General features: G+C 72.6%; 211 protein-coding genes, 8 tRNA genes, 1 pseudogene and 1 riboswitch (1 of these 221 running past the window's edge). Of the genes and pseudogenes, 161 read left to right on the top strand and 59 right to left on the bottom strand.

Features of this window, described 5'->3' with window-relative positions; genetic code table 11:
- Window positions 1-16 precede the first annotated feature (16 nt).
- The 7 genes from K7396_RS29225 (at window position 17) to K7396_RS29255 (ending at window position 9,652) form a co-directional block, all read left to right on the top strand.
- Window positions 17-871, top strand: a complete 855-nt coding sequence (locus K7396_RS29225) for a TrmH family RNA methyltransferase (protein ID WP_086719724.1) — start codon at window positions 17-19, stop codon at window positions 869-871.
- 83 nt (window positions 872-954) lie between these two features.
- Window positions 955-2,112 carry a sensor histidine kinase gene (locus tag K7396_RS29230; protein WP_086719725.1) on the top strand — a complete coding sequence of 386 codons (1,158 nt, stop codon included), beginning with the start codon at window positions 955-957 and terminating at the stop codon, window positions 2,110-2,112.
- Window positions 2,113-2,302: 190 nt separating this feature from the next.
- Entirely contained in the window at window positions 2,303-3,427 is a 1,125-nt protein-coding gene (pheS, locus tag K7396_RS29235) for a phenylalanine--tRNA ligase subunit alpha (RefSeq protein ID WP_086719726.1), read from the top strand.
- Window positions 3,427-5,952: a phenylalanine--tRNA ligase subunit beta gene (gene pheT, locus K7396_RS29240; protein WP_152105114.1), complete on the top strand. Its 2,526-nt coding sequence runs from the start codon at window positions 3,427-3,429 to the stop codon at window positions 5,950-5,952. Before pheS ends, pheT begins: the two co-directional genes overlap by 1 nt.
- Window positions 5,953-6,295: 343 nt before the next feature.
- Window positions 6,296-7,516: a PP2C family protein-serine/threonine phosphatase gene (locus K7396_RS29245; RefSeq protein WP_086719728.1), complete on the top strand. Its 1,221-nt coding sequence runs from the start codon at window positions 6,296-6,298 to the stop codon at window positions 7,514-7,516.
- 199 nt (window positions 7,517-7,715) lie between these two features.
- On the top strand, window positions 7,716-9,053 hold the full coding sequence (locus tag K7396_RS29250; protein ID WP_086719729.1) for a transcriptional regulator: 1,338 nt from the start codon (window positions 7,716-7,718) through the stop codon (window positions 9,051-9,053).
- A gap of 68 nt (window positions 9,054-9,121) precedes the next feature.
- The gene (locus tag K7396_RS29255; RefSeq protein ID WP_086719730.1) at window positions 9,122-9,652 is read left to right on the top strand and encodes an NUDIX domain-containing protein; all 531 of its coding nucleotides are present in this window, start codon (window positions 9,122-9,124) and stop codon (window positions 9,650-9,652) included.
- A gap of 30 nt (window positions 9,653-9,682) precedes the next feature.
- Here the strand turns inward: K7396_RS29255 and K7396_RS29260 are convergent, their stop codons facing one another.
- Both K7396_RS29260 and K7396_RS29265 read right to left on the bottom strand, forming a co-directional pair.
- Window positions 9,683-9,940 (bottom strand): hypothetical protein, encoded by a 258-nt coding sequence (locus K7396_RS29260; RefSeq protein WP_086719731.1) that lies wholly within the window; start codon window positions 9,938-9,940, stop codon window positions 9,683-9,685.
- 328 nt (window positions 9,941-10,268) lie between these two features.
- Window positions 10,269-11,126 carry a 3-hydroxybutyryl-CoA dehydrogenase gene (locus K7396_RS29265; protein WP_086719733.1) on the bottom strand — a complete coding sequence of 286 codons (858 nt, stop codon included), beginning with the start codon at window positions 11,124-11,126 and terminating at the stop codon, window positions 10,269-10,271.
- Between the two features lie 159 nt (window positions 11,127-11,285).
- Here K7396_RS29265 and K7396_RS29270 point away from each other — a divergent pair, with 159 nt between their 5' ends.
- On the top strand, window positions 11,286-12,518 hold the full coding sequence (locus K7396_RS29270; RefSeq protein ID WP_152105113.1) for a glycoside hydrolase family 10 protein: 1,233 nt from the start codon (window positions 11,286-11,288) through the stop codon (window positions 12,516-12,518).
- Between the two features lie 120 nt (window positions 12,519-12,638).
- Here the strand turns inward: K7396_RS29270 and K7396_RS29275 are convergent, their stop codons facing one another.
- The gene (locus K7396_RS29275; RefSeq protein WP_086719562.1) at window positions 12,639-12,848 is read right to left on the bottom strand and encodes a DUF1918 domain-containing protein; all 210 of its coding nucleotides are present in this window, start codon (window positions 12,846-12,848) and stop codon (window positions 12,639-12,641) included.
- Between the two features lie 275 nt (window positions 12,849-13,123).
- Window positions 13,124-14,101 carry a DMT family transporter gene (locus tag K7396_RS29280; protein ID WP_152105112.1) on the bottom strand — a complete coding sequence of 326 codons (978 nt, stop codon included), beginning with the start codon at window positions 14,099-14,101 and terminating at the stop codon, window positions 13,124-13,126.
- Between K7396_RS29280 and K7396_RS29285 the strand changes: the two genes are divergently transcribed.
- From K7396_RS29285 to K7396_RS29305, 5 genes are all read left to right on the top strand, one after another.
- Window positions 14,100-15,605, top strand: coding sequence for an aminotransferase-like domain-containing protein (locus K7396_RS29285; RefSeq protein ID WP_152105111.1), 1,506 nt, complete (start codon window positions 14,100-14,102; stop codon window positions 15,603-15,605). The two genes, K7396_RS29280 and K7396_RS29285, sit on opposite strands and share 2 nt — an antisense overlap.
- A gap of 117 nt (window positions 15,606-15,722) precedes the next feature.
- The gene (locus tag K7396_RS29290; RefSeq protein ID WP_086721417.1) at window positions 15,723-16,175 is read left to right on the top strand and encodes a GNAT family N-acetyltransferase; all 453 of its coding nucleotides are present in this window, start codon (window positions 15,723-15,725) and stop codon (window positions 16,173-16,175) included.
- Between the two features lie 43 nt (window positions 16,176-16,218).
- Window positions 16,219-16,788 (top strand): histidine phosphatase family protein, encoded by a 570-nt coding sequence (locus K7396_RS29295; protein ID WP_086721416.1) that lies wholly within the window; start codon window positions 16,219-16,221, stop codon window positions 16,786-16,788.
- A gap of 206 nt (window positions 16,789-16,994) precedes the next feature.
- Window positions 16,995-17,738 (top strand): hypothetical protein, encoded by a 744-nt coding sequence (locus K7396_RS29300; RefSeq protein WP_086721415.1) that lies wholly within the window; start codon window positions 16,995-16,997, stop codon window positions 17,736-17,738.
- A 5-nt stretch (window positions 17,739-17,743) separates the two neighbouring features.
- A complete protein-coding gene (locus K7396_RS29305; RefSeq protein WP_086721414.1) occupies window positions 17,744-18,106 on the top strand; it encodes a DUF4333 domain-containing protein in 363 nt (120 codons plus the stop codon).
- Between the two features lie 34 nt (window positions 18,107-18,140).
- On the opposite strand, the gene K7396_RS29310 is transcribed toward K7396_RS29305, so the two are convergent.
- The 3 genes from K7396_RS29310 to K7396_RS29320 form a co-directional block, all read right to left on the bottom strand.
- The gene (locus tag K7396_RS29310; RefSeq protein ID WP_086721413.1) at window positions 18,141-18,593 is read right to left on the bottom strand and encodes a YybH family protein; all 453 of its coding nucleotides are present in this window, start codon (window positions 18,591-18,593) and stop codon (window positions 18,141-18,143) included.
- Between the two features lie 145 nt (window positions 18,594-18,738).
- Complete coding sequence (locus tag K7396_RS29315) at window positions 18,739-19,485, bottom strand: helix-turn-helix transcriptional regulator (RefSeq protein WP_152105110.1); 747 nt, start codon at window positions 19,483-19,485, stop codon at window positions 18,739-18,741.
- Window positions 19,486-19,570: 85 nt separating this feature from the next.
- Window positions 19,571-20,659, bottom strand: a complete 1,089-nt coding sequence (locus tag K7396_RS29320) for a class I SAM-dependent methyltransferase (RefSeq protein ID WP_086717470.1) — start codon at window positions 20,657-20,659, stop codon at window positions 19,571-19,573.
- 117 nt (window positions 20,660-20,776) lie between these two features.
- On the opposite strand from K7396_RS29320, the gene K7396_RS29325 reads away from it, so the two are divergent.
- Window positions 20,777-20,968, top strand: coding sequence for a DUF1059 domain-containing protein (locus K7396_RS29325; RefSeq protein ID WP_086717468.1), 192 nt, complete (start codon window positions 20,777-20,779; stop codon window positions 20,966-20,968).
- Window positions 20,969-21,038: 70 nt separating this feature from the next.
- On the opposite strand, the gene K7396_RS29330 is transcribed toward K7396_RS29325, so the two are convergent.
- Window positions 21,039-21,827: a LysR substrate-binding domain-containing protein gene (locus tag K7396_RS29330; RefSeq protein WP_086717466.1), complete on the bottom strand. Its 789-nt coding sequence runs from the start codon at window positions 21,825-21,827 to the stop codon at window positions 21,039-21,041.
- 58 nt (window positions 21,828-21,885) lie between these two features.
- Here K7396_RS29330 and K7396_RS29335 point away from each other — a divergent pair, with 58 nt between their 5' ends.
- The gene (locus K7396_RS29335; protein WP_086717464.1) at window positions 21,886-22,290 is read left to right on the top strand and encodes a DUF5997 family protein; all 405 of its coding nucleotides are present in this window, start codon (window positions 21,886-21,888) and stop codon (window positions 22,288-22,290) included.
- Between the two features lie 49 nt (window positions 22,291-22,339).
- Here the strand turns inward: K7396_RS29335 and K7396_RS29340 are convergent, their stop codons facing one another.
- Window positions 22,340-23,458 (bottom strand): FAD-dependent oxidoreductase, encoded by a 1,119-nt coding sequence (locus tag K7396_RS29340; protein WP_086717462.1) that lies wholly within the window; start codon window positions 23,456-23,458, stop codon window positions 22,340-22,342.
- 124 nt (window positions 23,459-23,582) lie between these two features.
- Here K7396_RS29340 and K7396_RS29345 point away from each other — a divergent pair, with 124 nt between their 5' ends.
- Entirely contained in the window at window positions 23,583-24,164 is a 582-nt protein-coding gene (locus K7396_RS29345; RefSeq protein ID WP_086717473.1) for a TetR/AcrR family transcriptional regulator, read from the top strand.
- A 48-nt stretch (window positions 24,165-24,212) separates the two neighbouring features.
- Window positions 24,213-24,788 carry a class I SAM-dependent methyltransferase gene (locus tag K7396_RS29350; RefSeq protein WP_086717461.1) on the top strand — a complete coding sequence of 192 codons (576 nt, stop codon included), beginning with the start codon at window positions 24,213-24,215 and terminating at the stop codon, window positions 24,786-24,788.
- 82 nt (window positions 24,789-24,870) lie between these two features.
- On the opposite strand, the gene K7396_RS29355 is transcribed toward K7396_RS29350, so the two are convergent.
- Window positions 24,871-25,578, bottom strand: coding sequence for an SDR family NAD(P)-dependent oxidoreductase (locus K7396_RS29355; RefSeq protein WP_086717459.1), 708 nt, complete (start codon window positions 25,576-25,578; stop codon window positions 24,871-24,873).
- Between the two features lie 160 nt (window positions 25,579-25,738).
- On the opposite strand from K7396_RS29355, the gene K7396_RS29360 reads away from it, so the two are divergent.
- Together K7396_RS29360 and K7396_RS29365 are read left to right on the top strand one after the other, a co-directional pair.
- A complete protein-coding gene (locus tag K7396_RS29360; protein ID WP_086717457.1) occupies window positions 25,739-26,575 on the top strand; it encodes a flavin monoamine oxidase family protein in 837 nt (278 codons plus the stop codon).
- A gap of 373 nt (window positions 26,576-26,948) precedes the next feature.
- Window positions 26,949-28,361 (top strand): MFS transporter, encoded by a 1,413-nt coding sequence (locus K7396_RS29365; protein ID WP_174887016.1) that lies wholly within the window; start codon window positions 26,949-26,951, stop codon window positions 28,359-28,361.
- A 36-nt stretch (window positions 28,362-28,397) separates the two neighbouring features.
- Here the strand turns inward: K7396_RS29365 and K7396_RS29370 are convergent, their stop codons facing one another.
- Together K7396_RS29370 and K7396_RS29375 are read right to left on the bottom strand one after the other, a co-directional pair.
- Window positions 28,398-29,192 carry an SDR family NAD(P)-dependent oxidoreductase gene (locus tag K7396_RS29370; protein WP_086717455.1) on the bottom strand — a complete coding sequence of 265 codons (795 nt, stop codon included), beginning with the start codon at window positions 29,190-29,192 and terminating at the stop codon, window positions 28,398-28,400.
- Between the two features lie 480 nt (window positions 29,193-29,672).
- Window positions 29,673-30,365, bottom strand: a complete 693-nt coding sequence (locus K7396_RS29375; RefSeq protein WP_086717453.1) for a DUF4232 domain-containing protein — start codon at window positions 30,363-30,365, stop codon at window positions 29,673-29,675.
- A 182-nt stretch (window positions 30,366-30,547) separates the two neighbouring features.
- Here K7396_RS29375 and K7396_RS29380 point away from each other — a divergent pair, with 182 nt between their 5' ends.
- The 13 genes from K7396_RS29380 (at window position 30,548) to K7396_RS29440 (ending at window position 46,086) form a co-directional block, all read left to right on the top strand.
- A complete protein-coding gene (locus K7396_RS29380; protein ID WP_086717451.1) occupies window positions 30,548-31,501 on the top strand; it encodes a phosphotransferase family protein in 954 nt (317 codons plus the stop codon).
- A 240-nt stretch (window positions 31,502-31,741) separates the two neighbouring features.
- Complete coding sequence (locus tag K7396_RS29385) at window positions 31,742-33,754, top strand: integrase catalytic domain-containing protein (RefSeq protein WP_158101117.1); 2,013 nt, start codon at window positions 31,742-31,744, stop codon at window positions 33,752-33,754.
- A 224-nt stretch (window positions 33,755-33,978) separates the two neighbouring features.
- Window positions 33,979-35,028: a TniB family NTP-binding protein gene (locus tag K7396_RS29390; protein ID WP_223660235.1), complete on the top strand. Its 1,050-nt coding sequence runs from the start codon at window positions 33,979-33,981 to the stop codon at window positions 35,026-35,028.
- An 8-nt stretch (window positions 35,029-35,036) separates the two neighbouring features.
- On the top strand, window positions 35,037-36,839 hold the full coding sequence (locus K7396_RS29395; RefSeq protein ID WP_223660236.1) for a TniQ family protein: 1,803 nt from the start codon (window positions 35,037-35,039) through the stop codon (window positions 36,837-36,839).
- Window positions 36,840-36,874: 35 nt separating this feature from the next.
- On the top strand, window positions 36,875-37,546 hold the full coding sequence (locus K7396_RS29400) for a HEAT repeat domain-containing protein (RefSeq protein ID WP_086717446.1): 672 nt from the start codon (window positions 36,875-36,877) through the stop codon (window positions 37,544-37,546).
- 3 nt (window positions 37,547-37,549) lie between these two features.
- Entirely contained in the window at window positions 37,550-38,554 is a 1,005-nt protein-coding gene (locus K7396_RS29405; protein WP_086717445.1) for a MerR family transcriptional regulator, read from the top strand.
- 423 nt (window positions 38,555-38,977) lie between these two features.
- A complete protein-coding gene (argC, locus tag K7396_RS29410) occupies window positions 38,978-40,006 on the top strand; it encodes an N-acetyl-gamma-glutamyl-phosphate reductase (RefSeq protein WP_086717444.1) in 1,029 nt (342 codons plus the stop codon).
- Between the two features lie 67 nt (window positions 40,007-40,073).
- The gene (gene argJ, locus K7396_RS29415; protein ID WP_086717443.1) at window positions 40,074-41,240 is read left to right on the top strand and encodes a bifunctional glutamate N-acetyltransferase/amino-acid acetyltransferase ArgJ; all 1,167 of its coding nucleotides are present in this window, start codon (window positions 40,074-40,076) and stop codon (window positions 41,238-41,240) included.
- 141 nt (window positions 41,241-41,381) lie between these two features.
- Window positions 41,382-42,299, top strand: coding sequence for an acetylglutamate kinase (gene argB / locus K7396_RS29420; protein ID WP_086717442.1), 918 nt, complete (start codon window positions 41,382-41,384; stop codon window positions 42,297-42,299).
- Window positions 42,296-43,531, top strand: coding sequence for an acetylornithine transaminase (locus K7396_RS29425; RefSeq protein ID WP_086717441.1), 1,236 nt, complete (start codon window positions 42,296-42,298; stop codon window positions 43,529-43,531). Before argB ends, K7396_RS29425 begins: the two co-directional genes overlap by 4 nt.
- Before the next feature lie 8 nt (window positions 43,532-43,539).
- Window positions 43,540-44,082: an arginine repressor gene (locus K7396_RS29430; protein ID WP_152105109.1), complete on the top strand. Its 543-nt coding sequence runs from the start codon at window positions 43,540-43,542 to the stop codon at window positions 44,080-44,082.
- 262 nt (window positions 44,083-44,344) lie between these two features.
- A complete protein-coding gene (locus K7396_RS29435; protein ID WP_086721708.1) occupies window positions 44,345-45,466 on the top strand; it encodes a mechanosensitive ion channel family protein in 1,122 nt (373 codons plus the stop codon).
- Window positions 45,467-45,603: 137 nt separating this feature from the next.
- Window positions 45,604-46,086, top strand: a complete 483-nt coding sequence (locus K7396_RS29440; protein WP_086721709.1) for an SAM-dependent methyltransferase — start codon at window positions 45,604-45,606, stop codon at window positions 46,084-46,086.
- Window positions 46,087-46,172: 86 nt separating this feature from the next.
- Here K7396_RS29440 and K7396_RS29445 read toward each other — a convergent pair.
- Window positions 46,173-46,246 (bottom strand) — tRNA-Pro (locus K7396_RS29445).
- Window positions 46,247-46,388: 142 nt separating this feature from the next.
- Between K7396_RS29445 and K7396_RS29450 the strand changes: the two genes are divergently transcribed.
- From K7396_RS29450 to K7396_RS29475, 6 genes are all read left to right on the top strand, one after another.
- A complete protein-coding gene (locus tag K7396_RS29450) occupies window positions 46,389-46,763 on the top strand; it encodes a DUF488 domain-containing protein (RefSeq protein ID WP_086721710.1) in 375 nt (124 codons plus the stop codon).
- A 120-nt stretch (window positions 46,764-46,883) separates the two neighbouring features.
- Window positions 46,884-48,077, top strand: coding sequence for an argininosuccinate synthase (locus K7396_RS29455; protein WP_086721711.1), 1,194 nt, complete (start codon window positions 46,884-46,886; stop codon window positions 48,075-48,077).
- 146 nt (window positions 48,078-48,223) lie between these two features.
- On the top strand, window positions 48,224-49,666 hold the full coding sequence (gene argH, locus K7396_RS29460) for an argininosuccinate lyase (protein WP_086721712.1): 1,443 nt from the start codon (window positions 48,224-48,226) through the stop codon (window positions 49,664-49,666).
- Window positions 49,667-49,780: 114 nt separating this feature from the next.
- Window positions 49,781-50,332, top strand: a complete 552-nt coding sequence (locus tag K7396_RS29465) for a TetR/AcrR family transcriptional regulator (protein ID WP_086720375.1) — start codon at window positions 49,781-49,783, stop codon at window positions 50,330-50,332.
- Complete coding sequence (locus K7396_RS29470) at window positions 50,329-51,963, top strand: MFS transporter (protein ID WP_086720376.1); 1,635 nt, start codon at window positions 50,329-50,331, stop codon at window positions 51,961-51,963. The genes K7396_RS29465 and K7396_RS29470 overlap by 4 nt, the downstream gene beginning before the upstream one ends.
- A gap of 229 nt (window positions 51,964-52,192) precedes the next feature.
- Window positions 52,193-54,163: a bifunctional metallophosphatase/5'-nucleotidase gene (locus tag K7396_RS29475; protein ID WP_086720377.1), complete on the top strand. Its 1,971-nt coding sequence runs from the start codon at window positions 52,193-52,195 to the stop codon at window positions 54,161-54,163.
- Window positions 54,164-54,233: 70 nt separating this feature from the next.
- On the opposite strand, the gene K7396_RS29480 is transcribed toward K7396_RS29475, so the two are convergent.
- A complete protein-coding gene (locus K7396_RS29480; protein WP_086720378.1) occupies window positions 54,234-54,902 on the bottom strand; it encodes a lysophospholipid acyltransferase family protein in 669 nt (222 codons plus the stop codon).
- 307 nt (window positions 54,903-55,209) lie between these two features.
- Between K7396_RS29480 and K7396_RS29485 the strand changes: the two genes are divergently transcribed.
- Window positions 55,210-56,346, top strand: coding sequence for a glycerophosphodiester phosphodiesterase (locus tag K7396_RS29485; protein ID WP_086720379.1), 1,137 nt, complete (start codon window positions 55,210-55,212; stop codon window positions 56,344-56,346).
- Window positions 56,347-56,655: 309 nt separating this feature from the next.
- The gene (locus K7396_RS29490) at window positions 56,656-57,204 is read left to right on the top strand and encodes a GNAT family N-acetyltransferase (RefSeq protein WP_086720380.1); all 549 of its coding nucleotides are present in this window, start codon (window positions 56,656-56,658) and stop codon (window positions 57,202-57,204) included.
- A 97-nt stretch (window positions 57,205-57,301) separates the two neighbouring features.
- Here K7396_RS29490 and K7396_RS29495 read toward each other — a convergent pair whose 3' ends face one another.
- Window positions 57,302-57,760 (bottom strand): hypothetical protein, encoded by a 459-nt coding sequence (locus K7396_RS29495; RefSeq protein WP_086720381.1) that lies wholly within the window; start codon window positions 57,758-57,760, stop codon window positions 57,302-57,304.
- Complete coding sequence (locus tag K7396_RS29500; protein WP_086720382.1) at window positions 57,753-58,121, bottom strand: hypothetical protein; 369 nt, start codon at window positions 58,119-58,121, stop codon at window positions 57,753-57,755. The genes K7396_RS29495 and K7396_RS29500 overlap by 8 nt, the downstream gene beginning before the upstream one ends.
- Before the next feature lie 117 nt (window positions 58,122-58,238).
- Between K7396_RS29500 and K7396_RS29505 the strand changes: the two genes are divergently transcribed.
- The 9 genes from K7396_RS29505 to K7396_RS29550 all read left to right on the top strand — a co-directional run bounded on the left by K7396_RS29505 (window position 58,239) and on the right by K7396_RS29550 (window position 71,078).
- On the top strand, window positions 58,239-58,886 hold the full coding sequence (locus tag K7396_RS29505; RefSeq protein ID WP_086720383.1) for an HAD family hydrolase: 648 nt from the start codon (window positions 58,239-58,241) through the stop codon (window positions 58,884-58,886).
- A gap of 381 nt (window positions 58,887-59,267) precedes the next feature.
- Complete coding sequence (locus tag K7396_RS29510; RefSeq protein ID WP_086720384.1) at window positions 59,268-60,344, top strand: methionine ABC transporter ATP-binding protein; 1,077 nt, start codon at window positions 59,268-59,270, stop codon at window positions 60,342-60,344.
- Complete coding sequence (locus K7396_RS29515; RefSeq protein ID WP_086720385.1) at window positions 60,341-61,075, top strand: methionine ABC transporter permease; 735 nt, start codon at window positions 60,341-60,343, stop codon at window positions 61,073-61,075. The genes K7396_RS29510 and K7396_RS29515 overlap by 4 nt, the downstream gene beginning before the upstream one ends.
- 99 nt (window positions 61,076-61,174) lie before the next feature.
- On the top strand, window positions 61,175-62,032 hold the full coding sequence (locus K7396_RS29520) for a MetQ/NlpA family ABC transporter substrate-binding protein (protein ID WP_086720386.1): 858 nt from the start codon (window positions 61,175-61,177) through the stop codon (window positions 62,030-62,032).
- Between the two features lie 285 nt (window positions 62,033-62,317).
- Complete coding sequence (locus K7396_RS29530; protein WP_086720387.1) at window positions 62,318-62,953, top strand: GNAT family N-acetyltransferase; 636 nt, start codon at window positions 62,318-62,320, stop codon at window positions 62,951-62,953.
- A gap of 176 nt (window positions 62,954-63,129) precedes the next feature.
- Window positions 63,130-64,350, top strand: a complete 1,221-nt coding sequence (gene cbiE, locus K7396_RS29535) for a precorrin-6y C5,15-methyltransferase (decarboxylating) subunit CbiE (protein ID WP_086720388.1) — start codon at window positions 63,130-63,132, stop codon at window positions 64,348-64,350.
- A 236-nt stretch (window positions 64,351-64,586) separates the two neighbouring features.
- Window positions 64,587-68,810, top strand: a complete 4,224-nt coding sequence (gene cobT, locus K7396_RS29540; RefSeq protein ID WP_152105108.1) for a nicotinate-nucleotide--dimethylbenzimidazole phosphoribosyltransferase — start codon at window positions 64,587-64,589, stop codon at window positions 68,808-68,810.
- 160 nt (window positions 68,811-68,970) lie between these two features.
- On the top strand, window positions 68,971-70,209 hold the full coding sequence (cobA, locus tag K7396_RS29545) for a uroporphyrinogen-III C-methyltransferase (protein WP_086721730.1): 1,239 nt from the start codon (window positions 68,971-68,973) through the stop codon (window positions 70,207-70,209).
- A gap of 53 nt (window positions 70,210-70,262) precedes the next feature.
- Complete coding sequence (locus tag K7396_RS29550; protein ID WP_086721729.1) at window positions 70,263-71,078, top strand: TrmH family RNA methyltransferase; 816 nt, start codon at window positions 70,263-70,265, stop codon at window positions 71,076-71,078.
- Window positions 71,079-71,265: 187 nt separating this feature from the next.
- Here K7396_RS29550 and K7396_RS29555 read toward each other — a convergent pair whose 3' ends face one another.
- Window positions 71,266-72,618 carry a serine/threonine-protein kinase gene (locus K7396_RS29555; RefSeq protein WP_152105107.1) on the bottom strand — a complete coding sequence of 451 codons (1,353 nt, stop codon included), beginning with the start codon at window positions 72,616-72,618 and terminating at the stop codon, window positions 71,266-71,268.
- 610 nt (window positions 72,619-73,228) lie between these two features.
- Between K7396_RS29555 and K7396_RS29560 the strand changes: the two genes are divergently transcribed.
- The 3 genes from K7396_RS29560 (at window position 73,229) to K7396_RS29570 (ending at window position 75,026) form a co-directional block, all read left to right on the top strand.
- Entirely contained in the window at window positions 73,229-73,438 is a 210-nt protein-coding gene (locus tag K7396_RS29560; RefSeq protein ID WP_152105106.1) for a hypothetical protein, read from the top strand.
- Window positions 73,439-73,660: 222 nt separating this feature from the next.
- Window positions 73,661-74,674: a phosphotransferase family protein gene (locus K7396_RS29565; protein WP_152105105.1), complete on the top strand. Its 1,014-nt coding sequence runs from the start codon at window positions 73,661-73,663 to the stop codon at window positions 74,672-74,674.
- Between the two features lie 73 nt (window positions 74,675-74,747).
- Window positions 74,748-75,026, top strand: a complete 279-nt coding sequence (locus tag K7396_RS29570; protein ID WP_152105104.1) for a TFIIB-type zinc ribbon-containing protein — start codon at window positions 74,748-74,750, stop codon at window positions 75,024-75,026.
- Window positions 75,027-75,101: 75 nt separating this feature from the next.
- On the opposite strand, the gene K7396_RS29575 is transcribed toward K7396_RS29570, so the two are convergent.
- The 5 genes from K7396_RS29575 to K7396_RS29595 all read right to left on the bottom strand — a co-directional run bounded on the left by K7396_RS29575 (window position 75,102) and on the right by K7396_RS29595 (window position 75,565).
- Window positions 75,102-75,173: transfer RNA gene (locus K7396_RS29575), tRNA-Val, on the bottom strand.
- A 34-nt stretch (window positions 75,174-75,207) separates the two neighbouring features.
- A tRNA-Val gene (locus K7396_RS29580) sits at window positions 75,208-75,279 on the bottom strand.
- Between the two features lie 31 nt (window positions 75,280-75,310).
- A tRNA-Val gene (locus K7396_RS29585) sits at window positions 75,311-75,382 on the bottom strand.
- A gap of 1 nt (window position 75,383) precedes the next feature.
- Window positions 75,384-75,457: transfer RNA gene (locus tag K7396_RS29590), tRNA-Cys, on the bottom strand.
- 35 nt (window positions 75,458-75,492) lie between these two features.
- Window positions 75,493-75,565, bottom strand: a tRNA-Gly gene (locus K7396_RS29595).
- Window positions 75,566-75,742: 177 nt separating this feature from the next.
- Here K7396_RS29595 and K7396_RS29600 point away from each other — a divergent pair.
- The 3 genes from K7396_RS29600 to K7396_RS29610 are packed head-to-tail and all read left to right on the top strand — an operon-like array spanning window position 75,743 to window position 78,497.
- Window positions 75,743-76,810 (top strand): chorismate-binding protein, encoded by a 1,068-nt coding sequence (locus tag K7396_RS29600; protein WP_143589229.1) that lies wholly within the window; start codon window positions 75,743-75,745, stop codon window positions 76,808-76,810.
- Window positions 76,807-77,631, top strand: coding sequence for an aminotransferase class IV (locus K7396_RS29605; protein WP_086720925.1), 825 nt, complete (start codon window positions 76,807-76,809; stop codon window positions 77,629-77,631). Before K7396_RS29600 ends, K7396_RS29605 begins: the two co-directional genes overlap by 4 nt.
- 35 nt (window positions 77,632-77,666) lie before the next feature.
- Window positions 77,667-78,497 (top strand): GNAT family N-acetyltransferase, encoded by an 831-nt coding sequence (locus K7396_RS29610; protein ID WP_086720926.1) that lies wholly within the window; start codon window positions 77,667-77,669, stop codon window positions 78,495-78,497.
- A gap of 49 nt (window positions 78,498-78,546) precedes the next feature.
- Here K7396_RS29610 and K7396_RS29615 read toward each other — a convergent pair whose 3' ends face one another.
- Window positions 78,547-79,074 carry a DsbA family protein gene (locus K7396_RS29615; protein ID WP_107421251.1) on the bottom strand — a complete coding sequence of 176 codons (528 nt, stop codon included), beginning with the start codon at window positions 79,072-79,074 and terminating at the stop codon, window positions 78,547-78,549.
- Window positions 79,075-79,264: 190 nt separating this feature from the next.
- Here K7396_RS29615 and K7396_RS29620 point away from each other — a divergent pair, with 190 nt between their 5' ends.
- Window positions 79,265-79,714 carry a hypothetical protein gene (locus K7396_RS29620; protein WP_086720938.1) on the top strand — a complete coding sequence of 150 codons (450 nt, stop codon included), beginning with the start codon at window positions 79,265-79,267 and terminating at the stop codon, window positions 79,712-79,714.
- A gap of 68 nt (window positions 79,715-79,782) precedes the next feature.
- Window positions 79,783-79,938: a hypothetical protein gene (locus tag K7396_RS29625; RefSeq protein WP_018087659.1), complete on the top strand. Its 156-nt coding sequence runs from the start codon at window positions 79,783-79,785 to the stop codon at window positions 79,936-79,938.
- Between the two features lie 47 nt (window positions 79,939-79,985).
- Here the strand turns inward: K7396_RS29625 and K7396_RS29630 are convergent, their stop codons facing one another.
- On the bottom strand, window positions 79,986-80,555 hold the full coding sequence (locus K7396_RS29630) for a CGNR zinc finger domain-containing protein (RefSeq protein WP_086720927.1): 570 nt from the start codon (window positions 80,553-80,555) through the stop codon (window positions 79,986-79,988).
- Window positions 80,556-80,782: 227 nt separating this feature from the next.
- Window positions 80,783-81,196 (bottom strand): SsgA family sporulation/cell division regulator, encoded by a 414-nt coding sequence (locus tag K7396_RS29635; protein WP_003959770.1) that lies wholly within the window; start codon window positions 81,194-81,196, stop codon window positions 80,783-80,785.
- 190 nt (window positions 81,197-81,386) lie between these two features.
- On the opposite strand from K7396_RS29635, the gene K7396_RS29640 reads away from it, so the two are divergent.
- The 4 genes from K7396_RS29640 (at window position 81,387) to K7396_RS29655 (ending at window position 82,672) form a co-directional block, all read left to right on the top strand.
- Window positions 81,387-81,818 (top strand): TIGR02611 family protein, encoded by a 432-nt coding sequence (locus K7396_RS29640; RefSeq protein ID WP_086720928.1) that lies wholly within the window; start codon window positions 81,387-81,389, stop codon window positions 81,816-81,818.
- Window positions 81,819-81,872: 54 nt separating this feature from the next.
- A tRNA-Val gene (locus K7396_RS29645) sits at window positions 81,873-81,944 on the top strand.
- A gap of 86 nt (window positions 81,945-82,030) precedes the next feature.
- A complete protein-coding gene (locus tag K7396_RS29650; RefSeq protein ID WP_086720929.1) occupies window positions 82,031-82,492 on the top strand; it encodes an SRPBCC family protein in 462 nt (153 codons plus the stop codon).
- A 108-nt stretch (window positions 82,493-82,600) separates the two neighbouring features.
- Window positions 82,601-82,672: transfer RNA gene (locus tag K7396_RS29655), tRNA-Val, on the top strand.
- A gap of 113 nt (window positions 82,673-82,785) precedes the next feature.
- Here K7396_RS29655 and K7396_RS29660 read toward each other — a convergent pair.
- Window positions 82,786-83,511 (bottom strand): exonuclease domain-containing protein, encoded by a 726-nt coding sequence (locus K7396_RS29660; protein WP_086720939.1) that lies wholly within the window; start codon window positions 83,509-83,511, stop codon window positions 82,786-82,788.
- Between the two features lie 198 nt (window positions 83,512-83,709).
- On the opposite strand from K7396_RS29660, the gene K7396_RS29665 reads away from it, so the two are divergent.
- The 3 genes from K7396_RS29665 (at window position 83,710) to thrS (ending at window position 87,543) form a co-directional block, all read left to right on the top strand.
- On the top strand, window positions 83,710-84,273 hold the full coding sequence (locus tag K7396_RS29665) for a DUF4365 domain-containing protein (RefSeq protein WP_086720930.1): 564 nt from the start codon (window positions 83,710-83,712) through the stop codon (window positions 84,271-84,273).
- Window positions 84,273-85,451 carry a hypothetical protein gene (locus tag K7396_RS29670; protein ID WP_086720931.1) on the top strand — a complete coding sequence of 393 codons (1,179 nt, stop codon included), beginning with the start codon at window positions 84,273-84,275 and terminating at the stop codon, window positions 85,449-85,451. Before K7396_RS29665 ends, K7396_RS29670 begins: the two co-directional genes overlap by 1 nt.
- 112 nt (window positions 85,452-85,563) lie before the next feature.
- Entirely contained in the window at window positions 85,564-87,543 is a 1,980-nt protein-coding gene (gene thrS, locus K7396_RS29675) for a threonine--tRNA ligase (protein ID WP_086720932.1), read from the top strand.
- Between the two features lie 84 nt (window positions 87,544-87,627).
- Here the strand turns inward: thrS and K7396_RS29680 are convergent, their stop codons facing one another.
- Window positions 87,628-88,272 (bottom strand): potassium channel family protein, encoded by a 645-nt coding sequence (locus tag K7396_RS29680; protein WP_167392830.1) that lies wholly within the window; start codon window positions 88,270-88,272, stop codon window positions 87,628-87,630.
- A gap of 67 nt (window positions 88,273-88,339) precedes the next feature.
- Between K7396_RS29680 and K7396_RS29685 the strand changes: the two genes are divergently transcribed.
- From K7396_RS29685 to K7396_RS29695, 3 genes are all read left to right on the top strand, one after another.
- Entirely contained in the window at window positions 88,340-88,897 is a 558-nt protein-coding gene (locus tag K7396_RS29685; RefSeq protein WP_086720933.1) for an HIT family protein, read from the top strand.
- A 125-nt stretch (window positions 88,898-89,022) separates the two neighbouring features.
- On the top strand, window positions 89,023-89,790 hold the full coding sequence (locus tag K7396_RS29690) for a polysaccharide deacetylase family protein (protein WP_398688857.1): 768 nt from the start codon (window positions 89,023-89,025) through the stop codon (window positions 89,788-89,790).
- Window positions 89,790-90,992, top strand: a complete 1,203-nt coding sequence (locus K7396_RS29695; RefSeq protein WP_086720935.1) for a YncE family protein — start codon at window positions 89,790-89,792, stop codon at window positions 90,990-90,992. Before K7396_RS29690 ends, K7396_RS29695 begins: the two co-directional genes overlap by 1 nt.
- A gap of 61 nt (window positions 90,993-91,053) precedes the next feature.
- Here K7396_RS29695 and K7396_RS29700 read toward each other — a convergent pair whose 3' ends face one another.
- Both K7396_RS29700 and K7396_RS29705 read right to left on the bottom strand, forming a co-directional pair.
- Window positions 91,054-92,709 (bottom strand): hypothetical protein, encoded by a 1,656-nt coding sequence (locus K7396_RS29700; RefSeq protein WP_086720936.1) that lies wholly within the window; start codon window positions 92,707-92,709, stop codon window positions 91,054-91,056.
- A gap of 209 nt (window positions 92,710-92,918) precedes the next feature.
- A complete protein-coding gene (locus K7396_RS29705) occupies window positions 92,919-95,117 on the bottom strand; it encodes an elongation factor G-like protein EF-G2 (RefSeq protein ID WP_086721366.1) in 2,199 nt (732 codons plus the stop codon).
- 266 nt (window positions 95,118-95,383) lie between these two features.
- On the opposite strand from K7396_RS29705, the gene pgsA reads away from it, so the two are divergent.
- The 15 genes from pgsA to K7396_RS29780 all read left to right on the top strand — a co-directional run bounded on the left by pgsA (window position 95,384) and on the right by K7396_RS29780 (window position 111,616).
- Complete coding sequence (pgsA, locus tag K7396_RS29710; protein ID WP_086721367.1) at window positions 95,384-96,040, top strand: phosphatidylinositol phosphate synthase; 657 nt, start codon at window positions 95,384-95,386, stop codon at window positions 96,038-96,040.
- Entirely contained in the window at window positions 96,037-97,011 is a 975-nt protein-coding gene (locus K7396_RS29715) for a phosphatidylinositol mannoside acyltransferase (RefSeq protein ID WP_086721368.1), read from the top strand. The genes pgsA and K7396_RS29715 overlap by 4 nt, the downstream gene beginning before the upstream one ends.
- Window positions 97,008-98,168, top strand: a complete 1,161-nt coding sequence (locus K7396_RS29720) for a glycosyltransferase family 4 protein (RefSeq protein ID WP_086721369.1) — start codon at window positions 97,008-97,010, stop codon at window positions 98,166-98,168. The genes K7396_RS29715 and K7396_RS29720 overlap by 4 nt, the downstream gene beginning before the upstream one ends.
- Before the next feature lie 785 nt (window positions 98,169-98,953).
- On the top strand, window positions 98,954-99,499 hold the full coding sequence (locus K7396_RS29725; RefSeq protein ID WP_086720415.1) for a LemA family protein: 546 nt from the start codon (window positions 98,954-98,956) through the stop codon (window positions 99,497-99,499).
- A gap of 145 nt (window positions 99,500-99,644) precedes the next feature.
- Window positions 99,645-100,556, top strand: a complete 912-nt coding sequence (gene pdxS / locus K7396_RS29730) for a pyridoxal 5'-phosphate synthase lyase subunit PdxS (protein WP_086720416.1) — start codon at window positions 99,645-99,647, stop codon at window positions 100,554-100,556.
- An 8-nt stretch (window positions 100,557-100,564) separates the two neighbouring features.
- Window positions 100,565-101,152 carry a pyridoxal 5'-phosphate synthase glutaminase subunit PdxT gene (gene pdxT / locus K7396_RS29735; RefSeq protein WP_086720417.1) on the top strand — a complete coding sequence of 196 codons (588 nt, stop codon included), beginning with the start codon at window positions 100,565-100,567 and terminating at the stop codon, window positions 101,150-101,152.
- Window positions 101,153-101,267: 115 nt separating this feature from the next.
- Entirely contained in the window at window positions 101,268-102,020 is a 753-nt protein-coding gene (locus K7396_RS29740; protein WP_030076370.1) for a YebC/PmpR family DNA-binding transcriptional regulator, read from the top strand.
- Window positions 102,021-102,171: 151 nt separating this feature from the next.
- Entirely contained in the window at window positions 102,172-102,750 is a 579-nt protein-coding gene (ruvC, locus tag K7396_RS29745; RefSeq protein WP_086720418.1) for a crossover junction endodeoxyribonuclease RuvC, read from the top strand.
- The gene (gene ruvA / locus K7396_RS29750) at window positions 102,747-103,367 is read left to right on the top strand and encodes a Holliday junction branch migration protein RuvA (RefSeq protein WP_086720419.1); all 621 of its coding nucleotides are present in this window, start codon (window positions 102,747-102,749) and stop codon (window positions 103,365-103,367) included. The genes ruvC and ruvA overlap by 4 nt, the downstream gene beginning before the upstream one ends.
- Window positions 103,368-103,449: 82 nt before the next feature.
- Window positions 103,450-104,538, top strand: coding sequence for a Holliday junction branch migration DNA helicase RuvB (gene ruvB, locus K7396_RS29755; RefSeq protein WP_086720420.1), 1,089 nt, complete (start codon window positions 103,450-103,452; stop codon window positions 104,536-104,538).
- Window positions 104,539-104,699: 161 nt separating this feature from the next.
- On the top strand, window positions 104,700-105,230 hold the full coding sequence (yajC, locus tag K7396_RS29760) for a preprotein translocase subunit YajC (RefSeq protein ID WP_086720421.1): 531 nt from the start codon (window positions 104,700-104,702) through the stop codon (window positions 105,228-105,230).
- A 151-nt stretch (window positions 105,231-105,381) separates the two neighbouring features.
- On the top strand, window positions 105,382-107,160 hold the full coding sequence (gene secD / locus K7396_RS29765) for a protein translocase subunit SecD (RefSeq protein WP_086720422.1): 1,779 nt from the start codon (window positions 105,382-105,384) through the stop codon (window positions 107,158-107,160).
- 1 nt (window position 107,161) lies between these two features.
- Window positions 107,162-108,283, top strand: coding sequence for a protein translocase subunit SecF (secF, locus tag K7396_RS29770; protein ID WP_086720423.1), 1,122 nt, complete (start codon window positions 107,162-107,164; stop codon window positions 108,281-108,283).
- Window positions 108,280-108,828 (top strand): adenine phosphoribosyltransferase, encoded by a 549-nt coding sequence (locus K7396_RS29775; protein WP_086720424.1) that lies wholly within the window; start codon window positions 108,280-108,282, stop codon window positions 108,826-108,828. The genes secF and K7396_RS29775 overlap by 4 nt, the downstream gene beginning before the upstream one ends.
- A 175-nt stretch (window positions 108,829-109,003) precedes the next feature.
- The gene (locus tag K7396_RS29780; RefSeq protein WP_086720425.1) at window positions 109,004-111,616 is read left to right on the top strand and encodes a RelA/SpoT family protein; all 2,613 of its coding nucleotides are present in this window, start codon (window positions 109,004-109,006) and stop codon (window positions 111,614-111,616) included.
- Between the two features lie 60 nt (window positions 111,617-111,676).
- Here K7396_RS29780 and K7396_RS29785 read toward each other — a convergent pair whose 3' ends face one another.
- Complete coding sequence (locus K7396_RS29785; RefSeq protein WP_086720426.1) at window positions 111,677-112,906, bottom strand: DUF349 domain-containing protein; 1,230 nt, start codon at window positions 112,904-112,906, stop codon at window positions 111,677-111,679.
- A 250-nt stretch (window positions 112,907-113,156) separates the two neighbouring features.
- The gene (locus K7396_RS29790; RefSeq protein ID WP_086720427.1) at window positions 113,157-113,987 is read right to left on the bottom strand and encodes a peptidylprolyl isomerase; all 831 of its coding nucleotides are present in this window, start codon (window positions 113,985-113,987) and stop codon (window positions 113,157-113,159) included.
- A gap of 163 nt (window positions 113,988-114,150) precedes the next feature.
- Between K7396_RS29790 and K7396_RS29795 the strand changes: the two genes are divergently transcribed.
- From K7396_RS29795 to K7396_RS29810, 4 genes are all read left to right on the top strand, one after another.
- Window positions 114,151-114,864: an MBL fold metallo-hydrolase gene (locus tag K7396_RS29795; protein WP_086720428.1), complete on the top strand. Its 714-nt coding sequence runs from the start codon at window positions 114,151-114,153 to the stop codon at window positions 114,862-114,864.
- 11 nt (window positions 114,865-114,875) lie between these two features.
- The gene (gene hisS / locus K7396_RS29800) at window positions 114,876-116,138 is read left to right on the top strand and encodes a histidine--tRNA ligase (RefSeq protein WP_086720429.1); all 1,263 of its coding nucleotides are present in this window, start codon (window positions 114,876-114,878) and stop codon (window positions 116,136-116,138) included.
- A 327-nt stretch (window positions 116,139-116,465) separates the two neighbouring features.
- Window positions 116,466-117,107: a vitamin K epoxide reductase family protein gene (locus K7396_RS29805; protein WP_086720430.1), complete on the top strand. Its 642-nt coding sequence runs from the start codon at window positions 116,466-116,468 to the stop codon at window positions 117,105-117,107.
- 82 nt (window positions 117,108-117,189) lie between these two features.
- A complete protein-coding gene (locus K7396_RS29810) occupies window positions 117,190-118,614 on the top strand; it encodes a replication-associated recombination protein A (RefSeq protein WP_152105216.1) in 1,425 nt (474 codons plus the stop codon).
- An 84-nt stretch (window positions 118,615-118,698) separates the two neighbouring features.
- Here the strand turns inward: K7396_RS29810 and K7396_RS29815 are convergent, their stop codons facing one another.
- Window positions 118,699-119,451 carry a DUF2470 domain-containing protein gene (locus K7396_RS29815; RefSeq protein ID WP_086718481.1) on the bottom strand — a complete coding sequence of 251 codons (753 nt, stop codon included), beginning with the start codon at window positions 119,449-119,451 and terminating at the stop codon, window positions 118,699-118,701.
- Between the two features lie 182 nt (window positions 119,452-119,633).
- Here K7396_RS29815 and rpsD point away from each other — a divergent pair, with 182 nt between their 5' ends.
- Window positions 119,634-120,245 (top strand): 30S ribosomal protein S4, encoded by a 612-nt coding sequence (rpsD, locus tag K7396_RS29820; RefSeq protein ID WP_086718482.1) that lies wholly within the window; start codon window positions 119,634-119,636, stop codon window positions 120,243-120,245.
- A gap of 26 nt (window positions 120,246-120,271) precedes the next feature.
- Here the strand turns inward: rpsD and K7396_RS29825 are convergent, their stop codons facing one another.
- Window positions 120,272-122,530, bottom strand: coding sequence for an ATP-binding protein (locus K7396_RS29825; RefSeq protein WP_086718483.1), 2,259 nt, complete (start codon window positions 122,528-122,530; stop codon window positions 120,272-120,274).
- A gap of 178 nt (window positions 122,531-122,708) precedes the next feature.
- Here K7396_RS29825 and K7396_RS29830 point away from each other — a divergent pair, with 178 nt between their 5' ends.
- The 14 genes from K7396_RS29830 to nusB all read left to right on the top strand — a co-directional run bounded on the left by K7396_RS29830 (window position 122,709) and on the right by nusB (window position 136,039).
- Window positions 122,709-123,143 (top strand): DUF948 domain-containing protein, encoded by a 435-nt coding sequence (locus K7396_RS29830; RefSeq protein ID WP_174887034.1) that lies wholly within the window; start codon window positions 122,709-122,711, stop codon window positions 123,141-123,143.
- Window positions 123,144-123,151: 8 nt separating this feature from the next.
- A complete protein-coding gene (locus tag K7396_RS29835) occupies window positions 123,152-123,496 on the top strand; it encodes a DUF6167 family protein (protein ID WP_086718485.1) in 345 nt (114 codons plus the stop codon).
- Entirely contained in the window at window positions 123,496-126,165 is a 2,670-nt protein-coding gene (gene alaS / locus K7396_RS29840; protein WP_086718486.1) for an alanine--tRNA ligase, read from the top strand. The genes K7396_RS29835 and alaS overlap by 1 nt, the downstream gene beginning before the upstream one ends.
- 13 nt (window positions 126,166-126,178) lie before the next feature.
- Window positions 126,179-126,643 carry a Holliday junction resolvase RuvX gene (gene ruvX / locus K7396_RS29845; protein ID WP_086718487.1) on the top strand — a complete coding sequence of 155 codons (465 nt, stop codon included), beginning with the start codon at window positions 126,179-126,181 and terminating at the stop codon, window positions 126,641-126,643.
- 129 nt (window positions 126,644-126,772) lie between these two features.
- Window positions 126,773-128,443, top strand: a complete 1,671-nt coding sequence (gene mltG / locus K7396_RS29850; RefSeq protein ID WP_086718488.1) for an endolytic transglycosylase MltG — start codon at window positions 126,773-126,775, stop codon at window positions 128,441-128,443.
- Complete coding sequence (locus tag K7396_RS29855) at window positions 128,440-129,267, top strand: shikimate dehydrogenase (RefSeq protein WP_086718489.1); 828 nt, start codon at window positions 128,440-128,442, stop codon at window positions 129,265-129,267. The genes mltG and K7396_RS29855 overlap by 4 nt, the downstream gene beginning before the upstream one ends.
- Window positions 129,268-129,407: 140 nt before the next feature.
- The gene (gene aroC / locus K7396_RS29860) at window positions 129,408-130,592 is read left to right on the top strand and encodes a chorismate synthase (RefSeq protein ID WP_086718490.1); all 1,185 of its coding nucleotides are present in this window, start codon (window positions 129,408-129,410) and stop codon (window positions 130,590-130,592) included.
- A complete protein-coding gene (locus K7396_RS29865) occupies window positions 130,589-131,143 on the top strand; it encodes a shikimate kinase (protein ID WP_086718491.1) in 555 nt (184 codons plus the stop codon). The genes aroC and K7396_RS29865 overlap by 4 nt, the downstream gene beginning before the upstream one ends.
- The gene (gene aroB, locus K7396_RS29870; RefSeq protein ID WP_086718492.1) at window positions 131,140-132,231 is read left to right on the top strand and encodes a 3-dehydroquinate synthase; all 1,092 of its coding nucleotides are present in this window, start codon (window positions 131,140-131,142) and stop codon (window positions 132,229-132,231) included. The genes K7396_RS29865 and aroB overlap by 4 nt, the downstream gene beginning before the upstream one ends.
- Window positions 132,228-132,668: a type II 3-dehydroquinate dehydratase gene (aroQ, locus tag K7396_RS29875; RefSeq protein WP_086718493.1), complete on the top strand. Its 441-nt coding sequence runs from the start codon at window positions 132,228-132,230 to the stop codon at window positions 132,666-132,668. Before aroB ends, aroQ begins: the two co-directional genes overlap by 4 nt.
- A 261-nt stretch (window positions 132,669-132,929) precedes the next feature.
- On the top strand, window positions 132,930-133,787 hold the full coding sequence (locus K7396_RS29880; protein WP_152105215.1) for a Pro-rich N-terminal domain-containing protein: 858 nt from the start codon (window positions 132,930-132,932) through the stop codon (window positions 133,785-133,787).
- Between the two features lie 74 nt (window positions 133,788-133,861).
- Window positions 133,862-134,968 carry an aminopeptidase P family protein gene (locus K7396_RS29885; RefSeq protein ID WP_152105214.1) on the top strand — a complete coding sequence of 369 codons (1,107 nt, stop codon included), beginning with the start codon at window positions 133,862-133,864 and terminating at the stop codon, window positions 134,966-134,968.
- A gap of 67 nt (window positions 134,969-135,035) precedes the next feature.
- The gene (gene efp / locus K7396_RS29890) at window positions 135,036-135,602 is read left to right on the top strand and encodes an elongation factor P (RefSeq protein WP_018087607.1); all 567 of its coding nucleotides are present in this window, start codon (window positions 135,036-135,038) and stop codon (window positions 135,600-135,602) included.
- A 2-nt stretch (window positions 135,603-135,604) separates the two neighbouring features.
- Window positions 135,605-136,039, top strand: a complete 435-nt coding sequence (gene nusB, locus K7396_RS29895) for a transcription antitermination factor NusB (protein ID WP_086717143.1) — start codon at window positions 135,605-135,607, stop codon at window positions 136,037-136,039.
- A 197-nt stretch (window positions 136,040-136,236) separates the two neighbouring features.
- Here the strand turns inward: nusB and bldD are convergent, their stop codons facing one another.
- Window positions 136,237-136,737 (bottom strand): transcriptional regulator BldD, encoded by a 501-nt coding sequence (gene bldD, locus K7396_RS29900; protein WP_030076442.1) that lies wholly within the window; start codon window positions 136,735-136,737, stop codon window positions 136,237-136,239.
- A gap of 220 nt (window positions 136,738-136,957) precedes the next feature.
- Here bldD and pyrR point away from each other — a divergent pair, with 220 nt between their 5' ends.
- The 14 genes from pyrR to K7396_RS29970 all read left to right on the top strand — a co-directional run bounded on the left by pyrR (window position 136,958) and on the right by K7396_RS29970 (window position 153,601).
- Window positions 136,958-137,548, top strand: coding sequence for a bifunctional pyr operon transcriptional regulator/uracil phosphoribosyltransferase PyrR (gene pyrR, locus K7396_RS29905; protein WP_086717144.1), 591 nt, complete (start codon window positions 136,958-136,960; stop codon window positions 137,546-137,548).
- Window positions 137,549-137,641: 93 nt separating this feature from the next.
- Window positions 137,642-138,619, top strand: coding sequence for an aspartate carbamoyltransferase catalytic subunit (locus tag K7396_RS29910; RefSeq protein ID WP_086717145.1), 978 nt, complete (start codon window positions 137,642-137,644; stop codon window positions 138,617-138,619).
- 5 nt (window positions 138,620-138,624) lie between these two features.
- A complete protein-coding gene (locus tag K7396_RS29915) occupies window positions 138,625-139,911 on the top strand; it encodes a dihydroorotase (RefSeq protein ID WP_086717146.1) in 1,287 nt (428 codons plus the stop codon).
- Entirely contained in the window at window positions 139,908-140,504 is a 597-nt protein-coding gene (locus tag K7396_RS29920; RefSeq protein WP_086717147.1) for a PH-like domain-containing protein, read from the top strand. Before K7396_RS29915 ends, K7396_RS29920 begins: the two co-directional genes overlap by 4 nt.
- Window positions 140,501-141,655 carry a glutamine-hydrolyzing carbamoyl-phosphate synthase small subunit gene (gene carA / locus K7396_RS29925; RefSeq protein ID WP_086717148.1) on the top strand — a complete coding sequence of 385 codons (1,155 nt, stop codon included), beginning with the start codon at window positions 140,501-140,503 and terminating at the stop codon, window positions 141,653-141,655. Before K7396_RS29920 ends, carA begins: the two co-directional genes overlap by 4 nt.
- Window positions 141,648-144,959, top strand: coding sequence for a carbamoyl-phosphate synthase large subunit (carB, locus tag K7396_RS29930; protein WP_086717149.1), 3,312 nt, complete (start codon window positions 141,648-141,650; stop codon window positions 144,957-144,959). The genes carA and carB overlap by 8 nt, the downstream gene beginning before the upstream one ends.
- 78 nt (window positions 144,960-145,037) lie before the next feature.
- Entirely contained in the window at window positions 145,038-146,147 is a 1,110-nt protein-coding gene (locus K7396_RS29935; protein ID WP_086717150.1) for a quinone-dependent dihydroorotate dehydrogenase, read from the top strand.
- On the top strand, window positions 146,144-146,980 hold the full coding sequence (gene pyrF / locus K7396_RS29940; protein WP_086717151.1) for an orotidine-5'-phosphate decarboxylase: 837 nt from the start codon (window positions 146,144-146,146) through the stop codon (window positions 146,978-146,980). The genes K7396_RS29935 and pyrF overlap by 4 nt, the downstream gene beginning before the upstream one ends.
- A 215-nt stretch (window positions 146,981-147,195) precedes the next feature.
- Window positions 147,196-147,519, top strand: a complete 324-nt coding sequence (locus K7396_RS29945) for an integration host factor (RefSeq protein WP_006607450.1) — start codon at window positions 147,196-147,198, stop codon at window positions 147,517-147,519.
- Between the two features lie 38 nt (window positions 147,520-147,557).
- Window positions 147,558-148,178, top strand: coding sequence for a guanylate kinase (gmk, locus tag K7396_RS29950; RefSeq protein WP_086717152.1), 621 nt, complete (start codon window positions 147,558-147,560; stop codon window positions 148,176-148,178).
- A gap of 71 nt (window positions 148,179-148,249) precedes the next feature.
- Window positions 148,250-148,522, top strand: coding sequence for a DNA-directed RNA polymerase subunit omega (gene rpoZ, locus K7396_RS29955; RefSeq protein ID WP_005319902.1), 273 nt, complete (start codon window positions 148,250-148,252; stop codon window positions 148,520-148,522).
- Window positions 148,523-148,651: 129 nt separating this feature from the next.
- Entirely contained in the window at window positions 148,652-149,887 is a 1,236-nt protein-coding gene (coaBC, locus tag K7396_RS29960) for a bifunctional phosphopantothenoylcysteine decarboxylase/phosphopantothenate--cysteine ligase CoaBC (RefSeq protein WP_107421166.1), read from the top strand.
- Between the two features lie 253 nt (window positions 149,888-150,140).
- Window positions 150,141-151,349 (top strand): methionine adenosyltransferase, encoded by a 1,209-nt coding sequence (gene metK, locus K7396_RS29965; RefSeq protein WP_086717153.1) that lies wholly within the window; start codon window positions 150,141-150,143, stop codon window positions 151,347-151,349.
- A 113-nt stretch (window positions 151,350-151,462) separates the two neighbouring features.
- On the top strand, window positions 151,463-153,601 hold the full coding sequence (locus K7396_RS29970) for a primosomal protein N' (protein WP_086717154.1): 2,139 nt from the start codon (window positions 151,463-151,465) through the stop codon (window positions 153,599-153,601).
- 244 nt (window positions 153,602-153,845) lie between these two features.
- Here K7396_RS29970 and K7396_RS29975 read toward each other — a convergent pair whose 3' ends face one another.
- On the bottom strand, window positions 153,846-154,403 hold the full coding sequence (locus K7396_RS29975) for a hypothetical protein (protein WP_152105213.1): 558 nt from the start codon (window positions 154,401-154,403) through the stop codon (window positions 153,846-153,848).
- Between the two features lie 250 nt (window positions 154,404-154,653).
- On the opposite strand from K7396_RS29975, the gene fmt reads away from it, so the two are divergent.
- From fmt to K7396_RS30030, 11 genes are all read left to right on the top strand, one after another.
- Window positions 154,654-155,592, top strand: a complete 939-nt coding sequence (gene fmt, locus K7396_RS29980; protein ID WP_086719945.1) for a methionyl-tRNA formyltransferase — start codon at window positions 154,654-154,656, stop codon at window positions 155,590-155,592.
- 138 nt (window positions 155,593-155,730) lie between these two features.
- Window positions 155,731-157,167, top strand: coding sequence for an RsmB/NOP family class I SAM-dependent RNA methyltransferase (locus tag K7396_RS29985; protein ID WP_086719947.1), 1,437 nt, complete (start codon window positions 155,731-155,733; stop codon window positions 157,165-157,167).
- Window positions 157,168-157,448: 281 nt separating this feature from the next.
- Complete coding sequence (gene rpe / locus K7396_RS29990; RefSeq protein WP_086719799.1) at window positions 157,449-158,132, top strand: ribulose-phosphate 3-epimerase; 684 nt, start codon at window positions 157,449-157,451, stop codon at window positions 158,130-158,132.
- A 220-nt stretch (window positions 158,133-158,352) separates the two neighbouring features.
- Complete coding sequence (locus tag K7396_RS29995) at window positions 158,353-159,369, top strand: sugar-binding transcriptional regulator (protein ID WP_086719800.1); 1,017 nt, start codon at window positions 158,353-158,355, stop codon at window positions 159,367-159,369.
- A gap of 118 nt (window positions 159,370-159,487) precedes the next feature.
- Window positions 159,488-159,955, top strand: coding sequence for a ribonuclease domain-containing protein (locus K7396_RS30000; RefSeq protein WP_086719801.1), 468 nt, complete (start codon window positions 159,488-159,490; stop codon window positions 159,953-159,955).
- Window positions 159,952-160,395 carry a barstar family protein gene (locus tag K7396_RS30005; RefSeq protein WP_086719802.1) on the top strand — a complete coding sequence of 148 codons (444 nt, stop codon included), beginning with the start codon at window positions 159,952-159,954 and terminating at the stop codon, window positions 160,393-160,395. The genes K7396_RS30000 and K7396_RS30005 overlap by 4 nt, the downstream gene beginning before the upstream one ends.
- Before the next feature lie 191 nt (window positions 160,396-160,586).
- Window positions 160,587-162,050 (top strand): GuaB1 family IMP dehydrogenase-related protein, encoded by a 1,464-nt coding sequence (locus K7396_RS30010; RefSeq protein WP_086719803.1) that lies wholly within the window; start codon window positions 160,587-160,589, stop codon window positions 162,048-162,050.
- Between the two features lie 380 nt (window positions 162,051-162,430).
- Window positions 162,431-163,903, top strand: coding sequence for an amino acid permease (locus tag K7396_RS30015; RefSeq protein WP_086719804.1), 1,473 nt, complete (start codon window positions 162,431-162,433; stop codon window positions 163,901-163,903).
- A gap of 10 nt (window positions 163,904-163,913) precedes the next feature.
- Entirely contained in the window at window positions 163,914-164,369 is a 456-nt protein-coding gene (locus K7396_RS30020; RefSeq protein ID WP_086719805.1) for an Lrp/AsnC family transcriptional regulator, read from the top strand.
- Window positions 164,370-164,617: 248 nt separating this feature from the next.
- Entirely contained in the window at window positions 164,618-165,433 is an 816-nt protein-coding gene (locus K7396_RS30025; RefSeq protein WP_152105212.1) for a carbon-nitrogen hydrolase family protein, read from the top strand.
- A gap of 88 nt (window positions 165,434-165,521) precedes the next feature.
- The gene (locus K7396_RS30030) at window positions 165,522-167,222 is read left to right on the top strand and encodes a flavin monoamine oxidase family protein (protein ID WP_152105211.1); all 1,701 of its coding nucleotides are present in this window, start codon (window positions 165,522-165,524) and stop codon (window positions 167,220-167,222) included.
- 186 nt (window positions 167,223-167,408) lie between these two features.
- Here the strand turns inward: K7396_RS30030 and K7396_RS30035 are convergent, their stop codons facing one another.
- Window positions 167,409-168,185 carry a DUF5995 family protein gene (locus tag K7396_RS30035; protein WP_223660237.1) on the bottom strand — a complete coding sequence of 259 codons (777 nt, stop codon included), beginning with the start codon at window positions 168,183-168,185 and terminating at the stop codon, window positions 167,409-167,411.
- A 173-nt stretch (window positions 168,186-168,358) separates the two neighbouring features.
- On the bottom strand, window positions 168,359-169,732 hold the full coding sequence (locus K7396_RS30040) for a uracil-xanthine permease family protein (RefSeq protein ID WP_152105210.1): 1,374 nt from the start codon (window positions 169,730-169,732) through the stop codon (window positions 168,359-168,361).
- A gap of 296 nt (window positions 169,733-170,028) precedes the next feature.
- On the opposite strand from K7396_RS30040, the gene K7396_RS30045 reads away from it, so the two are divergent.
- Window positions 170,029-170,517, top strand: a complete 489-nt coding sequence (locus tag K7396_RS30045) for an acyl-CoA thioesterase (RefSeq protein ID WP_107421244.1) — start codon at window positions 170,029-170,031, stop codon at window positions 170,515-170,517.
- 166 nt (window positions 170,518-170,683) lie between these two features.
- Here the strand turns inward: K7396_RS30045 and K7396_RS30050 are convergent, their stop codons facing one another.
- Window positions 170,684-171,916, bottom strand: a complete 1,233-nt coding sequence (locus tag K7396_RS30050; RefSeq protein ID WP_086720678.1) for an MFS transporter — start codon at window positions 171,914-171,916, stop codon at window positions 170,684-170,686.
- Between the two features lie 70 nt (window positions 171,917-171,986).
- Here K7396_RS30050 and K7396_RS30055 point away from each other — a divergent pair, with 70 nt between their 5' ends.
- Window positions 171,987-173,264, top strand: coding sequence for an ROK family transcriptional regulator (locus K7396_RS30055; protein WP_086720679.1), 1,278 nt, complete (start codon window positions 171,987-171,989; stop codon window positions 173,262-173,264).
- Between the two features lie 116 nt (window positions 173,265-173,380).
- On the opposite strand, the gene K7396_RS30060 is transcribed toward K7396_RS30055, so the two are convergent.
- Window positions 173,381-174,160, bottom strand: coding sequence for an SDR family oxidoreductase (locus K7396_RS30060; RefSeq protein ID WP_086720680.1), 780 nt, complete (start codon window positions 174,158-174,160; stop codon window positions 173,381-173,383).
- 173 nt (window positions 174,161-174,333) lie between these two features.
- Window positions 174,334-174,464, top strand: a riboswitch (FMN riboswitch).
- A gap of 181 nt (window positions 174,465-174,645) precedes the next feature.
- On the opposite strand from K7396_RS30060, the gene ribD reads away from it, so the two are divergent.
- From ribD to K7396_RS30115, 11 genes are all read left to right on the top strand, one after another.
- Window positions 174,646-175,740: a bifunctional diaminohydroxyphosphoribosylaminopyrimidine deaminase/5-amino-6-(5-phosphoribosylamino)uracil reductase RibD gene (ribD, locus tag K7396_RS30065; RefSeq protein WP_086720686.1), complete on the top strand. Its 1,095-nt coding sequence runs from the start codon at window positions 174,646-174,648 to the stop codon at window positions 175,738-175,740.
- Window position 175,741: 1 nt separating this feature from the next.
- Window positions 175,742-176,377, top strand: coding sequence for a riboflavin synthase (locus K7396_RS30070; RefSeq protein WP_086720681.1), 636 nt, complete (start codon window positions 175,742-175,744; stop codon window positions 176,375-176,377).
- Window positions 176,374-177,027 (top strand): nicotinamide mononucleotide transporter family protein, encoded by a 654-nt coding sequence (locus K7396_RS30075; RefSeq protein WP_086720682.1) that lies wholly within the window; start codon window positions 176,374-176,376, stop codon window positions 177,025-177,027. The genes K7396_RS30070 and K7396_RS30075 overlap by 4 nt, the downstream gene beginning before the upstream one ends.
- On the top strand, window positions 177,024-178,388 hold the full coding sequence (locus tag K7396_RS30080; protein ID WP_223660238.1) for a bifunctional 3,4-dihydroxy-2-butanone-4-phosphate synthase/GTP cyclohydrolase II: 1,365 nt from the start codon (window positions 177,024-177,026) through the stop codon (window positions 178,386-178,388). The genes K7396_RS30075 and K7396_RS30080 overlap by 4 nt, the downstream gene beginning before the upstream one ends.
- A gap of 71 nt (window positions 178,389-178,459) precedes the next feature.
- A complete protein-coding gene (ribH, locus tag K7396_RS30085; RefSeq protein WP_086720683.1) occupies window positions 178,460-178,945 on the top strand; it encodes a 6,7-dimethyl-8-ribityllumazine synthase in 486 nt (161 codons plus the stop codon).
- Window positions 178,946-178,979: 34 nt separating this feature from the next.
- A complete protein-coding gene (locus tag K7396_RS30090) occupies window positions 178,980-179,252 on the top strand; it encodes a phosphoribosyl-ATP diphosphatase (RefSeq protein ID WP_086720687.1) in 273 nt (90 codons plus the stop codon).
- A 52-nt stretch (window positions 179,253-179,304) separates the two neighbouring features.
- Window positions 179,305-180,153, top strand: coding sequence for an ATP phosphoribosyltransferase (hisG, locus tag K7396_RS30095; RefSeq protein ID WP_086720684.1), 849 nt, complete (start codon window positions 179,305-179,307; stop codon window positions 180,151-180,153).
- A gap of 82 nt (window positions 180,154-180,235) precedes the next feature.
- Window positions 180,236-180,688: a PH domain-containing protein gene (locus K7396_RS30100; protein ID WP_086721517.1), complete on the top strand. Its 453-nt coding sequence runs from the start codon at window positions 180,236-180,238 to the stop codon at window positions 180,686-180,688.
- Between the two features lie 174 nt (window positions 180,689-180,862).
- A complete protein-coding gene (locus K7396_RS30105) occupies window positions 180,863-182,236 on the top strand; it encodes a hemolysin family protein (protein ID WP_086721516.1) in 1,374 nt (457 codons plus the stop codon).
- A complete protein-coding gene (locus K7396_RS30110; protein ID WP_086721515.1) occupies window positions 182,233-183,363 on the top strand; it encodes a hemolysin family protein in 1,131 nt (376 codons plus the stop codon). The genes K7396_RS30105 and K7396_RS30110 overlap by 4 nt, the downstream gene beginning before the upstream one ends.
- Window positions 183,364-183,497: 134 nt before the next feature.
- Window positions 183,498-183,974: a GNAT family N-acetyltransferase gene (locus K7396_RS30115; protein ID WP_086718304.1), complete on the top strand. Its 477-nt coding sequence runs from the start codon at window positions 183,498-183,500 to the stop codon at window positions 183,972-183,974.
- 35 nt (window positions 183,975-184,009) lie between these two features.
- Here K7396_RS30115 and K7396_RS30120 read toward each other — a convergent pair whose 3' ends face one another.
- The gene (locus K7396_RS30120) at window positions 184,010-185,905 is read right to left on the bottom strand and encodes an AAA family ATPase (protein ID WP_086718305.1); all 1,896 of its coding nucleotides are present in this window, start codon (window positions 185,903-185,905) and stop codon (window positions 184,010-184,012) included.
- Between the two features lie 477 nt (window positions 185,906-186,382).
- Window positions 186,383-186,967, bottom strand: coding sequence for a uridine kinase family protein (locus K7396_RS30125; RefSeq protein ID WP_086718306.1), 585 nt, complete (start codon window positions 186,965-186,967; stop codon window positions 186,383-186,385).
- A gap of 205 nt (window positions 186,968-187,172) precedes the next feature.
- Here K7396_RS30125 and K7396_RS30130 point away from each other — a divergent pair, with 205 nt between their 5' ends.
- Both K7396_RS30130 and K7396_RS30135 read left to right on the top strand, forming a co-directional pair.
- Window positions 187,173-188,579 carry a peptidase C39 family protein gene (locus tag K7396_RS30130; RefSeq protein ID WP_086718311.1) on the top strand — a complete coding sequence of 469 codons (1,407 nt, stop codon included), beginning with the start codon at window positions 187,173-187,175 and terminating at the stop codon, window positions 188,577-188,579.
- 432 nt (window positions 188,580-189,011) lie between these two features.
- The gene (locus K7396_RS30135) at window positions 189,012-189,917 is read left to right on the top strand and encodes a DMT family transporter (RefSeq protein ID WP_158101129.1); all 906 of its coding nucleotides are present in this window, start codon (window positions 189,012-189,014) and stop codon (window positions 189,915-189,917) included.
- Between the two features lie 395 nt (window positions 189,918-190,312).
- Here K7396_RS30135 and K7396_RS30145 read toward each other — a convergent pair whose 3' ends face one another.
- Together K7396_RS30145 and K7396_RS30150 are read right to left on the bottom strand one after the other, a co-directional pair.
- A complete protein-coding gene (locus K7396_RS30145; protein ID WP_086718308.1) occupies window positions 190,313-191,497 on the bottom strand; it encodes an FAD-dependent oxidoreductase in 1,185 nt (394 codons plus the stop codon).
- Between the two features lie 305 nt (window positions 191,498-191,802).
- Entirely contained in the window at window positions 191,803-192,369 is a 567-nt protein-coding gene (locus K7396_RS30150; protein WP_086718312.1) for a TetR/AcrR family transcriptional regulator, read from the bottom strand.
- 227 nt (window positions 192,370-192,596) lie between these two features.
- Here K7396_RS30150 and K7396_RS30155 point away from each other — a divergent pair, with 227 nt between their 5' ends.
- Window positions 192,597-193,388 carry an SDR family NAD(P)-dependent oxidoreductase gene (locus K7396_RS30155; RefSeq protein WP_086718309.1) on the top strand — a complete coding sequence of 264 codons (792 nt, stop codon included), beginning with the start codon at window positions 192,597-192,599 and terminating at the stop codon, window positions 193,386-193,388.
- 472 nt (window positions 193,389-193,860) lie between these two features.
- Entirely contained in the window at window positions 193,861-194,904 is a 1,044-nt protein-coding gene (locus tag K7396_RS30160) for a PP2C family protein-serine/threonine phosphatase (RefSeq protein WP_086718310.1), read from the top strand.
- Between the two features lie 117 nt (window positions 194,905-195,021).
- Here the strand turns inward: K7396_RS30160 and K7396_RS30165 are convergent, their stop codons facing one another.
- Window positions 195,022-196,221, bottom strand: coding sequence for a L,D-transpeptidase (locus K7396_RS30165; protein WP_223660239.1), 1,200 nt, complete (start codon window positions 196,219-196,221; stop codon window positions 195,022-195,024).
- 496 nt (window positions 196,222-196,717) lie between these two features.
- Here K7396_RS30165 and K7396_RS30170 point away from each other — a divergent pair, with 496 nt between their 5' ends.
- A complete protein-coding gene (locus K7396_RS30170; RefSeq protein ID WP_223660240.1) occupies window positions 196,718-197,707 on the top strand; it encodes a class A beta-lactamase-related serine hydrolase in 990 nt (329 codons plus the stop codon).
- Window positions 197,708-197,877: 170 nt separating this feature from the next.
- Window positions 197,878-198,762 (top strand): SigB/SigF/SigG family RNA polymerase sigma factor, encoded by an 885-nt coding sequence (locus tag K7396_RS30175; RefSeq protein WP_086721842.1) that lies wholly within the window; start codon window positions 197,878-197,880, stop codon window positions 198,760-198,762.
- Window positions 198,763-198,874: 112 nt separating this feature from the next.
- Here K7396_RS30175 and K7396_RS30180 read toward each other — a convergent pair whose 3' ends face one another.
- On the bottom strand, window positions 198,875-200,410 hold the full coding sequence (locus K7396_RS30180) for an amino acid permease (RefSeq protein ID WP_086721841.1): 1,536 nt from the start codon (window positions 200,408-200,410) through the stop codon (window positions 198,875-198,877).
- 72 nt (window positions 200,411-200,482) lie between these two features.
- Entirely contained in the window at window positions 200,483-201,424 is a 942-nt protein-coding gene (locus tag K7396_RS30185; RefSeq protein WP_223660241.1) for a hypothetical protein, read from the bottom strand.
- A gap of 1,023 nt (window positions 201,425-202,447) precedes the next feature.
- On the opposite strand from K7396_RS30185, the gene K7396_RS30190 reads away from it, so the two are divergent.
- The 3 genes from K7396_RS30190 to K7396_RS30200 all read left to right on the top strand — a co-directional run bounded on the left by K7396_RS30190 (window position 202,448) and on the right by K7396_RS30200 (window position 206,504).
- Window positions 202,448-203,323: a DUF3761 domain-containing protein gene (locus K7396_RS30190; protein ID WP_223660242.1), complete on the top strand. Its 876-nt coding sequence runs from the start codon at window positions 202,448-202,450 to the stop codon at window positions 203,321-203,323.
- Between the two features lie 126 nt (window positions 203,324-203,449).
- A complete protein-coding gene (locus tag K7396_RS30195; RefSeq protein ID WP_086716716.1) occupies window positions 203,450-204,028 on the top strand; it encodes a hypothetical protein in 579 nt (192 codons plus the stop codon).
- A gap of 256 nt (window positions 204,029-204,284) precedes the next feature.
- The gene (locus K7396_RS30200; RefSeq protein ID WP_086716715.1) at window positions 204,285-206,504 is read left to right on the top strand and encodes an NADP-dependent isocitrate dehydrogenase; all 2,220 of its coding nucleotides are present in this window, start codon (window positions 204,285-204,287) and stop codon (window positions 206,502-206,504) included.
- A 92-nt stretch (window positions 206,505-206,596) separates the two neighbouring features.
- On the opposite strand, the gene K7396_RS30205 is transcribed toward K7396_RS30200, so the two are convergent.
- From K7396_RS30205 to K7396_RS30225, 5 genes are all read right to left on the bottom strand, one after another.
- Window positions 206,597-207,295: an HAD family hydrolase gene (locus K7396_RS30205; RefSeq protein ID WP_223660243.1), complete on the bottom strand. Its 699-nt coding sequence runs from the start codon at window positions 207,293-207,295 to the stop codon at window positions 206,597-206,599.
- A complete protein-coding gene (locus K7396_RS30210) occupies window positions 207,292-208,035 on the bottom strand; it encodes a phosphatase PAP2 family protein (protein WP_086716713.1) in 744 nt (247 codons plus the stop codon). The genes K7396_RS30205 and K7396_RS30210 overlap by 4 nt, the downstream gene beginning before the upstream one ends.
- Window positions 208,036-208,082: 47 nt before the next feature.
- Window positions 208,083-209,012 carry a M56 family metallopeptidase gene (locus K7396_RS30215; RefSeq protein ID WP_086716712.1) on the bottom strand — a complete coding sequence of 310 codons (930 nt, stop codon included), beginning with the start codon at window positions 209,010-209,012 and terminating at the stop codon, window positions 208,083-208,085.
- A 139-nt stretch (window positions 209,013-209,151) separates the two neighbouring features.
- On the bottom strand, window positions 209,152-209,817 hold the full coding sequence (locus tag K7396_RS30220) for a DUF5134 domain-containing protein (RefSeq protein WP_086716711.1): 666 nt from the start codon (window positions 209,815-209,817) through the stop codon (window positions 209,152-209,154).
- Window positions 209,818-209,941: 124 nt separating this feature from the next.
- Window positions 209,942-210,328, bottom strand: a complete 387-nt coding sequence (locus K7396_RS30225; RefSeq protein ID WP_086716710.1) for a VOC family protein — start codon at window positions 210,326-210,328, stop codon at window positions 209,942-209,944.
- Between the two features lie 141 nt (window positions 210,329-210,469).
- Here K7396_RS30225 and K7396_RS30230 point away from each other — a divergent pair, with 141 nt between their 5' ends.
- Window positions 210,470-211,033, top strand: coding sequence for a GNAT family N-acetyltransferase (locus tag K7396_RS30230; RefSeq protein WP_086716709.1), 564 nt, complete (start codon window positions 210,470-210,472; stop codon window positions 211,031-211,033).
- 27 nt (window positions 211,034-211,060) lie between these two features.
- Here the strand turns inward: K7396_RS30230 and K7396_RS30235 are convergent, their stop codons facing one another.
- The 4 genes from K7396_RS30235 to K7396_RS30250 all read right to left on the bottom strand — a co-directional run bounded on the left by K7396_RS30235 (window position 211,061) and on the right by K7396_RS30250 (window position 214,499).
- The gene (locus K7396_RS30235) at window positions 211,061-211,873 is read right to left on the bottom strand and encodes an amino acid ABC transporter ATP-binding protein (RefSeq protein ID WP_279627930.1); all 813 of its coding nucleotides are present in this window, start codon (window positions 211,871-211,873) and stop codon (window positions 211,061-211,063) included.
- Window positions 211,870-212,754, bottom strand: coding sequence for an amino acid ABC transporter permease (locus K7396_RS30240; protein ID WP_086716708.1), 885 nt, complete (start codon window positions 212,752-212,754; stop codon window positions 211,870-211,872). The genes K7396_RS30235 and K7396_RS30240 overlap by 4 nt, the downstream gene beginning before the upstream one ends.
- Before the next feature lie 14 nt (window positions 212,755-212,768).
- A complete protein-coding gene (locus K7396_RS30245; RefSeq protein ID WP_086716707.1) occupies window positions 212,769-213,650 on the bottom strand; it encodes an ABC transporter substrate-binding protein in 882 nt (293 codons plus the stop codon).
- Window positions 213,651-213,815: 165 nt separating this feature from the next.
- On the bottom strand, window positions 213,816-214,499 hold the full coding sequence (locus K7396_RS30250) for a glycerophosphodiester phosphodiesterase (RefSeq protein ID WP_086716706.1): 684 nt from the start codon (window positions 214,497-214,499) through the stop codon (window positions 213,816-213,818).
- Window positions 214,500-215,002: 503 nt separating this feature from the next.
- Here K7396_RS30250 and K7396_RS30255 point away from each other — a divergent pair.
- The 5 genes and pseudogenes from K7396_RS30255 (at window position 215,003) to K7396_RS30275 (ending at window position 219,385) form a co-directional block, all read left to right on the top strand.
- Window positions 215,003-216,400 (top strand): DUF6421 family protein, encoded by a 1,398-nt coding sequence (locus K7396_RS30255; protein ID WP_086716705.1) that lies wholly within the window; start codon window positions 215,003-215,005, stop codon window positions 216,398-216,400.
- Window positions 216,397-217,221, top strand: a complete 825-nt coding sequence (locus K7396_RS30260; RefSeq protein ID WP_086716704.1) for an SDR family NAD(P)-dependent oxidoreductase — start codon at window positions 216,397-216,399, stop codon at window positions 217,219-217,221. Before K7396_RS30255 ends, K7396_RS30260 begins: the two co-directional genes overlap by 4 nt.
- Window positions 217,218-218,288: a threonine aldolase family protein gene (locus tag K7396_RS30265; protein ID WP_317852138.1), complete on the top strand. Its 1,071-nt coding sequence runs from the start codon at window positions 217,218-217,220 to the stop codon at window positions 218,286-218,288. The genes K7396_RS30260 and K7396_RS30265 overlap by 4 nt, the downstream gene beginning before the upstream one ends.
- A 104-nt stretch (window positions 218,289-218,392) precedes the next feature.
- Window positions 218,393-218,647, top strand: a pseudogene (locus K7396_RS30270) (transglutaminase); the annotation flags it as partial.
- A 12-nt stretch (window positions 218,648-218,659) separates the two neighbouring features.
- The gene (locus K7396_RS30275) at window positions 218,660-219,385 is read left to right on the top strand and encodes a B3/B4 domain-containing protein (protein WP_086716702.1); all 726 of its coding nucleotides are present in this window, start codon (window positions 218,660-218,662) and stop codon (window positions 219,383-219,385) included.
- A gap of 66 nt (window positions 219,386-219,451) precedes the next feature.
- Here K7396_RS30275 and K7396_RS30280 read toward each other — a convergent pair whose 3' ends face one another.
- Window positions 219,452-220,165, bottom strand: a complete 714-nt coding sequence (locus K7396_RS30280) for a lysophospholipid acyltransferase family protein (RefSeq protein ID WP_086716701.1) — start codon at window positions 220,163-220,165, stop codon at window positions 219,452-219,454.
- A 316-nt stretch (window positions 220,166-220,481) separates the two neighbouring features.
- Here K7396_RS30280 and K7396_RS30285 point away from each other — a divergent pair, with 316 nt between their 5' ends.
- From K7396_RS30285 to K7396_RS30300, 4 genes are all read left to right on the top strand, one after another.
- Window positions 220,482-220,820: a TlpA family protein disulfide reductase gene (locus K7396_RS30285; protein ID WP_373866978.1), complete on the top strand. Its 339-nt coding sequence runs from the start codon at window positions 220,482-220,484 to the stop codon at window positions 220,818-220,820.
- Window positions 220,821-221,045: 225 nt separating this feature from the next.
- Window positions 221,046-221,552 carry a flavin reductase family protein gene (locus tag K7396_RS30290; protein WP_086716718.1) on the top strand — a complete coding sequence of 169 codons (507 nt, stop codon included), beginning with the start codon at window positions 221,046-221,048 and terminating at the stop codon, window positions 221,550-221,552.
- A gap of 212 nt (window positions 221,553-221,764) precedes the next feature.
- Entirely contained in the window at window positions 221,765-222,550 is a 786-nt protein-coding gene (locus K7396_RS30295) for an electron transfer flavoprotein subunit beta/FixA family protein (protein ID WP_086716699.1), read from the top strand.
- Between the two features lie 49 nt (window positions 222,551-222,599).
- Window positions 222,600-223,562: an electron transfer flavoprotein subunit alpha/FixB family protein gene (locus K7396_RS30300; RefSeq protein WP_086716698.1), complete on the top strand. Its 963-nt coding sequence runs from the start codon at window positions 222,600-222,602 to the stop codon at window positions 223,560-223,562.
- 105 nt (window positions 223,563-223,667) lie between these two features.
- On the opposite strand, the gene K7396_RS30305 is transcribed toward K7396_RS30300, so the two are convergent.
- Window positions 223,668-224,186, bottom strand: a complete 519-nt coding sequence (locus tag K7396_RS30305; RefSeq protein ID WP_086716697.1) for a DinB family protein — start codon at window positions 224,184-224,186, stop codon at window positions 223,668-223,670.
- A 194-nt stretch (window positions 224,187-224,380) separates the two neighbouring features.
- Between K7396_RS30305 and K7396_RS30310 the strand changes: the two genes are divergently transcribed.
- Window positions 224,381-225,664, top strand: coding sequence for a DUF6986 family protein (locus K7396_RS30310; RefSeq protein ID WP_086716696.1), 1,284 nt, complete (start codon window positions 224,381-224,383; stop codon window positions 225,662-225,664).
- A 63-nt stretch (window positions 225,665-225,727) separates the two neighbouring features.
- Here the strand turns inward: K7396_RS30310 and K7396_RS30315 are convergent, their stop codons facing one another.
- Window positions 225,728-226,354, bottom strand: coding sequence for a TetR/AcrR family transcriptional regulator (locus K7396_RS30315; RefSeq protein ID WP_086716695.1), 627 nt, complete (start codon window positions 226,352-226,354; stop codon window positions 225,728-225,730).
- Between the two features lie 66 nt (window positions 226,355-226,420).
- Here K7396_RS30315 and K7396_RS30320 point away from each other — a divergent pair, with 66 nt between their 5' ends.
- Together K7396_RS30320 and K7396_RS30325 are read left to right on the top strand one after the other, a co-directional pair.
- Window positions 226,421-226,759, top strand: coding sequence for a hypothetical protein (locus tag K7396_RS30320; RefSeq protein WP_152105208.1), 339 nt, complete (start codon window positions 226,421-226,423; stop codon window positions 226,757-226,759).
- The gene (locus tag K7396_RS30325; RefSeq protein ID WP_152105207.1) at window positions 226,756-226,968 is read left to right on the top strand and encodes a hypothetical protein; all 213 of its coding nucleotides are present in this window, start codon (window positions 226,756-226,758) and stop codon (window positions 226,966-226,968) included. Before K7396_RS30320 ends, K7396_RS30325 begins: the two co-directional genes overlap by 4 nt.
- A 163-nt stretch (window positions 226,969-227,131) precedes the next feature.
- Here K7396_RS30325 and K7396_RS30330 read toward each other — a convergent pair whose 3' ends face one another.
- Window positions 227,132-227,263, bottom strand: partial view of a LacI family DNA-binding transcriptional regulator gene (locus tag K7396_RS30330; RefSeq protein ID WP_086720362.1) — the 3' end only. The gene runs 909 nt beyond the window's last position; 132 of the gene's 1,041 nt are visible here — the last part of the coding sequence; its start codon lies off the right edge, out of view; it ends in the stop codon at window positions 227,132-227,134.

Below are 227,263 nucleotides of genomic sequence, written 5' to 3' on the forward strand. Positions count from 1 at the left end.
AAGCGAGCCGCCGCCCATGGGCACCCCCGAGCTGATCTCCCCGCGATCCCCGCGCGTCACCGCCGCCAGGAAGCTGGCCCGCCGCGCCGTCCGCGGCAAGGAGCGCCGGTTCATCGCCGAGGGCCCGCAGGCCGTACGGGAGGCCATCGCGCACCGCACGGGCGGCGCGCCCACGCTCATCGAGCTGTTCGCCACCGTCGAGGCCGCCGAGCGGCACGCCGAGATCGTCGAGGCGGCCCGCGCGGCCGGGGTCCGGGTCCACTTCGCCGACGACCGGACCGTCGCCGACATCTCCCAGACCGTCACCCCGCAGGGCCTGCTGGGCGTCTGCGAATTCCTGGACTCGCCGTTCGAGGAGATCCTCGCCGCCCGCCCGCAGCTGATCGCGGTGCTCGCCAACGTCCGCGACCCCGGCAACGCCGGCACCGTGCTGCGCTGCGCGGACGCCGCGGGTGCGGACGCCGTCGTGCTGACCGACGCCTCCGTCGACCTGTACAACCCCAAGTCCGTGCGGGCCTCGGTGGGTTCGCTCTTCCACCTGCCGGTCGCCGTGGGCGTACCCGTCGAGCGGGTGGTGAGCGGGCTCCAGTCGGCCGGCGTCCGGATTCTCGCCGCCGACGGTGCGGGCGACCGGGACCTCGACGCCGAGCTGGACACCGGCTCGATGGGCGGGCCCACCGCCTGGGTCTTCGGCAACGAGGCGTGGGGTCTGCCGGAGGAGACCCGGGCGCTGGCGGACGCGGTGGTCCGCGTCCCCATCCACGGCCGGGCCGAGAGCCTCAACCTCGCGACGGCCGCCGCGGTCTGCCTCTACGCCTCCGCCCGTGCCCAGCGCAGCCCCGGCGGCTGCCGCGCGGTGTCACCCGCCTGAGGGGCGTCCTGCCGAACCCCCCGGTACTTCCGATCCGAGCTAGTAGGCTTGCGTGCCCGGGGGACCGGAAGGGGGTTACGGGGATGAGTGTGAGGACTTCCGGCACCGCGGTCACCGCCGGCAGCCGCCCGTCCGGCGCGCCGGAACGCGGCCGGCCGGCCGCCGCCGCGGGCCCGGACGCCCTGGGCGCCGGTCTCGGGCTCGATCCCGACGACCTGCCCGATGGCCTGGTCGTCGCCGACGAGACCGGCCGGGTGATCTGCTTCAACGCCGCGGCGGCCCGGATCACCGACATCGTCCCCGGCGACGCGCTCGGCCGCCCCCTGGAGCACGCGCTGCCGCTGCAGGACATCGAGGGCCGCCGCTGGTGGCGGCTCACCGACCCCTACGGCGGGCTCGCCATCCGTCGCGGCCAGCCCGAGCGCAACCTGCTGCTCGGCGGCCGCGAGGTGCTGGTCTCGGCCCGCTACGTCCGCAACCGCCCGACCGGCCCCGTCCAGCGGCTGGTGATCGCGCTGCGCGGCACCGAGGCGCGGCGCCGTACGGAGCTCAGCCACGCCGAGCTGATCGCCACCGTCGCCCATGAACTGCGCTCGCCGCTCACCTCCGTCAAGGGCTTCACCGCCACCCTCCTGCAGAAGTGGGAGCGCTTCACCGACGACCAGAAGCGGCTGATGCTGGAGACGGTGGACGCCGACGCCAACCGCGTCACCCGGCTGATCGCCGAGCTGCTGGACATCTCCCGGATCGACTCCGGGCGGCTGGAGGTACGCCGCCAGCGGGTCGACATGAGCGCCGCGGTCCGCCGGCACGTCCAGGCGCAGACCACCGCGGGCCAGCGGCCCGACCGCTTCCTGATCCGGATGCTGGAACCGCTGCCCGATCTGTGGGCGGATCCGGACAAGGTGGACCAGGTGCTGGGCAACCTGCTGGAAAACGCGGTGCGCCACGGCGAGGGAACCGTCACCATCGAGGTCGGACCGGTATCGGACACGACCAGCGCGGAGGGGACGAGCGTCACCGTGAGCGACGAGGGCCCCGGCATCCCGGAGGAGTCGATGAGCCGCGTGTTCACCCGCTTCTGGCGGGGCAGCAAGCGCGGCGGAACGGGCCTGGGCCTCTACATCGTCAAGGGCATCGTCGAGGCCCACGGCGGGACGATCACGGTCGGCCGGGCGCCCGCCGGCGGCGCACAGTTCCGATTTAGCCTGCCCGTCGCGGCGCCGGCCTTCATGGCCTGAGCACTCCGCGGCGGGCGCCCCGCGGGGGCGCGGACCGGCCGCGCCGCCCGCCCCCCTTAGACTTGACCTTTGGCACCTTTGGCGCACAGGCATCGCGGGCGCAGCGCGGGCTCGGCAGCCGACCTTTGTGATCGAGGAGCCGAGGCGACGCGAGCCAAGCCAAGCCAGTCCACCGGAAGCACGGGAAGAGATGTCCGCACCCAATAAGTCGTACGACCCTGTCGAGGTCGAAGCCCTGAAACCGGAAGAGATCGCCGCACGGCTGGACGAGGCGCTGGCCGCCATCGCCGCCGCGGACTCTCTGGAGGCGCTGCGTGAGGTGAAGGTCGCGCACACCGGCGACCGCTCGCCGCTCGCGCTCGCCAACCGCGAGATCGGCGCCCTGCCCCCGCACGCCAAGGCGGACGCCGGCAAGCGCGTCGGCCAGGCCCGCGGCCGGGTGGGCCAGGCGCTCAAGACCCGCCAGGAGGAGCTGGAGGCGGAGCGCGACGCCCGTGTGCTGGTCGAGGAGGCGGTGGACGTCACGCTGCCCTACGACCGCACCCCGGCCGGCGCCCGGCACCCGCTGACCACCTTCATGGAGCGGGTCGCCGACGTCTTCGTCGCCATGGGCTACGAGGTCGCCGAGGGCCCCGAGGTCGAGGCCGAGTGGTTCAACTTCGACGCCCTGAACTTCGTGCCCGACCACCCGGCGCGCCAGATGCAGGACACCTTCTTCGTGCAGGGGGCAGGCACCGAGGGCGATGAGTCCGGCGTCGTGCTGCGCACCCACACCTCGCCGGTCCAGGCCCGTACGCTCGTCGACCGCGAACCGCCGGTGTACGTCGTCTGCCCGGGGCGGGTCTACCGCACCGACGAGCTGGACGCCACGCACTCCCCGGTCTTCCACCAGATCGAGCTGCTCGCCGTCGACGAGGGCCTGACCATGGCCGACCTCAAGGGCACCCTCGACCACATGGTCCGGGCGCTGTTCGGCCCGGACATGAAGACCCGGCTGCGGCCGAACTACTTCCCGTTCACCGAGCCGTCCGCCGAGATGGACATGGTCTGCTACGTCTGCCGTGGCGCGTCCGTGGGCAACCCCGACCGTCCCTGCCGCACCTGCTCCAGCGAGGGCTGGATCGAACTGGGCGGCTGCGGAATGGTCAACCCCAAGGTGCTGATCGCCTGTGGCGTCGACCCGGAGAAGTACAGCGGGTTCGCCTTCGGGTTCGGCATCGACCGGATGCTGATGTTCCGGCACAACGTGGAAGACATGCGTGACATGTTCGAAGGCGACGTCCGGTTCACCCGGCCGTTCGGGATGGAGATCTGATGCGGGTCCCGCTTTCTTGGCTGCGGGAGTACGTCGACCTGCCGGCGACGGAGACCGGCCGTGACGTACAGGCCAAGCTCATTGCCGTCGGCCTGGAGGTCGAGACCGTCGAGCGCCTCGGCGAGGGCCTCAAGGGCCCCCTCGTCGTCGGCCAGGTGCTGACCATCGAGGAGCTGGAGGGCTTCAAGAAGCCGATCCGCTTCTGCACGGTCGACGTCGGCGACGCCAACGGCACCGGTGAGCCCCAGGAGATCGTCTGCGGCGCCCGCAACTTCTCCGTCGGCGACAAGGTCGTCGTGGTGCTGCCCGGCGCCGTCCTGCCCGGCGACTTCAAGATCGCCGCCCGGAAGACGTACGGCAAGAAGTCGCACGGCATGATCTGCTCCGGCGACGAGCTGGGCATGGGCGACGACGGCACGCACGGCATCATCGTGCTGCCGCCGGAGTACGAGGTCGGCACCGACGCCATCGAGCTGCTGGAGCTCGTCGACGAGGTGCTGGACATCGCCGTCACCCCGGACCGCGGCTACTGCCTGTCGATGCGCGGCGTCGCCCGCGAGACCGCCACCGCCTACGGCCTGCCGCTGCGCGACCCGGCGCTGCTGGACGTGCCGCCGCCGAACTCCGCCGGCTACCCCGTCCAGGTCGCCGACCCGCTGGGCTGCGACCGCTTCACCGCGCGTACGGTCACCGGTCTGAACCCCGACGCACGCTCCCCGCTGTGGATGCAGCGCCGGCTGCAGAAGGCCGGGATGCGCCCGGTCTCGCTGGCCGTCGACATCACCAACTACGTGATGCTGGAGCTCGGCCAGCCGCTGCACGCCTACGACCGCACCAGCGTGGACGGCCCGATCGGCGTCCGCCGGGCGACCGCGGGCGAGCAGCTGACCACCCTGGACGGCACCAAGCGGGTGCTGGACGCCGCCGACCTGGTCATCACCGACAACCGCGGGCCCATCGGCCTCGCGGGCGTCATGGGCGGCGCCAACACCGAGATCGCGGGCGGGGTCACCGACCCGGAGACCGGCGAGCAGCGCGGCACCACCGACGTCGTGATCGAGGCCGCGCACTTCGACGCGCTCTCCATCGCCCGTACGGCCCGCAGGCACAAGCTGTCCTCGGAGGCCGCCAAGCGCTTCGAGCGCGGGGTGGACCCGGAGGCCGCGTCCGCCGCCGCGCAGCGCACCGTCGACCTGCTGGTGCTGCTCGCGGGCGGCACCGCCGAGGACGGCGTCACCGGCGTCGTCACGCCCAGCGGGCCGCGCACGATCACCATCTCCGCCGACCACCCCGACAAGGTCGCCGGTGTCGCCTACGGCCGGGAGACCGTCGTCCGCCGCCTCCAGCAGGTCGGCTGCGACGTCTACGGCCAGGACGAGCTGGTCGTGACCGTGCCGTCCTGGCGTCCCGACCTCAGCGAACCGAACGACCTGGCCGAAGAGGTCATCCGGCTGGAGGGCTACGAGAACCTGCCCTCCACCCTCCCGAAGCCGCCGGCCGGCCGCGGGCTGACCGAGCGTCAGCGGCTGCACCGCCGGGTCGGCCGGGCGCTGGCCGGCGCCGGCTACGTCGAGGCGCTGAACTACCCGTTCACCGGCTCGCACGTCCTCGACCAGCTGGGCATCGAGCAGGACGACCCGCGCCGCGACGCGGTCACCCTCGTCAACCCGCTCTCCGACGAGGAGCCCGACCTCCGCACGACCCTGATCCCGGGGCTGCTGAACGCGCTGCGCCGCAACTACGGCCGGGGCACGCACGACCTGGCGCTCTTCGAGACCGGGCCGGTCTTCCGGGCGACCGGTGACGAGCAGCCGGCCCGCCGGCTGGTCGTCGACCGCCGGCCGACCGACGACGAGATCGCCTCGCTGGACGCCTCCCTCCCGCAGCAGCCGCGGCGCGCCGCCGTGGTGCTGGCCGGCGGGCGTGAGCAGGACGGCTGGTGGGACGGTGCCCGCCCGGCGATCTGGGCGGACGCCATCGAGGCGGGCCGCACCGTCGCGCGGGAGGCGGGGGTCGAGCTGATCGTCCGTCAGGACCAGCACGCGCCGTTCCACCCGGGCCGCTGTGCGGCGCTGCTGGCCGTCGTCGACGGCGAGGAGATCCTCGTCGGCAATGCCGGTGAGCTGCACCCGCGGGTCATCAAGACGCTGGCCCTGCCGGAGCGCACCTGCGCGATGGAGATCGACCTGGACCGCCTGGAGCGGGCCGCCGCCGGACCGCTGCGCGCCCCGAAGATCTCGGCCTTCCCGGTCGCGACCCAGGACGTCGCCCTCGTGGTCGACGACACCGTCCCGGCCGCCGAGGTCGAGGGCGCGCTGCGGGACGGCGCGGGCGACCTGCTGGAGTCGCTGCGGCTGTTCGACGTCTTCACCGGCGAGCAGGTCGGCGCGGGCAAGAAGTCGCTGGCGTACGCGCTGCGCTTCCGCGCCGCCGACCGGACGCTGACCGCCGAGGAGGCCTCGGCGGCCCGTGACGCGGCGGTCGGCACGGCCGTGGAGCGGACGGGAGCGGTGCTGCGCGGCTGAGCCGGGGCACAGCCCGCGGCGACGTGTGGTGAAGGGTGCGGGCGCGGACGGTGACACCGTCCGCGCCCGCACCTTTTCGCTGTGCGGGAGGCGGTCCGGTGCCCGGCGGACCGGGTGTGCCGCGAGCGCCTGGGGCGGGCGCGGGCGTGCCCGTGGGGCGCAAGGGAGACGATCCGATCCGTACACCATCACTCAATCGGGTGATGGTGTATGGATCGTCGCCGTACGGACACGGAACGTCGCGAGAATCAACCCGTCGTGGCGGCCCCGGCGAGCGCGCCGGCGGGCCGGTGCCGGCCCGCTCACGCCTGCCAGGGGGACCACCGGCTAGGGGGCCATCGGCATGATCCGTATCTGGGCGAGGAGCCGGGGACGCGCCGGAGCGGATGCCGCCCGGCGCGCCTTCGTCCTCGTCCTGCCCGGCCTCTGGGTGCTCGCGGTGGTGATCTGGGAACTGTGCCGGCCGACCAGTGGCCGGCTGCTGCAACTGCTCGCCGCCGCGCCGGCCATCGCCTGCGCGGGCACCGGCCGTCGTCAGTGCGTGCTGCTCGGCGGGGTGTGCGCGCTGCTCGCGCTGGTGCCGTTCGGCGCGGTGGAGCCCGGCGCCGGGGTGGGGACGCGCCTGATGACCTGCGGGGCGATCCTCGCGGTGATCGGTGCCAGCTATCTGACGGCCCGGCGACGGCTGCGGCTGTTACGGGAGCTGGAGTGCACCCGGGAGGTCGCCGTCGCCGCGCAGCGGGTGGTGCTGCGGCCGCTGCCCCGCCGGATCGACGGTGTGCTGCTGGCGGCCGACCACCTCTCCGCGAGCGAGGGGGCGCTGGTCGGCGGCGACCTGTACGAGGTCGTGGGGACCCGGCACGGCGTGCGGGCGGTGATCGGGGACGTGCGCGGGCACGGCCTGGAGGCCATAGGCACGGTCGCCGCGATGCTCGGCAGCTTCCGCGAGGTGGTGCACGACGAGCCCGAACTCGGCGAGGTGCTGCGCCGGCTGGAGCGGTCGCACCGGCGGCATCTGCGCGAACGGGCGCGCGGCGAGGGGGTGGTGGGCGGCGACGGGGACGCGGCGGGCCGGCTCGCGGAGGAGTTCGTCACCCTGCTGCTCCTGGAGGTGGCGCGGGACGGGTCCGTCACGGCGCTGAACTGCGGGCATCCCTGGCCGTACCGGGTCGCCCGCCGGGCGGTCGCCCCGGTCGCGCCGGCCGAGCCGATGCCGCCGCTGGGGCTGTTCCCCCTGCCCGAGAAGCTGTCCGCGGTGCGGTGCGGGCGACTGCGGCCCGGCGAGGGGCTGTTCCTGCACACCGACGGGGCGGCCGACGCGCGGGACGCGGCGGGGGAGTTCTTCCCGCTGGCCGAGGAGCTGCGCAGCAGTGTGGCGGCGGCCGCGGCGCCGTGCGGTCCGTCGCCCGCCGGGGTGGTCGGGGAGGTGCGGGAGGCGCTGCTGCGGCATGCGGGCGGGCGGCTCACCGACGATGTGGCGATGGTGATGCTGAGCAACGACCGGGTGCGGGTGCCGGCGCCGTCGGCCGGCACCCCGCCTCCGGGAGGGGCCCTGCCGCGGTGACCTTCCCGCCGGGGCGGCCGGGCCGGGGCCGAGGCGGTCCGCCCGTCCAAGGCGCGTGACGGTGACCGGAGTTGAGCCGCCGGAACCCTTCACACCCCGTGTGAGGGGCGCTTCACTACGCTCGACGGACAATGTGGTGAAGTCGACAAGGCCATGAGCTGATGGCCCGTGGGCGGGCCCGGCTCACCGGGAGGCCGGCATGGAGCCCAACACCCTGCTCGACGCGATTCTCGACGAGGCCGGTATCTCGCACGCCGGCCTCGCCGCGCGCATCAACCGGCTCGGCCGGTGCCGCGGTCTGGCGCTGCGGTACGAACACACCGCGGTGGCCCGGTGGTTGAAGGGGCAGCGGCCGCGCGGGCAGGTCCCCGACCTCATCTGCGAGATCCTCGGCGAACGGCTGCACCGGCCGGTCGGGCTCGACGACATCGGGCTCAGCGGCCCGGGTGCGCAGCGGCCCGCCGGCACCCCGCTCTCCGGCTTCGTGGAGCGGGCCACCGCGCTGTGGCGCTCCGACGAGCAGCAGCGGCCGCACATCCTCGCCGCCCCGGCGCTCACCGGTACCTCGGCGGTCATCCCGGTGTGGGAGTGGGAGAACCCTCCCGAGGACTCCGATGTGTCGCGCGACGGGCTCACCCGGGTCGGCATGGCCGACATCGAGATGCTGCGCGCCGCGCGGACGCACTACGAGACGATGTACCGGAAGGCGGGTGGTATCGCTACCAGAGCACGCATCGTGGGATTCCTCAACGCCGAGGCGGCGCCGCTGCTGCGGGGCAGCTACAGCGATGCGACGGGGCGTCAGCTCCACCGGGCGACCGGCGGACTGGTCGCGGTCGCCGGCATCTGCGCGTACGACTCGGACTCTCTCGGGCTGGCCCAGCGCTACTTCCATCAGGCGCTGCGGCTGGCCAAGGCCAGCGGGGACCGCGGCCTCGGCGCGTATGTCATCGCGCTGCTGGTCAACCAGTCCCTCTTCGTGCGGGAGTACCGCCAGGCGGTCGCCTTCGCGGAGGCGGCGCTGCGGGCCGCGGGCCCGCAGATCACCCCGGCGCTCTCCGCGGACCTCTACGCGATGCAGGCCAAGGCCTACGCCCGGCTCGGCGACGGATCGGGCGCGCTGTCGTGCATCCGGCGCGCGGAGGCGGCCGCGGAGCGCATCCGGCCCGGCCTGGAGCCGGCCGAGACGGGCTATGTCCAGCCCGGCCTGGTGAACGTCCAGGTGGCGGAGGCGCTGCTGAGCCTCGGTGACCTGCGGGCCGCCCGGGAGCAGGCGGACGCCGCCGTCGACACCCCCGCACACGACCGCGGCCGGGTCCACCGGCTGGCCATGCTCACCCATATCGAGCTGCGCCAAGGCGATGCGGACCAGGCCGTGGCCAATGCCGCGCAGATGACGGAGCAGGCTCGGGGCATGGAGTCGCAACGGCTGCGGGACCGGCTGCGGGCGGTGCGCGAGCATCTGGCGGAGACCGGGAGCTCCGCGACGGACGAGGCTGCCGATCTCATCGACGAGGTGCTGCGCGTTCCGCTGTAGGGCGTGGGTCACGCCCCTGACCGGGCTCGTGTCACCTTGCCGGCCCTACAGCGGAAGGTGGCAGTCACGTGCGTTGGAACAACCTCAGCGAAAAGCCCGTCTATGCGAACCCCTGGTTCCGGGTCAATCTGGCCGATGTGGAACTGCCGGACGGCCGGCACCTGGACCACTATCTGATCCGGATGCGGCCCGTCGCCGTGGCCACGGTGGTCAACGAGGCCCATGAGGTGCTGCTGCTGTGGCGGCACCGGTTCATCACCGACACCTGGGGCTGGGAGCTGGCCGCCGGTGTCGTCGAGGACGGCGAGGACATCGCGGCGGCGGCCGCCCGGGAGATGGAGGAGGAGACCGGGTGGCGCCCCGGCCCCCTCCACCACCTCCTCACGGTGGAGCCCTCCAACGGCCTCACCGACGCCCGGCACCACATCTACTGGTCCGAGGAGGGCGAGTACACCGGCCTGCCCCAGGACGGCTTCGAGTCCGACCGGCGGGAGTGGGTGTCGTTGAAGCTGGTGCCCGACATGGTGGCGCGGGGGGAGGTGCCGGCCGCCAACATGGCCGCCGCGTTGCTGATGCTGCATCACCTCCGGCTGGGCTGACCGGAGCCGGCCGGTGGCCGCGTCCCGCGGTCACCGGCCCAGGACCTGCCACAGCGCCACCGCCAGCGCCGCGAGCCCCGTGAGCGCGGCGAGGGACGGCAGTGGCCAGCGGGTGTGCTCCAGGCGTGTGACGCGGGTGTGCACCTCGTCCGCGTCACGCGCGTGCTGCTCGGAGCGCTGGGCGAGCAGGGCGAGTTGGCCGTCGACCCGGGCGGTGCGGACGTCCAGGAGACGCCTCAGCTCCGCTAAGTCGGCGGTGACCAGATCGGGTTCGGGGTGGGCGGTCACGGTCCGCTCCTCATTCCTTCAGTCAGTGACGTCGTGTCCGTACGGGCAGCAGTCAACTGCCCTGCGGCGAAGGGCGGGAGCGTGTGCGGCGGGGATATGCGGGTCTGCGGTTCACACCCCGTGCGAAGTGACGGAGCGTGGCGGTACGGCGGATTCGTACGGGGTGTGAACCGCGCACCCCGACCGGGGCGGTTCACACGCTCCCGTGCGGGTGTGCGCGGGAGTTGACTCGGAGGTGTCACGGGGGCCGACGCCGGCGGACGGGCGCCCGCCGGCCCGGGGTCCGCCCGCCGGTTTTCCCCCGAGCGGCGGGCGGACCGCCCCGGGCTCAGTACGGATAGAACCCCGACCCCGACTTGCGGCCCAGTCGGCCCGCGTCGACCATCCGGGCGAGCAGCGGGGGAGCGGCGTACAGCGGCTCCTTGTACTCCTCGTACATGGAGGCGGCGACCGAGGCCACGGTGTCCAGGCCGATCAGGTCGGTCAGCTTGAGCGGGCCCATCGGGTGGGCGCAGCCCATCTCCATGCCGTTGTCGATGTCCTCGCGGCTGGCGATACCGGACTCGAACATCCGGATCGCGGAGAGCAGGTACGGGATCAGCAGGGCGTTGACGACGAAGCCCGAGCGGTCCTGGGCGCGGATCGCGTGCTTCTCCAGCACGCCCTGCACCAGGGCCTCGGCGCGCTTGATGGTCTCCTCGCCGGTGGTCAGCGCGGGGATCAGCTCGACGAGCTTCTGCACCGGGGCCGGGTTGAAGAAGTGGATCCCGATGACCTGGTCGGGGCGGGAGGTGGCGACCGCCAGCTTCACCAGCGGGATCGACGAGGTGTTGGACGCCAAGATGGCGTCCGGGCGGGTGATCACCTGGTCGAGGACCTGGAAGATCTCCGTCTTGACCTGCTCGTTCTCCACCACGGCCTCGATGACGAGATCGCGGTCGGCGAACTCACCGAGGTCGGTGGTGAAGCTGAGCCGGCCGAGCGTCGCGTCGCGCTCCTCGGCAGTGATCTTGCCGCGTTCGGCGGCCTTGCCGAGGGAGTTGGTCAGGCGGGTGCGGCCCAGCTCCAGGGCTTCGCCGGTGGTCTCCGCGACCATGACGTCCAGCCCGGCGCGGGCGCACACCTCGGCGATGCCTGCGCCCATCTGGCCGCAACCGACCACTCCGACGCGTTCGATGTCGGTCACATCGTGCCTTTCGCTGATCTTCAGGACCGGCGGTACGCCGTAAGGGTCCGGCACCCGCCTTTGGCCCGACGTTACTCCGCGCGGTGCTGTGCCAAGGGGGGCGGGGCGGGCATTCTGAGCCCTCAGGATGGGACGAACCGGACAACCTGGGGAATTTTGATGAGGCGTATCACACGCAGAGGGTTCGCGGTGGCCGCGCTGGGCGCGGCCTCGTCGCTGCTCACCACCGCGGGGGCCGCGGCGCCCGCGGACCGTGCGTCGCGGCGCGAGATGCGGGGCATGTGGCTGGCCACCGTCGCCAACCTGGACTGGCCCTCCAGCGCGCGGCTCCGGCCGGCCGAGCAACAGCGCGAACTGCGGGCCCACTTCGACACGGCCGTCGCCCGCAAGCTGAACACGGTGTTCTTCCAGGTGCGGCCCACGGCGGACGCGCTGTGGCCCTCCCGGTACGAGCCGTGGGCCGCGTGCCTGACCGGGCAGCAGGGCCGCGACCCCGGCTGGGACCCGCTCGACTTCGCGGTCCGCGAGGCCCACCGGCGCAACCTCGAACTCCACGCCTGGTTCAACCCGTACCGGGTCGCCAACCACACCGACCCCGGGCGGCTCACACCGGACCACCCCGCCCGCCGGCACCCCGACTGGGTCCTGCCGTACGGCGGCAAGCTCTACTACAACCCGGGCGTGCCGGAGGTGCGTGGGTTCGTCCAGGACGCGATGTTCGACGCGGTGCGGCGCTACCCCGTCGACGGGGTGCACTTCGACGACTACTTCTATCCGTACCCGGTCGCCGGGCAGCGGTTCGACGACGACGCGGCGTTCGACGAGTTCGGCAGCGGCTTCCGGAGCCGGGCGGCCTGGCGCCGGGACAACATCGACCGGCTGGTCCACGAAATGGCGGACCGGCTCCGCGACGAGGGCGGGCGGGGCGGGCGCGCGGTGCGGTTCGGCGTCGCCCCCTTCGCGGTCTGGCGCAACCGCGCCACCGACCAGCAGGGCTCGCGGACCCAGGCGGGGGTGCAGACCTACGACGACCTGTACGCCGACACCCGCCGCTGGGTGCGCGAGGGCTGGCTCGACTACATCGTGCCGCAGGTCTACTGGCCGCTCGGCTTCGCGGCCGCCGACTACGCGGAACTCGTGCCGTGGTGGGCCCGGACCGTGGACGGCACCGGGGTGGACCTCTACATCGGCGAGGCCCTCTACAAGGCGGGCGAGGCGCAGCCCGCCGCCTGGGAGGACCCGGCCGAACTCTCCCGCCATCTCACCTTCGCCCGCCGCTATCCGCAGGTGCGGGGCCATGTCTACTTCTCGGCCAAGGAGGTCGCCAGGGACCGGGTGGGAGCCATGGCGAGGGTGGTGCGGGACCACTACGCGAGGACGACGCGAACCTAGGGGGTGTCGTTCGGATCATGGCGGCGGCCCGTGCGGGCCCCGGTGGGCCGCACGGGCCGCGGCGGCGATCCGCCGACGGGATCCGGGCACCGGCCGGGGCGAGCCGTCCGGTGCCGGGGTCTACCTGCCGGAGTCGACGTCGGTGACCTTGCCGTGCCTGACGACCGAGTCGGGGCCGGGAGACATGATCGCCTCATGACCGTCCTCGGCGCGGACGCGATAGGGCGGATCGCCGTTCGGGCCCAGTACTTCGACGATTTCGACGACCTTGTCGTGATGCCCGACGGTCCTGCCGTGCACCACCAGCCGGTCGCCCCTGCTTGCATGCATCAGGGTCCTCCCCGCCTCGGGGCGGCCGTACGTCCGGACGGCCGGCTGAGCGGCGGCCGGCGGTTGAACGGCCAACGATGTTGCTCGGTTACGGACCTGGCGCGGCCCGGACGGCGGTACCTGCCGTCGCGGCAAGTTTACGTCCGCGGGCGGTCGCCGCACCCGGAAAAGTGCGGGTTCCTCCCGTTCTGCGGTGACGGTGCCGAGGGTCATTGGCACCGATGCCGGGGGGCAGCGGTGCGGGCGCGCCGTACGGTCGGCGGCTCGCCGGACGGTCATCGGCTCCGCTGGGTGACCGCGATGCACACCAGGACCGCCACCGCCGCGACGGGGGCGGCGGGCGGCAGGTGCTCGCCGAGCAGCAGCACGGACCAGACCAGGGTCAGCAGCGGCTGGGCCAGCTGGAGCTGGCTCGCCTTGGAGATGCCGATCGCGGCCATCCCGCGGTACCAGACGACCAGCCCGAGGAACTGCGAGCCGACCGCCAGCCACAGCAGCCCGGCGACCGAGTGCGCCGTGAGCCGCACCGGCTCCGCGGACAGCGCGAACGCCGTGCCCGTCACCGTCACCGGAAGCGCCAGCACCAGCGCCCAGCCGATCACCTGCCAGCCGGGCATGTGGCGGGCGAGCCGGCCGCCCTCGGTGTAGCCGGCCGCGCACACCAGCAGCGCCGCGAACAGCAGCAGGTCGCCGCGGCCCGGCGCCCCGCCGCTCTGCTGCACCGCGAAGCCGATGACGACGACGGCGCCGACCAGCGAGGCGGCCCAGAACGTGCGGGAGGGCCGGGCGCCGGTCCGTACGGCCGAGCAGGCGGCGGTGGTCAGCGGCAGCAGGCCGACCACGACGGCCGCGTGCGAGGTGGTGGAGGTCTGCAGCGCGAGCGTGGTCAGCAGCGGGAAGCCGAGGACCACACCGCCCGCGACGACCGCGATGCCGGTCCAGTGGCGCCGCTCGGGGAGGCGCACCCGGAGCACGGCCAGCGCGCCCCCGGCCAGGACGGCCGCCAGCACGCTGCGCAGCATCACCACCGTCCACGCGCTCATGCCCTCCAGCGCCCAGGCGGTGGCGGGGAACGTGAGGGAGAACGCGGCGACGCCGAGCGCGGCGAGCAGGGCGCCGCCGGTGAGGGGGGTGCGGCGGGCCGGGGCCGGGGTGGCCGGAGCGGAAGACGGGTCCGGGACGGCGGTGGCCGGGGCCTCCGGGGTGCCGACCGCTATCGTGGCGGTCGCGATAGCGCTATCGTTGTCTCTCATGCATGAGCGTAGCAGTGGGGCAGAACTCGCCGCGACCCTGCGCAGCGAGCTGAAGCGCTACTCTCCAGGTGAGAAGCTGCCGTCCAGTCGTGCCCTCGTGGAGCGGCATCGGGTCAGCCCGGTGACCGTCTCCCGGGCGCTCGCCGAGCTGGTGGCGGAGGGCCTGGTCGTGACCCGGCCGGGCGCGGGGGCCTTCCGGGCCGAGCCGCGCGGCGCGGCGCCGCAGCCGGCCGACACCTCCTGGCAGGAGATCGCGCTGAGCGCCGAGCCGGCCGGCGACCAGGTGCCGCGCAGCGTCGACGCCTCGGGAGTGCTGGCCACGCTCGCCACCCCCGCCGCCGGTGTCATCGCACTCGTCGGTGGCTATCTGCACCCCGACCTGCAGCCCGAACGGGCCCTCGCCGCGGCTCTGGCACGGGCCGGACGGCGGCCCGGAGCCTGGGCCCGGCCCACGATCGGGGGCGTGCCCGAGCTGCGCGCCTGGTTCGCCCGGGAGATCGCCGGACCCGGCGGCGCGCTCTCCGCCGGCGACGTCCTGATCACCGGCGGCGGCCAGAGCGCGCTGACCGCCGCACTGCGCGCCCTGGCCGCCCCCGGCGCCCCGGTGCTCGTCGAGTCCCCGACCTACCCCGGCATGCTGGCCGTGGCCCGCGCCGCCGGGCTGCGGCCGGTGCCCGTCCCCGTGGACGCGGACGGGGTCAGGACGGACCTGCTCGCCGACGCCTTCCGTGCCAGCGGCGCGCGGCTGTTCGTCTGCCAGCCGCTGTTCCAGAACCCGACCGGGGCGGTGCTGGCCGCCGAGCGGCGGCGCGAGGTGCTGCGCGTGGCCCGGGAGGCGGGCGCCTTCGTGATCGAGGACGACTTCGCACGGATGCTGGTCCACGACGACGCCCCCGCGCTGCCGCCCACCCTGGCCGCGGACGACCGGGACGGCACGGTCGTCCATGTCCGCTCGCTGACCAAGGCGACCTCGCCCCATCTGCGGGTGGGCGCCCTGGCCGCTCGCGGCCCGGTGCTCGACCGGCTGCGCGCCATCCAGGTCGTCGACAGCTTCTTCGTGCCCGGCCCGCTCCAGGAGGCCGCCCTCGAACTCGTCGGATCGCCCGCCTGGAGCCGCCATCTGCGGGTGATCGCCGCCGAGTTGACCGTCCGCCGCACGGCCCTGACCACGGCCCTGCGCGCGCGGCTGCCCGCGCTCGTCGAGCGGGGCATGGGGCACGGCGCGGCGTTCGGGCACGACGCCGCGCCCGGGGGCCTGTACGTCCCGCCGGGCGGCTACCAGCTCTGGCTGCGGCTGCCCGACGGCACCGACGAGGGCGCGCTGACCGGGGCGGCGCTGCGGGCGGGCGTCGCGGTCGCGGCCGGCCGCCCGTACTTCGCCGCCGAGCCGCCGGCCGCGCACCTGCGGCTGAGCTTCTCGGCCGCGTCCGGCGCCGCCGAACTCACCGAAGGCGTCCGCCGGCTGCGTACGGCGTGCGAGGAGCTGGGAGTGCCGACGGGCTGACGGGCCGGGCGGCGGGTGGCCCTCCGCGGCCGGGCCCCGGGGGACGCCCGTCTCCTGGCCCGTGCGCGCCGCCCCACCGGTTCGACGCCGCCCCCGCCGCTCTGCGAACCTCCCGGCATGAACGATCACGCCCTCGACGGCTACGAGATCTCCACCGACCCGGCGCGCCTGGACTCCGGCCTGGTCCACCACTGGCTGGCCGCCGACTCCTACTGGGCCGTGGGCCGCTCCAGGGAGCAGCACGACCGCGCCGTCGCGGGCTCGCTCAACTTCGGCCTGTACGAGACGGGTTCCGGACGGCAGGCCGGCTACGCCCGGGTCGTCACCGACCACGCCACCTTCGCCTGGCTCTGCGACGTCTACATCGGCCGCGACGACCGCGGCCGGGGCCTGGGCACCGCCCTGGTCGAGGCGGTCGCCGATCACCTGGCGCCCTGCGGCCTGAGCCGGCTGACGCTCGCCACCAAGGACGCCCACGGCGTGTACGAGAAGATCGGCTTCCGCCCCCTGGTCTCCCCGGAACAGTGGATGACCCTCGGGCTGGTCGACCCGGGACCTGTCGAGATGTGATCAACCGGGGTCACCGGGCCGGTGCCGCTCTTACCATCGGCGGATGAGCGTCCGACTCAAGCTGCTCGCCGCCGGCCGCAGCTCCTCCCTGCTCGGAACGCGGTTCGGCGACGACCGCCCGCTCGACTCCGCGGGATGGCGCGAGGTGGAGCGGGCCGCGCCCGTCCTGTGCCGGCTCGCCGCCGCCGAACTGCGCTACTGCTCGCCGTCCGCCCGCTGCCGGGACACCGGCGAGGCCCTCGGGCTGCGCCCGCTCGCCCAGCCGGCGCTGCGCGACTGCGACATGGGGCGCTGGCACGGCCGCACCCTGGGCGAGGTGGCCGCCGGGGAGCCGCAGGCGGTGGAGACCTGGCTGGCCGACCCGGGCTCGGCGCCGCACGGCGGGGAGTCCCTGCTGGCGTTCATCACCCGCATCGGCCGCTGGCTGGACACCCGGCCGGTCGAGGACGCCGACGGGCTGCTGGCGGTCGCCGAACCCGGGGTCGTCCGCGCCGCCCTGATCTACGCGCTGCAGGCGCCCCCGCACTCGTACTGGCGGATAGACGTCCAGCCGCTGTCGGTGGCCACCCTCACCGGCCGCTCCGGCGCGTGGGACCTCCAACTGGAGGCGTGAGACGGCGGGTCGCCGGTGGTGCGCCGCCCGCCGGCCGTCCCGGCGCACCACCCGGAAAGCCCATCCCGGCCGTTCCGCCGTCCGGGGCGTACGCACCCGTGTGACCTGCGGGAAGAGGCGGCGGGCGGGCCCGGCCGGCGGAAGTCGGCCCCGTCGGGCCGCACCATCGAGGTGCGCACCGCCGGGCCGGGCGCTTCTCTCGGGGTATGCACATACGCCACATTCCTCCCTACGCGCTGGCCGCCGGCGCCCTGGTGGTGTCCGTCCTGCTGTTCGGCGACGACAAGGGCGCCGACGCCGCGACCGGGGCCGTCACCGGAACGGTGGCGGAAAGCGCCGGGACCGCCGGGACCGCCGAGGCCGACGCGACCGCCGGGGCCGCCGGGGCCGGCACGTCGGACACCGCCTCCGCCGTGGTCGTCCGGCCCGAACCGGTGGCACCGGGCGCCGCCTTCTCGGTCTCCGACGGCGGCCGCTGCTCCGGCGACACCGCGGAGGCCGTCTTCGACGACGCCGGCCTCCCCGCGGTGCGGCTCTCCGCACAGAGCGGCGGGCTCGGCGGCACCGCGACCGTGCCGGAGGGCACCGCGCCCGGCTCCTACCGGGTCACGCTCACCTGCGGCGGCGCGTCGGGAGCCCGGCAGAGCGCCCTGGACACCGGCCGGCCGGGCGGCGACGAGGACAGTGACGCGGCCGACGGCAGCGAGGACCGTGGCGGGCGCGGCGTGGCGTACGGGCAGGAATCCGCCGACGGCACCAGGACCCTCACCGGCACCATGGTCGTCTCCGACGGCGCCGACGGGGTCGTGCCCCAGGGCGGTGCGGACACCGGCCTCGGCGGCGCGGCCGGCACCGGCCGGGCGGCCACCACCGCGGGCGGTGTGCTGCTGCTCGCGGCGGCCGGCTGGGGTGCCCTCGCCCGCCGGCGCTCCCGCGCCGCCCGGAGCTGACGGCGGTGCGCGCGGATCCACGCTGGCGCGGCCTCGTCCTCGGCCTGGTCACGGTCCTCGCCCTGGCGGGGGTGCTCGCGTGCGCCGCCGTCCGCCTCCGCGCCCAGGAGGCCACCAGCGAACTCGACGGCGGCACCCGCACCGTGCCGCGCACCGAGATCGCCAGGACGCTCAGCGGCCAGCTCGCCCTGCCCTTCCGCAACGGGCCCGACGCGGTGCGCTGCTCCGGTGACCTGCGGCCCGTGCCGTTGGCCGCGGTGCGCTGCACGGCGCACTTCCCCCTCGGCCCGGAGCGGCATCTGAGGGTCGAGGTCACCCGCGTCCGCGACAACCAGGTCACCTACCGCCGCCACTCCCTGCCGCGCTGAGCGATCGCCGGGTCCGCGGTGACGTCCGGGTGGCCTACGGCGTGAGGTCCAGGGCCGCCCGGCCCGACCCGTCCATCAGGAACGGCACCGAGCTGTGGGTGTGGGTGATCCGCCAGTTGCCGTCGATCCTGCGGAGGCCGACGGTGGCCCGGCTCCACAGCTCCACCTCGAAGCCGTCGGTCTTGGTGCCGCGCATCCGGTTGATGCTGTGGCAGAAGGCGACATCGCCGCCGACCGTGATCTCGACCTGGGTCAGCGACACCTCGACCGGCCCCTCCCAGGTGGCGTACCAGTCCTCGACGGCCTTCCGGTCCAGCGCCCGCGGCCCGCGGTACTGCAGCGGCGGAGCGAGGTTGAAGTCCACCAGGTCCGGCGCGCAGGGGGCGAGGAAGCGCCGCGCGTCCCGTGCCGCCGTCGCGGCCGCCCGGTCCTCCAGCAGCTCCCGGATCCGCGTCTCGTCGGTGGTGCGTACGTGGTCGGTGGTCATGAGGGTCCTCCCGTCGGGCGGCGCCGCGGCGCCCGGAATCCGTGTGCAACGGGTAGACGCCGCGGCCCGCGGAAACTCATCGGCGGGGGCGTCCGGGCACCGGCGGGAGCGCGGGAGGACCGGCCCGGCGGGGCGCGAGGCGGCCCTACGGCGCGAGCCGTACCGCCGTCCGCTCCCGGGTCAGCCAGGCGTTCGCCGCCTCGACCCGGCCGCCCACCCGCAGCTTCGCGTAGGCGTGCTCCAGGTGCTTGTCGACGGTGCGCGGGCTGATCGCCAGCCGGCGGGCGATCTGCTGGTTCGTCAGGCCGCGGGCGAGCAGGGCGAGTACGGCGGACTCGCGGCGGGTGACGGGGGACGGCGGGGGCGGCGGGGAGAGCCGGTTGAGGACGCGGCTGAGCCGGGTGCGCAGCAGGGCGGCGGCCGCCACGTCGTCGTCGGAGAAGTCGCTGCCGCCGCGGCTGATGGCCACGCACACCTTCCGCGGCGTCCCGGCGGCGTAGCCCGCGGGGAACGACATCGCGAGCTGCTGCTCGGCGCCCAGCGGCCGGTAGACGTCGGCGTAGGCGGCGAGGGCGTGGAACTCGCCGCGGGTCTGCAGCGTCGAGCGGCGCATCGGGGTGCCGGGGCCGAGGGTGGTGTGGGCCACGAGGCAGTCGTCGGCCGCCTCGCGGGCGAACGCGTCCCGGATGTCCTCGGTCAGCAGCCCGGCGGGCAGGGTGAGCGGCCGGTCGGCACAGCCGGCGCGGGGGGACCAGACGATGCTGTCGCCGGGAACGGCGCCGAGCAGCAGCGGCAGCAGTGCCGGAACAAGGGTGTCCTCGTCGACGGCATCGATCAGGAGGTCCACGACGGCGAGGATCCGCCGCAGGCCGGCCTCCGCGGCCGCGCTCATACCTCCAGCGTGCCGAGGGGGCACAGGGCAGTCAAGCGAGGCCCACCCGGCCGGCCGGGGGAAGACCGGCCGGGCGCGTCAGGCGCTAACGCCCGACGGCATAGACGCGGTTGACGGGGCTCGTCGCGGCGAGACGCCAGTGGTGGAGTCCGGCCTCGTCGGCGATCCGCCGCATCGCCTCCTCACCCGCGTGGTTCCCCAGTGCCTGCGGACCGTGCTGGGCCAGTGCGGACGGCAGGCAGACGGCGACCGAGCCGGCGGTCAGCGCCCGGCCGACGGGGTTGGCGTTCTCCTGGGCGTTGGCCGAGGCGTTGGGCTCGACGAGCATGCAGGTGCCGCCGTCGGCCAGGGCCTGTTCGGCGTGGTGCAGGGCGCCGCCCGGATCGCCGATGTCGTGCAGGCAGTCGAAGAACGTGATCAGGTCGAAGTCCCGGCCCGGGAAGTCCTGGGCGCCGGCGACCCGGAAGCTGACCCGGTCGTCCACCCCCTGCTCGGCCGCGATGCCGCGGGCCGCCTCGATGGAGGGGCGGTGGAAGTCGAAGCCCTCGAAGCGCGACCGGGGGAAGGCCCGGGCCATGAGCGTCGTGGAGTAGCCGTAGCCGCATCCCACGTCCGCGACGCGCGCGCCGCGCTCCAGCTTCTCCACCACCCCGTCCAGCGCGGTCAGCCACTCCGGTACCAGCGCGGCCGAGTAGCCGGGGCGGAAGAACTTCGCGGTGCCGGCGAACAGCGCGGGACCGTGTTCCTCCCAGCCGATGCCCTCGCCCGTGCGGAAGGCGTCCATCAGGATGTCCTCGGTGGCGTAGATCGCTTGCAGCACGGTGGCGAAGCCCGCCGCGTACGTCGGCAGATCCGGGTCCGCCAGGACGGCGGCGTGCTCGTCGGGCAGCAGGTAGGTGTCGGTGTCGGGCGCGTAGCGCAGGTACTCGCCGGCGACCTGGGCGGCCAGCCATTCGCGGACGTAGCGTTCGACCAGCCCCGTACGGGCGGCGAGCTGCGCGGAGGTGAGCGGTCCCGCGCCGGCCATGGCCGCGTACAGGCCGAGCCGGTCGCCGAGCGAGGTGCACAGGCCGGCGACCGCGGCGCCGCTGTCGGCGATCACCCGCTCCAGGAACCGCTGCACCCGGTCCTCGTCCGGCCCGGACGCCGGGGTGGCACCGGCGGCGGTCGTCATGGCCCTCACCTCCTCGCCCCTCCACTGCACAGGACGGCCACCGCGCGCGCCATACGGGATTCGCCGTATACGTCGCCGCGGCGCCCCGGCCGAGACTGGGGGAGAGGAGGTGCCCTCATGCGCAAGAAGGTCGACTGCCGGGATTACCCGAGTGAGATGAACTGCACCCTCGTCATCGCGGGCGAGGAGGAGGAAGTCGTCCGCGCCGCCAGCGAGCACGCCGTATCCGTCCACGGCCACCAGGACAGCCCGGAGCTGCGGGAACAGATCAGGGCGTCGCTGAAGGACGAGGTTCCGCAGCACGCCTGAGGCGCGGCTGCGGCCCGCCGCCCCGGCCGGGGCGGCGGGGTCGCCGCGCCCGGATACGGTCGGGCTGCCGCTACGACCGGCGGCGGGGCTTGCCGCGCCGGCCGCCCTTGCCGCCCTGCCCGCCGCCGGAGGCGCCCCGCGGGCTCTTGCCGGCCGGCTTGCGGGCCGGCTTCCCGGCCGCGGGCATGCGCCGCGCGCCGCCCGCGTCCTGGCCCTTGCTCTTGGACTCCGCCGCGGTCGCTGCCGGGCGGCGCCCCCGTGAGCTGTTGACCGTCCGCCCGCGGACGATTCCGATGAAGTCCTCCACCAGGTCGGTGGTCGCCTCCTGCGGCCACGACAGCGCGACCCGGGAGGCGGGGGCGTCCACGACCGGGCGGTAGGTGAGGTCCCTGCGGTGGTGCAGACGGGCGAGGGACTGCGGGACGACGAGGACGCCCACGCCCGCCGCCACCAGTTCCACGGCGTCCGCCGTGGTGGCGGGCCGCTCGATCGCGGGCCGTCCCGGCCGGTGCTCCCAGTCGAGGGTGTCGTCGAGGGGGTGCAGCACGATCTCGTCGGCCAGCTCCTCGGCCGAGACCTCGTCGGCCGCCGTCACCAGGTGGTCCTTGGGGACCACGACCACGGTCGTCTCGGTGTAGAGGGGGATCGCGCTGAGGTCCGGCCCGTCGACCGGCAGCCGCACGAAGCCCGCGTCGGCGCCGCCGTCCCGCAGGACGCCGCACGCCTCGGCGGCGGACACCGCGACGAGGTGCAGGGGGACGTCCGGCAGTCGCTCGTTCCAGATCCGCACCCACTTCGCGGGCGTCACCCCGGGGACATACGCGAGACGGAACGAAGAGGATGCATCCGAGCCAGTCACCGGGACAGGTTACCGGTCGTGGTCGGAGCCCGTGCACACGATCGATACCCTTGACACCATGACGTCGCACCAGACCACCCAGACCATGAAGCCCGCGACCGCGGCGAAGAAGCTGGGTGTGTACCTCGAGGCCACCCCCGCCGAGTTCCAGGAGGGTGTCGTCTCGCGCACCGAGCTGAACGCCCTGCAGGCCGATCCGCCCCAGTGGCTGCAGGACCTGCGGCGCGACGGCCCGCACCCGCGGCCCGTGGTCGCCGCGAAGCTGGGCGTCTCCATCTCGGGCCTCGCCCGCGGCGGTGTCACCGAGCCCCTCACCACGGAGCAGATCGACGCGCTGAAGCAGGAGAGCCCCGAGTGGCTGCGGCAGGAGCGCGCCACCCAGGCCGAGGTCCGCAAGGAAGCCGTCCGCATCAAGGAGAAGAAGGCGGCGCGGGAGGAGCAGTCCCGGCAGTCGGGTTCCTGAGCAGCCTTCTCCCCCGGCCGCCCCGGCCGCACGGCGGCGCGGGGCGCGCTCAGGCGGCCGCCGGGGGAAGCAGATGATCGAGCCCCTCGGCGCAGTCCTCGGCGGCTTCGCCCGAGCGCGGCAGCATGACGCTCTCGTAGGCCCGTACGGCTTCGTCGACATCCGAGGCGGTGACCAGGGCGTGCGCCAGCTCGGCGCCGTCGAGCAGGGCGAGGTTGGCGCCCAGCCCGAGGGGCGGCATCAGGTGTGCGGCGTCGCCGAGCAGCGTGACGCCGGGGACGTGCTCCCAGGTGTGCGGGGCGGGCAGCGTGAACAGCGGCCGGTGGACGAAGCCCCCGTCGTTGTCCCGCAGGAATCCCAGCAGGCGCTCGTCCCAGCCGTCGAACAGCGTCAGCAGGTGGGCGCGCACGGCCGCCGTGTCACCGAGTTCGACGCCCGCCGCCCGGTGCCAGTCCTCCGGGGCGCGGAACGCCGCGTAGAGGCGGATGTGGCCGTTGCTGTTGCGCTGGGCGAACAGGACCCCGGCGCCGGCCCGCGCCACCATCGTGCCCGCGCCGACCAGCCGCGCGAGCCCGGCATGGCGGGTGTCGCAGTCGTCGAAACCGGCCTCCACGAAGACCACGCCGGTGTAGCCGGGCACGGCCTGTGAGAGGGCCGGGCGGACCCGCGACCAGGCGCCGTCGGCGCCCACCACCAGGTCGAACTCCTCGCTGCCGCCGTCGCCGAAGTGCAGGCGGGCGGTGCCGTCCCCGAGCGGGGTGACCCCACTGACGGCGCGGTCCCACCGCACGCTGCCCGCGGTGAGCGATTCCAGCAGCAGCCCGCGCAACTGACCCCGGTCGATCTCCGGGCGGTCCTCCTCGCCGTGGTCGTGCGGCGGCCCCTGCTGCGGCAGGACGGCGGCCGTGGCGGGGTCGAGCAGGCGCCACTCCTGGGCCTCGGGGCGGGACAGCGCGCGGAACCGGTCGAGCAGGCCCGCGGCGTGCAGGGCGCGCTGTCCGGTGCCGGCGTGCAGGTCGAGAGAGCCGCCCTGCGGGCGCGCGCCGGCGGCGGCCTCCCGTTCGAAGACGGTGACGGAGCGGCCGTGGCGCTGCAGCACGCGGGCGCAGGCGAGGCCGCCGAGGCCGGCGCCGACGATCGCGACACGGGGGTCACTGGCGGAGTGCATGGGGCGTTCCCCTCGGAAGGCGGGTGAGATGCCGGGAGGTCCGGCCCGACCAAGAAAGCACACTCACTAAATAAGCGCAATCACTAAACGTTTTCAGTGGGTGCACTTCGGGTACGGTGTGCCCGTGACCGAACCGACCGGGCGCCGTGAGCGCAAGAAGGCGCAGACCCGCAAGGCGCTGGCCGACGCCGCACTGGAGCTCTTCCTCGACCGCGGCTACGACCAGGTCTCCGTCAAGGACGTCGCGGAGGCCGCCGATGTGTCGGTGACCACCCTGTTCAAGCACTTCCCCGGCAAGGAGGCGCTGGTCTTCGACGAGGAGGACGACATCGAGGCGGCGCTCGTCGCCGCCGTGCGGGAGCGCGCCCCGGGGCAGTCGATCCCGCGGGCGCTGTGCGCGCACCTCCTGCGGACGCAGGACCTCGCCAAGGACCCGGGGTGGGCCCCGTTCCTGCGCATGGTCGAGGAGACCCCGGCGCTGCGCGACTACTCCCACCGCATGTGGATGCGCCACGAAACGGCCCTGGCGCGGGCCATCGCCGAGGAGACCGGCGCCCCCGAGGACGACGCCGCCTGCGCCGCCCTCGCCCGTTTCGCCCTGGAGACCCGCGGGCTCGTCCAGCGGCACACCGACCCGCGACGCGCCGTCGAAGCCGCCTTCGCCCTGCTCGAACACGGCTGGGCGGCCGCGCACCCCGGGGCCTGAGCCCGTCTCGCCATACTGAAGTCCTCGTCCGGGACAGTCAGGGGGCACATGGAAACCGGCAGGCCGAGTCGGACCGCGTGGCGGGCGGCGCACGCCCGTGCCCGTCACCAGGCCGATCCCCGGCGGGTCTTCGCCCCGCTGGACTTCGAACGCGGCACCCTCGACGGGGCCCTGGACGCGGCCGGGCTGGACCGCACCCGCGCGGCGTTCTTCATCTGGCTCGGCGTCACGCCCTACCTGACACGGGACGCAGTCCTGGCCACCCTGCGTGCCGTGGCCGCGCACCCCGCCCCCGTGCAAGTGGTGTTCGACTACTACCGCGAGTCGTCCGCGGCGATGGCGCCGGAGCTGCGCGCCGCGTACGAGGCCGCCACCCGGCAGGTGGCGGAACTCGGCGAACCCTGGCTCAGCCACTTCACCCCCGACGGCCTCGCCGGGGAGCTGCGCGCGATGGGGCTGGCCGACATCGAGGACCTCGCGGGCCCGGACCTGCTCGCCCGCTACCTCGGCGAACCCGCGCCCGCCGCCGACGCGTTCAGCGGTCAGGTGCTCCGCGCCGGGCGCACCGCAGACCGGCGGCCCTCACGCCCGTCCCGCCCGGCGCCGTCGCCGCCCCGGGGATGAGCCGCCGCCCCGGGGACGACGGGGCAGCAGCGGCAGGCGGGCGCCGGGCTCGCGCGCGAGGGCCGCCCCGCCGCCCCGCCCCTCACCAGGGCAGCGGGCCCGCCGCGTCGAAGAAGCCCGCGGTCGGTCCTTCGGGGCCCACCTGGGCCATGCGGACGATGATCTCGGCGCCCTCCTCGACGGTCTGCGTACCCGCGTGCCGGTTGAGGTCCGTCGCGGTGTAGCCGGGCTCCACCGCGTTGATCCGCATGGCGGGGAACGCCTTCGCGTACTGCACGGTGAGCATGTTGACCGCGGCCTTGGAAGCCGGATAGGCGACGCCCGGGTAGGCGTGGGCCGGGCTGTCCGGCGCGGTGACCCGTGACAGCGAGGCCAGCCCGCTGCTGACGTTGACCACGACCGGGGCGGCGGACCGCTGCAACAGCGGCAGGAACGCGTGCAGTACGCGCACCACCCCGAAGACGTTGGTCTCGAACAGCAGCCGCGTCTCGTCGGCGGTCAGCCGCGCGGCGTCGAGCACCCCGCCGTCCGGCGTCCGCCGTTCGATGCCGGCGTTGTTGACCAGCACGTCCAGGCCGCCGTCGGCCGCGAGGGTCTCGGCCGCCGCGTCGACGGAGTCGTCGTCGGTGACGTCGAGGCGGACGCTGCGCGCGCCCAGCTCCTCGGCGGCCCGGCGCCCGCGTGCGGCGTCCCGGCTGCCCACGTAGACGGTGTGGCCCGCCGCGACGAGCCGGCGGGCGGTCTCGAAGCCCAGCCCCTTGTTCGCTCCGGTGATCAGTGTGGTCGTCATGTCTCCAGGTTCCGCGCCCGGTCGCGGAACCGCGCGCGGGCGGCGACCCGCGCCGCCCGCGCGCGCCGCGCCCGCCCGCCCGCCGCCGGCCGTGCCCCGATGGATCACCCGCCGGGCGGAGCCGGGGCCGCTGGGTGAGGCTGGGCGGTGGAGGTGGGCCATGGAACAGGTGCGGGCGGACGTCTGCGTGGTGGGCGCCGGCTTCGCCGGACTCGCCGCCGCGCGACGACTGGCCCGGGCGGGCCACGAGGTGCTGGTGCTCGAAGCCAGGGACCGGGTGGGCGGCCGGGTGTGGAACCGGGAACTGCCCGACGGGACGGTGGTGTCGGCCGGCGGCACCTGGCTGGGCAAGGGCCAGCACCGGATGTTCCAACTCTGCGGGGAACTGGGCCTGGAGGTGTACCCCCAGTACGAGCGGGGCGATCACCTCCTGCGCCTGGACGGCGTCAACCACCGCTATCGCGGCGTCCTCCCCGCCACGGGCAAGGGGACGCTCCTCGCCCTCGGCCTGGCGCTGGCGCGGCTCCGTCTGATGACGCGGCGGCTGCCGGCGGACGCCCCGTGGCGGGCCCGCGACGCCCGGTCCTGGGACGCCCGGACGCTCGGGCAGTGGCTGGCCGACCCGCGCAACGTGCCCTCGGCCACCGCCCGCACCCTGCTCAGGTCGAGCATGCACCTGCTGTTCTGCGCCGACCCGGCGGAGGTGTCGCTGCTGGGCGCCCTCACCCTGGCCAGGGGCGGCGGCGGTTTCGGCTACTACACCGACTCCCGCCGGACCGAGTCCCACCTCGTCGACGGCGGAGCCCCCGAACTGGCGCGGCGCATGGCCGGGCAACTGGGCGGGCGGGTGCACCTGTCCAGCCCCGTGCACCGGATCGCCCACGACGGCACCGGCGCGACGGTCGTCCTCCTCGCTCACCGTGCGGGCGCAGCGCGTGATCGTGCCCGATGGAGGGCGCGGTGCGCTCCGGCGAGCGGGCCGCCCACGAGGTGCTGACCGCGCTGTCCCTCGGCCGCCGCGCCATCGGCGCGTAGCGCCCTGCGCCCGCGGGCCCGCAGGCCGCCGGACCGTCGAGGCGCAACCCGTCCGCCACGTCCGTCCGCCACGTCCGTCCGCCCTCACCGGCCCGCGCGTCCGACGGTGCTTTCGCCACCCTCGCCACCTCACCCTTGCCTCGCCGCCCTGCGGCCACCGACGCCCCTGCCGGGACAGCCGCCGGCGCTCGCCCGGTCCCGACGGGCCCGTGCCGCACGCCCGCCGTCGGCGCCCTGCACCGCGGCATCGGCCATGCGGAGCGGCCCGAGCGCCCGGCACGCCGCTGAAGCGGTCAAGTCACCGCGGGTGCGCGTCCCGCGCATACCGTGGCGCCATGGTGCGCGCCGGCGGTGCCCAGGGCGATCGGCCGCAGGGGCCTGCGACACCGGGGCGGCCCCTGGCCCCGCTGCTCGCGGTCTGTGCGGGCTACTTCATGGTCATCCTGGACGTGACCGTGATCAACGTCGCCGTTCCGGTGGTGGGACGGGAGCTGTCGGCCTCGCTCACCGGCATCCAGTGGATCACGGACGGCTACACGCTGGTCTTCGCCGGCCTGCTGCTCACCGGGGGAGCGCTGGGCGACCGGCTGGGCAACCGCCGGATCTTCTGCACCGGGGTGGTGGTGTTCACGGCCGCCTCGGTCGGCTGCGGACTGGCCCAGAGCGCCGGGGCCCTGGTGGCCGCCAGGCTGTGCGAAGGGCTCGGCGCGGCACTGATCGTGCCCGGCTCCCTCGCGCTGCTCCAACAGGCGTACCCCGCGCCCGCCGAGCGCTCCTGGGCCTTCGGCCTGTGGGGCTCGATGGCGGGCATCGCCGCCTCCGCGGGCCCCCTCCTGGGCGGCCTCCTGGTCACCACCGTGGGCTGGCGCTGGGTGTTCTTCATCAATGTGCCCGTCGGCTGCGTCTGCCTGCTGCTGACGCTGCGCCGGGTGGCCGCCTCGGCCCGGCGCGCGGACCGCCCCGTGGACTGGCCGGCCCAGTGCGCGCTGATCGTGCTGGTGGCCCTGCTGATCGCCGTCCTCAACGAGGCGGGACGCCGGGGCTGGACGGACCCGCTGATCGTCACGGGAGCCGTGCTGTGCCTGCCGGCCGCCGGCGCGTTCGTGCTGCGCGAGCGCCTGGCCCGCACCCCCGTACTGCCCCTGCGGCTGCTGCGCTCCCGCCCGATGGGCGGCGGCGCGGCCATCGGCCTGCTGTTCAACTTCGCCTTCTACGGCATGATCTTCACCGCCAGCCTCGACTTCCAGCACCAGCGCGGTCTGACCGCCCTGCGCACCGGGATCGCCCTCTTCCCCGCGGTGGTGATGACGATGTTCGCCTCGGTGCTGTCCGGACGCCTGGCCCGCCGCACCGGACACCGCCCGCTGGTGACCACGGGCATGCTGCTGGGCGCGGCGGGTCTGGCCGGCTGGGCGGCCGCCGGCCGGGACCCGGCCTACGCGCTGCTCGTGGCCCCGATGATGGCGGCGGGCTTCGGCACGTCCTTCGCCCTCACCGGTACGACCGCCACCGTGATGGCCGCCGCCCCGGACGCGTACTCCGGCACCGCCTCCGCCCTGTTCAACACCACCCGCCAGATCGGCAGCGCCGCGGGGGTCGCGCTGGGCGGCTCGCTGCTGGCCGCCACCGCCGACTTCGCCACCGGGCTGCGCACCAGCATGGCCGTCGGCGCCGCCGCCTACCTGACGGCCGCCGCCCTCGCCCTCTTCTGCATCCCCCGCGGGCCCTCCGTCCGGCTCGCCGACTGAGGGACGGCCGGCCGGGGTGGCGACCCGGGCCGGAGATCACCAGGTCTTGACCTGGCCGCCGTCGATCGTGAACTCGGCTCCCGTGATGTTGCCCGCGAGCGGGGAGGCGAGGAAGAGGGCCAGGTCGGCGACCTCGTGCGGTTCGGTGACCCGCCCGGTGGAGATGCCCATGGACTGTGGCACGACCACGTCGAGGGCCTCCTGCGCGGTGGTCCCGGCCTGGGCCGCCGTGAGGTCGGCGAAGCCGCCCGGAGCAGTCCAGAAGGGGGTGCGGACCGGCCCGGGGGCGATCGCGTTGACCCGGATGCCGCGCGGCGCGAACTCCTCGGACAGCGACTTTGTCAGGCTGCTGAGCGCCGCCTTGGCCGCGGAGTAGTCCACGACCATGGGGAACGGCAGACGCGCGTTGATGGAGCCGATGTTGAGGACTGCGCCCCCGCCCGCGTCCAGCAGGTGCACGAGCGCGGCGCGGCTGGCCCGGACCGCGCTGAACAGGGTCATGGTGAAGATGCGCTGCCACTCGGCGTCGTCGATGTCCAGGAAGCTCGTCCGGGGCGTCGCGGCCCCCAGCGCGTTGATGAGGATGTCGACCCTGCCGTGCCGGTCCACCGCCTGCCGGACGAGGGTGTCCGGGCCGTCGGCGGTGGACAGGTCGACCGGGACGGCGGTGACGCCGTGGTTCTCCCGGAGTTCTTCGAGTTCGGGGGTGACGCTCCGGCTGCCGGCCACGACGTGGGCGCCCTCCCGGGCGAACGCCTCGGCGAGGGCCAGACCGATGCCCTTGCTCGCTCCGGTGACGAGGGTGACCTTGCCCTGGAGTTGGAGGTCCATCATGGTCCTTTGCGTATCCGGTCGCCCCCTGTGCCGAGCGTAGGGGGAATCGCCGCCACCGGCTCGGCGGAGCGGCCGCCACCTGCCGCGTGGAGCACCGCCCGGACCCGCGCGACCTGTTCGCCCCGCTGGAGAACGGATGGGCCACCACCCCGCCGGCGACACCGGAGGACCGTCCCGCACGGGACGACCGAACCGGCCCGGGCGCCGCGTCGCACCGCCGGCCGGACTCCGCGTCGCGCCGGGGGCCTTCAGACGCGCGACCACCTCCGCCTGATGGGCTGCGGAGGTGGTCGCGAGATCGAGGTGCAGACGACACTTGGTTGCCGTCCCGGGTTCCGGGACGGCAACGACGTCGATGCGGACGGCGGCCGGGTCCGGCCGGACGAAGCCGCCGAGGGCTGCCACGTCGGTCACGCCGGGGGCCTCTGCACCCGGCCCGCCACAACATCCGGTCCGTCGCCGGACGGAGACCGGTGCTCAGAAGTCGTACGGCTTCTTGGTGCTCCAGTTCAGCACGTCGGCCTCGTTCCAGCTGAACTGCGGCTTGTCGCCCTTGAGGGAGACGGAGTAGGAGGGGCCGCTGCGGCCGTCCGCGCCGCGCAGCGCGAGGGCGAGCGACTGCGCCGTCTTGTTCTTCGAGCCGTAGTCGAAGAGGTTCACCGCGCTGTACGCCGAGCCGCCGGGCTGGAGCGTGATCTGCCGGCCGCCGCCCGGGTTGTCCTTCTTCGAGTGCGGCAGCGCGGCGCCGTTGTCGCCGAGCTTCACGGTCGGGTACGAGGTGACCCAGCAGGGCTTGGAGCCCTTGTTCGACGCGGTGACCAGCAGGTGGTCGCCCTGCTGCCCGGCGAACCGGTGCACCGCGGTGAGCAGCATCTCGTCGCCGCGGCACTGCTGGGCGCCGGCCGTGGTGCCCTTGTTCGTGGTCTGGCCCGTCCCGCCCGTGGCGGTCGTCGAGCGCGCACCGTCCTTGGCGTCACCGCTGCCGTTGGCCTGCGCCGAGCCGCCCTTGGCGTCCCCGTTGGCGGCGGACGACTGGCTCTGCGAGCTGCCGGCGCTGTCGGCGCCCGCCGCCTTCGAGTCCCCGTCGGCGCCGCCGCAGGCGGTCAGGCCCAGCGCCAGCGCGGCGGTGACGGCGGCCAGGGCGGCGGTACGAATCCGGGAAGTGCGCATGATCGGGTTCCCCCTGCGTTTCGTGCGGGAACCGTTCCCGCGGTGTGCACACCACTTTTCCCGGAGCCACTGACGTTCCGTGAACGCCTCACTCACGTTCCGCTAACGCACCGCGCGAACGGGTGGGACCGTGCCGGCGCCGGTGGAAGCGGCCGGAAGGACAAAGGACAGGGGACAGCGCGATGACCCACCACGACGAGGCGGCGGCCGTCCGACCGCTGACACGGGCCTGGGTGAGCCGGCACCTGGCGGCCGGCGAGCGGATCGTCGGAACCGAGGCGCTGCCCGGCGGTATCACCGCCGAGATGCGGAGGCTGACCATCGGTACGCGGGACGGCGGCACGCGTGACCTGGTGCTGCGGACCTTCGTCGACACCGAGCACGCCGAGGACCGGCTGCACAGGGAGGCCGGCGCCCTGACCCTGTGCACGGGGACCGGCGTGCCGGCCCCCGGACTGGTCGCGGTCGATCCGGCCGCTTCGCATGGTGAGTACCCCTCGCTCCTCATGACGCATCTGGCGGGCCGGACGGTCCTCGACGACGAGGGACTGGAGGCGCGCGTCCCGCTGCTGGCCCGTCAGCTCGTGGCGATCCACGCGGTGCGACCCGTTGAGCGGCCCCGGGACTACGTGGCGCTGACGACCGCGGACACCGTCGTGGTGCCGCAGGGCGCCGACGCGGCGGCATGGGCCGCGGCGATCGACGTGATCCGCAGGCCCGCGCCGCCCGGCGCGGGGCGATTCCTGCACCGGGACTTCCAGCCCGGCAACGTGCTGTTCGAGGTGCCGCCCGGGGACCCGGCAGGTGCCCGGATCACCGGCGTCGTCGACTGGGCGGCCGCCTCCTGGGGCCCGGCGGATCTCGACGTGGCGCACTGCTCGACCAATCTCGCGCTGCTGCACGGCCCGGCGTGGGGTCCGCGGTTCGCCGAGGCGTACGAGGAGGCCGGCGGGGCCCTGGCCGCGGCCGCGAGCGAGCGGCTGTACTGGCGGGTACGGGACGCACTGGCGCTCTCGGAAGAGGTGCGGCGGGTGTCGCGGCCCTGGCGCGAGGCGGGGAGGACCGACCTGACCGCGCGAGCCGTGGAGGAGCGGCTGGATGCCTACGTCACCGCCCTGATGGACGCGCCGGGCTGAGCGGCCGGGGGCAGTCTCCCGCTGTGACTGAGCGGCTGAGTTGGCCCTTTAGCGCTTGAGTTGGCCCGCCTGAGCGTCGGTGTTGGCCCGCAGGGTAGCGGCTGGTGTGCTGACCTGCTGGGACTTCGAGAGAAGCTGTACGGGAAGCGGTGCAAGCGCGCTGTTGTGGGGGCATGACGGTTACGGTCCATGCTCCGGAGATCGAATCCCGGCCGATCTGGTCGCACAGCTGCACCTTGGATGAACTCGTTGCTCCTGACGCGGGCCCGGATCCGGATGGCGCATCTGCTGGAGGTGGAGACCGGCTACCGCAGTGGCAGCCGCTCCTGGGCCAGGCCCGGTGAGCCCAGGGTCGAGTACGACCCGGAACGGACCACGCTGACCGAGCGCCGACGCGCGAAGGTGGCCGAGCTGAAGGATCTGGACCGCCAGGAGGCCAAACAGCTGGGGCTGGAGTGGATCAGTGAGCGCACGCTGAAACGCATGGCCGCTCATTACGACGAGAACGGGTTGATGGGCCTGGCAGACGGAAGGTGGACGCCACCCCTGCGAGGCCGCCGGGCGATCGGAGACGAAGTCGCCGAGGCGATCCGTTCCGTACATGCCGAGTCGCTACATCGCTCGAAGCTGAGCATGAAGACGAAGGAGAGGTTGATCCACCAGTACGTGCGGGAGAAATTCGAGACCGAGGGCAAGAAGGTGGAGGTGCCGCACTACACCACGCTGGCGAAGGTGTGGAAGGAGTGGTTCGGCACCGAAGGGGCCCGGCAGCGATACATCCGCTCCGCCGCGGCGGTGGAGACGGGGAAGGCGAAGGTGGTAATCGTCCGGCCGGGGCAGGTGGTCGCACTAGACACCACGCCGCTGCCGGTGAAGGTGCTCGACGATGTCTTCGGTGCCCCGATCTCCGTCCGTCTCACCCTGGCCCTGGACACCTACTCGCATTCGCTGGTCGCGTTCCGTCTCACGCCGGTGTCTGACTCGTCGGTGGAGGTGGCGATGCTGCTGCGGGATGTGCTGTTGCCGCTGCCGATGCGCCCGGACTGGGGCGAGGAGATGGAGTGGCCCTACCCAGGCGTCCCGGCCGCCTTGGTGGCCGAGTTCGCAGGGCACCGAGTAGCCGGCCTGCCGTTCTTCGCTCCGGAGACGGTGACCAGCGATCACGGCAGCGTTTACAAGAATCACCAGATCGTGCAGGTAGCACGCACGTTGGGGATCGAGTTGTTGCCGGCCCGTGCGATGCGTCCGACCGACAAGGCTGCCTGCGAACGCGCCTTCGCCGGGATCCAGTCGCTGCTGCTGGAACTCCTGCTCGGGTTCCGCGGCATCGATGTCGCGGACCGCGGAGTGGACCCCGAAGGGGACGCGGTCTGGACACTGGCGGAGATGGAGCACCTGTTGGCAACTTGGGTTGTCGCAGTGTGGCAAAACCGGAGACTCGATCAGTATTCGCCTGCTTGGGACCCGGGCGGGCGACACAGTCCGAACACCCTCTTCGCCGCTGCGGCGGCCCGCGACGGGATCAGTCTGGAGATCCCCGAGCCGAGTCTGTACTACGAACTTCTGCCCGCACACTTCGTGAGGATCGACCGCCGTCGTGGGGTAAAGATCGGCGGACTCTGGTACGGCGGCACCGACCCGGTTCTGGACCCCTATCGCGGCCAGCGCTCCGGCCGCAGCGGACGGCACGAGGGTAAGTGGGCCGTCAATCGCGATCCTCGGGACTGCCGCGAGGTCTACTTCGAGGACCCCGAGCACGCGGGGGTCTGGCATGCCCTGAGTTGGAACGGCCTGCCGCCGGGAGACGACGTCCCGGCTTTCTCTGATACGCGCGTACGTGAAGTGCTGCGCGAGGCGGCCCGCACCGGCCTCAAGCCGCGCGACGATGGTGAACTGCTGCCCGTGCTGCTGAAGTTGGTTGCCACACGCACGCCGGTTGCGGCATGGCCCACCCAGATGACCGCCAAGCAGAAGAGCGAGCGGGCTCGTGAGCTGGTGCGAGCCCGCGCTGCCGCGTCCGACCGGGCGCCGGTTCCGTTGAGCACTCTTCCTCCACCCACCCCACCATCTGAGCTGGCCGCCAACACTCGGCGAGCCGTCACTGCAGACCGGCAGCGGCGCCGCGAGGCCGCTGTCTCGCAGCCGCCGACAGCGCCTCCTCTGCTGGGTGAGTCCTTGCGGGCCCGCAGCCTGTTCCTGCTGCCTGACGAGGACGTCGACCAAGCCGATGAGCCGGGATCGGGGACCACATGAGTGCCCCGAGCGGCAGAGGGTCTGTCCCTTTCGTACTGCCGGGCCCTCCGCCGATGCGGGATACGGTCGACGGCTGGGAGCGCTGGCGCAGTACTCGCCACGACTTCGTGCCCGCGCCTCGGTTGAGTCCGGCTGAATGGCGACTGCTGAGCCCGAGGAAGAAGACGTTGCACGATTTGCACCGCGCGGCTACGCACGCCAATCTCCCGCTGCTTCAGACCCCTATGACCAAAGCCGTCACCAAGTTGCTGCACGGACGGGTCATGACCAATGCGCTCAAGCACAAGCCGACCACCCGGGCCGGAGTCATGGTCACGGGCGGGGGATACCAGGGCAAGACAGAGACGGGGTGCGAGATCCTGGCGACGTTCGAGGACACCTGGCTGGAACTGCGGCGCCATCTCAATCCAGATGCCGTCGCCGGGGCCCGCGACCTGCACATTCCTGTTGCCTATGTACAAACCCCGGTGACGGCGAAGCCGAAAAGCCTTTGCAAGGCCATCCTGAACTTCTACGGCGCCCCGATCCATCCGCGCATGGACCTTCCCGAGCTGATCCGGCAGGTCGCTGCTTCCCTGCATGACCATGGAACGAGGGCGCTTCTACTGGACGACATTACGAGGCTCCGCCTCCATCGAGCCGACGATCAGGACACGCTCGACCTGATCCGGGCCTTCATGAGCATGCACGTCACCCTCGTCCTCATCGGAGTGGACATCCCCGGCTCAGGCCTGCTCAGAGAAGGCCGACACGATCCCCGCACAGGCCAGGTGATCTTCCCCTCCTCCCGGCAGGCCAAAGTTCACGGACTGGAAGCGACACAGACCGAGCGGCGCTTCGACCTCGTTGAACTTGATCACTTCCGCTACGACACCGACGAACAGATCACCGCCTGGATCGACCACCTCACCGGCGTCGAAGCCCAGCGCAGGCTGATGAACGCCCCCTCGGACATGCTCACCGGGGGACGCATGCCCGAGTACCTCTTCGAGCGCACCAACGGCGTGGTCGGCCTGCTGGAACGGCTGATCGAAGACGGTTGCCAGGAAGCCATCGATTCGAGTGAGGAGTGCTTGACCGAGAGCCTCCTCGAAGGCATCGCCATCACCGTCGACGGGGACACCGCCCGTGATCCCGGAGCTGGAGAAATCCCCGTTGTCCCGGCGTCGGTCAATAGCGGCCCTGCCGCTGGCCCTCGCTCGGCCAAACGTAAGCGCCCCAGGAACACCGTGCTCGACGACCATGGCCCGGCAGCCGAGAACACCGGAACCTGAATACGCCGGTGCATCCCCTTCCCCGGAGCCTTGATCCGTTGCCTGACGAGTGCCTGCCCGGTTACCTGTTGCGGCTGTCCTTCCGGCTCGACCTGACCCCCGCCGAGCTCGGGCGCACCACGGGCCTGGTATCGACTAACGGCGGCCATCTCGCTCGCCGACTCGTTCTAGATTTCCCCGGTTTGTCACTTAACGAGTTCGCCAAAGCTACCCGGCTGTCACGCGATGAGGCGAGGTCTCTCACGCTGAGCACGTGGCGTCGCAACTACCCTCCGATCCAACGCTGGTTGCCGCCACTGCACGGCCAAGCCCCACAGATCGACAAATGGATCCTGGGCGGACTCGACCGTTACTGTCCCCAGTGCCTGGCTGGGGATGACAGCCCAATCCAGCGCGAATACGGCGGTTCCTGGAAGAAGGAATGGCACCTTGGAATCGTCTTCGCCTGTCCACAGCACGAGTGCTTCCTCCGTCACCACTGTCCGCAGGGCGGGCAGCCACCGGACTATGACCGAGCGTCCAGACTGATCCCCTTCGACGGTTTTCGCGGTCTCCACCCCACCGCATGCCGCTATCCATTACCCCCTACTGCTCGAAAGCTCAGACGACCTCCTTGCCGGGCCCAACTCGACCAGGCTCCACCCCCTGCCTTGCGCCCTGGCCCCCGGCTGCTGGCACTGCAACATCATCTTCTCGGCCTGCTCAAAACCCGCGACGTTGATCACGAAGTCCGCGAATATTTCAGTGACTTGCATCTGCTCGCTGCGTTGATCACTTTCTCGTGGCCCCACAGCAGGCGTCGAGTCGACTCCATATTCGCCCCGATTGTCGACATCGAGACCGACACCCGAAGGACGTTTGGCGGCATCCGAGTCCACGAAACTTCCCCTATAGACCCCATTGCCTGCGGTGCGATCCTCGACGCTGCCCACTCCTTGCTACAGATCGACAGTCTTCGTAATGTCCTCGCTGAATTCTTCGACTCGGCCCTCACCGGCGCCCCCGCCCGCGCGGGATGGGCCCAGATCTTCACCAAGTACGAAAAATCCTGCTCACGGCGTTTGCGTACTGCCGCAGCACCCCTCATCCGCACCTACTCCCCCTCTCCTGGGTGGCCCGCCCCACGCTCCACCCGCACCGCCGGCTACCGGGCTGAAAACATTCCCGCCCACCTGGAACCGGACCGGTATGCCCGCCACTTCCAGAAACTCGACGGCCCAACCGACCACAAGATCCTCCGTCGGATCGCAGCCATCCAACTCGTCCAGTGGGCCACTCAAGCTTCAATCCCCGAAGCCGCCCGCTACCTCGGTCTTGAAGCTGAGAAGGCGCTCTACACCGAAGACAACACTCGCATCTGGTTGAAATCCACCCGCGAAGTGCAGGAGTTCGGTATCGCCCTACAGGGCCTCGCCGCGGAACTCAGCAGCGGAGCCGACGGACTCATCGACTATCAGTACCGCCGAGAAGCCCTCCGCGACTGGTGCCTCGATCCCAGCACCTGGCAGGAGTTGACCGGCCGACTGGCGCCTCTGCGCGGCAAGCAACCCGCCCTCGACGATCGCAAGCGCCAGGACGCGTCCGTGTTCATCTGGGTCCACGTCACGCGTGGTGAGCACCTGTTCGCCCCTCGCCCCATCGAAGCCGAGCAACCACTGCACATCCAGCAAGACTGGGCGCGACGCCGGAACACCGCCTGGTTCCAACTCACCCGCCCCGACCCGATGGGTCACTACGCTGACCTGCGGAAAACACTCACCGATTACGCTCACCAGCTCGTCGCAGACATCGAATTGACCTTGACACGGTGACAGGGCCTTCACTGCTTGCCAAGGAGGTGGTCTCGATGACGATCACGAGACAGGACACGGATGCGATACGAGTGCTTCAGGGGTTGGAGGACGGCCGTTCGTCCGTGCGACTGCGGGCTGCTCTGGCGGGCGGCACGACGCCTGACCCGCGCTTCATCGACAAGCTCATCGAGCGATGCGCGATCGAGCCCGAGTTTTTCGTTCGCGACATGCTGACCTGGGCGCTCACCCGCCACCCGGTGTCCATGACGCTTCCCAAGCTGGTCCGCGAAGCCCGGTCGGAGCGTGCGCAGGCACGGAGCCAGGCGCTGCACACGCTGTCCAAGATCGGGGACCGGCAGGCGTGGCCGGCGATCACACGGGCGCTGTTGTCCGACGCCGACGACGAGGTGGCGCGGAGCGCCTGGCGAGCCGCGGTCATACTCGTGCCGGAAGGCGAGGAGTCCGCGCTGGCCGCGGTGCTGGCGACGCAGCTCGGGCGCGGTGGGCGAGAGATGCAGCTGAGTCTCAGCCGGGCGCTGGTCGCGCTGGGTGAACTGATGGTGCCGGCTCTCCTTGCTGCGACGACAGTCCCTGACCCGCGCATGCGCGCGCACGCGCTCGCCACACAACGGCTGCTGCGCGAACCGGACACCGGATTCGAGTCCGCAATCGAGGAGGCGAAACGCGTCGTGGCCCTCGGCAGGTCCGGCCAGGAGGGACGATAGGACGTGTTGATCGGTGAGGTGGCGCGACGGTCCGGGGTCAGTGCCCGCATGCTCCGGCATTACGAATCGCTCGGTCTGGTGCGTCCTTCGGGTCGTACCGGCTCCGGCTACCGGGAGTACTCCGGGGAGGACATCCGGCGGATCTTCCATATCGAGAGCCTGCGGTCGCTGGGTCTGTCGCTGCGCGAGATCGGACGCGCGCTCGACGATCCCAGCTTCACGCCCTCAGCGCTCGTCGACGACCTCATCCGTCAGACGCGCGAACGCATCGCGGCGGAGACCGAACTGCTCACGCGGCTGCGCCGGATCGATGCCGCAGACCCCGCAGGCTGGGAGGGCGTTCTCCAAGTCGTTTCGCTCCTCCAAGCACTGGGGTCGAAGAGCGCCCAAGCGCGCCAGCGCGCGGCCCTCTCCTCGGCCGACGAAGCACCGGTGCCGGTGGAGGCGCTGGTCGAGGCGGTACTGAGCGAGAGGGAGCCGAACGTCGCCGGGGCCCTTCGATGGGCGCTGGCGCGATCCGGCGACCGCGGCGCGGCACTGCTGTCGAAGGGACTGGGCTCACCGGCGGCCGCGGTGCGGGAACGTGCCGTTCAGTCCCTCGCCGAGATGCCCGGCGGTGAGGCTGCCGCGCACCTGCGGGATGCACTCGCGAACCCCGACATCGTGGTCCGCAGGTATGCGGCTCTGGCGCTTGGGGCACGTGGTGAGGCAGATGCGGTCCCGATGCTCATCGACATGATCGTGGAGGGAAGGAACGACACCGACGCGGCCGATGCGCTGAGCGTGCTGGCGAGCGACACCGCAACGGCGGATCAGATCGCGACCAGGCTCGTCGACCACCTCGCCCACGACACCACCCAAGCGCCTGCACGCGGACGGCTGACCCAGGCGCTTGCGGGCATCCCGGGCACGAGGGCGTCGCGTGCCCTCGTGGAGTTGTCGCATGACGAGGACCGTGCCGTTGCGCTGACTGCGGCATACCTTCTTCAGCTACGCGACGCACGATGACGGATCTTTCCTGGGGCGCCGCGTCAGCGGCCTGCGGGGCGGAGGGGTCCTGGGCTGATCACCGTCCACCGACGAGGGACAGCGGACCTCCTGGCCCGGTTTCCGCAGCAGTACCCCCACCTCTGTCGCAGCGGGCGACGACGTCACGGCCGTCCACTTTCGGTGCTGCTCCAGCGCCATAGCTACGGAACGTTGTCCTCCCAGCACGCGGCAGCTGAGCTTCACCCGGGCCGACCCCGAAATGACCAGGTCAGCAGCGTCCACCCCATCTGGTGGGCCAACAAGAGCGCTCAGCGGGGCCAACTCAGGCGCTAAAGGGCCAACTCAGCCGCTCAGTCACATCTCCCGCACCGGCCCCACCCACCCCTCGTTGCATAAAACTGCCGCTATCCGTATAGTCATGCCATCGAGGAGGAGAGGTCCATGACGGTACGAGCAGCAGTGGCCGGGGCGAGCGGGTATGCGGGTGGTGAAGTGCTGCGCCTGCTCCTGGGGCACCCGGAGGTCGAGATCGGGGCGCTGACCGGGCACTCCAACGCCGGGCAGCGCCTGGGCGGGCTGCAGCCGCACCTGGTCCCGCTGGCCGACCGGGAGCTCCAGCCGACCTCCGCCGAGGTACTGGCCGGGCACGACGTCGTCTTCCTCGCGCTGCCGCACGGCCAGTCCGCCGCGGTTGCCGAGGAGCTCGGGCCCGAGGTGCTGGTCGTGGACTGCGGCGCCGACTTCCGGCTCGGCGACGCCGCCGACTGGGAGGCGTTCTACGGCTCGCCCCACGCCGGCACCTGGCCGTACGGCCTGCCCGAGCTGCCGGGGAAGCGTGCCGCGCTCCAGGGGACCCGGCGCATCGCGGTCCCGGGCTGCTACCCCACCGCCGTCTCGCTGGCCCTGTTCCCCGCCTACGCGGACCGGCTCGCCGAGCCCGAGGCCGTGATCGTCGCGGCCACCGGCACCTCCGGCGCCGGCAAGGCCCTCAAGCCGCATCTGCTGGGCTCCGAGGTCATGGGCTCGATGAGCCCGTACGGCGTCGGTGGCGGGCACCGGCACACCCCCGAGATGATCCAGAACCTGAGCGCGGTGGCCGGCGAGCGGATCAGCGTCTCCTTCACCCCGACCCTCGCCCCCATGTCGCGCGGCATCCTCGCGACCTGCTCGGCGAAGGCGAAGCCCGGGGTGGACGCCGCCGCCGTGCGCGCCGCGTACGAGAAGGCGCTGGCCGGCGAGCCGTTCCTGCGGCTGCTGCCCGAGGGCCAGTGGCCGTCGACCGCCGCCGTGTACGGCTCCAACACCGCCCAGATCCAGGTGACGCTGGACGCCGCGGCCGGCCGGATCATCGCGATCAGCGCCCTCGACAACCTCACCAAGGGGACCGCGGGCGGCGCGGTGCAGAGCATGAACATCGCCCTGGGCCTCCCCGAGGAGACGGGGCTTTCCCGGGTCGGGGTGGCCCCGTGAGCCGCACGGAACCGGGACAGCACAGCGTGACCGGCGGGGCCGGCGAAGCGACGGAGGAGAAGAAGCAGTGAGCGTCACGGCAGCACAAGGGTTCACAGCGGCGGGCATCGCCGCCGGGATCAAGGAGAACGGCACCCCGGACCTCGCCCTCGTGGTGAACAACGGGCCGCGCCTGGCCGCCGCCGGAGTCTTCACCTCCAACCGCGTCAAGGCCGCCCCGGTCGTCTGGTCCGAGCAGGTCCTCAAGGGCGGCACGGTCTCCGCCGTCGTCCTCAACTCCGGCGGCGCCAACGCCTGCACGGGCCCGCTCGGCTTCCAGGACACCCACGCCACCGCGGAGAAGGCCGCCGAGGCGCTCGGGCACAACGCCGGCGAGGTGGCGGTCGCCTCCACCGGGCTGATCGGCCTGCGCCTCCCGATGGACAAGCTGCTGCCCGGCATCGACCGGGCCGCGGCCGAACTGACCGGCCACGGCGGAGAGAAGGCCGCCATCGCCATCAAGACCACCGACAGCGTGCACAAGACCGCCCAGGTCACGGTGGGAGGCACCACCGGAGGCGGCTGGACCGTCGGCGGGATGGCCAAGGGCGCCGGGATGCTCGCCCCGGGCCTGGCCACCATGCTCGTCGTGCTGACCACCGACGCCGACCTGCCGGCCGCCGAACTCGACACGGCGCTGCGGGCCGCGACCCGTACCACCTTCGACCGGGTCGACTCCGACGGCTGCATGTCGACCAACGACACGGTGCTGCTGCTCGCGTCGGGCGCCAGTGGCGTCGTCCCGGACACCGCGGAGTTCGCCGAGGCGGTGCGCACGGTCTGCGACGACCTGGCGCGGCAGCTGATCGGGGACGCCGAGGGCGCCAGCAAGGACATCCGTATCGAGGTCGTGGGCGCGGCCAGCGAGGACGACGCGGTCGAGGTCGGCCGCTCCATCGCCCGCAACAACCTCCTCAAGTGCGCCATCCACGGCGAGGACCCCAACTGGGGCCGGGTGCTCTCCGCCATCGGCACCACCTCCGCCGTCTTCGAGCCCGACCAGCTCAACGTCGCCATCAACGACATCTGGGTCTGCAAGAACGGCTCGGTGGGGGAGGACCGCGACCTGGTCGACATGCGCTACCGGGAGGTCCGCATCACCGCCGACCTCGCCGCCGGCACCGAGTCCGCGGTCATCTGGGCCAACGACCTGACCGCCGACTACGTCCACGAGAACAGCGCGTACTCCTCATGAGCCAGCCCATCCGTCCCCGGCACGTGCCGAGCCCGCGGCACGCCCCCAGAAGCGAGGCCCGCGCATGAGCGAGCGAAGCGAGCGAATCATTCAAAGGTGCGCGCTGTGCTCACAGCCCGCCGAGCGGAGCGAGGTCGGCGCATGAGCACCCGCAAGCACACCGCACTGCCCAAGGCCCGCACCCTCATCGAGGCGCTGCCCTGGCTGACCCGGCACCACGGCAAGACCGTCGTCATCAAGTTCGGCGGCAACGCCATGATCGACGAGGAGCTCAAGCGCGCCTTCGCCCAGGACGTGGTCTTCCTGCGGCACGCCGGACTGCGCCCCGTCGTCGTGCACGGCGGCGGCCCGCAGATCAGCGCCCAGCTCGACCTGCTCGGCCTGGAGTCGGAGTTCAAGGGCGGCCTGCGGGTCACCACGCCCGAGGCGATGAACGTCGTACGGATGGTGCTGGCCGGCCAGGTGCAGCGCGAACTGGTGGGACTGCTCAACGAGCACGGCCCGCTCGCCGTCGGCATGACCGGCGAGGACGCCCACCTGATGACCGCGACCAAGCACTTCGCCGACATCGACGGCGAGCGGGTGGACATCGGCCGGGTCGGCGAGATCACCGGCATCGACCCCGGCGCGGTGCACGCCCTCCTGGAGGACGGCCGGATCCCGGTCATCTCCTCCATCGCCCGCAGCAGCGACGAGGACGACCCCTCCGGTGTCTTCAACGTCAACGCCGACACCGCGGCGGCCGCGCTGGCCGCCGCCCTCGGCGCCGAGACGCTGATGGTGCTCACCGACGTCGAGGGGCTCTACGAGGACTGGCCGCAGAGCGACGAGGTGATCTCCCGCCTCACCGCCGGCGAACTGGAGAAGCTGCTGCCCGACCTGGCCAGCGGCATGGTCCCCAAGATGCGGGGCTGCCTGCACGCCGTCCGCAACGGCGTCCACACCGCCCGGGTCATCGACGGGCGGGTCCAGCACTCGATCCTGCTGGAGATCTTCACCGACGAAGGAATCGGCACGATGGTCGTGCCGGACGCGAACACGATCGAGGGGGCGACATGAGCGACGCGGCACACGGCCACGGACCGGTGACCAACGCAGGGCTCACCGGACGCTGGCGGGGCGCCATGATGGACAACTTCGGCACCCCCCGTGTCCCGCTGGTCCGCGGCGAGGGGGCCACGGTGTGGGACGCCGACGGCAACGCCTACCTCGACTTCCTCGGCGGCATCGCGGTCAACGCCCTGGGCCACGCCCACCCCGCGGTGGTCCGCGCCGTCTCCGACCAGGTCGCCACGCTCGGCCATGTCTCGAACTTCTTCGTCGCCGAACCCACCGTCGCCCTCGCCGAGCGCCTGCTCGCGCTGGCCGGACGCCCCGGCCGGGTCTACTTCTCCAACTCCGGCGCCGAGGCCAACGAGGCCGCCTTCAAGATCGGCCGGCTGACCGGGCGCACCCACATGGTCTCCACGGCCGGCGGCTTCCACGGCCGCACCATGGGCGCCCTCGCCCTCACCGGCCAGCCCGCCAAGCAGGCCCCGTTCGCCCCGCTGCCCGGCGACGTCGACCACGTCCCGTACGGCGACGTGGAGGCCCTGCGCGCCGCCGTCACCACCGACACCGCCTTCGTCATCCTGGAGCCCGTCCAGGGCGAGAACGGCGTCGTCGTCCCGCCGCCCGGCTACCTCCGGGCGGCCCGCGAGATCACTGCCGCCACCGGCACCCTGCTGGTCCTCGACGAGATCCAGACCGGCATCGGCCGCACCGGCCACTGGCTGGAGTCCCGGGCCCAGGGCGTCGAGGCCGACATCATCACCCTCGCCAAGGGCCTGGGCGGCGGCCTGCCGATCGGCGCCACGCTGGCCTTCGGCCCGGCCGCCGACCTGCTCACGCCCGGTTCGCACGGCTCGACGTTCAGCGGCAACCCGGTCGTCTGCGCCGGCGCCCTCGCCGTCCTGGACACCATCGAGGCGGACGGCGTCCTGGACCACGTCAAGCGCGTCGGCGAACGGCTGCGCGCCGGGACCGAGGCCCTGGGGCACCCCTTGGTCGGTCAGGTCCGCGGTGCGGGGCTGCTCCTGGGTATCGTCTTGACGGAGTCGCTCGCGCCGCAGGTGCAGCAGGCGGCTCAGGACGCGGGCCTCCTGGTGAACGCGGTCGCGCCGGACGTCATCCGGCTCGCCCCGCCGCTGATCCTCACCGACGAGGAAGCGGAGGAGTTCCTCCGGAAGCTGCCCGGCGTCCTCAACACGGCCCGCCAAGGGGCCGACGGGGAACGACGAGCCGGAGACTGACGACAACGATGACCGAGCCGCAGGACAACGAGGCGTACAACGGCGGCCAGGCCGTACCGCAGACCCGCACCGCCCGCCACCGCCGGATCGTGGACATCCTCAACCGGCTGCCGGTCCGCTCCCAGAGCCAGCTCGCCAAGCTGCTCGCCGACGACGGCCTGTCCGTCACCCAGGCGACGCTCTCCCGCGACCTGGACGAACTGGGCGCGGTGAAGATCCGCAACACCGGCGGCGAGCTGATCTACGCGGTGCCCAGCGAGGGCGGCGACCGCAAGCCGCGCGCCCCGCTGGGGGAGTCCGCCAAGGAGGAGCGGATGCGCCGCCTCTCCGGCGAACTCCTCATCTCCGCCGAGGCCTCCGCCAACCTCGTGGTCCTGCGCACCCCGCCGGGCGCCGCCCAGTTCCTGGCCTCCGCCATCGACCAGGCCGAGCTGCACGACATCCTCGGCACCATCGCCGGCGACGACACCCTGATGCTCATCAGCCGCGACCCGGCGGGCGGCAAGGCCCTCGCCGACCATCTGCTGCGCCTGGCGCAAAAGGCGCACTGAGCCTCTCCGCACGCGCTCCCGGGGGCCTCCCGCCGCCCCCGGGACACCTCGCCCCGCCCCCGCCCGGCGGTTGTGCGGAGCATCCACCCGAGCCACTCTCTCCCCGCCGAACCGGATACGGCAGGATGGCAGTTCGCGCCGGGACGTCCACGGATGTCCCGGCGTCTTCACAGCCCTAGAGACAAGCAGGTGGCATGGTGACGAGACATCACATCCGGCTCATAGCACGTCCGCTCCTCCCGGTCGCGGGAGGAGCCGGCCGGTGAACCGCGCTGTGACACTGCACGACCTGATCGTGGCCGGCGCCGCGCTGGCCGCCGGCATCGTGACCGCCCTGCTGGTGCGGGTGACCCTGCGCTGGCTGGGCAAACACGCCCTCAAAACCCGGTGGAGCGGCGACGACATCCTCGTCGACGCGCTGCGGGCGGTGGTGCCCTGGGCGGCGGTCGCCGGCGGTCTGGCGGCGGCGACCGCGGCGCTCCCGCTGACGGCGGCGGTCCAACGCACCGTCAACCGGACGCTGATGGTGCTGCTCATCCTCGTCGTCACGCTCACCGCGGCCCGGGTGATCACCGGTGTGGTGCGGTCCTTCGCGCAGTCCCGGTCCGGAGTGGCCGGCTCGGCGACCATCTTCGCCAACATCACCCGCATCATCGTGCTGGCCATGGGCTTCCTGGTGGTCCTCCAGACCCTGGGCATCTCCATCGCCCCGCTGCTCACCGCCCTGGGCGTGGGCGGCCTCGCCGTCGCCCTGGCCCTGCAGGACACCCTCGCCAACCTCTTCGCCGGTGTGCACATCCTCGCCTCGAAGACCGTGCAGCCCGGTGACTACATCCGGCTCAGCAGCGGGGAGGAGGGCTATGTCGTCGACGTCAACTGGCGCAACACCGTGGTGCGTCAGCTCTCCAACAACCTGGTGATCATCCCCAACACCCAGCTGGCCGGCACCAACATGACCAACTTCACCCGCCCGGAACAGAAGTTGACGATCCTGGTGCAGGTGGGCGTCGGCTACGACAGCGACCTCGACCATGTCGAGCGGGTCACCACCGAGGTCATCGACGGCGTGATGAAGGACGTCAACGGCGGCGACCCGGACCACGAAGCGGCCGTCCGTTTCCACACCTTCGGGGACTCCCGGATCGGCCTCACGGTGATCCTCGGCGTCGGCGAGTTCAGCGACCAGTACCGGATCAAGCACGAGTTCATCAAGCGCCTCCACCAGCGCTACCGGCACGAGGGCATCCGCATCCCCTCCCCGGCCCGCACCGTCGCCCTCCAGAAGCCGGAGGACATCGTGATCCCGCACCAGCGCGATCTCCCGGACCGCCGCGACCTCTCCGACCGTTGCGACCTGTCGGGCCCGGTGCCGCCGGTGCCGTAGTCCCCTCCGCAGGCCACCCGGCCGCGAACCGGGCCCCGGACCCGGCCGCTCCGCGCGGGCCTTCCCCGCCGGGGCGGCACGGCGCCGCACCGCACGGCGCCTTCCGCTTCCGTCCCCTCCCCGAGGAGTCCAGCCCCATGACAGCCACGTTCACGGTCGTGCCCGTCGCCCATGTGGTGGGGGGACGCGTCGAGCCGACGGATGACTACTGGGGCGGCACCCGCTCCGTCATCCGGATCGACCCGGAGCGGTTCACCGAGGAGTCCGTCGTCGGCCTGGACGCCTTCTCCCACCTCGAAGTCGTCTTCCAGTTCCATCTGACCGACCCCGCCGATCTGCCCCCGGAAACCCGGCACCCCCGCGGCAACCCCGACTGGCCGGCCGGCGGCTCCTTCGCCCACCGCAACATGCGCCGGGTGAACCGGCTGGGCGTCTCGCGGTGCCGCCTGGTCGCGGTGGACGGCCTCGACCTGCACGTGGAGGCGCTGGACGCCGTCGACGGCACACCGGTGCTGGACATCAAGCCGTGGTTCGGTGCGATGGGGCCGCAGGGCGAGGTACGTGAGCCTGCCTGGCCCTCGGAGATGCTGGCCGACTACTACACGGATCCCTGCGCGTAGGGTCCCGAGAACGGTCAAGGGCCTGGTTCCCCGCCGAGGCGGGGAACCAGGCCCTTGACCTGGGCTTTAAGCCCTGTACTGCACCGTCGGGACGACAGGATTTGAACCTGCGACCCCTTGACCCCCAGTCAAGTGCGCTACCAAGCTGCGCCACGTCCCGGTGCTCGTGCCGGCCGGAGAAGTCCCGGCCGGGGCGTGCAGAAGAAAAATACCCTGTCCGGGGCCATGAATCCAAAGCGGGTGCTCGCAGGCGCCCTCCCGGGGCCCGGGCGGGGGCCCGGCTGCCGTGGTTCGATGGGGTTATGGGTGAAATGTCCGCGAAGAACGCGCTCCGGGTGCGCCGGGTCTACGAGACGCCGGAGCCGGCGGACGGGGCGCGGGTGCTGGTCGACCGGCTGTGGCCGCGCGGGCTGTCCAAGGCCGACGCGCGGCTCACCGAGTGGTGCAAGGACGTGGCGCCGTCGTCGGAGCTGCGGCGCTGGTTCCATCACGAGGGGCCGAAGTTCGCGGAGTTCGCCGAGCGGTATCGCGAGGAACTGGCGCGCGAGGCGGCCCGGCCGGCGCTGGAGGGGCTGCGGGAGCGGGCGGGGCAGGGGCCGCTGACGCTGCTGACGGCCGCGAAGGACGTGTCCGTGAGCCATGTGAACGTCCTGATCGAGGTGCTCCGGGAGGGGTGAGGGGGCGTCGTGCCACGCCGGTGACACGCCGCTGACCTGCACGTTCGTCGATGCGTTGACGAAACATACGGTGGAGTGCATACTTATACCCATCAGCGTATGCACCGTAAGGAGAAACCCGTGACCGAGCGCGTCGTACTCGCCTACTCGGGCGGCCTGGACACCTCCGTCTGTATCGGCTGGATCGCCGAGGAGACGGGCGCCGAGGTCATCGCCGTTGCCGTGGACGTCGGCCAGGGCGGCGAGGACCTGGACGTCATCCGCAAGCGTGCGCTCGACTGCGGTGCGGTCGAGGCCGAGGTCGCGGACGCCAAGGACGAGTTCGCCGACGAGTACTGCCTCCCGGCGATCAAGGCCAACGCCCTGTACATGGACCGCTACCCGCTGGTCTCCGCGCTCTCCCGGCCGACCATCGTCAAGCACCTGGTCGCCGCCGCGAAGAAGCACGGCGCCACCACCGTCGCCCACGGCTGCACCGGCAAGGGCAACGACCAGGTCCGCTTCGAGGCCGGCATCTCCTCCCTCGCCCCCGACCTGAAGTGCATCGCCCCGGTCCGCGACTACGCGATGACCCGGGACAAGGCGATCGCGTTCTGCGAGGAGAAGAACCTCCCGATCGCGACCACCAAGAAGTCGCCGTACTCCATCGACCAGAACGTCTTCGGGCGGGCCGTGGAGACCGGCTTCCTGGAGGACATCTGGAACGCGCCGATCGAGGACGTGTACGAGTACACCGAGAACCCGGCCGTCCAGCGGGAGGCCGACGAGGTCGTCATCACCTTCAAGGAAGGCGTCCCGGTCGCCCTCGACGGCAAGCCCGTCACCGTCCTGCAGGCCATCCAGCAGCTCAACGAGCGGGCCGGCGGCCAGGGCATCGGCCGGATCGACATGGTCGAGGACCGGCTGGTCGGCATCAAGTCCCGTGAGGTCTACGAGGCGCCCGGCGCCATCGCGCTGATCACCGCGCACCAGGAGCTGGAGAACGTCACCGTCGAGCGCGAACTGGCCCGCTACAAGCGGCAGGTCGAGCAGCGCTGGGGCGAGCTGGTCTACGACGGCCTGTGGTTCTCGCCGCTCAAGCGCGCCCTGGACGGCTTCATCGACGAGGCCAACCAGGCCGTGTCCGGCGACATCCGGATGACCCTGCACGGCGGCCGCGCGGTGGTCACCGGCCGGAAGTCCGACCAGTCGCTGTACGACTTCAACCTCGCGACGTACGACACCGGCGACACCTTCGACCAGTCGCTCTCGAAGGGCTTCATCGAGCTCTTCGGGATGTCGAGCAAGATCGCGGCCAAGCGCGACCTGGCCTGAGCCGGCTCGTTACCCACGTACACAGCCGCCTCCCCGCCCCCGCCGTGGGGCGAGGCGCCCCTTGGTCCGCACGGCCCCGGGGGAGGCGGCAGAGGGGCCCGGGGGCCGTCCCCGGGTGCCCGTCGCAGCAGCCTTGAGGAGCAGCAGTGAGCAGCAACAGCGGTGACGTCCGGCTCTGGGGCGGCCGTTTCGCCGACGGTCCGGCCGAGGCGCTGGCCCAGCTGTCGGCGTCGGTCCACTTCGACTGGCGGCTGGCCCCGTACGACATCGCCGGCTCCCGTGCGCACGCCCGGGTGCTGCACAAGGCCGGGCTGCTCACCGAGGACGAGCTGACCCGCATGCTCGCCGGGCTCGACCAGCTCGCCGCGGACGTCGCCGACGGCTCGTTCACCGGCACCATCGCCGACGAGGACGTGCACACCGCCCTGGAGCGCGGGCTGCTGGAGCGGCTCGGCCCCGACCTCGGCGGCAAGCTGCGGGCCGGCCGGTCGCGCAACGACCAGGTCGCCACGCTCTTCCGGATGTACCTGCGCGACCACGCCCGGATCATCGGCGGGCTGATCGCCGAGCTCCAGGAGGCGCTGGTCTCGCTCGCCGAGACCCACCCGGACGTCGCGATGCCGGGCCGCACCCACCTCCAGCACGCGCAGCCGGTGCTCTTCGCCCACCATGTGCTGGCGCACGTCCAGTCGCTGTCCCGGGACGCGGAGCGGCTGCGGCAGTGGGACGAGCGCACCGCCGTCTCCCCGTACGGCTCGGGCGCGCTGGCCGGCTCCTCGCTCGGCCTCGACCCGGAGGCGGTCGCCGCCGACCTCGGCTTCGAGCACGGCTCGTCCGGCAACTCCATCGACGGCACGGCCTCGCGTGACTTCGTCGCCGAGTTCGCCTTCATCACGGCGATGATCGGGGTCAACCTCTCCCGGATCGCCGAGGAGGTCATCCTCTGGAACACGAAGGAGTTCTCCTTCGTCACGCTCCACGACGCCTTCTCGACCGGCTCCTCGATCATGCCGCAGAAGAAGAACCCGGACATCGCGGAGCTGGCGCGGGGCAAGTCCGGCCGCCTCATCGGCAACCTGACCGGACTGCTGGCGACGCTCAAGGCGCTGCCGCTGGCCTACAACCGTGACCTCCAGGAGGACAAGGAGCCGGTCTTCGACTCCTGCGACCAACTGGAGGTGCTGCTCCCGGCGTTCACCGGCATGATGGCCACGCTGACCGTCAACCGCGAGCGGATGGAGGAGCTGGCCCCGGCCGGGTTCTCGCTGGCCACCGACATCGCGGAGTGGCTGGTCAAGCAGGGCGTGCCGTTCCGGGTGGCGCACGAGGTCGCGGGCGAGTGCGTCAAGGAGTGCGAGGCGCACGGCATCGAGCTGGACCAGCTCACCGACGAGCAGTTCGCCAAGATCTCCCCGCATCTGACCCCCGAGGTCCGCGGCGTCCTCAACGTCCCCGGTGCGCTCGCCTCGCGCAGCGGCCGCGGCGGCACCGCCCCCTCCGCGGTGGCCGTCCAGCTCGCCGAGGTGCGGGCGGACCTGGTCGTGCAGCAGGAGTGGGCGACGGCCAAGAAGACCACCGAGCTGACCTAGTCGGCAGCGCTTCACGACGGCGGCCCGCCCCCGGTTTCCGGGGGCGGGCCGCCGTCGTGCGTGCGGGGCGTCCGTGATGAGACATGAGTGTCTCATTCGGGTACTGTGTGTCTCATGGCCGTGGACCGTGAACGGGTACTCAAGGAAGCCGCCGCGCTGCTCACGCGCCGGGCGTCGACGCCGATGGACGAGATCGCCCGCGCCGCCGGCATCAGCCGCGCGACCCTGCACCGGCACTTCGCCGGACGGGACGCCCTGATCCGGGCGCTGGAGGAGCACGGCATCGCGCAGTTCGTCCAGGCGATGGACGCGGCGCGGCTGGAGGAGGGCGACGCCGCCTCGGCGCTGCGCCGGCTGGTCGCCGAGGCCGAGCCGGTCGCCGCCGTGCTCGCCTTCCTCTTCACCGAGAACCAGCTCTTCGAGGACGGCGAGATCAACGCCGGCTGGGCGGAGCTGGACGCCCGGATCGCCGCCCTGTTCCGCCGCGGCCAGGAAGAGGGCGACTTCCGGATCGACCTGAGCGCCGCTTGGCTCACCGAAGCCTTCTACGGCCTGATCGGCGCGGGCGCCTACGCCGTCCACGAAGGACGGGTCGCCCGCAACGACCTCACCCACTCGATTGCCGAGCTGCTGCTCGGCGGCATCCGACGGAGCATGGAGAAATGACCGAGACCATAGCGTCAGAACCGGCCGGTTCGGCTCATGTGGACGACCAGCCCCGGCCGGGCCGCTGGCTCGCGCTGGCCGTCCTCGTCCTCGCCGTCCTGCTGGTCGGCGTCGACGCCACGGTCCTCGGCCTCGCCACCCCGTTCCTCAGCGAGGACCTCCGGCCGTCCGGGACGCAGCTGCTGTGGATCGGTGACATCTACTCCTTCGTCATCGCCGGCCTGCTGGTCTCCATGGGCAGCCTCGGCGACCGCATCGGCCGCAAGAAGCTGCTGCTGATCGGCTCCGTCGGCTTCGGCGCGATGTCGGTGCTCGCCGCGTACGCCACCACCCCCGAGATGATGATCGCCGCCCGTGCGCTGCAGGGCGTGGCCGGCGCCACGCTGATGCCGGCCACCCTGGCGCTGATCCGCAACCTCTTCCACGACCCCAGGGAACGCAGCCTGGCCATCGGCATCTGGGGCGCGATGGCCTCGGCCGGCATGGCCGTCGGACCGGTCCTCGGCGGGTTCCTGCTGGGGCACTTCTGGTGGGGGTCGGTCTTCCTGATCAACCTGCCGGTGATGGCGCTGCTGGTGGCCGTCGGCGCCCGGGTCATCCCGGAGTCCCGCAACCCGGACCCCGGTCCCTGGGACATCCCCAGCGTGCTGCTGGCCCTGGTGGGCATCGTCGCCGTCGTCTACGCCATCAAGGAAGCGGCGGTGGAGGGTTACCGCTGGGACATCGCGCTGGCGGCCGTCATCGGGGTGCTCGCGCTGTTCGTCTTCGTCCGCCGGCAGCTCACCCTGGCCTCGCCGCTGCTGAACATGAAGCTCTTTTCGCACCGCGGCTTCTCCGGGGCGGTGCTCGCCGATCTGCTGACCATCCTCGGGCTGTCCGGCCTGGTCTTCTTCCTCTCCCAGTTCCTGCAGATGGTGCAGCTGCGCTCGCCGCTGAACGCCGGGCTCACCGAACTCCCGGCCGCGATCGGCGCGGTGGGCGCCGGCCTGGCCGCCGGCTGGGTCGCCCGGAGGCTGTCCGTACGGATCGTGGTGGCCGGCGGCCTCGCCGTGGTCGGGCTCTCGCTGGTCGGCTGCACCACCCTGCACGCCGACACCGGCACCGCAGCGCTGTGCCTCATCCTCTTCGTGGTCGGCGTCGGCGCCGGCTTCTCCTTCACCGTCACCGCCGATGTGATCCTCTCCAGCGTCCCCAAGGAGGAGGCCGGCGCCGCCTCCGCGGTCTCCGAGACCGCCTACGAACTCGGCGCCGCCCTCGGCATCGCCCTGCTGGGCTCCATCGTCACCAGCATCTACCGGGGCTTCACCACACCGCTCGGCGTCCCCGGACCGACCGCCGACGCCGCCCGCGAATCGCTCGGCGGCGCCTTCGAGGCGGCCCGCCACCTCCCCGCCGACCAGGCCGCGGCGCTGGTGAAGGCCGCGCAGGACTCCTTCGTCGCCGGGGTGGACGTCGCGGCCGGGGTGGGCGCGGCGGTCCTGCTGGCCGCCGCGGTGGCCGCCTGGTTCCTGCTGCGCGGCCAGGAGCTGGCGAACAGCCCGGCCCCGTCCGCCCCCGCGCTCGCCGCGTCCGGCCGCGAGCCGGGCCGCGGCTCCGGCTCCGCGGCCGCAGGACAGGCACAGCGTCCGTGACGCCGTAGGCCCCGCGTCCGCTCCGCCGGACGGCGGGCCCTGACCGCCCCCCAGGGCGTGTCTGGTGGATCGGGGTGCCCCGCACCCGCCATGATCCACGGGACACGCCCTGGGGGCGACTGTCCCTCGCCCGTTCACGCCCGGTACGTGTGCTGGTGACCGGCCGTCCCGTGCGGCCCGTTTGACTCTCCCGTCGTCCCCCTACGGACGGCCACAGGAGAGTGACGCAGTGCGCGACATCGGACGACGCTCCTTCTTCACCGCCGCGGGGGCCCTCGCCACCGCGAGCGCCATCGGCAGCAACGCCTACGCCACCGGCCACGCCCGCGACGCGGCCACCGCCGACGAATACGTCGACGTCCAGCTCCTCAACATCACCGATCTGCACGGCTATCTGCAGGGTGCCCCGGGCGCCAACTCCGTCATCACCGGCGCCGGCGGCAAGAAGTACACCGTGGGCGGCGTCGCCTATATGGCCGCCCACCTGGAACGGCTCAGAGACGGCCGCGACAACTCGCTGTTCTTCGCCCCCGGCGACCTCTTCTCCGGCTGGGAGTTCGACGCCTCCTCCTTCGCCGACGAGCCCACCATCGAGGCGCTCAACGCCATGGGCCTGGACTTCGCCTCGGCCGGCAACCACGAGTTCGACAAGTCGGCGACCTTCCTGACCTCGCACATGGGCGACGGCGACGCCTATCCGGTCGTCGGCCGGGACGACGACTTCAAGGACTCCACCGGACGCCGCTTCGAGGGCGCGAAGTTCCCCTACTACAGCGCCAACATGGTCTGGAACGCGACCGGCGAGACCGTACTGGCGCCGTACAACATCGAGTACGTGAACGCCGGCCGCGGCCGCCGGCTGGCGATCGGCTTCATCCACCTGACCGCGATCGGCACCGAGTCCTTCCCCGGCTCCTACCAGCCGGGGCTGCGCACCCTGGACGAGCTGGAGACCGCCAACCGCTGCGCCGCCGAACTCAAGTCGCGCGGCGTCCACGCGATCGTGCTCAGCATGCACGACGGCGCTGTGGCCGGCAGCGACTTCAACAGCGGCAAGAACCCCTCGGGGCCCGCCTACGAACTGGCGCTGCGGGCCTCGCCCGACATCGACGCCATCGTCACCGGCCACTGGCACTGCGCCTTCACCATGATGCTGCCCGACCCCAACGGCGACCCGCGCCCCTTCGTCGAGGCGGGCTGCTACGGCCAGCTCATCAACGAGATCAACCTGCGCCTCGACCCGGACACCGGAGCGGTGGTCCGGGAGCTGACCACCTCCACCAACCACCCCAACACCCGCGATGTGACGCCGGACAAGGAGCTGCGCGAGATCGCCGGCTACTGGGCCGACTACGCCTCCCGGCGCGCCCGCAGCAAGATCGGCACCCAGACCGCCTCCTTCACCCGGCGGCGCAACGCGCTGGGGGAGTCCACCATGGGCAACCTCGTCGCCGACTGGGCCCTGTGGGCGGGCCGGCAGCCGCACGGCCCGATGGACGACCCCGCCGACCACCCCAACACCCCCGCCGACCTCGCCGTGATCGCGGTCGCGCCGCGCGTCGGCCAGGCCGTGATCGCCGGCGACCTGATCCGCGACCAGGAGACGGACGGCACCGTCACCTTCGCGCAGGCCTGGAACTCCGTGGGCTTCGGCGACCCGATCCTGACCGTCACCGTCACCGGCCGGCAGATCCACGACGCCCTGGAGGAGCAGTGGGCGCCGATCGCCGGCGGCGGCCTCGGCTTCTCCCCGCTGGCCGTCTCCGGCAACGTCCGCTACACCTTCGACGCCGCGGGGCCGGTCGGCCGGCGGATCGACCCGGCCGACGTCTTCATCGACGGCCGCGCGCTCAGCCTCACCCGCAGCTACCGCCTCGCCGCCCCCTCGTACACCCTCATCAACCAGGACGGCTTCAGCGCCTTCACCGGCTTCACCGCACCGGTCCGGCACACCCGCGACTTCGAGAGCTTCATCGCCTACGTCCGCACCGAGAAGCAGCTGAAGCCCGCCCCGTTGGACCGGGTGCGGGCCAAGAACGCGGGGGTGCCCGGCGCCCGGACCGGAACCGTCACCCAGCGCCGGCAGCTCCTGCGGGCCGGGAGCGCCCTGGTGCCGCGGCCCGAGGTGGCGCTGCGCACGGCGCTGACCGGCGGCGCCGAGGGCCAGCGCGCGCCCGGCGGATTCCGGGTGCCCTGCTGACCGCACCGGCACACGACGCGGGCCCCGTCCGGAGAGCGGACGGGGCCCGTGGCGTAGGGAGCGGGTGCGGTCAGGCGGCCCTGGCCTTGGTGGCGTAGATGTCGACGTACTCCTGGCCGGACAGCTCCATGACGTCGCTCATCACCTCGTCGGTGACGGCGCGCAGCACATAGCGGTCGCGGTCCATGCCGTCGTAGCGGGAGAAGTCCAGCGGCTCGCCGAAGCGCACCGTCACCGGCGCGATGTGCGGGCGGCCCTTGCCACCGGGCTGCACCTTGTCGGTGCCGATCATCGCGAACGGGACGACGGGGGCGCCGGTCATCAGGGTGAGCCGGGCGATGCCCGTACGGCCGCGGTAGAGGCGGCCGTCGGGGGAGCGGGTGCCCTCGGGGTAGATGCCGAAGACGCTGCCCTCCTCCAGTACCCGGCGGCCGGTCATCAGCGCGGCGACCCCGCCGTGCCCGCCGTCCCGGTCCACCGGGATCATGCCGGCGCTGGTGAAGAACCAGGCCATCAGCCGGCCCTTGACGCCCTTGCCGGTGACGTACTCGTCCTTGCCGATGAAGTACACCGGGCGCTTGACCACCAGGCTCAGGAACAGCGAGTCGATGAAGGTGACGTGATTGCCGGCCAGGATCACCGGTCCGGTCGCCGGAATGCGCTCCATGCCCTCCACCTTCGGGCGGTACAGGACACGCATGACGAATCCGAGAATCGCCTTCAGCACAATGCGGGACAACGGGCCCTCCGGGTCGCGACTGGTCAACGTCAAACGGGCGCAGAACTCTGCAGCCCAGGACAATACTCGCGGGTCACTCCCGCTCGCACGTCGGGTTCACGAGGTCGATACGCACAGTTGACCCGCGGTTGACGTGTGTTACCACCATGTTCCCCCCTGTGTCGGCGGCCGTCTCCCCGGCATGACCCGTCCGTGCTTACGATCGGCCCGGTTCCGTGGGCCGGTGTGCAACACGCCTGACCGCACACCGGAAAACACCCGGAAGCACCCGGAACACACCGATACACCTCGGACAAGGAGCGTGGGCATGCACAAGTGGCAGCAGCCGGGACGACGGACGGTGCTGGGGGCCGCGGCCCTCGGCGCGGGAGCGGCGGTCTTCGGCGCGGCGGGCCAGGCGAGCGCCCGCACGCGCGACGGCGTGCCCAGGGAACTGCCGGTCCCGCTGATCGTCGGCCACCGCGGCGCCAGCGGCTACCGCCCCGAGCACACCTTCGGCTCCTACCAACTCGCCCTCGACATGGGCGCGGACGTCATCGAGCAGGACCTCGTCCCCACCAAGGACGGGCACCTGGTCTGCCGTCACGAGAACGACATCACCGCCACCACCGACGTCTCCGCGCACCCCGAGTTCGCGGACCGCAAGACCACCAAGACCGTCGACGGCACCAAGCTGACCGGCTGGTTCACCGAGGACTTCACGCTCGCGGAGCTCAAGACGCTGCGCGCCAAGGAGCGCATACCGGGCACCCGTCAGCACAACACCCTCTACGACGGTGTGTGGGAGGTGCCGACGTTCGAGGAGGTCCTCCAGTGGGCCGAGCGCGAGGGCCGCAAGCGGGGCCGCCCCGTCTGGCTGCACATCGAGACCAAGCACCCCACCTACTTCCGGGGGCTCGGCCTCGGCCTGGAGGAGCGGCTGGCGAAGGCTCTGCGGGCGCACGGCCGGCACCGCAAGCACTCGCCGAACTTCCTGCAGTCCTTCGAACCCAGCAGCATCCAGCGCCTGGGCAAGCTCGTCGACTGCCCCAAGGTCGTCCTGCTGGGCACGCTCAAGGACCGCCCCTGGGACTTCACCGCGTCCGGTGACCCGCGCACCGTCGCCGACCTGGTCAAGCCCGACGGGCTGAAGTGGCTCGCCGGCTTCGCCCAGGGCATCGGCCCGGACCTGACCGTGATCATCCCGCGGACCGCCGACGGCAAGCTCGGCGAGCCCAGCTCCGTGGTCGAGGACGCGCACGCCGCCGGACTGGTGCTGCACCCGTACACGGTCCGCAACGAGAACACCTTCCTGCCGACCGACTTCCGGCGCGGCAGCGACCCGAACGCCTACGGCGACTCCCTCCGCTTCTTCAAGGCGCTCCTGGGCACCGGCATCGACGGCCTGTTCTCCGACAACCCCGACACCGCGCTGCTGGCGGCCGCGGAGTTCCGCAAGCGCTGACCGGCCGTGCCCGGCCCGGCCGGGACGGCGGACGGGCCGGCGCCGGCTCCCCGCGTTCTCATCTGAGTTGGGAATGTCACAGGAGAGCCGGGTGCCGGTCCGTTCCGTCCGCCGTGTCCGCCCGCGCAGAATGCTCGCGGCGGAGATTGCCGCTGCCACATACCGGGGATCCCGGAAGGAGCAGTGTCAGCCACGCCATGACGGCGACGGGTACCCCACGGCGCCGTCCGTCAGGGCACATCGTTCCGGGCGCACCCCTCTCACCCTCGGCGCCCGGACCCGCGAACCGAATAGGGGAGGCATACGCGCATGGGCACGAGCGTGACCATCTCTGCGGCGACCGACCAGGACGCCGAGCAGATCCTCAAACTCCAGTTCCTCTGCTACCAGCAGGAAGCCGCGCTGTACGACGACTACGGCATCGAGCCGCTGACCCAGACGCTGCAGGCGCTGCGCGCCGAACTGGGCGAGGGCTGCGTCGTGGTGGCCAGGCTCGGCGCGGAGGTGGTGGGGTCCGTGCGCGGCACGGTCGACGAGGACGGCACCGCGCGGATCGCCAAGCTCATCGTGCATCCGCGGATGCAGCGGCACGGCCTGGGCGGACGGCTGCTCGACGCGGTCGAGGAGCGGCTGGCGAGGGAGCGGTCGGCGACCCGCTGCCGGCTGTTCACCGGCCACCGCAGCGAGGGCAACCTGCGGCTGTACCGCAGCCGCGGCTATGTGCCCGTGGGCACCGAGCAGCGCACGCCGCGGCTCAGCGTGGTGACGCTGGAGAAGGAGCTTCCCGTCGGGGCCGGGGCCGGGGCCGCGGCGGCACCGCAGGCGCCGAGCCGGGGGGAGTTCGCCGCCCAGGCGTGAGGCCGCCGGGAGCGAAGCCGCCGGGGCGTGCGGCCGCCGGGGCGTGAAAAAAGGGGAGGGCGGGCCGCACGGGTCCGTCCTCCCCTTTCGCCTCCGCTCAGCCGGCGGGCCGCTCCGTACGCGCCCGGCGCAGCCACATCAGCCCGGTGACGGGCAGGATGACCGGGATGAAGAGGTAGCCCATGCCGTAGTCGGACCAGACCGTGGCGTCGGGGAACGCGGAGGGGTCGAGCAGCGTCCAGGTGCCGATGCCGAGCACCCCGAGCAGCTCCAGCGCGCAGCAGGCGAGCGCGGCCCGGCGGGCGCCCTCGCCGCCGCGCACCAGCGAGAAGGTGATGAACCCGTAGACGACCGCGGAGAGCGCCGACAGGACGTAGGCCAGCGGGGCCCGGTCGAACTGGGCGAGGAGCTGGTAGAGGGAGCGGGACGCGGCCGCGACGGTGAAGACGCCGTAGAGCGTGACCAGCAGGCGCCCCGGGCCGGTGCCCAGGGAACGCCTCGCCGGTGCGGTGGCCGCGGGGCCGTCCCCCGCCGTGGTCGCCGTGGTCTCAGGCACTGCCGCCTCCCCAGATGTCGAACAGCCGTACTTCCAGCACGGCCAGCACCACGGCGCCCGCCGCGACGGTGGCCGACCCCCAGCGGGTGCGCTCCGAGAGCGACATGAACCCGGTCGCCGGGACACAGGCCGCCGCCCCGAGCAGATACGCCACGAAGAGCGCGGTGCCCTTGTCCGGCGACTCTCCGCGCGACAACTGCACGACGGCGACGACCAGTTGGACGAGGCCGAGGACCGACACCAGCGCCATGCCGATGAAGTGCCAGTCCTTGGTGGGCTGGTCGCGGAAGGCGGCGAGGCCGCACCACGCGGCCAGCGCGAGAGCGGTCACCGCGACCGCGATCGTCAGCGCGTCGATCACCGGGACCTCCGGGCCGCACGGCTGCGCACGAGGGGGTTGTGGGGCATGAGGCGATGCTAATCGGCTCCGGGCGGGCGGCCGCCGTCGGCCCCGCCGTGCCCCGTACGCTCGGGCAGTATGAAGATCACCGCTGATGCGCTCCTGTTCGACAACGACGGCACTCTGATCTCCTCCCTGGAGTCCGTCCGGCGCTGCTGGACCCGGTGGGCGACGGAGTACGGCATCACCGAGCAGGACTTCGCCCGGATCCAGACGCACGGCCGCCCGGCGGCGGAGATCATCGCCGATCTGCTGCCCGCGGACCGGGTGCCCGGGGCGGTGGCCCGGATCGAGCAGCTGGAGGTCGAGGACGCCGCCGGGGGAGTCGCGGCGCTGCCCGGCACTCTCGCCCTGCTGGAGAGCCTGCCCGCCGAGCGGTGGGCCGTGGTGACCTCGGCGAGCCGGCGGCTGGCCGAGGCCCGGCTCGACGAGGCCGGCATCCGCGCCAAGACCCTGATAGCCGCCGATGACATCAGCCGGGGCAAGCCCGACCCGGAGCCGTTCCTGCTCGCGGCCGAGCGGCTCGGGGCGGACCCGGCCCGCTGCGTGGTCTTCGAGGACGCGCCGGCCGGGCTGACGGCGGGCCGCGCGGCCGGGATGGTGACCGTGGCGTTGACCACAACGCACCGGGCCGACGAGCTGTCGGCGGACGCCGTCGTCGGTACGCTCGCGGACGTGTCGGCCCAGGCCACGGACGGATCGGTGGAGATCACCCTCGCGCCGTGAGGCGCTGTCCACGGATCGATCAAGCCTGTCCGCCATCCGGACTGGCTTGATCGGGCCGTACCGCTGTCTGGTTTACTTGCCGCCATGACCACGACGAGCAACCGCACCCCTGCGACCGAGGCGTACCTGACGCCCGGTGCTCGTTGCATGTGTCGAATGTGTGACCGCTGAGGGCCCCCGCCTGAGCCTCGCGCCCCGAAGCGAGACCCTGCCATGTGCCGTACGCCGTCCTCCCGGCGCCCACGGCCGCCCCGCGTCACCGGAACCCGGAGCCGGGCCCCGCGCCCGCCGCCGCTCCCCGTTCCCCTCTGCCGCACTCGCAAGAATGCCCCGTGCCCGGCGGGCGAGCCGCCGAGCACTCGACAGTGACGGAATTCCCTAGTGATCACCACAACGGGCCTGACCAAGGTCTACCGTTCAGGAGACCGCGAAGTCACCGCCCTGGACGGCGTCGATCTGCACGTCCGCGAGGGCGAGGTGTACGGCGTCATCGGCCAGAGCGGCGCCGGCAAGTCCACCCTCATCCGCTGCCTCAACCTCCTGGAGCGCCCCACCTCCGGCACGGTCACCGTCGCCGGCCAGGAGCTGACGTCCCTCGCCGGGCGCGGCAAGCGCGCCAGTGCCCCGCTGCGCGCCGCCCGCAGCCACATCGGCATGGTCTTCCAGCACTTCAACCTGCTGTCCTCGCGCACCGTCCAGGACAACGTGGAGCTGCCGCTGGAGATCCTCAAGGTCGACCGCCGCGAGCGCTCCCGCAAGGCGCTGGAACTGCTGGACCTGGTCGGCCTCGCCGACAAGGCCAAGGCCTACCCCGCCCAGCTCTCCGGCGGCCAGAAGCAGCGCGTCGGCATCGCCCGCGCGCTGGCCGGCGACCCCAAGGTGCTGCTCTCCGACGAGGCCACCAGCGCCCTGGACCCGGAGACCACCCGCTCCATCCTCCAGCTGCTGCGCGACCTCAACCGCAAGCTCGGCCTGACCATCGTGCTGATCACGCACGAGATGGACGTGGTCAAGTCGATCTGCGACTCGGCCGCGCTGATGAAGAACGGCCGGGTCGTCGAGCAGGGCACCGTCGCCGAGCTGCTCGCCACCCCCGGCTCCGAGCTGGCCAGGGAGCTGTTCCCGGTCGGCGGCGAGCCCTCGGCCGACGACCGCACCGTCGTCGACATCACCTTCCACGGCTCGGCCGCCACCCGCCCGGTGATCTCCGAGCTGTCGCGGACCTACAACGTCGACATCTCCATCCTCGGCGCCGCCATGGACACCGTCGGCGGCAAGCAGGTCGGCCGGATGCGCATCGAGCTGCCCGGCCCCTTCGAGGAGAACGTCGTGCCCATCGGCTTCCTGCGCGAGCAGGGACTGCAGGTGGACGTGGCCGATGTCGCCGGCCAAGCCGCCGACCACGCGCTGAGTTCCGCCCCGGCCGGCGCCCCGCTGGTGAAGGAAGGTGCCAAGTGACCTGGACCGAGATGCAGCCGCTGCTGTACGACAACACGCTCGACACCCTGTTCATGGTGTGGTGGTCGACGTTCTACGCGGTGCTCTTCGGCATCCCGGTCGGTGTGCTGCTGCACCTGACCCAGCGTGGCGCCGTCCTGCAGAACGTCGTGGTCAACAAGGTGCTCGGCGCGATCGCGAACATCGGCCGGTCCTTCCCGTTCCTGATCCTGATCGTGGTGCTGATCCCCTTCACCCGGCTCCTCGTCGGCGTCTCGATCGGCCCGACCGGCGCGGTGGTCCCGCTGGCCCTCGCCGCCATCCCGTTCTTCGCCCGGCTGGTGGAGGCCGCGCTGCGCGAGGTCGACGGCGGCCTGGTCGAGGCCGCCCACGCCATGGGCGGCGGCACCTGGACCATCGTCTTCAAGGTCCTCCTCCCGCAGGCGCTGCCCGCGCTGATCGCGGGCGTCACCACGCTCGTCATCCAGCTGATCGGCTACTCCGCGATCGCCGGCGCGGTCGGCGGCGGCGGCCTGGGCAACCTCGCCTACACCTACGGCTATCAGCAGTACGAGACCTCGCTGATGATCGCCACCGTGGTGGAGCTGATCCTCCTCGTCTCCCTCGTCCAGCTGCTCGGTGACCTCGTCGTCCGCCGGCTCGCCGGGCGCGGGACCCGTTCCTCCTCCCTGCGGGTCGGTCTGCGCCGCGCCCGTGCCGAGGAGCCCGCGGCCGTCACCGAGGCGGCCTGACCCACCCCGGAGCCACCGCTCCACCCCCGAGCCCGGACCCTTTGCCGGGCGGACACCGCACGTGAACCCCCGCGTGCGAACAAGAAAGAGGCACTCTTCGTGCGCAACACCCTCAAGATCTCCGTCGCCATAGCCGCCGCCTCCGCCGTCGCCCTCGGCGCGAGCGCCTGCAGCGCCCCCTCCGACACCACCGCCAGCAGCGACAAGGGCGACAAGAACGCCCCGCTCGTGGTCGCCGCGAGCCCCACGCCGCACGGCACCATCCTCGACTTCGTCAAGAACGAGCTGGCGGACAAGGCGGGCCTCAAGCTCGTCGTCAAGCCGTTCAACGACTACAAGATCCCGAACAAGGTCACCGACGACGGCCAGGTCGACGCCAACTTCTTCCAGCACAAGCCGTTCCTCGACACCTTCAACAAGGAGAACGGCACGCACATCGTGCCCGTGCAGAACGTGCTCATCGAGCCGCTCGGCGTCTACTCCAAGAAGATCGACAAGCTCTCCCAGCTCAAGTCCGGCAGCACCGTCTCGGTGCCCAACGACCCGTCCAACGAGGGCCGCGCGCTCAAGCTGCTCGCCGACAACGGTGTGATCACCCTCAAGCCCGGCGTCGGCTCCGACGCCAAGCTGACCGACGTCAAGGACGACAAGGGCATCAAGATCACGGAGCTGGAGGCCGCCCAGACCGCGCCGCGCATCGACGACGTCGACGCCGCGATCATCAACGGCAACTTCGCCATCGGCGCCCACCTCAAGCCCTCCACCGACGCGCTGGCCCTGGAGAAGGCGAAGGGCAACCCCTACGCCAACTTCCTCGCCGTCAAGAAGGGCAACGAGAACGACCCGCGGATCAAGAAGCTGGCCAAGCTCCTGAACTCCCCCGAGGTCAAGAAGTTCATCGAGGACAAGTACAAGGACGGCTCGGTCATCCCGGCCTTCGGCCCCGCCAAGAGCTGACGCCGCTCCCGTCCTGACGTTTTCCCCCGCCGCCCACTCCCCACCGGGGGTGGGCGGCGGGGGCGTACGGCCGCCCCTGCGCAGGTCACCGGAGGGTGCCCCGCCGGTCGCGCGGCCGACGGGCCCCGGACCCGCGCCGCGCGCGGCCGGGGTCCACGCGCGTGGCACACCCGCGGGCCGATGCTGCATGCTGGTGCACTCAAGACGGTCAAGACGGCCGTGACCTCGCGGTCTCACAGCCCGCGACGGTCCGGACACCACAGTCAACGGCGTGGGAGCAGCGGCATGACATCGACCTTTCCGGACATCTCCATCAGCACGGACCGGTTGGTGCTGCGCCCCTTCGAGGAGGCCGACGTACCGGCCCTCACCGCGATGATGAACGACGAGCTGATCGCCGCCTGGACCGCGATACCCCAGCCGTACCCCGAGGACGCCGCCCGCGCCTGGACCGACGAGAGCGCCCCCGCCGAGCGGGCCGCCGGCCGCGGCGTCGACTTCGCGGTCACCGAGTTCCTCACCCAGCGCCTGGTCGGCGTCGTCCAACTGCGCCACACCGACTGGCGGATCCGCTCCAGCGAGATGAGCTATGCCGTCGCCTCCTGGGCCCGCGGCGAGGGATACGCCTGCGAGGCCTCGCTCGCCGTCGCCCACTGGCTCTTCCGCGACCAGAAGTTCGAACGCATCGAGCTGCGCACCGCCGCCGACAACACCGCCGCCCAGCAGGTCGCCCAGAAGATCGGCTGCATCAGCGAGGGCGTGCTGCGCAACGCCTTCATCGCCCGCAGCCGCACCGAGGACGGCGGCTGGGCCGACATCCGCACCGATCTCATCGTCTGGAGCCTGCTGCCCGAGGACCTCGACGGCGTCCCCGGCCCGTCGGCGGACGCGAACGGATTCCCCTACCCCGGGTGGAACTGACCCGGGCCCGCGCTCCGGTCCCTTCCTCTCGGGGTACTCTCGCCCTGCCGCGCACCTGCGCGACCCGCGCGGTCCGGCGCACCCCGGCGGCACCCCACCGGCCTGCGGCCGCCCGCGGCCGCCCCGCCCGCCGACGCCGCGCGCGTCACCACTGCAGCCCCAGGAGACTGACGAGCATGGCCGACCGGGTCACGGTGATCGGATGGGACGGCTCCGCGCTGACCGCCGCCGCCCGCTCCGCCCTCGGCGCCGCCACCCTGGTGGCCGGCGCCGCCCACCACCTCGCCCTGCCCGAAGTCCCGCCGCACGCCGAGCGGATCCGGCTCGGCAGCGTGACCCTGGCCGCCCGCCGCATCGCCCAGCACCGCGGCACCGCCGTCGTGCTCGCCGACGGCGACCCCGGGTTCTTCGGCGTCGTACGCACCCTGCGGGCACCCGAGCACGGCCTGGAAGTCGAAGTGGTGCCCGCGGTCTCCTCCGTCGCCGCCGCCTTCGCGCGGGCCGGCATGCCCTGGGACGACGCCCAGGTCGTCGTCGCCCACAGCCGCGACCTGCGCCGCGCGGTGAACGTCTGCCGCGCCCACACCAAGGTCGCGGTGCTCACCTCGCCCGGCGCCGGGCCGGCCGAACTCGCCCTGCTGCTCGGGGGCGTCCACCGCACCTTCGTGATCTGCGAGGATCTGGGAACCGACCGTGAGCGGGTGACCGTCCTCACCTCGGACAAGGTGGCGGACCATGTCTGGCGTGACCCCAATGTCGTGATTGTCGTGGGCGGTTCGCCCGGCGGCGCCGCGGCCCAGGGGACCGGCTGGATCGCCGGCCGCGAGGTGGGCCATCCGGCCGGCCCGCGCGGCTGGGGACTTCCGGCCGGCGCCTACGGCGGCGCCCTGGGCGAGGGGGAGTCCGTCCAGCTGCGCACCGCCCAACTCGCCAGACTCGGACCGCAGGTGGGCGACCTGGTCTGGGACATCGGCACGGGCGGCGGAGCCGCCGCCGTGGAGGCCGCGCGCTTCGGCGCCGCCGTCATCGCGGTGGACGCCGACCCGGACGCCTGCGCACGCGCCACCGCCCTCGCCCGCCGCCACGGCGTCCAACTCCAGGCCGTCCACGGACGGGCGCCGCAGATCCTGGAGGACCTGCCCGAGCCCGACGTGATCCGGGTCGGCGCCGGGGGAGCGGAGGTGCTGACCGCCTGCGCGGCCCGCCGCCCCGAACGGATCGTCACCCACGCCGCCACCCGCGACGAGGCCGAGGCGCTGGGCCGGGCGCTGGCCGACGGCGGCTACGACGTCGAGTGCGCGTTGCTGCAGTCCGTGGACCTGGACACCTCCGCCTGGGTCGAACGCGAGCGGTCCGTGGTGTTTTTGCTCAGCGGATATCGCGTTTCTCACCCATGACCAGCACGGCAACCCGCGCGAGGTAGGCTGGCGGATCGTTGCGCCGCCGTTCCGCATTCGGCTTCGTACGCCAATATCCGGAAAATGCCGTGGTTTTGGCCGAATATGAAGCTCTGGAGAGCGGACGTGCCGCGAGGCGTGCTCGCTCGTTCTAGCTATCGGGGCGTCGGCGCGCCCCGGTCGAGCGCGTCGCACGAGCGGTTGGAAGGAGCACTACCAATGGGCGAGGGGTACGCATGACCGACACCGGCCAGGTCCCGGGCGAGGGGCAGCCGGAGAACGCAGGCGGACATCCCGGGCAGCCGCAGCCGGCGGCCGCTCCCTCCCCTGCCGACGCCGGACCGACGGAGCTGCCGGGCCTGGTGCCCCCGCCCGGCGCATACCCCTACGTCGACCAGGCCGACGGCGTCGCCGAGGACGACGATCTGCTGCTGATGCCGGGCGCCCAGGGCGCCTGGAGCGAGCAGCCGGCCCCCCAGCCGCTCCCGCAGCCGCAGGAGACCCACCCGGGCCAGTACCCCCAGCAGGCCGCGCCGTTCGACGCCGCAGCCCAGGCCGCCACCGGCTTCGAGCCGATGCCCGCCCCGGCCGGCGACCACGAGAGCGGCGGCCGGGACTCCGGTTCCGTCGACCTCAGCGCCGTCCGGATCCCGCAGCCCGCCGCACCGCAGCAGCAGAGCCGCGCCGCCGCGCCCGCCACCCCCCAGCGCCGACCGCTGCACATGGGTCCGCCCGTCCCCGACCCGACCGGCGGAGTGGTCCGTTCGCTCGCCGACCGCGGACCGGCCGACGCGCCCGCCCAGCCCGCCGCGCGGCACGCCGGACCGCCCACCGGCGGACCCGAGTACTTCGACGCCCCGGCCGGCGGCCCCCAGGCCGCGGCCGGCGAGCAGCAGCCCGGCGCGGGCCTGCCGTACACCGAGCAGCCCTACGGCGAGGCGCCCGCGGCGGAGCAGACCTTCCCGGCGCCGTCGTACGGCCAGCAGCCCTACGGCGAGCAGAACTACGGCGGGCAGCTGTCCGCCGAGCAGACCTACGGGGCCGCGGGCCAGGGCCCGTTGCCCGGCCCGCAGCTCGGCGAGATCCCGTCGCAGGTGCCGTCGTGGGACGAGGCGGCCGCCCAGGCCGCGGCCGCGGCCCCGCTTGCAGAAACGGTCGCCCCCGAGGCACCCGCCGCCCCTGCCGCCGAGGCGGCGCCCGTCCTGCCGGACCCGGCGCAGCCCGCCGAAGCGCTGCCTGCCGAGGCGCAGCCCGCCGAGGCGCTGCCCGTCGAGCACCCCCAGCCGATGCCGCTGCCGCCCGAGGGCGTGGCGGAGGCCGGTGACGCCGCGGCCGTCGCGGCAGCCACCGAGGCCGGTCAGGACGCGCCGGGCGAAGCCGCGGCAGCGACGCCCGAGCAGCCGCAGGACGTGGCCGCGGACGCCCTGCCGGACGCGGCCGAGGCCGGTCAGGACGGAGCGGCCGAGGCTGTCGGGACGGCCGAGCCCGCCGAGACGGTCGAGCCGGCTGCCGCGGCCGAGGCGGAAGCGGTTGTGCCGGACGCCCCGGTGGCGGATGCCGCCGTGCCGGAGGCGCCCGTGGCGGAGGCGCCCGTGGCGGCCCAGCAGCCCGAGGCGGTCGCCGCCGAGGGCCCGCAGCAGCCCGTGGACCAGAGCCTGCCCGCCGAAGCCGAAGCCGAAGCCGAAGCCGAAGCCGACGCCGGAGCCGCGGCCGACCCGGAGGCACAGGCGCAGCCCGCCGACGCCCCGGCCCCCGTCGCGCCCGAAGCCGTCGGCCCGGCGGAGGAGTTCGCCCCCGCCCAGCCGGCCGACGCCCCCGCCGATCCGGCCCCGGCGGCGCAGGACGAACAGCCCGCCGACCAGGGACCGGACGCGGACCCGGCCCCCGCCGCCGACGAGGCCCCGCCGCAGCCCGAGGCCGCGGCGCCCGAGGCGGTCACGCCCGAGGCCGCCGCGCCGGAGTCCGCTGCTGCGGGCGCCGCGCCCGAGGCAGCCCCCGCCGCCGAGGCCGCTACGGACGCCCCCGTGGCCGAGCCCGCCGTCGACCCGGCGCCCGTCACCGCCCCCCAGGGCCCCGCCGAGCAGCCCGCCGACGAGACCGGTGCGCCCGTGGACCAGGCGGAATCGGAGCAGCCGGACACGGAGCAGACCGTCATAGAGCCGCCCGAGGCGCAGGAACCGGCCGCCGGACAGCCGCAGTCCGGTGCCCCCGTGGACGCCGCCGGGCAGCAGACCGCGGAGGCGCCCGCAGCGCAGGCCGCGCCGCAGGACGCGGACCCCGCCGTCGCGGAACAGCCCGCGGCGGACGGCCCCGACACCCCCGGTCGGCCGGACGACCCGGTGGCCGAAGCGACTCCGGACACCGCCCCCGCCGCGGAGCCGGCGACCGGCGAACCCGCGGACGCCGCCACGCCGGCGGACGCCGCGGAGCCCGCCGCTGACCCGGAGCCCGCGGCCCCCGAGGCCCCGGCCGCCGACGCCCCGCCCGTGGCCGTCCACATCCCGGCCCAGGCATCCGGCGAGCCGTCGTCCGTGGACGCCCCGGCCCCGCGCGCCGCGGCCGCCGAGCCCTCGACGGCCGGTCCCGCGCCCGACGCCCCCGCCGACGGGGCGCCCCACCAGCAGGACCTCGCCGAACTCGTCCAGCTCGGCGACGACCAGCCGCAGCCGGCCGGTGAGCGGTCCGACGACGGCGACCCCGACGCCTCCGACGCGGCCGAGGTGCCGTCCCCGGCCGTCGGGTACGACGACTCCGAGCGCGCCGCCGTGCACCGCGTGATGCGCGAGCGCCGTGACATCCGCAACGGCTTCCGCGGCGACCCCATCCCCAACGAAGTGCTGCTGCGCGTCCTGGAGGCGGCCCACACCGCCCCCAGCGTCGGCCACTCCCAGCCCTGGGACTTCGTGGTCATCCGCTCGGACGAGACCCGCGAGAAGATGCACCAGCTCGCCATGCGGCAGCGCGAGGCGTACGCCAAGTCGCTGCCCAAGGCGCGCGCCAAGCAGTTCCGCGAGCTGAAGATCGAGGCGATCCTCGAAACGCCGGTGAACATCGTCGTCACCGCCGACTCCACCCGTGGCGGCCGGCACACCCTCGGCCGCCACACCCAGCCGCAGATGGCCCCCTACTCCTCCGCGCTCGCCGTCGAGAACCTCTGGCTCGCCGCCCGCGCCGAGGGCCTGGGCGTCGGCTGGGTCAGCTTCTTCGACGAGCGGGAGATGGTCCGCGAACTGGACCTTCCCGAGCACCTCGAAGTCGTCGCGTACCTCTGCATCGGCTACGTCGACGAGTTCCCCGAGGAGCCCGAGCTGCTGCAGGCCGGCTGGTCCAAGCGCCGCCCGCTGTCGTGGGTCGTCCACGAGGAGACCTACGGCCGGCGCGCGCTGCCCGGCGAAAGCCCGCACGACCTGCTCCAGGAGACCCTGCAGGGCATCCGCCCGCTGGACGCCAAGGCGCTCGGCGAGGCCTGGGAGCGGCAGAAGCGGATGACCAAGCCCGCCGGGGCGCTCGGCATGCTGGAGATCATCTCCGCGCAGCTTTCCGGGCTGTCCCGCAAGTGCCCGCCGCCCATCCCGGAGCCCGCCGCCGTGGCGATCTTCGCCGGGGACCACGGCGTCCACGCCCAGGGCGTGACCCCCTGGCCCCAGGAGGTCACCGGCCAGATGGTCGCCAACTTCCTGGGCGGCGGCGCGGTCTGCAACGCCTTCGCCAACCAGGTCGGCGCCGAGGTCTGCGTCGTGGACGTCGGCGTCGCGAGCGACCTGCCCGCCACCCCGGGGCTGCTGCCCCGCAAGGTCCGCGCCGGCACCGACGACTTCACGGCCGGCCCGGCGATGACCCAGGAGGACGTGCTCAAGGCCATCGAGGTCGGCATCGACACCGCCCGCGACCTCGTCGCGGCCGGCAACAAGGCGCTGCTCACGGGCGAGATGGGCATCGCCAACACCACCACCTCCGCCGCGCTGATCGCCGTCTACACCGGCGTCGACCCGGTCGAGGTCACCGGCCGCGGCACCGGCATCAACGACGAGACCCACGCCCGCAAGGTCGATGTCGTCCGCCGCGCGCTGGAACTCCACCAGCCCGACCCGGCCGACCCCATCGGCGTCCTCGCCGCGGTCGGCGGCCTGGAACACGCCGCCCTCGTCGGACTGATCCTCGGCGGCGCCTCGCTGCGCACGCCGGTGATCCTCGACGGAGTCAGCGCCGGTGCCGCCGCCCTGGTCGCCCGCGCCATCGCCCCCGAGGCGCTGGCCGCCTGCATCGCGGGACACCGCAGCGCCGAGCCGGGCCATGTCGCGGCCCTCAACAAGCTGGGCCTGCGCCCGCTGGTCGACCTCGACCTGCGCCTCGGCGAGGGCACCGGCGCGCTGCTCGCGCTGCCCGTGGTGCAGAGCGCCGCCCGCGCCATGCACGAGGTCGCCACCTTCGACTCGGCCGGAGTGACCGAGAAGACCTGATCAGGCCCCACCTCCGCATGACCCCCGGCCCGCAGCCCCATAGGCTGTGGGCCGGGGCCGTACCACCGCCCCGGGCCGTCCCCCGCACCAGCCGCTCCAGAGCCGCAGCGGCTGCGCCGGCCGCCGAACCCGCAGCATCCGCACAAGGAGCCCTACCGCCATGGCCGATCACGCCGCCGAACACGCCGCCTACCCCGTCGGACTGCGGCTGTCCGGCCGCCGGGTGGTCGTCCTGGGCGCCGGACAGGTCGCCCAGCGCCGGCTCCCGTCCCTCGTCGCCGCGGGGGCCGACGTCCTGCTGATCTCCCCGTCCGCCACCCCGTCCGTCGAGGCGATGGCCGACGCCGGCGAGGTCCGCTGGGAGCGCCGCCGTTACCGGCACGGCGACCTCGACGGCGCCTGGTACGCCCTGATCTCCACCGACGACCCGGAGGCCAACACCGCCGCGTCCCAGGAGGCCGAGGACCGCCGGGTGTGGTGCGTACGCTCCGACGACGCCGAGGCGGCCACCGCCTGGACCCCGGCCACCGGCCGCAGCGAGGGCGTCACCGTCGCCGTGCTCACCGGCCGCGACCCGCGCCGCTCCGCCGCCGTGCGCGACGCCATCGTCGAGGGCCTGCGCGACGGCAGCCTCGCCGCCCCGCACCACCGCCGCCCGCACACCCCGGGCGTGGCGCTGGTCGGCGGCGGTCCCGGCGACCCCGACCTGATCACCGTCCGCGGCCGCCGGCTGCTGGCCGAGGCCGACGTCGTGATCGCCGACCGGCTCGGCCCCCGCGACCTGCTCGCCGAACTCCCGCCGCATGTCGAGGTCATCGACGCCGCAAAGATCCCCTACGGGCGGTTCATGGCCCAGGAGGCCATCAACAACGCGCTGATCGAGCACGCGAAGGCCGGCAAGGCCGTGGTCCGGCTCAAGGGCGGTGACCCGTTCGTCTTCGGCCGCGGCATGGAGGAGGCCCAGGCGCTCGCCGAGGCCGGCATCCCCTGCACCGTCGTCCCCGGCATCTCCAGCACCATCTCGGTGCCCGGCGCCGCCGGCATCCCCGTCACCCACCGCGGCGTCGCCCACGAGTTCACCGTCGTCAGCGGCCATGTCGCCCCCGACGACGCGCGCTCGCTGGTCGACTGGCCGTCGCTCGCCAAGCTGCGCGGCACCCTCGTGGTCCTGATGGGTGTCGAGAACAGCGGCGCCATCGCCGCCAAGCTGATCGAGCACGGCCGCCCCGCCGGCACCCCCGCCGCCGTCATCCAGGAGGGGACCACCGCCGCCCAGCGCCGGGTCGACGCCACCCTCGCCACGCTCGGCGAGACCGTACGGGCCGAGGGCGTCCGCCCGCCGGCCGTCATCGTCATCGGCGACGTCGTCGCCGTCGCGGCCGCGCCCACCCACACGTAACCGATCCCGTACGCGGTATGTGATCCCCGACTCCGACAAGGCACTCTCTCCCCGTGGCAGAAATCATCACCGTCGACGACCCGGACGACCCGCGGCTGGCCGACTACACCGGCCTGACCGACGTCGAACTGCGGCGCCGGCGCGAGCCCGCGGAAGGGCTCTTCATCGCCGAGGGCGAGAAGGTCATCCGGCGGGCCCGGCACGCCGGCTACGCGATGCGCTCCATGCTCCTCTCGGCCAAGTGGGTCGACGTCATGCGCGATGTGATCGACGAAGTCCCGGCACCGGTCTACGCCGTCAGCCCCGCCCTCGCCGAGCGGGTGACGGGCTATCACGTGCACCGCGGCGCGCTGGCCTCCATGCAGCGCAAGCCGCTGCCGGACGCCACCGAACTCCTCGCCGGCGCCCGGCGCATCGTCGTCATGGAAGCGGTCAACGACCACACCAACATCGGTGCGATCTTCCGCAGCGCGGCGGCGCTGGGCATGGACGCGGTGCTGCTCTCCCCGGACTGTGCCGACCCGCTCTACCGCCGCTCGGTGAAGGTCTCGATGGGCGCGGTCTTCTCGGTGCCGTACGCCCGCCTGGAGAGCTGGCCCCGGGACCTGGCCGCCGTACGGGAAGCGGGCTTCAAGCTGCTCGCCCTCACCCCGGCCGAGCGGGCCACCGGCATCGACGAGGCCGCGGTGCACACCCTGGAGCGCGCCGCGCTGATGCTGGGCGCCGAGGGCGGCGGCCTGAGCACCGGCGCCCTGCGGGCCGCCGATGAATGGGTCCGCATCCCGATGGCGCACGGCGTGGACTCGCTCAACGTCGGAGCGGCCGCCGCGGTGGCGTTCTACGCGGTGGCGGCGGGCCGCCGGGCGTAGGCCGCGTCCCGCGCGCGCCCCGGCATAGGCCCCGCCCCGCGCCCCGGCGCAGGACCCGTCCCGCGCCCCGGCGCAGGATCGCTCTCCGCACCCCGCCGAAGACCCGTTCCCGCCCCGCGAGCGCCTCCCTGACGGGAATACCACCCCACCCCACCGAGTTGAGGCTCCGCAGGGGGCCTCCCCACCCCTAAGGGTTCTGTTCCCCCACCCCGTAGGGCATGCCCACCGCCGCGGCGGAGGCGTCCGGCACCGAGTGCGGCACGCCCAGCCCATGGGCGGCCGGCCCCTGGCACCCCTGGGCGGCCGCGATACCGAGCGCCACCAGCAGCGTCACCACCACGAACACGATGACGCGCTGGCGCAGCAGCCGGCGGTCGGGGCCCGGCCGGCGCCCGCCCGACGTCGTCCGCACCGGGGTGCGCGTGCCGCTGCGGCCGGGCGGCCCGGCACCCGGTACCCGCCGCGCCGTGCGCCCGCCGGGCCGCCGGGGGTTGCGCCCCGCCGCCGAGGCCGGGCCGGACGGCCGTGCGTTCCGCGGCGCCGGGGGCCGGGACGGGTGCGGACGCGGCGCGGAGGCGCCGGCCGTCCCCCGCTCGGTGCGCTGGCGCGCGTACTCCTCGGCCCGCTGCCCGGTCGGCCGGTCCGTGGGACGGCGCTCCCCGCGCTCCCAACCGGCCCCGGCACCGGCTCCGTTCTCCAGCAGCCCGCCCGACGGGCCGTGCGCCTCGCGGGCCGCGATCTCCTTGAGGCGCAGCGACAGCGACAGGGTGCTGGGGCGGTCCGCCGGATCCTTGGCCAGGCACGAGGCGAGCAGCGGCGCCAAGGCGTCCGGCACCCCGGCGAGCTGTGCCTCCTCGTGGACCACGCGGTAGAGCATGACCTCCGAACTTCCCTGCCCGAAGGGGGAGTCCGCGGTACAGGCGTAGGCGAGGGTGGCGCCCAGCGCGAAGATGTCCGTCGCCGGTGTCACCGCGGCCCCGCGCACCTGCTCCGGCGCCAGGAAGCCCGGCGAGCCGACGGCCGTGCCGACGTGGGTCAGGGTGCTGGCGCCGGTCGCCCAGGCGATACCGAAGTCGATGATCCGCGGGCCCTTGGGCGACAGCAGGATGTTGGACGGCTTCAGGTCGCGGTGCACCACGCCCGCGTCATGGACGGCCAGCAGGCCCTCGGAGAGCGCGGCGCCGACCGAGGCGACCTGCGCGGGCGACAGCGGGCCCTCTTCGTTGACCTTGTCGTGCAGCGAGGGCCCCGGGACGTACTGGGTGGCGAACCAGGGGCGGTCCGCGTCGAGATCGGCCGCGACCAGCCGGGCCGTACAGCCGCCGCGGATCCGCCGGGCGGCCGAGACCTCCCGCGCGAACCGGGAGCGGAACTCCTGATCCTCCGCCAGGTCCGGGCGGATCACCTTGAGGGCCACCCGCTGCCCGCGCTTGTCCGAGCCGAGGTAGACCACGCCCATCCCGCCCGCGCCGAGCCGGCGGTGCAGCCGGAACGTCCCGACGACACGCGGGTCCTCGCGTCGGAGCCGCATCATCGCCATGTCCGTCCCCTACCTGCGGTGGGGAGCCCCCTCCGCTGCCAACCGTCTGACGTGGCACAGCTTACGGATTGACGGCTCGCTGTGCTGAGAGGCCGCGCATGCGTCGGCGGCCGGATTGCCGGTGGCGGGGTGCGATGCCCCGGGCGCGGGAGGAAAATCCGGCCGCCGGGCGTCCCGCCGTCCCCTAGGGGTTCCAATGATCCGCCGCAGAAGGGGGATTGACGGGATGAAGGGGGATCCGGTCGCTTTGGCGCCGGATGCCCGGGATACGGCCAAGGGGCGGAAAGCGGGGGTGGACGGGGCCGCCCGAAGGGGCGGGACCGCGGGGCACGGGGGAGCGCCCGACGTGAGCGAGGTCACCCTCAGGAGTGCGCGGGCCGGGGAGGCGCGACGGTCCCCCGTGGGGGAGACCCCCCAGGAGCCGGAGGCGCTCTCCACCCAGGGGAGTACACGGGGCGCGGACCCCTCATCCTCCCGGAGGCCGACCAATCGGTACGACGGCATGACGCCCGCCGCCCGCCGCATGCCTACTGTGGTTACCAGCGGCGGGCGCAGCACTCGTCCCCCGAGGTCAGACGCCCGCCGCCCCAGTCACGACGGGAGCGGGAAGATGACGGAGACCTCAGGGCGGACGGCCCTTCGGGCGCAGGGGCGGCGAGCCGCCGCGGCGCTCGGCGGCCGGCAGCCCTCCGGCACCCGCCATCCCCTTGTCGCAGTGGCCATCGTGCTGCCGCTGGCGAGCGTTCTCACCGTGGTCTTCGGCGGCTGGGAGGCCGTCGTCACACAGGCGTCGTCCGTGGTCGGAATGCTGGGGCGCTGAGCGGCGCCCCGGTCCCGGGAGAGCGGCCCGGGACGGGACCTCCGGCGGAATACCCCGTGGGGACGGGGGTGCGGCGGACGGCACGAGGGCCGGGCATCTGGGGAGATGCCCGGCCATCGGGCTTTCCCGGCCCGCCCGCGGCGCGCGTACGATCCCTCGGGGCCGCCCGCGGCCCGCACACCGTTCACGGCGCGACCGGCCCGCGCAGGACTCGGGGGAACGATGACCACCGCACTCCTCGCCCGCCTGGCCGCCCTCTCCGCGTCCCTGGACGGGCCGGACGCCCCGGCCGCCGCCCCCGAGGTGCTCGCCGACCGCCCCGACGGCACCGTCGTCCGCAGCGGTCCCACCGTCGCCAAGGCGCACGCCCCCGACGCCGACCCCGAGGCCCTGGCCGCCCGGCTCCGGATCGCCGCCCACCCCCTCCTGCGCGGCATCCTGCTGCCTCCGCTCCCGGTCACCGCCCCCGACGGCCTCCTCGCCCTCGCCGACGACGGCCGCGCCCTCACCCGCTGGCCCTACGGCGGCCCGGTCCCGCCCGACGACCCGGACGCGGTGCCCTGGGAGGACGCCGCCCGCCTGCTGTCCCGCCTGCACGCCGTCGACCCGCGCCAACTGCCCGGCCCCGTACCGCCGATGCGCGGCCCCGCCAAGGCCGCCCGCGCCCTGGCCCGTCTGCGCGCCGCCCTGGCCCCCGCCGGCGGCCCGCCGTCCGCACCCCGGCCCGGCACCGGACCGCTGCCCGCGGCGGCAGCCGCCGTCGAGCGGGCCTGGGCCCTGCTGCCGCTCTGGGCCCGGGACGCCGCCCCACCGCCGCACACCGCCACCCTCTGCCACGGCGACCTGCACCTGGGCCAGCTCGTCCGCCACCCGGCCGCCGGCGGCCCCTGGCTCCTCATCGACATCGACGACCTCGGCACGGGCTGCGCCGCCTGGGACCTGGCCCGCCCCGCCGCATGGTTCGCCACCGGCCTGCTCGCCCCGGACCTCTGGACCCGCTTCCTCGCCGCCTACCGCGCCGCCGGCGGCCCCGCCGTCCGGCCCTCCGGCGACCCCTGGCCCGAGCTGGAGGTCCCGGCCCGCGCCCTGACCGTGCAGACCGCCGCGCTCGCCGTCGCCAAGGCCGCCACCGCCGGGCGGCCGCTGGACGAGGTCGAGGAGGCGGTCGTCGGCGCCTGCGCCCGGATGACGTCCCTGCCGGACCAGTTGGCGCCCGCCCGCCCGGACGTAGGGTGAACCCCTCGCCGCCGGGAGGCCGTTCCGGCGGCGCCCCGCCGCACCGTGACGGACGACAGGAGCTGAGCCGACGATGCAGTGCCCCAAGTGCCATGCGCCGATGCACACCTACCAACGCAACGGCGTCCAGATAGAACAGTGCGCCGGCTGCCGGGGGATCTTCCTGGACTACGGGGAGCTGGAGGCGCTGACCCGTCTCGAGTCGCAGTGGTCCCAGCAGGCTCCGCCGCCCGCCCCGCAGGCATACCCCGCCGCCCCCGCCTGGGGAGCCCCGCACCAGGGCCACCACGGCCACCATGGGCACCACGGTCATCACCACCGCGGCTTCGGCCACATGCTCTTCTCGTCCTGACGGCGCGCGTCCCGGACAACGACCGGGACAACGACCGAGGGCCGGAGCGATCGCTCCGGCCCCCGGTACCAGGTGTGGACGATACTGGGATTGAACCAGTGACCTCTTCCGTGTCAGGGAAGCGCTCTCCCGCTGAGCTAATCGTCCTCGGGACCGCGGATCACAAAGATCAGCGGCTGCGTGCGCGATACTGGGATTGAACCAGTGACCTCTTCCGTGTCAGGGAAGCGCTCTCCCGCTGAGCTAATCGCGCGGGTCGGACACCCCGTTTCCGGGGGATCCAGTGGACGATACTGGGATTGAACCAGTGACCTCTTCCGTGTCAGGGAAGCGCTCTCCCGCTGAGCTAATCGTCCTTGGAGGTGGAGACGGGATTTGAACCCGTGTAGACGGCTTTGCAGGCCGTTGCCTCGCCTCTCGGCCACTCCACCAGGAGTGAGGGGGTTCGGGAAGATCCCCCACATCGAGCGGACGACGAGACTCGAACTCGCGACATCCACCTTGGCAAGGTGGTGCTCTACCAACTGAGCTACGTCCGCAGGTGTCTCTCCCAGACTACGTCCGGGAGCTACGTGTCCTCCGGGGCGCTTGTGCGTCCCGGCGACGTGTTGAACTCTAGCGGATTCCGGGGCCAGTACAAAAACGCGTTTGTGCAGCGTGCTGCGCTGGTCGCTCGGCACAGGCAGGGTCGGGGCCGCCGCCATAGACTCGCTGACGTGCACGACTTCGCTCCGATGGCACGCTTCGGCGGCCTGATAGCCACCGACCTGCTGGACGTGACCAGCGATCCCGCGGCCCTGGACTCCACGGGCTGGTGGGCCGTGGCCGCCGATTTCGAGGGCAAGGTGGTCTGCGCCCGCTTCGGCGACGTACGGCCCGCCACCGCGGCGGACGCTCCCGCCCCCGACGGCTGGCGCGGCCCCGTGCCCGGCGCCTGGACCAGCTCCCTGGACCGCGACGCCTATACCGGCGGCGTGCGGCGCGTCCGTGAACACATCGCGGCCGGCGACGTCTACCAGGTGAACCTCTGCCGGGTGCTGACCGCGCCGCTGCCCGACCCCGGCCGCGCCGACGTGGACGCCCTGTCCGCGGTGCTGGCCCGGGGCAATCCGGCGCCGCACGCCGGCACGATCCGGCTGCCCGGCCACGGCGTGGAGATCGCCAGTGCCTCGCCGGAGCTGTATCTGCGGCGCGCGGACCGCACCGTCGCGTCCGGTCCCATCAAGGGCACCGGCCGGACCGCGGCGGACCTCTCGGCGAAGGACCGGGCGGAGAACGTGATGATCGTGGACCTGGTCCGCAACGACCTCGGCCGGGTCTGCGCCACCGGCACGGTCACCGTCCCGGCACTGTGCGCCGTCGAGGAACACCCCGGCCTGGTCCACCTCGTCTCCACCGTGTGCGGGGAACTGGACGGGGCGAACGAGAAGACCGCCTGGGCGGACCTGCTGGACGCCACCTTCCCGCCCGGGTCGGTCACCGGTGCCCCCAAGTCCAGCGCGCTGCGGATCATCGGCGAGCTGGAGACCGCGCCCCGCGGCCCGTACTGCGGAGGCATCGGCTGGGTCGACGCGGACCGCCGCACCGGCGAGCTCGCGGTCGGCATCCGTACGTTCTGGATCGACCGCACTCCGCCCGCCGGCCCCGTGCTCCGTTTCGGCGCCGGTGCCGGGATCATCTGGGACTCCGATCCGGAGCGGGAGTGGGCCGAGACCGAGTTGAAGGCGCGCAGGCTGCTCGCGGTAGCGTCGGGCCTGCACGAGGCGACTGGAGGTACACGATGAAGATCTGGCTCAACGGAGGCCTGCAGGACGCCGAGGGCGCCCGGGTCTCGGTCTTCGACCACGGCCTGACGGTCGGCGACGGAGTCTTCGAAACCATCAAGGCCGAGCACGGCCGTGCCTTCGCCCTCACCCGCCACCTGGAGCGCCTGACCACCTCCGCGCGCGGCCTGGGCCTGCCCGACCCCGACCTCGACGAGGTGCGGCGCGGCTGCGCGGCGGTCCTCGACGCCAACCCGATGGCCCTGGGCCGGCTGCGGCTCACCTACACCGGCGGCGTCTCCCCGCTCGGCTCGGACCGCGGCGACGCCGGCCCCACGCTGGTCATCGCCCTCTCCGAGACCCAGCGCCGCCCCGATGCCACCGCCGCCGTCACCGTCCCGTGGACCCGCAACGAGCGCGGCGCCCTCGCCGGTCTGAAGACCACGTCCTACGGCGAGAACGTCGTCGCGCTGGCCCGTGCCCGTGAACGGGACGCCTCCGAGGCGCTGTTCGCCAACACGGTCGGCGCGCTCTGCGAGGGCACCGGCTCCAACGTCTTCGTCGTCCTGGACGGCGAACTGCACACGCCGCCGCTGCACTCCGGTTGCCTGGCGGGCATCACCCGTGCCCTGACCGTCGCCTGGGCCGGCGCCAAGGAGACCGACCTGCCGCTGGACGCCCTGGAGCGGGCCGAGGAGATCTTCCTGACCTCCACCCTGCGCGACGTCCAGGCCGTGACCCGCATCGACGACCGCCAACTCGGCGACGGCCCCGGCCCGGTGACCGCGGAAGCCATGCGGATCTTCGACGAGCAGTCCGCCGCCGACTTCGATCCGCGGTGATGACGGGCCCGCGCGCGGGCGAGTAGAAAGTCCTCGTGACCACTACGCTGCGCCCCGCGGGACCCGAAGAGCGACACGACGACGGGCGCCGCGCCCGCCCGTACGACATCTGCGTCAACAGCCGCCGGGTCGGCGGGATCCGGCTGACGACGGACGCCCGGTTCGGCCCGGCCGCGGGCCGGATCGCGGAGCTGACCGTCGAGGCGCCGGACCGGCACCGCGGCCGCGCCACGGTCGCCGCGCTCGCCGCCGAGGAAGTGCTGCGCGGCTGGGGCTGCCGGCAGATCGAGGTGACCGTTCCCGCCGGCGCGGAGGCCGCCGCCCGGCTCGCCGCGGCGCTGGGCTACACCGAGCGCAGCCGCACGATGAGCAAGCCTCTCGCCGGCCCGCCCCGGCTGCCCGAGGGCAGCGGCGACCGTGCCCTGAGCGAGGCGGAGTACCCCGCCTGGCGGGAGGCCGCGCTCGCCGAGCACCTCCGCACGCAGCTGGGCCAGGGCATGCCGCGCGCCCGCGCCGAGGAGCTCTCTGCCGCGGGCCATCGGGCCCTGCTTCCGGACGGCCCGGACACGCCCGACCAGGCGCTGCGCGTCCTGACGCACCGCGGCGCGGACGTCGGCAGCATCTGGGTCGCCCTGCGGATGCCGGAGCAGCCGGGCGGCTACGTCGTCGATGTGCGGGTCGCGCCCGCCCACCGCGGGCAGGGCCACGGCCGCACCCTGATGCTGGTCGCCGAGCGCGAGAGCCTCGCCGCCGGCCACACCACCCTCGGCCTGAACGTCTACGCGGACAACGCCCCGGCCCTCGGCCTCTACACCTCGCTGGGCTACCGGCCCACCGGCCACCAGCTGTGGAAGCCGATCCTGTAGCCCCGGCCGTGCGGCCCGGCTCGCTCCCGCCCGGTTCGGTCTGCCCGCCTCAGTCCTGGTCGGCGAGCAGCCGGTCGGCGATCTCCTCGATACGGGCCCGCAGCCCCTCCCGGCTCGTGCCGCCGTCCAGCCGCTCGCCGCCGATCACATACGTCGGGGTCCCGGTCACCCCGATCGCCTTGCCCTCGGCCTGGTCCGCGTCGACGATCAGCAGGTGCCGCCCGTCGATCAGCGCGGTGTCCAGCTCCTCGGCGTCCAGCCCCAGCTCGCCGGCGACCTCCAGCAGCAGCTTCTCGCCGCGCGCGCCGAGTTCCCCGCTGCGGGCCAGCACCGCCTCGATGTACGGCCAGCCCTGCCCCTGCTCGATGGCCTCCTCGGCGGCCTGCGCGGCGACGTAGGCGTGCTTGTGCTTGGGGAGCGGGAAGTGGCGCAGGCGGATGTCCAGCCGGTCGCCGTAGCGCGCCCGCAGCGCCCTGAGGTCCGCCAGGGCGGCATGGCAGTCCGGGCACTGCAGTTCGCACCACACGTCCAGAACGGGGCGGTCGGGACGGGCGGCGGAGGTGGTGGCGTCGTTCATGGGAGCCAGTCTTCCAGCCCACCGCCCGCTCGCGCCCGGAGGTACCCCCGGCCCGGACCACGACCTGCGGAGGAGTACGACCCCGAGATGTCCCTGAGCCCGTGCCGGAACATGGCCCGGGCCCGGCCGGACAAGGCAGGATGGAAGGGAGCAGAGCGCCTGCTCGCCCTTCCATCGGCAGGAGGACCGGATGCTCACCTCGACCGTCTGTGCCGCGGTGTCGGCAGCGGGCCTGGGCATCGCCGCGCTGACGGCGTACCGCAAGCGGTTCCTGGCCGCGACCCGCATCGCCGCCTTTTCCCTGATTCCCATCGGCCTGGTGATGACGGGTGTCATCGACTGGGTCACCAACATCGTCTTCAAGCCCACGGTCTGGGCCGGCTTCGGTGTGCTCGCGCTCTCCGCCGTGCTGTTCATGATCAGCAGGGGAGTGGAGCGCCGCAGGGGCGGGATCGGCAGCCGCAAGGAGCGCCGGGCCGCGACGGCCGGCCGGTCCGAAGCGGTGGCCCCGGCCGCCTCCGCGCCGTCCCTGGGCGCCGGTCAGCAGGCGCCCAAGGGCAAGGCCGCTCAGGGCAAGGGCGGTGCACCCAAGGATGACTTCTCGGACATCGAAGCGATCCTGAAAAAGCACGGGATCTGATGAACTACCGCTGCTGAGGCGCTGATCGGACGCACGGAGCCGATCGGCTGGGTCATGATGCGCGCGAGATGAACGATGAGTGCGCCCTCGCCCAAGACGACGCCCCGTCCCCCGAACCCCGCGGTTGCCTGTTCGCGCTGTCCCAGCCGCCGCTGATGCTCTTCCTCGCCGTCATCGGCTTCCTGCTCCTCCTCGGGGCGGTGCACGACCTCTTCCTCCTGTGAGGCCGCCCGCTGCCGCCGCTGTGCGCCCCGCGCGCCGGGGCGGGAGCTCAGCCCGCCGACGCCTCCCGCCGCCGGGCCCGGTAGGCCGCGACGTGCAGCCGGTTCCCGCAGGTGCGGCTGTCGCAGTAGCGCCGCGAGCGGTTGCGCGAGAGGTCGACGAAGGCGTGCCGGCAGTCCGGCGCCTCGCAGCGCCGCAGCCGTTCGCGCTCCCCGGCGACGAGGATGAAGGCCAGCGCCATCCCGCCGTCCGCGGCCAGATGCTCGGCGACCGACGCGCCCGGCGCGAAGTAGTGGACGTGCCAGTCGTACCCGTCGTGATCGGTCAGCTGCGGTGTGGTGCCCGCCGAGGCGACCAGCGAGTTCAGCTGTTCGGCCGCGCCGCGGTCGTCCGCCGCCGCGAAGATCTGCGCGAACCGGGCGCGGACCGACCGTACGGCCGCCAGGTCGCCCGCGCCGAGCGCCCCCACGTCGCTGACGTCATGACGCCGGACGAAGCCCTCGAGGGCCGGGAGGTCGGTCAGGCTGTCCGGTGCCCCGGGCGCGTCGCCCTCCGGAGCGGTGTTCAGCAGGTCGACCACCGCGTCCAGTGCGCACCGGGTGTCATGGCTGATCATCACGGTTCCGCTCCCTGGCAGGGTGGGGCCGGACGGGTCCCGTCCCCGGTGTCGTTGCCGAATGGTCGCCGACTCTGGCGCCCGGAACAAGCTTCAGCGCCGACTCCGCGGTGGGTCCGCGGCGACGACGCCGAAGTGTGCCGTATGAACTTGTCGGTCCTGCGCCGTCTCCCCGAGTCGGACGGACGCAAGCGTGAGCGGTTGGGTGCTTTCGGTAACCGGTCTGCGTCTCAGCTCTCCGCGAGGATGTGGGAGAGCTCGGTGTCGAGATCAAAGTGCCGGTGCTCCGTACCGGGCGGTACGGCGGCATCGGTTCTTTTGAGGAACGACTCGAGAGCCCGCGCGGGCGCCTCGAGCAGGGCCTCGCCCTCCGGTGAGCTCAGGGCGATGCAGACAACGCCCTGTCCGTGGCTCCGGGACGGCCATACACGGACGTCTCCGGTGCCGGTGGGCCGGTGCAGGCCCTCGGCGAGGAGGTCGCGGGCGAAAACCCATTCGACGGTCTCCTCGGCTCCGGTATGGAAGGTGGCATGCACGGCATAAGGATCGGCCGTGTCATACCGCAGGCCCGCGGGTACAGGCAGTGAGGACTCGCTCGACACAACGAGGCGCAGGTGCAGCTCGCAGCTGACCGTGGTGTTCATAAGCGCCAGGGCCTTTCGCTCAGTGTGCGCTCGGGGATTCGCACGTCGGCGAAATCGACATGCCACCTACGGTGCCGTTGTAAACCCCTCTGACGGTTTTGTGTGGCTTCAGGTACCTCTTCCGGCGGATTGCGAGATCGTCCTCGGTGGTAATTCCGCCGGAGCCGTCCCGTCCGGTAAGTTTGCGGGTATGAATACGCAGAGTAACGGGGGGTCGGGAACGGTGGAGGAGGACGCCGCTCCGGCCGGGCAGCCGCTCGGTTCGAGAGCGCCGCACTTCATCAAGCGCTCCCGGCCGCTCCACCTGAGCTGGCAGGTCGGAATCTTCGTGGTCGGCCTCGCGGTCGTGGTGGCCGGCGTGATCATGCTGCCGCTGCCGGGGCCCGGCTGGCTGGTGATCTTCGCGGGCATGGCGATCTGGGCGACGGAGTTCGTCTGGGCCCAACTGGTGCTGCGCTGGACCAAGCGCAAGGTCACCGAGGCCGCCCAGAAGGCGCTCGACCCCGCGGTGCGGCGGCGCAACATCATCCTGACCGCCATCGGCGTGATGATCATCGCCGCGGCGCTCGCGGTCTATGTCTGGAAGTTCGGCCTCGCGATGCCGTGGAACGTCTCCGAGTGACCCCGCGGTGGTCAGAAGTGCCCGCCGACGTGGGGTAATGTTGTCGGTGCGCCCGGGCGATTAGCTCAGTGGGAGAGCGCTTCGTTCACACCGAAGAGGTCACTGGTTCGAACCCAGTATCGCCCACCCCGGACGACGGCCCGGAGACTCCAAGTCTCCGGGCCGTCGCTGTTGTTGGGGCCGAGCGCCGCCGTGGGGCGCACACTGGGGGCATGCCCGCCTGGTCCCGCCGACTGCACCGCTACCGCTTCCGCAGCGTCTGGCTGCTCGACGCCTCGCCGGCCGTCGTCTACGCCGTCCTCGAACGCGCCGAGTCCTACCCCCGGTGGTGGCCGCAGGTCCGCGCGGTGGACCCGATCGACGACCGCAGCGGCACGGCCCGCTTCCGGTCGCTGCTGCCGTACGACCTGACGGTGGTGGCGAGCGAGCGCGTACGGGACCCGGGCTCGGGGGTGCTGGAGATAGGGATGCGCGGGGACCTGGCCGGCTGGGCCCGCTGGACGGTGGTGCCCGGCGCCGGCGGCACCCGCGCCGTCTTCGAGCAGGACGTCGAGGTCCGCAAGCCGCTGCTGCGGCGGCTGGCGCTGCTGGGGCGTCCGGTGTTCGTCGCCAATCACGCGCTGATGATGCGGGCCGGACGCCGCGGGCTCGCCGCCTGGCTGGCCCGCGGGTGAGGCGGCCGGGCGGGGCGGCCCCGGACCGCGGCGGAACAGGAATTTGATGGAAGCCCCGGGCGGCCTGTATTGTTCTGCTCGTTCGCGAGGGAAACCCCGCCGACACCCGGGCGATTAGCTCAGTGGGAGAGCGCTTCGTTCACACCGAAGAGGTCACTGGTTCGAACCCAGTATCGCCCACCGGGATCAAGAACCGGGCCGCCAAAAGGCGTTCCGGTTCTTTTTGTTGGGAGAACCGGTACCGGGAACTCCGCCCGGCGCCTTTCCGGCCGCCCCGAATTGCTGATGCCCGATCAGGCCGCCGCCGGGAGTTCGGGGCGCAGCGGCCAGTGCGGATCGACGGTCTCCGGGTTGCCGCTGCGGGCGAACCACGCCTGGAGCCCGCGCGCCTGGGCCGCGTACCAGACGGCCTGGCGGGTGTGCAGCTCCGCCGGGTGCAGCCCCTCCAGGCGGTCCGCGAAGCGGTGCCCCAGGGCCCGTACGACATGCAGCGCGGCGAGCGCGTCGGCCGCCGCCTCATGGGCGTCGGCCAGCTCGACCTCGTAGTGCGCGCACAGGTCGGTGAGCGTACGGCGGCCCTTGCGGTAGCGGTCGAGGTGCTTGTCGAGGACGCGGGGATCGAGGATGCGCAGCGGATGGCCGCCCAGGTACGCGCCGAGCGAGCTGGCCCGGTGCCGCTTCAACTCGCGCTCCAGGAGGGTGAGGTCGAAGGGGGCGTTCATCACGACAAGCGGGCGGCCGGCCACCGCCTGGGCGGCCAGGGCACGCGCGACCTCCTCCACCACCGGCGCGGGCCAGCGGCCGTGCAGCGCGAGGTGGTCGGCCGTCAGCCCGTGCACCGCCGTGGCGGCCTCGGGTATCTCGACGCCCGGATTGACCAGCCAACGGGTGATCCGGGGCGCGGAACGCGGTGTCTCCTGGACCACCAGGGCGGCGGAGACGATGCGGTCGCGCTCGACGTCGATCCCCGTGGTCTCGGTGTCGAAAGCGGCAAGCGGACCGTCATACCAGCACGGCATCATCCCAACTCCTCGCGCTCGTACAGGGGATGACGTGCACGCCACCCGAGCTGGTGATACCCGAGCGGTGCGGTGGTCGAACCGTCTTTGTTTGCCGACCACTTGACGCGGAGACAACCAGGGTGACGGGCCGACGCGTTCCGCCTTCTCCCCGTCATCCCCTCGCACGATCGGCACAGCCCGGAAGGCACCCCCGCGATGACGCTCGCGCAGCCCGAACCGGGCGGGCTGCCCCAGCTGACCATTCCGCAGCGCGGCTCCCTCGCCACCACGGCCTGTATGGAGACCCTCCAGGTGGGCTATCTGCACGCGGTCGCCGCCGCCGCGGGATGTTCGCTGGCGCAGCCCTTCCCGGACAACGGAATCGACTGGCACGTCAGCCATGGCGCGCCCGGCCACACCGTCGACGACGAAGTCACCATCAAGGTGCAGCTCAAGTGCACCTACCAGACCGCCCCGCGCCCACCGGGGCCGACGTTCGCGTTCACGCTCGACAACGACCACCTGGTGAAGCTGGCCCGTACGCCCGTGTCGGTGCACAAGATCCTGGTCGTGATGCTGGCCCCGCGCTCCCAGGAGGACTGGCTGCGGGCCTCGCACGACCGTCTCGCACTGCGGCACTGCTGTTACTGGATCAACCTGGCCGGCCATCCGGTGACCGGCCGGCGCAGGACCACCGTGCGGATCCCGACCGCGCGGATCTTCGACGACCGAGCGCTCTGCGAGATCATGACGCGGGTCGGGGCGGGAGGGAGACCCTGATGTACCGGCCGACCGACGATGAGGACGCGCGGCTCCCGGATCCCGCACAGCTCGATCCGGCGGTGCTCGGGGCCCTGCTGGCCCGGCACGGCTGGCGGCGCCGGGGCGGCGCCGCGGGCCGGTACGCGCGGTGGACGCCGCCCGGCGGAGCGGGCGGCACCAGCCTGCTGGTCCCGCACGACCGCCGCTTCCCCGACAGCGGGGAGCTGCTCGCCGAGGCGCTGGCGGCGCTGGCGCGGAGCTCCGCGTCCTCCGCGCGCGAGGTGCTGATGGGGCTGGCGGTGCCCAGTGACGAGGTGCGCTGGGAGCGCGAGATCCCCGACGGCGGGCCCGGCGGCGGGTACTGGGCCGCGCAGGAGCAGCTGCGCGGCGCGGCCCGCTCGATGCTGGTCGCCGGGGCGCTGGGGACGTACGGCCGGGCCGGCTACTACGGGGCGCGGCACAAGCGGCGGGCCGAGGGATTCCTGGGCGAGGTGCTGGTCGGACCGGCGGCGGCCGGACGCCGGCTGACCGCGTTCGTGCCGGTGCGCGGCGGGCGCGGCGCGGTCGCCGGGCTGCAGCGGGCGCTGCACGCGGCCCGCGACGCCACCGACTACCAGCGGGCCACCGGCGGGATGGAGGCCTTCGACGCGGCCGTGGCGCTGGGGGTCTGCCATGAGCTGGTGCAGGCGCTGATCGCGCTGGTGCGGGACGCGGAGGGGGTGCGGGTCGCGGTCGCGTGGTCGCCGGGGGAGGGTGCCCCGGCCGGCTGCCCGGCCCGCCCCGAGCCGGTGGAGTTCTCGCCCGGCGATCTGCCCGCGCTGCAGCGGGCGGCCCAGCGCTATGTGCGCGAGGAGCCGTCGCTGCCGGTGCGGGTGACCGGCACGGTGATCCGGCTGCGGCGGGAGCGGCCGGGCGGGCCCGGCACGGTGCGGCTGCGGGTGATCACCGGGGCGGACGTGCCGCAGGTGCGGGTCGCTCTGGGGGAGGAGGACTACCGCATCGCCGGGCACGCGCACCTGGTGGGCCTGCCCGTCCGGGTGACCGGGCGGCTGGAGAGCCGCGGCGGGTTCCGCCGGATCACCGGCGGCCGCGAGGTCACGCCGGTGCAGGTCGACGAGGCCGAGCGGGACCGGCTGCTGAAGTCGCTGCAGGAGAACCTGGACTTTTTCGAGGAGGCGTGCGGCGCCGGGGAATAGCGGTTTTCGAGCGGGGGGTGGTGAAACCGTTTCGCGGTCCGGTCCGGTGGCTCGGTACGATTCGGCTGCGCAGCAATCGCTGCCGAGAAGAGACATGAGTCAGGAGAGACCGGTGTCAGACGTCCGTGTGACCATCCCACGCGATTCCGAGCGGGAAGAACGCGTGGTGACCACGGGCACGACGGCCGCCGACCTCTTCCAGGGCGAGCGCAGCGTCGTGGCCGCTCGGGTGGCCGGAGAGCTGAAGGACCTGGCCTACGAGGTCGCCGACGGCGACGTGGTCGAGCCCGTCGACATCACCTCGCAGGACGGTCTGGACATCCTGCGGCACTCCACCGCGCATGTGATGGCGCAGGCCGTGCAGGAGCTGTTCCCGGAGGCCAAGCTCGGCATCGGCCCGCCGATCAAGGACGGCTTCTACTACGACTTCGACGTCGAGACCCCGTTCCACCCCGACGATCTCAAGCGCATCGAGAAGAAGATGCAGGAGATCCAGAAGCGCGGGCAGAAGTTCGCGCGCCGGGCGGTCGCCGACGACGACGCCCGCGAGGAGCTGGCCGACGAGCCGTACAAGCTGGAGCTGATCGGGCTCAAGGGCTCCGCCGCGGACGCCGCCGAGGGGGCCTCCGCCGAGGTCGGCGCCGGCGAGCTGACCATCTACGACAACCTCGACGCCAAGACCGGCGAGCTGTGCTGGAAGGACCTGTGCCGCGGGCCGCACCTGCCCAGCACCCGTGCCATCCCGGCGTTCAAGCTGATGCGCTCGGCCGCCGCCTACTGGCGCGGCAGCGAGAAGAACAAGCAGCTGCAGCGGATCTACGGCACCGCCTGGCCGACCAAGGACGAGCTCAAGGCGCACCTGGAGTTCCTCGCCGAGGCCGAGAAGCGCGACCACCGCAAGCTCGGTGCCGAGCTGGACCTGTTCTCCGTGCCCGAGGACATCGGTTCGGGCCTGGCGGTCTTCCACCCCAAGGGCGGCATCATCCGCCGGGTCATGGAGGACTATTCCCGCCGGCGCCACGAGGAGTCGGGCTACGAGTTCGTCTACACCCCGCACGCCACCAAGGGGAAGCTCTTCGAGAAGTCGGGTCACCTGGACTGGTACGCCGACGGCATGTACCCGCCCATGCAGCTCGACGAGGGCGTGGACTACTACCTCAAGCCCATGAACTGCCCGATGCACAACCTGATCTTCGACGCGCGCGGCCGCTCGTACCGTGAGCTGCCGCTGCGCCTCTTCGAGTTCGGGACCGTGTACCGCTACGAGAAGTCGGGCGTCGTGCACGGCCTCACCCGGGCGCGCGGCTTCACCCAGGACGACGCGCACATCTACTGCACCAAGGAGCAGATGGCGGACGAGCTGGACGCCACGCTCACCTTCGTCCTCGACCTGCTGCGCGACTACGGCCTGACCGACTTCTACCTGGAGCTGTCCACCAAGGACCCGGAGAAGTTCGTCGGCTCGGACGAGGCGTGGGAGGAGGCCACCGAGACCCTGCGGAAGGTGGCCGAGAAGCAGGGGCTGCCGCTGGTCCCGGACCCGGGCGGCGCCGCGTTCTACGGCCCGAAGATCTCGGTGCAGACCAAGGACGCCATCGGCCGGACCTGGCAGATGTCGACCGTGCAGCTGGACTTCAACCTGCCGGAGCGCTTCGACCTGGAGTACACCGCGGCCGACGGCAGCAAGCAGCGTCCGGTGATGATCCACCGCGCGCTGTTCGGCTCCATCGAGCGGTTCTTCGCGGTGCTGCTGGAGCACTACGCGGGCGCGTTCCCGGCGTGGCTGGCACCGGTCCAGGCGACCGGCATCCCGATCGGCGACGCCCACGTCCCCTACCTCCAGGACTTCGCCGCGCAGGCCAAGGCCAAGGGGCTGCGGATCGAGGTGGACTCCTCGTCGGACCGGATGCAGAAGAAGATCAGGAACGCCCAGAAGGCCAAGGTCCCGTTCATGATCATCGCTGGTGACGAGGACGTCGCCAACGGCGCGGTCTCCTTCCGCTACCGCGACGGCACGCAGAAGAACGGCATCCCGCGCGAGGCGGCGATCGCCGAGATCCTCGATGTCGTGGAGCGTCGCGCCCAGGTGTGACGCCCGGCAGGTGACGAGCCCCGGAGAGCGGACCGCTCTCCGGGGCTTTTCCGTGCCGCCGGCCGGGCCGCGGGACGGGCCGAGTCAGCCGGACTCGCCGTCCTGCCGGAAGCGGCGCAGCAGCCAGGAGGAGAAGGAGCCCACCACCGCTCCGACCAGCGCCACCCCGACGAACATCAGCGCCACCGCGACCACCCTGCCGCGCGAGGTGACGGGCGTGGCATCGCCGTAGCCGGTCGTCGTCAGCGTCGAGCAGGCCCACCACACCGCGTCACCGAAGGTGTGGATGTTCGCGCCCGGGGCGAGGCGTTCGTCGTGGTAGACGGCCAGACTGGCCGCGAAGCCCAGCAGCAGCGAGGTGAGTCCGGTGTAGGCCATCACCCGCGCTTCGAGGACGAGCCGCGGATGGTCGCGGCGCCGCTGCATCCGCTCGTGCATGTCGACGATCCGCAGCGGCCGCAGCAGGGGCAGGACGGTCACGATCAGGTCCAGCCAGCGGGTGCGCAGGAAGTGCCGCCGGTCGTTGCTGAACGCCAGCCGCGCCAGATATTCGATGACGAAGAAGCCCCAGGTGACGAGGGTGACCAGCTCCCACCAGACCTTCCAGCCGGGGGAGAGGCCGGGGACCAGGACCCGGACCGAGTAGGAGGTGAGGAAGAGGAGCGAGGCGGCAAGCAGGTAGGGCTGGGCGGTTTGTTCCCAGTCCCACAGCCGCTGCTCCCTGTCCACCGGCTCAGCATCGCGGAGCAGGTCGCGGTATGCGCCCCAACGACACGGCGCCAATGGGCGAAGCCATATGCTGGCCCGTATGACAAGCGAGCCGGAACAGCAGATCGGAGTCGGGACGCAGGACGCCTTCCAGCGCCTGTGGACGCCGCACCGGATGGCTTACATCCAGGGTGAGAACAAGCCGAGCGGCCCGGGGGCCGGCGACGGCTGTCCGTTCTGCACGATCCCCGCGAAGTCGGACGAGGACGGCCTCGTCATCGCGCGCGGCGAGCATGTCTACGCGGTACTGAACCTCTATCCGTACAACGGCGGCCACCTCATGGTCGTCCCCTTCCGGCACGTCGCCGACTACACCGAACTGGACGGGCCGGAGACGGCGGAGCTGGCCGAGCTGACCAAGCGGGCGATGACCGCGCTGCGCACCGCCTCCGGGGCGCACGGCTTCAACATCGGGATGAACCAGGGCACCGTCGCCGGGGCCGGCATCGCGGCGCACCTCCACCAGCACGTGGTCCCGCGCTGGGGCGGTGACACCAACTTCATGCCGGTGGTCGGCCACACCAAGGTGCTGCCCCAACTCCTCGCCGACACCCGGGCGATGCTCGCGGACGCCTGGCCCGCGTAGGACGTCCCCGGCCTCGTACGGGCCGCCCGGGGGAGCGACACGTACACGGGTGAATCGGGCATATCGCCCTCATTTTGATGAGTTGCCCCTCTAATGGGGTGGTGACTTCCCCAGATCGCCGTGCCGTGCTGCGCGCGGCCGCCTCGGCCGCGGCCGCCGGTGCGCTGCTGTCGGGCTGCGACCCGCACCGCGACGAGGACGCCCGCGCCGTACGGTCCCCGAGCCCGGCCGGTGCGGACCCGACCCCACCCGGCCGGGCCCGCACCGCCGGGCCGCCGACCCGGGTGCCCGGCCTGCCGGTGCAGTTCGCGCACGGGCCGCGGAACGGCCGCGCGGTCGCGCTGACCTTCCACGGCAGGGGCGACCCCAAGATGGCGACCGCCCTGCTCGGCGAGGCCGAGCGGGCCGGGGCCCGGGTCACCGTGCTCGCCGTCGGCGACTGGCTCGACGAGCAGCCCGCGATGGCCCGCCGGATCCTCGACGGCGGCCATGAGCTGGGCAACCACACCATGCACCACCGCGACATCTGCGCGCTGCCCGCCGCCGAGGCCTACGCCGAGATCAGCCGGTGCGCCGACCGGCTGCGGGCCCTCACCGGAAGCATCGGCAGCTGGTTCCGCCCCTCGCAGGCCCGGCGGGCCACGGACCTGGTGACCGGCCTGGCCCGCAAGGCCGGCTATCCGCACGTCCTGTCCTACGACGTGGACTCCCTCGACGCGAACGACCCCGGAGCGCCGGCCGTCCGGCGCACGGTCCTGGACGCGGTCCGGCCGGGTTCGGTCGTGAGCCTCCACCTCGGGCACGCCGGCACGGTGGCGGCCCTGCCCCCGATCCTCGACGGCCTCCGCCGACGCGGTCTGCGCGCGGTGACGACAACGGAGTTGGTGACCTGATGGCAGACCGGAACCGTACCCCCGATCGTCCCCGTCCGCGCACGCGCCACCGGGCCGCGCTGCTCGCCGTGGCCTGCGCGCTGGTGGCGGCGGGCTGTGGCAGCGGGGGCACCGAACGGGCCGGGCAGAGCCCGCGGCCGGTCGAACGCGCGCCGGTCAAGGCCGCCGGGCCGGGCCTGCCCGGGATGCCGCCGCTGCTGGACGCGCACGACCTCTACGCGGCCGACCGGCCCGGCAGGCTGGCGCCGCAGGTCAAGGACTTCCCCTCGCGGGTCTACGTCCCCAACACCGGCTCCGACACGGTCAGCGTCATCGACCCGAAGACCTACAAGGTCATCGACACCCTCCGGGTGGGGGTGCAGCCGCAGCACGTGGTGCCGTCGTGGGACCTGAAGACGCTCTGGGTCAACAACAACCGGGGCCACGACCTCACCCCCATCGACCCCGCCACCGGCAAGGTCGGCAAGCCCGTCAAGGTCCACGACCCGTACAACCTCTACTTCACGCCCAACGGGAAGTACGCCATCGTGATGGCCTCGATGGACCGGCAGCTGGTCTTCCGCGACCCGCACACCATGGAGGTCCGCAAGACCCTGCCGGTCAACTGCGGCGGCGTCAACCACGCCGACTTCTCGCCGGACGGGCGGTACTTCATCGTCTCCTGCGAGTTCTCCGGTGAGCTGCTCAAGGTCGACACCGAGAAGATGAAGGTCATCGGCCAGGAGAAGCTGCCGTTCGAGGGCGCCATGCCGCAGGACGTGAAGATCTCCCCGGACGGCAGGACCTGGTACGTCGCCGACATGATGGCCGACGGCATCTGGATCCTCAACGGCGACACCTTCGACCGGCCCAAGCTCCTGCCGACCGGCAAGGGCGCCCACGGCCTCTACGTCAGCCGCGACTCCCGCTACCTGTACGTCTCCAACCGCGGCGAAGGCACCATCTCCCGCCTCGACTTCCGGACCGGCGCGCTCATCGGCAAGTGGCGCATCCGCGGCGGCGGCAGCCCCGACATGGGCGGCCTGTCCACCGACGGCAAGGTGCTGTGGCTCTCCGGCCGCTACAACTCCGAGGTCTACGCGCTGGACACCCGTACCGGCAGGACCCTGGCCAAGATCCCCGTCGGCCAGGGCCCGCACGGGCTGGCGGTCTACCCGCAGCCGGGGCGCTACTCCCTGGGGCACACGGGCGTCTTCCGCTAGGCAGCCCGGCGCCCGAGGGGTGCCGGGCTCCTGTTCCGTGGGCCGGCGGGGCCGGCGCCTCCTAGGCGTTGTACTCGTCCGCCTTCTGCGGCTCCACGCCCTGGATCATGCCGCTGAGGACCAGGGAACGGTTGGTGAAGCGCTCGGTGTCCACGCCGTTCTCCTTGAGCACGCTCATCGCGGCGGCGTGGACGGTGCGCAGCACCGGGGTCGCGGCGCGCAGCGCGTCATCGGCCATGAAGCGGTGGCGCCAGGGCTTGTCCGCCCAGACGTGCCGCAGGCCGAACGGCTCGGGGAGGGTCAGCTTCCCGCCGAGGAAGTCCAGCACCGGCGGGAACCAGGTCAGCGGGGCGCGCGCGGCGAGCCGGACCACCTCCTGCGGCTCGATGAGCGGGAGGTGCTGGGTCCGGGTCTCCCAGAACTTGACGACCTTGGCGACGTCCTTGGTCTTGGGCTCCGGCTTGGTCGTGAACAGGCCGTTGACCGGACCGAGGGCGTGACCGGTCACCTCGATGCGCAGGGTCTCGTGCAGCACCGTGACGGTGATCATCAGCGTGATCACCAACTGGCCGTCCCACAGCACGAACTGCACCCCGAGGTAGTGGCGGTTGCCGCTGCCGAACTGCTGCTCGTTGCAGATCCGCTCTATCTCGTGCCCGCGGATCTGGTACGCCTCCACATGGGAGCCCTCGGGGCGGGTGACGGCGGCGGCCTTCTCGCCGACCGGCGAGACGATCCAGTGGCGCACGGAGGGGGTGGGGAACCCGCCGGTGTGCAGCGGGCTGCGCTCCAGCAGCCGCAGCTTGTCGTGGATCGCCCGGATCACGTCCCAGCTGCGGAACGGGTGGATCTCGCTGCCTTCCTGCGCCGGGATCAGCTCCTCGGCCAGCTGCCAGCTGCCCCAGCGCGTACCCATGCCGAGTATGCCCTTGGGGCCGGCGTAGAAGACGACGTTGCTGCTCTGCTCGGCGGAGATCTTGGCGAGGTTCTGCCGGAGGGTCTCGGCGGCGATCTGGTTCGGGTCCTGCGGCACCGCCTCGGGGATCTTCGCGGCGACCCCGCCGCCCTCCAGCAGCCCCTTCCAGGACTCCCGCATGGCCACCGCGGTCTTCTCGCAGATCTGCTTGGCCAGCCACCAGCCGATCACCGGGGCGACCATCATGGCGCGGGCGTACATCGGCCAGAAGCCGTTCAGCGGCAGCTTGATCATGAAGAACACGCCGACACCGGCCAGGACCGTCAGCAGCAGCCCGCCGAGCATCGACAGCCCGCTGCCCGCCCCGTCCTTGGAGAGCATCTTGCGCAGCTGGAAGACGCCCAGCCACAGCAGCACACCCGGCAGGAACAGCACCCCGAACAGCACCATCAGCACCGTCAGCTTGGCGTCCCGCTGCTTGCGGACGCGGGTGGCGGACAGGCAGTGCTCGACGATGGTCTGCGGCTCGGTCCCGAAGGACTGGATGAGCGCGGCGCGGCCGCCGCCCAGCATCCGCACCTGCACGGCGCGCGAGAACGCCTCGCCGAGATTGGGCGCGAACAGCGACAGCTTGGGCTTCTTGATGTCGGACTTGCCGGACTCGGAGTCTGCCTTGGAGATGTCGGCGAGCGGGCTGTCCCGGTAGGCGGCCGAGGCCAGCGCCTGGGTCGCCGCCGTCTGCCCGGCACTCCCCGACAACGGGACCTGCGCCCCGGGACTGAAGTCAAAGCCGTCTGCCACTACCGCCCCCACACCGTACGCATCCGATGATGCGGCTCTTCCCGACTTCCGCCGACGGCACACCTGCTGAGAGCCTGTGTTCGAGCCCCTGACCTCTCGTCCTGCCGTCGGCCCCCGCCCCCCCCGGCAGGTGCTCAGCGTACAGCCGCCGCCCGGCTCAGGGGAGTTGAGCCGGACAGCGGCCACCCGCAGGGCTGACGGGCCGTTGACTATGCGCCGTTCTCGGCCTGTTCCCGCCACTTGTCGGCGAGTTGGGGCGGCATCGGCTCATGCCGCAGGTGGACGCGGGAGAACCGGCCGGTGCCGTGCGAGAGGGAGCGCAGGTCGACGGCGTACCGGTCGATCTCCAGCTCGGGCACCTCGGCGCGCACCACGGTGCGCCCCGCCCCCGACTGCTCGGTGCCCACGACCCGGCCGCGGCGCCCCGACAGATCGCTCATCACCTGGCCGACGAAATCGTCCGGAACCATCACGCTCACCTCGGACACCGGTTCGAGCAGTTCGATCCGGACCTCGCCGGCGGCCTCGCGCAGCGCCAGCGCGCCCGCCGTCTGGAACGCGGCGTCCGAGGAGTCGACGGAGTGCGCCTTGCCGTCGAGCAGCGTGACGCGGATGTCGACGAGCGGATGCCCGGCGGCGACCCCGCGCTCGGCCTGGGCGCGCACCCCCTTCTCCACGGACGGGATGAACTGCCGCGGCACCGCGCCGCCCACGACCTTGTCCACGAACTCGATGCCGGAGCCGCCCGGCAGCGGATCGACCTCGATCTCGCAGATCGCGAACTGGCCGTGGCCGCCGGACTGCTTCACATGGCGGCCGCGACCCGCGGCGGGACCGCCGAAGGTCTCCCGCAGCGGCACCTTGTGCGCGACCGTGTCGACCTGGACGCCGTAGCGGGCCCGCAGCCGCTCCAGCGCGACATCGACATGGGCCTCGCCCAGGCACCACAGGACCACCTGGTGGGTGTCCTGGTTGTGCTCCAGGCGCATCGTCGGATCCTCCGCGACCAGGCGGGCCAGGCCCTGCGACAGCTTGTCCTCGTCGGCCTTGCTGTGGGCCCGGATGGCGACCGGCAGCAGCGGGTCGGGCATCGTCCAGGGCTCCATCAGCAGCGGGTCGTCCTTGCCGGACAGGGTGTCGCCGGTCTCGGCGCGGGTCAGCTTCGCCACACAGGCCAGATCGCCCGCGACGGCCTGCGGCAGCGGGCGCTGCTGCTTGCCGAACGGGGTGGACAGCGCGCCGACCCGCTCGTCGACGTCATGGTCCTCGTGCCCGCGGTCCTCCAGGCCGTGGCCGGAGACGTGCACCGTCTCGTCCGGGCGCAGGGTGCCGGAGAAGACGCGTACCAGGGAGATCCGGCCGACGTACGGGTCGGAGGAGGTCTTGACCACCTCGGCCGCCAGCGGGCCGTCGGGGTCGCACCTCAGCGCGGGGCGCGGGGCGCCGTCCGGGCTGGTCACGGCGGGTGCCTCGCGTTCCGCGGGAGTCGGGAAGCCGCCGCTGATCAGCTCCAGCAGCTCCACCGTGCCCAGCCCCTGCCTGGCGCCCTCGGCGGCCGGGGCCGCGGCCAGCACGGGGTGGAAGGTGCCCCGGGCGACCGCCGTCTCCAGGTCCCCGATGAGGGTCTTGACGTCGATCTCCTCGCCGCCGAGGTAGCGGTCCATCAAGGACTCGTCCTCGCTCTCGGCGATCACGGCCTCGATGAGGCGGGCGCGGGCCGCCTCGATCCGCGGCAGCTCGTCGCCGGTCGGCGCGCGCTCGGTGCGCTCGCCGGAGGAGTAGTCGAAGACCCGCCCGGTGAGCAGGCCGATCAGGCCGTGCACGGGGGCGTGGCCGTCGGCGCCCGGTGTCCCGTACAGCGGGAGGTAGAGGGGCACCACGGCGTCCGGGTCCTCGCCGCCGAACGAGGCCCGGCACAGCTCGGTCATCTCGTCGAAGTCGGAGCGGGACGCCTCCAGGTGCGTGACGACCAGCGCGCGCGGCATGCCGACGGCCGCGCACTCGTCCCACACCATCCGGGTCGCGCCGGCCACGCCGTCGGCCGCCGAGACAACGAAAAGGGCCGCGTCCGCGGCGCGCAGACCGGCCCTGAGTTCCCCGACGAAATCGGCGTATCCGGGGGTGTCCAGGAGATTGATCCTGACTCCGCCCCAGTCCACCGGGACCAGGGAGAGCTGTACGGAGCGTTGCTGGCGGTGCTCGATCTCGTCGTAGTCCGACAGACAGCCGCCGTCCTCGACCCGGCCCGCCCGGTTGACCGCGCCGGATGCCAGCGCGAGGGCCTCGACCAGGGTGGTCTTCCCCGATCCGGAGTGGCCGACCAGCACCACATTCCGCAGGGCCGTGGGCTGGCCGGCCGTTGATGCCCTGCCGGCGGCTCCCGGGTGTGTACTCGTTTTCTCGCTCATGTGTCTCGCCTCCAGGTCGACACTTTGCGGTGATTCGAGCTTTCCACCGAGGTCATGATGCGTCCATACGTGGCACATCGGACCTGTCCTCCCAAGGGTCCCGGAACGGGGCCCGTGGAGGCGTCCACGGGCGCGCGGCGCGGCCCTGGAGCCGTGGGATGCGCCCTGCGCCGCGATGCGTTCGTGGTGGCCCGAGACCTCCTGGCTACGATGGGCCAGCCGGTGGCCCCTTGACCTCGCGGCCCGTATCGACCTCCGGGAAGGCCATGCTGAACAAGTACGCGCGTGCGTTCTTCACGCGTGTTCTCACGCCGTTCGCCGCCCTGCTCATCCGTCTCGGCGTCAGCCCGGACGCGGTCACCCTCGTCGGGACCGGAGGCGTGGTGGCCGGCGCCCTGGTCTTCTACCCGCTGGGCGAGTTCTTCTGGGGCACGGTGGTCATCACCCTGTTCGTCTTCTCCGACCTGGTCGACGGAAACATGGCGCGGCAGCTGGGACGCTCCAGCCGCTGGGGGGCCTTTCTCGACTCCACCCTCGACCGGGTCGCCGACTCGGCGATCTTCGGCGGGCTCGCCCTCTGGTACGCGGGGCGCGGCGACAGCCTGCTGCTCTGCGCGATGGCGATCTTCTGCCTGGCCAGCGGCCAGGTGGTCTCGTACACCAAGGCGCGCGGCGAGGCCATCGGGCTGCCGGTGAACGTCAACGGCCTGGTGGAGCGCGCCGAGCGGCTGGTCATCACGCTGGTGGCCTGCGGGCTGTCGGGCCTGCACGCCTTCGGGGTACCCGGCGTCGAGATCCTGCTGCCGATCGCCCTGTGGCTCGTCGCGATCGGCAGCGCCGTCACCCTCGGCCAGCGTGTGGTGACGGTACGACGGGAGTCGGCCGAGGCCGACGCCATGGCACAAGGGGGAACAGGCGCATGAGTCCACGCACGACCCGCCGGCCGCGGTTCGACACCGACAAAGTGTCGGACGCGCTCTACGCGCTGGGCTGGAGCACCGTCAAGAAGCTGCCCGAGGGCGTGGCCACCGGACTCGGCCGCCGGATCGCCGACACGGTCTGGAAGCGCCGCGGCAAGGGCGTCCTGCGGCTGGAGGCGAACCTCGCCCGGGTCGTCCCGGACGCCGGCCCGCAGCGGCTCGCCGCGCTCTCCCGGGCCGGGATGCGTTCCTACATGCGCTACTGGATGGAGTCCTTCCGGCTGCCGGCCTGGAGCAAGGAGCGGATAAGGAACGGCTTCACGCCCGAGGACGTGCACCACCTGGAGGACGGGCTCGACAGCGACCGCGGCGTCATCCTCGCCCTGCCGCACATGGGCAACTACGACCTCGCCGGCGCCTGGGTCACCACCAAGCTCGGTGTCCCCTTCACCACCGTCGCCCAGCGCCTCAAGCCGGAGTCCCTCTACGACCGCTTCGTGGCCTACCGTGAAGGTCTGGGCATGGAGGTGCTGCCGCACACCGGCGGCTCCGCCTTCGGCACGCTCGCCCGGCGGCTGCGGGCCGGCGGCCTGGTCGCCCTGGTGGCCGACCGCGATCTGTCCGCCTCCGGGATAGAGGTCAAGTTCTTCGGGGAGGCGACGAAGATGCCGGCCGGCCCCGCGGTACTCGCCCTCCAGACCGGCGCCATGCTGCTGCCCGTCACGCTCTGGTACGACGACACCGACGTCATGCGCGGCCGGGTCCACCCGGAGATCGAGGCCCCGCAGACCGGCACCCGCGCCGAGAAGGCTGCCCAGATGACCCAGGCGCTCGCCGACGCCTTCGCCTCCGGCATCGCCGACCACCCCGAGGACTGGCACATGCTGCAGCGGCTCTGGCTCGCCGACCTGGAGCCGCGCGAGGAGCCCGGCGCCCCGGGCAACGCCGCGGCCTCCGGAACGGAGACGGCGTGAAGATCGGCATCGTCTGCCCGTACGCCTGGGACGTCCCCGGCGGCGTGCAGTTCCACATCCGCGACCTGGCCGACCACCTGATCCGCCTCGGCCACGACGTCTCCGTCCTCGCCCCCGCCGACGACGAGACGCCCCTGCCGCCGTACGTCGTCTCCGCCGGCCGCGCCGTCCCCGTCCCGTACAACGGCTCGGTCGCCCGGCTCAACTTCGGCTTCCTCTCCGCGGCCCGGGTGCGCCGCTGGCTCCAGCACGGCGCCTTCGACGTCATCCACATCCACGAACCGGCCTCGCCCTCCCTCGGCCTGCTCGCCTGCTGGGCGGCGCAGGGCCCGATCGTGGCGACCTTCCACACCTCCAACCCGCGCTCGCGGGCGATGATCGCCGCCTACCCGATCCTGCAGCCCGCGCTGGAGAAGATCAGCGCCCGCATCGCGGTCAGCGAATACGCCCGCCGCACCCTCGTCGAACACCTCGGCGGCGACGCGGTGGTCATCCCCAACGGCGTCGACGTCGACTTCTTCGGCTCCGCCGAGCCGAAGGCCGAGTGGCAGGGCAGGACCATCGGCTTCATCGGCCGCATCGACGAACCGCGCAAGGGCCTTCCGGTCCTGATGAAGGCGCTCCCCACGATCCTGGCCGCGGTCCCCGACGCCCGGCTCCTCGTCGCCGGCCGCGGCGACGAGGAGGAGGCCGTCGCCGCACTCCCCGCCGAGCTGCGCTCGCGCGTCGAGTTCCTCGGCATGGTCAGCGACGAGGACAAGGCCAGGCTGCTGCGCAGCGTCGACGTCTACGTCGCGCCCAACACCGGCGGCGAGTCCTTCGGCATCATCCTCGTCGAGGCGATGTCCGCCGGGGCGCCCGTGCTCGCCAGCGACCTCGACGCCTTCGCCCAGGTCCTCGACCAGGGCGAGGCGGGCGAGCTGTTCACCAACGAGGACGCCGAGGCGCTCGCCGCTGCGGCCGTACGACTTCTCGGTGACCCGGCGCGGCTCGCGGAGCTGCGGGGACGCGGGGCGCGTCATGTGCGGCGGTTCGACTGGTCGACCGTGGGGGCCGACATTCTCGCCGTCTACGAGACCGTCACCACCGGGGCGGCGTCCGTGGCCACTGACGAGAGGGTGGGCCTACGGGCCCGGCGTTGGCTCGCCAAGGATTGACCCACGCTTTTGTCTTTCCCGCCGGTTCGCTGCGCTTGGCTTCTTTCCCACGTTTTTGGCTTTCCCGCCGTGGGGGTTTCTCGCCGTTGCTCCCCCACTGCCTTAAGGGCGTGGGAGGTACCCCCAGCGGCGGGCGGGGTCCGCTGCGCGGGGCTGTGGGTGCGGTGACGGGCCTGCGGGGCGGGTGTGTGGGACTGCTTCGCTTTACGCTCCGCTGCGCTCCGCCTTTGCTCTTTTTCGAAGCCTTCGGAAGCAAAGCCCCACACACCCGCCCCTCCGGCCCGTCACCTCCCGTGGGGAGAGTGAGTACAGGTGGGTGGGGGCGGGCGTCGATCACAGCCAATTCCCTGCGCCGTGGTCATTTCCCGATGCCCACGACCGTTTCCCCACGTCCACAATGCGCACCTTCTCCACGTCCACAACGCACGCCGGACCACTGAGGTCCACCCCCACCGGCCTTCTTTCCACCCACCCACGGGAGGGGACGGGTCGGAGCGGGTGGGGGTGTCCGGACGTAAAGCGAAGCAGTCCGGACACCCCCACCCGCGCAGGCCCGTCACCGCACCCCGACAGCCCCGCGCAGCGGACCCGGCCGCCGCTGGGGGTACCTCCCACGCCCTTTAGGCAGTGGGGGAGCAACGCCGGGCGCACCCGCGCAGCGGGGCGAAACACGGCGAGCAACCCCCACGGCGGGGAAAGCCAAAAACGTGGGCAAGAAGCCAAGCGCAGCGAAAAGCCGAAGACCAGGGAAACTAACGCGGCGTAGCCGCGTATCGTGAGGCGCCGTGACCACGTTCATCTGGATCGCCGTCGCGATCGTCCTCATCGGTATCTACCTGAGCTGGACGGCCGGGCGCCTCGACCGCTTGCACGCTCGTATCGACGCGGCCAGGGCGGCCCTCGACGCCCAGTTGTTGCGGCGGGCTTCCGTCGCGCAGGAGGTGGGGACGTCGGGGGTGCTGGATCCGGCGGCGTCGATCGTCCTCTACCAGGCCGCGCACGAGGCGCGGCAGGCGGCGGAGGACCACCGCGAGGTGGCGGAGAGCGAGCTGAGCCAGGCACTGCGGGCGATTTTCGCGGAGGAGGACCAGCTGGAGGCCGTACGGGAGGCACCGGGCGGTGAGCGGACGGTCACCGAGCTCACCGCGGCGGTGCGGCGGGTCCCGATGGCGCGGCGGTTCCACAACGACGCCGTACGGGCGGCCCGTGCCGTGCGCCGCCACCGGGTGGTGCGCTATCTGCGGCTGGCCGGTCACGCGCCCTTCCCGCTGGCCTTCGAGATGGACGACGAGCCGCCGGCCGTGCTGGACGACCGGTCGGCCGGGAACTGAGCCGGCGGGGGCCGCGAGGCGTGCCGGAAGCGGTGACTCCGCGTGGTGACGAGCCACTGCCTTGCAATTGGCCCTTTTCCCGGGCCGCTCGCTGAGGGTTGTGTGGGCGCAGCAGTACAGCCACCCGCATTGAGTGAGGTCACACGTGTCCAGCACGCCCACCACGCCCCAGACCCCCGAGACCGGAACCGCGCGCGTCAAGCGCGGTATGGCCGAGCAGCTCAAGGGCGGCGTGATCATGGACGTCGTCACGCCGGAAGAGGCGAAGATCGCCGAGGACGCGGGCGCCGTCGCCGTCATGGCCCTGGAGCGGGTCCCCGCCGACATCCGCAAGGACGGCGGCGTGGCCCGGATGTCGGACCCGGACATGATCGACGGCATCATCGACGCCGTCTCCATCCCGGTCATGGCCAAGTCCCGCATCGGCCACTTCGTCGAGGCCCAGGTCCTGCAGTCGCTCGGTGTCGACTACATCGACGAGTCCGAGGTCCTCACCCCGGCCGACGAGGTCAACCACTCCGACAAGTGGGCGTTCACCACCCCCTTCGTCTGCGGTGCCACCAACCTGGGCGAGGCGCTGCGCCGGATCGCCGAGGGCGCCGCGATGATCCGCTCCAAGGGCGAGGCCGGCACCGGCAACGTCGTCGAGGCGGTCCGCCACCTGCGCCAGATCAAGGGCGAGATCGCCAAGCTGCGCGGCTGTGACAACAACGAGCTGTTCGCCGCCGCCAAGGAGCTGCGCGCGCCGTACGAGCTGGTCAAGGAGGTCGCCGAGCTCGGCAAGCTGCCGGTCGTGCTGTTCTCCGCCGGTGGCGTCGCCACCCCGGCCGACGCCGCGCTGATGCGCCAGCTCGGTGCCGAGGGCGTCTTCGTCGGCTCCGGCATCTTCAAGTCCGGCGACCCCGCCAAGCGCGCCGCCGCGATCGTGAAGGCCACCACCTTCTACGACGACCCGAAGGTCATCGCGGACGTCTCCCGCAACCTGGGCGAGGCCATGGTCGGCATCAACTGCGACACCCTGCCCGAGGCCGAGCGCTACGCCAACCGCGGCTGGTAGGACGGCAGATGAGCACCCCCACCATCGGTGTGCTGGCCCTCCAGGGCGACGTCCGCGAGCACCTCACCGCGCTCGCCGAGGCGGACGCCCTGGCCCGGCCGGTCCGCCGTCCCGAGGAACTGGACGAGATCGACGGCCTGGTCATCCCGGGTGGCGAGTCCACCACGATGTCCAAGCTGGCCGTCGTCTTCGGCATGCTGGAGCCGCTGCGCGCCTTCGTCCGCGCGGGCAAGCCGGTCTACGGCACCTGCGCCGGCATGATCATGGTCGCGGACAAGCTGCTGGACGCCCGTGAGGACCAGGAGACGCTCGGCGGCATCGACATGATCGTGCGCCGTAACGCCTTCGGGCGGCAGAACGAGTCGTTCGAGGCGGCCGTCGACGTCGCCGGGATCGCCGGCGGACCGGTCGAGGGCGTCTTCATCCGGGCGCCCTGGGTCGAGTCGGTCGGCGGCGCGGTCGAGGTCCTGGCCACGTACGACGGACACACCGTGGCCGTGCGGCAGGGTAACGTCCTCGCCACGTCCTTCCACCCGGAGCTCACCGGCGACCACCGGGTCCACGCCCTGTTCGTGGACATGGTGCGGCGCGCCTGAGGGGGCACTTCGGGGCGGTGGCCGGGTGACGGGCGGGAGTAACACCGTGTGATCCGGCCCCGGTAGGATCTGAGGTGTTCGTTTCAGATGTTGGTGACGCGAAGGAGACAGGCGGATGTCCGGCCACTCTAAATGGGCTACGACGAAGCACAAGAAGGCCGTGATCGATGCCAAGCGCGGCAAGCTCTTCGCGAAGCTGATCAAGAACATCGAGGTCGCGGCCCGTACCGGCGGCGCCGACCCGGACGGTAACCCCACGCTCTTCGACGCCATCCAGAAGGCCAAGAAGAGCTCGGTGCCCAACAAGAACATCGACTCCGCGGTCAAGCGCGGCGCGGGTCTCGAGGCCGGCGGCGCCGACTACGAGACCATCATGTACGAGGGCTACGGCCCCAACGGTGTCGCGGTGCTCATCGAGTGCCTCACCGACAACCGCAACCGCGCCGCCTCGGACGTCCGTGTCGCCATGACCCGCAACGGCGGTTCGATGGCCGACCCGGGTTCGGTGTCGTACCTGTTCAACCGCAAGGGTGTGGTGATCGTCCCCAAGGGTGAGCTGACCGAGGACGACGTCCTGGGCGCGGTGCTGGACGCCGGCGCCGAGGAGGTCAACGACCTCGGTGAGTCCTTCGAGGTGCTCAGCGAGGCCACCGACCTGGTCGCGGTCCGCAGTGCCCTCCAGGAGTCCGGGATCGACTACGACTCGGCCGACGCCAACTTCGTCCCGACCATGCAGGTCGAGCTGGAGGAAGAGGGCGCGCGCAAGATCTTCAAGCTGATCGACGCGCTGGAGGACAGCGACGACGTGCAGAACGTCTTCGCCAACTTCGATGTCTCGGACGATGTGATGGCCAAGGTCGACGCCTGACAGGCGCGGCACGCTCGGTCGACTGACGGGCCGACGGGGACACACCCCGTCGGCCCGTCGGTTTGTCAGTGGCAGCCGTTACTGTGCTGATCAGGGGGCATCCGCCCCACAAGCAGGAACAGCCGGGCGAGTGTGCGAGGGGCGGGGACCGATGAAGGTGCTGGGGGTGGACCCGGGGCTGACGCGCTGCGGTGTCGGCGTGGTCGACGGGGTCGCGGGGCGCCCGCTGACGATGGTCGGTGTCGGCGTCGTCCGCACGCCCGCCGACGCCGACATCGCGCACCGTCTCGTCGAGATCGAGCGCGGGATAGACGCCTGGCTCGACGAGTACCGCCCGGAGTACGTCGCCGTGGAGCGCGTCTTCAGCCAGCACAACGTCCGTACGGTCATGGGCACCGCCCAGGCCAGCGCGGTCGCCATGCTGTGCGCGGCGCGGCGCGGACTGCCGGTCGCGCTGCACACCCCCAGCGAGGTCAAGGCGGCCGTCACCGGATCGGGCCGGGCCGACAAAGCCCAGGTGGGCGCGATGGTCACGCGCCTGCTGCGGCTCGACGCCCCGCCCAAGCCCGCCGACGCCGCCGACGCCCTGGCCCTCGCCATCTGCCACATCTGGCGCGCCCCCGCGGTCAACCGCCTCCAGCAGGCGCATGCCGCGGCCCGCCGCGCCGCTCCCGCCACCGTCCCGTCCGCCGCCCCGCGCCGGGCGGCTCCCCAGAAGGGCACCCGATGATCGCCTTCGTCTCCGGGCCGGTCGCGGCCCTCGCCCCGGACACCGCCGTCGTCGAGGTCGGCGGTGTCGGCATGGCCGTCCAGTGCACGCCGAACACCCTGTCGGCGCTGCGCGTCGGACAGCCGGCCAAGCTCGCCACCTCCCTCGTCGTCCGCGAGGACTCGCTCACCCTCTACGGCTTCGCCGACGACGACGAGCGCCAGACCTTCGAACTGCTGCAGACCGCCAGCGGCGTCGGCCCCCGCCTCGCCCAGGCGATGCTGGCCGTGCACTCCCCGGACACCCTGCGCCTCGCCGTCTCCAGCGGCGACGAGAAGACCCTCACCGCCGTCCCCGGCATCGGCAAGAAGGGCGCGCAGAAGCTGCTGCTGGAGCTCAAGGACCGGCTCGGGGAGCCGGTGGGCAGCGGCCGCGCGGGCGTCGGCAGCGCCGTCACGGCCGGCTGGCGCGACCAGCTGCACGCCGCCCTGATCGGCCTCGGCTACGCCACCCGCGAGGCGGACGAGGCGGTCGCCGCGGTGGCCCCGCAGGCCGAGGCGGCCGCCGCCGAGGGCGCCGCGCCCCAGGTGCCGCAGCTGCTCAAGGCGGCCCTGCAGACCCTGAACCGGACGCGATGACCGCCGCCGGACGGGCCGCGCGCCCCCGACCGTACGACCACGCAGGCGGCCCGGCCGCCCCGACCCCGCGAGGCAATCCGCAGTGAACTGGGACGACACCGCACCGCACACCGCCGAGGACGCCCCGGGCGCGCCCGACCGGCTGGTCGGCGCCGACGCGGACGGCGAGGACACCGCCGTCGAGGCCGCGCTGCGGCCCAAGGACCTCGAGGAGTTCGTCGGCCAGGAGCGGGTGCGCGAACAGCTCGACCTGGTGCTGCGCGCGGCCCGTGCCCGCGGCGCCACCGCCGATCACGTCCTGCTCTCTGGGGCGCCGGGTCTCGGCAAGACGACCCTCTCGATGATCATCGCCGCCGAGATGGGCGCCCCGATCCGGATCACCTCGGGCCCCGCCATCCAGCACGCCGGTGACCTCGCCGCGATCCTCTCCTCCCTCCAGGAGGGCGAGGTCCTCTTCCTCGACGAGATCCACCGGATGTCCCGGCCCGCCGAGGAGATGCTCTACATGGCGATGGAGGACTTCCGCGTCGACGTGATCGTCGGCAAGGGCCCGGGAGCCACCGCCATCCCGCTCGAACTCCCCCCGTTCACCCTGGTCGGGGCCACGACCAGGGCCGGTCTGCTGCCGCCCCCGCTGCGCGACCGCTTCGGCTTCACCGCTCATATGGAGTTCTACGCCCCCGCCGAGCTGGAGCGGGTCATCCACCGCTCGGCCGGGCTGCTGGACGTCGAGATAGAACCCGAGGGCGCCGCCGAGATCGCCGGCCGCTCGCGCGGCACCCCCCGTATCGCCAACCGCCTGCTGCGCCGCGTCCGCGACTACGCCCAGGTCAAGGCCGACGGCCTGATCACCCGCGAGGTCGCCTCCCAGGCCCTCGGGGTCTACGAGGTCGACGCCCGCGGCCTGGACCGCCTCGACCGCGCCGTGCTCACGGCCCTGCTCAAGCTGTTCGGCGGCGGCCCGGTGGGCCTGTCCACCCTCGCCGTCGCGGTGGGGGAGGAGCGCGAGACCGTCGAGGAGGTCGCCGAGCCCTTTCTCGTACGGGAAGGGCTGCTGGCCAGGACGCCCCGGGGCCGGATCGCGACACCGGCGGCGTGGGCGCATCTGGGGCTGGTGCCGCCGCAGCAGCAGGCGGGCGCGAGCGGACAGCAGGGCTTGTTCGGGGCGTGACGGCGCGGGGACTCGCCCGCTCAGGAACTGCGGTGGGATGCTGTGCGTTGTTCCACTGGTGGGGACTCGCCTAGACTCCGCCGATGCCGTTCGTATGGGCGGCATTCCCACCCCCGTATATGAGATCGCGCATCCGCGGTCGTGCGAAGGATTTCCGTCCCGTGAATATCGTGACTCTCCTCCCCTTCATCGTCCTCATCGGCGCCATGTTCCTGATGACGCGGTCCGCCAAGAAGAAGCAGCAGGCCGCCGCGGAGATGCGCAACGAAATGCAGGCCGGCACCGGCGTCCGGACGATCGGCGGCATGTACGCCACCGTCAAGGAGGTCCACGACGAGACCGTCCTTCTCGAGGTCGCCCCCGGCGTGCACGCCATCTACGCCAAGAACGCCATCGGCGCGGTGATCGCGGACGAGGAGTACAACCGCATCCTGGACGGTGCCGACCCGCTGCACGCCGACGAGCCGGTCGTTCCGGACGACGCCTCTTCGCTGACCGCCGGCGAGGCCACCGGAAAGGGTGACAAGATCGACCTGGGCAAGGCCGAGACCCCGGCCGACGAGCCCGCCGGGGACAAGCCCGCCGCCGAGGCCAAGGACACCGAGGCCGCCGGCGACGCCAAGGACACCGTCAAGGCCGACGCGGACACCGCCAAGGACGACAAGAAGTCCGGCGACGACGAAGCGAAGTAGTCCGCCCCACGGAACCGCGGAGCACACGTGGTGAGTCGTGCGCCGCGGTTCCGGGACGGTCTAGGCTCCGGCGGGGGCACGTCCCCACAAGACTTCGTGGCCCCTCGGCCGGTCTCCCTGGCCGAGGGGTTGGACAGGGAGATACGAGAAGGTGGCAGCACCGAAGAAGGGCCGCAGGGCGCCCGCGAGCCAGGGACATCCGGGCCGCACCCTGATCCTGGTCCTGATCGCCATGGCGGGGCTGATCGGAGGGATGTTCTACTCCGGCACGCTGACGCCGCGACTGGGCATCGACCTGGCCGGCGGCACCAGCTTCACGCTGGCGGCCCAGAACCAGCCGGGCAAGCCCAACGCGATCAACGAGACCAACATGAACACCGCCGCCGGCATCATGGAGCGGCGGGTCAACGGCCTCGGTGTGACCGAGTCCGAGGTCCAGACGCAGGGCAGCAACCACATCATCGTGAACATCCCCAAGGGGACGGACGCGAAGCAGGCCCGCCAGCAGGTCGGCACCACCGCCCAGCTCGGCTTCCGGCCGGTGCTGACCACCACCGCGGGCACCAAGACCCCCGAGCCCAAGCCCAGCCCCTCCAAGGGCGGCACGAACGGCAAGGGCAAGGGCGACAAGGCCACCGGTGACCAGGCGAAGAACACGCCGGGCACCCAGCAGAACGCCTCGTCCTCCCCGTCGTCCAAGCCGACGACCCAGGGCCGCGCGGTGACGGACTCGCTGAAGAAGGCGCCGTCCGCCAAGCCCACCCCTTCCGGCCCGGCCAAGCCCTCCACGCCCCCGGTGCCGACGCCCCCGGGCGGCGCGGACATCCCGCCGGCCCTCCAGAAGCAGCTCAACGCGCTGGACTGCTCCAGCAAGAAGAGCCGCGCCGCCGCCGGTGAGAAGGCCGCCAACACCAAGCCGTCCGACCCGATCGTGGCCTGCAAGGAGGACGGCAGCCAGAAGTACGTGCTCGGCCCGGTCGGCGTCGAGGGCACGGACGTCAGCAGCGCCAAGGCCGTCTTCGACAGCCAGCAGGGCCAGGGCTGGATCGTCCAGATGGACTTCACGTCCGAGGGCGGCAAGAAGTTCGCGGACGTCACCGGCAAGCTCGCCACCAAGGCGCAGCCGCAGAACCAGTTCGCGATCGTCCTGGACGGCGCGGTGGTCTCCGACCCGCGCGTCAGCGAGCGGCTCAACGGCGGCAACGCCACCATCTCCGGCGGCTTCACCCAGCAGTCCGCCGAGGACCTGGGCAACATGCTCTCCTACGGTGCCCTGCCGCTCTCCTTCAAGATCGACGACGAGACCACGGTCACTGCGGCGCTCGGCGGCGAGCAGCTGCACGCCGGTCTGATCGCCGGTGCCATCGGTCTCGCGCTGGTCGTCATCTACCTCGTCGCCTACTACCGGGGACTGGCGCTCGTCGCGCTGGCGAGCCTCGGCGTCTCGGCGGTCCTGACGTACACGATCATGACGTTGCTGGGCCCGGCCATCGGGTTCGCGCTGAACCTCCCGGCGGTCTGCGGCGCCATCGTCGCCATCGGTATCACCGCCGACTCGTTCATCGTCTACTTCGAACGCATCCGGGACGAGATCCGCGAGGGACGCACCCTGCGCCCGGCCGTCGAGCGCGGCTGGCCCCGGGCCCGCCGCACGATCCTGGTCTCCGACTTCGTGTCGTTCCTGGCCGCCGCGGTGCTCTTCATCGTCACCGTCGGCAAGGTGCAGGGCTTCGCCTTCACGCTCGGCCTGACCACCGTCCTCGACGTCGTCGTGGTCTTCCTCTTCACCAAGCCCCTGATGACGCTGCTGGCCCGCCGGAAGTTCTTCTCCGAAGGACACTCCTGGTCCGGTCTCGACCCCAAGCGCCTGGGCGCCAAGCCGCCGCTGCGCCGTCGTCGCGGCGCCGCCCCCACCACGAAGGAGGCGTGAGATGTCCAAGCTCGGAAACATCGGCGCCCGGCTCTACCGCGGCGAGGTCGGCTACGACTTCATCGGCAAGCGGAAGATCTGGTACGGCCTCTCGATCCTCATCACCATCGTGGCCATCGTCGGTCTCGGGGTGCGCGGCCTGAACATGGGCATCGAGTTCTCCGGCGGCGCGGTCTTCACCACCCCGAAGACCTCCGTGTCCACCTCCGAGGCGCAGCACAAGGCCGAGGCGGCGTCCGGCGGCCATCAGGCCGTGGTGCAGAAGCTCGGTGGCAGCGCGCTGCGCATCCAGATCAGCGGTCTGGACACCAAGCAGTCGGTGTCGGTCCAGGAAGAGCTCGCCAAGGACCTGAACGTCCCGGTGAAGGACGTCAACACCCAGCTGGTCGGCCCGAGCTGGGGCGAGCAGATCGCCAACAAGGCGTGGCTGGGCCTGGGCATCTTCATGGTGCTGGTGGTGCTCTACCTCGCCATCGCCTTCGAGTGGCGGATGGCGGTCGCCGCCCTGATCGCGCTGATCCACGACCTGACGATCACGGTCGGCATCTACGCCCTGGTCGGCTTCGAGGTCACGCCCGGCACGGTCATCGGTCTGCTGACGATCCTCGGTTACTCCCTCTACGACACGGTCGTCGTCTTCGACAGCCTCAAGGAAGCCTCCAAGGACATCACCAAGCAGACCCGCTTCACCTACGGCGAGGTCGCCAACCGCAGCATCAACGGCACCCTGGTGCGCTCCATCAACACCACCGTCGTGGCGCTGCTCCCGGTCGCCGGTCTGCTGTTCGTCGGCGGCGGTGTCCTGGGCGCGGGCATGCTCAACGACATCTCGCTGGCCCTGTTCGTCGGTCTCGCCGCCGGTGCGTACTCCTCGATCTTCATCGCGACCCCGCTGGTCGCCGATCTCAAGGAGCGCGAGCCGCAGATGAAGGCCCTGGCCAAGCGGGTCAAGGCGAAGCGCGCCGCGGCCGCCGCCAAGGGCGAGGGCCAGGAGGACGCGCAGGACGGCGCGGCGGACACGGTGGACGCGGAGGACGACGACGGCACCGCGGTCGTCGGCCCGCGCCGGCAGCCCGCCTCCCGCAACCGCGGACGCGGCCGCCCGTCGGGCAAGCGCCGATGATCGCCTCGGCCGACCTGCGCGCGCTGCTGCTCAGCCGGATCGCGGACGTACCGGACCACCCGCAGCCGGGAGTGGTGTTCAAGGACATCACCCCGCTGCTGGACGACCCGGCCGCCTTCGGCGCGCTGACCGAGGCGTTCACGGACCTGTGCGCGCGCTACCGGGTCGACAAGGTCGTCGGCCTGGAGGCCCGCGGCTTCATCCTCGCCGCCCCGGTGGCGCTGCGGGCCGGCGTCGGTTTCGTCCCCGTGCGCAAGGCGGGCAAGCTGCCCCGCGCGACGCTGCGGCAGGGGTACGAGCTGGAGTACGGCACCGCCGAGATCGAGATCCACGCCGACGCGCTGGCCCCGGGCGAGCGGGTGCTGGTGATCGACGACGTCCTCGCCACCGGCGGCACCGCCGACGCCGCGCTGCAGCTGATCCGCCGCGCGGGCGCGGAGGTCGCGGGTGTGGCGGTCCTGCTGGAGCTGGGCTTCCTGGCCGGGCGGGAGCGGCTGGAGCCGGGCCTGAAGGGCGCTCCGCTGGAGGCCCTGATCACGGTCTGAGCCGTAGGCGCACCGCACCACCGAGCAAACAGGGGCATCCGGAAGAATCCGGGTGCCCCTGCTGCTGTGTCATGTACGGAACGGCGGCCGCGGGGGAGCGGCGGCCCCGAGGTCGATACCATGGCACCCCGGCCCGTTCGAGGTGCTGGGGTCCGGAACCGCCTGAGGAGTGCTCTTGCCAGACGAGGCCCAGCCGCTCTCCCCCGGACTGCGTCCGGCGGGATCCGACGCCGCGCGCCCGGACGAGCCGAAGCCGGTGAACGCGGCGTCCTCCGACGCGCCCCAGCCGGAGCGGCAGGGCGCGTCCGACGGCGCCGCCGCGCCCCGGCCGCTGGCCGGCGGGTCCGCCGCGTCCCGGACCCCCGCCGAACGGCGTACCGCGCCGCAGCCGGGGCCCGCCTCGTCGCCGCAGCCGTCCCGTGCGCCCAAGCCGCCGGCCAAGGCCGACCAGCCCGCGCCGCCCAAGCCGCCGGCGCCCGCCCCCGCCGGCCGCTCCGGATCACCCAACCGGGTCCGTGCCCGCCTCGCCCGGCTGGGCGTCCAGCGCTCCAGCCCGTACAACCCGGTCCTGGAGCCGCTGCTGCGGGCCGTCCGCGGCAACGACCCCAAGATCGAGACCGGGACGCTGCGCCAGATCGAGCGGGCCTATCAGGTCGCCGAGCGCTGGCACCGCGGCCAGAAGCGCAAGAGCGGCGACCCGTACATCACCCACCCGCTCGCGGTGACCACGATCCTCGCCGAGCTGGGCATGGACCCGGCGACGCTGATGGCCGGCCTGCTGCACGACACCGTCGAGGACACCGAGTACGGCCTGGACACCCTGCGGGGCGACTTCGGCGACCAGGTCGCGCTGCTGGTCGACGGCGTCACCAAGCTCGACCGGGTCAAGTTCGGCGAGGCCGCGCAGGCCGAGACGGTGCGCAAGATGGTCGTCGCGATGGCCAAGGACCCGCGCGTCCTGGTCATCAAGCTCGCCGACCGGCTGCACAACATGCGCACCATGCGCTACCTCAAGCGGGAGAAGCAGGAGAAGAAGGCCCGCGAGACGCTGGAGATCTACGCTCCGCTCGCCCACCGCCTGGGCATGAACACCATCAAGTGGGAGCTGGAGGACCTCGCCTTCGCGATCCTCTACCCCAAGATGTACGACGAGATCGTCCGGCTCGTCGCCGAGCGGGCGCCCAAGCGCGACGAGTACCTGGCCATAGTGACCGACGAGGTCCAGGCCGACCTGCGCTCCGCCCGTATCAAGGCCACCGTGACCGGCCGCCCGAAGCACTACTACAGCGTCTACCAGAAGATGATCGTGCGCGGCCGCGACTTCGCCGAGATCTACGACCTGGTGGGCATCCGCGTCCTCGTCGACACCGTCCGCGACTGCTATGCCGCCCTCGGCACCATCCACGCGCGGTGGAACCCGGTCCCCGGCCGGTTCAAGGACTACATCGCGATGCCCAAGTTCAACATGTACCAGTCGCTGCACACGACGGTGATCGGCCCCAGCGGCAAGCCCGTCGAGCTGCAGATCCGCACCTTCGACATGCACCGCCGCGCCGAGTACGGCATCGCCGCGCACTGGAAGTACAAGCAGGAGGCGGTCGCCGGTGCCTCCAAGATCCGTACGGATGTGCCGAAGAACGCCGGCAAGAGCCAGGACACCGTCAACGACATGGCCTGGCTGCGGCAGTTGCTCGACTGGCAGAAGGAGACCGAGGACCCGGGCGAGTTCCTGGAGTCGCTGCGCTTCGACCTCTCCCGCAACGAAGTCTTCGTCTTCACGCCCAAGGGCGACGTGATAGCGCTGCCGGCCGGTGCCACCCCCGTCGACTTCGCGTACGCGGTGCACACCGAGGTCGGCCACCGCACGATAGGGGCACGCGTCAACGGGCGCCTCGTCCCGCTCGAATCGACCCTGGACAACGGCGACTTGGTGGAGGTCTTCACCTCCAAGGCCACGGGCGCCGGGCCGTCCCGCGACTGGCTCGGCTTCGTCAAGTCCCCCCGCGCCCGCAACAAGATCCGCGGCTGGTTCTCCAAGGAGCGCCGCGACGAGGCCATCGAGCAGGGCAAGGACGCCATCGCGCGCGCCATGCGCAAGCAGAACCTGCCGATCCAGCGGATCCTGACCGGCGACTCGCTGGTGACCCTGGCGCACGAGATGCGCTACCCCGACATCTCCTCGCTCTACGCCGCCATCGGCGAGGGCCATGTCGCCGCCCAGGGCGTCGTCCAGAAGCTGGTGCAGGCGCTCGGCGGCCAGGACGAGGCCACCGAGGACATCGCCGAGTCGACGCCGATCCGGCCGCGCTCCAAGCGCCGTTCCAGCGCCGATCCCGGTGTGGTCGTCAAGGGCGTCGACGATGTGTGGGTCAAGCTGGCCCGCTGCTGTACGCCGGTGCCGGGCGACCCCATCATCGGTTTCGTCACCCGCGGCAACGGGGTCTCGGTGCACCGCGCGGACTGCGTCAACGTCGACTCGCTGTCCCGGCAGCCGGAGCGGATCCTGGACGTCGAGTGGGCGCCCACCCAGTCCTCGGTCTTCCTGGTCGCCATCCAGGTCGAGGCGCTGGACCGCTCCCGCCTGCTGTCGGACGTCACCCGCATCCTGTCCGACCAGCACGTCAACATCCTGTCGGCCGCCGTCCAGACCTCCCGCGACCGCGTGGCCACCTCCCGCTTCACCTTCGAGATGGGCGACCCCAAGCACCTGGGGCACGTCCTGAAGGCCGTACGGAGCGTGGAGGGCGTCTACGACGTGTACCGCGTGACGTCGGCCCGGCGGCCGTAGCGGCGCATACGAGAAGGGGCCCCGGTACGCGGTACCGGGGCCCCTTCTCGGGTCAGACGATCAGCCGCCGAACTCCTCCAGGCCCTTGAGCGCCTGGTCCAGCAGCGCCTTGCGGCCCTCCAGCTCGCGGCCGAGCTTGTCGGCCTTGGCGTTGTTGCCCGCGGCCCGGGCCGTCTCGATCTGCTTCTCCAGCTTGTCGACCGCGTCCTGGAGCTGGCCGGTGAGCCCCGCGGCACGGGCCCGCGCCTCGGGGTTCGTACGCCGCCACTCGCTCTCCTCGGCCTCCTGGATGGCGCGCTCGACGGCGTGCATCCGGCCCTCGATCTTCGGGCGGGCGTCCCGCGGGACGTGGCCGATGGCCTCCCACCGCTCGTTGATCGAGCGGAAGGCCGACCGCGCGGCCTTCAGGTCCGAGACGGGGAGCAGCTTCTCGGCCTCGACGGCCAGCTCCTCCTTGCGGGTCAGGTTCTCCCGCTGCTCGGCGTCCCGCTCCGCGAAGACCTCGCCGCGCGCCTGGAAGAAGATGTCCTGGGCGCCGCGGAAGCGGTTCCACAGGTCGTCCTCGTGCTCGCGCTGGGCGCGGCCCGCGGCCTTCCAGTCGGCCATCAGCTCGCGGTAGCGGGCCGAGGTGGCCCCCCAGTCCGTCGACCGCGACAGCGACTCGGCCTCGGCGACCAGCTTCTCCTTCGCCTTGCGGGACTCCTCGCGCTGGGCGTCCAGCGACGCGAAGTGCGCCTTGCGGCGCTTGGAGAACGCCGAGCGGGCGTGCGAGAAGCGGTGCCACAGCTCGTCGTCCGCCTTGCGGTCGAGCCGCGGCAGGCCCTTCCAGGTGTCGACCAGCGCGCGCAGCCGCTCGCCGGCCACCCGCCACTGCTCGCTGGCCGCCAGCTCCTCCGCCTCGGCGACCAGCTTCTCCTTGGCCTGCCGGGCCTCGTCGTGCTGCCTGGCCTTCTGCGCCTTGCGCTCCTCGCGGCGGGACTCGACGGCCTCGACGAGCTTGTCCAGCCGCTTGCGCAGCGCTTCCAGGTCGCCCACCGCATGGTGTTCGTCGACCTGGGTGCGCAGATGATCGATCGCGGTCGTCGCGTCCTTCGCCGACAGGTCGGTGGTCTTGACCCGGCGCTCGAGGAGGCCGATCTCGACGACCAGGCCCTCATACTTGCGCTCGAAGTAGGCGAGGGCCTCCTCGGGAGTTCCCGCCTGCCACGATCCGACGACCTGCTCGCCGTCGGCGGTACGCACGTACACGGTCCCCGTCTCATCGACGCGGCCCCATGGGTCGCTGCTCACAGCGCCTCCTCCACATGATGCCGACGGGGGCGTGCGGCCCCCCGGCATCGTCCACAGTTTCTGTCCGGCAGAGCCGCGCCCTGGCCGGTCCGACGGGCTGAATCGCGGGTGAGGGTGGCAGCCGTCGGAGCAGGCACCCTACCCAACGCCAATCTAGGCGACCGGCCGTCCGCTGTCCGCATCCAGCACGACGAAATTCCGTGGTTCGCACGGGGCGGCGCCGGCGCACCGCCCCAGGTCGCCCGGCCGGTCAGGACTTCCGCACCGACGCCTTGTCGATCACGACGGTGGCGTTGGGCGCGCTGTTGCCGGTCTGCGGGTCGGTCGCCGCACCGGCCTTGGCGATCTTTCGCAGTACGTCCATACCGCCCGTGATCGTGCCGAACGGTGTGTAGTTCGGCGGCAGCTTGCTGTCCCGGTAGACGAGGAAGAACTGGCTGCCGCCGGAGTCGCGGGTCTTCTCGTGCGTCCCGTCGTAGCGGTTCGCCATCGCGACGGTGCCCGCAGGGTAGACGCCGCCCTTGAGCCGCGGGTCCTTGAGGTTCTCGTCCGGGATCGTGTAGCCGGGGGTGCCGCGGCCGGTGCCCTTCGGGTCGCCGCACTGCAGGACGTACAGGCCCTGGTCGGTGACGAGGCGGTGGCACCTGCTGTGGTCGAAGTAGCCCTGGCCGGCCAGGAAGGCGAAGGAGTTGACCGTATGCGGAGCCTTGCCGGCGTCCAGCTTGATGCCGATGGTGCCGCAGGTCGTCGTCAGCTTCGCGGTGTAGGGGGCGGAGGTGTCGATCGCCATCGCCGGCTCCTTGGGCCAGGTCTTCTTCGACGGGCCGCCCTTCGCGGGCCGCTCGCACGGGTCCGGTGCCCTGGACGGCGTCGGGGCCGCGGCCCGGTCCTCCTGGTCGCTGCCGCCCGCGAGGCCGGCGGAGACGTAGACGGCGGCGCCGGCGGCCAGTGCGACGGCCACCACGGACGCGATGATCATGTTGCGGCGTTTGGCCTTCTGCTGGGCCACGGACCGCCGTTGCTGCTGACGCTCGTACTTCTCGCGGGCGAGCTGCCGCCGCCGCTGATCTTTGCTGACCACCGGTCGTCTCCTTGTCCGATCATCGATCGCGCTCGTGCGCCGTGGCCGTACGGTATACGGGTTCGCCCTGCCGGGAGTCCCGCCGGTAGGCTCTGGAGCTGCCGAGATGTCCGGGAGAAGCGGCCTTGCCGGCCGACCTCCACACCGACCTTTAAGGACGAACGTGCTGATTGCCGGGTTCCCCGCCGGGGCCTGGGGCACCAACTGCTACTTGGTCGCCCCCGCCGCAGGCGAGGAGTGCGTCATCATCGACCCGGGCCACCAGGCGGCCCAAGGCGTCGAGGACGCGGTGAAGAAGCATCGGCTCAAGCCCGTCGCGGTCGTTCTCACGCATGGTCACATCGACCACGTCGCCTCGGTCGTGCCGGTGTGCGGCGCGCACGACGTCCCGGCCTGGATCCACCCCGCGGACCGCTACATGATGAGCGACCCGGAGAAGGCCCTCGGCCGCTCCATCGGTCAGCAGCTCATGGGCGAGCTCACGGTGGGCGAGCCGGACGACGTCAAGGAGCTGGGCGACGGTGCCGCCCTGGAACTCGCCGGGATGGAGTTCTCCGTCGCGCACGCGCCGGGCCATACCAAGGGGTCGGTGACCTTCCGGATGCCCGAGCAGGCCGACGTTCCGCCGGTCTTCTTCTCGGGCGACCTGCTGTTCGCCGGCTCCATCGGACGCACCGACCTGCCGGGCGGCGACCACGCCGAGATCCTTCAGTCGCTGGCGCGTGTGTGCCTGCCGCTGGAGGACTCCACCGTCGTGCTGTCCGGCCACGGCCCCCAGACCACCATCGGCCACGAGCGCGCCACCAACCCCTTCCTGCGGGAAGTGGCCGCCGGCCTCGGAGACGGCTTCAGCGCCGCTCCGCGACGAGGAATGTGACGAGAGCTTCCGTGAGCACCTTCAAGGCCCCCAAGGGCACGTACGACCTGATTCCGCCGCAGTCCGCCACCTATCTCGCGGTGCGCGAGGCGATCTCCGCGCCGCTGAAGAACTCCGGCTACGGCTACATCGAGACGCCCGGCTTCGAGAACGTCGAACTGTTCGCGCGCGGGGTCGGCGAGTCCACCGACATCGTGACCAAGGAGATGTACGCCTTCGAGACCAAGGGCGGCGACCGGCTCGCGCTGCGCCCCGAGGGCACCGCGTCCGTGCTGCGCGCCGCGCTGGAGGCCAACCTCCACAAGGCGGGCAACCTCCCCGTCAAGCTCTGGTACTCCGGCTCGTACTACCGCTACGAGCGTCCGCAGAAGGGCCGCTACCGTCACTTCTCCCAGGTCGGCGCCGAGGCCATCGGCGCCGAGGACCCGGCGCTGGACGCCGAGTTGATCATCCTGGCCGACCAGGCCTACCGCGCGCTGGGGCTGCGGAACTTCCGCATCCTGCTCAACTCCCTGGGCGACAAGGAGTGCCGCCCCGTCTACCGCGCCGCGCTGCAGGACTTCCTGCGCGGGCTCGACCTGGACGAGGACACCCGGCGCCGGGTCGACATCAACCCGCTGCGCGTCCTGGACGACAAGCGCGAGGCGGTGCAGAAGCAGCTCGACGGGGCGCCCAGGCTCCGCGACTACCTCTGCGAGGACTGCAAGGCGTACCACGAGCAGGTGCGCGAGCTGCTGACCGCGGCGGGCGTGGCCTTCGAGGACGACGAGAAGCTGGTCCGCGGCCTGGACTACTACACCCGCACCACCTTCGAGTTCGTCCACGACGGCCTGGGCTCGCAGTCCGCGGTGGGCGGCGGCGGCCGCTACGACGGCCTCTCCGAGATGATCGGCGGCCCCGCGCTGCCGTCCGTCGGCTGGGCGCTGGGCGTCGACCGCACGGTGCTGGCGCTGGAGGCGGAGGGCATCACGCTCGACATCCCCGCCGCCACCGCCGTCTATGCCGTCCCGCTCGGCGAGGAGGCCCGCCGGGTGCTGTTCGGCGTGGTCACCGAGCTGCGCCGGGCCGGGGTCGCCACCGACTTCGCGTTCGGCGGCAAGGGCCTGAAGAACGCCATGAAGTCCGCCAACCGCTCCGGCGCGCGGCTGGCGCTCGTCGCGGGCGAGCGGGACCTGGCCGAGGGCGTGGTCCAGCTCAAGGACCTGGAGAGCGGCGAGCAGACCGCCGTGGCGCTCGACGGCGCGGCCGCGGAGATCCGGCGCCGGCTGGGCTGAGCCCGCGCGGCAGGACGCCGAGGGGCCCGGCGGCGACCTGCCGTCCGGGCCCCTCGTGCTGCCGGCGCCCGGTGTCAACACCGGCCGCGCCGTCATCCCGGCGGAGGGATTTGGCCGCGCCCGCGCCACGGGCGGCGGCCGGCCCGCACCGGGCCGCGGGGCGGGCCGGGAGGCCCCGAACCTGAGAGAACCCTGTGTACGCGGGGTTCGACTTTATGTTCATCGCACGGCGGGCCGTGGTGGAGTTGGGGCAGAATGAACGGCGGTGCCGCCCTCGCGGATCCGCTTGCTCAGCCCATCTCCTCAGGGATCGACGGAAACGGCGATATGACGACGACAGCGCTTGACGACGTGTCCACCGACGACGACCACGCGAGCGGCGCGGGCACCATCGGTTCCGGCCGCAGCCTCGCGCTCCTCCTGGTGATCACCGGAGCCCTGGGCATCCTCGCGGCCTGGATCATCACCCTGGACAAGTTCGAGCTGCTGAAGGACCCCAGCTTCAAGCCGGCCTGCAGTCTCAACCCGATCATCTCCTGCACCAACGTCATGCAGAGCAAGCAGGCGGAGGTCTTCGGCTTCCCGAACCCGATGGCCGGGCTGGTCGGGTTCGGCGTCGTCATCGCGATCGGCATGGCCCTGCTGGCCGGCGCCCGCTTCCGCCGCTGGTACTGGATCGGCCTGAACATCGGCACCGGACTCGCCTCGGTCTTCTGCATGTGGCTGATGTCCCAGTCGCTGTACAGCATCAACTCGCTGTGCCTGTGGTGCACGCTGACCTGGTGCGTCACCATCCTGATGTTCTGGTACACCACCGCGCACAACCTCAAGCACGGCATCATCCCGGCGCCCGAGGGGCTGCGCGCCGCGGTGGTCGAGTTCCACTGGGTCGTGCCGGTGCTCTGGTACGGCGTGATCGCGGTGCTGATCCTCACCAAGTGGTGGTCGTTCTGGAGCACCCTGATCTAGTCGCTCCGCGCACCCGCCCACGCCCCGGCCGCCGTCAACGGCGCCCGGGGCGTTGTCAGTGGGGTGGCATAGGCTCGTGGACGTGGAGCCCGACCTGTTCACCGCCGCTGCCGAAGACCGTCAGGAGAAGGACCCCGCGGGGTCCCCGCTCGCCGTGCGGATGCGTCCGCGCACCCTCGACGAAGTCGTGGGCCAGCAGCATCTCCTCAAGCCGGGCTCGCCGCTGCGGCGGCTGGTCGGTGACGACACAGGGGGCGGGCCCGGAGGGCCTTCGGACAAGGGCGGTGGTGGGCGACGGGTGGGAGGAGGGCCGGCCGGGCCGTCGTCGGTGTTCCTGTGGGGACCGCCGGGGATCGGCAAGACGACCCTCGCGTACGTCGTCAGCCAGGCCACGAACAAGCGCTTCGTGGAGCTCTCGGCCATCACGGCGGGCGTCAAGGAGGTCCGCGCGGTGATCGACGGCGCCCGGCGCGCCTCGGGCGGTTTCGGCAAGGAGACCGTGCTCTTCCTGGACGAGATCCACCGCTTCAGCAAGGCCCAGCAGGACTCCCTGCTGCCCGCGGTGGAGAACCGCTGGGTCACCCTGATCGCCGCGACGACCGAGAACCCGTACTTCTCGGTGATCTCGCCGCTGCTGTCCCGCTCCCTGCTGCTGACCCTCGAACCCCTCACCGACGACGATCTGCGCGGGCTGCTGCGCCGCGCGCTGACCGATGCGCGCGGGCTGGCGGGCGCGGTCACGCTCCCCGAGGACACCGAGGGGCATCTGCTGCGGATCGCCGGCGGCGACGCCCGGCGCGCGCTGACGGCCCTGGAGGCCGGGGCGGGATCCGCGCTGGCCAAGGGGGAGAAGGAGATCACCCTCCGGACGCTGGAGGAGTCCGTCGACCGGGCCGCGGTGAAGTACGACCGGGACGGCGACCAGCACTACGACGTCGCCAGCGCGCTGATCAAGTCCATCCGGGGCTCGGACGTCGACGCCGCGCTGCACTACCTCGCGCGCATGATCGAGGCGGGGGAGGACCCGCGTTTCATCGCCCGGCGGCTGATGATCTCGGCGAGCGAGGACATCGGCCTGGCCGATCCGACGGCCCTGCAGACCGCGGTGGCCGCCGCCCAGGCCGTGGCGATGATCGGCTTCCCGGAGGCCCGGATCACGCTGAGCCAGGCCACCATCGCGCTCGCCCTGGCCCCGAAGTCGAACGCCGCGTACACCGCCATCGACGCCGCCCTGGCGGACGTCCGGGCGGGCCGGGCGGGCGCGGTGCCGCCGCATCTGCGCGACAGCCACTACAAGGGCGCCCAGAAGCTCGGCCACGGCCAGGGCTACCAGTACCCGCACGACCTGCCGGGCGGAATCGCGGCCCAGCAGTACGCGCCGGACGAGGTGCACGGCACGCGCTACTACGAGCCCACCCGCCACGGCGCGGAGGCCCGCTACGCCGATGTCGTGGAGCGGGTCCGCGTCCGCCTGCGCTCGGCCTCCGGCGAGGGCACCGCCGACTAGTCACCGCCCGGGCCGGGCGGGCGCGCGCGGGCCGAGGCGGCCGCGGGCGGTTCCCGGGGCGGACGACGGCCGTCCGAGCCGCCCCTACTCCGCCGCCGCCTCGAAGAGCAGATGCATCGCCCGCCGCAGCTCCCTCACGTCCCGCACCGGCTCGCGGAAGTCGAACCGCGCGTCGAAGGACCGCTGCTCGGCGTCCGTGAAGCGGACCCGCAGCCCGAAGCGGTCCAGGCCCACCGGCACGGCCCGGTCCCGCAGCCCGCAGGCCGGTCCGCGGTCGCCCAGCAGCGCGCACAGCCCGCCCACCTGCTCGCTGTGCGCCGCGTGCAGATGCTGCAGCAGCTCCGCCTCGTGGGCGGCCAGCGGATCGGGGGCCGCCTCGGCGAAGTCGTCGGGCTCGACGGGCTCGGCGCCCCACAGGTCGTCCACCGCGCCCTCGCCGACCTCCAGGCGCAGCATCATCCAGGCGGCCCGCCCGTACAGGCCCGGTCCCGGGTCCGGCTGCAGGGCCTCGCCGATGCCCAGCAGCTCGCCGACCGGGTGCCGCTCGGCGAGCAGCATCGCGGCCTCGGCGCGCTGGTCGTTGCGCACGGGGGTCAGCCAGCCGGCCAGCCAGGCCCGTCCACGGATGCGATGGGGCACCGAAACGGGTGCGACGTCCGTGATCTCCATCACGGCTGTGAGGTCGTCGTCCTGCGCGTGCGCGGCCGCCCGAGCCGCCGCAGAGTCCCCAGGAACCAGCAACAGCACGTCTCCACCGGATGTGACCGTCCGGCAGACGGGAGCCGAGAGGCCGGCCTCGTCGGGGTCCTCGACACCGGGGATGCTCAAGGACGCCATACCATGGGACTCGACGAGGGTTCGTATGCGCTCGGCGGCCGACGGCTGCTGGGCGTCTTCCACGGGACGCGGCTGACCCGACTCGGTGCGGTGTGCACTGGGCAGGGGGATCCCAGGTCGAAACATGCGTTCTCCTCGCGCTAAGGTAAGCCTCACCTAACTTACATGGAGGAACGTTCCACGTGAACCAGTCGCGTCCCAAGGTCAAGAAGTCCCGCGCGCTCGGCATCGCGCTGACGCCGAAGGCCGTCAAGTACTTCGAGGCCCGTCCCTACCCGCCCGGCGAGCACGGCCGTGGCCGCAAGCAGAGCAGTGACTACAAGGTCCGTCTGCTCGAGAAGCAGCGCCTGCGTGCGCAGTACGACATCAGCGAGCGCCAGATGGCGCGTGCCTACGACCGCGCTCGGAAGGTCGAAGGCAAGACCGGCGAAGCGCTGATCATCGAGCTTGAGCGCCGTCTGGACGCGCTCGTCCTGCGGTCGGGCATCGCCCGCACCATCTACCAGGCCCGTCAGATGGTCGTCCACGGCCACATCTCGGTGAACGACCGCAAGGTCGACAAGCCGTCCTTCCGCGTCCGCCCCGGCGACGTCGTGATGGTCCGCGAGCGCAGCCGCGAGAAGCACCCCTTCCAGGTCGCGCGTGAGGGTGGCTACGCCCCCGACGGCGAGACCCCGCGTTACCTGGAGGTCAACCTGCAGGCTCTGGCGTTCCGCCTCGACCGGGACCCGAACCGCAAGGAGATCCCGGTGATCTGCGACGAGCAGCTCGTCGTCGAGTACTACGCCCGCTAAGCACCACCGCAGGCGCAGCACCACGCTCAGCCCGCCGTCTCCCCGCCGCTCGCGGAGGGGGAGGCGGCGGGCTCGTTCGTGCCGGGCGCGGGCCGCTGGGCGGGCAGCAGGCCGGCGGGCCGCAGGATCCGGGCCACCGCCGCGTCCAGGTCGAGCCGCTCGCCCGCGCGCCGGCAGTGCTCGTAGCGCTCGGCGCCCAGCCGCTCGCGCGCCAGCTCCTCGCACCGCGCGTGCGGCTGGTTGAAGTGGCGCGAGCCGAACAGCGGCAGCCCCACCGACGGCCAGATCCGCCCGGCGGCGCCCTGCAGCACCGCCGCCTCCTCCGCGTCGCCCTCGCCCAGTGTCACCAGGGCCAGCAGTTCGATCGCCAGCACCGCCCCGAGCAGGTCGTGGAAGGTGTGGTCGATGGCCAGGCACTCCTCCAGCAGCCCGCGGGCCCGCTCGCCGTCGCCGCGGGTCCAGGCCGCGAAGGCCAGCACGTACTGGGCGTACGCCAGCGTCCAGCGCTCGCCGTGCTCCTCGCACACCTCCAGGACGTCCTGGCACAGCCGCACCGCGTCCGCCAGCCCGCCCTGGAAGGCCAGCGCCATCGCCAGCTCGACCTGCCCCATCAGCACATTGCTGTTGAGCTCCCCGATCTCCTGGTAGCGCAGCAGGGCGGCGCGCAGCAGCCGCTCGGCGCGCGGCAGGTCGTCGCTGACCAGCGCCAGGCAGCCGGTGCGGTGCAGCGCGTAGGCGGCCGCGGTGGCGTTGCCGGTCCGCTCGGCGCCGTCGCGGCACTCCTGCAGGGCCTCCAGCGCGCCGACGGTGTCCCCCTGGATCACCGCGACGTAGCCGGCCACCCACAGCGCCTTGAGCCGGGCCTCGTCGTGGTCGCCCTCCAGCTCCAGGGCCCGGTCCAGCCAGTGCCGGCCCTCCGCGAGCCGGCCGCAGCCCACCCAGTAGAACCACAGGGTGCCCGCCAGGTACTGGCCCAGGTGGGTCTCGCCGGGGCTCTGAAGGCTCTGTTCCAGCGCCACCCGCACATTGGGCAGTTCGGCCTCGATCCGGGCCGCGATCTCCGCCTGCCGGGAGCTGAACCAGTCCAGCTCGCACCAGGTCGCCAGCCCCAGGTACCAGTCGCGGTGCCGGCGCCGCAGCCGGTCGCCGTCGGGCGTCGCCGCCAGCCAGCCCGCACCGTAGGCGCGTACGGTCTCCAGCATCCGGTAGCGCACCCCGGTCGCGGTCCCCTCGCGCACCAGGACCGACTGGGCGACCAACTCCGTGAGGACGTCGAGGAGTTCACTGGCCGGCAGCTCCGGGCCCGCGCAGACGTATTCGACCGCGTCCAGGTCGAACTGCCCGGCGAAGACCGACAGCCGGGCCCACAGCAGCCGCTCCTCGGGCGTGCACAGCTCATGGCTCCAGCCGATCGCGCAGCGCAGCGTCTGGTGGCGGGGCGGGCGTCCCCCCTGCGCGGGCAGGTCGCCGTACGCGGGCGGCGCCGGGTGCGGCGGAGGGGCCTGGCCATCGGGCGCGCGCCGCGGGCGGGTGCCGGTCAGCAGCCGGAAGCGGTCGTCGAGCCGGTGCAGCACCTGGGCCGCGGACAGGGCGCGCAGCCGCCCGGCGGCCAGCTCCAGCGCGAGCGGGATGCCCTCCAGGTGTTCGCAGAGTTCGGTGACGACGGCCTCGTCGGAGGGCCCGACGGTGAATCCGGCGACGACGGCGGCGGCGCGGTCGGCGAACAGGGCGGTGGCATCGGCGGTGTTCATCGGCGGCAGCGGCAGGTTCCGCTCGCCGTCCAGGCCGAGCGGCCGCCGGCCCGCCGCCAGCACCCGCAGCCCCGGGGCGCGGCGCAGCAGCTGCCCGGTCAGCTCGGCGCAGGCGTCGACGAGGTGCTCGTAGCCGTCCAGGACGAGCAGCAGGTCGCGGTCGGCGAGGTGGTCGCCCAGGGAGGCGCGGACCGGGCGGCCGCTGTGGTCGGCGACCCCCAGCGCCTCGGCGACCGCGTGGTCCAGGAGGTGCGGCTCGCGCAGGTCGGCCAGCTCGACCAGCCACGCCCCATCGCAGAAGCGATCCTGCAAGATCGCAGCTGCATGGCGGGCGAGCCGCGATTTGCCGATGCCGCCGAGGCCGGTGAGCGTCACCAGGCGCGCGGATTCCAGTGCTCGCGCCAGGGCGGCCAGTTCGTCGTGGCGGCCGAAGAAGCCGTTGAGCTCCGCGGGAAGGTTCCCGGGCGGCTCCGGCGTCCGCGGCTGCGCCGGGGAGGGGCGGAAGACAGGGCCGGGGCGCGTGAGGCGTCGCATGGCACACGGAGCGTACTCGGCAGGATGCGGACCGTACAATCACGCCTCCGGATTCCTCCGGCGCCCGCTCCGCCGCACGGGGAACGGGGTACGGACGGACAGTCACGGCGCGATAAGGTCAAGGTTGCCGTTCGAGCAGGACGAAACCAGACCGAACCAGTCGGAGAGTGGTGCCAACGTGTCCGGTGGAGAGGTGGCCGGGATCCTCGTGGCCGTCTTCTGGGCCATCCTTGTGTCGTTCCTCGCCCTCGTGCTGGTGAGGCTCGCACAGACCCTCAAGGCGACCACCAAGATGGTGGCCGAGGTGTCCGAGCAGGCCGTGCCGCTCCTGGCCGACGCCTCCGCGACCGTCCGCTCCGCGCACACCCAGCTGGCCCGCGTCGACGCCATCGCCGCCGACGTCCAGGAGGTCACCGCCAACGCCTCCGCGCTCTCCTCGACCGTGTCCTCCGCCTTCGGGGGCCCGCTGGTCAAGGTGGCCGCGTTCGGCTACGGCGTGCGCCGCGCGATCGGCAAGAAGGGTGAACCGGAGCCGCAGCGCACCGTCGTCCCCGGCCGTATCCTGCCCGGCGCCCGCCGCGGCGGGCGCCGCAACCGTCGCTCCAAGGACTGATCACAGCGATGTTCCGCCGCGCATTCTGGTTCACCACCGGCGCCGCCGCCGGCGTGTGGGCCACCAACAAGGTCCACCGCAAGCTGCGCAGGCTGCAGCCCGACAGCCTCGCCGCCCAGGCCGCGGACAAGGCCGTCGAGACCGGACACCGGCTGCGCCAATTTGCATTGGACGTACGGACCGGAATGTCGGACCGTGAAGAGCAGTTGCACGAAGCCCTGGGCCTCGGCAGCACGGGCGAGGCGCGCGAGCTGCCCGCGCCGCGCCGCGCGGTGCTCGAACCGCAGTACCGCACCACGAGAACAACCGGACACACCGGTCTGACCGGACCGACTGGAAAAGAGGACCACTGATGGAGTCGGCTGAAATCCGCCGCCGCTGGCTGCGCTTCTTCGAGGAGCGCGGGCACACCGTCGTGCCGTCGGCGTCGCTCATCGCGGACGACCCGACGCTGCTGCTCGTCAACGCGGGCATGGTCCCCTTCAAGCCGTACTTCCTCGGCGAGGTCAAGCCGCCCGCCGCGCGCGCCACCAGCGTCCAGAAGTGCGTCCGCACGCCGGACATCGAAGAGGTCGGCAAGACCACCCGGCACGGCACGTTCTTCCAGATGTGCGGCAACTTCTCCTTCGGCGACTACTTCAAGGAAGGCGCCATCAAGTACGCCTGGGAGCTGCTGACCGGCTCCCAGGCCGACGGGGGCTACGCCCTCGACCCGGAGCGCCTCTGGATCACCGTCTACCTGGAGGACGACGAGGCCGAGCGCATCTGGCACGAGGTCATCGGCGTGCCCAAGGAGCGCATCCAGCGCCTGGGCAAGAAGGAGAACTACTGGTCCATGGGCGTCCCGGGCCCCTGCGGCCCGTGCTCCGAGATCAACTACGACCGCGGCCCGGAGTTCGGCGTCGAGGGCGGCCCGGCCGTCAACGACGAGCGTTACGTGGAGATCTGGAACCTCGTCTTCATGCAGTACGAGCGGGGTGCGGGCACCGGTAAGGAGGACTTCGAGATCCTCGGCGAGCTGCCCAGCAAGAACATCGACACCGGCCTCGGCCTCGAGCGCCTGGCGATGATCCTCCAGGACGTCCCGAACATGTACGAGACGGACACCCTCCGTGTCGTCATCGACAAGGCCACCGAGCTCTCCGGCGTCCACTACGGCGACTCGCACGACTCCGACGTCTCGCTGCGCGTCGTCGCCGACCACATCCGCACCTCCACGATGCTCATCGGCGACGGCGTCACCCCCGGCAACGAGGGCCGCGGCTACGTCCTGCGCCGCATCATGCGCCGCGCCATCCGCAACATGCGCCTGCTCGGTGCCACCGGCCTGGTCATCGGCGAGCTGCTGGACGTGGTCATCAAGACCATGGGCCAGCAGTACCCGGAGCTGCTGGAGGACCGCCGCCGCATCGAGACGGTCGCCCTCGCCGAGGAGGCCGCCTTCGTCAAGACGCTGAAGGCCGGCACCAACATCCTCGACAGCGCCGTCACCGACACCAAGTCCGCCGGCGGCACGGTCCTGCCCGGCGACAAGGCCTTCCTGCTCCACGACACCTGGGGCTTCCCGATCGACCTCACCCTCGAAATGGCCGCCGAACAGGGCCTTTCGGTGGACGAGGACGGCTTCCGCCGCCTGATGAAGGAGCAGCGGGACCGCGCCAAGGCCGACGCCCAGGCCAAGAAGAGCGGCCACGCCGACCTGTCCGCCTACCGCGAGGTCGCCGACAAGTCCGGCGCCACGGAGTTCACCGGCTACGGTGCCACCGAGGGCGAGTCCAGCATCGTGGGCCTGCTGGTCAACGGCGCCCCGGCGCCCGCCGCCCACGAGGGCGACGAGGTCGAGGTCGTCCTGGACCGCACCCCCTTCTACGCCGAGGGCGGCGGCCAGCTCGCCGACACCGGCCGGATCAAGCTGGACTCCGGCGCCGTCGTCGAGGTCCGCGACGTCCAGCAGCCGGTGCCCGGCGTCACGGTTCACAAGGGCGTCGTCCAGGTCGGCGAGGTGGTGCTCGGCTCCGCCGCGTACGCCTCGATCGATGTGAGCCGCCGGCGTGCCATCGCCCGCGCCCACAGCGCCACCCACCTCACCCACCAGGCGCTGCGCGACGCCCTGGGCCCGACGGCCGCCCAGGCCGGTTCGGAGAACTCCCCGGGCCGCTTCCGCTTCGACTTCGGCTCGCCGACGGCCGTGCCCGGCACGGTGCTGACCGACGTCGAGCAGAAGATCAACGATGTGCTCGCCCGTGAGCTCGACGTCCACGCCGAGGTCATGAGCATGGAGGACGCCAAGAAGCAGGGCGCCATCGCCGAGTTCGGCGAGAAGTACGGCGACCGTGTCCGCGTGGTCACCATCGGCGACTTCTCCAAGGAGCTGTGCGGCGGCACCCACGTCCACAACACCGCCCAGCTGGGCCTGGTGAAGCTGCTCGGCGAGTCCTCCATCGGCTCCGGCGTGCGCCGGGTCGAGGCGCTGGTGGGTGTGGACGCCTACAAGTTCCTGGCCCGTGAGCACACCGTCGTCTCCCAGCTCACCGAGCTGGTCAAGGGACGCCCGGAGGAGCTGCCCGAGAAGATCTCCGGCGTCCTGGCCAAGCTGAAGGACGCCGAGAAGGAGATCGAGAAGTTCCGCGCGGAGAAGGTGCTGCAGGCCGCCGCCGGGCTGGCCGAGGGCGCCAAGGACGTCCGCGGTGTGGCGCTGGCCGCCGGCCAGGTCCCGGACGGCACCTCCGCCGACGACCTGCGCAAGCTGGTGCTCGACGTCCGCGGCCGGATCCAGGGCGGCCGGGCCGCGGTCGTGGCCCTGTTCACGGTCGCCAACGGCCGGCCGGTCACGGTCATCGCCACCAACGAGGCCGCCCGCGAGCGCGGCATCAAGGCCGGTGACCTGGTCCGTACCGCCGCCAAGACGCTCGGCGGCGGTGGCGGCGGCAAGCCGGACGTCGCCCAGGGCGGCGGCCAGAACGCCGCCGCGGTGCCCGAGGCCATCGAGGCCGTCGAGCGCCTCGTCGCCGAGGCGGCCTGACGGCGTGAGTGAGATGCGACGCGGACGCCGCATCGCGGTGGATGTCGGGGACGCCCGTATCGGGGTCGCCTCGTGCGACCCCGACGGGGTCCTCGCCACCCCCGTCGAGACCGTGCCGGGGCGTGACGTCCCGGCGGCGCACCGCCGGCTGAAGGCGATCGTCGAGGAGTACGAGCCGCTCGAAGTCGTGGTCGGCCTGCCCCGCTCCCTCAGTGGGGGAGAGGGGCCGGCCGCGGCCAAGGTCCGGGCCTTCGCCCAGGAGCTGGCCCGGAACGTCGCCCCCGTGGGGGTCCGGCTGGTCGACGAGCGGATGTCGACGGTCACCGCGACCCACGGCCTGCGGGCCTCGGGCGTGCGCAGCAAGAAGGGCCGCTCGGTGGTCGACCAGGCGGCCGCGGTGGTGATCCTGCAGAGTGCGCTGGAGACCGAACGGGCCTCCGGGGCTCCTCCGGGCGAGAGCGTCGAAGTGGTCATCTGATCGCGGTACGGTAACGTTCCGCGCGATGTGCGGCGTTCGAACAGCCGCGCGTGCAAGTAGAGGCGGGTCGGATATCCAGCAAGCGCGCTGCCGGTCCGGAGCGCACCGCCTCTCGGCTCTAGGGGATCGATGACCGAGTATGGCCGGGGCTACGGCTCCGAACCGTGGCATCCCGAGGACCCGCTCTACGGCGAGCAGGGCTCCTCCAGAGGCCAGGCGCAGCAGCCCCCGTGGAACGGGCAGCAGGCCGCCGGGTACCCCCAGCAGCAGGCCGACCCGTATGCCCAGCAGCACTACGACAACGGGGGCTGGGACGGCACGCAGGGCGGTCAGCTGCCCTACGACCCGTACGACCCCTACGGGCAGCAGCCGCCGGTCGACCCGTACAGCGGGGCGAGCCCCGACTACTACGCCACGCCGGGCGCCTATCCGCCGCCCCAGCCCCAGCATCTGCAGCAGCAGGCGCAACAGCAGCAGATGCAGCAGCAACAGCAGCAGTACCACCAGCAGCCGCAGCAGCAGGACCCGTACGCGCCACAGGCGGAGCCGCCGCACGCCGAGCACGACGGCTCCGGCGACGACTGGCGTGCCGAGGCCGGGCCCCGCGAGCCGGAGCCGGAGCACGCGTTCTTCGCGGGCGACGGCGGGGACGACGACGACAACGACCCGCGCGAGGCGCGCCGGGCCGGCCGCGAGCGCCGCAACAAGAAGAACAAGCGGCGCAGCGGAACCGCCTGCCTGGTCGTCACGCTGGTCTTCGCCGGCGCCGTGGGCGCGGTCGGCTACTTCGGCTACGACTTCTTCATGGCCCACTTCGGCTCGGCCCCCGACTACGAGGGGGAGGGGTCCGGCGAGATCCAGGTCGACATCCCGGACGGTTCGCCGCTCTCGGAGATGGGCCAGATCCTCCAGCGCGAGGGCGTCCTCAAGAGCGCCGGCGCCTTCACCGAGGCGGCCGGCGAGAACAAAAAGGCGCAGAGCCTGCAGGCGGGGACGTACACCCTGCGCAGGCACATGTCGGGCGCCGCGGCCATCGAGCTGATGCTGGACCCCAAGAGCCGCAACGGCCTCACGATCCGCGAGGGGCTGCGGTCCGGCGACGTCTACAAGCTCATCGACACGAAGCTGCACCTCAAGGCGGGGACGACCAAGGGGGTCGCCAAGAGCGACGCCAAGAAGCTCGGGCTGCCGTCCTGGGCCGACGACTCGCCGAAGATCAAGGACCCGCTGGAGGGCTTCCTCTACCCGTCGACCTACAGCGTCGGCGGCAAGACGAAACCGGCCGAGGTCCTGAAGCAGATGGTGGCGCGGGCGAACCAGGTCTATACGAAGTACGACCTGGAGGGCAACGCCCGCAAGCTCAAGCTCGACTCGCCGATGCAGCTGCTCACCGTCGCCAGCCTCACGCAGGCCGAGGGCAAGTACAAGCATGACTTCGTCAAGGTCGCGCGGGTCGTCTACAACCGCCTCAAGCCGGACAACACCGAGACGTACGGCCTGCTGGACTTCGACTCGACGGTGAACTACGCGAAGTCCCAGAGCACGCTGGACACCGGGTCCGTCGACAACCTGCGGAACTTCAACGACCCCTACAACACCTACAAGTTCAAGGGGCTGCCGCCGGGGCCGATCGGCAACCCGGGCGAGGTGGCGCTCAAGTCGGCCATCGACCCGGCGAAGGGCAACTGGTACTACTTCGTCTCGATCAACCCGGAGAAGACGCTGTTCGCCGTGACGAACGAACAGCACGAGCGCAACCGGCGCATCTACGAAAAGGAACAAGAGAAAAACAAGCAATGAGCGCCACACGTCGAGCCGCGGTCCTCGGCTCCCCGATCGCCCACTCCCTCTCACCGGTGCTGCACCGCGCCGCCTACCGGGAACTCGGGCTGAGCGAGTGGACGTACGACCGCCACGAGGTCGACGAGGCGGCGCTGCCCGCCTTCCTGGAACGCCTGGACGCCACCTGGGCGGGTCTGTCGCTGACCATGCCGCTCAAGCGGGCGGTGATCCCGCTGCTCGACGAGATCAGCCCCACGGCGGCCTCGGTCGAGGCGGTGAACACCGTCGTCCTCACCGGCGACGGGCGCCGCCTCGGCGACAACACCGACATCCCCGGCATGCTCGCCGCGCTGCGCGAGCGCGGAGTGCGGCAGGTCGAGCGGGCGTCGGTGCTGGGCGCCGGCGCCACCGCCTCCTCGGCGCTCGCCGCGCTCGCCCGGATCTGCACCGGCGAGGTCACCGCGTACGTCCGCAGCCGGGCGCGCGCCGACGAGATGCGCGGCTGGGGCGAGCGGCTGGGCATCGCGGTCCGCACCGCCGCCTGGGAGGACGCCGCGGCGGCCTTCGAGGCACCGCTGACCATCGCGACCACCCCGGCGGGCACCACCGACGCGCTCGCCGCCGCCGTCCCCGAGCGGCCCGGCACGCTCTTCGACGTCCTCTACGAGCCCTGGCCCACGACGCTCGCCACCGCCTGGGCCGCCCGCGGGGGCGCCGTGGTGGGCGGCCTGGACCTGCTGGTCCACCAGGCCGTGCTCCAGGTGGAGCAGATGACCGGACGGTCCCCGGCGCCGCTCGCCGCGATGCGCACGGCCGGTGAGGCGGCGCTCGCCGCCCGCTGAACCGTCCGGTGCGCCCCTTTCGTCCGCGCTGTCCGCGCGCGCCCGGTCCGCCCCCTGGACTGGGCGCCGCCCGGCGCGCGCGACGTGGGAGGATCGGGGGGAGACACCGTACGCGGATGAGCAGTACATGAGGAGCACCGTTGAGCAGGTTGCGCTGGCTGACGGCGGGGGAGTCGCACGGCCCCGCACTCGTGGCGACGCTGGAGGGCCTTCCGGCCGGAGTCCCGATCACCACGGAGCTGGTGGCGGACGCCCTGGCCCGGCGCCGGCTCGGCTACGGCCGCGGTGCCCGGATGAAGTTCGAGCGGGACGAGGTCACCTTCCTGGGCGGCGTGCGGCACGGCCTGTCGCTGGGCTCGCCGGTGGCCGTGATGGTCGGCAACACCGAATGGCCCAAGTGGGAGCAGGTGATGGCGGCCGACCCGGTGGACCCGGAGGAGCTGGCCGCACTCGCCCGTAACGCGCCGCTGACCCGTCCCCGCCCCGGCCACGCCGACCTCGCCGGCATGCAGAAGTACGGCTTCGACGAGGCCCGCCCGATCCTGGAGCGCGCCTCGGCCCGCGAGACCGCCGCCCGGGTCGCCCTGGGCGCGGTGGCCCGCTCCTTCCTCAAGGAGACGGCCGGTATCGAGATCGTCTCGCACGTCGTCGAGCTGGCCGCGGCCAAGGCCCCGTACGGGGTCTACCCGCAGCCCTCCGACGTCGAGCGGCTGGACGCCGACCCGGTGCGCTGCCTGGACGCCGACGCGAGCAAGGCGATGGTCGCCGAGATCGACCAGGCCCACAAGGACGGCGACACCCTCGGCGGTGTGGTCGAGGTGCTGGCGTACGGCGTGCCGGTGGGCCTGGGCTCCCACGTCCACTGGGACCGGCGCCTGGACGCCCGGCTGGCCGCCGCCCTCATGGGCATCCAGGCGATCAAGGGCGTCGAGGTCGGCGACGGCTTCGACCTGGCCCGGGTCCCTGGCTCGAAGGCCCATGACGAGATCGTCTCCACCGACGACGGCATCAAGCGCAGCTCGGGCCGCTCCGGCGGCACCGAGGGCGGGCTGACCACCGGCGAGCTGCTGCGGGTGCGGGCCGCGATGAAGCCGATCGCGACGGTGCCGAAGGCGCTGGCGACCGTCGACGTGAGCACCGGTGAGGCGGCCAAGGCGCACCACCAGCGCTCGGACGTGTGCGCCGTGCCGGCCGCGGGCATCGTCGCCGAGGCGATGGTGGCCCTGGTCCTGGCCGACGCGGTGGTGGAGAAGTTCGGCGGCGACAGCGTGCCGGAGACCCGCCGCAACGTGCGGACCTACCTCGACCACCTGGCGATCCGATGACCTCGCCGGTCGTCGTGCTGATCGGCCCGCCCGGGGCCGGCAAGTCGACGGTGGGCGCGCTGCTGGCCGAGCGGCTGGGCGTCGGCTACCGGGACACCGACGCCGACATCGTCGCCACGGCCGGCCGCCCGATCGCCGAGATCTTCATCGACGAGGGCGAGCCGTACTTCCGCGAGCTGGAGCGGACGGCGGTGCGCGAGGCGCTGGAGAGCCACCCCGGGGTGCTCTCGCTCGGCGGCGGCGCGATCCTGGACGGCGGCACCCGCACGCTGCTGACCGGGCTGCCGGTGGTCTTCCTGGACGTGCGACTCGCCGACGCCGTCAAGCGGGTGGGCCTCGACGCGCCCCGCCCGCTGCTGGCCGTCAACCCCCGCAAGCAGTGGCGCGAACTGATGGAACACCGCCGCCCGCTGTACACCGAGGTCGCGCGCGCCGTGATCGGAACGGGGGAGCGCACCCCCGAGCAGGTCGCCGAGGCGATCCTGGACGCTTTGGAGCTACGGCAGGCCGCGGGGAGCCCGCAGGCCGCCCACAGGGAGGAACAGGCATGACGGAGCAGGCCACCCGTATCCAGGTCGGCGGCACGGCGGGCACCGACCCCTACGAGGTGCTCGTCGGGCGGCAGCTGCTCGGCGAACTCCCGGGCCTGATCGGCGAGAGCGCGCAGCGGGTCGCGGTGCTGCACCCGGAGGCGCTGGCCGCCACCGGCGAGGCGCTGCGCGAGGACCTGGCCGCCCAGGGCTACCAGGCGATCGCCGTCCAGCTCCCGAACGCCGAGGAGTCCAAGACCGCCGAGGTCGCCGCCTACTGCTGGAAGGCGCTCGGCCAGTCCGGCTTCACCCGCAGCGATGTGATCGTCGGCGTCGGCGGCGGTGCCACCACCGACCTGGCCGGTTTCGTCGCCGCGACCTGGCTGCGCGGGGTGCGCTGGATCGCCGTGCCGACCACCGTGCTCGGCATGGTGGACGCCGCGGTCGGCGGCAAGACCGGCATCAACACCGCCGAGGGCAAGAACCTCGTCGGCGCCTTCCACCCGCCGGCCGGGGTGCTCTGCGACCTGGCCGCGCTGGACTCGCTGCCGGTCCACGACTACGTCTCCGGCCTGGCCGAGGTCATCAAGGCCGGCTTCATCGCCGACCCGGCGATCCTCGAACTGATCGAGTCCGACCCCGAGGCCGCCAAGCGCCCGGACGGCGCGCACACCGCCGAGCTGATCGAGCGGGCGATCCGGGTCAAGGCCGAGGTCGTCTCCGCCGACCTCAAGGAGTCCGGTCTGCGCGAGATCCTCAACTACGGCCACACCCTCGCGCACGCCATCGAGAAGAACGAGCGCTACAACTGGCGCCACGGCGCGGCCGTCTCCGTCGGCATGGTCTTCGCCGCCGAACTCGGCCGGATCGCCGGCCGCCTGGACGACGCCACCGCCGACCGCCACCGCTCCGTCCTGGAGTCCGTCGGGCTGCCGCTGACCTACCGCGGCGACCAGTGGCCCAAGCTGCTGGAGACCATGAAGGTCGACAAGAAGACCCGCGGCGACCGGCTGCGCTTCATCGTCCTGGACGGCCTCGCCAAGCCGACCGTCCTGGAGGGCCCGGACCCGGCGATGCTGCTCGCCGCCCACGCGGAGATCGCGTCGTGACCCGGCGGGTGCTGGTCCTCAACGGGCCCAATCTCGGCCGGCTGGGCTCCCGCGAGCCCGACGTCTACGGCGCCACCTCCTACGCCGGACTGGTCCAGGAGTGCGCCCGGCTCGGCAAGGAGCTGGGTTTCGAGGCCGAGGTCCGCGAGACCAACGACGAGGGGGAGATGATCCGCTGGCTGCACGAGGCCGCCGACGGATCGGTCCCGGTCGTCATCAACCCCGGCGCCTTCACGCACTATTCGTACGGCATGCGGGACGCGGCCGCCCAGCGCACCGCCCCGCTGATCGAGGTGCACATCTCGAACCCGTACGCGCGCGAGGAGTTCCGCCACAACTCGGTCCTCGCGGCCGTCGCCAGCGGTACGGTCGCCGGCTTCGGCATCGGCTCGTACCGTCTCGCGCTCCGCGCGCTGGCCGAGGAGTGCGACGCCTGACGCCCGTCGGGCACGTTCTCCCGCCCCCGGCCGTTCACCCGGCGGGCGCCGGGGGCACCGGGCGCCCGCGCCGCGTCCGGGAGGGTACCGTTCGCAGCAGCACCACCCACGGCGGCGGCCGTGGGGCCCAACGGCCCTTCGGGGCCGGTGGGTTACCGCTCCGCGCGCCGGGCAGCCGGTCCCGGCGCCCGGGCACCCCCGCCCGGCGCGGACCGGGGGAGCACCGCACCACACCGACCGCACGAGACGGAGAGCCACCGGATGCAGTACGCAGTGGGGGCTCCGCTGCCACCGCCCCACGGGCAGGCATCACCGGGGGCCGCCATGAACTGGACGCCCCACCAGGGACCGCACACCCCGCCCCTCTCGCCGCAGGCCCCCGCCGCCCCGCCCCCGCCCGCGCAGCAGCCCGCCCCCGGACAGGGCTGGCACGGGCCCGCGCCCCAGCAGGCCCCGCCCCCGCCGCACAGCTCGGAGGTCACCGGCCAGGTGCAGCTGCCCCCGGGCGCCCCGGTGCCGCTGCCCAGCCCGCCCGCCGACGCCGCGGCCCCGGACGCCTCGCACGCCGCCGTCGCGGTGCTGCTCATCGGCCCGGCCGGCGCGGGCAAGACCAGCGTGGCGCGCCACTGGGCCGACACCCGGCGGGTGCCGACCGCGCACATCAGCCTCGACGACGTCCGCGAATGGGTCCGGTCCGGCTTCGCCGATCCGCAGGCCGGCTGGAACGACCACTCCGAGGCGCAGTACCGCCTCGCCCGGCGTACCTGCGGCTTCGCGGCCCGCAACTTCCTCGCCAACGGCATCTCCTGCATCCTCGACGACGCCGTCTTCCCCGACCGGCCGGTCGTCGGACTGGGCGGCTGGAAGCGGCATGTGGGCCCCGGCCTGCTGCCGGTCGTGCTGCTGCCCGGCCTGGAGATCGTCCTGGAGCGCAACGCGCGGCGCAGCGGCAACCGCCGGCTGTCCGACGAAGAGGTGGCCAGGATCCACGGACGGATGGCCGGCTGGTACGGCTCCGGCCTGCCGATCATCGACAACTCCCAGCACGACGTCGCCACGACGGTGCGGGTGCTGGACGACGTCGTCGCCCGCAGCATCGCCAGCCCGCCGAGCTGGTAGCGGCCGCACGCGGCTCTCCCCCGGGCGGCCCCGCTCGACCGGCCGCCTCCGGGGAGCCGCCGTACGCTCGTGATATGTCCGAGTTGTACGCGGTCCGACGCACCCGGCTGCGCGACCGCGTAGCCGGGGCCGGAAGCACCGCAGCCCTGATCTCGCGCCCCGCGAACGTCCGCTATCTGACCGGTTGCGCACCGCCCGGCGCCGCGCTGCTGCTGGGCCCGGCCGACGACGTGCTGCTGTGCGGGGGACCGCTGAGCGGCGATCCCGCCGAGGGGCGCCCGGCCGACGACGTACGGGTCTCGGTGCTGCCGACCCGCGATGGCGACCCGGTGGTGGCCGGCGCCGACCAGGCCGCGGCGGCCGGCGCGGACACCCTGGCCGTCGAGGAGCACCACCTCACCGTCACCCGGCACCGCGCGCTCTCCCAGGTCGCGCCCCGGCTGCGGCTGACCGACCTGGCCTGCGCGGTCGAGGGGCAGCGGCTGGTGAAGGACGACGACGAGATCGCCTGTCTGCGGATCGCCGCCGAGATCGCCGACCAGGCCCTCGGGGAACTCCTGGAATCGATCCTGGTCGGCCGCACCGAGCGGCACCTCGCCCTGGAACTGGAACGCCGGCTGGTGGACCACGGCGCGGACGGCCCGGCGTTCCCCACCTCCGTCGCGACCGGCCCGAACGCCGGCCGCCCCGGGCATCTGCCCACCGACCGGCGGGTCGAGGAGGGCGACTTCCTCAGTGTCTGCCTGGGGGCCAACTACCGCGGCTACCGCTGCGAGATCGGCCGTACCTTCGTCATCGGGACCACCCCCTCGGACTGGCAGATCGAGCTGTACGATCTCGTTTTCGCAGCCCAGCGGGCCGGGCGCGAGGCGCTCGCGCCGGGTGTGGAGTGCCGCGAGGTGGACCGGGTGACCCGCCACGTACTGGACGCCGCGGGCTACGGGGAGCGGCTCGGACCGTGGACCGGGCACGGCGTGGGGCTCGAAATCGACGAGGACCCTCAGTTGTCGCCCGCCGCCATGGGTAAACTGGACGCTTGCGTGCCGGTCACCGTCGAGCCGGGGGTTCACATCCCGGGCCGTGGGGGTGTCCGGATCGACGACACACTCGTCGTCCGCCCCGAGGCGGACGGCGGGCCCGAGCTACTCACGATCACGACCAAGGAGCTGCTCGCACTCTGAGCCGTAGGGGTTCGGCGTGCGCGTGCTCCGGGGTCCCACCACCTGCAGTCCAGGAGATTCCGCAACCGTGGCATCCACGAACGACCTCAAGAACGGCATGGTGCTCAAGCTCGAAGGCGGCCAGCTCTGGTCCGTCGTCGAGTTCCAGCACGTCAAGCCCGGCAAGGGCCCGGCCTTTGTCCGCACCAAGCTCAAGAACGTGCTGTCCGGCAAGGTGGTGGACAAGACCTTCAACGCCGGCGTGAAGGTCGAGACGGCCACCGTCGACAAGCGCGGGATGCAGTTCTCGTACATGGACGGCGACTACTTCGTCTTCATGGACATGGACACCTACGACCAGCTGCACGTCGACCGCAAGGCCGTCGGCGACGCCGCGAACTACCTCATCGAGGGCTTCGAGGCGGTCGTGGCGCAGCACGAGGGCGAGGTGCTCTACGTCGAGCTGCCCGCCGCGGTCGAGCTGACCATCAAGCACACCGAGCCCGGTGTCCAGGGTGACCGTTCCACCGGTGGCTCCAAGCCCGCCGAGCTGGAGACCGGCTACTCCATCCAGGTGCCGCTCTTCATCACGACCGGCGAGAAGATCAAGGTCGACACCCGCACGGGCGACTACCTCGGCCGGGTGAACAGCTAACCGTGGCTGCCCGCACCAAGGCCCGTAAGCGCGCCTTCCAGATACTCTTCGAGGCCGACCAGCGCGGTGCCGATGTGCAGTCCGTGCTCGCGGACTGGATGCGGCACGCCCGGACCGACCCCCGACAGCCGCCGGTGAACGAATACACCCTGCAGTTGGTCGAGGGGTACGCGGATCATGTCGCCCGGATCGACGAACTGATCTCCACCTACGCGGTCGACTGGGACCTGGACCGGATGCCCGCGGCCGACCGCAGCATCCTGCGGCTCGGCGCCTATGAGCTGCTCTGGGTGGACGAGACGCCGGACGCGGTGGCGATCGACGAAGCCGTGCAGCTCGCCAGGGAGTTCTCCACCGACGACTCCCCGGCCTTCGTCAACGGCCTGCTCGGCCGGTTCAAGGAGCTGAAGCCGGGCCTGCGGCGCGAGGCGCAGTAGGCGGTCGGCAGAGCGTGTGAACGGGCCCGGAGCGAAGGGTGATGCTCCGGGCCCTTCGCATGCCCGCAGAACGGCGCCTGGGGGCTCTCCTGGCGCCGTATGCGCCCCCGTCGTGCGCTGTCTGTGCGCCGGTACGCGAAAACCGCCGCCCCGGAAGCCCGGAGCGGCGGTACGTTTCTGCAGGTGGTGCGGGGTTTTCAGAGCTCGTCGTGCTGCACGGCGCGGCGCGCCTCGGCGTCGAGCACGCCCCAGCTGATCAGCTGCTCGGTCAGCACCGAGGGCGACTGGTCATAGATGACCGCGAGGGTGCGCAGGTCGTCCTGGCGGATCGAGAGGACCTTGCCGTTGTAGTCACCGCGCTGGCTCTGGATGGTGGCGGCGTAGCGCTGCAGCGGGCCGGCCTTCTCCTGCGGGACATGGGCGAGGCGCTCCAGGTCGAGCACCAGCTTCGGCGGCGGCTCGGCCGCTCCGCCCGGTGTCGTGCCCGGCAGCAGCTCCTGCACCGGGACGCCGTAGAAGTCCGCCAGCTCGGCAAGGCGCTGCACGGTCACGGCGCGGTCGCCGCGCTCGTACGAACCGACCACCACGGCCTTCCAGCGGCCCTGGGACTTCTCCTCGACACCGTGGAGAGAAAGGCCCTGCTGGGTGCGGATGGCGCGGAGCTTGGCCCCGAGCTGTTTGGCGTATTCGCTGGACATAAAACTCCCCAGACGGCTGTATCGACATGCGGCTCCGCCGCGGGCTGGTAACTCACTGTGAGGTTACGCAGCGTAATCTGACTTCGTCAAGCGGAACGGGGCAGACCCTCACCCGTCAGGGGTGCGGACGGGCCCCGGGAGGGCCCCTGGTAACCTGACCGCGTAATTCCGACGTCCTTTAAGGTCCGTCCCGTGAGGCGGAGAAGGAGGTCCGTTTCATATGGACGCAAGCAGTTCCGACACGACGGCTCAGCTCCCCGCCCGGCCGGTGCTCGAAGGCCCGGACATCGCGCGGATGCTCACCCGCATCGCCCACGAGATCGTCGAGCGCGCCAAGGGCGCGGACGATGTGGTGCTCCTGGGGATTCCCACCCGCGGCGTGTTCCTCGCCCGACGGCTCGCCGCCAAGCTCGAAGAGATCACCGGCCGCGCGGTCCCGGTCGGCTCGCTCGACATCACGATGTACCGCGACGACCTGCGCCTGGGCCCGGCCCGTACGCTCGCCCGCACGGACATCCCCGCCGAGGGCATCGAGGGCCGCGTCGTCCTCCTCGTCGACGACGTCCTCTTCTCCGGCCGCACCATCCGCGCCGCACTCGACGCGCTGGGCGACATCGGCCGGCCGCGCGCCGTGCAGCTCGCGGTCCTCGTCGACCGCGGCCACCGCGAACTGCCGATCCGCGCCGACTACGTGGGCAAGAACCTTCCCACGTCGCTGCGGGAGACGGTCAAGGTCCAGCTCACCGAGGAGGACGGCCGGGACGCCGTGCTGCTCGGCGTGAAGCACACCGCCCCGGCCGGCGAGCGCTGACGCATCGCGCGCGGACCCGGTGACCCCGGGCCCGCAGGCATGCCCGCTCGACGGACATTCCCGTACACCTCCATCACTCACGGAGAAAACCGGATGAAGCGTCACCTCATCTCGGCCGCCGACCTCACGCGCGACGACGCCGTCCTGATCCTCGACACCGCCGAGGAGATGGCCCGGGTCGCCGACCGGCCGATCAAGAAGCTCCCCACCCTGCGCGGACGCACCGTCTGCAACCTCTTCTTCGAGGACTCCACCCGGACCCGGATCTCCTTCGAGGCCGCCGAGAAGCGGCTCTCCGCGGACGTGATCAACTTCGCGGCGAAGGGGTCCAGCGTCTCGAAGGGCGAGTCCCTCAAGGACACCGCCCAGACCCTGGAGGCGATGGGCGTGGACGCCGTCGTCATCCGGCACAGCGCCTCCGGCGCCCCCTACCGGCTCGCCACCTCCGGCTGGATCGACGCCCCGGTCATCAACGCCGGTGACGGCACCCACCAGCACCCCACCCAGGCCCTGCTGGACGCCTTCACCATGCGCCGCCGGCTCATCGGGCCGGACGCCGGGCTCGGCCAGGACCTCGCCGGCCGGCGGATCACCCTGGTCGGCGACGTCCTGCACAGCCGGGTCGCGCGCTCCAACGTCGACCTGCTGCACACCCTGGGCGCGGAGGTCACCCTCGTCGCGCCGCCCACCCTGGTGCCGGTCGGGGTGGAGAACTGGCCGTGCGAGGTCTCCTACGACCTCGACGCGGTGCTCCCCAAGTCCGACGCCGTGATGATGCTGCGGGTGCAGCGCGAGCGGATGAACGCCGCCTTCTTCCCGACCGAGCGGGAGTACTCGCGCCGCTACGGCCTGGACGGCGAGCGCATGGCGCGGATGCCCGGGCACGCGCTGGTGATGCACCCCGGCCCGATGGTCCGCGGCATGGAGATCACCGCAGAGGTCGCCGACTCCGACCGCTGCACGGTCGTCGAGCAGGTGGCCAACGGCGTCTCCATCCGGATGGCCGTCCTGTACCTGCTCCTGGGCGGCAACGAGCCCGCCCTCACCCACCCCCGTACCGAGGAGAAGTAAGAACCATGAGCAAGATCCTGATCCGCGGTGCCCGGGTGCTGGGCGGGGAGCCCCAGGACGTCCTGATCGACGGCGAGTTCATCGAGGCCGTCGGCACCGGGCTGAGCGCCGAGGGCGCCGAGGTCGTCGAGGCCGACGGGAAGATCCTGCTGCCCGGGCTCGTCGACCTGCACACCCACCTGCGCGAGCCCGGCCGCGAGGACTCCGAGACGGTGCTCACCGGCACCCGCGCCGCGGCCTCCGGCGGCTACACCGCCGTGTTCGCCATGGCCAACACCTTCCCGGTCGCCGACACCGCCGGCGTCGTCGAGCAGGTCTACCGGCTCGGTAAGGAGCACGGCTACTGCGACGTGCAGCCCATCGGCGCGGTGACCGTCGGCCTGGAGGGCAAGAAGCTCGCCGAGCTGGGCGCCATGCACGAGTCCGCGGCCGGCGTCACGGTCTTCTCCGACGACGGCAAGTGCGTCGACGACGCCGTGATCATGCGCCGGGCGCTGGAGTACGTGAAGGCCTTCGGCGGCGTCGTCGCCCAGCACGCCCAGGAGCCGCGGCTGACCGAGGGCGCCCAGATGAACGAGGGCGTGGTCTCCGCCGAGCTGGGGCTCGGCGGCTGGCCGGCCGTCGCCGAGGAGTCGATCATCGCCCGCGACGTGCTCCTCGCCGAGCACGTCGGCTCGCGGGTGCACATCTGCCACCTGTCGACCGCCGGGTCCGTGGAGATCGTGCGCTGGGCCAAGTCCCGCGGCATCGACGTCACCGCCGAGGTCACCCCGCACCACCTCCTGCTGACCGACGAGATGGTGCGCAGCTACAACCCCGTCTACAAGGTCAACCCGCCGCTGCGCACCGAGCGCGACGTGCTGGCCCTGCGCGAGGCGCTGGCCGACGGCACCATCGACATCGTCGCCACCGACCACGCCCCGCACCCGCACGAGGACAAGGACTGCGAGTGGGCCGCCGCCGCCATGGGCATGGTGGGCCTGGAGACCGCGCTCTCCGTCGTCCAGCGGACGATGGTCGACACCGGCCTGCTGACGTGGGCGGACGTCGCGGACCGGATGTCCTTCGCGCCGGCCCGGATCGGCAGCGCGGCAGGCCACGGCCGTCCCGTCTCGGCCGGTGAGCCCGCCAACCTCACGCTGGTCGATTCCGCTTACCGTGGAGAGGTGGACCCCGCGGGCTTCGCCTCCCGCAGCCGCAACACCCCCTACGAGGGCCGTGAGCTGCCGGGGCGCGTCACCCACACCTTCCTGCGGGGCCGGGCAACGCTCGTCGACGGGAAGCTGGCGTGACACCTCCACTGAGCAATCTGGCCGCGGCGCCGCACTCGGCGCCGGTCACCGACTGGGCCGGGCGGATCGCCTGGGTCGCCGGCCTCCTGGTCTTCGTCGTCTTCGTCTACTGGCTGATGCGCCAGGGCTGGAAGTGGCGCAGCACGCTCCAGGGCGACCTGCCCGAGCTGCCCACCGCTCCCGCCGACGCGGGCGAGCCGCAGCTGACCCTGTCCGGCCGCTACCACGGTTCCACCACCGCGGGGCAGTGGCTCGACCGGATCGTGGCCCGCGGCCTGGGGACCCGCAGCCGCGCCGAGCTGACCCTGACCGACCGGGGCCTGGACGTCGTACGGCCGGGCGCGACGGACTTCTTCGTGCCGGCCGCCGCACTCCGCGGCGCCCGCCTCGACAAGGGCATCGCCGGCAAGGTCCTGACCGAGGGCGGCCTGCTGATCGTCACCTGGGAGCACGGCGACCGGCGGATCGACTCCGGCTTCCGCTCCGACCGGGCGGACGAGCACCCGGCCTGGGTCGAGGCCGTCAACCGGCTGAGCACCACCGAGCACACCACCAGCACCACCGAGCACACCGAAACGGAAGGCGCACGATGACGACCTCCACCAGGGGCACCGCCCACGGCACAAGGGGGCTGCCCGCCGTACTCGTCCTGGAGGACGGCCGCTCCTTCCGCGGCCGCGCCTACGGCGCCGTGGGGGAGACCTTCGGCGAGGCGGTGTTCTCCACCGGCATGACCGGCTACCAGGAGACGCTGACCGACCCCTCCTACCACCGCCAGGTGGTCGTCATGACCGCCCCGCACATCGGCAACACCGGGGTGAACGACGAGGACCCCGAGTCGCAGCGGATCTGGGTCTCCGGCTACGTCGTCCGCGACCCCGCCCGCATCCCGTCCAACTGGCGCTCGGTGCGCTCGCTCGACGACGAACTGGTCGCCCAGGGCGTCGTCGGCATCAGCGGCGTCGACACCCGCGCCCTGACCCGCCACCTGCGCGAGCGCGGTGCCATGCGGGTCGGCATCTTCTCCGGCGACGCGCTGCCCGACGAGGGCACGATGCTGGCCAAGGTCCGCCAGGCCCCCGAGATGCAGGGCGCCGACCTGTCCACGCAGGTCGCCACCAAGGAGTCCTACGTCGTCCCGGCGATCGGCACCAAGAAGTTCACCGTCGCCGCCATCGACCTGGGCATCAAGGGCATGACCCCGCACCGGATGGCCGAGCGCGGCATCGAGGTGCACGTCCTGCCGGCCACCGCCACCGTCGAGGACGTCTACGCCGTGAACCCCGACGGCGTGTTCTTCTCCAACGGCCCCGGCGACCCGGCCACCGCCGACCACCCGGTCTCCGTCATGCGCGGGGTGCTGGAGCGGAAGACGCCGCTGTTCGGCATCTGCTTCGGCAACCAGATCCTGGGCCGCGCGCTCGGCTTCGGCACGTACAAGCTCAAGTACGGGCACCGCGGCATCAACCAGCCGGTGCAGGACCGCACGACCGGCAAGGTCGAGGTCACCGCGCACAACCACGGCTTCGCCGTCGACGCCCCGCTCGACAAGGTCTCCGACACCCCCTTCGGCCGCGCCGAGGTCTCCCACGTCTGCCTCAACGACGACGTGGTGGAGGGCCTGCACCTCCTCGACCAGCCGGCCTTCAGCGTCCAGTACCACCCCGAAGCCGCCGCGGGTCCGCACGACGCCGCGTACCTCTTCGACCGCTTCGTTTCCCTGATGGAGGGCCAGCGTGCCTAAGCGCACCGATATCCAGTCCGTCCTGGTCATCGGCTCCGGCCCGATCGTCATCGGCCAGGCCGCCGAGTTCGACTACTCCGGTACCCAGGCGTGCCGGGTCCTCAAGTCCGAGGGCCTGCGCGTCGTCCTGGTGAACTCCAACCCGGCGACGATCATGACCGACCCGGAGATCGCCGACGCGACGTACGTCGAGCCGATCACCCCGGAGTTCGTCGAGAAGATCATCGCCAAGGAGCGCCCCGACGCGCTGCTGCCGACCCTGGGCGGCCAGACCGCGCTGAACACCGCGATCTCGCTGCACCAGGCCGGCACCCTCGACAAGTACGGCGTCGAGCTGATCGGCGCCAACGTCGAGGCGATCAACAAGGGCGAGGACCGCGACCTGTTCAAGGAGGTCGTGGCGGAGGTCAACCGGAAGATCGGCCACGGCGAGTCCGCCCGCTCGGTGATCTGCCACTCCATGGACGACGTCCTCGCGGGCGTCGACGAGCTGGGCGGCTACCCCGTCGTCGTCCGCCCCTCCTTCACCATGGGCGGCGCCGGCTCCGGCTTCGCCCACGACGAGGAGGAGCTGCGCCGGATTGCCGGCCAGGGCCTGACGCTCTCCCCGACCACCGAGGTGCTCCTGGAGGAGTCCATCCTCGGCTGGAAGGAGTACGAGCTGGAGCTGATGCGCGACAAGAACGACAACGTCGTGGTCGTCTGCTCCATCGAGAACTTCGACCCGATGGGCGTGCACACCGGTGACTCGATCACCGTCGCCCCGGCGATGACGCTCACCGACCGTGAGTACCAGACCCTGCGGGACGTCGGCATCGCCGTGATCCGCGAGGTCGGCGTCGACACCGGCGGCTGCAACATCCAGTTCGCGGTCAACCCCGAGGACGGCCGGGTCATCGTCATCGAGATGAACCCCCGCGTCTCGCGCTCCTCCGCGCTGGCCTCCAAGGCCACCGGCTTCCCGATCGCGAAGATCGCCGCCCGGCTCGCCGTCGGCTACACCCTCGACGAGATCCCCAACGACATCACCGAGAAGACGCCGGCGTCCTTCGAGCCGACCCTCGACTACGTCGTCGTCAAGGTGCCCCGCTTCGCCTTCGAGAAGTTCCCGGCCGCCGACGCCACCCTCACCACGACCATGAAGTCGGTCGGCGAGGCCATGGCCATCGGCCGCAACTTCCCCGAGGCGCTCAACAAGGCCCTGCGCTCCTTGGAGAAGAAGGGAAGCCAGTTCGACTTCGTCGGCGAGCCGGGCGACAAGGCCGCGCTGCTGGAGAAGTCCCAGGTCCCCACCGACGGCCGGATCAACACCGTCATGGCGGCGATCCGGGCCGGTGCCACGCCCCAGGAGGTCTTCGACGCCACGAAGATCGACCCCTGGTTCGTCGACCAGCTCTTCCTCGTCAAGGAGATCGCCGACGAGATCGCGGCCGCCGAGAAGCTCCACCCGGAGATCCTTGCGGACGCAAAGCGCTACGGCTTCTCCGACGCCCAGATCGCGGCGATCCGCGGCCTGCGCGAGGACGTCGTCCGCGAGGTCCGGCACGCCCTCGGCGTCCGCCCGGTCTACAAGACGGTCGACACCTGCGCCGCCGAGTTCGCCGCGAAGACCCCGTACTTCTACTCGTCCTACGACGAGGAGACCGAGGTCGCCCCGCGCGAGAAGCCGGCCGTGATCATCCTCGGCTCCGGCCCCAACCGCATCGGCCAGGGCATCGAGTTCGACTACTCCTGCGTCCACGCCTCGTTCGCGCTCAGCGACGCCGGCTACGAGACCGTGATGGTCAACTGCAACCCCGAGACCGTCTCGACGGACTACGACACCTCCGACCGCCTGTACTTCGAGCCGCTGACGCTGGAGGACGTGCTGGAGATCGTGCACGCCGAGACCCAGGCGGGCCCGGTCGCCGGCGTCGTCGTCCAGCTCGGCGGGCAGACCCCGCTGGGCCTGGCGCAGGCGCTCAAGGACAACGGCGTGCCGATCGTCGGCACCTCGCCCGAGGCGATCGACCTCGCCGAGGAGCGCGGCGCCTTCGGCCGGGTGCTCACCGAGGCCGGACTGCCCGCCCCCAAGTACGGCACCGCGTTCTCGTTCGACGAGGCCCAGCGGATCGCCGCCGAGATCGGCTACCCGGTCATGGTCCGCCCGTCCTACGTGCTCGGCGGCCGCGGCATGGAGATCGTCTACGACGAGGCGTCGCTGGGCGAGTACCTCACCCGCCACGCCGGCCTGATCGACCGGCACCCGGTCCTGATCGACCGGTTCCTCGACGACGCCATCGAGATCGACGTCGACGCGCTCTACGACGGCCACGAGCTCTACCTCGGCGGCGTCATGGAGCACATCGAGGAGGCCGGCATCCACTCCGGCGACTCCGCCTGCGCGCTGCCCCCCATCACGCTGGGCGGCTACGACATCAAGCGGCTGCGGGCCTCGACGGAGGCCATCGCCAAGGGCGTCGGCGTCCGCGGGCTGATCAACATCCAGTTCGCGATGGCCGGGGACATCCTCTACGTGCTGGAGGCCAACCCCCGCGCGTCCCGTACGGTGCCCTTCACCTCGAAGGCCACCGCCGTGCCGCTGGCCAAGGCCGCCGCCCGGATTTCTCTGGGCGCGACCGTCGCCGAGCTGCGCGCCGAGGGCATGCTGCCCAAGTCGGGCGACGGCGGCACCCTGCCGCTGGACGCGCCGATCTCCGTCAAGGAAGCCGTGATGCCCTGGTCGCGCTTCCGCGACATCCAGGGCCGCGGCGTGGACACCGTCCTCGGCCCGGAGATGCGCTCCACCGGCGAGGTCATGGGCATCGACTCGGTCTTCGGCACCGCCTACGCCAAGTCGCAGACCGGCGCCTACGGCGCGCTGCCCACCAAGGGCCGGGCGTTCGTCTCCGTCGCCAACCGCGACAAGCGCTCGATGATCTTCCCGGCCCGTGAGCTGGTCGCGCACGGCTTCGAGCTGCTCGCCACCTCCGGCACCGCCGAGGTGCTGCGCCGCAACGGCATCAACGCCACCGTGGTGCGCAAGCAGTCCGAGGGCGAGGGCCCGGACGGCGAGAAGACCATCGTCCAGCTCATCCACGACGGCCAGGTCGACCTGATCGTCAACACCCCCTACGGCACCGGCGGCCGGCTGGACGGCTACGACATCCGCACCGCGGCCGTGGCCCGCGCCGTGCCCTGCCTGACCACGGTCCAGGCGCTGGCCGCCGCGGTCCAGGGCATCGAGGCCATGTCCCGAGGGGACGTCGGCGTGCGGTCCCTCCAGGAACACGCCGAACATCTCACCGCGGCCCGCGAGGAGTAGCGGCCAGGAGGGGGACACCGACGCGGTGTCCCCCTCTTCGTGCCCCCTCGCTCCTCACCCCGGAAGGCCCACCCGACGATGTACCGCCTCTTCTTCCACCTGATCTTCAAGCGCATGGACCCCGAGCAGGCCCACCACCTGGCCTTCCGCTGGATCCAGCTGGCCGTGCGCGTCCCCGTGCTGCGCACCTTCCTCGCGGCCGCCCTCGCCCCCCGCTACCGCGAGCTGCGCACCGAGGCGCTGGGGCGCCGGATGCACGGCCCCTTCGGCCTGGCCGCCGGCTTCGACAAGAACGCCGTCGCGATCGACGGGATGACCATGCTCGGCTTCGACCACGTCGAGATCGGCACGGTCACCGCCCAGCCGCAGCCCGGCAACCCCAAGAAGCGCCTGTTCCGGCTGGTGGCGGACCGCGCGCTGATCAACCGCATGGGCTTCAACAACGACGGCTCCGCGTCCGTGGCGGCCCGCCTCGCGGCCCGCCGCGCGGTCTTCCCGGCCACCGTCGGCGTCAACATCGGCAAGACCAAGGTCGTCCCGGAGGCCGAGGCCACCGCCGACTACGTCACCTCCACCGAGCGGCTCGCCCGGCACGCCGACTACCTCGTCGTCAACGTCTCCTCCCCGAACACCCCGGGGCTGCGCAACCTCCAGGCCGTCGACCACCTGCGCCCGCTGCTGACGGCCGTGCGCGAGGCCGCCGACCGCACGGTCACCGACCGCCGGGTCCCGCTGCTGGTCAAGATCGCCCCCGATCTCGCCGACGCGGACGTCGACGCGGTCGCCGACCTGGCCGTCGAGCTGGGCCTCGACGGGATCATCGCCACCAACACCACCATCGCCCGCGAGGGCCTCGGCCTGGCCTCCGACCCGGCGCTGACCGCCGAGACCGGCGGACTGTCCGGCGCGCCCGTCAAGGAGCGCTCCCTGGAGGTGCTGCGCCGCCTCTACGCCCGCGTCGGCGACCGGATCACCCTCATCGGGGTGGGCGGCATCGAGAACGCCGAGGACGCCTGGCAGCGCATCCTCGCCGGCGCCACCCTCGTCCAGGGCTACAGCGCCTTCATCTACCAGGGCCCGTTCTGGTGCCGCGCGATCCACAAGGGCCTCGCCGCCCGCCTGCGCAACAGCCCGTACGCCACCCTCGCCGACGCCGTCGGCGCCGAGCACCAGAAGGTGACCGCATGACCAGGGAAGCCTTCGGTGCGCGCCTGCGCCGCGCCATGGACGAGCGCGGCCCGCTCTGCGTCGGCATCGACCCGCACGCCTCGCTGCTGGCCGACTGGGGCCTGAACGACGACGTCGCGGGCCTGGCGCGGTTCACCCGGACCGTGGTGGAGGCGCTCGGCGAGACGGTCGCGGTCTTCAAGCCGCAGTCGGCCTTCTTCGAGCGCTTCGGCTCGCGCGGCCTGGCCGTGCTGGAGACCGCCGTCGAGGAGGCGCGCGAGCGCGGCGCCCTGGTCCTGATGGACGCCAAGCGCGGCGACATCGGCTCGACCATGGCCGCCTACGCCGAGACGTACCTGCGCCCGGACTCGCCGCTGTTCTCCGACGCGCTGACCGTCTCCCCGTACCTCGGCTACGGCTCGCTGCGCCCGGCCGTCGACCTGGCCCGCGAGAGCGGCTCCGGGCTCTTCGTCCTGGCCCTCACCTCCAACCCGGAGGGCGCCGAGGTCCAGCGCGCGGTGCGCGAGGACGGCCGCACGCTCGGCGCGACCATGCTCGGCCACCTCGCCGCCGAGAACGCCGGCGCCGAGCCGCTGGGCTCCTTCGGCGCGGTCGTCGGCGCCACGCTCGGCGATCTCTCCTCGTTCGACCTGGCGATCAACGGCCCGCTGCTCGCCCCCGGCATCGGTGCCCAGGGCGCCACCCCCGCCGACCTCCCGAAGGTCTTCGGCGACGCCGTCCGCAACGTCGTGCCGAGCGTCAGCCGGGGGGTGCTGCGGCACGGCCCGGACACCTCCGCGCTGCGCGCCGCAGCGGACCGATTCACCGACGAAGTGCGCACCGCGCTCGATTGAGACCCTTCCGACGGGGACTTTGGTCCCGAATTGTCCTGGTCAGCAGAGTCTGACCAGGACTTTTCGCTTGTTCTCGCTGACTCCGGCGCCCTCTGGCGCTAGTCTCCGACGAGAGCACTGCACGTAAGCGCGTTGCTCGTTGCTCCGCAGGTGCGGGGCGACTAGGTTCCACACCGGTCCGTATCCGACAGTTCGACATCCGAGGTGACGTAGGCGTGGCTCTTCCGCCCCTTACCCCTGAACAGCGCGCAGCCGCGCTCGAGAAGGCCGCCGCGGCTCGCCGGGAGCGCGCCGAGGTCAAGAATCGGCTCAAGCACTCCGGTGCTTCCCTCCATGAGGTCATCAAGCAGGGCCAGGAGAACGACGTCATCGGCAAGATGAAGGTCTCCGCCCTCCTGGAGTCCCTGCCGGGCGTCGGCAAGGTCCGCGCCAAGCAGATCATGGAGCGTCTCGGGATCTCCGAGAGCCGCCGTGTCCGGGGTCTTGGCTCCAACCAGATCGCGTCGCTGGAGCGCGAGTTCGGCAGCACTGCTTCCTGAATTTTCCGGCATCACCGGGAAGCTGGAATAATCGCTGCATGAGTTCTGCAGTCCCCGGGGGGACGACCCCCGCGCCCCCGGCCAGACAACCGCGACTGACCGTGCTCTCCGGCCCCTCCGGGGTCGGCAAGAGCACGGTCGTCGCGCATCTGCGCAAGGTCCACCCCGAGGTCTGGCTCTCGGTTTCGGCCACCACCCGCAAGCCGCGCCCCGGGGAGCGGCACGGCGTCCAGTACTTCTTCGTCGACGACGGAGAGTTCGACAAGCTCATCGCCAACGGTGAGCTGCTCGAATGGGCCGAATTCGCGGGCAACCGCTACGGCACCCCCCGCAAGGCGGTGCTGGACCGCCTGGAGTCCGGGGAGCCCGTCCTGCTGGAGATCGACCTGCAGGGCGCCCGCCAGGTCCGCGAGTCCATGGCGGAGGCGAACCTGGTCTTCCTGGCCCCGCCGAGCTGGGACGAGCTGGTCCGCCGGCTCACCGGCCGGGGCACGGAGGCACCGGAGGTCATCGAGCGCCGGCTGGCCGCCGCCCGGATCGAACTGGCGGCGGAGAAGGAGTTCGATGTGACGCTTGTCAACACCTCCGTCGAGGACGTCAGCCGTGAGCTGCTAGCCTTGATGCTGAATCGATCCGGAGACGAGAACACCAGCGGCTGACCGCGCAGCTCCCCGGATCGTCGAAGACTTTTGCGTCACACCCCGCTTCATCCCCCTTCGGAAGGTAGAGAGTGTCCTCTTCCATCACCGCACCCGAGGGCATCATCAACCCGCCCATTGATGAGCTTCTCGAGGCCACCGACTCGAAGTACAGCCTGGTGATCTACGCCGCCAAGCGCGCGCGCCAGATCAACGCCTACTACTCGCAGCTCGGCGAGGGCCTGCTCGAGTACGTCGGCCCGCTCGTGGACACCCACGTCCACGAGAAGCCCCTGTCGATCGCGCTGCGCGAGATCAACGCGGGCCTGCTGACCTCCGAGGCCATCGAGGGCCCGGCGCAGTAAGCAGCGGCACCTTTTTCACCCGGGGCCCGGCGGAGCTCCCCCAGCCAACGCTGGGAGGGGCCCCCAGCCGGGCCCTTGGTGTGTCATAGGGGCATACGTAGGGAACTAGGCCCGGGGAGCGGCGAAGCGATGGACAGGCGTGAGCGGGAGCGGCCCAGGGTCGTCCTGGGGGTGAGCGGCGGGATCGCCGCCTACAAGGCGTGTGAACTGCTGCGACGGCTGACCGAGTCCGGTCATGACGTACGGGTCGTGCCGACCGCCTCGGCGCTGCACTTCGTCGGCGAGGCGACCTGGTCGGCGCTGTCCGGCAACCCGGCCGGCACCGAGGTCTGGGAGTCCGTCCACGAGGTCCCGCACGTCCGGATCGGCCAGGGCGCCGACCTCGTCGTGGTCGCCCCCGCCACCGCCGACCTGCTGGCCAAGGCCGCCCACGGCCTCGCCGACGACCTGCTGACCAACACCCTGCTCACCGCGCGCTGCCCGGTGGTCTTCGCCCCGGCGATGCACACCGAGATGTGGGAGCACCCCGCCACCCAGGAGAACGTCGCCACGCTGCGCCGCCGCGGCGCCCTCGTCATCGACCCGGCGGTCGGCCGGCTGACCGGCTCCGACACCGGCAAGGGCCGCTTTCCCGACCCGGCCGAGATCTTCGCGTTCTGCCGCCGGGTGCTGGCCCGCGGCGCCCGGGCGGCGGAGCAGGACCTCGCCGGCCGCCATGTCGTGGTCAGCGCGGGCGGCACCCGTGAGCCGCTGGACCCCGTCCGCTACCTGGGCAACCGCTCCTCCGGCAAGCAGGGCTACGCGCTCGCCCGTACGGCCGCGGCCCGCGGTGCCCGGGTCACGCTGGTCGCCGGCAACACCGAGCTGCCCGATCCGGCAGGGGTGGACGTGCTGCACATCGGCACCGCCCGGCAGCTCCACGAGGCGGTCCTGAAGGCCGCCGCGGACGCCGACGCGGTGGTCATGGCCGCCGCCGTCGCCGATTTCCGGCCCGCCGTCTACACCACCGGCAAGATCAAGAAGGTCGAGGGCCGGGAACCGGAACCGGTCGCTCTGGTGAGGAATCCGGACATTCTCGCGGAGCTCTCCGCCGAGCGGGCCCGCTCCGGCCAGCTCGTGGTCGGCTTCGCCGCGGAGACCGACGACGTGCTCGCCAACGGGCGCGCCAAGCTCGCCCGCAAGGGGTGTGACCTGCTGGTCGTCAACGAGGTGGGGGAGCACAAGGCCTTCGGTTCGGCGGAGAACGAGGCGGTGATCCTGGCGGACGACGGAACCGAGACCCCGGTCCCGTACGGCCCCAAGGAGGACCTGGCCGACACCCTCTGGGACCTTGTCGCCCCGCGTCTGGCCGAGACTCGCCCCTGATCTGTCCACAGGGGGCCCGTGCTCACTCCAGCAGCCCCCTAAAATCCGCCATGTCCCCTTGACCCGGCCCATGCTCAAGGTGATCGTCCTACTGAGAGCCGTGGTGTCCCAGGTCACGGGGGGTCCATAAATCGAGACCGCGTGCCCGAACACCGCACACGACCGATAAACTGGCGAGCGGATCGGGCCGAGCGCAGCTCTCGGCCCCTCCGCCAATGATCAGCCAGCAGCCGCTGCAACCCCAGGGAGCGATGTGTCCCGCCGCCTCTTCACCTCGGAGTCCGTCACCGAGGGCCACCCCGACAAGATCGCTGACCAGATCAGCGACACCATTCTCGACGCGCTCCTCAAGGAGGACCCGACCTCCCGGGTCGCCGTGGAGACGTTGATCACCACCGGCCTGGTGCATGTGGCCGGCGAGGTGACGACGAAGGCGTACGCCGACATCCCCAACCTCGTCCGCAACAAGATCCTGGACATCGGGTACGACTCGTCCAAGAAGGGCTTCGACGGCGCCTCCTGCGGCGTCTCGGTGTCCATCGGCGCGCAGTCCCCGGACATCGCCCAGGGTGTCGACACCGCGTACGAGAACCGTGTCGAGGGCGACGACGACGAGCTGGACCGGCAGGGCGCGGGCGACCAGGGCCTGATGTTCGGCTACGCCTGCGACGAGACCCCGGAGCTGATGCCGCTCCCGATCAACCTCGCGCACCGCCTGTCCAAGCGCCTGTCCGAGGTCCGCAAGAACGGCACCATCCCCTACCTCCGCCCCGACGGCAAGACCCAGGTCACCATCGAGTACGACGGTCACAAGGCCGTCCGCCTCGACACTGTCGTGGTCTCCTCGCAGCACGCCAGCGACATCGACCTCGACTCGCTGCTCGCGCCCGACATCCGCGAGTTCGTCGTCGAGCACGTCCTGAACCAGCTCGTCGAGGACGGCATCAAGCTGGACACCGACGGCTACCGGCTGCTGGTCAACCCGACCGGCCGCTTCGAGATCGGCGGCCCGATGGGCGACGCCGGCCTCACCGGCCGCAAGATCATCATCGACACCTACGGCGGCATGGCCCGCCACGGCGGCGGCGCCTTCTCCGGCAAGGACCCGTCCAAGGTCGACCGCTCGGCCGCCTACGCGATGCGCTGGGTCGCCAAGAACGTCGTCGCCGCCGGCCTCGCGGCCCGCTGCGAGGTCCAGGTCGCCTACGCCATCGGCAAGGCCGAGCCGGTCGGTCTCTTCGTCGAGACCTTCGGCACCGCGACCGTCGACACCGACAAGATCGAGCAGGCCATCGGCGAGGTCTTCGACCTCCGCCCGGCCGCCATCATCCGCGACCTCGATCTGCTCCGCCCGATCTACTCCCAGACCGCCGCCTACGGCCACTTCGGCCGTGAGCTGGAGGACTTCACCTGGGAGCGCACGGACCGCGTGGAGGCGCTGAAGAAGGCCGCGGGGCTCTGAGTCCCACCGGACGCCCGTGACATGACCACGGCCCCGGACCGCTCGGCGGTCCGGGGCCGTGGGCTGTCCACAGGCACCCCGCGCTGTCCGTGCCATCTGCTAAGACTGATGCTGTGAGCAGGGAGAACGGGCGACCGGAGGCGGGGGCGTCGGGTGCGGGCGAGCAGTTGGCCCTCATCCGGGAGGCCGTGCGGGAGACCAGGACGGAACGGGCGAAGCCGCGGACGTGGCGGGGCGCCGAGCCGGCCGCCGAGCTGCCGGTGGCCCGGGTGCTGGTCGACAAGGGGCTGGTGCACCTCGACCGGTACTTCGACTACGCGGTGCCCGCGGCGATGGACGCCGAGGCGCAGCCCGGGGTGCGGGTGCGGGTGCGGTTCGGGGCGGGGGAGAAGGGCGGCCGCCGTGAGGGCGGCAAGCTGGTCAGCGGGTTCATCGTGGAGCGGGTCGCGGAGAGCGACTACCGCGGGGTGCTCGCCCCCGTCGCGCAGGTGCTGTCGTCCGAGCGGGTGCTGACGCCCGAGCTGCTGGCCCTGTGCCGGGCGGTGGCGGACCGCTATGCCGGGACGCTCGCCGATGTGGTGCAACTGGCCGTGCCGCCGCGCCGGGCACGGGCGGAGGCCAAGCCGTCCCCCGCGCCGCTGCCGCCCAACGCGCCGCCGGAGCCCGGAAGCTGGGAGCGCTACGGAGCCGGCCCCGGGTTCCTGGCGGCGCTGACCCGCGGGGACGCGCCGCGGGCGGTGTGGACGGCGCTGCCCGGGCCGACCTGGCCGCAGGAGCTGGCGCGGGCGGCGGCCGCGACGCTGGCTGGCGGGCGCGGCGCGCTGGTGGTGGTGCCGGACGGGCGCGCCGCGGCGCGGGTGGACGCGGCGCTCGGCGAGCTGATCGGGGAGGGCCGGCATGTGCTGCTGACCGCCGACGCCGGGCCCGAGGAGCGCTACCGCCGCTGGCTGGCGGTCAGCCGGGGTGCGGTGCGCGCCGTGGTCGGGACCCGCGCCGCGATGTTCGCGCCGGTCGCCGACCTGGGCCTGGTCGCCCTGTGGGACGACGGCGACGCCAGCCACAGCGACCCGCACGCACCCCAGCCGCACGCCCGTGAGGTCCTCGTCCAGCGATCGGTCAATGAGCGCGCCGGCTGCCTGCTGGGCGGGCTGAGCTGCACGGTCGAGGCGGCCCAGCTGGTCGAGACGGGCTGGGCGCGCCCGCTGACCGCCGAGCGTGCCACGGTGCGGGCCGCGGCGCCCCTGGTGCGTACGGTCGGCGACGGCGACGAGGCGCGGGACGCCGCCGCGCGCGCCGCCCGGCTGCCGACGATGGCCTGGCAGGTGGTGCGCGAGGGACTCCGGAGCGGACCGGTGCTCGTCCAGGTCCCGCGCCGCGGCTATGCGCCCCGGCTGGCCTGCGAACGCTGCCGTACCCCCGCGCGCTGCCGGGCCTGCGCGGGCCCGCTGGAGTCGCAGGACAGGGGCGAGCTGGCCTGCGGGTGGTGCGGGCGGCCCGAGGGGGACTGGCACTGCGCCGAGTGCGGCGGTGCGCGGCTGCGGGCCCAGGTCGTGGGGGCGCGGCGGACGGCCGAGGAGCTGGGCCGGGTGTTCCCGTCGGTCCCGGTGCGCACCTCCGGGCGTGATCATGTGCTGTCCTCGGTCCCGGGCGCTCCCGCGCTCGTGGTGAGCACGCCCGGCGCGGAGCCGGTCGCCGAGGACGGCGGATACGCGGCGGCGCTGCTGCTGGACGGCTGGGCGCTGCTGGGGCGGCCGGACCTCCGGGCGGGGGAGGAGGCGCTGCGCCGCTGGCTGGGCGCCGCCGCCCTGGTCCGCGGTCAGGCGGAGGGCGGCACCGTCGCGGTGATCGCGGAGCCGACGCTGCGGCCGGTCCAGGCGCTGGTGCGCTGGGATCCGGCCGGCCATGCGGTCCGCGAGCTGGCCGAGCGAGCCGAGCTGGGGTTCCCCCCGGTGTCGCGGATGGCCTCCGTCGCCGGCCGCCCGGAGGATGTCGCCGAGCTGCTGCGGGACGCCGAACTCCCCGTGGAGGCCGAGGTGTTGGGGCCTGTCCCGCTGCCGGTGACGGACCCCTCGCGTCCGCGTCGGCCGGGCGATCCCCCGCCGGGCGAGCAGTGGGAACGCGCACTGGTCCGGGTCCGCCCCGGCCAGGGCGCCGCCCTCGCCGCGGCACTCAAAGCCGCCCGTGCGGCCCGGCTGGTCAAGCGGGAGGGCGAGGCGGTCCGGGTACGGATCGACCCGCCCGATCTGGGGTGAGGGCCCGGCGGGCGGGCCCGGGGCGGCCCCTGCGCGGGCGTCCCGACGGGGAGTTCGCCGGATCGCGGCTCGGCAGGCGCCGACGCCCGCCCGGGCCATCGCGCCGTTGCGCGGGTGGCGCCCGCTACGCGTGATGGCACAGCCCCGGACATGGCGCCGCCCCGGGACCGGGGGCGGCCGGTGGTCCCGGGGCGTCGGCGCGTGGTGGTGCGGGGGAGCGGAGGGGGTTCGGTGCCGGGGCGGTTCAGCCGTTGCGGGGGCCGGGGAAGGCGCCGGGGCGGGCGGCCGATTCGTCGCGGGAGACCGCGGAGGGCTGGGCGGGCATGGAGCGGGCGGCCGGGACGGAAGGGGAGCCGGGCAGGCCCGCGGCCACGGTCACCGTGCGGGTCGCGGCCGCATCGGCCGAACGCACCGTCGGCTCACCGCCGTTGGTCTCCGCGGAGTTCTGGGCGGCGGCCCTGCGGGCTCCGTAACGGCGGTGCACCGCCTGCTTGGTGACGCCGAGCGCCGAGCCCACCGCGTCCCAGGAGAACCCCAGCGACCGGTCGAAGTCGACCGCGGCCGTGACGAGCGTTTCGACGCTGTCCCGCAGTTCCTGTGCGAGGCGCACCGTCGGGGCGGGGGCGCGTCCGTAGACGACGAAGCCCGCGGAGGGGCCGGTGCGCCGCGGCCGGTAGACGTTGCCGAGCTGAGCGGTCAGCGTGCGCAATGCGTCCACCTGCCGGCGCACCCGTTCGATGTCCCGCACCAGGAGATGCAGGCTGGCGCGCGCCTGGGCGTCGTGGGTTGCGTGGTCGGCCATGAGCAAGCCTCTCGAACCGGCGTGGAAAAGGAAGAGTGAAAGCGGGCGGGCCGAAACAGCGGCCCGGTCCGGGTCAATGCTGTTTGACCAACGCGACAGCAGCGGCTCTGGTCACGGTATGGGGGCGTGCGGGCTCCCGTACGAGGCGCGGGAAATCGTGTACGCCCCCTGGATCCACGGCCCACGGCCTGTGACGGGACCCATAGACTGGTGTGTCGTTCCGCTGCGTGTGAGAGGTAGTTCGCCACCCATGAGGCTTGTCTTCGCCGGCACCCCCGAGGTCGCCGTACCCGCCCTCGATGCCCTGATCGCCTCGGACCGGCACGAGGTCGTGGCCGTCGTCACCCGGCCCGACGCGCCCGCGGGGCGCGGCCGGAGGCTGGTCGCCAGCCCCGTCGCGGAGCGCGCGGAGGAGGCGGGCATCGAGGTGCTCAAGCCCGTCAAGCCGCGCGACGAGGACTTCCTGGCCCGGCTGCGGGAGATCGCGCCGGACTGCTGCCCGGTGGTCGCCTACGGAGCGCTGCTGCCGAAGGCCGCGCTCGACATCCCCGCCAAGGGGTGGGTCAACCTGCACTTCTCGCTGCTGCCCGCGTGGCGGGGCGCGGCGCCCGTGCAGCACGCGGTGCTGGCGGGCGACGAGGTGACCGGTGCCTCGACGTTCCAGATCGAGACCGGACTGGACTCCGGCCCGGTCTTCGGGGTGCTGACCGAGCAGGTCCGGCCGACGGACACCAGCGGCGATCTGCTCACCCGGCTGGCGTTCGCCGGCTCCGGGCTGCTCGTGGCGACGATGGACGGCATCGAGGACGGCACGCTGGAGGCGGTGCCGCAGCCGGCCGAGGGCATCACGCTCGCGCCGAAGATCGAGGTCGAGGACGCCAAGGTGGACTGGGCGGCGCCCGCGCTGCGGGTCGACCGGGTGATCCGCGGCTGCGCGCCCGCGCCCGGGGCCTGGACGGTGTTCCGCGGCGAGCGCCTCAAGCTGATGGCGGCCGTGCTCGCCGCCGGGCACACCGAGCCCGCCCTCGCGCCCGGCGAACTCGCCGTCACGAAGAAGGCCGTGTACGCCGGCACCGGCAGCCATCCCGTCGAGCTCGTCTGGGTCCAGCCGCAGGGCAAGAAGCCGATGAAGGCGGCGGACTGGGCGCGCGGGGTGCGCATCGAGGGCGGGGAGCGGCTGGGGGACTGACCCCGGCGTCCGCCGGCGGGACGCGGCAGCCGCCGTCCTCGGCGGCCCCGGTCCCGGCCCGGCCTCCCCGCGTCCTCCGGTCGAGGGTCCGCGTAGGCTGGGACGGACCTCTCATCTCGTATCCGGAGCACCTTTTCTGTGAGCCAGCAGCCGCGTCGCCGTCCCAGCAAGCCCTACCGCCGCCCGCAGAAGGACCCGGTCAGGATCCTGGCGTTCGAGGCGTTGCGGGCCGTCGACGAGCGGGACGCCTACGCGAACCTCGTGCTGCCGCCGCTGCTGCGCAAGGCGCGCGAGGGCGGCGACTTCGACGCCCGTGACGCGGCGCTGGCGACCGAGCTGGTCTACGGCTCGCTGCGGTGGCAGGGCACCTACGACGCGATCATCGCGCGGTGCGTGGACCGGCCGCTGCGGGAGGTGGACCCGCCGGTTCTGGACGTGCTGACCCTCGGCGCGCACCAGTTGCTCGGCACCCGCATCCCCCCGCACGCGGCGGTGAGCGCCAGCGTCGAGCTGGCGCGGGTGGTGCTGGGCGACGGGCGGGCGAAGTTCGTCAACGCGGTGCTGCGCAAGATCACCGCGCATGACCTGGACGGCTGGCTGGAGCGGGTCGCCCCCGAGTACGACGAGGATCCCGAGGACCACCTCGGCATCGTGCACGCCCACCCCCGCTGGATCGTCTCGGCGCTGTGGGACGCGCTCGGCGGGGGCCGGGCCGGCATCGAGGACCTGCTGGAGGCGGACAACGAACGCCCCGAGGTGACCCTGGTGGCCCGGCCCGGCCGGAGCACCGCCGAGGAACTGGTGGCCGCGGCCGGCGGCGAGGAGAGCACGCTCCCCGGGCGCTGGTCGCCGTTCGCGGTGCGGCTCGTGGAGGGCGGTGAGCCGGGCGCCCTGGACCCGGTCCGCGAAGGGCGCGCCGGGGTGCAGGACGAGGGCAGTCAGCTCGTCGCCCTCGCGCTGGCGAACGCGCCCGTCGAGGGCACCGACCGCGCCTGGCTCGACGGCTGCGCGGGCCCCGGCGGCAAGGCGGCGCTGCTGGCGGCGCTCGCGGCCGAGCGCGGTGCCGCCCTGCTGGCGTCGGAGAAGCAGCCGCACCGCGCACGCCTGGTGGCGCGGGCGCTCGACGGCAACCCGGGCCCGTACGCGGTCATCGCCGCCGACGGCACCCGCCCGGCCTGGCGGCCCGGCTCCTTCGACCGGGTGCTGGTGGACGTGCCCTGCACCGGCCTCGGCGCGCTGCGCCGCCGCCCCGAGGCGCGCTGGCGCCGCCGCCCCGAGGACCTGGACGGCTTCGCCCCGCTCCAGCGCGAACTCCTGCGCCAGGCCCTCGCGGCCGTACGCGTCGGTGGCGTCGTCGGCTATGCGACCTGCTCCCCGCACCCGGCCGAGACCCGGGCGGTGGTGGACGACGTCCTCAAGGCCCGCGGCGGCGAGCCGGTCCAGGTGGAGTGGGTGGACGCCCGCCCCCTGATGCCCGGCGTCCCCGCCCTCGGCGACGGCCCCGACGTCCAGCTCTGGCCCCACCTGCACGGCACCGACGCGATGTACCTGGCCCTGCTGCGGCGGACGGGCTGAGGGAGAGCCGCCGTCCGCCGCGGGCCGGGGCCGGCCACGCGATCGGCCCGCCGCGCCACCTGAACACGGCCCGGCTGGCCGGGAGTTGACATCCGGTCCGGGTTCGGGGCCTCGGCCGGCCGTGCGCAGGGTGCCGGACGAGGCCCCGGCCGGCGGGCGGCCACGCGGGCCCGGCCCGCAGCCCGCCGGCTCCTCCCTCGGCCCCGCCTCCACGCCTCCCGTACCGATTCCGCTCCCGTCCCCCCTCCGCCCGTCCCCGCCGCTCGCGCCATACTGGGGGCATGGCCTTGATCAATCCCAGCATCCTGTCCGCAGACTTCGCCCGCCTCGCCGAGGAGGCACGCGCCGTCGAGGGCGCCGACTGGCTGCACGTCGACGTCATGGACAACCACTTCGTCCCGAACCTCACCCTCGGTGTGCCGGTGGTCGAGTCGCTGAGCAAGGCGACGGACACCCCGCTCGACCTGCATCTGATGATCGAGGACCCGGACCGCTGGGCGCCGCAGTACATCGAGGCGGGGGCCGGGTCGGTGACCTTTCACGTGGAGGCGGCGGCCGCGCCGGTGCGGCTGGCGCGGGAGATCCGGGCCAAGGGCGCACGGGCGTCGATGGCGCTGAAGCCGGCCACGCCGATCGAGCCGTACGAGGACCTGCTCCCCGAACTCGACATGCTGCTGATCATGACCGTGGAGCCCGGCTTCGGCGGCCAGGCGTTCCTGGACATCATGCTGCCGAAGATCCGTCGCACCCGTGAACTGATCTCCCGGCACGGCCTGCAGCTGGCGCTGCAGGTGGACGGCGGGGTCTCGGCGGCCACCATCGAGCGGTGCGCGGAGGCGGGCGCCGACGTGTTCGTGGCGGGCTCCGCGGTGTACGGCGCGGATGACCCGGCCAAGGCCGTCCGTGACCTGCGGGAGAAGGCCGAGGCGGCGACCGCGGCGGCGGGCTGGGGCTGCGCGCACTGAGCGCGGACGGCGGGAACCGGCGGCCCGATGGATTCACGCCAGGGAAATCCGGGTGTGACGCAGGCCGCGCCGCCCGTTGTGCGGGGCGCCACCGAGCGTTCACGAGGGTCGGGGCGGTCGTGGTCCCCGTTGCCGCCGGGTTTCTGAAAGGATGAGCAAAGACTCGATCACATGCGCAAAAGGGGAGAATTTCGTGGTAGCCAGCCGCCCACAGTCCGGAATGGGCCCTGCCGAGCTGGTGCAGGCCGCGGCCATGGCCCGCCGTTTCTATCTTGAGGGCAAGTCGAAGATCCAGATCGCGGAGGAATTCGGCGTCAGCCGGTTCAAGGTCGCGCGCGTGCTGGAGACCGCCCTGGAACGTGATCTTGTGCGGATCGAGATCCGGGTGCCCTCCGAGCTGGACGCCGAACGCTCCGACGCCCTGCGGGCCCGCTACGGCCTGCGGCACGCGGTGGTCGTCGAGTCGCCCGCGGACGCTCCCCCCGCCTTCGGCGGCCAGACCCCGCCCGAGGACGCCGCCGATCCGGAGAACCTCGGCGAGGTCGCGGCCGATCTGCTCGGCGAACTGGTCACCGAGGGCGATGTGCTCGGACTGGCCTGGGGCCGGTCGACGATTCACATGGCGGCCGCGCTGCACCGCCTCCCGCCGTGCACCGTCGTGCAGTTGACCGGGGTGTACGACGCGGGCACCGCCGACCGCGGCTCGGTCGAGGCGGTGCGCCGTGCGGCCGACGTCTCCGGCGGCGAGGCGCACCCGATCTACGCGCCGATGCTGCTGCCGGACTCGGCGACCGCCGAGGCGCTGCGCCGCCAGACCGGCATCGCCCGCGCGTTCGACTACTTCGACAAGGTCACCGTCGCCTGCGTCTCCATCGGCTCCTGGGAGCCCGGCGTCTCGACGGTCTACGACATGCTGTCGGAGCAGGAGCGGGAGCACTACGCCTCGCTGGGCGCGGCCGCCGAGATGTCGGCGCACCTCTTCGACACCCAGGGCCGCCGGATCGGCCGGGACCTCGGCGAGCGCTGCATCACCGTCGAGGCGGACCGGCTCCGCCGGATCCCCGAGGTCGTCGCCATCGCCGGCGGCCGGCGCAAGGCCGACGCGATCGGCGCCGTGCTGCGCTCCGGGCTGGTGACGAGCCTGGTCACCGACACCGCCGCGGCCGACCACCTGCTGCTGGAGACCGGCCCGGGTCCGCGCCCCGCACTGGACCGGGCGGACCCTGACGGGGCGTGACCCCCGCCGGCCGCGACCCCGCGCGGCCGCCGCGCGCACCCGCCGAGCCGCCTCGTCCCGGCCACCCCTGGCGCGGTACCGACGAGCAGCCCGCGCGGCCCTGTGACAGCATCGGCGCATGGTGATCCGCTCCGCCCCGCGCCGTGCTGCCGCCGTCCTCGGCGCGCTGCTCGCCGGGCTGCTCCTCGTGCTGGCCGGGTGTGCCACAGGCGGTGGCGCGGGCGGGAGTTCGTCCGCCGCGCCGCGGTCCGGTGCCACGGCCGTCGCCGGTGCCCCGAGCCGCTCCGGCGTGCCGGACTGGGCGCGCGGCATGCCGGCCGTCCCGGCCGGCGCGCTGCCCCCGCAGGCGCGGCACACCCTCCGGCTGATCGACGCCGGCGGTCCCTTCCCGTACCCGCAGGACGGGACCGTCTTCGCCAACCGTGAGCGGCTGCTGCCCCGTCAGCCGCGTGGTCACTACCACGAGTACACGGTGCCCACGCCCGGTTCGCCGGACCGCGGGGCCCGCCGGCTCGTCACCGGCCGGAGCCATGAGACGTACTACACCGACGACCACTACCGGACCTTCAAGGCGGTGCTCCGATGACGGGTTCAGTGCCCCGGCCGCTCGCGGCGGTGCTCGACGGCAGTACGCCCGCGGGGGTGCTGCCCTGGCCCGCGGAACGCTCGGTGGCCCAGGCGCTGGCCGCCGCGCGGGACGCCGGCTGGACCGGCGCGTCCCTGGATCTGGAGGGGGTCGCGGACAAGGCCGCCTTCATGGACCGGTGCGCCCGCGCCCTGCGGCTGCCGGACTGGTTCGGCCGCAACTGGGACGCGCTCGCCGACTGCCTGACCGATCTGTCCTGGTGCCCGGCCGGCCGCGGCCGGCTGCTCGTGGTGACGGGCTGGCAGGGCTACGCGGCCGCGGCGCCGGACGAGTGGAGCGTCGTCGAGGGCGTACTGGCCGACGCGGTGGGCTACTGGCGCGACACGGACACCGGCCTGGCCGTGATCATGGCCAGGGGGCGGGACCGGCAGGGCGTCTAGGGCCCGACCCGGCGGCGGTGCACCGGGCCTGACCGGCGGCGATGCGGCGCGGCCCCGTCGGGGCGGCCCGAGACCCCCGTCCCGGGACGGCCCGCCCCGCCGCCGAGGCAGGTTTGGCGGATCGCACACACGGCCGGGGGGATGGCTCGGATTATCACATGAGCCCTGGTCAGGGCCCGTATCCTGGCCGTATGCGATTCCTCAATCCGAAGAACGGCGCGCTCGAAGAGAGTTCTTCGGTGCCCTACGACCTGACCTACGACGATGTGTTCATGGTCCCCGGCCGTTCCGCCGTGGGCTCCCGCCAGGGAGTGGACCTCTCCTCCCACGACGGGACCGGTACCACCATCCCGCTCGTGGTCGCCAACATGACGGCGATCGCCGGCCGCCGGATGGCCGAGACCGTCGCCCGTCGTGGTGGCCTGGTCGTCATTCCGCAGGACATCCCGCTCGACGTCGTCACCGACGTCGTCACCTGGATCAAGCGCCGCCACCTGGTCCTGGACACCCCGATCGTGCTGTCCCCGGTCGCGACCGTCGCCGACGCCCTGGCCCTGCTGCCCAAGCGGGCGCACGGCGCGGGCATCGTCGTCGAGGGCGGCCGCCCGGTCGGCGTGGTCACCGAGCACGACCTGGCCGGTGTGGACCGCTTCACCCAGGTGGCCGAGGTCATGTCCAGGGACCTGCTGGTCCTGGACGCGGACATCGACCCGCGCGAAGCCTTCAACCGCCTCGACGCCGCCAACCGCAAGCTCGCGCCCGCGGTCGACGCGGACGGCATGCTGGTCGGCATCCTCACCCGCAAGGGCGCGCTCCGCGCCACCCTGTACACCCCCGCCACGGACGCCGACGGCAAGCTGCGGATCGCGGCCGCCGTCGGTATCAACGGCGATGTGGCCGGGCGGGCCAAGGCGCTGCTGGAGGCCGGCGTGGACACGCTCGTCGTGGACACCGCGCACGGCCACCAGGAGTCGATGATCAACGCGATCAGGGCGGTCCGCGGGCTGGACCCGCAGGTCCCGATCGTGGCCGGCAACGTCGTCGCCGCCGAGGGTGTCCGGGACCTGATCGAGGCCGGCGCGGACATCATCAAGGTCGGCGTCGGACCGGGCGCGATGTGCACCACCCGGATGATGACCGGCGTGGGCCGGCCGCAGTTCTCCGCGGTCCTGGAGTGCGCCGCCGAGGCGAAGAAGTTCGGCAAGCACGTCTGGGCCGACGGCGGGGTGCGCCACCCCCGCGACGTCGCGATGGCGCTGGCCGCCGGCGCCTCCAACGTCATGATCGGCTCCTGGTTCGCCGGCACCCTGGAGTCGCCCGGTGACCTCCAGCACACCGCCGACGGCCGGCCGTACAAGGAGAGCTTCGGCATGGCCTCCGCGCGTGCGGTGCGCAACCGGACGAGCGACGAGTCGGCCTACGACCGGGCCCGCAAGGGTCTCTTCGAGGAGGGCATCTCCACCTCGCGGATGTTCGTCGACCAGGCGCGGCCGGGCGTCGAGGACCTGATCGACACGATCATCGCGGGTGTCCGCAGCTCCTGCACCTACGCGGGCGCCGGCTCCCTGGCGGAGTTCGCCGACAAGGCCGTGGTCGGGGTGCAGAGCGCCGCCGGCTACGCCGAGGGCAAGCCGCTGCACGACAGCTGGAACTGACCCGCCACGGGGCGTGACGCCCCGCCCGGGACCGCAGCTCACCGGCCCCGCACCCCCTCGGGTGCGGGGCCGGCCGCGTTTCCGGAACCCGGGCCCCCGGTCCGTCCCACGCCGTCGGAACACGTACGATCGGACCTTGGCGCGCAACGAACGGCCGCCCACCGCGCCGGTGCGCAATGATCCTTCGCTGTTGCGCAAGGAAGCTGCATTACGGCAGGTCAGCGGCGGGCCGTAAGGTCAAGCGCTGTACGTGGAGTGACGGAGTCCGTCTGCTCGGCGGTCTCCTGCTGCGGGGTGCTCCGGCATGCCCGTGTTCCGACCGCTGCCGGTCGCCGTCCTCCGTACGCCATCCGATCGGCAGCGATGAAGGAGCCACCCCAGTGTTGGAGTACGGCGCATCCCCACCCGCAGGGGACAGCGACCCCCGACCGCCCTCCCCCGGAGGGCTCGGCACCCGGTTGATGCGGCGCAAGCCCGTCGAGCGGCTGGTCGCCGAGGGCGGCAAGGGCGAGGGGGGCACGCTCCGCCGCTCGATGGGACTGTGGCAGCTGACCATGATCAGCATCGGTGCCACGCTCGGCACCGGCATCTTCGTGGTCCTCGGTGAGGCCGTGCCGGACGCCGGTCCCGCGGTCATCATCTCCTTCGTCATCGCGGGCGTCACCGCCCTGTTCTCCGCGCTGTCCTACGCGGAGCTGGCCGGCACCATCCCGGTCTCCGGATCGTCGTACTCCTACGCGTACGCCACCCTCGGCGAGCTGGTCGCCTGGGTCTGCGGCTGGTGCCTGATCCTGGAGTACGGCGTCTCGGTCGCCGCCGTCGCCGTCGGCTGGGGCCAGTACCTCAACGAACTGCTCGACGGCACGCTCGGCATCACCATCCCGGACGCGCTGTCCCAGCCGCCCGGTGACGGTGGCGTCTTCAACCTGCCGGCCCTGCTGGTCGTGCTGCTGGCGATGGTCTTCCTGCTCGGCGGGGCCAAGGAGAGCGCCCGCGCCAACACGATCATGGTCGTCGTCAAGATCATCGCCCTGCTGCTGTTCTGTGGTGTGGCCGTGCAGGGCGTGCGCTCCGGCAACTACGCGAACTTCATGCCGATGGGCATGGCGGGCGTCAGCGCCGCCGGCGCCACCCTGTTCTTCTCGTACATCGGATTCGACGCCGCCTCCACCGCGGGCGAGGAGGCCAAGAACCCGCAGCGCGACATGCCGCGCGCGATCATGCTCTCGCTGGTGATCGTCACCGCGCTGTACTGCCTGGTCGCGGCCATCGCCGTGGGCGCGATGCCCTGGCAGAAGTTCGAGGGCTCGGAGGCCGCGCTCGCCGGGATCATGAAGAGCGTCAGCGGCCAGAGCTTCTGGGCCGTGCTGCTCGCCTTCGGCGCGGTCATCGCCATCGCCAGCGTCGTGCTGACCGTGCTCTACGGCCAGACCCGCATCCTCTTCGCGATGTCCCGGGACGGGCTGGTGCCCAAGGTGTTCGCCAAGGTGCACCCGAAGAGCGGTGCGCCCCGCGCCAACACCGTGATCGTCTCGCTGTTCTGCGGGATCCTCGCCGCCGCGGTGCCGCTCGGCCAGCTGGCCGACGCCACCAGCATCGGCACGCTGTTCGCCTTCGCACTGGTCAACATCGCCGTGATCGTGCTGCGCCGCACCCGGCCCGATATGCCGCGCAGCTTCCGCACCCCGCTCTCGCCGCTCTTCCCGGCGATCGGCTTCCTGCTGTGCCTCTACATGATGGGCAGCCTCGGCGCCGTGACCTGGGTGGTCTTCGGTGTCTGGATGGTCGTGGGCCTTGTGGTCTACTTCGGTTACGGCTTGCGCCGCTCCCGATTGGCCACCGCAGAGAAGTGATCCACCCGCAGTGCGACTGAACGATCTCGACGAACGCATCGTCCACGCCCTCGCCGAGGACGCCCGCCGCAGCTATGCCGACATCGGCCAGGAGGTCGGGCTCTCCGCGCCGGCCGTCAAGCGCCGGGTGGACCGGCTGCGGGCCGACGGCGCGATCACCGGTTTCACGGTCCGCGTCGACCCGGCCGCGCTCGGCTGGGAGACCGAGGGCTTCATCGAGATCTACTGCCGCCGCAACACCTCGCCCGAGGCGATCCACCGCGGCCTGTCGCGCTACCCGGAAGTGGCGTCCGCCTCCACCGTCACCGGTGAGGCGGACGCCGTCGTCCAGGTCTTCGCCTCCGACATGCGGCACTTCGAGCGGGTCCTGGAGCGGATCGCGGGCGAACCGTTCGTGGAGCGGACCAAGTCCGTCCTGGTGCTCTCCCCGCTGCTGCGGCGGTTCAGCTCGGGGGCGCCGGGCTAGCCAGGGGGTGCCGCGGCCCCGGTGACCATCATGGCCACGGCCGCGCCGGCCCCCCGCGAAGGGCCCCGCGGGCCGGGATCCGCACCGATCGGCAGGCCACCCCGGAACAGGGCGCAACGAATCACCGCACAGTCGTGTGAACGCGCAATGAATCGTCCATCGGCGCGCAATGGTGGCGCCTTGTCCGGGATCGTCGGCGGACCGTACCGTCAATGCGTCCACCCGCACCGTCCTCGCCGAGGGGTCCCATGACGTCGCTGCACACCGCCCTGCTCCAGAGTTCGGGCCGGCCCGGCGATGTCGCGCACAACCTGCGGGTCCTCGCCGACGCGGCCCGCGAGGCCGCGGCGACCGGCGCCGGGCTGCTGGCCTGCCCCGAGCTGTTCCTCACCGGCTACGCCATCGGCGCCGACGTCCACCGGCTCGCCGAGACCGCCGACGGCGCGAGCGCACGGGCCATCGGGAAGATCGCCGCCGAGCACGGCGTCGCGGTGCTCTACGGCTACCCCGAGCGCGCCGCGCAGGACGAGACCGACAGCACCGCCGTCTACAACTCGGCGCAGCTCATCGGCCCGGACGGCGAGCGCCTCGCGAACTACCGCAAGACCCACCTCTTCGGCTGCTTCGAGCACGAGTGGTTCACCCCGGGGGAGCGGGCCGTCGTCCAGGCCGACCTGGCCGGGCTCCGGATCGGCCTGCTGATCTGCTACGACGTGGAGTTCCCGGAGAACGTCCGGGCCCACGCGCTGGCCGGCACCGATCTGCTGCTGGTGCCCACCGCCCAGATGCACCCCTTCCAGTTCGTCGCCGAATCCGTCGTCCCGGTCCGCGCCTTCGAGAACCAGCTGTACGTCGCGTACATCAACCGGGTCGGCGCGGAGGGCGAGTTCGAGTTCGTCGGCCTCAGCTGCCTGGCCGGCCCGGACGGTGTCGTCCGCACCCGTGCCGGCCGCGCCGAACAGCTGGTGCGCGCCGAGGTCGACCCCGCCTTCCTGAAGCAGTCCCGTGCGGACAACCCCTATCTGCACGACCGCCGGCCGGAGCTGTACGGCCCGCTGACCTGAACCCGCCCCTCCCCTCCCCCCTCGATCCGCCGCAGGCCGGCCCGCGCCGGCCTGTCCGCTGTGCCCTGTCTGCAAGGAGTCCGCCCCCATGACGTCCACGGTGCCCACCGCCGCCCACCACGCGGATGCCCAGCCGCCCATCACCATGTTCGGCCCGGACTTCCCGTACGCCTACGACGACTTCCTCGCGCACCCGGCGGGCCTCGGCCAGGTCCCGGCGACCGAGCACGGCAAGGAGGTCGCGGTCATCGGCGGCGGCCTCTCCGGCATCGTCACCGCCTACGAACTGATGAAGATGGGCCTCAAGCCCGTCGTCTACGAGGCGGATCAGATAGGCGGCCGGCTGCGGACCGTCGGCTTCGACGGCACCCCGGCCGACGCCGCGGGCCTGACCGCCGAGATGGGCGCGATGCGCTTCCCGCCGTCCTCGACGGCGCTCCAGCACTACATCGACCTGGTGGACCTGAAGACCACGCCGTTCCCCAACCCGCTGGCGGCGGACACCCCCTCGACCGTCGTCGACCTCAAGGGCGAGTCGCACTACGCCCGCACCGTCGACGACCTCCCCGAGGTCTACCACCAGGTCATGGACGCCTGGAACGCCTGCCTGGAGGAGGGCGCGGACTTCTCCGACATGAACCGGGCGATCCGCGAGCGGGACGTCCCGCGCATCCGCGAGATCTGGTCCCGGCTCGTCGAGAAGCTCGACAACCAGACCTTCTACGGCTACCTCTGCGACTCGACGGCCTTCAAGTCCTTCCGTCACCGCGAGATCTTCGGCCAGGTCGGCTTCGGCACCGGCGGCTGGGACACCGACTTCCCCAACTCCATCCTGGAGATCCTCCGGGTCGTCTACACCGAGGCCGACGACCACCACCGCGGCATCGTCGGCGGCAGCCAGCAGCTGCCGCTGCGCCTGTGGGAGCGCGAGCCCGCCAAGATCGTGCACTGGGCGCCGGGCACCTCGCTGTCGTCGCTGCACGACGGGACGCCGCGGCCCGCGGTCACCCGCCTGCACCGCACCGCGGGCAACCACGTCACGGTGACCGACGCCGACGGCGACATCCGCACCTACGAGGCCGCCGTCTTCACCGCTCAGTCCTGGATGCTGCTGAGCAAGATCGACTGCGATGACGCGCTGTTCCCCATCGACCACTGGACGGCGATGGAGCGCACCCACTACATGGAGTCCAGCAAGCTCTTCGTGCCCGTCGACCGGCCGTTCTGGCTCGACAAGGACGAGGACACCGGCCGCGACACCATGTCGATGACGCTGACCGACCGGATGACCCGCGGCACCTACCTGCTCGACAACGGCCCCGACGAGCCCGCCGTCATCTGCCTCTCCTACACCTGGTGCGACGACAGCCTCAAGTGGCTGCCGCTGGACGCCAACGAGCGGATGGAGGTCATGCTGAAGTCGCTGTCGGAGATCTATCCGAAGGTCGACATCCGCAAGCACATCATCGGCAACCCGGTCACCGTCTCCTGGGAGAACGAGCCCTACTTCATGGGCGCCTTCAAGGCGAACCTGCCCGGCCACTACCGCTACCAGCGGCGCCTGTTCACCCACTTCATGCAGGACCGCCTCCCCGAGGACAAGCGGGGCCTGTTCCTCGCGGGCGACGACATCTCCTGGACCGCGGGCTGGGCCGAGGGCGCCGTGCAGACCGCGCTGAACGCGGTGTGGGGCGTGATGCACCAGTTCGGCGGCGCGACCGACCCCACGAACCCGGGCCCGGGCGACGTCTACGACGAGATCGCACCGGTCGAACTGCCCGAGGACTGACGCGCGTTCACTGTCGGCCCCGCCCCGCGCGCAGACGAAACCCGCGCCGAGGGCGGGGCGGGCCGGCGGGGACAGTGGTTGACGGGGCCCGGCCGGCCGGAGGCTAGACCCCCGCCGCCCGTGCCGCCGTGTACACCTCCGCGGCCAGGGCCGTCAGCTCCTCGGCGTCGCGGGTGTCCCGCGGGTTCAGCCGGGCAGCGGAGTCAGCAGCATCCGCCCGACCAGTCCCACCCCGGCGTCCAGCCGCTCGGTGAGTTCCTCGGCCACCTCCGGCAGCCGGCGGACGCTCCACAGTGCCCTGGCCGCCACCCAGGCGCCGTCCCTGGCCTTGTCCAGGCTCCACGACCCGATCAGATGCGTCAGCGGATCGGCGACGTCCAGTACGTCGGGGCCGGGCATCAGCTGCTCGCGGATCCGCTCCTCCAGGCTCGTCAGCAGCGCGCCGACCCGGTCGAAGTCGGCTTCCAGCGCGGCCGGTTCGCACTCCAGCGCCCGGCAGGTGTCCAGCACCGCCAGCGCCAGATCGTGGCCGATGTGGGCGTTGATCCCGGCGAGGGCGAACTGCAGCGGACGCACACCGGGGTGCCGGCGGAGCTGGAAGAGGGGCCGCCAGCAGGCGGGCGGCCGGCGGCCCCCGGCAGTGGCGTCCACCGCGTCGAAGTACCGCCGCGCGAAGCGGAGGTCCAGCTCGCCCGCGGTCGCCGGGTCCTGGAACCCGCCGTCCCCGAGGCGATGCGCGACGGCCTCGGTGACCGCCAGGTAGACCCCGTTGAAGACGGCCACCCCGTCCTCGGCGGGCAGCGCGGCGGCCAGCGCCCGCATCCGGGCCAGTACCCCGGCGACACCCGGGGCGGTGGCGGATTCCGTGCCGGTCGCGGTGTGCGGGCCGGTGGGGGGCCGGGCGGCGGGTCCCGTGGCCGGGGACGGACGGTCGGGGCGGGAAGGGCGCTGCGTGGTCGTCATCCACCCAGCGTGACACTGCGGTTACGCATGGAGAGGGGTGCGCGCGGCCGTTGACCGGAACGGGGTAACGGGCGGCGCGCCTCGTTGGCGGTGGCGCGCCGACAGCACTGCCTCCGGCGGCCGCCGTCGGCTGCCGGCCGTTCCGCCTCCGGTCCCGGCCGGCTGCCGCCCCGTCAGTCCTTGTCGTACGAAGAGGTGCCCTCGTCCAGCAGCGGCGCCTGCGGCTTGAGGTGTGCGGGGGCGCAGGCGCGCAGCCCGTGGTAGCCGGTGAGCACCACGATCGTGCCCAGGGCGATGCCGCTCAGTTCGAAGTGTTCGCTGATCCGCAGGCTCACCCCGCCGACGCCGATGATCACGCCCGCGGCGACCGGCACGAGGTGGAGCGGATTGCGCAGATCCACCTTGTTGTGCACCCAGATCTGGGCGCCCAGCAGGCCGATCATGCCGTACAGGATGACGGTGATGCCGCCCAGCACCCCGCCGGGGATCGCCGCGACGACGGCGCCGAACTTCGGGCACAGGCCGAAGAGGAGCGCGAAGCCGGCGGCCGCCCAGTAGGCGGCGGTCGAGTAGACGCGGGTCGCCGCCATCACGCCGATGTTCTCGGAGTACGTGGTGTTGGGCGGGCCGCCGAGTGCGGTGGAGAGCACCGATGCCGCGCCGTCGGCGGAAATCGCGGTGCCCAGCTTGTCGTCCAGGGGGTCGCCGGTCATCTCGCCGACGGCCTTGACGTGTCCGGCGTTCTCCGCGACCAGCGCGATCACGACGGGCAGCGCGACCAGGACCGCCGACCACTGGAAACTGGGCCCGTGGAAGTGCGGCAGCCCGATCCAGTCGGCCGTGCCGACGGCGGAGAAGTCCAGCCGCCAGTGGTCGGTGACCTTCCCCGAGCCGTCCACCGAGTGGATCATCCCGAAGGCCCGGTCGAAGACCCATGAGACGCCGTAGCCGAAGACCAGCCCGAGGAAGATCGCGATACGCGACCAGAAGCCGCGCAGGCAGACCACGGCGAACCCGGTGAACAGCATGGTCAGCAGCGCCACCCACTGGTCCTGCGGCCAGTAGGTGCGTGCCGTGACCGGCGCCAGGTTGAAGCCGATCAGCATCACCACCGCGCCGGTGACCACCGGCGGCATCGCGGTGTGGATGATCCGCGCGCCGAACCGCTGGACGGCCACGCCGACGAGGAAGAGCGCGACCCCGACGACCAGGACCGCGCCGGTGACGGTGGCGCTGGTGCCGCCCTGCGCCCGGATCACCGCGGCGACCCCGACGAACGAGAGTGAACAGCCCAGGTACGAGGGGATCCGGCCGCGAGTGGACAGCAGGAAGATGACCGTCGCCACGCCGGACATCATGATCGCGAGGTTGGGGTCCAGCCCCATCAGCACGGGGGCGACGAAACTCGCGCCGAACATCGCGACGACATGCTGCGCGCCCAGGCCGACGGTGCGCGGCCACGACAGCCGCTCGTCCGGCCGGACCACTGCTCCAGGGGCCGGGTTGCGCCCGTCGCCATGCACGGTCCAGCGCACGCCGAGGCCCATGACTGCTCCACTTCTTCACACGGTGATGACCGGGCAATGTTAGTGCGGGGTAAATCCGCTTCCTCCCGCTATCTCACGAGGTGCCCCGGTTGGCCTTCGCTATGGCCTCCGTCACGACGCCGTCTCCACGGTGCCCTGCTCCGGCCCTGGTCACCGCGCCCCGCGTCCCGCCGGACCGAGCATGCTAAGCAGCCGCTTACGATGGTTCCGGCTCCTCACACGAGCCCCACCCGCACCGCCAGCACCATCCACCTCTACAGCGCCCGCCGGCGCCCCCGACCCCAGGAGCACCACCCGTGAGCGTCGAAGCCCTGCAGACCACCACCGTCCCGTACGGCGAACTGGTCCCCGTCACCGTCCACTTCGACGACCTCGACGCGCTCGGCATGCTCCACAACTCCCGCTACCCGCTGCTGGCCGAGCGCGCCTGGGCGGAGTACTGGCACGGCCACGGGTTCAGCTTCGACGGCGACTGGGCCGCGGCGGGCGACATGTGCAACGTCATCAAGGAGATGCGCGTCTCCTACGAGCGCCCGGTCACCCGGCCGGGCCGCTACGCGGCGCACCTGTGGGTCTCCCGCCTCGGCCGCACCGGCCTCACCTACGGCTTCCGGCTCTGCTCGGCCGACGGCACCGAGACCTACGCCCAGGGACACCGGGTGCTGGTCCGCATCGACGCGCAGACGCTGCGCCCCACCCCCTGGTCCGACCGCGCCCGGACCATCGCGGCCGGGCTCCTCCGGCCGGAGGAGGCGGCCACGGGCGCCGGGGCGGACGCGGCCTGAGCCGTCGCCGGGGCGCCGTCGGGCCGCCGATCGGCCGCCGTCGTCGAGCGGCCGGGCTCACGAGAGCGGCTGCCTGCGGCGGCCGCGCTCGTGCGTGCCCCGTCGTCGGCGACCAGGGGCAGCCGGACTCTCGGCCGCCGCGCCCGGCGAGGCCGACCCGCCGCACTCACGACCGTTCCAGATCGCCGGTCGGCGCGGGGGCGGCGCCGGACGTCGTGCGGCTCGGCACCCCCAGTACCCGCGCGCCCAGCATCAGTCCGCATGCCAGCGCCGTGACCAGCGCGAACGACATCGTCAGCGATGTCGCCTGGGCGATGCCGCCGATCGCGGACGGGGCGATCAGCCCGGAGGTGTAGGTGATCGTGGCGACGCCAGCGATCGCCTGGCTGGGCGCGGGGCCGCTGCGCCCGGCGGCCGCAAAGGCCAGCGGCACCACGACCGCGATTCCCAGGCCCATCAGGCCGAATCCGCCCATCGCCAGGGCCGGCTGCCGCGCCGCGATGATCAACAGGCCGCCGGACGCCGCCAGCACCCCGCCGGCCCGCACCGTGCGCACCGCGCCGAAGCGCGCCACCACCCTGTCCCCGGCCAGCCGCGCGGCGGCCATGGTGCAGGCGAAGGCGGTGGTCGACGCGGCCGCCAGGCCCGCATCGGTGCCGAGTTCGTCCCGGAGGTAGACCGCCGACCAGTCCAGGCCGGCGCCCTCGGCGAAGACCGCGCAGAACCCTACGGCCCCGATGAGCAGCGCCGATCGCGGCGGCAGCGCGAAGCGCGGCGGCGGATGCTCCTCGGGGGCGCTGCGCAGATCCATCACGCCCCGGCAGGCGAGCGTGCCGAGCAGGGTCAACACGAGCGCCGCACCGGCCAGATGGAGCCGGGCGTCCCACCCGGCGTGCGCGGCGACGGTGCCGGCCGCCGAGCCGAGCAGGGCGCCCGCGCTCCACATGCCGTGCAGCCCCGACATGATCGGCTTGCCGAGCCGGTCCTCGGTCTCCACGCCCAGCGCGTTCATCGCGACGTCCGACATCCCGGAGGCCGCGCCGTACACGAGCAGCGCGGGGCACAGCGCGTACACGTCGGGGGAGAGGGCGGGCAGGACGAGCGAGAGGGTCCACAGCGCGAGCAGGCCGCGCAGCGCGGTGCGCGCGCCGAAGCGGTGGCTGATCCGGCCGGCCAGCGGCATCGCGAGGGACGCGCCGATCGCGGGGAACGCGAGCGCCAGGCCGAGCTGGCCCGGAGAGATCCCGGTGTGGTCCTGGATCCAGGGGATGCGGGTGGCGAAGTTGCCGGTGACCGCGCCGTGGGCGAGGAACACCAGGGCCACCGACCACCGCGCGCGGCGCAGTCCGGCGTGGGGGAGCGGGGTGGTGACGTCCCGGGAGGCACGGTTGCCAGTCATGGCGCGTAAACTATCAGGAACCCTGCCTGATAATAAGGGTGTTGGTCCGCCGGAATGAAAGACTCACGTCATGCACGCACCGCGCACGGCAGCCGCCGGCCGCACCGCCTCTCCGGCCACCGCACGGCTCATCAATGACCGTCTGGCACTGCAACTCCTGCAGTCCGAGGGGCCCTTGACGGCAGGTCAGCTCAAGTCGCTGACCGGCCTGTCCCGGCCGACCGTGGCGGACCTCGTCGAACGCCTCCAGGACGCCGGGCTGATCACCGTGGTCGGCGAGAGCGGTGCGCAGCGGCGCGGCCCCAACGCCCGGCTCTACGGGATCGTCGCCGACCGGGCCCATCTCGTCGGCCTCGACCTGCGGACCCACAGTGTCACCGTCGCGGTCGCCGACCTCCTCGGCGAGGTGCGCGACGAACGCACCGCCCCCGTCGGCCCCGACGACACGCCCGGCACGGCCGTCTCCACCGCCCTCGCCGTCATGGACAAGTCCCTCGCCGCCGCGGGCGCCCACCAGCCGCACACCATCGCCGTCGGCGCCCCCGGCCTGGTCGACCCGGCCACCGGGCGGCTCGGCGGCACCGACTGGATCCCGTCCTGGCACGCCGCGCTGGTCGGTGAGCTGCGCGCCCGGCACGCCGCCCCGGTGCTGCTGGAGAACGAGGTCAACCTCGCCGCCATCGCCGAGCAGCGCGACGGCGCGGCCCGCGACCGCGACACCTTCGTCCTGCTCTGGCTCGGCCACGGCACCGGTGCCGCCGTGGTCCTGGACGGCACGCTGCGGCGCGGCGCCTCGGGCGGCACCGGCGAGATCGGCTTCCTGCCGGTCCCCGGCACCGCCGCCCTGCCCACGGCGAGCGGCTGCGACGGCGGCTTCCACTCCCTGGCCGGCTCCGCCGCGATCTGCGCCCTCGCGGCGGAACACGGCCTGCCCGCCGCGCCCGGCACCGGACCGGGGACGGCGACCGCACCCCCGTCCGGAGCCGCGGCCGGCACCCCGTCCGCCGTGGCCGACGCGGACGCCCCGCCCGCCGAAGCCGTCGTACGGGCCGCCCTGTCCGCCGGCGACACGGGCGCGGCGTTCCTGGACGCGCTGGCCGCGCGGCTCGCCCTCGGCGTGGCGGCGGTGTGCGCCGTGCTCGACCCCGGGTGTGTCGTCCTCGGCGGGGAGATCGGCCGCCGCGGCGGCGAGGAACTCGCCGGACGGGTCGGTGCGCAGCTGGCCCGGCTCTCCCCGCTGCGCACCGACGTGCGCGCGGGGACGGTCGGCGGTCGGGCGGTGCTGCGCGGTGCCGTCCTCGCCGCCCGCGACGCCGCCCAGGACGACCTGTTCACGCCCACGGGCTGACCGGCGGAGGCGGCCGGAGCACGCCAGCTTCCGTCCCCGCCCTGCTGGTTGGAGAGTGCGCCAACTGCTTCCCCCACCCGGCCGCGTGGCAGGTGCGGCGGCACCCGGGCGGCCGGTCAGCGCCGCGCCGCGTCCCCCGTACGGGCCGCGAGGAACTCGGCGTAGGTCCGGCGGCCGTCGGCGTGTTCCGGGGTGAGGTTGCCGCCGCGGCGCAGTGCCGCGGCGGAGGCGCCCGGCAGCCACAGCGGCATCAGCAGCCGGCGCCGCCCGCCCGCCGCCAGCGTGGCCCGGACGAGATCCCGGGCGTCCAGCACCTCGGGACCGCCCAGGTCGGCGACCCGTCCGGCCGGCCCGCCGGCCGCCAACTCCGCCAGCCGGTCCGCGACTTCCCCCACCTCGACCGGCTGCACCCGCACCCCCGTCGGTACCGGGAGCACCGGCGACCGGGTGCCCGCCTTGATCACGCGGAGCACCAGGTCGTGCAACTGCGTCGTCCGCAGTACCGTCCAGCCGAGCCCGGAGCCCTCGATCAGGCGCTCCACGGCGAGCTTGGTGCGGTAGTAGCGGATCGGGACCAAGTCCACGCCGACGATCGAGATGTACACCAGGTGCGCCACGCCCGCCGCCCTGGCCGCCGCGATCAGCCGCCCCGCCGCCTCGGTGTCCCCGCCGGACGGCGTCGAGGCGCAGTGCACCACCGTCTCCACGCCCGCCAGTGCCTCGGGCAGGCCCGTCCCGTCGCGCAGGTCGACCGCGTACGACCGCGGTCGCGGCCGCGCCGTGCCGGTGTGCGGGCGCCGGCTCAGCGACCGGACGTCATGGCCGTCGCCGAGCAGCCGGTCGACCAGGGCCCGCCCGAGGGTGCCGGTGCCGCCGGTCACCAGAATTGTCGCCATCGAGGATCAGTCCTTGAGGGGAGAAGGGATGTGGACGTCTCCGTTATGACGAAGCACGCGGGCCGCCGTGTGACACGCGGCGCGCCGGAGGTCTGTGAGGCAGCCCACAGCGCTTCGCCCGCATGGGCGACTACCGGCCGTGGCAGACTGAAGCTGTACTGACATAAGAGCAGCAGCGCACTCCGGGGTCGGTGTAATTCCGAACCGGCGGTAACAGTCCGCGACCCGTCCGCAGCCAGCGGCCGGTTGAGCAGGTGAAATTCCTGCACCGACGGTGAAAGTCCGGATGGGAGGCAGTGCGCGGCGGGCCAGCTTCGGTACACCGCCGTCGGCGGCGCGTCCGGTTTTTCCGGACGGGTTCTCCTTTCCGGCGCGGTGTTCCCGTGGCGTTGTTCCGCTTTCTGTCGTCCAGACAGCCCCGGAGTCCGTGCCCTGAGAGGCAGGAGGACCCGGTGGCCACCGCAGCCCCCGTCGAGACCGCGGCGATGCGCCGAGCCATCGAGCTCGCCGCCCGCGGCCTCGGGCACACCAGCCCGAACCCGGTCGTCGGCTGCGTCGTCCTGGACTCCGCCGGCCGCACCGCCGGCGAGGGCTGGCACCAGCGGGCCGGCGGCCCGCACGCCGAGGTCCATGCCCTGCGCGCCGCCGGCGAGCGGGCCCGCGGCGGCACCGCACTGGTCACCCTCGAACCCTGCAACCACACCGGCCGCACCGGCCCCTGCGCCCAGGCGCTGATCGACGCCGGGATCGCGCGCGTCGTCTACGCCGTCTCCGATCCCAACCCGACGGCCACCGGCGGCGCCGTCACCCTGGCCGACGCAGGCGTCGACGTCGAGGGCGGGCTGCTCGCCGACGAGGCCGCCGCCGGCAACGAGGCCTGGCTGACCTCGGTCCTGCGCCGCCGCCCGTTCGTCCTGTGGAAGTACGCCGCCACCCTCGACGGCCGGATCGCCGCCGCCGACGGCACCAGCCGCTGGATCTCCTCGCCCCAGTCGCGCGCCGATGTGCACCGGCTGCGGGCCGCCTCGGATGCCGTCATCGTCGGCTCCGGCACCGCCCGCGCCGACGACCCGCAGCTCGGCGCCCGGATCAGCGGGCTCGCCGACGACGAGGTCAGCCAGCCGCTGCGGGTCGTCGTCGACTCCGGCGCCACCGCCGTCAAGGCCGGCGCCCGCGTCCTGGACGGCACCGCGCCCACCCTGATCGCGGTCGCCGAGGACGCCGACGCCGGCCACCTCGAAGGGCTCGCCCCGATCGTCCGGCTGCCGCGCGCCGCCGACGGGCGCGGCCTGCACATCCCCGCACTGCTCCAGGCCCTCCACGAACGCGAGGTGCGTTCCGTCCTGCTCGAAGGCGGACCCACGCTCGCCGGGGCCTTCCTCGCCGCCGGGGCCGTCGACAAGGTCGTCGGCTACCTCGCCCCGGTGCTGCTCGGCGCCGGGCCCGCCGCCGTCGGCGACGCCGGAATCACCACCATCGCCCAGGCGTTGCGGCTCGACGTGACCGGCACCGAACGGCTCGGCCCCGACCTGCGCATCACCGCCACCCCCATCCGCCACGCCCTGAACGAGGAGAACTGACGTGTTCACCGGAATCGTCGAAGAACTGGGCGAGGTCGCCGCCATCGAGAACCTCGGCGACAGCTCCCGTTTCCGACTGCGCGGCCCCGTCGTCACGGAGGACGCCAAGCACGGCGACTCGATCGCCGTCAACGGCGTCTGTCTGACGGTCGTGGACACCGCCGACGGTGAGTTCACCGCCGATGTGATGGCCGAGACCCTCCACCGCTCCAGCCTCGGCGCGCTGGCCGCCGGCTCGCGGGTCAACCTGGAGCGCCCGATGGCGCTCGGCGGGCGGCTGGGCGGGCACCTCGTCCAGGGGCATGTCGACGGCACCGGCACCATCGTCGACCGCACCCCCGCGGAGCACTGGGAGATCGTCAAGATCGCGCTGCCGGCCGCGCTGTCCCGCTATGTCGTCGAGAAGGGCTCGATCACCGTCGACGGGGTCAGCCTCACCGTCGTCGACGCCGCCGACGACTACTTCACCATCAGCCTCATCCCCACCACCCTCGCCCTGACCACCCTGGGCATCAAGAAGGCCGGCGACCCGGTCAACCTGGAGGTCGACGTCCTCGCCAAGTACGTCGAGCGGCTGCTCGGCCGGGGTTCCGACGACCGCGGCGACCTTGACGAGATCAAGGAGATGGACCGGTGAGCGTCCTCGACACGCTGAACGGAACGGCGTTCACGGCCTTCGGGCAGCACGTCATCTGGTCGGACATGATCGGCAACACCATCGGTCTGGCCGCCCTGGCGCTCGGCTGGCGGCGCTCGATCTGGACCTGGCCCGCCCAGTTCCTCTCCGGCCTGATCCTCGTCGCCGCCTATGCCTCCGCCCACCTCAGCGGCGGCGTCGGCAAGCAACTCCTGGTCATCGGCGTGGCGTTGTGGGGCTGGCGGCAGTGGCAGCGCGGCCGCAAGCAGGCGCAGGACGGCTCCATCGCCGTCCGCTTCGCCGGCTGGCGCGAGCGCGGCCTGCTGCTGGGCGGCACCGCCGTGGGCACCGCGGCCGTCGGCACCCTGTTCACCCTGTTCCCGCAGCTGTCCTGGAACCCCTGGCCGGACGCCTACATCTTCGTCGGCACGCTCGCCGCGATGGTCGCCCAGGCCCGCGGACTGGTCGAGTTCTGGTGCGCCTGGCTGCTGGTCGACATCGTCGGCGTCCCGCTCGCCTTCAGCAGCGGCCTCGCCTTCTCCGGCCTCGTCTACGTCGTCTATCTCGCCCTCGTCGTGTGGGGCATGCGCGACTGGTGGCTGCGCTCGCGCGCCGCCGATCGCACCGTCCTGGAAGGAGCAGCGGCATGACCGCAGTGCAGAGCTGGTACGACGCCGAGGCCGAGGCCCTGGCGCTGGACCCCGTCGAGCAGGCCATCGCCGACATCGCCGCCGGCCGCCCGGTCGTGGTCGTGGACGACGAGGACCGCGAGAACGAGGGCGACCTCGTTCTCGCCGCGGAGAAGGCCACCCCCGAGATCGTCGCCTTCATGATGAGCGAGTGCCGCGGACTGATCTGCGCCCCCATGGAGGGCACGGAGCTGGACCGCCTGGAACTCCCGCAGATGGTCGAGCACAACACCGAGTCGATGCGGACCGCCTTCACCGTCTCCGTCGACGCCACCGCGGCACACGGCGTGACCACCGGCATCTCCGCCGCCGACCGCGCCACCACCCTGCGACTGCTCGCCTCCGGGGAATCGGCCGCCGGCGACTTCGTCCGGCCCGGCCACATCTTCCCGCTGCGCGCCCGGCCCGGCGGCGTGCTGGTCCGCAACGGCCACACCGAGGCCGGCGTCGACCTCGCCCGGCTGGCCGGACTGCGCCCGGCCGCCGCCATCGTGGAGATCGCGGGCGAGGACGGCACGATGCTGCGGCTGCCGGAGCTGGTGCCGTTCGCCCGCAAGCACGGACTGTCGATCATCTCCATCGAGGACCTGATCGCCTATCGGCAGTCGTCCGAGCCCACCGTCCGCCGCGAGGCCGAGACCCGGCTGCCCACCGCCCACGGCGAGTTCACCGCCTACGGCTACCGCTCCACCGCCGACGGCGTCGAGCACATCGCGCTGGTCGCCGGCGACCTCGGCGACGGCGAGGACGTCCTGGTCAGGGTCCACTCCGAATGCCTGACCGGCGATATCTTCCACTCCCTGCGCTGCGACTGCGGCCCCCAGCTGGAAGCCTCCCTGCAGCGGATCGCCGAGGCCGGCCGGGGCGTGGTGATCTACCTCCGCGGCCACGAGGGGCGCGGCATCGGACTGCTGTCCAAGCTGCGCGCCTACGAACTCCAGGAGCGCGGCCGCGACACCCTCGACGCCAACCTCGAACTGGGCCTGCCCGCCGACTCCCGCGACTACGCCGCCGGCGCGCAGATGCTCCAGGACCTCGGGGTGCGCTCGCTGCGCCTGATGACCAACAACCCCGAGAAGACCTCCGCCCTGGTGCGGTACGGCCTGCGCGTCACCGGCCGCGAGCCGATGCCCGTCAAGGCCGGCGAGCACAACCTGCGGTACCTGCGGACCAAGCGGGACCGGATGGGGCACGACCTGCCCTGGCTGGACCCCGCGGCCACCGTCCCCCCGCCCTTCGAAGGCGGCCGGCCGGGGGAGACCCCGCGCACCGGAACGGGCGGTACCACGCCCCCCTCCGCCACCGCCTGCGACAACCAGTAGCCACCCGGCACCACGCCACCACCCGGCACCACCACTCGTCCGACCAGCATCGAACCCGTAAGAGGAGAACCGTGAGCGGCAAGGGCGCACCCGAACTGACCGTGAAGAACTGTGGCGACCTGCGGGTGGCCGTGATCGCGGCGCAATGGCACGAGCAGGTCATGAACGGCCTGGTGGACGGCGCACTGCGCGCCCTGACCGAGCTGGGCATCGACGAGCCCACCCTGCTGCGGGTCCCCGGCGCCTTCGAGCTGCCGGTCGTCGCCAAGGTGCTGGCCGGCCGCGGCTATGACGCGGTGGTCGCCCTCGGCGTGGTCATCAAGGGCGGCACCCCGCACTTCGACTACGTCTGCCAGGGCGTCACCCAGGGCCTGACCCAGGTGTCGGTGGACACCGGTGTCCCGGTCGGCTTCGGCGTGCTGACCTGCGACACCGAACAGCAGGCGCTCGACCGCGCCGGCCTCGAAGGCTCCACCGAGGACAAGGGCCACGAGGCCGTCACCGCCGCCGTCGCCACCGCCGCGACGCTGCGGACCGTGTCCGAGCCCTGGCGCTAGGAGCGGGCGCAGACCGCGTAGGGTGGTCACCATCATGTCCAAGAAGACGTTCGAGGAGCTCTTCTCCGAGCTCCAGCAGAAGGCCGCCACGGGCGACCCCGCCACCTCCCGGACCGCCGAGCTGGTGCAGGCCGGCGTCCATACGATCGGCAAGAAGGTCGTCGAGGAGGCCGCCGAGGTGTGGATGGCCGCCGAGTACGAATCCGACGAGGCCGCCGCCGAGGAGATTTCCCAGCTCCTCTACCACCTCCAGGTCATGATGGTCGCCAAGGGCATCTCCCTCGACGACGTCTACGCCCACCTCTGATCCCTCACCCGCACCCTCCGCAACACCCCTCAGTGCAAAGGAACTCGCTCTCATGCTGCGCATCGCTGTCCCCAACAAGGGTTCACTGTCCGAGCCTGCGTCGGCGATGCTCCATGAGGCCGGCTACCGCCAGCGCAAGGACCGCAGGGAACTGGTCCTCGTCGACGCCGAGAACGAGGTCGAGTTCTTCTTCCTGCGCCCGCGCGACATCGCGGTCTACGTCGGCTCCGGCAAGCTCGACATCGGCATCACCGGCCGTGACCTGCTGCTGGACTCCGGCTCGCCGGCCGAGGAGATCCTCCAGCTCGGCTTCGCCGGCTCGACCTTCCGCTACGCCACCCGCCCGGGTACCGCCAAGGACGTCAGCGAGTTCGGCGGCATGACGATCGCCACCTCGTTCTCCGGCCTGGTCCGTCAGCACCTCGTCGACAACGGCGTGGACGCCTCCGTCGTCCACCTCGACGGCGCCGTGGAGACCGCCATCCAGCTCGGCGTCGCCGAGATCATCGCGGATGTCGTGGAGACCGGCACCACCCTGCGCAACGCCGGGCTGGAGATCATCGGTGAGCCGATCCTCAAGTCCGAGGCCGTGGTCATCCGCGGCACCGGCGCGCCGGACGACGACCCGAAGGTGCGCCAGTTCCTGCGCCGGATGCAGGGCGTCCTGGTGGCCCGCCGGTACGTGATGATGGACTATGACATCCGGGTCGAGCACGTCGAGAAGGCCGTCGGCCTCACCCCGGGCCTGGAGTCGCCGACCGTCTCCCCGCTGCACCACGAGGGCTGGGTCGCGGTCCGCTCGATGGTCCCGTCCAAGGACGCCCAGCGCATCATGGACGAGCTCTACGACCTCGGCGCCCGCGCGATCCTGACCACCGGCATCCACGCCTGCCGGCTGTGACCCGGGCGCCGGCACGGTTCCGGCCCCGGCACCCCCCGACCCCCGTACCCACCGCTGCACCCACCACGGAAGACCCGACGACGTGTCCGCGCCCCTGCCCAGCCTCCCGGTGACGTTCCGGCCGACCCGCACTCGGGCCGTCCTCTACGCCGTCGGCGCCGCCCAGCTCGCCGCCCTCACCGTGATCGCGCTGCTGCTGCCGAAGCTGACCGGCGGCGAGCGGCTCAGCTTCGTGGTCACCGGTCTCCTGGTGCTCGCCGTCCTCCTGCTGCTCAGCCGCCCCAAGGTGGTGGCGCGGCAGGAGGGCGTCACGGTGGTCAACCTCACCACCCGGCGCGACCTGGCCTGGGCCCAGGTCCTGCGCGTCAACCTCCGCGAAGGCGACCCCTGGGTCCACCTCGACCTCGCCGACGGCACCAGCCTGCCCGCCATGGGCATCCAGCCCGGAATCGCCAGGGACCAGGCCATCCGGGATGCCCGTGCGCTGCGCGATCTCACCGAGAAGCACGGTGCTGTCGACCACACGGCCGGTTGAGCCTGCCCTAATCAGGGTCGCGCTGTTTACTCTGTTCTCCGGGGCGCACCCCGCGCCCCGCCCCTCAGTGGGCCCACACCGACCCGAGGAGTGACTCCCTCCGGCAATGGACGGATCGTCCTGTAGTACCTGCGCCGTCCCTCCCCAACCCCCGCATACCACGGAGGCGGCGGCATGACCGGCCCCCTGCTGCTGCTCGCCGCGGCACTCGTCCTGATCCTGGCCAACGGTTTCTTCGTCGCTGCCGAGTTCGGACTCGTCACCGTCGAGAAGGCGGACGCCGAACGGGCCGCGTCCGACGGCGACCGCCGCGCGCACACCGTCGTCTCCGCCCTGCGGGAACTCTCCTTCCAGCTCTCCGGCACCCAACTCGGCATCACGATCACCTCCTTGGTGGTCGGCATGCTCGCCGAGCCCGCGCTGGCCGAGCTGCTGTCCGGCCCGCTGGCCGCCACCGGCCTGCCCCGGGGCGCGGTCCCCGGCACGGCCGTCGTCATCGGCATGCTGCTGGCCTCCGCGGTCCAGATGGTCGTCGGCGAACTCGTGCCCAAGAACTGGGCGGTTTCCAAGCCGCTGCCCGTCGCCCGCGTGGTCGCCGGCCCCCAGCGGGCCTTCTCCCGCTTCTTCCGCCCGGTGATCACCCTGCTGAACACCGTTGCCAACCGGCTGGTGCGCGCCCTGGGCGTGGAGCCGACCGACGAGCTGGCCTCTGCCCGCACCCCCGGCGAACTGGTCTCGCTCGCCCGGCACTCCGCCCTCGCCGGCGCCCTGGAGCAGGACACCGCCGACCTGTTCGTCCGTACCCTCTCGCTGGGCGGCCTGACCGCGGAGAACGTCATGACGCCGCGCGTTCGGGTGAGTGCCCTGCAGGCGTCCGCCACGGCCGAGGACGTGGTCAACCTGACCCGCGCCACCGGCCTGTCCCGCTTCCCCGTCTACCACACCCGTATCGACGAGGTCGTCGGCATGGTGCACCTCAAGGACGCGCTGGCCGTCCCGGCGCACGACCGGCTGCGCATCCCCGCGGGCCGGATCGCGGTACCGCCGCTGCTGGTGCCCGAGACCCTGCCGGTGCAGACCCTGCTGGAGCGGCTGCGCAGCGAACAGCCGATAGCGGTGGTCGTCGACGAGTACGGCGGCACGGCCGGCGTGGTCACCCTGGAGGACATCATCGAGGAGCTGGTCGGCGAGGTCCGCGACGAGCACGACGGGGTGGACCTGCCCGAACTGGGCCAGGCCCCGCCCGAGGAGGGCCGCCCGGCCTGGGACGCCGACGGCGGCTGCCGGGTCGACACCCTGCGCAAGATCGGCCTGGAGGCTCCGGAAGGCCCGTACGAGACGGTGGCAGGACTGGTGGCACACATACTCGGCCGGATCCCGGCCCCCGGCGACATCGCGGAACTCGACGGCTGGCGGCTGCGGGTGCGGCTGGTGTCGCACCACCGCGCCGAGCGGATAAGGATCGTGCGGACCGCCACCGTCACGGTGCCGGCCGCACCCGAGGCGCCCCGTGAGGCCGTCGCGGCGGTCGCGGAGGTGGCCCGATGACCCTGGTCCAGCTGCTCTTCGCGGTCCTGCTCGTCCTCGCCAACGGCTTCTTCGTCGGCGCCGAGTTCGCCCTGGTCTCGGTGCGCCGCAGCCAGATCGAACCGCTGGCGACCGAAGGCTCCTCCCGTGCCCGCCAGGTGCTGCACGGCCTGGAGAACCTCCCGCAGATGATGGCCGCCGCCCAGTTCGGCATCACCGTCTGCTCCCTGACGCTCGGTGCGGTCGCCGAGCCCACCGTCGCCCACCTCCTGGAGCCGGTCTTCGAGGCGGTCCACCTGCCCGCCGCCCTGGTCCACCCGCTCGGCTACGTCATCGCCCTGGCGCTGGTGGTCTTCCTCCACCTCGTCATCGGCGAGATGGTCCCCAAGAACCTGGCGATGGCGGCCCCCGAGAAGACGGCCCTGTGGTTCAGCCCGGGCCTCGTCGCCTTCGCGCGGCTGTGCCGCCCGGTCACCGCGCTGCTCGGCGCCTGCGCCCACGGAGTGCTGCGGCTCTTCCGCGTGGAGCCGAAGGACGAGGTGGAGGCGGTCTTCACCAGTGAGCAGCTGAACCATCTCGTCGAGGACTCGGTCCAGGCCGGCCTGCTCGACCCGGCCGAGCAGGAACAGCTCTCCGACGTGCTGGAACTGGGCAGCCGGCCCGTCACCGAGGTCCTCCTCGACCGGGCGGCCCTGGTCACCGTCGAACCGACGGTGACGCCCCGCCAGGTCGAGGAGATGACCGTACGGACCGGGTACTCCCGTTTCCCGGTGTGTGCGCCCGGCGGCGCGTACATGGGCTACCTGCACGTCAAGGACGTCCTCGACCTGGAGGAACGCGACCGCGCGGTGCCCCAGCGCATCTGGCATCCGATGACGACGCTGCGCGCCGAGCTGCCCCTGGACGACGCCCTCACGGCCATGCGCCGCGCCGCCTCCCACCTGGCGGCGGTCGCCGACGCGACCGGCCGGGTGCTCGGCCTGGTCGCCCTGGAGGACGTCCTGGAGATGCTCGTCGGCGAGGTCCGCGACCCGGCCCACCACCGCGCCCCCGCCGCCCGCGGCCGCGGGGCCACGGCACGCGACCGGGTCAGCGAGCCCCGCGAGGAGACCCCCCTCCCGTCCGAGGACCGGGCCATGGCGCGCTGAGCGGCGTGCTCGTGCCGGGTCCCGGTGCGGGGGCCGGGCCAGGGGTCCTGGATCCCTGGCCCCTGGGCGTCCCGCTCCTGCCCGCCCGCGAAATCCCGTGGCGCGGCGAGGCCGGGAGCGCGCAGGATGCGGACATGCTGACCCTCCGCGCCGCCTCGACGGACGACCTCGCGGCACTGGCGACGCTCCACGCGGTCGTCCACGACGCGCATGCCCGCCACCGGCCCGACCTCTTCGCCGGCGAGCCCTCGCCCGACGCGCTCGAAGCGCTGCTGACCACGCGCCTGTCGGAACCGGACGTGACCTTCCTCCTCGCCGAGACGCCCGACGGCGAAGCCCTGGGATACGCCATGGCCCGCGTCGTCAGACGGGAGGAGAGCACCCTCTTCCGGCCGGAGACGTTCCTCTCGCTGCAGCAGATCGCCGTGGCCCCGGGCGCCTCACGCGGCGGCGTCGGATCGGCGCTGCTGGAGGGGGTGCGGGCCCTCGGGCGCGCCGCCGGCTGCCGACGACTGGTCACCGACGTCTGGGACTTCAACGAAGGCGCCCGTTCCTTCTACCGGGCCTGCGGCTTCCGGCCCCTGAACAGCAAGCTCGAACAGGAGCTCTGACCGGCCGCGCCGACCGGCCCCTCTACGCCGAGCCCCTAGAGGTCCAGCCCCTTCGGCGGCGGCCCCTGGAGGTCCGGGCCGCGGCCGGAGAGGACTTCGCCGTAGGCCTGCATCAGGTCGGGCAGGCGGAGGGTGGCGAGGTCGTCGCGGGTGGGGGTGCCGCGCCAGGTCGAGAGCCGCAGATCGCGGTAGGCGCAGCTCTTCTCGTAGAGGGTACGCAGGAAGCGGCCGTTGCCCAGTTCGTCGATCCAGCCCTGGTCGACGACGTGACCGCTGATGCTGCACAGCTCGTCGCGGGCCTCCTCGTCCCAGCGGTCGCCGTTCTCGGCGGCCAGCACCTCGCCGATCGCGGTCAGCTCCAGCGGCCGGTAGCTGGGGAAGTCGACGCGGCTGGTGAAGCGGGAGGACAGGCCGGGGTTGGCGGCCAGCAGCCGGTCCATGCCCTCCGGGTAGCCGGCCAGGATGACGACGAGCCGGTCGCGGTTGTCCTCGGCCCGCTTGAGCAGCACCTGCAGCGCCTCGTCGCCGTAGGCGTCGCCCTTGCTGTAGCCGGAGTTGGACAGGCTGTACGCCTCGTCGACGAACAGCACCCCGCCCAGCGCCGAGTCGATCAGTTCATTCGCCTTGACGGCGGTCTGGCCGAGGAACTCGCCCACGAGATCGGAGCGTTGGGCCTCCACGAGGTGGTCGCCGCCCAGCAGCCCGAGGGCGTAGAAGACCCGCCCGAGTATCCGGGCCACGGTCGTCTTGCCGGTGCCGGAGGGGCCGGAGAAGACGAAGTGTCGTTTCGGCGGCTGCACCGGCATCCCCTGGCTCGCCCGCAGCCGGGCCATCCGCAGCTGGGCCGACAGTGCCCGCACCTGCCGTTTGACCGGCTCCATGCCGACCATCCGCTCCAGTTCCGCCAGGGCCTTCTCCAGCAGCACCGGATCGGCGGGCCCGGCGGGCAGCCGCTCGGCGCCGCGCGGCACCGGCGCGGTGGCCTTGACCCGGGCCGCGGCGCCGCCCCCCGCGGGGACACCGCCGACCTCCCCGTCCGGCGCCTCCGGATCGCCGGTCACCAGCAGATCCCGGCCGTCGACCGGGTCGAGCGGAGCCAGATCGGCGCCGGCCTCCTGACCGAAGCCGGACGCGGAGACCGTCGCGAGGTCGGCGTCCTCGTCCAGGCCGTCCCCCTCCGCGATGGCGGCGAGCCGGGCCGCGGTGTCCATGAACGCCGGGTCGACGCGGTGCACCGCGCGGTAGAGGGGCAGGGCCGCGGCGCTGCGGCCGGTGCCCTCGTGGGCGCGGGCGAGCCAGTAGCGCAGCTCCTTGCGCTGCGGCTGCTCGCTGCGGCAGCGCATCAACGCGGCCGACAGCAGCGGCTCGGCCTGCCCGTACATCTCCAGCCGCACCCGCGCCATCCCGCCGAACAGCCCCGCCTCGATGCCCAGCGCCGGGTCGCCGAGCAGCGGCTCGGTGTGCCGTACGAGCTGGTCCCAGTCCTTGACGAGGTAGGCGCGGCAGGCGTGCAGGAAGCGCACCTGGGGGTCGGTGTCGACCGGCGGGCAGCCGGCCAGCGCCTGGTCCAGCTCGGCGACATGGCGGCCGTCGAGCCAGTGGGAGGCGTGCGCGAGCAGCAGGTCGCGGCCGGTCTCCAGCACCGGCTGCACCCACCAGCCCAGCCAGTACCAGGAGTTGAGGGTGCGCCGGTGGCGGGCGCGCATCTCGCCGAAGCGGTCGCGGTGCCGGTGCATCCTCAGCAGCGCGATGGAGGTGTCGGCGCGCAGCGCGTGCAGGCCGAGCCAGGCGTCGGCCATCGAGGGATCGAGTCGTACCGCGGCCCGGAACTCCTCCTCCGCCTGCGGATAGGCGCCCACGGTGTAGGCGTCGACCGCGCGCAGCCAGGCGAGTTCGGCCGGGGCGGGCGAACCCTGAGTGCCGACATCCATCCCGTCCCCCCACACAAAACGTCCCCCGAGTACCGCCGGGCGCGTGCCCGGCCGCGGCCCGGCGAACCGGCGTACGACGGGCGGGAGTTGACCTTCGCCGCGCGCACCTCGGTGCCGGCCTGCGGTGGCACAGACTCGCATGGTACCCGCGGGATCGGCGCAGGTCGTAGAGGGCGGTGCGGGGCAAGAGCGACCGGCGGTGCGCGGCGTGGCGGCGCGAAGAAAGCGGTGACCCAGGGTAAGGGGAGGGCGGCGCCGCGCGGCGATAAGAGGTGGTTTCGCACAGAACGAAGCCCCCGATCACGGGGGAACAACCGGGGGCTTCGCGTCTGCGGGCGGTCCGTAGAACCGCACATTGAGAACGTAAGTCCTGTACGCCCCCCAGGTCAAGCCGAGTTGGGGCACTCGGCGGGACCCTGTCGGCGCCGTTCGGCCCGTCGGCCGCCGTCCGCTACGGAGCGTGAGATATCGGGCCGGTCAGGGTGCCTCGGGCGGTCCCATGAGTACCTCGTACCCCACCTGCTTCTGGTGCACCAGGAAGTCGGCATACGGACGCGAAGGATCCGCTGCGAAGTGCGCGCGCTCCGCCGGAATCCAGCCACTCCAGAACGTGGAGAGCCCCGGCCCGTCCCGGAGGCGCCCCCTTGCCCAGGAGTGCTCGCTCGCCAGTTCCATCCACAACAGGGCCGCCAGGTACGGGCGCAGCGCCCGCCGGCCCGCGCCCACGCCCTCGACCAGCACCAGCGGCGCGGGTGCCAGCGCGCGCTCCTCGGTGAACTCGCCGCGCACCCAGTCGTAGACGCCGTAGCGCGCCGTCCCGCCCCGGGACAGCGGCCGGAGGATCTGGTCGGCGAACCGCCCGCTCCAGGCGAACAGCTCGTCGTGGGTGGCGAGATCGTCGGTGTGCACCACCGGCGCGTCGCCCAGCGCCCCGGCCAGCCGCCCGGCGAACGTGCTCTTGCCCGACCCCGCGTGCCCGTCCACCGCGATCAGCCGCACCGGCCCGCACGAGGGCGGCAGGGCGCGCAGCCGGGCGGCGAGCGAAGTCAGATCACGATCCATCGCGCCAGCGTACGTGCGGGGACCCGGCTCCCTGGCACGCCAGTGGTCCACACCCATATTCGTCGGACGACGCGCCTCGCGGTGCCTTCCGAAGCGGGCCGGGAACGGGAATAGTTGAGCCACTGCCGACCCGCCCGTGCCCGCCCGGGGCCCCGGCCCGACCCTCCGCACCCACTCGTACGCATCCGACTGGGGGACCACCACCATGACCAGCTCCGCGCCCCGGCGCACCGTCCTGGCCGCCGCGCTCGCCGCCGCGGCGGGTGCCGCCACCCCCTCGGCGCAGGCCGCCGACGCCTCCCGCAGACCCGCCGCGGGTACCACCGCCCCGGCCGCCGCCCGCACCCCCGACGCTTTCGGGCGCCGATCGAAGAGCCTCGTGGACTATCGCGCCTGGACCACCGCCGCCGACTGGACCACGGGCCACGCCCGGGGCACCGCCCTCGCGCCCGGCCCCCGGCCCGGCATCCGCCTCGTCCGCCCGGCCGGCACCTTCGCGTACAAGGATCCGCACACGGGCAGGACCGCCTCCTGGGAGTACGCGACCTGGACCTCCCCGGCCCACCGCCTCCGGGTCCCGGCCACCGAGGTCATCGCCTCCTGGAACGCGCACACCCCGCCCGGCACCTGGATCGCCGTCGAACTGCGCGGCACCTACACCGACGGCAGCCGCACCCCCTGGTACGTCATGGGCCGCTGGACCTCCGGCGACAGCGACGCCGACATCCGGCGCACCTCCGTCGACGACCAGAAGGACGGCAAGAGCAGCATCTCGACCGACACCTTCGCCATCGACATCCCGGCGACCGGCCTCCGCCTGACCTCCTACGAACTCCGCGTCACCCTCTACCGCAAGCCCGGCGGCACCCTCACCCCCACCGTCTGGCGGCTGGGCGCCATGGGCTCGGACATCCCCGACCGCTTCGAGGTACCGGCGTCCGCCCCCGGCCTCGTCGGCCGCGAGCTGACCGTCCCGCGCTACTCGCAGGAGATCCACAAGGGCCAGTACCCGGAGTACGACAACGGCGGCGAGGCGTGGTGCAGCCCCACCTCCTCCCAGATGATCGTCGAGTACTGGGGCCGCAGGCCCACCCAGCAGCAGCTGTCCTGGGTCAACCCCGCCTACACCGACCCCCAGGTCTGCCACGCCGCCCGCTGCACCTTCGACTACCAGTACGAGGGCTGCGGCAACTGGCCCTTCAACGCCGCCTACGCCGCCACCTACCGGGACCTGCAGGGCCTCGTCACCCGCCTGTCCTCCCTCACCGACATCGAACGCCTCGTCCACGCGGGCATCCCCGTCATCACGTCCCAGTCCTTCCTGAAGACCGAACTCGACGGCGCCGGCTACGGCACCGCCGGCCACCTGATGACCGTCATCGGCTTCACCAAGACCGGCGACATCATCGCCAACGACCCGGCCTCCCCGGACAACGCGGCGGTCCGGCGGGTCTACAAGAGGCGGCAATTTGAAACCATTTGGCTGAGGACCAAGCGCAAGAACGCCGACGGCAAGGTCGTCGGCGGTTCGGGTGGGGTCTGCTACCTCTATTTCCCGGCGAAGCCGGCGGCGGCGCAGCGGCGGGTACTGGCGGAGCTGGGGATCCGCTGAGCATGCGCGGCCCGACGGTGGGCTGGATGGCCTGACGGGAGCGGTCACCGCCGCCGAGGGTGAGGTGGGCCGTACCGGTCCACCGCCGGACCGGGCGCCGGGGTGGGGGAGGCGGCCGGTGGCCCCTCCGCGTCCCAGCTTCGCCGGCCGGCGCCCACCACGTGCTCGCCTCCGGCGCAGACCTCCCGGCGCTCGTACGCGCGGCTGAACGCGGGACCGCGGGCATCTATACGGCCCGGCACCAGGACGACGCATGTCAGGTGCCGGGCCGTGGCGCGTGCGGAACAAGGCACGATGAAGGCACATGGCACGACCGTTCCGACTCGTTCCGTACCCGGGAACCCTCGTGAACGGAATTCTCCGAATTTTCTGTACTGCTGCAAGCCTACTTCTGGAGCTGTATTGCATCGCCTGCCGCCTTATGGGGCCCTGATGACCGCGGCCGGTAGCTGGGGTGTAGCCACCGCCGTCGCAAAATACGCCGTGGACGGGATCGGCGCATTCACCACCCTGTTCATCGAGGTCGGTACCGCGTCGGCCGTGCTCTGGATCGCCATGCTGCGCGTCCGGCCGCGAAGAACCGTGCCGCTGCGTCACTACCTCTTTCTCGGACTGCTGGAACCGGTGGTGGCCTACGGCGCGCTCGACCTCGGGCTCCGGCGCACCGGCGCCGCGGACGCCGCCCTCCTGGACGGGCTGCAATCCGTGATGGTGCTGGTCATGGGCGTCCTCTTCATCAAGGAGGCGGTCAACCGCCGCAGCGTGGCGGGCGTCGTCGTGGCCACCGTCGGCGCCGCGCTGCTGGCCGGTGCGCATCTCACCATCGACGCGGGTATCGGCAATGCCCTCGTGCTCTTGGGGTCCCTGGGTGCGTCGGCATCGGTCATCGTCGTCAGCCGCCTCGCCGCGGACGCATCGGCCCTGGAACTCACCGCCTACCAATTCGGATTCGGATTCCTCTGCACGATTCCCGTCATGGCCGTGGTCTGGAGCACGGGTGCCGAACCCGTTCCCGGCGCCGCGCAACTGCCGCACATCGCGGCCGCCATGGCGATCGGGATCACCGGATTCGCGCTGGGCTATCTCGCATACAACTACGCAATATCGAAGGTGGCCGTCGGAGTGGCCGGCATGGCCCTCAACCTGATCCCGCTGTTCGGCGTCGTGGTCGCCGTGCTGTGGCTCGGCGAGAACCTCTCGCTGCCCAAGGTGATCGGTGGCGCGCTCATTCTCGTCGGCATTTTCCTCTTTCCCTACGACGTGGACGCCGATTCGTCACCCGTTCCCGAAACAACGGCTTCCGTGGCCGCCGCAATTCCCAAGGAGAGTCGGATGTGACGGACCGTCATACCCTCCCGGTCTATCAGCGGCACGACGCCTACTTCCGCGCACACGATCCCGCCCACCCCTTGTCTGCCCGACGACCCCGACCAGGCCCTGTACCTCTACACCGCCGAAACCGGCAGCCCGTCCGCACATGCGCTTCGCCTGCTGGGCAGTTGGTCGGCGACGGACGCCACGACCCGGGACGCCGACCGGGAGGAGGTGTGATGAGGGGCCCGGCCCCGCCCGCCGGGTCCGTCGTGTCGTACGCCGTCTCCGTGGCGTAGGCGGCTCGGGCCGGGTACGGGCGTGGCACTGCCGGCGGGCCCGGCGGCCGGGCGTCCATCTGTGCTCGGCCGGTTCCTCCTGCGGCACGTGACGGTGGTGGACGGTGGCCCGACCCGGCGTGGTTAGTCCGCGTTGCCGGTGGTGGTGCGCAGGTCGGTGTTCCAGTCCAGCTGGGCGGCCAGCGTGTCGTCGCCGGGACGCTGCGGGGGCGGTGACCCGGCGGTGCGCGGCGGGGTGCGGGTGCCGCGGGAGATCTCTCCGCTGGCGGTGATGTTGTGTTCCACGCGGGGGCGGCGGCACGCCTCGTAGAGGGAGAGCGCGCTGTCCAGGTCCGGTGCGTCCCGCAGGGACTTGGCGAGGACGACGGCGTCCTCCAGGGCCATCGAGGCGCCTTGGCCGGTCGCCGGTGAGGCCGCGTGCGCCGCGTCACCGATGAGCAGCGCCCGTCCGGAACGCCAGGGGGTGCCGGGCGGGATCTCGGTGGCGTTGGTGGCCATGATGTCGTCGCTGGAGGCCGCGACGATGCCCGCGGCGGGGGTGGCGTCCTCGCTCAGCATCGCGACGAGTCGCTCGCGCCAGCGGGCCGGTACGGGGTGCGCGAGGTCGTCGGCGGGGACGGCGTCGCCGCCGACACGGGCGAACCAGTACGTCTCCCCGTCCGGCGAGACCGCGTAGCCGAAGGCGGCGGTGCTGCCCCGCACCATGGTGATGTGCCCCGTGCCGTCCGCCGCCGGGGCGTCCTCCGGACCGCTGCGCGTGTAGCCGTAGAAGACGCTCTGTCCGGCATGGACGGGCTCCGTACCGGGCGCGATCGACCGCCGGACGGTCGAGCCGAGGCCGTCCGCGCCGATGAGCAGGTCGCCGGTCGTGGCACTGCCGTCGGTGAAACGTGCGGTCACCTCGTCAGGGCCGTTCTCGACGGAAGCCAGTCGCGCCCCGTGCGAGAGCCGGATTCCCCGGCGGAGGGCCTCGGCCTGCAGGGCGGCGTTCAACTCGCCCCGGCGCAGGCACCGGTAGCGGAGCAGCGCGTCGTCGGCCTCGCCCAGTGGCACATGGGCCAGCTGAGCGCCCTGGCCGTCGAGAACCCGCATCGAGCGCAGCGGCCAGCCGAGTGCGGTGACCACGTCCGAGGCGTCGAGTTGCGCCAGTGCGCGCATGCCGTTGCTCGCCAGGGTCAGGAACGCCCCGATGTCCGCGGCCGTGTCGGGATGCGCTTCGTGCACGGTGACGTCGAGTCCCGCTTTGTGCAGGGCCAGTGCGGTCGCCGTACCCGCGATCCCACCACCGATGACCAGAATGCGTGTCACGTACCAGTCCGCTCTTCTGCGTAGGTCCCCTCGGGCGTCCATGTCCATGATGCACCCGGTCATGGTGAAGTGGCCGTGTTCCGGGCGCCTTTGGGGACGAGGGCGGCGGCAGAGCTGACGGGTTCTGGTCCGGCTGAGCCGGCCGGTCGGCTGAGTGTGCCGCGGGGTGTCGGCCGGGCCCCGTTCACCGGCCGGCGGGGGCAGTCCGGGGGGACCGGAATCGGCGGCTCGTGCGCGGCGAGGGCGTCCGTCCGGCGGTGGCTCTCGGGCGCCCGGCCTTTCCGGAACCGGCGTCGAGGTGAGCGTCAGGCGTGCTGCGCCCCGCGTGCCAGCAACAGCAGGGCGTCGACGAGGTCCTCGGCGGGCGCGCCGGTCGCCAGGCTGCGCAGTTGCAGACCGAAGACCAGCGCGACGGTGGCGCTCGCCGGCCGCTCGGCGTCGGCTACGCCGAGACCGGTGAGGATCCGGGCGGCCAGCTGGTCGTAGGCGGTGAAGCACTGTGCCGCCGCGGTGCGCAACCGCTCGTCGCGGCCGGCCTGGACGTACAGCTCGAAGGGCGCGATGTGCCTGCTGTCGGTCCGGGTGCACCCGGCGACCTGGCCGACCGTCGCGGAGGCCCGGTCGATGTCCATCCCGTCCGTCTCGCACTGGTCGGCGAGCTCGGTGAAGCGCCGGGTCTCCTCCGCGACGAAGTGCAGCAGGCTCTCCCGCAGCATCTCGTGCTGGGTCGCGAAGTGGTACGTGACCGAGCCGAGGGAGACCTTGGCCTCCTTGGCGATCCGCCGGTTGGTGACCCCGGCGACGCCGTCCTCGGCGATGGTGCGCAGCACGGCGTCGATGATGCTCTGCCGGGTTCCGGGGGGCTTGGGCATGACGGTCATTGTGCCACCGGTGGGGCGGCGGCCGGCGGGGCGGTGCGGAGGCCGCCGGGGGCGGGGCGGAAGCCGTATGTGTCGTGGAAGGCGCTGGTCAGGCAGGGAACGGCGCTGGTCGTGCGGGGGCGGCGGGTGTGCGGGACCTTTGGTTGACGTGATCGCCCCGCCCTCATGCTGTTCGTTCGAACGAACAATTTTCGAGGGGTTTTCGAGAGGGTCGTCCCATGCGCATCGCAGGATCAACCGTTCTCCTGACCGGAGCCGTAGGCGGCCTCGGTCAGGCCATCGCCCGTGACCTGGCCGCCAGGGGGGCCGGGCTGATCCTCTCCGGGTGCCGGGCCGACGCCCTGGAGGCGCTCGCCGGCGAGCTCGGCGCCCGGGCGTTGACCGCCGACCTCGCCGACCCCGACCAGGTCGATCACCTGGCCAGGGCCGGCGCCGACGCGGACATCGTGATCGCGAACGCCGCGCTGCCCTCGACCGGCGACCTCCTCGACTACACGCCCGAGCAGATCGACCGCGCGCTGAGCGTGAACCTGCGCGCCCCCGTCATGCTGGCCCGCGCGCTCGCACCCCGGATGGTGGAGGCGGGCCGGGGGCATATCGTCCTGGTCGGCTCGATCTCCGGGAAGGCGGCCACCAAGTACTCCTCGCTCTACAGCGCGGCCAAGTTCGGGCTGCGCGGCTTCGCGCTCACCCTCCGCCAGGACCTGCACGGCACGGGCGTGGGCGTCTCACTGGTCCAGCCCGGCGCGGTGCGCGACGCGGGCATGTTCGCCGCCACGGGCGCCACCCCGCCGACCGGCGTGCGCATGGTCTCCCCGGACCAGGTGGTGGCGGGGGTCGTCCGGGCCGTCGAGCGCGACCTGTGCGAAGTCAATGTCGCGCCGGTGGAGTTGAAGGTGCTCAGCGCCATCGCCGGTCAGTTCCCCGGCCTCGCGGAGAAGGTCCAGCGCGGCTCCAGCGCCGAGCGCACCATCAGCGAGGTCGTGGCGGCCCAGAAGGGCAAGCGGTAGTCGGCCGTTGTGGTGCAGGGGGAAGCCCGCAGTAGATCGGTGATCGGCGATCGGTGGCCGGCGATCGGCGGTCGGCGGTCGTGTCCGGGTGGGGGCGGGGCCGTACGGGGCTCGGGTGATGCCGTGACCGCAAGGCGTCTCGTCTGTTGGGGTGACCCCACAGGCCGCCCCGCTGGCGCTCCCGTCAGGAGGCCCTGCAGGTCACCCCGCCTGGCGGTCCCGCACGCCGCCCCGCCGGTGCCCCCGCGTCCGCTCGGGCACCGCGCTTCCTGAGGGCGAACCCCCCCTGGGCGGCGGATCCCGGTCCGGCCCGCTCGCCCGGGATCCGGCGGCCGTAGATCCCGACAGCCTCGGGCTCACCCTCCCTCGATGAGCCGCCAGGGCGCTATGTCCCCCTTGCGTAGATATTCTGTGAAGTGTGATCGAGCCTGGACGGCCGCGGCCCCGTCGTCGCCACGGCCGGGGGAGTCTTGTGCGGCTGTCGCCGGTCATCCTGACCGTCGTCATCGCCAGCCTGGCATATGCCACTCCGCCGGAGATGGCCTTCAGTCGCCTGCTGCCCGCGGCGCCGGCCCTCGCCGCCGCCATGTGGCCGGTGCTCCCCACCGTCCTCCTGGGGACGGTGTGCCTCTTCCTCATGATCGGCCTCAGCATCGTGTTCCCCGGCCTGGGGACGTGGTGGACGGCCGCGGGGATCATCGCGGTCACCGTGGCGGCCGCGTACGGAAGCCACGTCCGGCTCCAGCGGGAGCGGACCCTCTTTCAGGTGCGGCTCGTCGCCGACGCGGCGCAGCAGGTGGTGCTGAGCCCGATGCCGCGCCGCCACGGGAGCGTCGAGATCGAGTCGCTGTACCTCGCGGCCGCGGCGGAAGCCCGTATCGGCGGAGACTTCTACGAGGTGGTCGACACGCGGTACGGGGTCAGGCTGCTCATCGGCGATGTGCGGGGCAAGGGCCTGCCCGCGGTGGGGGCGGCCGCGGCGATCGTCAACTCGTTCCGGGAGGCGGCTCACGGCGAGGCCGACCTGGTCAGCGTCGCGCGCCGGCTGGATGCCAGCAGCACCCGCTACAACGCCGCCTTTCCCCCCGAGGGGCCGATGGAGCGCTTCGCCACCGCGCTGCTCGTCGAGATCCCGCACGAGGGCGGGCGCGTCGAGATCCTCAACTGCGGACACCCTCCGCCGCTGCTCCTCAACCACGGGAAACTCCGCGCCCTGGAGTCCACCTCCCCCTCGCCGCTGCTCAACCTCGCGGAGCTGATCGGTGATCACTACACCATCGACACCTTCGACTTCACGCCCGGCGACCTGCTGCTTCTCTACACCGACGGGGTCGCCGAGGCCCGCGCCCGCGACGGCGAGTTCTTCCCGCTGGCGGCCTGGATGCGCCGACAGCCCCCGACGCCGCCCCACGAGCTGCTCGCGGCTCTCCACCGCGACCTCCTCGACTACAGCAGAGGACGCCTGGACGACGACATCGCCGCGCTCGCGGTGAGCCTGCGCGAACCCTCACCGTAGGCCCGGTACGGCCCGGATCACGGCCGTGTGGAGCCGTCATGCGCGGTGCCGTCCTACGCGGGGCGCGCGATCTTTGGTCCTGTGCGGGGGCATGGGTCGGTGTGTGCCCCGTGGCGGTCAGGTCGCGCTGCCCGCCTTCCAGTCCGCCCAGGACAGGTTCCAGCCGTTGAGGCCGTTGTCCGGTTTGACGGTCCGTTCGTCGGAGTTCTTGACCACGACGACGTCGCCGACCAGCGATTCGTCGAAGAACCACTTGCCCGGGGTGTCGCCGCCGCCGCCCTTGTTGTCGTGCAGGCCGACGCAGCCGTGGCTGGTGCCGGAGTTGCCGAACACGGACGAGGAGCCCCAGTAGTTGCCGTGGATGAAGGTGCCGGAGGACGACAGGCGCATGGCGTGCGGAACGTCCTTGATGTCGTACGAGTTCCGCTTGTCGAAGCCGACCGTGGAGCCGTCCATGCGGGTCTTCTCCAGCTTCTCGGAGATGACCATCCGGCCGTTGTAGGTGGGGTGCTCGGGGCTGCCGCCGGAGATCGGGATGGACTTGTAGGTCTTGCCGTCGCGCTTGACCGTCATGGTCTGGGTGTTCATGTCGACGGTGGAGACCTGGGAGCGGCCGATGGTGAAGGTGACCGTCTTGGACTGGACGCCGGTGATGCCCTGGCCGCCCTTCACGCCGTCCAGGTCGATCTTCATGGTGATCTTGGAGCCGGCCTTCCAGTAGTCCTCGGGCCGGAAGTCGAGGCGCTGGGCGCCGAACCAGTGGCCGACGACCTCCTGGCCGCTGCTGGAGCTCACCTTGATGTGGGACTGGACGTCCTTCTTGTTGGTGATCGCCTTGTCGAAGTTGAAGGACACCGGCATGCCGACGCCGACGGTCTTGCCGTCGTCGGGGGTGTAGGAGCCGATGAAGCTGTTGGCCGAGGAGACCGTGGTGAAGGTGGTGTTCTCGGTCGCGGAGCGGCCCTTGGAGTCCTTGGCGTTCGCGACGATCTTGTACTTGGTGCCCCGCTCCAGCTGGACGCCGGGCTTCCAGGAGGCGCCGTCGGGCGATATGGCACCGGCGACGTCCTTGCCGGAATCGGCCTCGGTGAGCTTCACATCGGTCAACTTGCCACCGGTGACCTTCACACCGGTGTCGTTGATGCTGGCGTTGGTGGCGCCGTCCTTCGACGAGACCTTGATCCTGGCGTCCGACGAGTCCCCGGCGGCGGCGCCGGCACCGTTCTTCCCGTCGTCGTTCCCGCCGGCCGAGGAGCCGTCGCCGCAGGCGGAGAGGGCCAACGCGCCCGCCGCGAGCAGCGCGGCGAGGGGCAGCATGCGGCGCGTCCGACGGCGTCGCGGCCGGCCGGGCACCTGCTGCCCGGCCGAAGGCGGCAACTCGTGGGGGAGGAGAGGCCGTTCGGGCGCGGGAGTGTGCGGTGAGGTCATGAGCTGCTCCAGACAAAGGCTGTGCAATGTGGTGGGCACGCAGGGTCCGCCGCAGCCGTCTCCACCGAAGTGACGTGGTCGCGTGCCCATCCCTTCACTGCCGTCGGGCGGACCCTTCCAGTTCACCTCGGCGATCTAAGAGACGGTCTCACCACTCCCTCTACCCGGACCCGGACGCCTTGTGCATCCCCTGGACCGTTCGTGACGTCCGTCATGGCGAACTGCCCCGCGTGCGAGGGACGCCCGGGGCGGCAAGGTCGCGTTCACCGGCGCCGCGTAGCCTCGGCCCTCCGCCGATCTTTCCGTCGCCCTTTGCCGGCCCGGACGGCGGTATCCCCTCCCCCCACTCGATGCTTCGGGCATCCCGAAAGGACAGTGATCAGATATGCGGTGGGTCTCCACCGTCACCGCTGCGGCCATAGGCGCCGGAGCGCTCGCAGGGCCGGTCGCGGCGGCCACCCCGTCCGCCGCGGCCGGGCAGCGGGCCGCGGCATCCGGTCCGGAGGTGCGCTGCACCTCCACGGACCGAGCGCTGGCCGAGAAACTCTCGCACGACATATCCCGGGCGCTGGCCGGCCGGAAGAGCATGGCGTCGCTGTCCTTCTACGACCGTCCCACGGGGACGAGTTGCACGCTGGGTGCCGCACGGCAGTACGACTCGGCCAGTGCGGTGAAGGCGGTGATCCTCGGAGCCCTGCTGTACCAGAAGGGCGGCACCCTCACCGCCAGGGAAGACGCCCTGGCGCGCAAAATGATCACTGAATCGGACAACGACTCCGCCACCGCCCTCTGGAAGGAGCTGTCCGACCTGCGGGACCCCGAGAAGCCGAACCCGGTCAGGATCCAGGAGTTCCTCGACAGGGCCGGGATGGGCAACACCGTTCTCGACAAGGAAGGTTCCTGGGGCCTCACCCAGGTCACGGCGGGCGACCTGGCCAGGCTGCTGCGCCTCTTCTCGGGCGGTGACGACTCGGTCCTCGGGAGCGGGGCCCGGACCTATGCGCTGGACCTCATGCAGCACGTCCGGCCCGCCCAGAGGTGGGGAGCCACGGCCGGCGCTCCGCTCGACTCGCTGGTCCATGTGAAGAACGGCTGGCTGCAGCGCAGCCGGAACTCCGATGTCGACGCTTTCGACCGGGGCGACTGGAAGGTGAACAGCCTGGCCGTCCTCACGGGGAACGCCTACGACTCCGGGCTGGTCGTGCTCACCGAGAACAACCGGGTCCCCGAGGGCCATCCGGCCGAGGAAGGGTGGAACTACGGGATCGACACGATAGAGGCCGTTTCCCACGCTGTGTACCGGGATGTCTATCCCGGTGCCGAACGGTACGAGCCCGGCCGGTCGCTGCGCCGAGGGGCGGCAACAGCCGGCTAGTCCAACGGCCGCGACGGGCCCGGCCGCCGCCGGTTCCGCGCCCGTCGCGGCCCCGTCCGCCACCACGATTGCCTCGCGAAAATAGTTTCCCCATGGAAAATGTTTTGGCTGGGACACAGGGGTAGGTGACGGAGCGACGCAGTGACGGGGAACAGAGAGGAGCAGCCACCATGGCGACGGCAGCGAGGCAGGTCCACACAGCTGTGACCCGCACGGAGGAGGAGGCGGCGCCCGAGTCCGCGCAGCCCTCCTTGCCGCTGGTGGACAAGGCCCAGCGGGTGGCCCCGACGGATGCCCGTCGCCTGTCGAAGCTGTTCTTCGAGCGGCTGGCGACCCTTGAGGAGGGCACGCCGGAGTACCAGTACGCGCGCAACACCCTCATCGAGATGAACCTGTCGCTGGTGCGCTACGTCGCGCGCCGCTTCCGCAGCCGGGGGCAGGAGATGGAAGACGTCGTACAGGTGGGCACGATCGGTCTGATCAAGGCCATCGACCGCTTCGACGTCTCGCGGGAGACCGAGTTCACCACCTTCTCGATCCCCTACATCACCGGGGAGATCAAGCGGTTCTTCCGCGACACGACCTGGTCCGTGCACGTCCCGCGTCGGCTCCAGGAACTGCGCGTGGACCTTGCGCGGGCCCGTGAGGAGATGGAGGGACGCGGCAACCCCGAGCCGTCCGTCGCCGACTACGCCGCCCATCTGGAGCTTGCGGAGGACGAGATCGTCGAGGGGCTGGTCGCCTGCAACGGCTATGACGCCGATTCCCTGGACCGGCCCATCGAAGCCGGTGGCGGCACGCAGCGGACCGGGCTCATTGCCGACCTGATCGGCAACGAGGACCCCGCGCTCGCCCTGGCGGAGAACCTGCAGGCGCTCAAGCCGCTGATGGCGCAGCTCGACGAGCGCCAGCGCACGCTCCTCGAACTCCGCTTCGGCGCGGAGATGACGCAGTCCGAGATAGGCAAGGAGCTCGGCCTGTCCCAGATGCACGTCTCCCGCCTCCTCACCCGTGCCTGCGCCACCCTGCGCGAAGGGCTCCTCGCCGAGAGGTGAGCCGACGCCACGTCGCCCGCGGCATCCGTGACACCCGCGGCGCGCTCGACACCCGGGAGGCCGGGCCGGAACGGATCCGGCCCGGCCTCCCGGGGGACAAGGCGGAGCGGTCCTACAGCGAAGAGGACGCCGTGGGGCCCGGCACCGACGACGGTGCCGGATTGCTGCGCGGGTGCTGGGGATTGAGGAACCACTTGCGGGCGGAGACGAACCACCAGGTGCCCGCGAAGACCAGGACGACGCCCACGGTGATCGGCGCGTAGTTGAACGTCTCCAGGGTCACCGGGCTCTGCTGGGGCAGCATGAACAGCACCGTGATGATCACGACCCAGCCGACCGCGACCAGGCCCACGGCCTTGGACCAGCGGCCCAGGTGCCAGGGGCCGCGCCGGAAGTTCTCCCCCTGGCGCAGCCGCAGCAGGGTGGGCACCACGTAGGCGATGTAGAGGCCGATCGTCGCGATGGAGGTGACGGCGGCGTACGCGGTGGTGTTGAACAGGTACGGCAGGCCGAGGACGAACGCCGCGCCGGCGGCGAGCCACACGGCGTTGGTCGGGGTGCGGGTCCCCGGGTGGAGCTTGTGCCAGACGGCGGAGAACGGCAGGGCGCCGTCGCGGGAGAAGGCGTAGATCATGCGGGAGTTGGCGGTCACCGAGGCCATCCCGCAGAACAGCTGGGCGCCGATGATGACCAGCAGCATCAGCTTGCCGGTGCTCGCGCCGAGCGCGTCCAGGAAGATCTGGGCCGGCGGCACCCCGGTGCCCGACTTCAGGGCGCCGGTGTACGACTGGATGGCGAAGGTCAGGCCGAAGAGCAGCACGAACCCGGCCGCCCAGGACACCACGATGGAGCGGACGATTCCCTTCGGCCCCTCGACCGAGGCGTTCTTCGTCTCCTCCGTCATATGGGCGGACGCGTCATAGCCGGTGAAGGTGTACTGCGCCATCAGGAGACCGATGAGCGCGACGTAGACCGCGGAGCCCCAGCCGGTGTTGTTGACGAACTCGGTGAAGACGAAGCCGGGGGACTGGTGCCTGTCGGGGATCAGCAGCAGGGCGCCGACGATCACCACGACGCCGATCAGGTGCCACCACACCGAGACGGTGTTGAAGAAGCCGACCACGCGCACGCGGAAGGTGTTCACGACGGCGTGCAGCAGGAGGATCACGCCGAAGAGCGTGATCGTGTGGGCGGGCGTGGCGGCATAGCCGAACTGCAGGTTCAGGTAGGCGTTGAGGAACGACGCGGCGCCGAAGTCGATGCCCGCGGTGACGGCCACCTGGCCGAGCGTGTTGAACCAGCCGGTGAACCAGGCCCAGGCCGGGGCGGACTTCTGCGGGGCGAGCTTGTGCGCCCAGAAGTAGAGGCCGGCGGAGGTCGGGTAGGAGGAGCAGACCTCGGCCATGGACAGGCCGACGAACAGGGTCATCAGGCCGACGAGCACCCAGCCCCACATGATGAGGGCGGGCCCGCCGGTGTTCATGCCGAACCCGTACATGGTCAGGCAGCCGGAGAGGATGCTGATGATCGTGAAGGAGACCGCGAAGTTCTGCCGCCCGGACATCGAGCGGTCCAACGTCTGGGTGATGCCGAGTTCGGCGAGGCGTTCCTCCTCCGTCTGCGTGACGCTTGGAATGTCCAATGGCATGGCTGGAGCCTCTCCTCTTGGTGGCGCGTCGGATTGCGGAACACCGTCGGTCCGGGCGGTCCCGGGGCGGCGCTAGGGCGCGGACCCCTTGACCGCCCACTTCCGGTGGCGGGCGAAAAGCTGTTGGGCGTCTCCGCAGTAGCTCCACGGCACATCCGTCGCGTACGGGCCGATGGCGTCGAAGACCTCGGCCGCCGCCCGGTGCTGGTTCGCGAAGGACATCGCGTGGGCGAGGTAGTTGGCGTCCTCGTGGAAGGCGGCGTGCGGCCGGGAAGGGGCCCGGTACGTCCACCAGTTCACCCACGCCTGCTGCGTCGACGGGTTGTCGGTCCACGGATGGACCGTCAGGCCGTACCGGTGGCCCTCCTTCTCCATCCGCATGCGGTGCGACTCGGCGAGCGCGACCAGCGGCAGCGTGTGCAGCGGCATCCCGCGCGGCACATGGGCGCACCGCTCCTGGGCCCAGTGGAACATCTCGCCGGCCACGCCGTGCCAGTCGGGGAACATGTAGGTCAGGAGCTCGTGGTGGGCCTCCCTGTTCCACGGGTCGCGCGCCTCGGCCTCCCGCCAGACGCTGTACACCGTCTCCCGCCACTGCGGGTCGCGGTCGGGGGAGTGGTAGCGCAGCAGGGCCAGCATCACGACGTAGGGCGTGGGGTCGGCCGGCAGGGCGTCGCCGGCGGCGTGGCAGGTCTCCCAGGCCTCTTCCATCTCGGGGCCGCTGCCCTGCCCCCGGGGGCGGGCCATCGAGCGCAGGGCCCGGACGGTGGCGAGGAGCGCCAGGGCGTGGGGGGAACGGGGTTCGGCCTGCGCCCAGGTGTCCGCGAAGGTGAGCCGGGCGCCGGCGCGGGCGAGCACCTGGAGGCGGAAGACGCGGCGGTCCCAGTCGGCGCCGGTCGCGGTCAGCAGTTCGCCCGCGCTCTCCCATCGGCCCATCGCGGCGTCCTCCACCGCGGAGCGCAGCCGGGAGTCGTCCCGTGCCGGATGCCGGTCGAATGCCGGTTGGCGTCTCACGGCCGCCCCGTCACAGTCTTCTCGGGCGGCAGGAGCAGGCCCTCACCGGGCGCGGGGCGGGCGTGAACAGGCACGTGTCAGGCCTCCGGTGGGGCGTCCGCCGCGGCGGAGTCCGGCGTAGGGGGGAGTACGTCGTGCCGGGCGGACGGCCAGGGGGCCCGCAGGCCCCGGACGCCCGGCGCCCTCGACGGGCGGGACGACGGTGCTGCCGGTCGTCGGGGCGGCAGCGAGGGAGGGCGGGGCGGGCCCGCACCGGCCCGGCGTCGGGGGCGAGGCGCCCGTGGGGGTTCCGGCGGGGGCAGGGGGCGGTGCCCGGGGCTCCCGGATCCGGTCCGTATCGCGTCGTCGTCTCGTGCGCAGGCGGAAGTCCGATTCGGCCTTGAGGGGCAATCACCGGAATCTCCTGTACGTGGGGATACATGTGCTGCGCAAGCGGACTGTCAACTTCGCTCATGAAGTGCCGACTAGGGAAAGCAGACTATTCACAGACGCGCGGCCGCGCACATTCCTTCGGCGATAAAAGTCATGCGAGGTGGCTTCCCGGGCGGCGTGCGACAGCGGCACGCGCTCCCCCTGTGGCCTGGTACGTACCTTCGCGGTGGGTGTGAAGGATGTGGCGGCCGACCGCCGTTCGCCATCCGCCCGTCCTTCCGGATCGGTGACCGGTGACGAATGTTTTCGCGCCGACCGGTCGTCCGCCTTGATGTCGCCGAGCCCCGGCCTGGCCCTTACGAGGCTCACCCCATGCGCGTCGGTCACGACATCGTCACAGGTTCTCCACTTCATCTCTTTCGAAGTTCAACTACTCGGTACTCTTCCTGTCTCGGACGCCTCGGGAGGAACGTGCGGGAACGGTACGTATCCCCGGAAAGGGCTCAAGTCGCCTGACAACAGGCGCATTTGATGCTCACTTCACTTCACGCTTCACCACTTGTCTCTCCGGTTCCGGCCGGGCGGCGGTTCGCGACCGCGGGCAGGGCCATGCACGCAGGGGAGTGTGCAGTCGCAAGGAAGGGGGCTGTCATGGCGGGAACCCAACGGCCGATGTCGCCGGAGGAAAAGAAGAACGCCCGGCTCGGCTGTGCGGTCGTCGCGGTCTTCGTGCTGCTCGTCGGCGGGTGCGTCAACCTGGTGAGCGGCGGTGACGACGAGGCGAAGTCGGTCACCACCTCGGCGGCCGAGTCCGCGGCCACGTCGGCCGCCACATCCGCGGCCGCGTCCGTCCCCGACGGCTCCGACGCCACCGAGTCGCCCGACGCGTCCGACGCGTCCGAGGAGCCGAGCGAGGCCGTCACGGTGCCGGACTACACCGGGCGGAACCTCCAGGCGGCGCAGGATGCCGCGCAGCGCAAGGGCATCTACCTGCTCAAGAGCCGCGACCTGTCCGCCCGGAACCGTATGCAGGTGTGGGACCGGAACTGGCAGGTCTGCGAACAGGAGCCGGCCGCCGGGTCCGTCATGCGGGACGCCGAGACGCTGACGTTCGCCGTCGTGAAGACCGATGAGAGCTGCGACGAACCCGACACGACGGGGGACACGGGCGGCGACGGCGCGTCCGGGCCCACGGAGGAGCCGACCGGCGCCGGCGGCTCCGTGACCTCCGGAGGCTCGTCCTCCTCGGGCGGGTCCGCGGCTTCTGGTGGCTCCGGTGGTTCCGGTGGTTCCGGTGCGGACGACGGAGGTTCTTCCGGCGGCTCCGCGTCCTCCGGAGGTTCCGGTTCCTCCGGAGGGTCGGCCTCCGGTGGCGGCGGCAGTTCCACGAGCGGCGGCGGTGCGCAGGCTCCGGCCGGCGCCTCCGCGCAGTGCAACGACGGGACGTACAGCTACAGCCGGCACCGGCGCGGCACCTGCAGCCATCACCACGGGGTCGCCGTCTGGCTGCGCAGCCTTCCGGCCTGAGCGGTCGCCCCGGCCGGGGGTGACGGGCCGGAGAAGGTGCGCGGCACAAGCGGCACGCGACCGTACAACCTTCAACGGCTATGAGCGGTCTTCACCACACCATCACAGATGCAAGGGGGATTGTTCATGTCTCACTCGCAGCATCCCGCACCGTTCGGACCGCCGCCCCACCCCTTCGGCCCGCCGCCGGTCGCGCAGCCGCCGAAGAAGAAGCACGCCGCACTCAGGATCGCCGTGGGCGTGGTCTGCGCGTTCATCGTCTTCGGGCTGGGGGCCGCGGTCGGCAGCGGCGGCGACGGCACCAAGAAGGCCGCGGCGAAGCCCGCCCCCACCGTCACGGTCACCGTCACCGCCCAGGCGGCCAAGGCCGCGGCGGAGAAGCCGAAGAGCGCGGCGAAGCCCGCGGAGAAGGCGAAGAGCGCCGCACAGCCCGCGAAGGAGCCGGACGCGCCCGCGGGCCCGGACACCACGGTTGGTGAGGGCAGCTACCTCGTGGGGGAGGACATCGCCGCCGGCATGTACAAGACCGCAGGTCCGGACGCCTCCGGCAGCCCGCTCTGCTACTGGGAGCGCGCCAAGGACTCCAGCGGCGAGATGGACAGCATCATCGCCAACGACACCCCCCAGGGCCCGGCCCGCGTCACCGTCAACAAGGGCGAGACATTCAAGACCAACGGCTGCAAGGAGTGGGTGAAGGTCGGCTGACCGGCCGTACAGGGCAGGGCGCGGCGCCTTCGGGGCCGAGCCCTGTGCCGTCGCTCCGGGCCGTGGCGGCGGTGCCGCGCCGTGAACGGGCCGCCCCCGCCACCCCGCCCCGCCGAACCGCAGGCCGGTTTGCACCCTTATGGGGCGTGCGGAACCATTTCCTCCGCTTTTGCCGGGGCGGGGTCCTGTCGAGAGGGGGGCGGTCACGAGATATCTTGATGTCGAGCAATGTTGCAGACGTGGAGCGGAGCACCCGGTGACTGACTCGACCATCATCTACACCCACACTGACGAGGCCCCGGCCCTGGCGACGTATTCGTTCTTGCCTGTGATCCAGGCATACGCGTCGACGGCCGGTGTCAGCGTGGAGACCCGTGACATCTCCCTGGCCGGTCGCATCATCGCGAGCTTCCCCGAGTTCCTGGAGGAGGGCCAGCGCATCGACGACGCCCTCGCCGAGCTCGGTCAGCTGGCCAAGACTCCCGGCGCGAACATCATCAAGCTGCCGAACATCTCGGCCTCGATCCCGCAGCTCAAGGCCGCGATCGCCGAGCTGCAGGAGCAGGGCTACGCGCTGCCGGCCTACCCGGACGACCCGAAGACCGACGCCGAGCGCGACGTCCGCGCCCGTTACGACAAGGTCAAGGGCAGCGCCGTGAACCCGGTCCTGCGCGAGGGCAACTCCGACCGCCGCGCGCCGGCGTCGGTCAAGAACTACGCCAAGGCCAACCCGCACCGCATGGGTGCCTGGACGGCCGAGTCGAAGACGAACGTCGCCACCATGGGCGTCGACGACTTCCGCTCCACCGAGAAGTCCGCGGTCGTCGACCGGGACGGCTCGCTGCGCATCGAGCTCTCGGGCGACGACGGCTCCACCACCGTCCTGCGGGAGTCGGTACCGGTCCTCGCGGGCGAGGTCGTCGACGCCTCCGTGATGCGAGTGGCCGCGCTGCGCGAGTTCCTCACGGCGCAGGTGGCCCGGGCCAAGGCCGAGGGCGTGCTGTTCTCCGTGCACCTCAAGGCCACGATGATGAAGGTCTCCGACCCGATCATCTTCGGCCACGTGGTCCGCGCCTTCTTCCCGAAGACGTTCGCCCGGTACGGCGAGTCGCTCGCGGCCGCCGGCCTGACCCCGAACGACGGCCTCGGCGGCATCTACAAGGGCCTGGAGTCGCTGGCCGACGGCGCCGAGATCAAGGCGTCCTTCGACGCCGAGCTCGCCGAGGGCCCGGAGCTCGCCATGGTCGACTCCGACCGCGGCATCTCCAACCTGCACGTGCCGAGCGACGTCATCGTCGACGCCTCCATGCCGGCCATGATCCGCACCTCCGGCCACATGTGGGGCCCGGACGGCGCGGAGGCCGACACCCTCGCGGTCATCCCGGACAGCTGCTACGCCGGCATCTACCAGGCCGTCATCGACGACTGCCGGGCGAACGGCGCCTACGACCCCTCGACGATGGGTTCGGTCCCGAACGTCGGCCTGATGGCGCAGAAGGCCGAGGAGTACGGCAGCCACGACAAGACCTTCGAGATCCCGACCACGGGCACCGTGCGGGTCCTCGACGAGAACGGCGACGCCGTGCTGGAGCAGGTCGTCGGCGCCGGTGACATCTTCCGCATGTCCCAGACCAAGGACGCCCCGATCCGCGACTGGGTCAAGCTCGCCGTCACCCGCGCCCGCGCGACCGGCGACCCGGCGGTGTTCTGGCTGGACGAGACCCGGGCGCACGACGCGCAGCTGATCGCGAAGGTCAAGGCCTACCTGCCCGAGCACGACACCGAGGGCCTGCAGATCGAGATCCTGTCGCCGGTCGACGCGATCACGTTCTCCCTGGAGCGCATCCGCCGCGGCGAGAACACCATCTCGGTCACCGGCAACGTGCTGCGCGACTACCTCACCGACCTGTTCCCGATCCTGGAGCTGGGCACCAGCGCCAAGATGCTGTCGGTCGTCCCGCTGATGAACGGCGGCGGGCTGTTCGAGACGGGTGCCGGCGGCTCCGCGCCCAAGCACGTCCAGCAGCTGGTCAAGGAGAACTACCTGCGCTGGGACAGCCTGGGTGAGTTCCTGGCGCTCGCGGTCAGCTTCGAGCACCTCGCACAGAAGACGGGCAACGCGCGCGCCCAGGTGCTCGCCGACACCCTCGACCGTGCCACCGGCACCTTCCTCAGCGAGAACAAGTCGCCCAGCCGCAAGCTCGGCGGTATCGACAACCGCGGCAGCCACTTCTACCTCGCGCTGTACTGGGCGCAGGAGCTGGCGAAGCAGACCGACGACGCCCAGCTCGCGGAGGCGTTCGCGGCTCTCGCCAAGACGCTGACCGAGCACGAGCAGGCCATCGTCGACGAGCTGATCGCGGTGCAGGGCTCGCCGGCCGACATCGGCGGCTACTTCCAGCCGTCCGTCGAGAAGGCCGCGGCGGTCATGCGCCCGTCGACGACCCTCAACCAGGCCCTCGCGACCCTCGGCTGACGCGAGCGCGCGGAAGGTCCTTCCGCCCCGGCCGGCACCCGCCGGCCGGGGCGGTTCCGTTTCTCCGGGCGAAGGCGGCGCGCCCCGCCCCCTCAGCCCACGAGGTCCAGCACCGGCCGCAGCCCGTCCGGGCGCCGGTCCACCGGGAGCGGGTCCACCGGCAGGAAGGAGCAGCCGACCGCCGTGGCGCCGCCGTCCGCCCTGCGGTCGTCGCCGACCATCAGCACGGCGGACGGATCGAGCCCCAACTCCCGGCAGCCGAGGGTGAAGAGCCGGGGGTCCGGCTTCTGCAGGCCGTGCTCGTAGGACAGCACACAGCGGTCGACGTGGCCGGCCAGACCGTGGGCGCGCAGCACCGGCCGCAGATCCCAGCCGATGTTGCTGAGGACGCCGGTACGGACCCCGCGCCGGTGCAGCTCCGCGAGCACCTCGGCGGCGTCGGGGTAGGGCTGCCAGGCCGCCGCCGCCCGGGAACGTTCGTAGAGCGCGTCGTACAGCTCCGGATCGGGGAGCGGGACCTGGCGGGCCAGCCCGGTGTACAGCGCCCGGTGGTGGCGGGCGTCGCGGTCCCGGATCTCCCACAGCCCGGCCAGGGCGGCGGGCAGCTCGACGGGCGGGGAGCCGCCCGGCAGCGCGCCGGCCCGTTCCAGCGCGGCCGCCGAGCGGACGAGCTCGGCGTCGTCCATGGCCGTGCCGGACGCGGTCAGCGCCGCACGCAGCCAGGACTCGGCGGACTCGATGCGCAGCAGGGTTCCGGAGAAGTCGAACAGCACACCCTCGATCACCGTCATGAGCGCCATCCTGCCCGCCGTGCGGTGCCGGGCCAAGACGGCCGGGACGCCAGGGCGCCGTGGACCGCGGCCGATCCGGCCACCAGGGCCCCGCCCAGCAGCCAGCCCCCGACGACGTCCGACAGCCAGTGCACGCCCAGGTAGACCCGGGTGAAGCCGACGCCGACGACCGAGAGCACCACCACGGTCCGGGCCGTCCATCGCCACAGCGGCCGCGCCCCGGTCCGCCGCAGCAGCCACAGGACCAGGGCACCCGCCACCAGCGCGGACAGCGCATGCCCGGAGGGGAACGCGGTGTAGTGCGCGAAGGCCACCGGGTCCGGCCAGACGGGGCGGTCCCTGCCGACCACCGCCTTCACCGCCTGCTGCAGCCCCGTCCCGAGGAGCGCGGTGGCCGCCACCCACAGGGCGAGCCGGCGCTCCCCGCGCCGGACGAGCAGACAGACCGCCGCCAGAAGCACCGCGCGCATCGTCCACGGGTCCCACACCCAGTCGCTGAGCACCCGGTTGAGGCGGGTCCAGCCGGGCTCGGTGACGGCCGTCCGGTGCAAGGTGCCCGCCACGGAGGCGTCCAGGGACATCAAGGGACCCCACCGCAGCACGACGAGGGTGAGCAGCGCGCCGAAGAGGAGCGCGCAGAGCACGGCACAGGGGAGGGCGGGGAGGCGAGGGACGGATGCCCGCCGGCCGGGGTCTTCCTCGGCGGACGTACGGGCGGTGGGAAGGGGCGTCGAGGACATGGGCCGATCCTCGCCGATGACCGGCGCCCCTCGCGAGGGGCCACGCCCTACGTCAGTGCGCGCAGGCCCGGGATGAAGGCGACCAGCAGCGGGACGGCCGGTACCAGCGTCGCCACCGCCGTCATCCGGAGCCGGCGGCCGGGGGTGAAGCGGGGTGCGGGGGACAGCAGCCGGTCCACCCGCTGGGGGACCTGCGCGAGTTGCGTCGGACAGGGCCCGAACACCCCGCGGTCCTCGTTGAGTTCGACCAGGGCCAGGGCGATCGTCAGCCGGCCGAAGCGGCGCGAGGCCACGTCGTCGGCGGCCAGCTCGACCAGCCGGTGCACCTGGTCGCGGAACGCGGCGAAGACCGGGATCTGCGGGAAGCCCACGGCGAGCGCGGAGGCGCTGTACAGCAGGAGATCGTGCCGGGCCCGCGCATGGCCCTGCTCGTGGGCGATCAGCGCATCGAGCTGACTGCCCTTCAGGCGCCGCAACGCCGACGTGGTGACGACCAGTTGGGAGTGGGCCAGCCACCATGCCTCGGGGCGGTCGCCCTCCAGGACGACCAGGCGCTCGGCGCGGGGCTCCTCGCCGGGCAACAGCGGTGCGCGGCGCAGGAGTTCGGCCCGGCGCTGCCGCCGCCGGGCGCGCGCCGCCCGTACCTCGCGGGTCAGCGCGACGGCCGTCCAGGCCCCGCCGCACGCCAGGAGCAGCGCGAGCACCCCGGCCCACGGCCCGTGCCCCTGGAGCGCGTACGCCTCGACGACCACCCGGGGGGCGAAGCCGAACACCGGGCTGCGGACGGTCTCCCAGGCGGCGGACGCGCTCAGCGACATCGCGAGCACACAGCACAGCAGGACACCGGCCACCACGCACTGCCACACCCACAGGGCGAGCACCGGCTCCCGGTCGGGCCAGTCGGAACGGGCCATCAGCCGTGGCGCCATTGCCGCGGCCAGCACGCCGAGAACCATCAGCGTGAGAGGGACCATCATGGCGTCAGCCTATGAGCGGACGGCTACCCGTTGGTACGGCCGCGCCGCGGATGTGACGTATGCCACCCGGGTCAAGGGTGCGGGCCGCCGGACCGCCGCCCGTCGCCGCGCGGCCGTACGGAAGCGCCGCGCCCGCAGCTCACAGAGCCAGCAGCATCGCCAGCATGCCGATGCCCATCGCCACCCGGCAGGCCCGCAGCACCCCCGGCGGCCCGAGGTCCGCCGGCGCGCCCGGTCCGGTGGCCGCCTCCGTCCCTTCGGCCGCGGGGTCCGCCGCCCGGACGCCCGCCGGCACCAGCCGGACCCCGGCGGCGATCACGTACACCGTGTAGTAGGCGAGCAACAGGCCCGTCAGCAGCGGCACCCCGCCCGGCCCGCCGTGCCCCATCCCGCTCATCCCGCTCATCCCGCTCATCGCGCCCATCGCGTCCGGCGAGGCCACCGGCCCCGTCGCGTCCGCCCGGCCCACCGCGGACGCCGGGCCCGTGTGGTCCGCCGGCACCGCCATCGCCAGCGCCATGTACGCCATGGCGAACGTGCCCACCGCGTGGTGCGGATGCCGCCGCGCCAGCGCCCACACCCCGGCCGTCGCGTAGACCGCGGTGAACACCCACGACGACCACTGAGGCGGCGTCACCGCGGACGCGGGCAGCGCCATCGCCGCCATGCCCAGCGCCATCAGCCCTTCGCCGCGGGCGTCGCCCCGGTGCGCGGCCGGGCCGGTGCGCGCGCGGACGAGGCAGTACGCGGCGGCCCCGGCGCACAGCAGCACCAGCAGCCAGCCGACCCACACCGGTTCGTGCACGGCGCACCTCCCCGAGTACCGCCTGCCGCACGGATCGGGTGCAGAATGCCCGCCCTGTGCCCGGCACACGGGAGCGCACGGACGCACGGCGGGGGAGCGCGGGTTGGGTGCGCCGCGAGGCCCCTCAGGGCCGGTATCGCAGCGGATGGTCCGCCGGGACCTCCGTCAGCACGATCCGGTGGCCGTCCGGATCGGCGATCCACATCTCGATGAGCCCCCACGGCTCCTGGACGGGTGGCCGCAGCACCTCGACCCCGTGCGCCAGCAGCTCCTCGTGCGCCGCCGCGGCGTCCGCCACCTGGAGCCACAGCTGGAGGGTCCCGGTGGCCGGGCTCGCGGCGCGGCCGGAGACCTCCAGGAAGCCGCCGCCGAGGAAGTAGACCGTGCCGCGCCCGGGTCCGGTACCGAATTCCCGGTAGATCTCCAGCCCCAGCGCCGTGCCGTAGAACGCCCGCGACCGCTCGGGGTCGGACGGCCGCACCAGCACCCTGCTGCTCAGTACGTGCACCATGCCAGGACCTTACGCCGTCCCCCGCGCGCCCTCGGGGCGCCGCCGCCGGAAGTCCGTGCCGAACGGCCCTGACACGCCGCACATGCCGCTTGTTAGCCTCCGTGCAGCCCTTTGTCCGGCCCTGAGAGGACTGTGCGCACCATGCCCACCGGCGAGCTGACCTTCCGTACCGCCCACGACGCCGACATCCCCGGTCTCGTCGACCTCATCGAGTCGGCGTACCGGGGCGACGCGAGCCGGGCCGGCTGGACGACGGAGGCAGACCTGCTGGAGGGGCAGCGCACCGACCCGGACGGCGTCGCCGCCGTGGTGCGGGCCGAGTCCGGCCGGCTGCTGGTCGCCGAGCGGGACGGCGCCCTGATCGCCTGCTGCCAGCTCGAACACCGCGGGGACCACGTGTACTTCGGGATGTTCGCGGTGCGCCCGCAGCTCCAGGGCGGCGGCCTCGGCAAGGTGATCATCGCGGAGGCCGAGCGGACCGCCCAGGACCTCTGGGGCGCCCGCGAGATGCGGATGACCGTCATCCGGCAGCGCGACGAGCTGATCGCCTGGTACGAGCGCCGCGGCTACCGGCGGACCGGGCGGCTCACCCCGTTCCCGTACGGCGACGAGCGCTTCGGCATCCCGCAGCGCGCCGACCTGGAGTTCGAGCTGCTGGTCAAGCCACTCGGCCAGGAGGCGACGGGAAGGCCGGTCGCCTCCTGACCGCTCGGCGCCGTCCCGCCCGGATGTTCAGAGCCGGCCCGCCTCGATGATCCGCCGCAGGAACTGCCGGGTGCGGTCCTGCCGCGGGTCCCCGAAGACCCGCTCGGGCGTGCCGCGTTCCACCACCACCCCGCCGTCCAGGAAGCACACCTGGTCGGCGACCTCCCGCGCGAAGCCCATCTCGTGCGTGGCGATGACCATGGTCATGCCCTCCTCCTTGAGGTCGCGGACCACGCCGAGCACCTCGCCGACCAGCTCCGGGTCGAGCGCCGCGGTGATCTCGTCGAGCAGCAGCAGCCGGGGCCGCCCGGCCAGCGCCCGGACGATCGCGACCCGCTGCTGCTGGCCGCCGCTGAGCCGGTCGGGGTACTCCCCGGCCCGCCCGCCGAGCCCGAGCCGCTCCAGCAGCTCGCGGGCCCGCGCCTCCGCCTCGGCGCGCGGCACCCCGTGCACCCGGCGGGGCGCCAGCGTGATGTTGTCCAGCACGGTCATGTGCGGGAAGAGGTTGTACGCCTGGAACACGACGCCGATCCGGCGGCGCACCGCGTCCACGTCGGCCCGCGGGTCGGTGATCTCCGCGCCGTCCAGGAAGATCGCGCCGTCGTCGATCTCCTCCAGCAGGTTCGCGCAGCGCAGCAGCGTGGACTTGCCCGACCCGGAGGCGCCGATCAGCGCCGTCACGGTGTGCGGGGCCACCGCCAGATCCACGTCCCGCAGCACGACCGTGCCGCGCCCGTACGTCTTGCGCACGGACTCCAGCCGCAGCACCGGGCCGTCCCCGGGCGCCGCCTCGCCGGCCGGGCCGGCGGCCGGCCGCGGGGTGTCGTCGGTGGTGCTCATACCAGTCCTCCCTGGGCGCGCCGGCGGTCCATGCGGGCCGTCACCCAGTCCGTGCACCGAGTCATGGGGATCGTGAGCGCCACGAAGACGAGCCCGGCCACGACGTACGGCGTGAAGTTGAAGTCCTTGCCGGCGATGATCTGGGCCGCGTAGACCGCGTCCACCGCCCCCGCGATCGACACCAGACCGGTGTCCTTCTGCAGCGAGACCAGGTCGTTCAGCAGCGGCGGCACCACCCGCCGCACCGCCTGCGGCAGCACCACGAACCGCAGCGCCTGCCCGCTGGTCAGGCCCAGCGACCGGGCCGCGGCCCGCTGCGAGGGGTGCACCGATTCGATGCCCGCCCGGAAGACCTCGGCGACATAGGCCGAGTACGTCAGCACCAGCGCGGAGCCGCCCAGCAGCACGGGGTCGGTGGTCACGCCCCGCAGTCGCAGCGCCGGCACCCCGAAGACCACCATCAGCAGGCAGATGATCAGCGGCAGTCCGCGGAAGAAGTCGGTGTAGGCGGTGGCCAGGGCGCGCAGCGGGAAGAACACCGGGCCGCGCAGCGTCCGGGCCACCGCCAGCAGCAGCCCGAGCACCAGCACCGCCGCCCCGCACACCACCAGCAGCCGCAGGTTCAGCAGCAGCCCGTCCAGCACCTTCGGCAGCGCCTTGGCGGCGTACTCGGCGCTGAAGAACGTCTCCCGGGTCCGCGGCCAGCCGGGGGAGCGGGTGATCACGAGGTAGAGGACGGCGGCCGTGACCAGGGTGCTCAGCGCGGCGACGGCGGTCGCGCGCCGGGTCCTGGCGCGCCGGAAGCGCTCCCGCTCGATCCGCCGCCGTGAGGGCACGTACCCGTCGTCGGCCCCGTCCCGGGCCGTCCGGAGTTTCGACACACCTTCTCCGTACGTCACTTGAGCACCGGGACGGACACGGCGTCGGTCAGCCACTTCTTCTCCAGCGCGGCGAGGGTGCCGTCCTTGCGCAGCGCGTCGACCGCGGCCGTCACACACCCGGTGATCCGGCTCTCCCTGTCCAGGACCAGGCCGAACTGTTCGTGGGCGGCGCCGGTGTCCGCGAACTGCCCGGCCACCTCGGCGTTCTTCACCTCGGCCGAGGTGATGTAGAAGGCCGTCGGCAGGTCGGTGAGGATCGCGTCGACCTGGCCGTTCTTCAGCGCGCTCTTGGCGAAGTCGTTCTTCTGGAACACGGCGGGGCGCTGCGCCGGCCGGACGGTGTCGTTGACGACGTCCAGGCTGGTGCTGCCGACCTGCGCGCCGAGCTTGAGGCGCCGGAGGTCGGCGATGCTCCTGGCCTTGGCTGCGGGGGAGCCCTTGAGGGCGACGACGGCCTGGCGCACGTCGTAGTAGCCGGAGGAGAAGGCGACGGCCCGCTTGCGGGCGGCGCTGATGGAGATCTGGTTGATGTCGAAGTCGAACTTCTTCGCGCCGGGCGCGAAGGCGTTGTTGAACGGCACGGTCCGCCAGTCCACCGCGTCCTTGCCGTAGCCCAGCCGGCGGGCGACGGCGTAGGCGACGGCCGATTCGAAGCCCTTGCCACTGGCCGGGTCGTCGTCGTGGAACCAGGGCGCGTAGGCGGGCTTGTCGGTGCCGACGGTGAGCCTGCCGTGCGCCACGGTGGCCAGTTTGCCGCGGTCACAGCTCTGTTGACGCGGTCCGGCGGCGCCCGGACCGCCGGGGGACGCGTCCTGCGGGGCACAGCCGACGGCCGCGGTGAGCAGCGCGGCGGTGGCGCAAGCGGCAAGTCTGAGGGGGCGGTTGGCGAGGCGCATGGCGGGAGAGTGGCAGTGCCCGAGCCCGTCTGTCGAGATCACCGGGGGAAACGTCCGCATGCTGGGATCACATTGCGGCGCTGTGACATGCGCGTTTCCCCGCAGATGGGGGTGGGGGCCGAGGAATCGGCGCGCCCCACCCGGCTCATCCCGTCCGGTGCCGCCTCACGCCGTGAAGCGGACCGCCCGCCGGATCTCCGGCTGGTCGGTCACCACGCCGTCCAGCCCGAAGCCCCGCGCGAGGCGCAGCTGGTCGTGGGTGTTGACGGTCCAGCCCACGACCTTCAGCTGTGCGGCATGCGCCCGCTCGACCAGTTCCAGGGTGAGCCGGCGGATGTTCAAGGAGAGCATCGTGGCGCCGACGGCCTGCGCCCGGTCGACCACGTCCGCGCCGTACCTGCTGGCGACCAGCGCGGTGCGCACACCGGGCAGCAGGGTCCGGATCGCGGCCAGCGCCTCGTCGTGGAAGGAGATCACGTCGACCCGGCCGACCAGATCGCGCGACCGCATCACCTCGGCCAGCGCCTGCGCGGCCGCCACGTCCTTGATCTCGGCCTGCAGCGGCGCCCGGACCGCCGCCACGACCTCCTCGAAGACGGGGATGCGCTCGCCCCGCCCGGCGTCGAGTTCGCGGAGTTCGGCGAGGGTGCGCTCGGCGATCGGGCCGGCGCCGTCGGTGGTGCGGTCCACGTCCGCGTCGTGCATCACCACGAGCGCGCCGTCCTTGCTCAGGTGCAGATCGAGTTCGATGACGTCGAGGCCCTCGTGCTCGGCGCGCACGAAGGACCGCAGGGTGTTCTCCGGCTCCACGCCCATCATCCCGCGGTGTCCGATGGTGAGAAAGGACAAGGCTGCCTCGCTTCTGTCGGCTCGGTGCTGGTGTCGGCTCCGTACACGTGCCGACCGTCGGGTGTCGGCAACGGCGCTACGAAATGGCGCACAGCCTAACGGGACCGACCGGCGGAAATCGGGCTGCCGGACCGGACCGCGGTGTGTCCAGTACGGGTACCCGCCATATCCGGGTTCAGACCGTCTCACCCTCGCGTGGGCGAGTCCTCGGGGCGCTGACGGTGCCCGGGGCGGGCCCGGCCGCCGCGGGCCGGGCTCCGCGCCTCGTGGTCGCTATGGCATATGCCACACGCTCCGGAGGTTTGCCGCCTCGCGCGGTCCCGGAGAAACCGCCGAAACCCTTGGCATTACTGGCAGGAAGTCCCGCCCCGAGTGCTGACGGCAGGAAAAACAGGCGCGATCGGCCGGGGTCGGCAGAATAATTTTCACCAGCGCCACTTGAGTGGGCGATCCTCGGCTGGTTACCGTGTTCTGACAACACGATCTATCGCCGGAGGGCAGTCATGACGGAAATTCTTTCGCCTGTGGGTGTCCGTGAGGCCACCACGACCGCAGGGAGCGTGGTCGAGCACCCGGCGTGGCCCGTGCTCAAGGAGGCGGTCGAGACCCTCCGCCCCTGGCAGGCCAAGGACGGTTCGATCGACCTGGAGGCGGACGGCGCCCCGCGCGCCGAGGCCGTGCGTACCGAGGTCGACCGCGTCATAGCGGCTCTCGGCGAGCTCGCCCCGCTGCTGCCGCACAACGCCGCCTACCACGAGGCGCTCGCCGCCGACCTGCGTCGCTGGACCGACGACGGCTTCGGCGTGCCGGACTTCCTCGACTCCCTGCTCGCCTTCCAGCCCGCCCGGCAGCGCGCCGACGGCCTCCAGCACCTCGTGCTGTTCCCCATGTACACCCAGAACGGCAACCCGGACCGCAACTTCGAGGCCGTCGTCCTGCGCATGGTCTGGCCGGACTGGCTGGCCGAGCTGGAGCGCACCCGCTACGACAACCCCCTCTTCTGCGGCATCGCCTTCGAGGACTTCACGGCCGGCTACGACACCAACTCCGCCGTGCTCTTCCCGGAGACCATCGCCGTGCGCGAGGCCCCCGAGCGGTTCACCTGGGGCGGGATCTTCTGCGACCGCGAGGCCGCGCGCTTCCGCCGGGTCAGCGAGGCCGCCATCGAGACGCTCGGCGTCGAACTCCCCGAGGACATCCGCGAGATGCTCGGTGACCAGGAGCGCTGCCAGGAGGCGTTCGTCCTGTGGGACATGGTGCACGACCGCACCCACAGCCACGGCGACCTGCCGTTCGACCCGTTCATGATCAAGCAGCGTCAGCCGTTCTGGATGTACGGCCTGGAGGAGCTGCGCTGCGACCTCACCGCCTTCAAGGAGGCCGTGAAGCTGGAGGCCGAGGGGTACACCCAGGCGCGTGATGTGCAGTTCGCCGTGATCTTCGACCGGATGTTCCGCTTCCCGGTCACCGGCGACCGGGTCCGCAACTACGACGGCCTGGGCGGACAGCTGCTCTTCGCGTACCTCCACAAGCACGACGTCGTACGCTGGACGGACAACACACTGCACATCGACTGGGAGCGCGCGCCCAAGGTCACCAACCAGCTGTGCGGCGAGATCGAGAAGCTCTACCGCGACGGCATCGACCGGCCCAAGCTGGTCCACTGGTTCGCCGCGTACGACCTCGTCTCGACCTACCTGGCACCGCACCCGGGCTCGGTCTGGGCCAAGGGCCCCGACGCCCTCGACCTCGACCAGCCGCCGCGCAAGCTCGTGGACGACGTGCTCCCCGACGAATTCCCGCTGAGCATGTTCTACGAAGCGCTCGCCAAGAAGCTGCGCGCCGTGATCGCATCCACCAAGGGCATCACGGCCCACAGCGACACCTTGGCGGCGGCATGACGAACGACCGGAACACCCGGCCGAAGGCCGTCCAGGTGCAGGACGAGGAGGCGACGGAGATGGTTACTTCGACGGGCGGCCAGGGGCCGCTGGAGGGTGCGGTCATCGCGGTGGCGGGCGCGGCCGGGCCGGCCGGCCGCGCGACCCTGCTGCGGCTGGCCGAAGCGGGTGCGGTGGTGGTCGGCTCGGACTCCCACCCCGAGCGGCTGGCGGAGGCCGTGGACGCGGCCCGCTACGCCCACGGCGGCGCCACGGTGATAGGGGACACCGTCGACCTCCTCGACCTCGACCAGACCCGCGAATGGGCGGCTCGTACGGAGAAGGAATTCGGCCGGATCGACGGCCTGGTGCACCTCGTCGGCGGCTGGCGCGGCTCCTCGACCTTCGCGGAGACCGACCTCGCGGACTGGGACATGCTGCACAAGCTGCTGGTCCGCACCGTCCAGCACACCTCGCTCGCCTTCCACGAAGCGCTCGAACGCAGCGGCAACGGCCGTTTCCTCCTCACCAGCGCGGCCGGCGCCAGCAAGCCCACGGGCGGCAACGCCGCCTATGCCGCCTCCAAGGCGGCCGCCGAGGCGTGGACCCTCGCCATGGCGGACGGCTTCCGCAAGTCGGGGGGTGAGCAGGGACCGCGCGCCGCGGCTGCGATCCTGGTCGTGAAGGCGCTCGTCAACGACCAGATGCGCGCCGAGCGACCGAACGCCAAGTTCGCGGGCTTCACGGATGTCACGGAGCTGGCCGAGGCCATCGCCGGGGTCTGGAGCCGGCCCGCCCAGGAAGTGAATGGACAGCGTCTGTGGCTGACCCCCGAGCCGTGAGCGGAGCGAAGACCGACGCACGGCGGCACCACGACCCCGAGATACGCGGCTTCGCCAGCGACAACTACGCCGGCGCGCACCCCGAGGTACTCGCCGCGCTCGCCCTCGCCAACGGCGGCCACCAGGTCGCCTACGGCGAGGACGACTACACCGCACACCTCCAGCGCGTCTTCCGCAGCCACTTCGGGCAGCGCGCCGAGGTGTTCCCGGTGTTCAACGGCACCGGTGCCAATGTCGTCGCCCTGCAGGCCGTCACCGACCGCTGGGGCGCGGTGATCGCCGCGGACTCCGCGCACATCCATGTGGACGAGTGCGGTGCGCCCGAGCGGGTCGGCGGGCTCAAGCTGCTGACCGTGCCCACCGAGGACGGCAAGCTCACCCCCGAGCTGATCGACCGCGAGGCGTACGGCTGGGACGACGAGCACCGCGCGATGCCGCAGGTCGTCTCGATCACCCAGAGCACGGAGCTCGGCACGGTCTACACGCCGGACGAGATCCGGGCGATCTGCGACCACGCGCACGAGCGCGGCATGGTGGTGCACCTCGACGGCTCGCGGATCGCCAACGCCGCGGCGACGCTCGACGTCCCGATGCGGGCCTTCACCAACGCCGTGGGCGTCGACATTCTCTCCTTCGGCGGCACCAAGAACGGTGCGGTCTTCGGCGAGGCCGTGGTGGTGCTCAACCCCGACCGGGTGCGGGCGATGAAGCATCTGCGCAAGCTGTCCATGCAGCTGGCCTCCAAGATGCGCTTCGTCTCCGTCCAGTTGGAGGCGCTGCTCGCCAAGGACCTGTGGCTGCGCAACGCCCGCCACGCCAACACCATGGCGCAGCGGCTGGCGGCCGGGGTCCGGGAGATCGGCGGGGTGGAGATCCTCTACCCCGTGCAGTCCAACGGCGTGTTCGCCCGGCTCCCGCACGACGTCGCCGAGCGGCTGCAGAAGCGCTACCGCTTCTACTTCTGGGACGAGTCGGCGGGGGTGGTGCGCTGGATGTGCGCGTTCGACACCGCCGAGGAGGACGTCGACGGCTTCCTCGCCGCGCTCCGCGAGGAGCTGGGCCGCTAGCCGCCCGGCATGATGCTCTGAATAGCTATGCGCCCGACCGAAAAGTCATCGACTCTCGGCCGGGCGCATCGCTACGTTCCCCGGGTATGGAGCTGATCCAGAACACCGTCCACGGCCTGATCGCCGTCCGGCTGCCGGGCGAGGACCGCTGGGTGCGCCAAGATCCGCGGGGCAACAAGCCGGGCGTCGACGCGCAGTTCCGCCCGGGCCGGGAGCGGCTCGCCTTCCCCGTGCGACCTGAGTGCAACGAAGTGGACTACCCGGTGCTATTTGCTGAACCGCATCCGGACGTGCTCCAATGCCTCCGGGAGGCCACCGACCGGTCTCACCTCTGGCAGACGCTCCCCACCGATCTCTGAGGAACGGCCCCGATGCCCCGCTCTCCGCACGACTCCGGCACGACCTGCCGCCTGCATGTTTCCGACGAGGTGCGCGCCCTGGCGCCCGGCTTCGGCTACCTCGCCGTCGAGGCCCACGGCCTGACCAACGGGCCCAGCGACGAGGCCGGCGCGGCGCTCCTGGACGAGGCCGCCCGCCGCCTCGCCGCGCGCCTGGACGGACGGGCCCCGCAGGACGATCCGCACGTCGCCGCCTGGCGCGCCGCGTACACCGCGTTCGGCAGCAAGCCGTCGCGCACCCGCAACTCCGCCGAGGCGCTGGCCAGGCGGGCGCTCGCGGACGGCGGGCTGCCGCGGATCAACCGCCTCGTCGACATCTACAACGCCGTCAGCGTCGCCTACCTCGTCCCCGTGGGCGGTGAGGACCTCGACCGCATCCAGGGCGGGATGCGGCTGGTGCGGGCCACCGGCGACGAGCCGTTCGTGACCGCGGCCGGCGGCGCCGAGGCCGTCGAGCACCCCGACGCGGGCGAGGTCGTCTGGTGCGACGACGAGGGCGTCACCTGCCGGCGCTGGAACTGGCGGCAGGGCGTCCGCACCCGCCTCACCGAGGACTCGGTCAGCGCCCTCTTCCTGCTGGAGCGGATGGCTCCCATGACGCTCGACGAGCTGGCCGCCGCGGGCGCGGAGCTGGCCCGGGAGCTGCGGGCGGCCTGCCCGGACGCCCGGATCGAGACCGGGGACATCTGGACCCCGTGACCGGACGGGCCGGCCGGCAGCCGGAGGCGCCGCCGCGACGGCGCGGTCCGGCCGGTGGGTCCGCCGTCAGGCGGTGCCGGGCGCCGCGGGGGCCGTGCCGCCGAGGTGGGCCGGCAGCCACCAGGTGTCCTCGGGGCCCTTGGGGCGCGCGGGGTAGGCACGCTGCGCCGCCTCCAGCAGGTCCTGCACCCGGGCCCGCAGCCGGTCGGTGATCTTCTCGGCCTGCTCGGCCGGATCGGCCTCCATCGGCTCGCCCACCCGGATCGTTATCGGCAGGTGGTTGCGGCCCAGATCGCGCTTGTGGCCCTTGGTCCACAGCCGCTGGGTGCCCCACAGCGCCACCGGCAGCAGCGGTACCCCGGCCTCCTGGGCCAGCCGCACCGCACCGGACTTGAAGGTCTTCAGGGTGAAGGACTCGGAGATCGTCGCCTCGGGGAAGACCCCGATGATCTCGCCCGAACGCAGCGCGGTCAGCGCGTGCTTGTACGCGTGCATGCCCTGCGCGCGGTCCACGGGGATGTGCTTCATCGCGCGCATCAGCGGCCCGGACACCTTGTGCCGGAACACCGACTCCTTCGCCATGAAGCGCACCAGCCGCTTGGCGGGACGCGCCGTCAGACCCGCGAAGACGAAGTCCAGGTATCCGATGTGATTGCTCACCAGAACCGCTCCGCCGCTGCGCGGGACGTGGTCCGTCCCGGCGATGTCGAATTTCAGATCGAGCGCCTTGAAGAGTGTGCGGGCGGCGCCGATCACCGGCGGATAGACGAGCTCTGCCATTGTCCGGAGGACCCCTTTTCCACGCCTGGGGAGGGTTCTCCCGGCGGAAACCTACGCAGCCGTAGCTGCGGCTTTCGGGAGATCGTGCCCGATCTCGGCCGTGGCCACCAGCGCGCGGGCCGCCACGGCCGGGAGATTCTTGTCACGTGAAGGCCCGCGCCACCCGCCGCCCGCCGGGACGCAAGGCGCCCGCGGCCCCGGGAATCTTTGCGGCCCCGGGAACGCTGCACCCCTCGATGACCGGACTCATGGTGCCCCGCGCGGCGCTCGCGACGGCGGGCGCTCCCGGGTCGGTGGCACCCACTTCGAAGGGGCGCTGACGGTGCGGGAGCGGAACGACGGGGCGCGGCTGGATGCCGCCGAGATCGGCGCGGAGCTGGGGGCGCGGGCCACCCTGCTGCAGTTCTCCAGCGCCTTCTGCCAGCCCTGCCGGGCCACCCGGCGCACCCTCGCCGAGGTCGCCGGGATGGTCGCGGGGGTGGCCCATGTCGAGATCGACGCGGAGGACCACCTGGCCCTCGTGCGGCGGCTGGAAGTGGAGCGCACCCCCACCGTGCTGGTGCTCGACGCGGACGGCGCGATCGTGCGCCGCGCCGCCGGACAGCCCAGGAAGGCGGATGTCATCGCGGCGCTGGGCGCGGCGGTCCGTGATTGATCTCCCAGATGGCAGGCGCCCCTTGACGCTGTGGGGCACACATCGTCACTCTGACGTGATGCGGCCAGGAACCCTTCTGTACGGACGCGCCCACGTCGACCTTCTGCGGACCGCCAGCGCCCGCTGTCCGGACGCGTGAAGCGCGACGACACCATCGCCGCCGGCGATCACACCACCGCCGGCGGCTCCGCCCGGGCTCGTACACCCCAGCAGAAGGACAACTCCATGACGGCCTCGACCGGCCTCGGCACGCCCCGCACCGCCTCTCCCGAGCTGCTGCGTTCCGTCTTCCGGCAGCACGCCGCCGGCGTCGCGGTGATCACCGCGCACGGCGCCCGCCCCGTCGGCTTCACCGCCACCTCCCTCACCTCCGTCGCCGCCGACCCGCCGCTGCTCTCGTTCGGCATCGGCACCGGCGCCTCCAGCTGGCCCGCCGTCTCCGAGGCCGAGCACATCGGCGTCCACATACTCGGCGAGCACCAGCAGGAGCTGGCCGCCACCTTCGCGCGCAGCGGCGCCGACCGCTTCGGCCCCGCCACCTCCTGGCGCACCGGCCCCGAGGGCGTGCCCCTGCTGGACGGCGTACTGGCCTGGCTGGTGTGCCGGGTCGTGGCGCGGGTGCCGGCCGGCGACCACCGCATCGTGCTCGCCCAGCCCGTCGTCGGCGACCCCGCGGGACCCGGCCGTCCGCTGCTGTACCACCAGGGCCGCTTCAACGCGCTGAGGGACTGACGGGTTCCCGTTCCGCCGCTTCGTCCGCCGGTCGGGTCCGTTGGCAAGGTCACATTTGGACGGCCTTGCTTCGGGGCACGAGAGTCGATGTACTGGCGAGTAATATGACGGTCGGCGTGGGGAACCGCATCCGACCGGGAGCCGCCCCGACAGGCGCCTATGCTGCCAGCACAAGGCAGTTCTGAAGAGACGAAGCAGGTAGGAGAGCCGGCGTGAGCCTGAGGATCGTTGTCTGTGTGAAGTACGTGCCCGACGCCACCGGCGACCGGCACTTCGCCGAGGACCTGACCGTCGACCGTGACGATGTGGACGGTCTGCTCTCGGAGCTCGACGAGTACGCCGTCGAGCAGGCCCTGCAGATCAAGGAAGCCGCCGACGACGCGGAGATCACGGTTCTCACGGTCGGCCCCGAGGACGCCAACGACGCGCTGCGCAAGGCGCTGTCGATGGGCGCCGACAAGGCCGTCCACGTCGAGGACGACGACCTGCACGGCACCGACGCGCTCGGCACCTCGCTCGTGCTCGCCAAGGCCATCGAGAAGACCGGCTACGACCTCGTCGTCTGCGGCATGGCCTCCACCGACGGCACGATGGGTGTGCTGCCCGCGCTGCTCGCCGAGCGTCTGAACGTCCCTCAGGTCACCCAGCTCTCCGAGGTGTCCGTCGACGGCGGCAAGGTCACCGGCCGCCGCGACGGCGACACCGCCACCGAGCAGCTGGAGGCCGCGCTGCCGGCCGTCGTGTCCGTCACCGACCAGTCGGGTGAGGCGCGTTACCCCTCCTTCAAGGGCATCATGGCCGCCAAGAAGAAGCCGGTGGAGTCCCTGGACCTGGAGGACCTGGAGATCGAGGCGGACGAGGTCGGCCTCGAGGGCGCCTGGACCAAGGTCGACGGCGCCGCCGAGCGCCCCGCCCGCACCGCGGGCACGATCGTCAAGGACGAGGGCGAGGGCGGCAAGCAGCTCGCCGAGTTCCTCGCGGGCCAGAAGTTCATCTGAGCCGCAGTCCTTCCCACCGCCCTCATTCTTCCCGCAGGAGAGCAATCCCATGGCTGAAGTCCTTGTCTACGTCGACCACGTGGACGGCGCCGTCCGCAAGCCCACCCTCGAACTGCTGACCCTGGCCCGCCGCATCGGCGAGCCGGTGGCGGTGCACCTCGGTGCGAACGCCGAGGACGCCGCGAAGATCCTCGGTGAGCACGGCGCCGTGAAGGTGCTGGCCGCCGACGCGCCCGAGTTCGCCGAGTACCTCGTCGCCCCCAAGGTCGACGCGCTGCAGGCCGCCTACGACGCGGTCTCGCCGGCCGCCGTCCTGCTGCCGTCCTCCGCCGAGGGCAAGGAGATCGCGGCCCGCCTCGCGCTGCGCATCGGCTCCGGCATCATCACCGACGCCGTCGACGTCGAGGCCGGCGACGAGGGCCCGGTGGCCACGCAGTCCGTCTTCGCGGCCTCGTACACCACCAAGTCCCGCATCACCAAGGGCACCCCGGTCATCACCGTCAAGCCCAACTCGGCCGCCCCGGAGGCCGCCCCGGCCGCCGGCACCGTCGAGCAGCTCGCGGTGACCGTCGCCGACTCCTCCAAGGGCACCAAGATCGTCTCGCGCACGCCGCGCGAGTCGACCGGCCGCCCGGACCTGACCGAGGCCGCGATCGTGGTCTCCGGTGGCCGCGGCGTCAACGGCGCCGAGAACTTCCCGGTCATCGAGGCGCTCGCCGACTCGCTCGGCGCGGCCGTCGGCGCCTCGCGTGCCGCGGTGGACGCCGGCTGGTACCCGCACACCAACCAGGTCGGCCAGACCGGTAAGTCGGTCTCGCCGCAGCTGTACATCGCGGCGGGCATCTCCGGCGCCATCCAGCACCGCGCCGGTATGCAGACCTCGAAGACCATCGTCGCCATCAACAAGGACGAAGAGGCGCCGATCTTCGAGCTGGTCGACTACGGCGTGGTCGGCGACCTCTTCGACGTCGTCCCGGCCCTCACCGACGAGGTCAAGACCCGCAAGGGCTGACCACCGTCCGGCCGGAGCCCGGATCCGACCTCGCACGAGGCCCCGTACGCGTGGTGCGTACGGGGCCTCGTGCCGTCGGCGGCACCCGCGCCGGGTGCCGCGCCGTCAGCTGCCCGTGGCCCCGTCGATCCGCTCGCGCAGCAGGTCCGCGTGGCCGTTGTGCCGGGCGTACTCCTCGATCATGTGGACGTAGATCCAGCGCAGGTTGAGGGTGCGCCCCGGGCGCGGGGTGAAGGTCTCGTCCAGCCCGCGGTCCGCCACCGCCTTGTCGCAGACCTCGATCTCGGCGCGGAACACGGCGAGATCGCGCTCGGCGCCGGCCGGGTCGGCGCCGTGGAAGTCGGCGTCCGGGTCGTCCTCGCTGAAGTACAGGTCGGCGATCCGCTGCCCCAGGAAGCGCGTCCGGAACCAGACGCGTTCGACCTCGGCCATATGGCGCACCAGGCCGAGCAGGGTGAGGGCGGACGGCGGTGCGCTCGCCTCGACGAGCTGATCGGGCGTCAGGCCCGCGCACTTGGCGAGCAGGGTGTCACGGTGGAAGTCGAGCCAGCCCTGCAGCATCTCCCGTTCACCGGCCGTGGTGGGGAGTTCTCTGCGTTCGACGGAGGGTGCGATCCAAGTCATGAGGGGGAGTCTGGCGGTCCCGCGGCGGACCCGCCACGGAGTTTTCCGGGCCCGCCCGTGCGCCATGACCTGCGCCGTTCCGGGGAAGGGTGTTGACCTCGGCAAACCGGCCGGTTAACTTCGCTATACGGATTGTTGATTCCGTTGAGCGGAAAATGCTCGATCGTCGGGCGTGCGCACCGGGAGGGTGTCGAATGGGGCAGCAGGAGAGCGCGGCGACGAGCCTCGCGGACACCGTACGTGAGGGAATCGGAGCCGCTCTCGCCCAGGTGGACGCGGATCTGGCGCGGCGCTACCCGGGCGACCCCGGCACCCGCCAGCCCGTCCACACGGTCTACGTCCCCGGTGACGTCTTCACCGCCGGCACCCTGCGCTCCTGGGGCGACCAGGCGCTCGCCGCCCTCGACGCGCACGCCCCCGACGCCGGCGCGCTCGCCGCCGTCCTCGGCATCCCCGACGCGCTCGCCTCGGACGTCCACGACCGGGTCCGGGCCAAGCTCACCCGCGAGCCCGTCGAGGACCTGCGCATCGACTTCGAGGACGGCTACGGCCCGCGCCCGGACGCCGAGGAGGACGAGGCCGCGGCCCGCGCCGCCGCCCTGGTGGCCGCCGCGTACCGGGAAGGCACCGCCGCCCCGTACATGGGCATCCGGATGAAGTGCATGGAGGCCGCCGTCCGCGACCGCGGCATCCGCACCCTCGACATCTTCCTCACCGGCCTCATGGCGGCCGGCGGCCTGCCCGACGGCCTGGTGCTGACGCTCCCGAAGGTGACCTACGCCGAGCAGGTCACCGCCATGGTCCGGCTGCTGGAGGCCTTCGAGACGGCGCACGGCCTGGCGGCCGGCCGGATCGGTTTCGAGATCCAGATCGAGACCACCCAGTCGATCCTGGGCGCCGACGGCCGCGCCACCGTCGCCCGCATGATCGAGGCCGCCGAGGGCCGCGCCACCTCCCTGCACTACGGCACCTTCGACTACAGCGCCTCCTGCGGCGTCAGCGCCGCCCACCAGTCCCTCGACCACCCGGTGGCCGACCACGCCAAGGCCGTGATGCAGGTGGCCGCCGCCGGCACCGGCGTCCGCCTCTCCGACGGCTCCACCAACGTCCTGCCGGTCGGCCCGACGGAGCAGGTGCACGCCGCCTGGCGCCTCCATCATGGCCTGGTCCGCCGCTCGCTGGCCCGTGCGTACTACCAGGGCTGGGACATGCACCCGGCCCATCTGCCGACCCGTTACGCGGCGGTCTACGCCTTCTACCGCGAGGGCCTGGAGCAGGCCGCGGCCCGGCTCGCGGCGTACGTCGCCAGGTCCGGCGGCGACGTCATGGACGAGCCCGCCACCGCCAAGGCGCTCAGCGGCTACCTGCTGCGCGGCCTGGACTGCGGCGCCGTGGACACCGCCGAGGTCGCCCGGCTGACCGGGCTGACCCGCGCCGACCTGGACGCCCTCGCGGGCCGCCCGGCCGCCACCGCCTGACGGCGCCCCGCCGGCCGGCGCACACCACGAGGCCCCCGCCCTCCCGGCGGGGGCCTCGTGCGTTCAGGCCGCGGCCGGCCCGAGGTCGTCGACGTGGGCGCGCAGGACCGTGGCGCAGGTCGCCGCGTCCAGCACGTCGGGCCGCAGGACGGCGGTGAAGGCCAGGCCGTCCAGGAGGGACGTCAGCCGCTCGGTCTCGGTGTCGAGGGCGAGTCCCGGCCGCAGGCCGCCCGCCGTGTCGAGGCGGGCGAGGATGCGGCGGACGAGGGACCGGGTGCCGGTGGCGGCCTCCCGGGCGAGGTCGTCGAGGGCGGGATGGGTCCGGGCGGCGGTGGAGAAGTCGACGAGGACGGTGACCTCGGCGCGCCGGCTGTCGTCCAGCGGCAGCAGTTCGGACAGCAGCTCCACCGCGCAGTCGCGGATCCGCTCCGGGGGCAGCCCGCTCAGATCCCCCAACGCGTCGACGCGGCGCTGGAGCCGGGCGCCGACCCGGTCGAGCATCGACCGCATCGCGAAGCACATCAGCTCCTCCTGGCCGGCGAAGTAGTGCCGCACCGAACCGATGTTGAGCCGCGCCTCGTCGGCGACGGTGCGCAGCGAGGCGCGTTGGATGCCGTCGCGTACGACGACGCGGAAGAGGGCGTCCACGACGTCGCGGCGCCGGGCTTCTCGGTCCACCTGCTTGGGCATGGACCCTTTGTATCACGGCTGTGATAAATTGTTTTCTATCACGCCTGTGATACAAAGAATGGAGGGATGGCCGTGGAGCGGGTTCTGAACCTTCTTCTCATCCGATTCGGCCTGATCGTGGGCGGCCTGGTGGTGCTGGCCCTGCTGGTCTTCGCCGTGGCGCTGGCCCTGAAACGCCGCGGGAAACTCGGCGCCGCGCGGCGGTACGCGGCGCCCGCCGCACACGCCGTCGGCCGCTACCTGGACGACCGGGGCGCCGCGCGGGGCCGGGGCGGGATGTCCCGCGGCGGCGGGTCGGTGGCCGGCGCGGTGGTGCGGGCGGCGGCCCGGCGCCTGGACGACGGCGGGTACGGGCAGCGGCGGCGCGAAGGGGAGCGGGAGCCGGGGCGGGGTGAGGGGCGATGAGCGGCGCCGGCGGGGTGGCCGGTGACGGCCTCGCGCCCCTCGCGCTCACCGGGGGCGACGAAGGCGGCGACCTCGTCGCTCACGTGGTGGCCGACGCCGCCCTCAAGGGCGTCATCGTGCTCGTCGCGCTGATCGTGCTCGGGCTGGGGATGGTGCTGATCTGGAAGCGGGTGGGCCGGGGCGGTGATCGGCGTCGCGGTGAGCGGTGAGCGGTGAGCGGTGGCCCGGGGCGACGTGGGGCGCCCCGGAGTCGCCCCGGACCGCTCAACTCGCCATCGCCCGGGGCCGGCCCGCCGGCCCGCCCGGGAACTGCCCCGGACTCGCACTGTCATGGCGCGGCGCGGGGCGTCCGGCCCGTAGGCGCCCGGAAGTTCAGCTCTCCGCAGGCGGGATCTCGCCCGAGCCGCGGGCGATCAGGCGGGTGGGGATCTCGCGGCGCTGCGGCGGGTCCTCGACACCCTCCAGGCGGCGGAAGAGCAGCCCGGCGGCCGTCCGGCCCATGCC

The sequence above is a fragment of the Streptomyces angustmyceticus genome (genome assembly GCF_019933235.1).
Taxonomy (GTDB): Bacteria; Actinomycetota; Actinomycetes; order Streptomycetales; family Streptomycetaceae; genus Streptomyces; species Streptomyces angustmyceticus.

Bases quoted from the DNA above. Each gene is read 5' to 3' on its own strand.
- K7396_RS29230 (WP_086719725.1), top strand. From the start codon at position 955: ATGAGTGTGAGGACTTCCGGCACCGCGGTCACCGCCGGCAGCCGCCCG.
- K7396_RS29320 (WP_086717470.1), bottom strand. From the start codon at position 20,659: ATGACGACCGCCGCCGGTGCCACCCCGGCGTCCGGGCCGGACGAGGAC.
- pyrF (WP_086717151.1), top strand. From the start codon at position 146,144: ATGACCAGGGAAGCCTTCGGTGCGCGCCTGCGCCGCGCCATGGACGAG.
- bldD (WP_030076442.1), bottom strand. From the start codon at position 136,737: ATGTCCAGCGAATACGCCAAACAGCTCGGGGCCAAGCTCCGCGCCATC.
- K7396_RS29245 (WP_086719728.1), top strand. From the start codon at position 6,296: ATGATCCGTATCTGGGCGAGGAGCCGGGGACGCGCCGGAGCGGATGCC.
- K7396_RS30205 (WP_223660243.1), bottom strand. From the start codon at position 207,295: ATGACGGTGATCGAGGGTGTGCTGTTCGACTTCTCCGGAACCCTGCTG.
- K7396_RS30010 (WP_086719803.1), top strand. From the start codon at position 160,587: ATGCGATTCCTCAATCCGAAGAACGGCGCGCTCGAAGAGAGTTCTTCG.
- K7396_RS30035 (WP_223660237.1), bottom strand. From the start codon at position 168,185: ATGACGACCACGCAGCGCCCTTCCCGCCCCGACCGTCCGTCCCCGGCC.
- K7396_RS29315 (WP_152105110.1), bottom strand. From the start codon at position 19,485: ATGAGCGCGGCCGCGGAGGCCGGCCTGCGGCGGATCCTCGCCGTCGTG.
- K7396_RS30260 (WP_086716704.1), top strand. From the start codon at position 216,397: ATGACGAACGACCGGAACACCCGGCCGAAGGCCGTCCAGGTGCAGGAC.
- K7396_RS29825 (WP_086718483.1), bottom strand. From the start codon at position 122,530: ATGCGACGCCTCACGCGCCCCGGCCCTGTCTTCCGCCCCTCCCCGGCG.
- K7396_RS29640 (WP_086720928.1), top strand. From the start codon at position 81,387: ATGAATACGCAGAGTAACGGGGGGTCGGGAACGGTGGAGGAGGACGCC.
- K7396_RS30130 (WP_086718311.1), top strand. From the start codon at position 187,173: ATGACCAGCTCCGCGCCCCGGCGCACCGTCCTGGCCGCCGCGCTCGCC.
- K7396_RS29325 (WP_086717468.1), top strand. From the start codon at position 20,777: ATGCGCAAGAAGGTCGACTGCCGGGATTACCCGAGTGAGATGAACTGC.
- K7396_RS30305 (WP_086716697.1), bottom strand. From the start codon at position 224,186: ATGACTTGGATCGCACCCTCCGTCGAACGCAGAGAACTCCCCACCACG.
- K7396_RS29485 (WP_086720379.1), top strand. From the start codon at position 55,210: ATGCACAAGTGGCAGCAGCCGGGACGACGGACGGTGCTGGGGGCCGCG.
- fmt (WP_086719945.1), top strand. From the start codon at position 154,654: ATGAGGCTTGTCTTCGCCGGCACCCCCGAGGTCGCCGTACCCGCCCTC.
- K7396_RS29370 (WP_086717455.1), bottom strand. From the start codon at position 29,192: ATGGACCTCCAACTCCAGGGCAAGGTCACCCTCGTCACCGGAGCGAGC.
- K7396_RS30275 (WP_086716702.1), top strand. From the start codon at position 218,660: ATGCCCCGCTCTCCGCACGACTCCGGCACGACCTGCCGCCTGCATGTT.
- K7396_RS29935 (WP_086717150.1), top strand. From the start codon at position 145,038: ATGTACCGCCTCTTCTTCCACCTGATCTTCAAGCGCATGGACCCCGAG.
- K7396_RS30025 (WP_152105212.1), top strand. From the start codon at position 164,618: ATGACGTCGCTGCACACCGCCCTGCTCCAGAGTTCGGGCCGGCCCGGC.
- K7396_RS29270 (WP_152105113.1), top strand. From the start codon at position 11,286: ATGAGGCGTATCACACGCAGAGGGTTCGCGGTGGCCGCGCTGGGCGCG.
- K7396_RS29440 (WP_086721709.1), top strand. From the start codon at position 45,604: ATGACAGCCACGTTCACGGTCGTGCCCGTCGCCCATGTGGTGGGGGGA.
- ruvA (WP_086720419.1), top strand. From the start codon at position 102,747: ATGATCGCCTTCGTCTCCGGGCCGGTCGCGGCCCTCGCCCCGGACACC.
- K7396_RS30310 (WP_086716696.1), top strand. From the start codon at position 224,381: ATGGGGCAGCAGGAGAGCGCGGCGACGAGCCTCGCGGACACCGTACGT.
- pgsA (WP_086721367.1), top strand. From the start codon at position 95,384: ATGCTGAACAAGTACGCGCGTGCGTTCTTCACGCGTGTTCTCACGCCG.
- K7396_RS29355 (WP_086717459.1), bottom strand. From the start codon at position 25,578: ATGACGACCACACTGATCACCGGAGCGAACAAGGGGCTGGGCTTCGAG.
- K7396_RS29915 (WP_086717146.1), top strand. From the start codon at position 138,625: ATGAGCAAGATCCTGATCCGCGGTGCCCGGGTGCTGGGCGGGGAGCCC.
- K7396_RS30255 (WP_086716705.1), top strand. From the start codon at position 215,003: ATGACGGAAATTCTTTCGCCTGTGGGTGTCCGTGAGGCCACCACGACC.
- K7396_RS30245 (WP_086716707.1), bottom strand. From the start codon at position 213,650: ATGCGCCTCGCCAACCGCCCCCTCAGACTTGCCGCTTGCGCCACCGCC.
- coaBC (WP_107421166.1), top strand. From the start codon at position 148,652: ATGGACAGGCGTGAGCGGGAGCGGCCCAGGGTCGTCCTGGGGGTGAGC.
- K7396_RS30210 (WP_086716713.1), bottom strand. From the start codon at position 208,035: ATGTCCTCGACGCCCCTTCCCACCGCCCGTACGTCCGCCGAGGAAGAC.
- pheT (WP_152105114.1), top strand. From the start codon at position 3,427: ATGCGGGTCCCGCTTTCTTGGCTGCGGGAGTACGTCGACCTGCCGGCG.
- K7396_RS29385 (WP_158101117.1), top strand. From the start codon at position 31,742: ATGAACTCGTTGCTCCTGACGCGGGCCCGGATCCGGATGGCGCATCTG.
- K7396_RS29290 (WP_086721417.1), top strand. From the start codon at position 15,723: ATGAACGATCACGCCCTCGACGGCTACGAGATCTCCACCGACCCGGCG.
- K7396_RS29250 (WP_086719729.1), top strand. From the start codon at position 7,716: ATGGAGCCCAACACCCTGCTCGACGCGATTCTCGACGAGGCCGGTATC.
- K7396_RS30050 (WP_086720678.1), bottom strand. From the start codon at position 171,916: ATGACTGGCAACCGTGCCTCCCGGGACGTCACCACCCCGCTCCCCCAC.
- K7396_RS29555 (WP_152105107.1), bottom strand. From the start codon at position 72,618: ATGGCGATGATGCGGCTCCGACGCGAGGACCCGCGTGTCGTCGGGACG.
- K7396_RS29530 (WP_086720387.1), top strand. From the start codon at position 62,318: ATGACATCGACCTTTCCGGACATCTCCATCAGCACGGACCGGTTGGTG.
- carA (WP_086717148.1), top strand. From the start codon at position 140,501: ATGACGACCTCCACCAGGGGCACCGCCCACGGCACAAGGGGGCTGCCC.
- K7396_RS29340 (WP_086717462.1), bottom strand. From the start codon at position 23,458: ATGCACTCCGCCAGTGACCCCCGTGTCGCGATCGTCGGCGCCGGCCTC.
- K7396_RS30175 (WP_086721842.1), top strand. From the start codon at position 197,878: ATGGCGACGGCAGCGAGGCAGGTCCACACAGCTGTGACCCGCACGGAG.
- cbiE (WP_086720388.1), top strand. From the start codon at position 63,130: ATGGCCGACCGGGTCACGGTGATCGGATGGGACGGCTCCGCGCTGACC.
- K7396_RS30000 (WP_086719801.1), top strand. From the start codon at position 159,488: ATGGTGATCCGCTCCGCCCCGCGCCGTGCTGCCGCCGTCCTCGGCGCG.
- K7396_RS29565 (WP_152105105.1), top strand. From the start codon at position 73,661: ATGACCACCGCACTCCTCGCCCGCCTGGCCGCCCTCTCCGCGTCCCTG.
- K7396_RS29335 (WP_086717464.1), top strand. From the start codon at position 21,886: ATGACGTCGCACCAGACCACCCAGACCATGAAGCCCGCGACCGCGGCG.
- K7396_RS29885 (WP_152105214.1), top strand. From the start codon at position 133,862: ATGTCCGAGTTGTACGCGGTCCGACGCACCCGGCTGCGCGACCGCGTA.
- K7396_RS29275 (WP_086719562.1), bottom strand. From the start codon at position 12,848: ATGCATGCAAGCAGGGGCGACCGGCTGGTGGTGCACGGCAGGACCGTC.
- K7396_RS29620 (WP_086720938.1), top strand. From the start codon at position 79,265: ATGCTCACCTCGACCGTCTGTGCCGCGGTGTCGGCAGCGGGCCTGGGC.
- K7396_RS30040 (WP_152105210.1), bottom strand. From the start codon at position 169,732: ATGGGCCTCGGCGTGCGCTGGACCGTGCATGGCGACGGGCGCAACCCG.
- K7396_RS29400 (WP_086717446.1), top strand. From the start codon at position 36,875: ATGACGATCACGAGACAGGACACGGATGCGATACGAGTGCTTCAGGGG.
- pheS (WP_086719726.1), top strand. From the start codon at position 2,303: ATGTCCGCACCCAATAAGTCGTACGACCCTGTCGAGGTCGAAGCCCTG.
- K7396_RS29505 (WP_086720383.1), top strand. From the start codon at position 58,239: ATGAAGATCACCGCTGATGCGCTCCTGTTCGACAACGACGGCACTCTG.
- K7396_RS30090 (WP_086720687.1), top strand. From the start codon at position 178,980: ATGTCCAAGAAGACGTTCGAGGAGCTCTTCTCCGAGCTCCAGCAGAAG.
- K7396_RS29685 (WP_086720933.1), top strand. From the start codon at position 88,340: ATGCTGGCCCGTATGACAAGCGAGCCGGAACAGCAGATCGGAGTCGGG.
- K7396_RS29995 (WP_086719800.1), top strand. From the start codon at position 158,353: ATGGGCCCTGCCGAGCTGGTGCAGGCCGCGGCCATGGCCCGCCGTTTC.
- K7396_RS29615 (WP_107421251.1), bottom strand. From the start codon at position 79,074: ATGAACGACGCCACCACCTCCGCCGCCCGTCCCGACCGCCCCGTTCTG.
- K7396_RS29670 (WP_086720931.1), top strand. From the start codon at position 84,273: ATGTACCGGCCGACCGACGATGAGGACGCGCGGCTCCCGGATCCCGCA.
- K7396_RS30315 (WP_086716695.1), bottom strand. From the start codon at position 226,354: ATGCCCAAGCAGGTGGACCGAGAAGCCCGGCGCCGCGACGTCGTGGAC.
- K7396_RS29570 (WP_152105104.1), top strand. From the start codon at position 74,748: ATGCAGTGCCCCAAGTGCCATGCGCCGATGCACACCTACCAACGCAAC.
- K7396_RS29375 (WP_086717453.1), bottom strand. From the start codon at position 30,365: ATGCGCACTTCCCGGATTCGTACCGCCGCCCTGGCCGCCGTCACCGCC.
- rpe (WP_086719799.1), top strand. From the start codon at position 157,449: ATGGCCTTGATCAATCCCAGCATCCTGTCCGCAGACTTCGCCCGCCTC.
- K7396_RS30230 (WP_086716709.1), top strand. From the start codon at position 210,470: ATGCCCACCGGCGAGCTGACCTTCCGTACCGCCCACGACGCCGACATC.
- K7396_RS29650 (WP_086720929.1), top strand. From the start codon at position 82,031: ATGCCCGCCTGGTCCCGCCGACTGCACCGCTACCGCTTCCGCAGCGTC.
- K7396_RS29665 (WP_086720930.1), top strand. From the start codon at position 83,710: ATGACGCTCGCGCAGCCCGAACCGGGCGGGCTGCCCCAGCTGACCATT.
- K7396_RS30180 (WP_086721841.1), bottom strand. From the start codon at position 200,410: ATGCCATTGGACATTCCAAGCGTCACGCAGACGGAGGAGGAACGCCTC.
- K7396_RS29865 (WP_086718491.1), top strand. From the start codon at position 130,589: ATGACCTCGCCGGTCGTCGTGCTGATCGGCCCGCCCGGGGCCGGCAAG.
- K7396_RS29280 (WP_152105112.1), bottom strand. From the start codon at position 14,101: ATGAGAGACAACGATAGCGCTATCGCGACCGCCACGATAGCGGTCGGC.
- K7396_RS29695 (WP_086720935.1), top strand. From the start codon at position 89,790: ATGGCAGACCGGAACCGTACCCCCGATCGTCCCCGTCCGCGCACGCGC.
- pyrR (WP_086717144.1), top strand. From the start codon at position 136,958: ATGGACGCAAGCAGTTCCGACACGACGGCTCAGCTCCCCGCCCGGCCG.
- cobT (WP_152105108.1), top strand. From the start codon at position 64,587: ATGACCGACACCGGCCAGGTCCCGGGCGAGGGGCAGCCGGAGAACGCA.
- K7396_RS29705 (WP_086721366.1), bottom strand. From the start codon at position 95,117: ATGAGCGAGAAAACGAGTACACACCCGGGAGCCGCCGGCAGGGCATCA.
- K7396_RS29380 (WP_086717451.1), top strand. From the start codon at position 30,548: ATGACCCACCACGACGAGGCGGCGGCCGTCCGACCGCTGACACGGGCC.
- ruvX (WP_086718487.1), top strand. From the start codon at position 126,179: ATGCGACGCGGACGCCGCATCGCGGTGGATGTCGGGGACGCCCGTATC.
- K7396_RS30030 (WP_152105211.1), top strand. From the start codon at position 165,522: ATGACGTCCACGGTGCCCACCGCCGCCCACCACGCGGATGCCCAGCCG.
- K7396_RS29775 (WP_086720424.1), top strand. From the start codon at position 108,280: ATGATCGCCTCGGCCGACCTGCGCGCGCTGCTGCTCAGCCGGATCGCG.
- K7396_RS30280 (WP_086716701.1), bottom strand. From the start codon at position 220,165: ATGGCAGAGCTCGTCTATCCGCCGGTGATCGGCGCCGCCCGCACACTC.
- K7396_RS30235 (WP_279627930.1), bottom strand. From the start codon at position 211,873: ATGAGCACCACCGACGACACCCCGCGGCCGGCCGCCGGCCCGGCCGGC.
- K7396_RS30325 (WP_152105207.1), top strand. From the start codon at position 226,756: ATGAGCGGCGCCGGCGGGGTGGCCGGTGACGGCCTCGCGCCCCTCGCG.
- K7396_RS29490 (WP_086720380.1), top strand. From the start codon at position 56,656: ATGGGCACGAGCGTGACCATCTCTGCGGCGACCGACCAGGACGCCGAG.
- hisG (WP_086720684.1), top strand. From the start codon at position 179,305: ATGCTGCGCATCGCTGTCCCCAACAAGGGTTCACTGTCCGAGCCTGCG.
- K7396_RS30300 (WP_086716698.1), top strand. From the start codon at position 222,600: ATGGCTGAAGTCCTTGTCTACGTCGACCACGTGGACGGCGCCGTCCGC.
- ribD (WP_086720686.1), top strand. From the start codon at position 174,646: ATGCGCCGAGCCATCGAGCTCGCCGCCCGCGGCCTCGGGCACACCAGC.
- K7396_RS30080 (WP_223660238.1), top strand. From the start codon at position 177,024: ATGACCGCAGTGCAGAGCTGGTACGACGCCGAGGCCGAGGCCCTGGCG.
- K7396_RS30105 (WP_086721516.1), top strand. From the start codon at position 180,863: ATGACCGGCCCCCTGCTGCTGCTCGCCGCGGCACTCGTCCTGATCCTG.
- K7396_RS29470 (WP_086720376.1), top strand. From the start codon at position 50,329: ATGACCGAGACCATAGCGTCAGAACCGGCCGGTTCGGCTCATGTGGAC.
- K7396_RS29425 (WP_086717441.1), top strand. From the start codon at position 42,296: ATGAGCGACGCGGCACACGGCCACGGACCGGTGACCAACGCAGGGCTC.
- K7396_RS29285 (WP_152105111.1), top strand. From the start codon at position 14,100: ATGCATGAGCGTAGCAGTGGGGCAGAACTCGCCGCGACCCTGCGCAGC.
- K7396_RS30060 (WP_086720680.1), bottom strand. From the start codon at position 174,160: ATGGCGACAATTCTGGTGACCGGCGGCACCGGCACCCTCGGGCGGGCC.
- K7396_RS29465 (WP_086720375.1), top strand. From the start codon at position 49,781: ATGGCCGTGGACCGTGAACGGGTACTCAAGGAAGCCGCCGCGCTGCTC.
- gmk (WP_086717152.1), top strand. From the start codon at position 147,558: ATGAGTTCTGCAGTCCCCGGGGGGACGACCCCCGCGCCCCCGGCCAGA.
- K7396_RS30290 (WP_086716718.1), top strand. From the start codon at position 221,046: ATGACGGCCTCGACCGGCCTCGGCACGCCCCGCACCGCCTCTCCCGAG.
- K7396_RS30125 (WP_086718306.1), bottom strand. From the start codon at position 186,967: ATGGATCGTGATCTGACTTCGCTCGCCGCCCGGCTGCGCGCCCTGCCG.
- ruvC (WP_086720418.1), top strand. From the start codon at position 102,172: ATGAAGGTGCTGGGGGTGGACCCGGGGCTGACGCGCTGCGGTGTCGGC.
- K7396_RS30215 (WP_086716712.1), bottom strand. From the start codon at position 209,012: ATGATGGTCCCTCTCACGCTGATGGTTCTCGGCGTGCTGGCCGCGGCA.
- K7396_RS29975 (WP_152105213.1), bottom strand. From the start codon at position 154,403: ATGGCCGACCACGCAACCCACGACGCCCAGGCGCGCGCCAGCCTGCAT.
- cobA (WP_086721730.1), top strand. From the start codon at position 68,971: ATGGCCGATCACGCCGCCGAACACGCCGCCTACCCCGTCGGACTGCGG.
- alaS (WP_086718486.1), top strand. From the start codon at position 123,496: ATGGAGTCGGCTGAAATCCGCCGCCGCTGGCTGCGCTTCTTCGAGGAG.
- K7396_RS29635 (WP_003959770.1), bottom strand. From the start codon at position 81,196: ATGAACACCACGGTCAGCTGCGAGCTGCACCTGCGCCTCGTTGTGTCG.
- K7396_RS30120 (WP_086718305.1), bottom strand. From the start codon at position 185,905: ATGGATGTCGGCACTCAGGGTTCGCCCGCCCCGGCCGAACTCGCCTGG.
- K7396_RS29310 (WP_086721413.1), bottom strand. From the start codon at position 18,593: ATGACCACCGACCACGTACGCACCACCGACGAGACGCGGATCCGGGAG.
- K7396_RS29365 (WP_174887016.1), top strand. From the start codon at position 26,949: ATGGTGCGCGCCGGCGGTGCCCAGGGCGATCGGCCGCAGGGGCCTGCG.
- K7396_RS29390 (WP_223660235.1), top strand. From the start codon at position 33,979: ATGACCAAAGCCGTCACCAAGTTGCTGCACGGACGGGTCATGACCAAT.
- K7396_RS29625 (WP_018087659.1), top strand. From the start codon at position 79,783: ATGAACGATGAGTGCGCCCTCGCCCAAGACGACGCCCCGTCCCCCGAA.
- mltG (WP_086718488.1), top strand. From the start codon at position 126,773: ATGACCGAGTATGGCCGGGGCTACGGCTCCGAACCGTGGCATCCCGAG.
- K7396_RS29605 (WP_086720925.1), top strand. From the start codon at position 76,807: ATGAAGATCTGGCTCAACGGAGGCCTGCAGGACGCCGAGGGCGCCCGG.
- argC (WP_086717444.1), top strand. From the start codon at position 38,978: ATGACGGTACGAGCAGCAGTGGCCGGGGCGAGCGGGTATGCGGGTGGT.
- K7396_RS29715 (WP_086721368.1), top strand. From the start codon at position 96,037: ATGAGTCCACGCACGACCCGCCGGCCGCGGTTCGACACCGACAAAGTG.
- K7396_RS29225 (WP_086719724.1), top strand. From the start codon at position 17: ATGGGCACCCCCGAGCTGATCTCCCCGCGATCCCCGCGCGTCACCGCC.
- K7396_RS29815 (WP_086718481.1), bottom strand. From the start codon at position 119,451: ATGGCGTCCTTGAGCATCCCCGGTGTCGAGGACCCCGACGAGGCCGGC.
- K7396_RS30165 (WP_223660239.1), bottom strand. From the start codon at position 196,221: ATGCTGCCCCTCGCCGCGCTGCTCGCGGCGGGCGCGTTGGCCCTCTCC.
- pdxT (WP_086720417.1), top strand. From the start codon at position 100,565: ATGAGCACCCCCACCATCGGTGTGCTGGCCCTCCAGGGCGACGTCCGC.
- K7396_RS30225 (WP_086716710.1), bottom strand. From the start codon at position 210,328: ATGGTGCACGTACTGAGCAGCAGGGTGCTGGTGCGGCCGTCCGACCCC.
- K7396_RS29430 (WP_152105109.1), top strand. From the start codon at position 43,540: ATGACCGAGCCGCAGGACAACGAGGCGTACAACGGCGGCCAGGCCGTA.
- K7396_RS29740 (WP_030076370.1), top strand. From the start codon at position 101,268: ATGTCCGGCCACTCTAAATGGGCTACGACGAAGCACAAGAAGGCCGTG.
- K7396_RS30190 (WP_223660242.1), top strand. From the start codon at position 202,448: ATGGCGGGAACCCAACGGCCGATGTCGCCGGAGGAAAAGAAGAACGCC.
- K7396_RS30170 (WP_223660240.1), top strand. From the start codon at position 196,718: ATGCGGTGGGTCTCCACCGTCACCGCTGCGGCCATAGGCGCCGGAGCG.
- K7396_RS30115 (WP_086718304.1), top strand. From the start codon at position 183,498: ATGCTGACCCTCCGCGCCGCCTCGACGGACGACCTCGCGGCACTGGCG.
- aroB (WP_086718492.1), top strand. From the start codon at position 131,140: ATGACGGAGCAGGCCACCCGTATCCAGGTCGGCGGCACGGCGGGCACC.
- K7396_RS29295 (WP_086721416.1), top strand. From the start codon at position 16,219: ATGAGCGTCCGACTCAAGCTGCTCGCCGCCGGCCGCAGCTCCTCCCTG.
- K7396_RS30150 (WP_086718312.1), bottom strand. From the start codon at position 192,369: ATGCCCAAGCCCCCCGGAACCCGGCAGAGCATCATCGACGCCGTGCTG.
- K7396_RS29300 (WP_086721415.1), top strand. From the start codon at position 16,995: ATGCACATACGCCACATTCCTCCCTACGCGCTGGCCGCCGGCGCCCTG.
- K7396_RS30005 (WP_086719802.1), top strand. From the start codon at position 159,952: ATGACGGGTTCAGTGCCCCGGCCGCTCGCGGCGGTGCTCGACGGCAGT.
- K7396_RS29360 (WP_086717457.1), top strand. From the start codon at position 25,739: ATGGAACAGGTGCGGGCGGACGTCTGCGTGGTGGGCGCCGGCTTCGCC.
- K7396_RS29350 (WP_086717461.1), top strand. From the start codon at position 24,213: ATGGAAACCGGCAGGCCGAGTCGGACCGCGTGGCGGGCGGCGCACGCC.
- K7396_RS29855 (WP_086718489.1), top strand. From the start codon at position 128,440: ATGAGCGCCACACGTCGAGCCGCGGTCCTCGGCTCCCCGATCGCCCAC.
- K7396_RS29450 (WP_086721710.1), top strand. From the start codon at position 46,389: ATGGGTGAAATGTCCGCGAAGAACGCGCTCCGGGTGCGCCGGGTCTAC.
- K7396_RS29660 (WP_086720939.1), bottom strand. From the start codon at position 83,511: ATGCCGTGCTGGTATGACGGTCCGCTTGCCGCTTTCGACACCGAGACC.
- K7396_RS30320 (WP_152105208.1), top strand. From the start codon at position 226,421: ATGGCCGTGGAGCGGGTTCTGAACCTTCTTCTCATCCGATTCGGCCTG.
- K7396_RS30135 (WP_158101129.1), top strand. From the start codon at position 189,012: ATGACCGCGGCCGGTAGCTGGGGTGTAGCCACCGCCGTCGCAAAATAC.
- K7396_RS29560 (WP_152105106.1), top strand. From the start codon at position 73,229: ATGACGGAGACCTCAGGGCGGACGGCCCTTCGGGCGCAGGGGCGGCGA.
- secF (WP_086720423.1), top strand. From the start codon at position 107,162: ATGTCCAAGCTCGGAAACATCGGCGCCCGGCTCTACCGCGGCGAGGTC.
- K7396_RS29880 (WP_152105215.1), top strand. From the start codon at position 132,930: ATGCAGTACGCAGTGGGGGCTCCGCTGCCACCGCCCCACGGGCAGGCA.
- K7396_RS30110 (WP_086721515.1), top strand. From the start codon at position 182,233: ATGACCCTGGTCCAGCTGCTCTTCGCGGTCCTGCTCGTCCTCGCCAAC.
- K7396_RS30155 (WP_086718309.1), top strand. From the start codon at position 192,597: ATGCGCATCGCAGGATCAACCGTTCTCCTGACCGGAGCCGTAGGCGGC.
- K7396_RS30055 (WP_086720679.1), top strand. From the start codon at position 171,987: ATGCACGCACCGCGCACGGCAGCCGCCGGCCGCACCGCCTCTCCGGCC.
- K7396_RS29805 (WP_086720430.1), top strand. From the start codon at position 116,466: ATGACGACGACAGCGCTTGACGACGTGTCCACCGACGACGACCACGCG.
- argB (WP_086717442.1), top strand. From the start codon at position 41,382: ATGAGCACCCGCAAGCACACCGCACTGCCCAAGGCCCGCACCCTCATC.
- K7396_RS29910 (WP_086717145.1), top strand. From the start codon at position 137,642: ATGAAGCGTCACCTCATCTCGGCCGCCGACCTCACGCGCGACGACGCC.
- K7396_RS30195 (WP_086716716.1), top strand. From the start codon at position 203,450: ATGTCTCACTCGCAGCATCCCGCACCGTTCGGACCGCCGCCCCACCCC.
- K7396_RS29835 (WP_086718485.1), top strand. From the start codon at position 123,152: ATGTTCCGCCGCGCATTCTGGTTCACCACCGGCGCCGCCGCCGGCGTG.